At 70.9% G+C, this 229389-nt stretch carries 197 protein-coding genes and 12 pseudogenes (1 of these 209 only partly in view); 101 read left to right on the forward strand and 108 right to left on the reverse strand.

Annotated features, from left to right (window positions below; genetic code table 11):
* Window positions 1–124 precede the first annotated feature (124 nt).
* From IG99_RS50250 to IG99_RS12625, 4 genes are read left to right on the forward strand one after another with little or no spacing between them, the layout of a single operon-like run.
* On the forward strand, window positions 125–436 hold the full coding sequence (locus IG99_RS50250; protein ID WP_234311832.1) for a hypothetical protein: 312 nt from the start codon (window positions 125–127) through the stop codon (window positions 434–436).
* Between the two features lie 24 nt (window positions 437–460).
* The gene (locus IG99_RS50255; protein WP_234311833.1) at window positions 461–694 is read left to right on the forward strand and encodes a hypothetical protein; all 234 of its coding nucleotides are present in this window, start codon (window positions 461–463) and stop codon (window positions 692–694) included.
* 48 nt (window positions 695–742) lie between these two features.
* Complete coding sequence (locus tag IG99_RS12620) at window positions 743–1042, forward strand: RNase A-like domain-containing protein (RefSeq protein WP_037673074.1); 300 nt, start codon at window positions 743–745, stop codon at window positions 1040–1042.
* A 13-nt stretch (window positions 1043–1055) separates the two neighbouring features.
* On the forward strand, window positions 1056–1712 hold the full coding sequence (locus tag IG99_RS12625) for a contact-dependent growth inhibition system immunity protein (RefSeq protein WP_037673077.1): 657 nt from the start codon (window positions 1056–1058) through the stop codon (window positions 1710–1712).
* 3 nt (window positions 1713–1715) lie between these two features.
* On the opposite strand, the gene IG99_RS12630 is transcribed toward IG99_RS12625, so the two are convergent.
* From IG99_RS12630 to IG99_RS12655, 6 genes are all read right to left on the reverse strand, one after another.
* On the reverse strand, window positions 1716–2387 hold the full coding sequence (locus tag IG99_RS12630; protein ID WP_234311834.1) for a hypothetical protein: 672 nt from the start codon (window positions 2385–2387) through the stop codon (window positions 1716–1718).
* The gene (locus IG99_RS12635) at window positions 2384–3622 is read right to left on the reverse strand and encodes an AAA family ATPase (RefSeq protein ID WP_037673081.1); all 1239 of its coding nucleotides are present in this window, start codon (window positions 3620–3622) and stop codon (window positions 2384–2386) included. The genes IG99_RS12630 and IG99_RS12635 overlap by 4 nt, the downstream gene beginning before the upstream one ends.
* A 386-nt stretch (window positions 3623–4008) precedes the next feature.
* Window positions 4009–4464, reverse strand: a complete 456-nt coding sequence (locus IG99_RS12640; protein WP_037673084.1) for a hypothetical protein — start codon at window positions 4462–4464, stop codon at window positions 4009–4011.
* 14 nt (window positions 4465–4478) lie between these two features.
* The gene (locus tag IG99_RS45300) at window positions 4479–5510 is read right to left on the reverse strand and encodes a restriction endonuclease fold toxin-2 domain-containing protein (protein WP_234311835.1); all 1032 of its coding nucleotides are present in this window, start codon (window positions 5508–5510) and stop codon (window positions 4479–4481) included.
* A 269-nt stretch (window positions 5511–5779) separates the two neighbouring features.
* Window positions 5780–6172 (reverse strand): SCO5389 family protein, encoded by a 393-nt coding sequence (locus tag IG99_RS12650; protein WP_037673087.1) that lies wholly within the window; start codon window positions 6170–6172, stop codon window positions 5780–5782.
* 43 nt (window positions 6173–6215) lie between these two features.
* Window positions 6216–7196 (reverse strand): ATP-binding protein, encoded by a 981-nt coding sequence (locus tag IG99_RS12655; RefSeq protein ID WP_037673090.1) that lies wholly within the window; start codon window positions 7194–7196, stop codon window positions 6216–6218.
* 146 nt (window positions 7197–7342) lie between these two features.
* Between IG99_RS12655 and IG99_RS12660 the strand changes: the two genes are divergently transcribed.
* From IG99_RS12660 to IG99_RS12675, 4 genes are read left to right on the forward strand one after another with little or no spacing between them, the layout of a single operon-like run.
* Window positions 7343–7918 carry a GNAT family N-acetyltransferase gene (locus IG99_RS12660; RefSeq protein WP_051865286.1) on the forward strand — a complete coding sequence of 192 codons (576 nt, stop codon included), beginning with the start codon at window positions 7343–7345 and terminating at the stop codon, window positions 7916–7918.
* 3 nt (window positions 7919–7921) lie between these two features.
* Window positions 7922–9424, forward strand: coding sequence for an ABC transporter substrate-binding protein (locus IG99_RS12665; protein WP_037673092.1), 1503 nt, complete (start codon window positions 7922–7924; stop codon window positions 9422–9424).
* Between the two features lie 19 nt (window positions 9425–9443).
* Entirely contained in the window at window positions 9444–11216 is a 1773-nt protein-coding gene (locus IG99_RS12670) for an ABC transporter permease subunit (protein WP_037673094.1), read from the forward strand.
* On the forward strand, window positions 11213–12430 hold the full coding sequence (locus IG99_RS12675; protein ID WP_234311836.1) for an MDR family MFS transporter: 1218 nt from the start codon (window positions 11213–11215) through the stop codon (window positions 12428–12430). Before IG99_RS12670 ends, IG99_RS12675 begins: the two co-directional genes overlap by 4 nt.
* An 83-nt stretch (window positions 12431–12513) precedes the next feature.
* Here IG99_RS12675 and IG99_RS12680 read toward each other — a convergent pair whose 3' ends face one another.
* The gene (locus IG99_RS12680) at window positions 12514–13281 is read right to left on the reverse strand and encodes a CDP-alcohol phosphatidyltransferase family protein (protein WP_037673096.1); all 768 of its coding nucleotides are present in this window, start codon (window positions 13279–13281) and stop codon (window positions 12514–12516) included.
* 107 nt (window positions 13282–13388) lie between these two features.
* Between IG99_RS12680 and IG99_RS12685 the strand changes: the two genes are divergently transcribed.
* From IG99_RS12685 to IG99_RS52375, 5 genes and pseudogenes are all read left to right on the forward strand, one after another.
* Window positions 13389–14360: a zinc-dependent alcohol dehydrogenase gene (locus IG99_RS12685; protein WP_037673098.1), complete on the forward strand. Its 972-nt coding sequence runs from the start codon at window positions 13389–13391 to the stop codon at window positions 14358–14360.
* 185 nt (window positions 14361–14545) lie between these two features.
* Window positions 14546–14944: a 6-pyruvoyl trahydropterin synthase family protein gene (locus IG99_RS12690; RefSeq protein ID WP_037673100.1), complete on the forward strand. Its 399-nt coding sequence runs from the start codon at window positions 14546–14548 to the stop codon at window positions 14942–14944.
* The gene (locus IG99_RS12695; protein WP_037673102.1) at window positions 14941–16137 is read left to right on the forward strand and encodes a glycosyltransferase family 4 protein; all 1197 of its coding nucleotides are present in this window, start codon (window positions 14941–14943) and stop codon (window positions 16135–16137) included. The genes IG99_RS12690 and IG99_RS12695 overlap by 4 nt, the downstream gene beginning before the upstream one ends.
* Window positions 16134–17306, forward strand: coding sequence for a hypothetical protein (locus tag IG99_RS12700; protein WP_037673103.1), 1173 nt, complete (start codon window positions 16134–16136; stop codon window positions 17304–17306). Before IG99_RS12695 ends, IG99_RS12700 begins: the two co-directional genes overlap by 4 nt.
* Window positions 17303–18817, forward strand: a pseudogene (locus IG99_RS52375) (lysylphosphatidylglycerol synthase transmembrane domain-containing protein); the annotation flags it as partial. The gene IG99_RS12700 and the pseudogene IG99_RS52375, both read left to right, overlap by 4 nt.
* On the opposite strand, the gene IG99_RS45305 reads toward IG99_RS52375, so the two are convergent.
* Entirely contained in the window at window positions 18706–19494 is a 789-nt protein-coding gene (locus IG99_RS45305) for a creatininase family protein (protein ID WP_078947679.1), read from the reverse strand. The pseudogene IG99_RS52375 and the gene IG99_RS45305 sit on opposite strands and share 112 nt — an antisense overlap.
* 39 nt (window positions 19495–19533) lie before the next feature.
* Here IG99_RS45305 and ribA point away from each other — a divergent pair, with 39 nt between their 5' ends.
* The 4 genes from ribA to IG99_RS12725 are packed head-to-tail and all read left to right on the forward strand — an operon-like array spanning window position 19534 to window position 23627.
* Window positions 19534–20193, forward strand: a complete 660-nt coding sequence (gene ribA / locus IG99_RS12710; protein WP_037673105.1) for a GTP cyclohydrolase II — start codon at window positions 19534–19536, stop codon at window positions 20191–20193.
* A gap of 47 nt (window positions 20194–20240) precedes the next feature.
* Window positions 20241–21422 (forward strand): NAD(P)/FAD-dependent oxidoreductase, encoded by a 1182-nt coding sequence (locus IG99_RS12715; protein ID WP_199815505.1) that lies wholly within the window; start codon window positions 20241–20243, stop codon window positions 21420–21422.
* Window positions 21419–22480 carry a saccharopine dehydrogenase gene (locus IG99_RS12720; protein ID WP_037673107.1) on the forward strand — a complete coding sequence of 354 codons (1062 nt, stop codon included), beginning with the start codon at window positions 21419–21421 and terminating at the stop codon, window positions 22478–22480. Before IG99_RS12715 ends, IG99_RS12720 begins: the two co-directional genes overlap by 4 nt.
* Window positions 22473–23627 (forward strand): saccharopine dehydrogenase family protein, encoded by a 1155-nt coding sequence (locus IG99_RS12725; protein WP_037673110.1) that lies wholly within the window; start codon window positions 22473–22475, stop codon window positions 23625–23627. The genes IG99_RS12720 and IG99_RS12725 overlap by 8 nt, the downstream gene beginning before the upstream one ends.
* Window positions 23628–23641: 14 nt before the next feature.
* On the opposite strand, the gene IG99_RS12730 is transcribed toward IG99_RS12725, so the two are convergent.
* The 3 genes from IG99_RS12730 to IG99_RS12740 form a co-directional block, all read right to left on the reverse strand.
* Window positions 23642–24874, reverse strand: coding sequence for a serine hydrolase domain-containing protein (locus IG99_RS12730; protein ID WP_037673112.1), 1233 nt, complete (start codon window positions 24872–24874; stop codon window positions 23642–23644).
* Window positions 24875–24938: 64 nt separating this feature from the next.
* Window positions 24939–26312, reverse strand: a complete 1374-nt coding sequence (locus tag IG99_RS12735; RefSeq protein WP_037673115.1) for an MFS transporter — start codon at window positions 26310–26312, stop codon at window positions 24939–24941.
* Window positions 26309–26890 (reverse strand): TetR/AcrR family transcriptional regulator, encoded by a 582-nt coding sequence (locus IG99_RS12740; RefSeq protein WP_037673117.1) that lies wholly within the window; start codon window positions 26888–26890, stop codon window positions 26309–26311. The genes IG99_RS12735 and IG99_RS12740 overlap by 4 nt, the downstream gene beginning before the upstream one ends.
* An 84-nt stretch (window positions 26891–26974) precedes the next feature.
* On the opposite strand from IG99_RS12740, the gene IG99_RS12745 reads away from it, so the two are divergent.
* The 7 genes from IG99_RS12745 to IG99_RS12775 all read left to right on the forward strand — a co-directional run bounded on the left by IG99_RS12745 (window position 26975) and on the right by IG99_RS12775 (window position 35083).
* Window positions 26975–27421, forward strand: a complete 447-nt coding sequence (locus IG99_RS12745; protein WP_037673118.1) for a TIGR03618 family F420-dependent PPOX class oxidoreductase — start codon at window positions 26975–26977, stop codon at window positions 27419–27421.
* Window positions 27422–27579: 158 nt separating this feature from the next.
* Window positions 27580–28647 carry a peptidoglycan recognition protein family protein gene (locus IG99_RS12750; protein ID WP_037673120.1) on the forward strand — a complete coding sequence of 356 codons (1068 nt, stop codon included), beginning with the start codon at window positions 27580–27582 and terminating at the stop codon, window positions 28645–28647.
* A gap of 159 nt (window positions 28648–28806) precedes the next feature.
* Complete coding sequence (locus IG99_RS12755) at window positions 28807–29850, forward strand: LacI family DNA-binding transcriptional regulator (RefSeq protein WP_037673122.1); 1044 nt, start codon at window positions 28807–28809, stop codon at window positions 29848–29850.
* Between the two features lie 497 nt (window positions 29851–30347).
* Window positions 30348–31844 carry a glycoside hydrolase family 32 protein gene (locus IG99_RS12760; RefSeq protein ID WP_051865292.1) on the forward strand — a complete coding sequence of 499 codons (1497 nt, stop codon included), beginning with the start codon at window positions 30348–30350 and terminating at the stop codon, window positions 31842–31844.
* The gene (locus tag IG99_RS12765) at window positions 31841–33184 is read left to right on the forward strand and encodes an ABC transporter substrate-binding protein (protein WP_037673123.1); all 1344 of its coding nucleotides are present in this window, start codon (window positions 31841–31843) and stop codon (window positions 33182–33184) included. Before IG99_RS12760 ends, IG99_RS12765 begins: the two co-directional genes overlap by 4 nt.
* Window positions 33185–33254: 70 nt before the next feature.
* Window positions 33255–34250, forward strand: a complete 996-nt coding sequence (locus IG99_RS12770) for a carbohydrate ABC transporter permease (protein WP_037673125.1) — start codon at window positions 33255–33257, stop codon at window positions 34248–34250.
* Entirely contained in the window at window positions 34247–35083 is an 837-nt protein-coding gene (locus IG99_RS12775) for a carbohydrate ABC transporter permease (protein WP_037673126.1), read from the forward strand. Before IG99_RS12770 ends, IG99_RS12775 begins: the two co-directional genes overlap by 4 nt.
* A gap of 30 nt (window positions 35084–35113) precedes the next feature.
* Here IG99_RS12775 and IG99_RS12780 read toward each other — a convergent pair whose 3' ends face one another.
* Window positions 35114–36037, reverse strand: coding sequence for an aminoglycoside phosphotransferase family protein (locus IG99_RS12780; protein ID WP_037673129.1), 924 nt, complete (start codon window positions 36035–36037; stop codon window positions 35114–35116).
* A 184-nt stretch (window positions 36038–36221) separates the two neighbouring features.
* Between IG99_RS12780 and IG99_RS12785 the strand changes: the two genes are divergently transcribed.
* On the forward strand, window positions 36222–36632 hold the full coding sequence (locus IG99_RS12785) for a VOC family protein (protein WP_037673130.1): 411 nt from the start codon (window positions 36222–36224) through the stop codon (window positions 36630–36632).
* A gap of 46 nt (window positions 36633–36678) precedes the next feature.
* Here IG99_RS12785 and IG99_RS12790 read toward each other — a convergent pair whose 3' ends face one another.
* Both IG99_RS12790 and IG99_RS12795 read right to left on the reverse strand, forming a co-directional pair.
* Window positions 36679–38028 carry an MFS transporter gene (locus tag IG99_RS12790; RefSeq protein ID WP_037673133.1) on the reverse strand — a complete coding sequence of 450 codons (1350 nt, stop codon included), beginning with the start codon at window positions 38026–38028 and terminating at the stop codon, window positions 36679–36681.
* 142 nt (window positions 38029–38170) lie between these two features.
* A complete protein-coding gene (locus IG99_RS12795; RefSeq protein ID WP_037673135.1) occupies window positions 38171–38836 on the reverse strand; it encodes a TetR/AcrR family transcriptional regulator in 666 nt (221 codons plus the stop codon).
* A 129-nt stretch (window positions 38837–38965) separates the two neighbouring features.
* On the opposite strand from IG99_RS12795, the gene IG99_RS12800 reads away from it, so the two are divergent.
* Both IG99_RS12800 and IG99_RS12805 read left to right on the forward strand, forming a co-directional pair.
* A complete protein-coding gene (locus IG99_RS12800) occupies window positions 38966–39850 on the forward strand; it encodes a shikimate dehydrogenase (RefSeq protein WP_037673138.1) in 885 nt (294 codons plus the stop codon).
* A 29-nt stretch (window positions 39851–39879) separates the two neighbouring features.
* Entirely contained in the window at window positions 39880–41673 is a 1794-nt protein-coding gene (locus IG99_RS12805; protein ID WP_037673141.1) for a bifunctional sugar phosphate isomerase/epimerase/4-hydroxyphenylpyruvate dioxygenase family protein, read from the forward strand.
* An 8-nt stretch (window positions 41674–41681) separates the two neighbouring features.
* On the opposite strand, the gene IG99_RS12810 is transcribed toward IG99_RS12805, so the two are convergent.
* Window positions 41682–43145, reverse strand: a complete 1464-nt coding sequence (locus IG99_RS12810; RefSeq protein WP_037673143.1) for a hypothetical protein — start codon at window positions 43143–43145, stop codon at window positions 41682–41684.
* An 87-nt stretch (window positions 43146–43232) separates the two neighbouring features.
* Here IG99_RS12810 and IG99_RS12815 point away from each other — a divergent pair, with 87 nt between their 5' ends.
* Window positions 43233–43814 (forward strand): hypothetical protein, encoded by a 582-nt coding sequence (locus IG99_RS12815; RefSeq protein ID WP_037673145.1) that lies wholly within the window; start codon window positions 43233–43235, stop codon window positions 43812–43814.
* A 4-nt stretch (window positions 43815–43818) separates the two neighbouring features.
* Here IG99_RS12815 and IG99_RS12820 read toward each other — a convergent pair whose 3' ends face one another.
* The 8 genes and pseudogenes from IG99_RS12820 to tkt form a co-directional block, all read right to left on the reverse strand.
* Window positions 43819–44436 (reverse strand): GyrI-like domain-containing protein, encoded by a 618-nt coding sequence (locus IG99_RS12820; RefSeq protein ID WP_037673147.1) that lies wholly within the window; start codon window positions 44434–44436, stop codon window positions 43819–43821.
* Between the two features lie 40 nt (window positions 44437–44476).
* Window positions 44477–45064, reverse strand: a complete 588-nt coding sequence (locus IG99_RS12825) for a histidine phosphatase family protein (protein ID WP_037673150.1) — start codon at window positions 45062–45064, stop codon at window positions 44477–44479.
* A gap of 7 nt (window positions 45065–45071) precedes the next feature.
* Window positions 45072–45962, reverse strand: a complete 891-nt coding sequence (gene gnd / locus IG99_RS12830; RefSeq protein WP_037673152.1) for a phosphogluconate dehydrogenase (NAD(+)-dependent, decarboxylating) — start codon at window positions 45960–45962, stop codon at window positions 45072–45074.
* A gap of 2 nt (window positions 45963–45964) precedes the next feature.
* Window positions 45965–47626 carry a glucose-6-phosphate isomerase gene (pgi, locus tag IG99_RS12835; protein ID WP_037673153.1) on the reverse strand — a complete coding sequence of 554 codons (1662 nt, stop codon included), beginning with the start codon at window positions 47624–47626 and terminating at the stop codon, window positions 45965–45967.
* Window position 47627: 1 nt separating this feature from the next.
* Window positions 47628–48554, reverse strand: coding sequence for a glucose-6-phosphate dehydrogenase assembly protein OpcA (gene opcA / locus IG99_RS12840; protein ID WP_037673155.1), 927 nt, complete (start codon window positions 48552–48554; stop codon window positions 47628–47630).
* Window positions 48551–49911: pseudogene (gene zwf, locus IG99_RS12845) on the reverse strand (glucose-6-phosphate dehydrogenase). The gene opcA and the pseudogene zwf overlap by 4 nt, the downstream one beginning before the upstream one ends.
* Window positions 49908–51053 carry a transaldolase gene (gene tal, locus IG99_RS12850; protein WP_037673156.1) on the reverse strand — a complete coding sequence of 382 codons (1146 nt, stop codon included), beginning with the start codon at window positions 51051–51053 and terminating at the stop codon, window positions 49908–49910. The pseudogene zwf and the gene tal (IG99_RS12850) overlap by 4 nt, the downstream one beginning before the upstream one ends.
* 19 nt (window positions 51054–51072) lie before the next feature.
* The gene (gene tkt / locus IG99_RS12855) at window positions 51073–53148 is read right to left on the reverse strand and encodes a transketolase (RefSeq protein WP_037673159.1); all 2076 of its coding nucleotides are present in this window, start codon (window positions 53146–53148) and stop codon (window positions 51073–51075) included.
* A 146-nt stretch (window positions 53149–53294) separates the two neighbouring features.
* On the opposite strand from tkt, the gene IG99_RS12860 reads away from it, so the two are divergent.
* Complete coding sequence (locus IG99_RS12860; RefSeq protein ID WP_037673160.1) at window positions 53295–54200, forward strand: helix-turn-helix domain-containing protein; 906 nt, start codon at window positions 53295–53297, stop codon at window positions 54198–54200.
* 66 nt (window positions 54201–54266) lie between these two features.
* Here the strand turns inward: IG99_RS12860 and IG99_RS12865 are convergent, their stop codons facing one another.
* The 5 genes from IG99_RS12865 to IG99_RS12885 all read right to left on the reverse strand — a co-directional run bounded on the left by IG99_RS12865 (window position 54267) and on the right by IG99_RS12885 (window position 59265).
* Entirely contained in the window at window positions 54267–55664 is a 1398-nt protein-coding gene (locus tag IG99_RS12865) for a glycoside hydrolase family 16 protein (protein ID WP_037673162.1), read from the reverse strand.
* Between the two features lie 199 nt (window positions 55665–55863).
* Window positions 55864–56721: an MBL fold metallo-hydrolase gene (locus tag IG99_RS12870; RefSeq protein WP_037673164.1), complete on the reverse strand. Its 858-nt coding sequence runs from the start codon at window positions 56719–56721 to the stop codon at window positions 55864–55866.
* A 145-nt stretch (window positions 56722–56866) separates the two neighbouring features.
* On the reverse strand, window positions 56867–57961 hold the full coding sequence (locus IG99_RS12875; protein ID WP_037673167.1) for a carboxylate-amine ligase: 1095 nt from the start codon (window positions 57959–57961) through the stop codon (window positions 56867–56869).
* 135 nt (window positions 57962–58096) lie between these two features.
* A complete protein-coding gene (locus tag IG99_RS12880) occupies window positions 58097–58849 on the reverse strand; it encodes an IclR family transcriptional regulator (RefSeq protein WP_037673170.1) in 753 nt (250 codons plus the stop codon).
* On the reverse strand, window positions 58846–59265 hold the full coding sequence (locus IG99_RS12885) for a MarR family winged helix-turn-helix transcriptional regulator (protein WP_037673171.1): 420 nt from the start codon (window positions 59263–59265) through the stop codon (window positions 58846–58848). The genes IG99_RS12880 and IG99_RS12885 overlap by 4 nt, the downstream gene beginning before the upstream one ends.
* Window positions 59266–59463: 198 nt before the next feature.
* Here IG99_RS12885 and IG99_RS12890 point away from each other — a divergent pair, with 198 nt between their 5' ends.
* Genes IG99_RS12890 through IG99_RS12905 form a run of 4 tightly spaced genes read left to right on the forward strand, consistent with a single transcriptional unit; the run spans window position 59464 to window position 63245 of the window.
* The gene (locus IG99_RS12890; RefSeq protein WP_037673172.1) at window positions 59464–60381 is read left to right on the forward strand and encodes an SDR family NAD(P)-dependent oxidoreductase; all 918 of its coding nucleotides are present in this window, start codon (window positions 59464–59466) and stop codon (window positions 60379–60381) included.
* Entirely contained in the window at window positions 60381–61268 is an 888-nt protein-coding gene (locus tag IG99_RS12895) for an amidohydrolase family protein (protein ID WP_199815506.1), read from the forward strand. The genes IG99_RS12890 and IG99_RS12895 overlap by 1 nt, the downstream gene beginning before the upstream one ends.
* Window positions 61269–61278: 10 nt before the next feature.
* On the forward strand, window positions 61279–62781 hold the full coding sequence (menE, locus tag IG99_RS12900) for an o-succinylbenzoate--CoA ligase (protein WP_037673173.1): 1503 nt from the start codon (window positions 61279–61281) through the stop codon (window positions 62779–62781).
* A gap of 8 nt (window positions 62782–62789) precedes the next feature.
* Entirely contained in the window at window positions 62790–63245 is a 456-nt protein-coding gene (locus tag IG99_RS12905) for a MaoC family dehydratase (protein ID WP_037673175.1), read from the forward strand.
* Between the two features lie 93 nt (window positions 63246–63338).
* Here the strand turns inward: IG99_RS12905 and IG99_RS12910 are convergent, their stop codons facing one another.
* The 7 genes from IG99_RS12910 to IG99_RS12940 all read right to left on the reverse strand — a co-directional run bounded on the left by IG99_RS12910 (window position 63339) and on the right by IG99_RS12940 (window position 74106).
* The gene (locus IG99_RS12910) at window positions 63339–65003 is read right to left on the reverse strand and encodes a PHP domain-containing protein (protein ID WP_037673177.1); all 1665 of its coding nucleotides are present in this window, start codon (window positions 65001–65003) and stop codon (window positions 63339–63341) included.
* 26 nt (window positions 65004–65029) lie between these two features.
* Window positions 65030–66877: a LamG-like jellyroll fold domain-containing protein gene (locus IG99_RS12915; protein WP_037673179.1), complete on the reverse strand. Its 1848-nt coding sequence runs from the start codon at window positions 66875–66877 to the stop codon at window positions 65030–65032.
* 46 nt (window positions 66878–66923) lie between these two features.
* On the reverse strand, window positions 66924–69911 hold the full coding sequence (locus tag IG99_RS12920; RefSeq protein WP_051865295.1) for a glycoside hydrolase family 2 TIM barrel-domain containing protein: 2988 nt from the start codon (window positions 69909–69911) through the stop codon (window positions 66924–66926).
* Entirely contained in the window at window positions 69908–70747 is an 840-nt protein-coding gene (locus tag IG99_RS12925) for a carbohydrate ABC transporter permease (RefSeq protein ID WP_037673181.1), read from the reverse strand. The genes IG99_RS12920 and IG99_RS12925 overlap by 4 nt, the downstream gene beginning before the upstream one ends.
* Before the next feature lie 11 nt (window positions 70748–70758).
* Entirely contained in the window at window positions 70759–71730 is a 972-nt protein-coding gene (locus IG99_RS12930; protein ID WP_037673183.1) for a carbohydrate ABC transporter permease, read from the reverse strand.
* Complete coding sequence (locus IG99_RS12935) at window positions 71730–73016, reverse strand: ABC transporter substrate-binding protein (RefSeq protein ID WP_037673185.1); 1287 nt, start codon at window positions 73014–73016, stop codon at window positions 71730–71732. Before IG99_RS12935 ends, IG99_RS12930 begins: the two co-directional genes overlap by 1 nt.
* A 70-nt stretch (window positions 73017–73086) precedes the next feature.
* Window positions 73087–74106, reverse strand: coding sequence for a carbohydrate kinase family protein (locus IG99_RS12940; protein WP_037673188.1), 1020 nt, complete (start codon window positions 74104–74106; stop codon window positions 73087–73089).
* A 149-nt stretch (window positions 74107–74255) separates the two neighbouring features.
* On the opposite strand from IG99_RS12940, the gene IG99_RS12945 reads away from it, so the two are divergent.
* The 5 genes from IG99_RS12945 (at window position 74256) to IG99_RS12965 (ending at window position 81552) form a co-directional block, all read left to right on the forward strand.
* Window positions 74256–75020, forward strand: a complete 765-nt coding sequence (locus IG99_RS12945; protein ID WP_037673191.1) for a DeoR/GlpR family DNA-binding transcription regulator — start codon at window positions 74256–74258, stop codon at window positions 75018–75020.
* Window positions 75017–76354: a 6-phospho-beta-glucosidase gene (locus IG99_RS12950; RefSeq protein ID WP_037673193.1), complete on the forward strand. Its 1338-nt coding sequence runs from the start codon at window positions 75017–75019 to the stop codon at window positions 76352–76354. Before IG99_RS12945 ends, IG99_RS12950 begins: the two co-directional genes overlap by 4 nt.
* Before the next feature lie 73 nt (window positions 76355–76427).
* On the forward strand, window positions 76428–79481 hold the full coding sequence (locus IG99_RS12955; protein WP_037673197.1) for an alpha-mannosidase: 3054 nt from the start codon (window positions 76428–76430) through the stop codon (window positions 79479–79481).
* A gap of 2 nt (window positions 79482–79483) precedes the next feature.
* Window positions 79484–80734: an alpha-L-fucosidase gene (locus IG99_RS12960; RefSeq protein WP_037673198.1), complete on the forward strand. Its 1251-nt coding sequence runs from the start codon at window positions 79484–79486 to the stop codon at window positions 80732–80734.
* Window positions 80735–81030: 296 nt separating this feature from the next.
* A complete protein-coding gene (locus IG99_RS12965) occupies window positions 81031–81552 on the forward strand; it encodes a cupin domain-containing protein (protein ID WP_037673199.1) in 522 nt (173 codons plus the stop codon).
* Window positions 81553–81735: 183 nt separating this feature from the next.
* On the opposite strand, the pseudogene IG99_RS45310 reads toward IG99_RS12965, so the two are convergent.
* Window positions 81736–82818, reverse strand: a pseudogene (locus IG99_RS45310) (ATP-grasp domain-containing protein); the annotation flags it as partial.
* Between the two features lie 355 nt (window positions 82819–83173).
* Here IG99_RS45310 and IG99_RS12975 point away from each other — a divergent pair.
* Complete coding sequence (locus IG99_RS12975; RefSeq protein ID WP_037673202.1) at window positions 83174–84034, forward strand: metallophosphoesterase family protein; 861 nt, start codon at window positions 83174–83176, stop codon at window positions 84032–84034.
* Entirely contained in the window at window positions 84031–84723 is a 693-nt protein-coding gene (locus tag IG99_RS12980) for a 4'-phosphopantetheinyl transferase family protein (protein WP_037673203.1), read from the forward strand. The genes IG99_RS12975 and IG99_RS12980 overlap by 4 nt, the downstream gene beginning before the upstream one ends.
* Before the next feature lie 23 nt (window positions 84724–84746).
* Here IG99_RS12980 and IG99_RS12985 read toward each other — a convergent pair whose 3' ends face one another.
* The 3 genes from IG99_RS12985 to IG99_RS12995 all read right to left on the reverse strand — a co-directional run bounded on the left by IG99_RS12985 (window position 84747) and on the right by IG99_RS12995 (window position 86421).
* Window positions 84747–84980 carry a hypothetical protein gene (locus IG99_RS12985; protein WP_037673204.1) on the reverse strand — a complete coding sequence of 78 codons (234 nt, stop codon included), beginning with the start codon at window positions 84978–84980 and terminating at the stop codon, window positions 84747–84749.
* A 227-nt stretch (window positions 84981–85207) separates the two neighbouring features.
* Window positions 85208–85732, reverse strand: coding sequence for a hypothetical protein (locus tag IG99_RS12990; RefSeq protein ID WP_037673208.1), 525 nt, complete (start codon window positions 85730–85732; stop codon window positions 85208–85210).
* Window positions 85733–85764: 32 nt separating this feature from the next.
* Complete coding sequence (locus tag IG99_RS12995) at window positions 85765–86421, reverse strand: helix-turn-helix domain-containing protein (RefSeq protein ID WP_037673210.1); 657 nt, start codon at window positions 86419–86421, stop codon at window positions 85765–85767.
* A gap of 229 nt (window positions 86422–86650) precedes the next feature.
* Here IG99_RS12995 and IG99_RS13000 point away from each other — a divergent pair, with 229 nt between their 5' ends.
* A complete protein-coding gene (locus tag IG99_RS13000) occupies window positions 86651–87322 on the forward strand; it encodes an MmyB family transcriptional regulator (RefSeq protein ID WP_037673214.1) in 672 nt (223 codons plus the stop codon).
* Window positions 87323–87339: 17 nt separating this feature from the next.
* On the opposite strand, the gene IG99_RS13005 is transcribed toward IG99_RS13000, so the two are convergent.
* From IG99_RS13005 to IG99_RS13045, 9 genes and pseudogenes are all read right to left on the reverse strand, one after another.
* Window positions 87340–88179, reverse strand: coding sequence for an ABC transporter ATP-binding protein (locus IG99_RS13005; RefSeq protein WP_037673526.1), 840 nt, complete (start codon window positions 88177–88179; stop codon window positions 87340–87342).
* A gap of 11 nt (window positions 88180–88190) precedes the next feature.
* Entirely contained in the window at window positions 88191–88979 is a 789-nt protein-coding gene (locus IG99_RS13010) for an ABC transporter permease (RefSeq protein ID WP_037673217.1), read from the reverse strand.
* A complete protein-coding gene (locus IG99_RS13015) occupies window positions 88976–89749 on the reverse strand; it encodes an ABC transporter permease (RefSeq protein WP_037673219.1) in 774 nt (257 codons plus the stop codon). Before IG99_RS13015 ends, IG99_RS13010 begins: the two co-directional genes overlap by 4 nt.
* On the reverse strand, window positions 89746–90714 hold the full coding sequence (locus IG99_RS13020) for an ABC transporter substrate-binding protein (RefSeq protein ID WP_037673221.1): 969 nt from the start codon (window positions 90712–90714) through the stop codon (window positions 89746–89748). The genes IG99_RS13015 and IG99_RS13020 overlap by 4 nt, the downstream gene beginning before the upstream one ends.
* Window positions 90715–90818: 104 nt before the next feature.
* Window positions 90819–91757: a PDR/VanB family oxidoreductase gene (locus IG99_RS13025; RefSeq protein WP_037673223.1), complete on the reverse strand. Its 939-nt coding sequence runs from the start codon at window positions 91755–91757 to the stop codon at window positions 90819–90821.
* Window positions 91754–91939 carry a hypothetical protein gene (locus IG99_RS13030; protein WP_037673224.1) on the reverse strand — a complete coding sequence of 62 codons (186 nt, stop codon included), beginning with the start codon at window positions 91937–91939 and terminating at the stop codon, window positions 91754–91756. The genes IG99_RS13025 and IG99_RS13030 overlap by 4 nt, the downstream gene beginning before the upstream one ends.
* Window positions 91936–93009: an aromatic ring-hydroxylating dioxygenase subunit alpha gene (locus tag IG99_RS13035; RefSeq protein ID WP_199815507.1), complete on the reverse strand. Its 1074-nt coding sequence runs from the start codon at window positions 93007–93009 to the stop codon at window positions 91936–91938. The genes IG99_RS13030 and IG99_RS13035 overlap by 4 nt, the downstream gene beginning before the upstream one ends.
* A gap of 462 nt (window positions 93010–93471) precedes the next feature.
* Window positions 93472–93732, reverse strand: a pseudogene (locus tag IG99_RS45315) (DUF5996 family protein); the annotation flags it as partial.
* A 259-nt stretch (window positions 93733–93991) separates the two neighbouring features.
* Window positions 93992–94780 (reverse strand): uracil-DNA glycosylase, encoded by a 789-nt coding sequence (locus tag IG99_RS13045; RefSeq protein ID WP_037673231.1) that lies wholly within the window; start codon window positions 94778–94780, stop codon window positions 93992–93994.
* A gap of 172 nt (window positions 94781–94952) precedes the next feature.
* Between IG99_RS13045 and IG99_RS13050 the strand changes: the two genes are divergently transcribed.
* A complete protein-coding gene (locus tag IG99_RS13050; RefSeq protein WP_037673233.1) occupies window positions 94953–95312 on the forward strand; it encodes a DUF488 domain-containing protein in 360 nt (119 codons plus the stop codon).
* Window positions 95313–95837: 525 nt separating this feature from the next.
* Here IG99_RS13050 and IG99_RS13055 read toward each other — a convergent pair.
* Together IG99_RS13055 and IG99_RS13060 are read right to left on the reverse strand one after the other, a co-directional pair.
* Window positions 95838–96284, reverse strand: a complete 447-nt coding sequence (locus IG99_RS13055; RefSeq protein ID WP_234311837.1) for a hypothetical protein — start codon at window positions 96282–96284, stop codon at window positions 95838–95840.
* Window positions 96277–97008 (reverse strand): DUF2249 domain-containing protein, encoded by a 732-nt coding sequence (locus IG99_RS13060; RefSeq protein ID WP_037673235.1) that lies wholly within the window; start codon window positions 97006–97008, stop codon window positions 96277–96279. Before IG99_RS13060 ends, IG99_RS13055 begins: the two co-directional genes overlap by 8 nt.
* An 86-nt stretch (window positions 97009–97094) precedes the next feature.
* On the opposite strand from IG99_RS13060, the gene fdxA reads away from it, so the two are divergent.
* The 4 genes from fdxA to IG99_RS13080 all read left to right on the forward strand — a co-directional run bounded on the left by fdxA (window position 97095) and on the right by IG99_RS13080 (window position 99077).
* Complete coding sequence (gene fdxA / locus IG99_RS13065) at window positions 97095–97421, forward strand: ferredoxin (RefSeq protein ID WP_037673236.1); 327 nt, start codon at window positions 97095–97097, stop codon at window positions 97419–97421.
* A gap of 5 nt (window positions 97422–97426) precedes the next feature.
* Window positions 97427–98110, forward strand: a complete 684-nt coding sequence (locus tag IG99_RS13070; RefSeq protein WP_037673237.1) for a helix-turn-helix transcriptional regulator — start codon at window positions 97427–97429, stop codon at window positions 98108–98110.
* 61 nt (window positions 98111–98171) lie between these two features.
* On the forward strand, window positions 98172–98528 hold the full coding sequence (locus IG99_RS13075) for a cupin domain-containing protein (protein ID WP_037673238.1): 357 nt from the start codon (window positions 98172–98174) through the stop codon (window positions 98526–98528).
* Between the two features lie 114 nt (window positions 98529–98642).
* Window positions 98643–99077, forward strand: coding sequence for a hypothetical protein (locus IG99_RS13080; protein ID WP_037673239.1), 435 nt, complete (start codon window positions 98643–98645; stop codon window positions 99075–99077).
* Here IG99_RS13080 and IG99_RS45320 read toward each other — a convergent pair.
* The 9 genes from IG99_RS45320 to IG99_RS13125 form a co-directional block, all read right to left on the reverse strand.
* On the reverse strand, window positions 99008–99943 hold the full coding sequence (locus IG99_RS45320; protein ID WP_078947681.1) for a dihydrofolate reductase family protein: 936 nt from the start codon (window positions 99941–99943) through the stop codon (window positions 99008–99010). The genes IG99_RS13080 and IG99_RS45320 overlap by 70 nt on opposite strands.
* Complete coding sequence (gene folE, locus IG99_RS44150; RefSeq protein WP_063768311.1) at window positions 99936–100601, reverse strand: GTP cyclohydrolase I; 666 nt, start codon at window positions 100599–100601, stop codon at window positions 99936–99938. The genes IG99_RS45320 and folE overlap by 8 nt, the downstream gene beginning before the upstream one ends.
* A gap of 166 nt (window positions 100602–100767) precedes the next feature.
* Complete coding sequence (locus tag IG99_RS13095) at window positions 100768–101226, reverse strand: Crp/Fnr family transcriptional regulator (protein ID WP_037673242.1); 459 nt, start codon at window positions 101224–101226, stop codon at window positions 100768–100770.
* Window positions 101227–101454: 228 nt separating this feature from the next.
* Window positions 101455–101817: a DUF488 domain-containing protein gene (locus IG99_RS13100; protein WP_037673245.1), complete on the reverse strand. Its 363-nt coding sequence runs from the start codon at window positions 101815–101817 to the stop codon at window positions 101455–101457.
* A 35-nt stretch (window positions 101818–101852) separates the two neighbouring features.
* A complete protein-coding gene (locus IG99_RS13105) occupies window positions 101853–102350 on the reverse strand; it encodes a VOC family protein (RefSeq protein ID WP_234311838.1) in 498 nt (165 codons plus the stop codon).
* A 131-nt stretch (window positions 102351–102481) separates the two neighbouring features.
* The gene (locus IG99_RS13110; RefSeq protein WP_037673248.1) at window positions 102482–102964 is read right to left on the reverse strand and encodes a hypothetical protein; all 483 of its coding nucleotides are present in this window, start codon (window positions 102962–102964) and stop codon (window positions 102482–102484) included.
* Entirely contained in the window at window positions 102961–104745 is a 1785-nt protein-coding gene (locus tag IG99_RS13115) for a glycoside hydrolase family 15 protein (protein WP_078947683.1), read from the reverse strand. The genes IG99_RS13110 and IG99_RS13115 overlap by 4 nt, the downstream gene beginning before the upstream one ends.
* A 235-nt stretch (window positions 104746–104980) precedes the next feature.
* Window positions 104981–105496 carry a DUF2231 domain-containing protein gene (locus IG99_RS44155; RefSeq protein ID WP_051865299.1) on the reverse strand — a complete coding sequence of 172 codons (516 nt, stop codon included), beginning with the start codon at window positions 105494–105496 and terminating at the stop codon, window positions 104981–104983.
* Between the two features lie 341 nt (window positions 105497–105837).
* Window positions 105838–106878, reverse strand: coding sequence for a PP2C family protein-serine/threonine phosphatase (locus IG99_RS13125; RefSeq protein WP_037673250.1), 1041 nt, complete (start codon window positions 106876–106878; stop codon window positions 105838–105840).
* Between the two features lie 745 nt (window positions 106879–107623).
* Here IG99_RS13125 and IG99_RS13130 point away from each other — a divergent pair.
* Window positions 107624–108439 (forward strand): annotated as a pseudogene (locus tag IG99_RS13130) (IS256 family transposase); the annotation flags it as partial.
* A 57-nt stretch (window positions 108440–108496) separates the two neighbouring features.
* On the opposite strand, the gene IG99_RS13135 reads toward IG99_RS13130, so the two are convergent.
* From IG99_RS13135 to ctaD, 3 genes are all read right to left on the reverse strand, one after another.
* On the reverse strand, window positions 108497–109363 hold the full coding sequence (locus tag IG99_RS13135; protein WP_037673251.1) for a universal stress protein: 867 nt from the start codon (window positions 109361–109363) through the stop codon (window positions 108497–108499).
* Window positions 109364–109798: 435 nt separating this feature from the next.
* Entirely contained in the window at window positions 109799–110161 is a 363-nt protein-coding gene (locus IG99_RS13140) for a hypothetical protein (RefSeq protein WP_037673252.1), read from the reverse strand.
* Complete coding sequence (gene ctaD / locus IG99_RS13145; RefSeq protein WP_078947684.1) at window positions 110158–111819, reverse strand: aa3-type cytochrome oxidase subunit I; 1662 nt, start codon at window positions 111817–111819, stop codon at window positions 110158–110160. The genes IG99_RS13140 and ctaD overlap by 4 nt, the downstream gene beginning before the upstream one ends.
* A gap of 300 nt (window positions 111820–112119) precedes the next feature.
* Here ctaD and IG99_RS45325 point away from each other — a divergent pair.
* The 5 genes and pseudogenes from IG99_RS45325 to IG99_RS13165 all read left to right on the forward strand — a co-directional run.
* Window positions 112120–113040: pseudogene (locus IG99_RS45325) on the forward strand (PP2C family protein-serine/threonine phosphatase); the annotation flags it as partial.
* A 17-nt stretch (window positions 113041–113057) separates the two neighbouring features.
* Window positions 113058–113444 (forward strand): PP2C family protein-serine/threonine phosphatase, encoded by a 387-nt coding sequence (locus IG99_RS51985; RefSeq protein ID WP_078947686.1) that lies wholly within the window; start codon window positions 113058–113060, stop codon window positions 113442–113444.
* Window positions 113445–113902: 458 nt separating this feature from the next.
* On the forward strand, window positions 113903–115024 hold the full coding sequence (gene tal, locus IG99_RS13155) for a transaldolase (protein WP_037673257.1): 1122 nt from the start codon (window positions 113903–113905) through the stop codon (window positions 115022–115024).
* A gap of 2 nt (window positions 115025–115026) precedes the next feature.
* Window positions 115027–116277 carry an NAD(P)/FAD-dependent oxidoreductase gene (locus IG99_RS13160; RefSeq protein WP_037673259.1) on the forward strand — a complete coding sequence of 417 codons (1251 nt, stop codon included), beginning with the start codon at window positions 115027–115029 and terminating at the stop codon, window positions 116275–116277.
* Window positions 116278–116377: 100 nt separating this feature from the next.
* Window positions 116378–116872 carry a universal stress protein gene (locus IG99_RS13165; RefSeq protein ID WP_051865307.1) on the forward strand — a complete coding sequence of 165 codons (495 nt, stop codon included), beginning with the start codon at window positions 116378–116380 and terminating at the stop codon, window positions 116870–116872.
* Between the two features lie 82 nt (window positions 116873–116954).
* On the opposite strand, the gene IG99_RS13170 is transcribed toward IG99_RS13165, so the two are convergent.
* From IG99_RS13170 to gap, 6 genes are all read right to left on the reverse strand, one after another.
* A complete protein-coding gene (locus IG99_RS13170) occupies window positions 116955–119318 on the reverse strand; it encodes a glycoside hydrolase family 65 protein (RefSeq protein WP_037673262.1) in 2364 nt (787 codons plus the stop codon).
* 271 nt (window positions 119319–119589) lie between these two features.
* Window positions 119590–120888 carry a dihydrolipoamide acetyltransferase family protein gene (locus IG99_RS13175; protein ID WP_037673264.1) on the reverse strand — a complete coding sequence of 433 codons (1299 nt, stop codon included), beginning with the start codon at window positions 120886–120888 and terminating at the stop codon, window positions 119590–119592.
* A 10-nt stretch (window positions 120889–120898) separates the two neighbouring features.
* Window positions 120899–121915 (reverse strand): alpha-ketoacid dehydrogenase subunit beta, encoded by a 1017-nt coding sequence (locus IG99_RS13180; RefSeq protein WP_037673266.1) that lies wholly within the window; start codon window positions 121913–121915, stop codon window positions 120899–120901.
* Window positions 121830–123020 carry a thiamine pyrophosphate-dependent enzyme gene (locus IG99_RS13185; RefSeq protein WP_234311839.1) on the reverse strand — a complete coding sequence of 397 codons (1191 nt, stop codon included), beginning with the start codon at window positions 123018–123020 and terminating at the stop codon, window positions 121830–121832. The genes IG99_RS13180 and IG99_RS13185 overlap by 86 nt, the downstream gene beginning before the upstream one ends.
* A gap of 45 nt (window positions 123021–123065) precedes the next feature.
* Complete coding sequence (locus IG99_RS13190; RefSeq protein ID WP_037673269.1) at window positions 123066–123533, reverse strand: CBS domain-containing protein; 468 nt, start codon at window positions 123531–123533, stop codon at window positions 123066–123068.
* A 62-nt stretch (window positions 123534–123595) separates the two neighbouring features.
* Window positions 123596–124603 carry a type I glyceraldehyde-3-phosphate dehydrogenase gene (gene gap, locus IG99_RS13195; protein WP_037673271.1) on the reverse strand — a complete coding sequence of 336 codons (1008 nt, stop codon included), beginning with the start codon at window positions 124601–124603 and terminating at the stop codon, window positions 123596–123598.
* 416 nt (window positions 124604–125019) lie between these two features.
* Between gap and IG99_RS13200 the strand changes: the two genes are divergently transcribed.
* Window positions 125020–127791: an aconitate hydratase gene (locus tag IG99_RS13200; protein ID WP_107055901.1), complete on the forward strand. Its 2772-nt coding sequence runs from the start codon at window positions 125020–125022 to the stop codon at window positions 127789–127791.
* Between the two features lie 229 nt (window positions 127792–128020).
* On the opposite strand, the gene IG99_RS13205 is transcribed toward IG99_RS13200, so the two are convergent.
* Window positions 128021–128491 carry a universal stress protein gene (locus IG99_RS13205; protein ID WP_037673273.1) on the reverse strand — a complete coding sequence of 157 codons (471 nt, stop codon included), beginning with the start codon at window positions 128489–128491 and terminating at the stop codon, window positions 128021–128023.
* Window positions 128492–128694: 203 nt separating this feature from the next.
* Here IG99_RS13205 and IG99_RS13210 point away from each other — a divergent pair, with 203 nt between their 5' ends.
* Window positions 128695–129027 carry a cupin domain-containing protein gene (locus IG99_RS13210; RefSeq protein ID WP_037673275.1) on the forward strand — a complete coding sequence of 111 codons (333 nt, stop codon included), beginning with the start codon at window positions 128695–128697 and terminating at the stop codon, window positions 129025–129027.
* A gap of 72 nt (window positions 129028–129099) precedes the next feature.
* Window positions 129100–129576, forward strand: coding sequence for a DUF488 domain-containing protein (locus tag IG99_RS13215; RefSeq protein ID WP_078947693.1), 477 nt, complete (start codon window positions 129100–129102; stop codon window positions 129574–129576).
* A gap of 54 nt (window positions 129577–129630) precedes the next feature.
* On the opposite strand, the gene IG99_RS13220 is transcribed toward IG99_RS13215, so the two are convergent.
* Window positions 129631–132399 (reverse strand): cation-translocating P-type ATPase, encoded by a 2769-nt coding sequence (locus IG99_RS13220; RefSeq protein ID WP_037673278.1) that lies wholly within the window; start codon window positions 132397–132399, stop codon window positions 129631–129633.
* A 287-nt stretch (window positions 132400–132686) separates the two neighbouring features.
* Between IG99_RS13220 and IG99_RS13225 the strand changes: the two genes are divergently transcribed.
* The 3 genes and pseudogenes from IG99_RS13225 to IG99_RS13235 all read left to right on the forward strand — a co-directional run.
* On the forward strand, window positions 132687–133574 hold the full coding sequence (locus IG99_RS13225) for a universal stress protein (protein ID WP_037673280.1): 888 nt from the start codon (window positions 132687–132689) through the stop codon (window positions 133572–133574).
* Between the two features lie 171 nt (window positions 133575–133745).
* Window positions 133746–134279, forward strand: coding sequence for a nuclear transport factor 2 family protein (locus IG99_RS13230; RefSeq protein ID WP_234311840.1), 534 nt, complete (start codon window positions 133746–133748; stop codon window positions 134277–134279).
* Between the two features lie 121 nt (window positions 134280–134400).
* A pseudogene (locus IG99_RS13235) lies at window positions 134401–135438 on the forward strand (IS1380 family transposase); the annotation flags it as partial.
* A gap of 200 nt (window positions 135439–135638) precedes the next feature.
* Here IG99_RS13235 and IG99_RS13240 read toward each other — a convergent pair.
* Complete coding sequence (locus tag IG99_RS13240; protein ID WP_037673282.1) at window positions 135639–136388, reverse strand: IS5/IS1182 family transposase; 750 nt, start codon at window positions 136386–136388, stop codon at window positions 135639–135641.
* A gap of 515 nt (window positions 136389–136903) precedes the next feature.
* On the opposite strand from IG99_RS13240, the gene IG99_RS13245 reads away from it, so the two are divergent.
* On the forward strand, window positions 136904–137317 hold the full coding sequence (locus IG99_RS13245) for a lipocalin-like domain-containing protein (RefSeq protein WP_051865309.1): 414 nt from the start codon (window positions 136904–136906) through the stop codon (window positions 137315–137317).
* The gene (locus tag IG99_RS13250; protein WP_051865316.1) at window positions 137314–138273 is read left to right on the forward strand and encodes an ACP S-malonyltransferase; all 960 of its coding nucleotides are present in this window, start codon (window positions 137314–137316) and stop codon (window positions 138271–138273) included. Before IG99_RS13245 ends, IG99_RS13250 begins: the two co-directional genes overlap by 4 nt.
* A gap of 71 nt (window positions 138274–138344) precedes the next feature.
* Here the strand turns inward: IG99_RS13250 and IG99_RS51990 are convergent.
* The 3 genes and pseudogenes from IG99_RS51990 to IG99_RS13260 all read right to left on the reverse strand — a co-directional run.
* Window positions 138345–138875, reverse strand: a pseudogene (locus IG99_RS51990) (helix-turn-helix domain-containing protein); the annotation flags it as partial.
* A complete protein-coding gene (locus tag IG99_RS13255; protein WP_234311841.1) occupies window positions 138857–140362 on the reverse strand; it encodes a MarR family transcriptional regulator in 1506 nt (501 codons plus the stop codon). The pseudogene IG99_RS51990 and the gene IG99_RS13255, both read right to left, overlap by 19 nt.
* Before the next feature lie 884 nt (window positions 140363–141246).
* Window positions 141247–143445: an MMPL family transporter gene (locus IG99_RS13260; RefSeq protein WP_037673283.1), complete on the reverse strand. Its 2199-nt coding sequence runs from the start codon at window positions 143443–143445 to the stop codon at window positions 141247–141249.
* Between the two features lie 235 nt (window positions 143446–143680).
* Here IG99_RS13260 and IG99_RS13265 point away from each other — a divergent pair, with 235 nt between their 5' ends.
* Both IG99_RS13265 and IG99_RS13270 read left to right on the forward strand, forming a co-directional pair.
* Entirely contained in the window at window positions 143681–145195 is a 1515-nt protein-coding gene (locus IG99_RS13265; protein ID WP_107055913.1) for a flavin monoamine oxidase family protein, read from the forward strand.
* A gap of 35 nt (window positions 145196–145230) precedes the next feature.
* Window positions 145231–145716 carry an SRPBCC family protein gene (locus IG99_RS13270; protein WP_037673285.1) on the forward strand — a complete coding sequence of 162 codons (486 nt, stop codon included), beginning with the start codon at window positions 145231–145233 and terminating at the stop codon, window positions 145714–145716.
* Window positions 145717–145995: 279 nt separating this feature from the next.
* Here IG99_RS13270 and IG99_RS13275 read toward each other — a convergent pair whose 3' ends face one another.
* Window positions 145996–148101, reverse strand: a complete 2106-nt coding sequence (locus IG99_RS13275) for an RICIN domain-containing protein (RefSeq protein WP_394298006.1) — start codon at window positions 148099–148101, stop codon at window positions 145996–145998.
* A gap of 1344 nt (window positions 148102–149445) precedes the next feature.
* On the opposite strand from IG99_RS13275, the gene IG99_RS13280 reads away from it, so the two are divergent.
* Window positions 149446–150534, forward strand: coding sequence for an SGNH/GDSL hydrolase family protein (locus IG99_RS13280; protein WP_037673287.1), 1089 nt, complete (start codon window positions 149446–149448; stop codon window positions 150532–150534).
* A 374-nt stretch (window positions 150535–150908) separates the two neighbouring features.
* Here IG99_RS13280 and IG99_RS13285 read toward each other — a convergent pair whose 3' ends face one another.
* Complete coding sequence (locus tag IG99_RS13285; protein ID WP_037673556.1) at window positions 150909–151694, reverse strand: AraC family transcriptional regulator; 786 nt, start codon at window positions 151692–151694, stop codon at window positions 150909–150911.
* A gap of 82 nt (window positions 151695–151776) precedes the next feature.
* Here IG99_RS13285 and IG99_RS13290 point away from each other — a divergent pair, with 82 nt between their 5' ends.
* Both IG99_RS13290 and IG99_RS13295 read left to right on the forward strand, forming a co-directional pair.
* The gene (locus IG99_RS13290) at window positions 151777–152595 is read left to right on the forward strand and encodes a phytanoyl-CoA dioxygenase family protein (RefSeq protein WP_199815508.1); all 819 of its coding nucleotides are present in this window, start codon (window positions 151777–151779) and stop codon (window positions 152593–152595) included.
* Window positions 152592–152867: a hypothetical protein gene (locus IG99_RS13295; protein ID WP_037673289.1), complete on the forward strand. Its 276-nt coding sequence runs from the start codon at window positions 152592–152594 to the stop codon at window positions 152865–152867. Before IG99_RS13290 ends, IG99_RS13295 begins: the two co-directional genes overlap by 4 nt.
* Window positions 152868–152909: 42 nt before the next feature.
* Here the strand turns inward: IG99_RS13295 and IG99_RS13300 are convergent, their stop codons facing one another.
* On the reverse strand, window positions 152910–154169 hold the full coding sequence (locus IG99_RS13300) for an MFS transporter (RefSeq protein ID WP_199815509.1): 1260 nt from the start codon (window positions 154167–154169) through the stop codon (window positions 152910–152912).
* 329 nt (window positions 154170–154498) lie between these two features.
* Window positions 154499–155086 (reverse strand): TetR/AcrR family transcriptional regulator, encoded by a 588-nt coding sequence (locus IG99_RS13305; protein ID WP_037673291.1) that lies wholly within the window; start codon window positions 155084–155086, stop codon window positions 154499–154501.
* Window positions 155087–155769: 683 nt separating this feature from the next.
* Between IG99_RS13305 and IG99_RS13310 the strand changes: the two genes are divergently transcribed.
* The 5 genes from IG99_RS13310 to IG99_RS13330 all read left to right on the forward strand — a co-directional run bounded on the left by IG99_RS13310 (window position 155770) and on the right by IG99_RS13330 (window position 163682).
* A complete protein-coding gene (locus IG99_RS13310) occupies window positions 155770–157884 on the forward strand; it encodes a xanthine dehydrogenase family protein molybdopterin-binding subunit (RefSeq protein WP_037673565.1) in 2115 nt (704 codons plus the stop codon).
* A gap of 11 nt (window positions 157885–157895) precedes the next feature.
* A complete protein-coding gene (locus tag IG99_RS13315; RefSeq protein ID WP_037673293.1) occupies window positions 157896–158357 on the forward strand; it encodes a (2Fe-2S)-binding protein in 462 nt (153 codons plus the stop codon).
* A 130-nt stretch (window positions 158358–158487) separates the two neighbouring features.
* Entirely contained in the window at window positions 158488–159978 is a 1491-nt protein-coding gene (locus IG99_RS13320) for a hypothetical protein (RefSeq protein ID WP_037673296.1), read from the forward strand.
* Window positions 159971–161836, forward strand: a complete 1866-nt coding sequence (locus tag IG99_RS44170; protein ID WP_051865326.1) for a glycosyltransferase family 4 protein — start codon at window positions 159971–159973, stop codon at window positions 161834–161836. Before IG99_RS13320 ends, IG99_RS44170 begins: the two co-directional genes overlap by 8 nt.
* A 211-nt stretch (window positions 161837–162047) precedes the next feature.
* Complete coding sequence (locus IG99_RS13330) at window positions 162048–163682, forward strand: hypothetical protein (RefSeq protein WP_037673298.1); 1635 nt, start codon at window positions 162048–162050, stop codon at window positions 163680–163682.
* A 10-nt stretch (window positions 163683–163692) separates the two neighbouring features.
* On the opposite strand, the gene IG99_RS13335 is transcribed toward IG99_RS13330, so the two are convergent.
* Entirely contained in the window at window positions 163693–164478 is a 786-nt protein-coding gene (locus IG99_RS13335; protein WP_037673300.1) for an MBL fold metallo-hydrolase, read from the reverse strand.
* 82 nt (window positions 164479–164560) lie between these two features.
* On the opposite strand from IG99_RS13335, the gene IG99_RS13340 reads away from it, so the two are divergent.
* On the forward strand, window positions 164561–165181 hold the full coding sequence (locus IG99_RS13340; RefSeq protein WP_107055903.1) for a CGNR zinc finger domain-containing protein: 621 nt from the start codon (window positions 164561–164563) through the stop codon (window positions 165179–165181).
* Between the two features lie 139 nt (window positions 165182–165320).
* On the opposite strand, the gene IG99_RS13345 is transcribed toward IG99_RS13340, so the two are convergent.
* Both IG99_RS13345 and IG99_RS13350 read right to left on the reverse strand, forming a co-directional pair.
* A complete protein-coding gene (locus IG99_RS13345; RefSeq protein ID WP_107055904.1) occupies window positions 165321–166091 on the reverse strand; it encodes a DUF4142 domain-containing protein in 771 nt (256 codons plus the stop codon).
* 139 nt (window positions 166092–166230) lie between these two features.
* A complete protein-coding gene (locus IG99_RS13350; RefSeq protein WP_037673304.1) occupies window positions 166231–167514 on the reverse strand; it encodes an MFS transporter in 1284 nt (427 codons plus the stop codon).
* A gap of 171 nt (window positions 167515–167685) precedes the next feature.
* Here IG99_RS13350 and IG99_RS13355 point away from each other — a divergent pair, with 171 nt between their 5' ends.
* The gene (locus IG99_RS13355) at window positions 167686–169749 is read left to right on the forward strand and encodes a phosphocholine-specific phospholipase C (RefSeq protein ID WP_037673306.1); all 2064 of its coding nucleotides are present in this window, start codon (window positions 167686–167688) and stop codon (window positions 169747–169749) included.
* Between the two features lie 65 nt (window positions 169750–169814).
* Entirely contained in the window at window positions 169815–170639 is an 825-nt protein-coding gene (locus tag IG99_RS13360; protein WP_037673307.1) for a phospholipid scramblase-related protein, read from the forward strand.
* Between the two features lie 14 nt (window positions 170640–170653).
* Here IG99_RS13360 and IG99_RS13365 read toward each other — a convergent pair whose 3' ends face one another.
* Window positions 170654–171595, reverse strand: a complete 942-nt coding sequence (locus IG99_RS13365) for a DMT family protein (protein WP_037673309.1) — start codon at window positions 171593–171595, stop codon at window positions 170654–170656.
* A complete protein-coding gene (locus IG99_RS13370) occupies window positions 171592–172428 on the reverse strand; it encodes a phosphatase PAP2 family protein (protein WP_037673311.1) in 837 nt (278 codons plus the stop codon). Before IG99_RS13370 ends, IG99_RS13365 begins: the two co-directional genes overlap by 4 nt.
* Window positions 172429–172689: 261 nt before the next feature.
* Here IG99_RS13370 and IG99_RS13375 point away from each other — a divergent pair, with 261 nt between their 5' ends.
* Window positions 172690–173304: a TetR/AcrR family transcriptional regulator gene (locus IG99_RS13375; protein ID WP_037673313.1), complete on the forward strand. Its 615-nt coding sequence runs from the start codon at window positions 172690–172692 to the stop codon at window positions 173302–173304.
* Between the two features lie 155 nt (window positions 173305–173459).
* On the opposite strand, the gene IG99_RS13380 is transcribed toward IG99_RS13375, so the two are convergent.
* Complete coding sequence (locus IG99_RS13380; RefSeq protein ID WP_037673315.1) at window positions 173460–174479, reverse strand: DUF2510 domain-containing protein; 1020 nt, start codon at window positions 174477–174479, stop codon at window positions 173460–173462.
* A 333-nt stretch (window positions 174480–174812) separates the two neighbouring features.
* Between IG99_RS13380 and IG99_RS13385 the strand changes: the two genes are divergently transcribed.
* Window positions 174813–177497 (forward strand): ATP-binding protein, encoded by a 2685-nt coding sequence (locus IG99_RS13385; protein WP_037673318.1) that lies wholly within the window; start codon window positions 174813–174815, stop codon window positions 177495–177497.
* Window positions 177498–177510: 13 nt separating this feature from the next.
* Here the strand turns inward: IG99_RS13385 and IG99_RS13390 are convergent, their stop codons facing one another.
* The 5 genes from IG99_RS13390 to pcaH form a co-directional block, all read right to left on the reverse strand.
* Window positions 177511–178302, reverse strand: coding sequence for an SDR family NAD(P)-dependent oxidoreductase (locus tag IG99_RS13390; RefSeq protein ID WP_037673321.1), 792 nt, complete (start codon window positions 178300–178302; stop codon window positions 177511–177513).
* 80 nt (window positions 178303–178382) lie between these two features.
* Entirely contained in the window at window positions 178383–179504 is a 1122-nt protein-coding gene (gene pcaDC / locus IG99_RS13395) for a bifunctional 3-oxoadipate enol-lactonase/4-carboxymuconolactone decarboxylase PcaDC (protein ID WP_037673322.1), read from the reverse strand.
* Entirely contained in the window at window positions 179501–180865 is a 1365-nt protein-coding gene (gene pcaB / locus IG99_RS13400; protein WP_107055905.1) for a 3-carboxy-cis,cis-muconate cycloisomerase, read from the reverse strand. The genes pcaDC and pcaB overlap by 4 nt, the downstream gene beginning before the upstream one ends.
* On the reverse strand, window positions 180862–181467 hold the full coding sequence (gene pcaG, locus IG99_RS13405; RefSeq protein WP_037673324.1) for a protocatechuate 3,4-dioxygenase subunit alpha: 606 nt from the start codon (window positions 181465–181467) through the stop codon (window positions 180862–180864). The genes pcaB and pcaG overlap by 4 nt, the downstream gene beginning before the upstream one ends.
* 5 nt (window positions 181468–181472) lie before the next feature.
* Window positions 181473–182255, reverse strand: a complete 783-nt coding sequence (gene pcaH / locus IG99_RS13410) for a protocatechuate 3,4-dioxygenase subunit beta (protein WP_037673326.1) — start codon at window positions 182253–182255, stop codon at window positions 181473–181475.
* A 175-nt stretch (window positions 182256–182430) separates the two neighbouring features.
* On the opposite strand from pcaH, the gene IG99_RS13415 reads away from it, so the two are divergent.
* Complete coding sequence (locus IG99_RS13415) at window positions 182431–182895, forward strand: MarR family winged helix-turn-helix transcriptional regulator (protein WP_037673327.1); 465 nt, start codon at window positions 182431–182433, stop codon at window positions 182893–182895.
* Window positions 182896–182927: 32 nt separating this feature from the next.
* Here the strand turns inward: IG99_RS13415 and IG99_RS13420 are convergent, their stop codons facing one another.
* Window positions 182928–183920 carry a DUF3048 domain-containing protein gene (locus IG99_RS13420; protein WP_051865327.1) on the reverse strand — a complete coding sequence of 331 codons (993 nt, stop codon included), beginning with the start codon at window positions 183918–183920 and terminating at the stop codon, window positions 182928–182930.
* A 215-nt stretch (window positions 183921–184135) separates the two neighbouring features.
* Here IG99_RS13420 and IG99_RS13425 point away from each other — a divergent pair, with 215 nt between their 5' ends.
* Entirely contained in the window at window positions 184136–185326 is a 1191-nt protein-coding gene (locus IG99_RS13425) for a zinc-dependent alcohol dehydrogenase (protein WP_037673330.1), read from the forward strand.
* Window positions 185327–185356: 30 nt separating this feature from the next.
* Here the strand turns inward: IG99_RS13425 and IG99_RS13430 are convergent, their stop codons facing one another.
* The gene (locus tag IG99_RS13430; protein WP_037673333.1) at window positions 185357–186427 is read right to left on the reverse strand and encodes an ATP-dependent DNA ligase; all 1071 of its coding nucleotides are present in this window, start codon (window positions 186425–186427) and stop codon (window positions 185357–185359) included.
* 65 nt (window positions 186428–186492) lie between these two features.
* Here IG99_RS13430 and ligD point away from each other — a divergent pair, with 65 nt between their 5' ends.
* Window positions 186493–187542 carry a non-homologous end-joining DNA ligase gene (ligD, locus tag IG99_RS13435; RefSeq protein WP_037673337.1) on the forward strand — a complete coding sequence of 350 codons (1050 nt, stop codon included), beginning with the start codon at window positions 186493–186495 and terminating at the stop codon, window positions 187540–187542.
* Here the strand turns inward: ligD and IG99_RS13440 are convergent.
* Both IG99_RS13440 and IG99_RS13445 read right to left on the reverse strand, forming a co-directional pair.
* Window positions 187529–188203 (reverse strand): annotated as a pseudogene (locus IG99_RS13440) (3-keto-disaccharide hydrolase); the annotation flags it as partial. The gene ligD and the pseudogene IG99_RS13440 overlap by 14 nt on opposite strands.
* A pseudogene (locus tag IG99_RS13445) lies at window positions 188200–188601 on the reverse strand (ThuA domain-containing protein); the annotation flags it as partial. The pseudogenes IG99_RS13440 and IG99_RS13445, both read right to left, overlap by 4 nt.
* A 189-nt stretch (window positions 188602–188790) precedes the next feature.
* Between IG99_RS13445 and IG99_RS13450 the strand changes: the two are divergent.
* Window positions 188791–189780, forward strand: a complete 990-nt coding sequence (locus IG99_RS13450) for a multicopper oxidase domain-containing protein (protein ID WP_037673341.1) — start codon at window positions 188791–188793, stop codon at window positions 189778–189780.
* Between the two features lie 75 nt (window positions 189781–189855).
* A complete protein-coding gene (locus tag IG99_RS13455; protein ID WP_037673342.1) occupies window positions 189856–190890 on the forward strand; it encodes a LacI family DNA-binding transcriptional regulator in 1035 nt (344 codons plus the stop codon).
* 81 nt (window positions 190891–190971) lie between these two features.
* On the opposite strand, the gene IG99_RS13460 is transcribed toward IG99_RS13455, so the two are convergent.
* Window positions 190972–191769, reverse strand: a complete 798-nt coding sequence (locus IG99_RS13460; RefSeq protein ID WP_037673344.1) for a VOC family protein — start codon at window positions 191767–191769, stop codon at window positions 190972–190974.
* A gap of 210 nt (window positions 191770–191979) precedes the next feature.
* On the opposite strand from IG99_RS13460, the gene IG99_RS13465 reads away from it, so the two are divergent.
* The gene (locus IG99_RS13465; RefSeq protein ID WP_037673346.1) at window positions 191980–192225 is read left to right on the forward strand and encodes a WhiB family transcriptional regulator; all 246 of its coding nucleotides are present in this window, start codon (window positions 191980–191982) and stop codon (window positions 192223–192225) included.
* A gap of 70 nt (window positions 192226–192295) precedes the next feature.
* On the opposite strand, the gene IG99_RS13470 is transcribed toward IG99_RS13465, so the two are convergent.
* From IG99_RS13470 to IG99_RS13480, 3 genes are all read right to left on the reverse strand, one after another.
* A complete protein-coding gene (locus IG99_RS13470; protein WP_037673348.1) occupies window positions 192296–193270 on the reverse strand; it encodes an acyl-ACP desaturase in 975 nt (324 codons plus the stop codon).
* 226 nt (window positions 193271–193496) lie between these two features.
* Window positions 193497–194273 (reverse strand): dimethylargininase, encoded by a 777-nt coding sequence (ddaH, locus tag IG99_RS13475; protein WP_037673576.1) that lies wholly within the window; start codon window positions 194271–194273, stop codon window positions 193497–193499.
* Between the two features lie 113 nt (window positions 194274–194386).
* A complete protein-coding gene (locus IG99_RS13480) occupies window positions 194387–196021 on the reverse strand; it encodes an ABC-F family ATP-binding cassette domain-containing protein (protein WP_037673350.1) in 1635 nt (544 codons plus the stop codon).
* Window positions 196022–196385: 364 nt separating this feature from the next.
* Between IG99_RS13480 and IG99_RS13485 the strand changes: the two genes are divergently transcribed.
* Window positions 196386–197222 carry an isocitrate lyase/PEP mutase family protein gene (locus tag IG99_RS13485; RefSeq protein ID WP_037673352.1) on the forward strand — a complete coding sequence of 279 codons (837 nt, stop codon included), beginning with the start codon at window positions 196386–196388 and terminating at the stop codon, window positions 197220–197222.
* 40 nt (window positions 197223–197262) lie between these two features.
* On the opposite strand, the gene ssgD is transcribed toward IG99_RS13485, so the two are convergent.
* Entirely contained in the window at window positions 197263–197676 is a 414-nt protein-coding gene (gene ssgD / locus IG99_RS13490; RefSeq protein WP_037673354.1) for a spore wall synthesis regulator SsgD, read from the reverse strand.
* Between the two features lie 372 nt (window positions 197677–198048).
* Between ssgD and IG99_RS13495 the strand changes: the two genes are divergently transcribed.
* Window positions 198049–199089: a WD40/YVTN/BNR-like repeat-containing protein gene (locus IG99_RS13495; protein ID WP_078947695.1), complete on the forward strand. Its 1041-nt coding sequence runs from the start codon at window positions 198049–198051 to the stop codon at window positions 199087–199089.
* Between the two features lie 98 nt (window positions 199090–199187).
* The gene (locus IG99_RS13500) at window positions 199188–199517 is read left to right on the forward strand and encodes a hypothetical protein (RefSeq protein WP_037673357.1); all 330 of its coding nucleotides are present in this window, start codon (window positions 199188–199190) and stop codon (window positions 199515–199517) included.
* A 2-nt stretch (window positions 199518–199519) separates the two neighbouring features.
* On the opposite strand, the gene IG99_RS13505 is transcribed toward IG99_RS13500, so the two are convergent.
* Entirely contained in the window at window positions 199520–199813 is a 294-nt protein-coding gene (locus IG99_RS13505) for a YciI family protein (RefSeq protein ID WP_037673358.1), read from the reverse strand.
* A gap of 42 nt (window positions 199814–199855) precedes the next feature.
* Between IG99_RS13505 and IG99_RS13510 the strand changes: the two are divergent.
* Window positions 199856–200536, forward strand: a pseudogene (locus IG99_RS13510) (endonuclease V); the annotation flags it as partial.
* A 538-nt stretch (window positions 200537–201074) separates the two neighbouring features.
* Complete coding sequence (gene mmpA / locus IG99_RS49585) at window positions 201075–201221, forward strand: morphogenic membrane protein MmpA (RefSeq protein WP_199815516.1); 147 nt, start codon at window positions 201075–201077, stop codon at window positions 201219–201221.
* Window positions 201222–201228: 7 nt separating this feature from the next.
* Here mmpA and IG99_RS13515 read toward each other — a convergent pair whose 3' ends face one another.
* The gene (locus IG99_RS13515) at window positions 201229–202407 is read right to left on the reverse strand and encodes a saccharopine dehydrogenase family protein (protein ID WP_037673359.1); all 1179 of its coding nucleotides are present in this window, start codon (window positions 202405–202407) and stop codon (window positions 201229–201231) included.
* 214 nt (window positions 202408–202621) lie between these two features.
* Here IG99_RS13515 and IG99_RS13520 point away from each other — a divergent pair, with 214 nt between their 5' ends.
* The 5 genes from IG99_RS13520 to IG99_RS13540 all read left to right on the forward strand — a co-directional run bounded on the left by IG99_RS13520 (window position 202622) and on the right by IG99_RS13540 (window position 209539).
* Window positions 202622–203806, forward strand: a complete 1185-nt coding sequence (locus tag IG99_RS13520; RefSeq protein WP_051865329.1) for a CaiB/BaiF CoA transferase family protein — start codon at window positions 202622–202624, stop codon at window positions 203804–203806.
* 42 nt (window positions 203807–203848) lie between these two features.
* On the forward strand, window positions 203849–205063 hold the full coding sequence (locus IG99_RS13525; RefSeq protein WP_037673362.1) for an acetyl-CoA C-acetyltransferase: 1215 nt from the start codon (window positions 203849–203851) through the stop codon (window positions 205061–205063).
* Between the two features lie 47 nt (window positions 205064–205110).
* Window positions 205111–207288: a 3-hydroxyacyl-CoA dehydrogenase NAD-binding domain-containing protein gene (locus IG99_RS13530; RefSeq protein ID WP_037673364.1), complete on the forward strand. Its 2178-nt coding sequence runs from the start codon at window positions 205111–205113 to the stop codon at window positions 207286–207288.
* Window positions 207289–207502: 214 nt separating this feature from the next.
* The gene (locus tag IG99_RS13535) at window positions 207503–208972 is read left to right on the forward strand and encodes an amino acid permease (protein ID WP_037673582.1); all 1470 of its coding nucleotides are present in this window, start codon (window positions 207503–207505) and stop codon (window positions 208970–208972) included.
* A 78-nt stretch (window positions 208973–209050) separates the two neighbouring features.
* Complete coding sequence (locus tag IG99_RS13540; protein ID WP_037673365.1) at window positions 209051–209539, forward strand: macro domain-containing protein; 489 nt, start codon at window positions 209051–209053, stop codon at window positions 209537–209539.
* Window positions 209540–209616: 77 nt separating this feature from the next.
* Here IG99_RS13540 and IG99_RS13545 read toward each other — a convergent pair whose 3' ends face one another.
* Window positions 209617–211110: a M1 family metallopeptidase gene (locus IG99_RS13545; RefSeq protein ID WP_037673367.1), complete on the reverse strand. Its 1494-nt coding sequence runs from the start codon at window positions 211108–211110 to the stop codon at window positions 209617–209619.
* Window positions 211111–211282: 172 nt separating this feature from the next.
* On the opposite strand from IG99_RS13545, the gene IG99_RS13550 reads away from it, so the two are divergent.
* Window positions 211283–213232 carry a Xaa-Pro dipeptidyl-peptidase gene (locus IG99_RS13550; protein ID WP_037673584.1) on the forward strand — a complete coding sequence of 650 codons (1950 nt, stop codon included), beginning with the start codon at window positions 211283–211285 and terminating at the stop codon, window positions 213230–213232.
* Between the two features lie 17 nt (window positions 213233–213249).
* Here IG99_RS13550 and IG99_RS13555 read toward each other — a convergent pair whose 3' ends face one another.
* Complete coding sequence (locus IG99_RS13555; protein WP_037673370.1) at window positions 213250–214203, reverse strand: FAD-dependent oxidoreductase; 954 nt, start codon at window positions 214201–214203, stop codon at window positions 213250–213252.
* A gap of 66 nt (window positions 214204–214269) precedes the next feature.
* Here IG99_RS13555 and IG99_RS13560 point away from each other — a divergent pair, with 66 nt between their 5' ends.
* Together IG99_RS13560 and IG99_RS13565 are read left to right on the forward strand one after the other, a co-directional pair.
* Window positions 214270–215334, forward strand: a complete 1065-nt coding sequence (locus IG99_RS13560) for an oxidoreductase (protein ID WP_234311842.1) — start codon at window positions 214270–214272, stop codon at window positions 215332–215334.
* On the forward strand, window positions 215334–216974 hold the full coding sequence (locus IG99_RS13565) for an ABC-F family ATP-binding cassette domain-containing protein (protein ID WP_037673372.1): 1641 nt from the start codon (window positions 215334–215336) through the stop codon (window positions 216972–216974). Before IG99_RS13560 ends, IG99_RS13565 begins: the two co-directional genes overlap by 1 nt.
* Window positions 216975–217045: 71 nt before the next feature.
* Here IG99_RS13565 and IG99_RS13570 read toward each other — a convergent pair whose 3' ends face one another.
* Together IG99_RS13570 and IG99_RS51390 are read right to left on the reverse strand one after the other, a co-directional pair.
* Window positions 217046–219490, reverse strand: a complete 2445-nt coding sequence (locus tag IG99_RS13570) for a Tex family protein (RefSeq protein ID WP_037673375.1) — start codon at window positions 219488–219490, stop codon at window positions 217046–217048.
* Window positions 219491–219578: 88 nt separating this feature from the next.
* Complete coding sequence (locus IG99_RS51390; RefSeq protein WP_267882529.1) at window positions 219579–219710, reverse strand: LPFR motif small protein; 132 nt, start codon at window positions 219708–219710, stop codon at window positions 219579–219581.
* Window positions 219711–219952: 242 nt separating this feature from the next.
* Here IG99_RS51390 and IG99_RS13575 point away from each other — a divergent pair.
* A pseudogene (locus IG99_RS13575) lies at window positions 219953–220327 on the forward strand (DJ-1/PfpI family protein); the annotation flags it as partial.
* Here the strand turns inward: IG99_RS13575 and IG99_RS13580 are convergent.
* Window positions 220320–221069 (reverse strand): enoyl-CoA hydratase/isomerase family protein, encoded by a 750-nt coding sequence (locus IG99_RS13580; RefSeq protein WP_037673377.1) that lies wholly within the window; start codon window positions 221067–221069, stop codon window positions 220320–220322. The pseudogene IG99_RS13575 and the gene IG99_RS13580 sit on opposite strands and share 8 nt — an antisense overlap.
* Window positions 221070–221176: 107 nt before the next feature.
* On the opposite strand from IG99_RS13580, the gene IG99_RS13585 reads away from it, so the two are divergent.
* On the forward strand, window positions 221177–221758 hold the full coding sequence (locus IG99_RS13585) for an HdeD family acid-resistance protein (protein ID WP_037673378.1): 582 nt from the start codon (window positions 221177–221179) through the stop codon (window positions 221756–221758).
* 170 nt (window positions 221759–221928) lie between these two features.
* On the forward strand, window positions 221929–222420 hold the full coding sequence (locus IG99_RS13590) for an ATP-binding protein (RefSeq protein ID WP_037673381.1): 492 nt from the start codon (window positions 221929–221931) through the stop codon (window positions 222418–222420).
* 18 nt (window positions 222421–222438) lie between these two features.
* Here the strand turns inward: IG99_RS13590 and idi are convergent, their stop codons facing one another.
* From idi to galE, 3 genes are all read right to left on the reverse strand, one after another.
* Entirely contained in the window at window positions 222439–223032 is a 594-nt protein-coding gene (idi, locus tag IG99_RS13595; protein ID WP_037673384.1) for an isopentenyl-diphosphate Delta-isomerase, read from the reverse strand.
* 196 nt (window positions 223033–223228) lie between these two features.
* A complete protein-coding gene (locus IG99_RS13600; RefSeq protein WP_037673386.1) occupies window positions 223229–224164 on the reverse strand; it encodes a cation diffusion facilitator family transporter in 936 nt (311 codons plus the stop codon).
* Between the two features lie 155 nt (window positions 224165–224319).
* Window positions 224320–225285: a UDP-glucose 4-epimerase GalE gene (galE, locus tag IG99_RS13605; RefSeq protein WP_037673389.1), complete on the reverse strand. Its 966-nt coding sequence runs from the start codon at window positions 225283–225285 to the stop codon at window positions 224320–224322.
* A gap of 311 nt (window positions 225286–225596) precedes the next feature.
* Between galE and IG99_RS13610 the strand changes: the two genes are divergently transcribed.
* The 4 genes in view from IG99_RS13610 to IG99_RS13625 are tightly spaced (each overlapping or abutting the next) and all read left to right on the forward strand, a layout consistent with a single transcriptional unit that may run on beyond the window.
* On the forward strand, window positions 225597–227411 hold the full coding sequence (locus tag IG99_RS13610) for a DUF5941 domain-containing protein (protein ID WP_037673391.1): 1815 nt from the start codon (window positions 225597–225599) through the stop codon (window positions 227409–227411).
* Window positions 227408–228160, forward strand: a complete 753-nt coding sequence (locus IG99_RS13615) for a phosphocholine cytidylyltransferase family protein (protein ID WP_037673392.1) — start codon at window positions 227408–227410, stop codon at window positions 228158–228160. Before IG99_RS13610 ends, IG99_RS13615 begins: the two co-directional genes overlap by 4 nt.
* A complete protein-coding gene (locus IG99_RS13620; RefSeq protein WP_037673393.1) occupies window positions 228148–229209 on the forward strand; it encodes an iron-containing alcohol dehydrogenase family protein in 1062 nt (353 codons plus the stop codon). Before IG99_RS13615 ends, IG99_RS13620 begins: the two co-directional genes overlap by 13 nt.
* Window positions 229187–229389 carry the beginning of a CDP-alcohol phosphatidyltransferase family protein gene (locus IG99_RS13625; protein WP_199815510.1) on the forward strand. Its footprint extends 577 nt past the window's final position, so 203 of the gene's 780 nt are visible here — the first part of the coding sequence; it begins with the start codon at window positions 229187–229189; its stop codon lies beyond the right edge, outside the window. Before IG99_RS13620 ends, IG99_RS13625 begins: the two co-directional genes overlap by 23 nt.

A 229389-nucleotide genomic window follows, 5' to 3' on the forward strand; every position in this document is an offset into this window, starting at 1 on the left:
GCACCACAGCAATCTCGTCCGGAGTCACACACCCTCAACGCCGCACCCGTCCCGAAGGACACGCGCCACCACAACCGACCTGACCAAGCCCTACTAGCGCACCACCGAGAAAGGCGAGCACCACTTGTCCGTCGACCAGGTCTCTTGGGAAGCCGCGGTACGCCACCTGTTCGAGGACGCGTATCCGTACGACGCCACGGGTCCGCGCCGCCACGAGGACTGGGTCCTCGACGTCCTCGCGCTGATGGCCCGGGCCGTCCCGGATCCCCGGGGGTGGACCGGCCTCGACGACCCGGCGCACGTGCGGGAGCGCGAGGGGGCGGCTGCCACGTACCCGTTCGCCGTCCACCCCCCGGAATACATCGCCCAGCGCCTCCACGAGATCGACCGGGCCAGCGCCGAGAATCTGCTGCTGGCCCTCACGGACGACTGCTGAACCCTGTCCAACCTGAGACGCTTCATGGAGAGCGAGGAGGAGCTGCGGGCGATGGCACGCACGATCTTCGCGCGGTACGGGGACGCGGCCACCTGTCACACGAACGTCAGCAGGCCCGGCCCTGTGCCCGGCACACTCGACTTCACGACATCGCACTGGAGGTACAGCCCGCTGAGCGACGTCTACTCGGAGGACTGCGGCCTGATCGTCGTCTCCCACACTGAGGTGGGCATGTTCTGGAACTTCTCCGACTACTGATCCGTCGGAGCGCAGCCCCTCACCAGGTCATTTGAGTGGATGTCCCCCGTGCTGACCCGTTCTGCCTCCTACCCCGACAGGGAGACCGCCCACTGGGCAACCCAGCAAGTGGTGACCGCCAACGAACAGGTCATCCACCGCTGGCTCGCCCAGGGCACCCGGTCCCGCCTCACCATCGAGGCCGCCTGGCCCTCCCGCGAGGAGCCCGTGGGCCGGGTCCAACTGGAGGGCGACCTGCTGGCCGGGCGGGGGCCCGTCGACGTGCGCGCGGCGCGCGTGGTGCTGCGCCGCGAGCCGTCGAGTCCGCACGGCTTCGTCGTCCACACGACCGTCCCGTTCTACCTCTAGGGGCCGCACGCACATGTCCATGAAGCCCCTCGAACACGACCGCCGGTACGGTGAGCTGGACCAGGTGATGCGCGCGTACCTGGGGCAGCCGGCCGACGACACCCCGGAGAGGCGCAGCCGCGCGCTGGACGCGTACCTGCGTCACACCTGGCACACCTGCCCCTGGGCCATCGCCGAGGCGGAGCGCCAGCTGCGCGAGTACAGCAGCAACCCCCCGGGCCGCATCCGGCAGAGGCTGGGCGAGTTCTACGGCATCCCGGACACCGGGATCGTCGAGTCGGAGATCGGCGACTGGCTGATGATGCTGGCCGACCATCTGAAAAAGAGCATTGAGGAAGGCGACGTCCCGGAAACCTCGTCCCCGCAGACGCACTGGGAGTGGCACGCGCGCTTCCCGGAAACCGCACAACTGCTCGGCGGCTGGTTCTCGCAGGACATCGTCGACGAGTTCCCCGACCACGACGCCGCCGTCGCCGACTACGCAGCCACAACCGACCCCCACGTGGTCGCACGCCTCGTGGGCGAACTCCACGAGCTTCTTGCCCTCCCTCTGGACGAGGGGGACTACGCCCTGGCAGCCGCCGACTTCGGCATGGAGGTCGGCCCACCCCAGCCGTTCTCCTACGGCGCCTGGTTCCAGTCGGTGGCAGCGACGCTGGCCCGCGGCTGATCGTCAGGTCCAGCCCGTGAGGTCCCCGACGAAGTCCGCGTACGAGCGGTTGCTGCCGCGTGGGGAGGGGATCAGCCGGTGGTTCAGTGCCTCGCGGGCGACCGTGGGGCCGTCGCTCTCCCGGAAGACCGGCAGGCCGAGCCCCCGCCTGAGCTCCTCCTTGGCATCCTTGAGGCGGCCGGTGTCCTTGTCGAGCAGACGGTCGGGGACTTTCCAACGCGGGCGCACGTGAGGGAAGGCGTCCGGGAAGAGCAGCAGCCAGCCCTCGCTCTCCCAGGCGGCGAGCGCGAGCGCCGTCCGGAACTCCTGGCACTGGCGGGCGAACTCGTCGGTCAGCGTCTTGCGGATCCGGTCGTACTGGGCGTCGGTGTAGCCGTCCAGGTCCTCGTGGACGACGAACCCGAGTAACTCGGAGCGCTGCTGGCGGGCTTTGGCCCGCGCCTTGCCGGCCAGTGCCTTCACCGCGGCGGCGAGGTCCGGGCCGGACTTCCTGCGCAGCCGCACCGGGTCGTTGATACGGACCAGCTTGGCCGCCGCGCCCAGGTCGGGCCGGTGGGCGCGTATCAGCGCGGCGAGGATCTCGCAGTCGTTCTGGTCTTCGCCGGCCAGTACGATGACGCCCCGATCCTGTGCCCGGGACGCCCGCCCGCCGCCCTGCCGCCCCTTCGGCGTCACAGCTCACCGCCGGTGAGGTCGCCGCCCAGCACCCCGGAGAACCACAACTCCCCGAGCGGCTGTTCACCGGACTCCTCGACGATGTCCTTCACCTCGTCGACGGTGAGGGCTGGGATGATAGACGCCCCGTCCTCGTCGCGGTCGCACACGACGAACTCCTCCGGACGCAGCCGGTTGACGAGCGCGGGCGAATGGGTGGCGACGATGAACTGCGTCCGCTCGGCGGCCTCGCGCAGTCGCTGCACGACGAGCTCCAGGGCCTGCGGATGCAGCCCGTGGTCGATCTCCTCGATGCAGGTGAACGCCGGCGGGTTGGGGTCGTAAAGCAGGGCGAGCAGCCCCAGGAGGCGGACCGTCCCGTAGGAGGCGTCGGCGAGCGGGGTCAGTCGGCGCAGGCCGTACTCGCGCAGTACGACGGTCAGCTGGTCGGTGGACCCGCCGACTTCCTCGAACTCGATGTTCTCCAACTGCGGGAGGACCGTACGGGCGTCGGCGACGAGATCGTCCCAGATCTCCTCGCGGCCGCTGAGGTGGATCAGGAACCCGGCCAGGTTCTCGGCGTGCGGCGAGAGGGTGGCGAAATCCGAACCCCGCAGGCGTGTCGGCTGCCGGGCAGCCGCCACGTCGACGTCGAAGACCCGGAACGACGACAGTCGGTCGGCCACCCGCGTCACCTCGTCACCGCCGTCGGAGGGACCGAGCCGGGGCAGCGTGGACAGGCCGCTGCTCAGTCTCCGGATGCCGAAGCTGCCGCTGTCCTTGCTCTCACCCGCCCGCACATCGAGGATGCGCGCTTCCTCGCCCTTGATGGTGATACGTCGGCCGCGCCCCTGCCTGCGCTTGAACGCGAAGCTCTCCTCGCGGGAAAGGGCGTAGTAGGGCGACCGTTCGCCGGTTTGTTTCGACCGCAGGGAGCGGCGCCGGATGGTGAGGCCGTACTCATCCGGCGCGTTGAGGGTGGAATTGGTCGTCCAGGTCGCCTTGAGATGGATGCGCATGGAGGTCGGGGGTTTGGTCCCGCCCCAGAAGGCCACCTCGTCGAATCCGCCGCGCGTGTCGAGAGCCGGCTGGAGGTCGGTGCGGATGATGTCGGCGAGGAAGTCGAACACCTTCAGCACATTGGACTTGCCCGCCCCGTTCGGACCCACTAACACCGTGAGCGGACCGAGCGGCACGGTCACGTCGCGCAGACTGCGGAAGTTCTCGACGTGCAGTTCGAGGAGACGGCCAGGCATGGGACGAAACCTATCGGGTCGGTGATCGCGGTGCGGGTGAGTGGGCGGGATGCGTCGCTGGCGCTGCTGTGTTCTCCGTCCTGTCCGTCCGCGACCCGAAACGGTGGCGAGGGCACGGTCCGGGGCGAGCGACCCGGCATGAGGAGCAGATTAGGTCGGGCCACTGACATCGCGCCCGCGCTTCCCGGCCTCCGGTGCGTCGCCGGTTTCGTGAGCCGCTCTCGTCGGCGCGGGATCGACTGTCCGACGAGGAGACCGTGAACCAGCGCGAAGCCGCCCGGCTGACTGGCTGGAGGGCTGGGCCCGCACGAGGGGGGCAGACCCCCTACCCCGTGAGGGCCAAGACTCGGGGAAGACACCGCTCCGTGGCCGTGTCGGGTGTGGGGCTACTCGGCCCCGGATGCTGCGAGATGTTCCCGCATCACGGCCTCGATCGCGGCAGCGTCGCCGGTTGCGGGGAGAGGCCAGGGGATCTCGTCGCCGTTCTCCATGGCCGCGCTGGTGATGAATCTGACGCCGGTGGGGGAGGGGACGTAGGAGTCACGCAGCCACAGAGCGAACACGGCTGCCTCGTCGGCGGTCACGTTGCCGAGGGTGATGTACGCGTACTCGGGAGACGGGAGAGCTGTGGTGCCGGTGACCCAGATGCCGGGCTCCACCTCGATGTCGAAGTCCAATACCTCCACGCCACGCAGCGGGTCGACTCGCACTTCCAGATCAGCGTCGTGGAAGTCTCTCTCCACCGCGCTGGTGAACGTCTCCAGGCTGGCCTGCCATACGGCTTCGTCGCCCTCGGGCGGGTAGAACCCGAAGGTCGTCCTGATGTTGCGTGGGGCTGACACAGGTTTCCTCGTTCTCAGGGTACGTATCGAGAGGATCCGGTGACACCGTTCATGGCCATCATCGACTCCCAGTACGCCGCGTTGTCCTTGCCGTTGGTCACGATCTCAAGCCCGCGTATCTCCGAGTTCGCCGGGTTGGCCATGGCCTTCTTGTAACGGGTGAGCTCGCGGCTGTCGTCGCCGTACATCGAATCGACGACCGGGTCCCACTTCGGGTTGCCCTTGGCGTCGACCTTCACCGGCTTGGCGAGAGTCTCGTTGACCCTTTCGATGCTGCGGAAGCTGCGCTTCTTGCAGTCAGGGTCCCGTACGTGCTTCGCCTCGATCAGGTAGCCGTCGAGGGGGCGTATCCCGTCCACCATGAGTCCCCGTTTGCGGCCGTCGAGCGGTACCTCGCGCTCCGGGTAGCCGGCCACGCGCAGCTGATAGGCGTTGTCGGGATGGGCGGGGCCACCGCCTCCGGCGAAACCGCCCGTGTTCAGCGAGTTGAGCCAGGTCCGGAAGCGCTGCTGTTCGCCCGGGGTGAGCGTGCGCGTGGTGCCGGGCTCCGGGGGGATGGGGTCCTGAGCCGGTATGGACGGGTCGATTTTGTTGCCCGCCGGGAGGATCCCCGGTGCCTGCCCCCGGTACGAGGCGACGACGACCGGTACGGGCACGCCCCCGGGAACCGGGAGGAGAGTCGGGAACGGCAGCCCGGGCGGACCGTCCGAACCCGGGGGGAGCTTGACGCGCCTTTCGGACTCTTCGAGGGCGTGGGCGACGTTGCCGAGCCGGTGGATCCAGACGTCGTCGAGCACAGCGTCATGCAGTCCGTCGTCGCCGTTGCCGCCGAACATCGGCTGGTCCCAGGGCATGTCGTAACCGGCCGGGGGTGAAGTGGTGCCAGGGCTCTCCATGTGGGCGAGGAAATGGACGTGATCCTGCGTGGTCTGGCCGTAACCGTAGGTCTTGTGATTACCCACAATCCTGAGGCCGTTGGCATCGGAATAGGTAACGGCCTCGTAGTCGTACAGGACCGGGTAACGGGACTTGTAGACCGCAGCCAACTGGTCGGCGGTGATGCTGAGCCAGACGAAGACAAGCGCGTCGAGCTGGGCGGCGCGGCGTTCGTACGCGGTGCGGAAGGGGTGTTGTACGTCCAGGTGGGCGTGAGCCCTTCTGCGGGTGAGCGCAAACTCGGCCAGTCAAATGGGAGCAACTGCGACGTCTCCGCAGCGTTCAGAACAGCACCGGCTTGCGCTCCCGTCCGCCCGTGCCCCGGCCGCGGAGCGACTGAGCGCGGGGCCGTGCACCCGTGGGTGCACGGCCCCGTCGGTCAGCAGTCCCTGAACTCCGGCGACTGGTTCAGCACCTGCGCCCGCGTAGACGTGAAGCGGGCGTACGTCTCACCCTGCCGTGCCGCGGGTCGGAAGGCGGCGACCCGGTGGCAGTTCTGGAAGGCGAGGGTCACGTCGAAGTGGCGCTCCAGGCTGCCGCGGATCGCGTCGCTCGCGAGGGCGCGCAGGAGCTGGCCGCGCTCCTGCTCGGAGGGGGGAGGGGTCTGGTTGTCGGTGAAGTCGGCGGTGCCGGCGTGGAGGTCGGTGGCGAGGGAGGCGATGAGGTCGTAGGCGTAGGGGAGGGACGTGCGGACGGTGTCCACGAAGTCCTCCTCGCGAATGGTGCCCTGCTCGGCTTCGGCGAGGAGCTCGGGGGAGACGTCGAGAGACATGAAGGGTTCCTGTCGGGGAGGAGGGGAGTGCGGTGAAGGGGAGTCAGGTGAGCGACGGCGGGCCCGGTACGAAATCCGGGTCCACCTGGGCCGCGAGGTCGAGGCCGGTCGCGGCGTCCGCCCAGGCCCGTGCGTTGCGCAGGTGGAAGTCGACGGCGTGGCGGTGCAGGGTCGCCCAGTCCTTGGGGCGGGCGTCTACGGCCTCGCGCAGGACGTTCAGGGCATGGCGGTTGTCGGGCTCCAGGGAGTGCAGGGAGTCAAGGGAGTTCAGGGACGCGGTGGTGGCCGTGCGGCCCTGTTCCGCCGACCGTACCCAGGGGGACTGCACCAGGTGGGTGAGCAGGTCGTCGCCCACCTCCTCCTTGAGGAAGAGCAGGTCGTCCTCGCCGGTCACCTTGTTGCCGACGACGGCGAGGGGGATGCCGAACTCCCGGGCGTGGTGGCGGTACTGGCGGTGGACGGAGACACCTTTGCGGGTGGGCTCGGTCACCAGGACCGTGAGGTCGAAGCGGGTGAAGAGGCCTGACGCGAAGGCGTCCGCGCCCGCCGTCATGTCGACGACGACGTACTCGCCGGGGCCGTCGACCAGGTGGCTCAGGTAGAGCTCCACCGCGCCGAGCTTGGAGTGGTAGCAGGCCACCCCGAGGTCGCTCTCGTCGAACTCACCGGTCACCATCAGCGGTACGGCGCCCACGCGTTGCACGTGCCGCGCGTGCAGCTCGTCGTCGCCGAGTGGGCGCAGCAGCCGGGAACCCCGGCCGGGCGGGGTCGTCTTGATCATCGCCTCGCGGGAGGCGATGCGCGGGTTGGAGCCGCGCAGGAAGTCCTTGATGTCGCCCAGGTGCGCGGCCAGGGGCGGCGCGGTGAACGTGCCGTCCGTGGGGTCGAGCGCCTCGGCCAGGTGCTGGTTGATGTCGCCGTCGATGGCGAGCACGGGCGCACCGGAGTGGGCCAGCCACCGGGAGAAGAGCGCCGACAGGGTGGTCTTGCCGCTGCCACCCTTGCCGACGAACGCGACGCGCATTACCGCGCCACCTTGTTGAAAATGAATGTCATGTGGTTAGAGTTGGGCACCCCGTCGATCACTGTCAAATCGGCCGCGTGAAGGTGTTGTGATCGGGCGTCCGGGCGGGTGATCTTCCTTGGAGGCTTAATGCATATGATGCGCAAGTGCCTAGTTATCGCATCCGGCCCGCGGGCCCAGACGACCTGGACGGCGCCCGAGCCGTCATGCTCGACACCGTCTACCGCGACTTCGGCACTGGGTACGTGCCCCGCTGGCACGGTGACATCATCGACCCGGTCGCCGCGTACCTGCTCCCGGCCCGCCACACCCTGCTGGTCGCGCTCGACAGCGAGGGCGGCGAGGTGATCGCCACGGCCGCTCTCGACTCCCGTGGCCCCGCTCACCCGCCGAACCCGCGGCACGTGGCCGAACGGTATCCGTCCGGCGAGACCGCCCAACTGCGCCGCGTCTACGTCCGCCCCGAGCACCGCAGGCGTGGCCTCGCCCGGCGGCTGGTCGCCGAACTGCTCGCCTTCGCGGCGGCGGACGGCGGTTACAAGTCCGTCTATCTGCATACGGACCCGTCCGTGGAAGGGGCCGAGGGCTTCTGGCGGTCGCTCGGCACCGTCGTCCACGACGAGCGCGAGGACCCCGGTGGAGGCCAGGGCATCGTGCACTTCGACGTCCCCCTCGGCGCCCCCGCCTCCCCTCCTCTCTCATCCCACCTCATAGGCCGATAACCCATGCGCTTCCCCCGCCGCTCCCGCCTCCTCGCCGCCCTCCTGCTCACCCCGCTGGTCACCGCCTGCTTCGCCTCCAACGACGGTGACCCCTCCGCCGACTCCGACGGCAAGGACGGCTCCCGCCTCCGTGTCGCCCTCGCCTTCCCGCCCGCCGAGAACCTCTCCCCGTACGGCGCCGACGCCACGCTCCTCAGCCGGCTCGGCGTCACCGAGGGACTGACCGCGCTGGACGCCAACGGCGCCGCCGCCCCCGCCCTCGCCGCCTCCTGGCGCCGCGAGGACGACCGCAGCTGGTTGTTCGCGCTGCGCGAGGCCACCTTCCAGGACGGCACCGATGTCACCCCGTCCGCGGTGGCCGCCGCCCTCACCCACGCCACCGAGGCGAAGCCCGCCCCCGCCGCCCTCTCCGGCGTCACCCTCACGGCGAAGGCGGTGGGCCGTACGGGCGTGCGGGTCACCACCGCCGACCCCGACCCCGCCCTGCCGCTGCGGCTCGCCGGTCCCGGCCTGGCCGTCCTCTCCCCGAAGGCCTACGGCGGGAAGGGGCGCGTCGACCCGGTCGGCACCGCCACCGGACCCTTCGAGATCATTAAGGTCACCGGCAGCACCGCCGCCACGCTCGACCGCTACGACGACTACTGGGGCGGCCTGGCCCATGCCTCCGGCGTCGACGCCCGCTTCATCGCCGACGGCACCGCCCGCGCCAACGCCCTGCGCACCGGCCAGGTCGACATCGCCGAGGCGATCCCCGTCGCCCAGGCCGCCACCCTGGACGGGGGCATGCGCAGGGAGACCGCCACGACCCGCACCACGAGCCTCCTGCTCAACGCCGGGTCCGGCCCGTTCGAGGACCCCGCGCTGCGCGCCGCCGCCCGCGCGGCCGTCGACCCCTCCGCCCTCGCACGGGGTGTCTACGAGGGGCACGCCGACGCCGGTGCCGGTATCTACGGCCCCGCCGTCACCTGGGCCGAGGGCAAGCGGAAGCAGCCCACCGGACGTGCACGGGCGGCCGAGGCCGACGGCACGGCCCTCACCCTCGCCACCTATGACAACCGGCCCGAACTCCCCGAAGTGGCACAGGTGTTGAAGCAGCAGCTGGAGAAGGCCGGGTTCGCGGTCAAGCTCCAGGTGCGCGAGTACTCACGGCTGGAGAGCGACGTCCTGGCCGGGAAGTTCGACGCCTTCGTCGGTGCCCGCAACAGCCTGCTGGACACCGGCGACCCCGTCGCCCTCCTCGCCAGTGACTACACCTGCGACGGCGGCTACAACCTCGCCCTGCTGTGCGACAAGGACGTCGACCGGGCCGTGGCCGAGGCCCAGAAGGCGGTCGACCCCGGTGAGCGGCAGGACGGGACCATGGCCGCCGAGGCGGCGATCCTCGGCACCGACGCCGTCGTCCCGCTGGTCCACCAACGCGTCATCACCGGCGTCGGCGCCTCGGTGCGTGGGGTGCGGCTCGACCCGTACGAGCGCACCCTCGTCGGCACCGGCACACGGCGCTGAACACGAGGGGCGCCGAGTGATGAGGAGTACCGTCGGAACGCTGCTGTGGCGTGTCGCCCTCGGCGCGCTGCTGGTGTGCGGGATCGGGCTGCTGCCCTGGCTCTCGCACACCGACCCGGCGCGCACCGTGCTCAAGGCCCGCTCGGCGGACCGTGACCCCAGCCCGGAGGTGCTGGCCGACATCCGCGCCCAACTCGGGTTGGATGTCGGCCCGTTGCGGCTGCTCGGACAGTGGCTCGGCGGGCTGCCGCGCGGGGACGCGGGGCGGTCGTGGATCTCCGGGGCGGAGGTCATGCCCGGACTGCTCCAGGCGCTCGGCATCTCGCTGCTGCTCATGGCGGTGGCCCTGCTGGTCGCCGGCTGTACGGCCGCCCTGCTCTGTGCGCGCACCCTGCGCACCGGCGCCCCCCGCCGCACCGCCGGCTCGGTCTCCGCCGTGCTCGCCGCGCTGCCCGAGTTCCTCACCGCGTCCGTCCTCGCCACCGTCGTCGGCGTGCAGCTGGGCTGGCTGCCCGCCCTGGGCTGGTACGGCCCCCGGTGGACCGTACTGCCCGCCCTCGCCCTCGGCCTGCCCGCGGGCGCCGTCCTCGGGCGGCTGCTCGGCGATCTGCTGCCCGGCGCCTTCGCCGAGCCCTGGGCGCTGGCCGCCGCCGCGCGCGGACTGCCCCGAAGGAGCATCGCCCGCCAGGCGCTGCGCCGCTGCCTGCCCGGACTGCTGCCCAACCTCGGCCTGTTCGTCGTGGGGCTGACCGGAGGCTCCGTCGCGGTCGAGCAGATCTTCGACATCCCGGGCCTGGGCCGTACGACCCTGCAGGCGGCGCTCGCCCAGGACCTGCCCGTCCTCCAGGCCGGCACCCTCGCCCTCGTCCTGCTCGCGGCCGTCACGACCGGCGTCACCCGCCTCGCCGCCCGCCGACTCGTCGGACCGGCCCTACGTGACGGCGCCCTGTCGTCACTGCACCGTCCGCGGCCGCCGGTCCGCAGAAGGCCTCATCTGCTGTACGGCGTAACGCTGTTCGCCGTCGTCGCCCTGGGCCTGCCCCGCGACCCGCTCGCCCTCGACACCACCACACGTCTGCAACCCCCCTCCCTTTCCCACCCGTTCGGCACCGACGCCCTCGGCCGGGACATGCTCGCCCGGGTCGCCCACGGCGCCCTCGACACGCTCGCCCTCGCCCTCGGCATCAGCGCGGCCGCCCTCCTCGCCGGCGTCGTGCTCGGACTGCTGCCCCGGTTCTCCGGGCCGCTCGTCGACACCGTCAACGCCCTACCGCCCGTCCTCGCCGCGCTTCTGGTCACCGCGGTCTGGGGGAGCGGCCCCCTCACCCCCGCACTCGCGGTGACCGCCGTCGCCTGGGCACCGCTCGCGGCGCACACCTCCGCGCTGCTCCGGCAGGAACGCGCCACCCTGCACCTCACCGCCACCCGGGCCCTGGGCGCGGGGCCCTGGCACGTGCTGCGCCACGAGCTCCTGCCGGCCGTGCTCCCGCCCGTCGTCCACCACGCCCTGCTCCGGCTGCCCGGCGTCGCCCTGGCCCTCGCCTCCCTCGGCTTCCTCGGCCTCGGCGCCCAGCCGCCGTCCCCGGAGTGGGGTCTGCTGCTCGCCGAGAACCAGCCCTACGCCGAGCGCGCCCCCTGGGCGGTCCTGGCCCCCGCCGCCGTACTCGCCCTGCTCGGCGCGCTCGCGGTGACGGCGGCCGGCTGGGGGCGACGGCGACCACGGGACCGTAAAGCTGAAGAAAGCGTGTCCCAACGCTCCCCGCGCACATCCGAGTTGGTGGCATCCCGGTGACCTCGCTGTCGCTTCCGCTCCGGGGCGCCGCCCGTCTGTCGCCGCTGCTGCGGTTGCTGATCCTCACCCAACTCGCCTTCAACATAGGCTTCTTCGCCGTCCTGCCGTTTCTCGCCGAGCACCTTGGCGGTGCGATCGGCATGGCGGGCTGGCTGGTCGGGCTCGTGCTCGGGCTGCGGACCTTCAGCCAGCAGGGGTTGTTCGTGGTGGGCGGGGCGCTGGCCGACCGCTTCGGCATCCGGCCCGTGGTGCTCGCCGGGTGCGCCCTGCGGATCGTGGGGTTCGCCTGGCTCGGGTACGCCGAGCGGACGTGGGCGGTCGTCGGGGCGGTGCTGCTGATCGGGTTCGCGGCCGCGCTGTTCTCGCCCGCGGTCGAGTCCGAGGTGGCGCGGCAGGCCGTGGCCTGGGAAGAGGCGGGCGGCGGTACGCGCACCCGGGTGCTGGCGTTGTTCACCGTCGCCGGACAGGCCGGTGCGTTCGTCGGACCCCTGCTGGGCGCACTGCTGCTGTCGGTCGACTTCCGCGCGGTGTGCCTGGCCGGGGCCGGAATCTTCGTGCTCGTCCTCGCCGGGCACGCGTGGCTGCTGCCGCAGCACGTCCCGGGCCGGACGCGTGTCCGAGTCCGAGGTGGGGCGGGGCTCTTGCTGCGCAACCGGCGCTTCCTCGCCCTGTGCTGTGCCTATGGCGCCTACCTGCTCGCGTACAACCAGCTCTACCTCGCCCTGCCCGCCGAGGTGGAGCGGGCGGCCGGTTCGCAGGCGCCGCTGGCCTGGCTGTTCGCGCTGTCCTCGCTGCTGGTGGTGACCACGCAACTGCCGGTGACGCACTGGGTGGGGGAGCGCATCACCCTGCGCCGGTCCATGGCGGCCGGACTGCTGCTGATCGCCGCCGGGTTCGCGGTCGTGGCCGCCGCCCGGCCCGCCGGCCTGACCGGAACCCGGGGGCTGCTGCCCGCCGCCGCCTTCGTCGTGCTGCTCACCCTCGGCCAGATGCTCGTCGCGCCCGTCGCCCGCGCCTGGGTCCCCGACCTCGCCGAGGACGGCAGACTCGGCCTGTACACCGGTGCGCTCTCCTCGGTCTCCGGGCTGATCGTGCTGCTCGGCAGCGCGGCCACCGGCACCCTCCTCGACACGGACCTGCCGTCACCCGTGCCCTGGCTCGTCCTCGCCGCCGTACCGGCCGCCGCGATCGCCCTGCTGCCGCGCCGGTCGTAAGCACACAGACCGAAGCCGGCCATCGGTCCACACGCCGAGGGGCCCGGACCGCACGCGCGATCCGGGCCCCTCGGCTCGTCGGCTCACCCGGCGGCCAGCTCCAGCACCTTCTTCGTCTCCGGCCCCGGGACCTCCTGGACGACCCGTGAGCTCCGGTACAGCCACAGCACGTCCCGGCCGAAGGACCACACCAGCAGGCCCAGGGCCAGCAGCGCGACCCCGAAGTTCGCCACGTACGGCAGCAGCTGCGAGCCGGCCAGGAGCAGGCATATGCCCTGGAGCGCGGCGACCGTCTTGCGGGCGGTGCTCGGGGGCAGCGGGGCGTTGAGCCACGGCCAGACGCGGGCCGCGGCGACGAACGCGTAGCGCATGGCGCCCATCAGCAGGACCCAGGGGCCGAGCTGCGTCGAGACGTACACGCTCAACACCAGGATCAGGAAGGCGTCGACCTCCATGTCGAAGCGGGCGCCCAGCGCCGTCGAGGTGCCGGTGCGGCGGGCGACCTTGCCGTCGACTCCGTCGAGGATCAGGGCGACCGCCGTCAGGACCACCAGGAGCGTGACCGGCGGCGAGCTCTCGAAGGAGTCGGCGACCAGCGCGGTCACTCCGCCGACGAGGGTGGCCCGGCCGAGGGTGACCCGGTTCGCGGGGCCGAAGGAGCGCAGCGGCGAACGGTGCAGGGCCCGGGACAGCACCGCCCAGGAGGCGACGGCGAAGACGAGACCGGTCACCCAGCCCGCCGTGCCCATGCCTATCTGGGTGCCGAGCACGGCCAGCAGCAGGATCTGGACGCCCGCGCCCACCGCGGTCTCCTGCTGGAGCCTCGCCTCGTAAGTGTTGTTCAGGGCCACCGAACATCCTCCGGCCGTGTGACAGAGTCGATCAGTGCCGCGTACTGTGCGCGGCCTGTGCACACCTCGGTACGCACGCAAGTTCCCGATCGTTCAGGAGGACCTCGATGAAGCGCGCCGCACGGGCGTTTTGGCTCTGCTCCCCAGGTGCGGGCGAGATACGCGACATTGTCCTCCCCGAGCCCGCCGAGGACGAGGTCGGGGTCCGCGCGCTCTACTCCGGTGTGAGCCGCGGCACGGAGACCCTGGTTTTCCGCGGCGGGGTGCCCGAGAGCCAGCATGCCGCGATGCGGGCCCCGTTCCAGGAGGGCGACTTCCCGGCACCCGTGAAGTACGGCTACCTCAGCGTGGGGGAGGTGGAGGAGGGACCGCGGGACCTGGTCGGCCGTACCGTCTTCTCCCTGTACCCGCACCAGACGCGTTACGTCGTCCCAGTGAGCGCCGTCACACCGGTACCGGAGAACGTGCCCGCCGAACGGGCCGTCCTCGCCGGCACCGTGGAGACCGCCGTGAACGCGCTGTGGGACGCGGCACCGCTGGTCGGCGACCGGATCGCCGTGGTCGGCGGCGGCATGGTCGGCTGCTCGGTCGCCGCCCTCCTCGCCCGCTTCCCCGGCGTACGGGTGCAGTTGGTGGACGCCGACCCGGCGCGGGCCGAGGTCGCCAAGGCACTCGGCGTCGGCTTCGCCGCGCCCGGGGACGCCCTCGACGGCTGCGACCTGGTCGTCCACGCCAGCGCCACCGAGCAGGGCCTCGCCCGCTCCCTGGAACTGCTCAGGCCGGAGGGCACCGTCCTCGAACTCAGCTGGTACGGCGACCGGCAGGTCGGCCTCCCGCTCGGCGAGGCCTTCCACTCCCGCCGACTGGTCATCCGCAGCAGCCAGGTCGGTACCGTCTCCCCGGCCCGCCGCTCCAGCCGTACGTACGCCGACCGGCTCGCCCTCGCGCTGGAACTTCTGGCCGATCCGGCGCTGGACGCGCTCGTCACCGGGGAGTGCGACTTCGAGGAGCTGCCCGCGGTGATGCCGAAGCTCGCCTCCGGTGAGATCCCCGCGCTCTGCCACCGCGTCCGCTACTGAACCGCAGCCCCCGAACTACTGAACCGCAGCCCCCCGAACCGGCCACCGTGACCACGGTGGAGCGCCTGACCTCAGAAAAGAGTGAGAGACGGCTGAACGCGGGGAAGCGAAGAGCCGTACTACTCGGCATCCCCCGGCAGGACTTCGCCGGGGGACCAGACGCGCCGCACCTGGAGGGTCGTCCGTTGTTCAGTGTCACCGTCCGCGATCACATCATGATCGCCCACAGCTTCCGCGGCGAGGTCTTCGGACCCGCGCAGCGCCTGCACGGAGCGACGTTCCTCGTGGACGCCACTTTCCGCCGCGATCAGCTGGACGACGACAACATCGTCGTCGACATCGGTCTGGCCACCCAGGAGCTCGGTGCCGTCGTCAGCGAGCTGAACTATCGCAACCTCGACAACGAGCCCGACTTCGCCGGGATCAACACGTCGACCGAGTTCCTGGCCAAGGTGATCGCCGACCGGCTCGCCGAGCGAATCCACAAGGGCGCGCTGGGCGAGGGCGCCAAGGGCATCGCGGGTCTCTCCGTCACCCTGCACGAGTCGCACGTCGCCTGGGCGAGTTACGAGCGTGCGCTGTGACCGACGTGACCCTGGAGAAGCCGGCCACCGCGGCGACGCCGCTCACCTATGTGCCCGTGCAGCACTCCGCTCTCAAGAACGCCGACATCATCCCCATGTCCCTGCGCTCCGTGCACTTCGTGATGCCGGGCGGTGTCGACGACCCGGCCCAGCCGAGCGGCGGCAACGCCTACGACCGCCGTGTCTGTCTGGACCTTCCGGGCTTCGGCTGGCAGGTCCACAAGCACCTCGTCGACGGTGAGTGGCCCCGGCCGGGCGTGGCCGCCCGCGCGGAACTGGCGCGGACGCTGCGCGAGTTGCCGGACGGCACGGCCGTGCTCATCGACGGCCTCGTCGCCTGCGGTGTCCCGGAGATCATCGTCCCCGAGGCCGACCGCCTGGGCCTCGCCGTGCTGGTCCACCTTCCGCTCGGCGACGAGCGGGGGATCGCGCCCGAGGTGGCGGCGGAGCTCGACGCCAAGGAGCGCGCCGTGCTGCGGGCGGTCCCGGCGGTCATCGCCACCAGCGACTGGGCGGTCCGTCGGCTCGTCTCCCACCACGGCCTCGCCCCCGAACGCGTGCACGTGGCCGCGCCCGGCGCCGACATCGCGCCGCTGGCCTCCGGCACCGACGGTGTCTCGCGGCTGCTGTGCGTGGCCGCCGTGACACCGCGCAAGGGACAGCACCGGCTGATCGAGGCGCTCGCCACGGTGACCGAACTCCCGTGGAGCTGCGTCTGCGTGGGGAGCCTCACCCAAGACCCCGAGTACGTGGCCCATCTGCGCGGACTCATCAGCACGTACGGCCTTCAGGACCGGCTGGAACTCGCGGGCCCGCGGTCCGGCGCCGCGCTCGACGCCAGTTACGCCGCCGCCGACCTGATGGTTCTCACCTCGTACGCGGAAACGTACGGCATGGCCGTGACCGAGGCGCTCGCGCGGGGCATCCCCGTCCTCGCCACGGACGTCGGTGGACTGCCCGAGGCGGTCGGCCGCGCCCCCGACGGCGGTGTCCCGGGCATCCTCGTCCCGCCGGAGGACCCGGCCGCGCTCGCCGCCGAGCTGCGCGGCTGGTTCGGCGAGGCGGACGTCCGACGCCGCCTCAAGGCCGCCGCGCGCGGCCGACGCGCCGCCCTCGACGGGTGGGCGACGACCGCGAAGAGCCTCGCCGGCGTACTGGGCCGGCTCCCCAGCGAACCCCGGAGGGTGGCATGAGGAAGACGACGGTGACCCCCGCCGACATGGCGCGGCAGACGGGCCGCATACCGGCCCAGCCCGGCCCCAGGGACACGAATGGCACGGCCCGCTCCGGGGCATCCGTGGCCGAGGGGGCGACCGCCCCCGGCGGATCGGAGGTGCGGGGGATGGCGTCCGACGGGGCGACACCGGCAAGCGGGGCCGCGGCGGCGGTCGTACCCGTTGTGGCTCTGCCACCGGGCGACGCCGGCGCGTCGGGTGCGGACACGGACGGCGTCATCGCCGGCGCCGGGCCCGTCGCCCGCCCGGGGGAGCGGCCCACCGTACGGCTGCGGGACGGCGCGGAGGACGAAGCGCCCCGGTACGCGCCGGAATGGCTGCAGCTGCGGGAGCCGGCGGACGCCGCCGCGCGCTCACTGGACCTGCTGGACCCGCTGCGGATCCGGCTCGCCAACCTGCCCGGACGGGCCGCCGGTGGCCTCGCCATCCACGACCTGGGCTGCGGTACCGGCTCGATGGGGCGCTGGCTCGCCCCTCGTCTCGACGGCGCCCAGCACTGGATCCTCCACGACCGCGACCCCTACCTGCTGCACTTCGCCGCCGTGGCCTCGCCGCGCGCCGCCGCCGACGGCAGCCGGGTCACCGTCGAGACCCGGCGCGGCGACGTCGCCCGGCTCACCCCGGACGCCCTGGTCGGCGCCTCGCTGGTCACCGCCTCCGCGCTGCTCGACGTCCTCACCCGCGAGGAGATCGACACCCTCGCCGCCGCCTGCGTCGGCGCGGGCTGCCCGGCGCTGCTGACGCTCTCCGTGGCAGGCCGCGTCGAACTCAGCGCGGCGGACCCGATGGACGCGGAGATCGCCGCCGCCTTCAACGACCACCAGCGGCATGACGGCCTCCTCGGCCCGGACGCGGTCACCGCGGCCGCCGAGGCCTTCGCCGAGCGCGGCGCCACCGTACGGCTGAACCCGAGCCCCTGGCGGCTCGGCCCCGACCAGTCCGCGCTGACCGCCCAGTGGCTGCGCGGCTGGGTCGGCGCGGCGGTCGAGGAGCGGCCCGAACTCGCGCCCCGCGCCGAGAAGTACCTCGCCGCCCGGCTCGCGGCCTGCGCCGCCGGGGAGCTGCGCGTCACCGTCCACCACAGTGACCTGCTGGCGCTGCCCCGGCCGTCGGGCGGCGCGGCATGAGTGCGGAGGCGAGCGCACCCGTCGTCCGGTCCGACACCACGTCGACGCTCCGCGCGCGGGACGACGCGGCCGTGTCCGAGGAGCGCATCGGAGTGATCGTCTCCGCGCGCCCGCAGGACGAGGTCCCCGCGCAGGCGTCCGGATCCCGCGCCCGCCTCCGCACCCACCTCGGCACGGCCGCCGGTGTGGCCATCCTCGCCGTATTGCTGTGGCGGATGGGCACCGGTGTCTTCCTCGATGGACTGCGGCGGATCGACACGCCGACGCTGCTCGTGGCCCTCGGGATCGGCGCCGTCACCACCGTGCTCAGCGCGTGGCGATGGGCGCTCGTGGCCCGCGGCCTGCGCATCAAGCTGCCGTTCGGCGCGGCCGTCGCCGACTACTACCGCGCCCTGTTCCTGAACGCGGCCCTGCCCGGCGGTGTCCTCGGTGACGTGCACCGGGCGGTGCGCCACGGGCGGAGCGAGGGCGACCTCGCGCGGGGCGTCAAGGCCGTGGTCCTGGAGCGCACCGCCGGGCAGGTCGTGCTGGTCGTCATGGGAGTAACGGTCCTGCTCGTCGTGGACTCACCGGTACGGCAGGACGTCCGCGGCCTCGTCCCGGTGTTCGCGCTGGCCGCGGCGGGCGCGCTCGCCGCGGTCGTCGCGCTGCGGATGAACCGCACGCCGTCCGTCTCCCGCCGGGGCCGGGCCCTGCGCGGCATGCTCGCCGAGGCGCGCGAGGGGCTGTTGGCCCGGCGCAACGGCCCGGGCGTCCTGGTGTCGTCCGTCGCCGTCCTGGCCGGCCATGTCGCGATGTTCGTGCTCGCCGCCCGGGTCGCCGGCTCCGCCGCCTCCGTCCTGGCACTGCTGCCGCTGGCGGTTCTCGCCCTGCTCGCCATGGGCCTGCCGCTGAACGTCGGCGGCTGGGGCCCCCGCGAGGGCGTCACCGCCTGGGCGTTCGGCGCCGCCGGGCTCGGCGCGGAGACGGGACTGGCCGTGGCCGTCGTCTACGGCGTGCTCAGCTTCGTCGCCGCACTGCCGGGCGCCGTCGTCCTGGTCGCCCGCTGGTACACGGGCCTGCGCGCGGGTGCCGAGGCCGCGGGGCCCGGCGAGGCGGGGGAGACCGGGTCTGGCGGGGCCGCGGTCGCCGTTCCTGACGTGGCGTCCGCCGGGCGCGGGGCTGCCGTGCCGCGCGCCGGTTCCCAGACCGCCGTCGTATTGGCTCTTGCGTCGGCGGGTGCCGAGGCCGCGGGGCCCGGCGAGGCGGGGGAGACCGGGTCTGCCGGGGCCGAGGCGGCCGTACCGGCCGTGGGGGGAACCGCCGGGTACGTGCGGCCGATGGGCGGCTCGGCCGAGCCGGGCGCGGTGACTTCCGCCCGGTCCGGCGCATCGATCCCGGCGCCCCGCTCCGCGGTGGATCAGGACGCCTGCCCGCGCCCCGTGTCCGTCGCCCCGTCCGCCGAAGTCAACAGCGAGAAATACGACTTGAAGGAATCCGCGAAGCTCGCCAGCAGTTCCTTCCCCTTTTCCGCGGAACCGAGGGAGGGACGGCCGATGACGCCCGAATCGGTATAGGCGGACATTCCCACGGTGAGGAGATGACGCCGGTCGTCCGCGACGAAATCGGCGGACTCGTAGCCGGGCCGGATCAATTCGGGATGGGCGTGCAGAAGGATGGAGGTCTCGATTTCCCCGGCGTGCATGTCGGTGAGCAGCGAGGTCACCACCCCGGCCCGCTCCCGAGCCGCCTCCCAGTCCTCCGGGGCCGGGAAGAGCGCCATCCGCTCACCGCGCGAGGAGGCCTCCTGGACCACGTTGCCCAGGACGTAGTTGCCGCCGTGCCCGTTGACGACCACCAGGGACTCGACGCCCGAGCGACGCAACGACGCCGCTATGTCCCGTACCACCGCGTGAAGGGTCACCGAGGAGATGCTGACGGTTCCCGGCCAGTCCGCGTGCTCGTGCGAGCAGCCGATGGTCACCGGAGGAAGGAGGTGCACGGGGTACGTGGCGGCGATCTCCCGGGCGATGGCACAGGCCACGAGCGTGTCGGTGGCCAGCGGCAGATACGGGCCGTGCTGCTCGAAGCTTCCGACGGGAAGGATCGCGACTTGCGTTGAGACGACCGCGCCTCGCGTCCGTACGTCTTCGGTAGTGTCCGCCGGCACCAGACCGTACGCCTCCGACCCCATGCCCGAACCACTCATCTTTTCACGGCCTTTCGTCTCTGCTTAGGAACCCAGATCATGACAGAAAAAATTGGTGTACTCGGCACGAAGTCACCGCAGCGCACGGGTGTGGAACGCGTCGTGAATGCCCCACTGCCCACCGTGTACGGGCAATTCCAGGCGGTCGGTTACCTCGACCACGACCGCGGCGACGAACAGGTCGCCCTCGTCTACGGCGACATCGGCACGGACGGCGTCCTGACCCGGCTGCACTCGGAATGCCTGACCGGTGACGCGTTCGGCTCCCAGCACTGCGAGTGCGGCGACCAGTTGGCCTCGGCGCTGCGTGCCGTCGTCGCCGAGGGCAGCGGGATCGTCGTCTACCTCAGAGGGCATGAAGGCCGCGGCATCGGCCTGCTCGCCAAGCTGCGCGCGATGGCCCTGCAGGCGGAGGGTCTGGACACCGTCGAGGCCAACCTCGCCCTCGGCCTGCCGGTGGACGCCCGCGACTACGGCGTCGCCGCGGAGATGCTGAAGGACCTGGGTGTGCGGTCGGTGCGGCTGATGTCGAACAACCCGCGCAAGCGCGACGCGCTGACGGAGAACGGCATCCAGGTCGCCGAGCAGGTCCCGCTGCTCATCCCGCCGTGCGAGAGCAACATCACCTACCTCAGGACCAAGCGGGAGCGCCTCGACCACCACCTGCCCCACCTGGACGCGGTGGCGCACTGGTCCTGACCAGGGCGCGGGCGGTGTCCTAGGAGTACGTATCCGGCCCCGGCACCATGGCCGGGGCCGCTCGCAAGGAGGGAGCCGCCCGCGTGAACACGTATGCGTCCGTCGTCGTCATCGGTGGCGGAGTGATGGGCACCAGCATCGCCCACCATCTGGCCGCCGCCGGTGTCCGTGACGTCGTCCTCGTCGAGCGGGACGAGCTGGCCGCGGGGTCCACGTCGAAGGCCGCGGGCGGGGTGCGGGCCCAGTTCTCCGACGCGCTCAACGTCCGGCTCGGGGCGCGCAGCCTGGAGGCGTTCGGCCGGTTCGGCGAGGAGATCGGGTACGACATCGGGCTGCGCCGGGTCGGCTATCTCTTCCTGCTGTCGACGCCCGAGGAGGTGGCCTCCTTCGAGGCGGGCGTCGCCCTGCAGAACTCCCTCGGCGTGCCCAGCCGCATGATCACCCCCGACGAGGCCCGCCGCCTCTCCCCGCTGATCACCACCGACGGCCTGCTCGCGGCCGCCTTCTCGCCGGACGACGGCCACTGCACCCCCGAGGCCGTCGTCCACGGCTACGCGGCCGCCGCCCGCGCACGCGGCGTGCAGATCCTGCGCCACACCGCGGTCACCGGGATCGAACTGCGCGGCGAGAGGATCACCGCCGTCGTGACCACCCTCGGCCGCATCACCACCGACACGGTGATCTGCGCGGCCGGCGCCTGGTCCCGGGCGATCGGCGCCATGGTCGGCGTGGACCTGCCCGTGCAGCCGCTGCGCCGGCAGATCGCGGTCACCGAGGCGGTGCCCGGACTGCCGCCCGAGCTGCCCATGACCATCGACTTCACCAGCAGCCTCTATTTCCACTCGGAAGGGCCGGGCCTGCTGGTCGGCATGTCCGACCCCGACGAGCGCCCCGGCTTCGCCACCGACACCCACGACCGCTGGATCCCCCGCCTGGCCGCGGCCATGCAGCGCCGGGCCCCCGCCCTGCTCGAAACCCGCCGCACCGGCGGCTGGGCGGGCCTGTACGAGGTCACCCCGGACCACAACGCGCTGATCGGCGAGGCCACTTCGGTGTCCCGCTTCCTGTACGCGACCGGCTTCTCGGGTCACGGCTTCCTCCAGGGACCGGCCGTCGGCGAGGTGATCCGTGACCTGTACCTGGGCCGCGTACCCTTCGTGGACGTCAGCCCCCTGAGCGCCGGCCGGTTCGCGGCCGACGCCCCGCGTCCGGAGGTCAACTGCGTATGACAGAACTCCACCTGTGGCTGCGCCACGAGGCCCGCACCACCGAGCGGCGCACCCCGATCGTGCCCTCCGACGCCCGGCGCCTCGTCGAGGCCGGGGTGGCACTGACCGTCGAGGAGTCCCCGCAGCGGATCTTCCCCGTCGCGCAGTACGAGGCGGCCGGCTGCCGTATCGCCCCGGCGGGCTCCTGGGTGTCGGCGCCGCGTGAGGCCGTCGTGCTCGGCCTGAAGAAACTCCCCGACGAGCCGACCGAACTGACCCACCGGCACATCTTCTTCGGGCACGCCTACAAGCGGCAGCCGGGCGCCGCCGACCTGCTGCGCCGGTTCACCGCCGGGGGAGGGGCGCTGCTCGACCTGGAGTACCTGGTCGACGACGACGGCCGCCGGCTCGCCGCCTTCGGGTTCTGGGCCGGTTACCTGGGCGCCGCCCTGGCCGTGCTCCAGCACCGCGGCCGGCTCACGGCACCGCTGCGGCCCACCGACAAGGACGAGCTGGACGAGACGCTGCGCGCGGCCGCCGGTGACGAGGCCTTCACAGCGCTCGTGATCGGCGCCCTGGGCCGCAGCGGCCGCGGCGCGCGGGTCGCGTTCCACACGGCCGGGATCGAGCCCACCTGCTGGGACCTCGCCGAGACGCGTGACCTGGACCGCCGCGCCCTGCTCGGCCACGACGTCCTGGTCAACTGCGTCCTCGCCACCAGTCCGGTCCCGCCCTTCGTCCGCGAACAGGACCTCGACGATCCAGCCCGCCGGCTGCGCACCCTCTCCGACGTCACCTGCGACGTCGGCTCGCCCCTCAACGTCCTGCCGGTCTACGACCGCACCACCGAGTGGACCGACCCCGCACGGCGGCTGCGCAAGGAGCCCCCGCTCGACCTGATCGCCATCGACAACCTGCCCTCCCTCCTGCCACGCGAGTCCAGCACCGACTTCTCCGCCGCCCTGCTGCTCCAACTGCTCGACTTCACCACCGGCGGCCCGTGGGGACGCTGCCTGGAGCGGTTCCACCAGGCCTGCCGTGAACTCGGCTTCGACGAAGGGAAGTTCCGCGATGACTGACCCGGTTCCCGCGAGCGGCACCGTCCACTGGGTCGGCGCCGGACTCTCCACCGGCAGCGGGCTTGCCGCGCTGTGCGCCGACGCGGAGCGGGTACGGCTGTGGCACCGCACCGAGGAGCGCGCCGCCGAGGCCCTCGAACAGCGGGGCCTCACCGGCCGCGCCCAGCCCCGTGCCTACACGCTCGCCGCCCTCACCGCCGAGCTGGCGCCCGGGGACGTCGTGGTGTCGATGCTGCCCGCCCCCGAGCACGCCGGCCTGCTGGCCGCGTGCGTGGAGCGACGGGCCCACTTCGCCTGCTCCAGCTATGTGTCGGACGCCGTCCTGGAGCAGGTGCGGCAGGCCGAGGCGGCCGGGGTCGTGGTGCTGACCGAGGCCGGGCTCGACCCGGGCATCGACCACCTCTTCGCCCATGACCTCGTCGACCGCGCCCGGGAGGCCATCGGCGACGACACGGCGGCCTCCTACGAGCTGACCTCGTACTGCGGAGGCATCCCCGCCGTCCCCAACGACTTCCGCTACCGCTTCAGCTGGGCACCCCTGGGCGTCCTCAACGCCCTGCGCTCACCCGCCCGTTACATCGACGGCGGTGCCGAGACCGTCGCCGAGCGGCCCTGGGAGGCCACCCGCGCGCACGTCGTCGACGGCGAGACCTTCGAGGTCTACCCCAACCGCGACAGCGTGCCGTTCGTCGCCCAGTACGGACTGCCTTCCGCCTGGAAGCCGTCGCGCTTCGTCCGCGGCACCTTGCGTCTGGACGGCTGGCTGCGGGCCTGGGACGCGGTGTTCGAGGAGCTCAGGGCGGGCGACGACGCCCGGATCGCCGCCCTGGCCCGGGAGCTGGCGGACACCTACCCCACCACCGACGCCGACCGGGACCGGGTCGTCCTGGCCGTCTCGCTGGCGGTGCGGGGCGCGGGCGGCACGACGTGGTCCGGCCGCTGCCTCCTGGACCTCGAGGGCGACGCACAGGAGAGCGCCATGGCCCGCTGCGTCTCCCGCACCCTCGCCCTCGGCGTGCGCCACATCCTCGACGGCTCACTGCCGCCCGGCCTGAGCCGCGCGGCGGAGACGGCGGCCCGATCACGGGAGTGGCTGGACGAACTGGCGCGGGAGGGCGTGCGGTTCACCCGCACGGTCGACGGCTGACCCGGCCACTCAGGTCACGCGTCCCTGACCGCCTCGTGCACCAGCCGCTTCAGATCGGGGTAGAGCTTGAGCGACTTGCGCGGGCGCAGCTGGGTCAGGAACTGGACGGTCAGATCGCGGCCGGGGTCCACCCAGAACGTGGTCGTGGCCACCCCGCTCCAGCCATAGGTGCCGAGGCCCGACGGGGCCTGGGTGCGCTCCGGGTCGATCACCACGGAGACTCCGAGACCGAACCCGACCCCGTCGTTGCCCGGCTCGTCGTGGGCGGGTCGGCTGCCGACGGCGCGCAGGTCGGCACCGCCCGGCAGGTGGTTGCTCGTCATCAAGTCGACGCTGCCGGGCCGGAGCAGACGGGTGCCGTCGAGTTCGCCGCGCCGCCGCAGCAGCTCCATGAACCGGTGGTAGTCGTACGCGGTCGCCACCATGCCGCCGCTGCCCGACAGGAACCGGGGGCGGCCGAACAGGGGCAGACCGGCGATCGGCTCGATGCCGCCGCTGTCGGTGTCCCCGTACAGCTCCGCCAGTCGCCCGCGCTGTTCGTCGGTGACCTGGAATCCGGCGTCGGGCATGCCCAGCGGACGGAAGATCCGCTCGGCGAGGAACACGTCCAGCGGCTGCCCGGAGACGACCTCGATGACCCGGCCCAGGACGTTGGTGGCCACCGAGTAGTTCCACTGTGTCCCCGGCTCGAACTGCAACGGCAGTCGCGCGTACGCCTCGACGGTCCCGGCCAGGTCCGATCCCGGCAGCACCGCCGACTCCAGGCCGGCCTCGCGGTAGAGGGCGTCGACAGGATGACAGTGGTAGAAGGCGAAGGTCAGACCGGCGGTGTGGGTCATCAGATGCCGGACGAGTATGGGCTGTTCGACCGGACGGGTCTCCATCCCGGCGCCGGAGCCGCCGACGTGCACCCGCTGGTCGGCGAAGGCCGGGAGGTGCTCGGAGACCGGGTCGTCGAGCGACAGCGTGCCCTCCTCGACCAGCATCAGCGCGGCGACCGACGTGACCGGCTTGGTCATGGAGTAGACGCGGTACAGGGTGTCGGACGTGACCGGGAGGCCCGCCCCGACGTCGCGACGGCCGTACGTGGTGAGGTGGGCGACGCGGCCGCCGCGGGAGACCGCCACGAGGAAGCCGGGCAGGTGCCCCTCGTCGACGAGGCGGGCCACGTGCCGGTCGAGGCGGTCCAGCGCCTCCTCGTCCAGTCCGACCTCGCCCGGGGCGACCTCTTGTCGCAGCTGTGCCATCGCTCTGTTCCTCCGTCGCGTTCTCCGAGTGCGGTCCGGCATACCCGCCCGGACGGCCTCGGACTCATCGTCCCGCAGGAACACCTGAGCGGGCCCCCGCATCGCCGTGTTCTGTGATCGTCGCGACAGAACGCCCGGGCAGGGCGAGCGCCGCCACCGCCCCGGCCGCGGCCACGCCGGCCAGGACGACCAGCGGCGACCGGGCCGTGCCGAGCCCCATGAGCAGGGCCGCCACAGCCACACCCAGCACCGGCCCGACGTTCATCGCCGTCTGCTGCAGCCCGCCCGCGACCCCGGCCGACTCCACGGGCGCCTGCCGTACGACGACATGGGTGGCCGCCACCATCACCGTGCCGAACCCGGCGCCCAGCAGCGCGAAGCCGGCGCAGAGCGCGGGCGTGCCCACCGCCCGGGCGAGGACCAGGATGCCGAGCGCGAGGACCAGCGCCGCCGCGACTGTCGTCCGCCGGGCACCCGCCCGGCGCAGCAACACCGCTGCGCCCGCGGCCGCCCCGACCATGAGCACCGCGAGCGGCAGGCTGACCAGGGAACTGCGGAACGCGTCGAGACCCAGCTCGCCCTGAAGCACGTGGACGCACGCGAACAGCGCGCCGTTCAGGGCGGCCGACGCGGCGACCAGCACCCCGAGCGCCGCGCCCACGGCGGGCACGCCCACGACGTCCGACGGCACGAGCGGGCTCGCGGTACGGCGCTCGTGCCGGACCAGGGCGATACCGGCGACGACGGCCACGGCGAGGCCGAGCCCATAGGCCGGGGGCCGCCCCGACGCGGGGAGCGCGACGAGGGTGTGCACCAGACAGGCGAGACCGACCGCGAGGAGCAGGGCGCCCGGCAGGTCCAGGCCGGGTGTTCCCGCGTGGGTCGGCCCCGGCGCACTCCGGGCGGTGAGGGCGAGCGCGCCGAGCACCAGGGCCGGTACGACGTTGAGGAAGAACACCGCCCGCCAGCCGAAGCCCGTCACCAGGGCCCCGCCGACGACCGGCCCGGCGGCGGCCGCCACACCGATGCCGACGGTCCGCACCGCGAGGGGGCGCCGAAGCCGCTCCGGCGGGAACGCGGCCCGCAGCATCCCGAGCGTCGCCGGCTGCAGCAGGGCGCCGAACACGCCCTGCACGACCCGCAGTCCGATCACCCAGCCCACCCCCGGCGCGAGTCCGATCGCCGCCGAGGCGACCCCGAAGCCGATCATGCCGATCCCGAAGATCCGGTGGTGTCCGTACCGATCGCCGAGCCGGCCCGCGAACACCAACAGGCCCGCCACCGCGATGAGATACCCGGTGCTGGTCCACTGCACCTGCGTGAGGGAGGCGTCCAGGTCGCGGCGCAGCGTGGGCTGCGCGACGACGAGCACCGTTCCGTCCAGAGCGACGATCACCGCCCCCGCCACGCTGCTCGCCAGGGTCAGCGCGCGGTTCACCGGCCGTCCTCCGGCCCGAGGTGTGCGTCCAGGGCGGTCCGCAGCAGCGGTACGAAGTCCTCGGCACCGGTGGCCAGTTGGAGGCTGCCCCAGCCCCACAGCTGGGCGATGCCGTGCAGGTTGGCCCAGAGGGCGCCCGCGACGGCCCGGGCGTCCGCCTCGGGGCGGGTCCGTCCGACCAGCTCCGCCAGCACGCCGAAGAGCGGGAGACTGGTGTCCCGTAGACCCAAGTGACCACTTTCCAGCAGTTCATGACGGAACATCAGCTCATACATCCCACGGTTGTCCAGCGCGAACTCCAGGTAGGCCCGCCCCAGCGCCGCCACCTGCGCGCGCGGGCCCGCCGTGCCGTCACCGATCACCGCCGCGACCCGGCCGGCGAGGTCGGCGAAGCCGCGGCGCGCGATGGCCGACAGCAGCTCCAGGTGTGTGGGGAAGTACCGGCGGGGCGCCCCGTGCGAGACGCCGGCCCGCCGGGCGATCTCCCGCAGGGTCAGCGCCTGGGCGCCTTCACGCGCCACCAGGTCCACGCCGACGTCGACGAGCCGGGAGCGCAGGCCTGTCTCGGTTGAGGTCATGGACAGTGTCTACCAAGGTGGGGTAGACACTGTCTACCCCCTTCAAGGGGAATGCGTGTGCCGACGGTCCGGGTTGTTGCAGGCATGACTCAGGACGCGCACCAGAACGCACTGCTCGCGCTGCTCTCCGAGGGCCGCAGCGGGGTGCTGGTCACTCTCAAGCGCGACGGCCGTCCCCAGCTGTCGAACGTCAGCCACCACTACTACCCGGAGGAGGGGGTCGTCCGGATCTCCGTCACCGACGATCGCGCCAAGACCCGCAACCTGCGCCGGGACCCGCGGGCCTCGTACCACGTGACCACCTCCGGCCACCGCGCCTACACGGTCGCCGAGGGCACCGCCGACCTCGCGCCCGTCGCGCGGGACCCGTACGACGAGACCGTCGAGGAATTGATCCGCCTCTACCGCGACGTCGTGGGCGAGCACCCCGACTGGGACGACTACCGGGCCGCCATGGTCCGCGACCGCCGCCTGGTCGTGAGGCTGCGGGTGGAGCGCGCGTACGGCATCCCGAAGGGTGCCCAGGCCTGAGGCGGCCCGGGGCCATGAGACCGCGGTCTCGTGATGGCTGGGATTCCTCCAGCCGTCTCGGCCCCGCAGTCCTACTCTGCGTACACGGAACGATGTGTGACGGAGCGTCAGATGGATGAGGGGGACGACGGGGGACGACGAGAGGGAACGGAGGCTCGATGGCCACACCGCTCACCGCTGCCGGACTGCTCGCCGCACTGCTCGCCGAGGGCTGCACCGTGCGCGAGGTCCGCAGCTGGCGGACCCACAATCGCAACGGTGTGGGCGCCTGGGGCCCGGTGTACGGAGTGATCAACCATCACACCGCGACCGGATCCGGAGTCGACGTCGTGGACCTCGTCTACGACGGCCGCAGCGACCTGCCGGGCCCGCTCGCCACCGGCTGCATCACCAAGGACGGCGTCGTCCACCTGGTGGGCAACGGCCGCGCCAATCACGCGGGCGGCGGCGACCCGAACGTCCTCGCCGCCGTACGGGACGAGTCGTACGGCGACCGCCCGCCCGCCACGCATCAGCACGAGGGCTCCGCGGGCGCGGTCGACGGCAACCGCCACTTCTACGGCTTCGAGTGCGAGAACCTCGGCACCGGCGAGGACCCGTGGCCGCGTGCGCAGTACCTGGCGATGGTCAGGGCCAACGCGGGGATCTGCCGTGTCCACGGCTGGAGCCACAAGAGCGCGATCGGGCACCTGGAGTGGAGCGACTGGAAGCCCGACCCGCGCGGCTTCGACATGAAGGACTTCCGCCGTGATCTGGCCGACTGCCTGGCCCTGCCGGCGGGCCACTGGGAGAAGGAGGACCCCATGCCCCTCTACGTCAACCTGGGCATCGACACGCCCTTCGCGCTCAGGCCGGGCGGTGACTGGGACGCGGTCGAGTTCACCGCCGAGTGGGCAGACGAGCCCGGCGGGCACGCCACCGACGGCTCCGTCTTCGTCCGCGGCCCGGCCCGCTTCACCGGCGAACTCAACCTGCGGGTCTCCGGTCTCCCGGCCGGCCGCGTCCTCCAGATCCGCCAGTCGGAGGTGGACTCCACCGGCGCGTACGTCACCGACCACCCCATCGGCGAACTCGTCGGCACCTCCGGCACCACCTTCGGCAAGCTGCCCCTGACCGGCCGGATCGGCTCCCGGCGTCAGATGCGGATCCGGCTCAAGGCCTTCGAGACGGCACCGGTGCGGGTCACCAGCGCCGTGCTGAAGGCCTTGGTGTGGAAGGAGAGTTGACGCTCTGACACCGACGCACCTCACCGCGTCGGGGAGACATGACGGCAACAGTTCGTTTACGAGCCATTGACAGAAGCGGTGACCGTGGGCACTCTCATGTGCACACGGGTTGCCAAAACGATTGGCCAACCCGGAAACAACCAGTTTGGGTGGGGCTTGATGACGCGCCGGATCGGGATCAAGGACGTGGCCGCGGCCGCCGGCGTGTCCGCGACGACCGTGTCCCACATCCTCAACCGGGTCGAGGGCAAGCGGATCAACCCCGACACCCGCAAGCGCGTCCTGAAGGCCGCCGAGGAGCTCGGATACGCGCCGAACGGCCTCGCCCGGGGCCTGAGGCTGCGGCGCTCGCACACCATGGGCTTCGTCAGCGACGAGATCGCCACCACCCCGCACGCGGGCCGGATGATCCTCGGCGCCCAGGAGGCCGCCGCCGCCGAGGGCCTTGTGCTCCTGCTCGTCAACACCAGCGGGGATGCCGAACTGGAGCGCACCAGCATCGAGATGCTGCTCCAGCGGCAGGTGGACGGCGTGCTGTACGCGGCCATGTACCACCGGATCGTGCAACTTCCCGAAAGCCTGCACTCGACGCCCACCGTGCTGCTCGACGCGCGCTGCGACGACCCCGCGATCCCCTCCGTCGTACCCGACGAGGTCCAGGGCGGCCGCACCGCGGTGAAGGAGCTGACCGACCACGGGCACCGCAGGATCGGCATGACCGTGCCGACCGCCGACACCCCGGCTCTCCGGGGCCGCCTGGAGGGCTACCGCACTGCGCTGGCCGAGGTCGGCGTCCCCTACGACCCCTCCCTCGTCGTCGCCGAGCCGACCGTGCCCAACGACACGGCCGCCGGCCACCGGGCCGCGCTGCGCCTGCTGACGTCCGAGAACCGCCCCACGGCACTGTTCTGCTTCAACGACCGGATGGCCATGGGCGCCTACCGCGCGGCCGCCGAACTGGGACTGTCCGTCCCCGGGGACCTGTCGGTCATCGGGTTCGACAACCAGGAGCTGATCTGCGACGGCCTCCACCCGGGGCTCAGCACGGTCCAGCTCCCGCACTACGAGATGGGGGCACGGGCCGTGGCCCAGCTGCTCGCGCTCACCGCCACACCGGGCCGGCCACCGGGCCCGGACACCCAGGAGACACTGCTTTGCCCGCTGGTGGCGCGGGCATCGGTCGCTTCGCCGCCCCGACTCTGACCCCGGGACGGCGAAGCAATCCGCACCACGACAGGCGACCGTCGCAACCGGTCGTCGGTCCTGTCAGTACTGTGAACACAGCGAAGGGTACACGCATGTCCACCAGGACTTTCCGTGAGTCGTCGAGCCGTTTCCGCCTGCTGATGTCCGGCGCGGGCTCCGACTCCTCCGGCTCTCCCGGCACCCCCGCGCGCACCTGCTGAACCCCGTGCGGACCCGCTGAGCCCCGGCCCGTACCGGCCGGGCGCCGACGGACAGGACGTCCGAGGCGACCGGGCCGTTCACGGCGCCCCGAACCACCCGTCCGGGCGGCCCGGCGACGATCACAGCTACGCCCTCGTGCGCCCTCACGCCGGGCACCGGCCGACGTCGCCGTACCGCGCCGACGGCCCCCCGGCCGGTGAAGGCCGCCCCCGTCCCGTTTCCCGAAGAGGCCCGCGACCGTCCGGCCGCCGGCCCGCCCCCGCACGCCCTCCGGTCCATCGAAAGGCACGTGTGTGTCCACCGCGTCCCCTGATCCGTACCGGCCGATCGCGCATCTGCGACCGCCCCGGAACTGGATCAACGACCCCAACGGGCTCGTCTTCCACGACGGCCACTATCACGTCTGCTACCAGTACAACCCGCATGGCACCGACCACGCGAACATGCACTGGGGCCACTTCCGCAGCCCCGACCTGCTGAGCTGGGAGCCGCTGCCCATCGCCCTGTCCCCGACCCCGGGGGCGGTGGACGCTGACGGCTGCTTCTCCGGCAACGCCGTCTCCGACGGTGACCGGTTGGTCGCCTTCTACTCCGCGTACCGCCAGGACCGCTGGAGCCAGCCCGTCACCACGGCCGAGTCCCACGACGGCGGCCTCACCTTCCGCCCCTCCGGGGAGCTGATCGTCGCCGAGTCGCCCGAGGGCTGCACGATGTACCGCGACCCTTACATCTGGCGGGACGGCAACGGCTGGCGGATGCTGGTCGGCGCCGCCCTCGCGGACGGCCGGGGCGCGGCCCTGCTGTACGAGTCGCCCGATCTCGACACCTGGACCTACCGGGGGCCCCTCGACGCCCGCGAGCCGGAGTTCGTGGACGGTACGGACCTGCACACCGGCGAGGGCTGGGAGTGCCCCCAGTACCTGTCGTCGGACACCGGGCCCGACGCCCTGCTGTTCAGCGCCTGGAACGACGACGACAGCCCGAGGTGCGTCGCGGCCCTGATCGGCGAGGAACGGGACGGTGTCCTCGATGCGGGCGCCCCCGTCCTGGTGGACCACGGCCCCGACTGTTACGCGCCCGCGCTGCTGCGCGCACCGGACGGCAGATGGCTGTTGTGGGGCTGGTCCGCGGAAGCCCGGGACCAGGTTTGGGCCGCCGAAGACGGATGGGCCGGCGTTCTCACGCTGCCCCGCGAGACATCCGTGGAGGCAGACGGCGACGGTGGCGGCACACTGCGGCAACAGCCCGCCGCCGAACTGCTCTCCCTGCGCGGCGAACACAGCGTCCGCGCCACGGGCGAGACCCACGGCCCGGACCCGGTGGAACTCGGCTCCGTCGGCCACGCCTTTGACCTGACGGCCCGTCTGGAACCCACGGGCGGCGCGGTGCTGAGGCTGCTCACCACCTCCGACGGCACCGAGTACCTCGACATCCGCCTCGACCCCGACGCGGGCGAACTGGTCGTCGACCGTGACCACGCCTCACGGGACGACCGGGCGCACGGCGGCTCCTACCGGATGCCCTGCCCGGCCGACCGCCCGGTCGACCTGCGCGTCATCGTCGACCACTCCGTCTTCGAGGTCTTCCTGACCTCCACCGGGCAGGTGCTCACCCTGCGCTGCTACCCGACCGGGCAGGGCCCCTGGCGGCTCCAGGCCCACGGCACACCGGGCGCACGCCTCGGCTACGCCGTCGACGCGTGGGAGCTGCTGCCCCTCGTGATCAAGGAACCCGGCACCGACCGCACGATGCACCCTCACCCGCACCACACCTGGAGGCACCACCGATGAACGCCGGAAGCACAAGAGGGCGCCGCACCGCCCGCACGGCCCTGGCCCTCGCCCTCCCGCTGGCGGCACTGGCCGCCTGCGGCGGAGGCGGCCAGACCGGCACCTCCGCCGAGCAGGGCAGCGGCAAGGGCACCATCACGGTCTGGGCCCACCAGGGACAGGCGAGCGAGGCGGCCGCGCTCCAGAACGCGGTGAAGACGTTCAACTCCTCCCAGGACAAGATCAAGGTCAAGCTGACCCTGATCCCCGACACCGACTACACCAAGACCATCACCGCGACCGACGCCGCCAAGCTGCCGGACGTGATGGAGTTCGACGGCCCCACCATGGCGAGCTTCGTCTACAACAAGAAGCTCACCGCGATCGACGACTACGTCTCCACCCGGACCCTGGCCAACGCCACCGACGCCATCAAGGCCGAGGGCGAGATCGACGGCAAGCACTACGGCCTGGGCATGTACGACTCCGGGCTCGGCGTGTACGGCAACAAGAAGCTGCTGGACGCGGCCGGGGTGAAGTACCCCAAGGGTCTGTCCGACGCCTGGACCGCGGAGCAGTTCACCGAGGCGGTGCGGAAACTGGCCGCGAAGGACTCCGACGGCAAGAGCCTGGACCTCCAGGAGAACAGCGGCCTCGCCAACGAGTGGGGCACCTACGGCTTCGCCCCGATCGTCTGGTCGGCCGGCGGCTCGCTGCTGAAGGACGGCAAGGCCGAGGGCGCCCTGGACACACCGGCCGTGGCCGCCGCGCTCAAGACCTTCCAGTCCTGGAAGAAGTACACCGACCCCAACACCGACGGCAACGCCTTCGCCAAGGGCCGCGTCGCGCTCAGCTGGGTCGGCCACTGGATGTACCCGGCCTACAGCAAGGCACTCGGCAAGGACCTCGTCGTCCTTCCGCTGCCCGACTTCGGCGACGGCCCCAAGACCGGTCAGGGCTCCTGGGCCTGGGGCATCGGCGCGAACACCAAGAACGGCAAGGCCGCCGGCGCGTTCCTCGACTCCCTCCTCGACGACACCAACGTCGCCGCGATGACGACGGCCAACGGTGCCCCTCCCGGCACCGAGTCCGTGCTCGCCAAGAGCGCCCTCTACAAGCAGGGCGGTCCGCTCCAGCTCTACGCCGACCAGCTCGCCAAGCCCTGCGGTGACACCGGCATCGACAAGTCCTGCGTGGCGGTGACCCGTCCGGTCACCGCCGGATACCCCACCGTCACGGCCAAGTTCAGCGAGGCCCTCAGCGCCGTGTACGGCGGCGCCGACCCGAAGAGCGCCCTGGCGAAGGCCGCCCGCGCCATCGACCAGGACTTCTCCGACAACGCCGGCTACCGGATCCCGTAACCCCGTAGGACACAGCGGTCGGGGCGGGCGGCCCGCAAAGCCGTCCGCCCCGCCGGGAACAGGACCACTCGTGACAACCGTGGAACCCGCGGCCGCCGTGCCCTCCGGCCGACACCAGAGCCCGCCCGCGCCCAAGGACGGACCCGCGCGAACGGCACGCAAGAACCGCGACTGGGTGCACGGACTGCTCATGTCCGCACCCGCCCTCGGCGGCCTGATCGCCTTCGTCGGCGTCCCGTTCGGCTACGCGGTCGTACTCTCCTTCTACAACGTGCGCCTCGGCTCCCCCCTGGAGCCCACCTTCTTCGGCCTGGAGCAGTACCGTCGCCTGTTCACCGACCCCGACCTCTCGGGGCCGTTCCTGCGGGCGCTGCTGAACAACCTGACCTTCGCCGTGGTCGTCGTCCCCCTCCAGACCGGACTGGCGCTCGCCCTCGCGATCCTGCTCAACCGCAAGCTCAAGGCCATCGGCCTGTACCGGTCACTGTTCTTCCTGCCCGTCGTCTTCCCCATGGCCCTGGTCGCCGTCATCTGGCGGCTCATCCTCGCCCGCAGCGGTGACGGACTGCTCAACTCCGCGCTCCACGCGGTGAGTTTCGGCAACTGGGGCGCCTTCGACTGGCTGGGCGACGGGCTCACCGCCATGGCCTCGGTCATCGTGTTGTCCGTCTGGCAGGGCGTCGGCTTCCAGATGGTCATCCTGCTCGCCGGCCTCCAGCAAATCCCGGGCGAGCTCTACGAGGCGGCCCAGCTCGACCGGGCCTCCCGGTGGCAGCAGTTCCGCCACGTCACCCTGCCGGGCATCAGCGGCACGCTCGTCTTCGTCGCCCTGCTCACCTCGGTGCTGTCCTTCCGGGTCTTCGACCAGGTCTACGTCCTCGTGCACGGCGGCGGTCTGGACGAGGACGCCACCCGCACCGTGATGTACCAGGCCGTCACCACCGCCTTCGACCAGAACAACATCGGCCAGGCGTCCGCGATCACCGTCGTCTTCTTCCTGATCGTCGTCGTCCTGACCCTCATCCAGCGCCGCGTCGTCCGCCCCGGCACCGAGGACCGATCATGACCACGACCCCCCTGCGCCGCCTCCTGGACCACCTCGTCCTGGGCCTGCTGGCCTTCGTCTTCGTCCTACCCGTCCTGTACCTCCTCGTCGGCAGCTTCAAGCCGTCCGACGAGGTGCTGAACGGTCTCTCCGGCTTCCTGCCCACGCATCTGTCCCTGGACAACTACACGGCGGTCCTGAACAGTTTCGACTCCGACGCCACCGGATACTTCTGGCGCTTCATGGGTGTCTCAGTGCTGGTGGCCACGGTCGTGGTGTTCGGCGGACTGATCGTCAACTCCATGGCCGCGTATGGGCTCACACGGCTGCGCTGGCGGGGCCGGGGCGCCGTCTTCGCCGTCCTGCTGCTGCTGATGCTGGTCCCGTTCGAGGCGGTGGCCGTCCCGCTCTTCTACCTGTTCAACGAGCAGCGCAACACGCTCTACATCCAGGCCGTTCCGTTCATCGCCAACGCCTTCTCCGTCTACCAGTTCGCCACGTTCTTCCGCGCGATACCGCCCAGCATCGAGGAAGCCGCCCGCATCGACGGCGCCGGCCCCTGGCGCACCTTCTTCGCGATCATCGTCCCGATGTCGAAGCCGGTGTTCGCCTCGGTCGCCATCCTGACCTTCCTCACCCAGTGGGGTTCCTTCCTCTGGCCGGTCCTGATGGTGTCCGACCCCTCGGTGCGGCCGCTGCCCCTGGAGATGAGCGTCTTCCAGGGCCAACAGCCCGTGGACTGGGGGCAGGTGCTCGCCTTCGGTGTCCTGCTGGTCCTGCCCGTGCTGATCGTCTTCGCGTTCTTCCAGCGGTGGTTCGTACAGGGCGTGGCCGGCTCCGCGGTCAAGGGATGACGTATCTGGGCGCGTCGGTACCGGCGCCGCTCAGGCGGTGCCGAACCAACTCCGGGCCAGCGAGGGGAGTGTCCCCGCGGCCGGCGCGCCCAGTTCGCGCAGGTACCAGGGGAGGTCGCTGTACACGTGCAGCAGCGTGTACGCCATCAGCATGTCCGGCTCGAAGGTCTGGCCGTACGCCTTCGCGAGACGGCCCAGCAGCTTCGGGTCGCCGCAGGTGACGAACAGGCCGACCCCGACGAAGTCGTAGGCGCGGTCGCCGATCATGGCCGGTTCGAAGTCGAAGACCCCGGTCAGCCGCCATCCGTCGGGGTCGACGAGGAAGTGCTGCCGCATGACCTCGGTGTGCAGCAGGGACCGGCGCGGGGTGGAGGGGAGGCAGACCTCGGCGAGGTAACCGGGGATCTGCTCCAGCCAGTCGGCCGGCAGCCCGTGCCCGCGCTGCTGTTCCACGGTGTCTCGGCGCCGCCGGCCGGTGAAGGCGCTCCAGTCGCCCGGCCCCAGGACGTCCTCGAGAGGGGCCGGGTCCAACGAGTGCAGCACGGCGAGGAGTTCGCCGATCTCGCCGACGATCCGGTCACGGTCGCCCGGCGGGACGCGGTCCCAGGCGTGGGCGAGGTTCTCGCCGCGCAGCCGTGACATCAGCACGTACTGCCAGCCGTTCTCGTACGGCCCGAACTCCCGCACCCGTGGCGTCTCCACCGGCAGCAGCCCGTGGAGGTGGGAGAGCACGCGCCCTTCGGCGACGCCGTCCCCCGCGGCGGCTCCCGGGAACAGCTTGAGGACGAGGTCGTCGCCCACCGCGTAGACCGGCTGCGACCCCTCCGGGAAGCGAGTCAGCGGCGCGCCCGCCAGACCCAGACGTGCGCAGAGGTGCTCGGCACCGGCCCGCATCACGGTCTCGTCGGAGACGACCGCGTCCCACTCCTCGTCGTTTTCCACCGGAGGCAGCATGATCGCGACCGTAGGTCGCGTGTTCTGCGGGGTGCAAGACATTTTCCCCGCACGCCACGTGGCCACCGGGGGCGGGACAGCACCGGTCGTAGGCCGCCGGTCCCACGACCAACGGCCGATTCTCGTGATCCAGCCCGCTGCCTACGCTGGCCTGGCACGCCCTGAACGAAGAGGAGAAGCCCTCATGCCGGTCGACGGCCGCAGTCATGTCCGTATCGCCCGTCCCTCCCGTGACCTCGCCGCTGCCGAGCGGTTCTGGGTGGACGGACTGGGGCTCGGTGTCCTGTGGCGGGCGGAGGGCGGGGCCAAGCCGGGGGAGCACGATCTGCTGATGGTCGGGTGGACGGACGCCGACTGGCATCTGGAGCTGGTGCACGAGGCCGCCCACCCCGTCGAACCGCGGCCCACCGAGGAGGACCTCCTCGTCGTGTACGTCGACGGACCGGTACCGGGGGACCTGGTCGCCCGGCTGGAGGAGCACGGCGGCAGGCGGGTCCTCTCGCCCAACCCGTACTGGAACGAGTGGGGAGTGACGATCGAGGACCCGGACGGCTACCGGCTGGTGCTGTGCCGGCGTGCCTGGTCCAACCAGTAGACGAGGGCCGGGAGTCGGTGACCGGCCCCCGGCCGCCGATACGGTGTCAGGCCGTCACCGTCTCCGGCTGTGACGCCTCCCGCCGTGCCCGCTCACCGAGTTGCTCCGTCGGCACCTTCGCCGTCTCACGGGCCGACAGCGCGGCGACGAGCGGCGGGACGCACAGGGCCGCGGTGAAGAGGGCCACCGCCGACCAGTCGTCGCCGCCCGGCCCGGCGATCCGCGCGGCGAAGGTGACCGCGAACCCGGCGACGGCGAAGCCGATCTGGGTGCCGACGGCCATGCCGGACAGCCGGACGCGGGTCGGGAACATCTCGCCGTAGAAGGAGGGCCACACACCGTTCGCGGCGCTGTAGACGACACCGAAGGCGACGACGCCCAGCAGCAAGGTCAGGGGGTAGGAGCCCGTGGAGATCGCCCAGAGGTAGCCGAACATCGCCACCGCGCTGCCCGCGGCGCCGACCAGATACACCGGGCGGCGGCCGACCCGGTCCGACAGCGTGGCCCACAGGGGGATCGCGGCCAGCGCGACCAGGTTGGCCGACGCGCCCACCCACAGCATCGACGAGCGGCTCATCCCGACGGAGTCGCTCGTCGCGTAGGCCAGCGCCCACACCGTGAAGATCGTGCTGACCGAGGCGACGAGCGCGCCCGCCACCACCCGCAGCACGTCGGCCCAGTGCTCGCGCAGCAGCACCGCCAGCGGCAGCTTGGCGACGCCCTCGCCGGAGGCCTGCTGCTGGGCGAAGACCGGGGTCTCCGCCAGCTTGCGCCGGATCACGTAGCCCACGACGGCGACCCCGACGCTGAGCCAGAACGGGATCCGCCAGCCCCAGGAGAGCAGTTGGTCGTCGGGGAGCGCGGCGACCGGGATGAAGACCAGGGTGGCGAGGAGCTGGCCGCCCTGGGTGCCGCTGAGCGTGAAGCTGGTGAAGAACCCGCGCCGGTTGGCCGGCGCGTGTTCCAGGGTCATCGAGTTCGCGCTGGCCTGCTCACCCGCCGCCGAGATGCCCTGGAGCACCCGGCACAGCACCAGCAGGACGGGCGCGAGGGTGCCGACCTGCGCGCGGGTCGGGAGACACCCGATGAGGAACGTCGACAGGCCCATCAGGATCAGCGTGAAGACCATGATCTTCTTACGGCCGACCCGGTCGCCGAAATGCCCAAGGAACAGGGCCCCGACGGGGCGGGCGGCGTACGCCACGCCGAAGGTGGCCAGCGACAGCAGGGTGGCCGTCGCCGGATCGGACTCGTCGAAGAAGACCTCGGGGAAGATCAGCGCGGCGGCACTGCCGTAGATGAAGAAGTCGTAGTACTCCAGGGCACTGCCGATCCAGGCCGCGGTGGCGGCCTTCTTCGGCTGGCCCGTGGGCGGGGACGCGGCGGGGACGGACACGGCGTGCTCCTTGCGAGCGGAGGCATGAGCGGAGGGGAGGGGCCGGATCTCTCGGCTAATTAACCCACTGGATAGTTAGTCGTGGTGGGTGGGATGGTGCGCCGTTGTTTCCCCGGGTGTCAAGAGGTCGTGCGGCGGGTGCCTACTCCGCCGCGCGCTCCGCCGTCAGGTAGGCGATCACCATGTCGCCCAGCATGGTGCGGTAGTGCTCGTGCTGAGCCGGGTCCACCAGGTCGCGGTCGAAGAGCACCCGGAAGGTGTGCCGGTTGGAGACCCGGAAGAAGCAGAACGAGCTGATCATCGCGTGCAGGTCGACGGCGTCGACATCGGCCGTGAACAGGCCGGACTCCTGGCCCGCCGCCAGGATCCGGCGGATCACGTCGAGCGCGGGCGAGCCGATCCTGCCCAGCTTCTCGGAGGCCGCGATGTGCTCGGCGCCGTGGATGTTCTCGATGCTGACCAGACGGATGAAGTCGGGGTGCTGCTCGTGGTGGTCGAAGGTGAGCTCGGCGAGGCGCCGGATGGCCGCGACCGGGTCGAGGTGCTCCACGTCCAGCCGCCGCTCGGCCTCGCGGATCACGCCGTAGGCCCGCTCCAGGACGGCCGTGAACAGCTGCTCCTTGCCGCCGAAGTAGTAGTAGATCATCCGCTTGGTGGTGCGGGTGCGGGCGGCGATCTCGTCCACGCGGGCCCCGTCGTAGCCGGCCCGGGCGAACTCCCGCGTGGCCACGTCGAGGATCTCGGCCTGGGTGCGGGCGGCGTCACGCGTGCGCCCGTTCGGTGCTGCCGCTTCGTCGGCGCGGGTCATCGGGTTCCTTCGGGCGAGGTGTCAGTGCCGCGATTGTAGGAGCTCGCAGGGGAGATCTTCCCAAGGTTCGTCTTCGCCTGCTATCACTAACGTACTGGTTCGTACATTAGTCACCTCGGGAGGCCGACCGTGCCCAAGGACTCGTATCTCGTCGGGCTGATCGGCTCCGGGATCGGCCCCTCGCTCAGCCCGGCGCTGCATCAGCGGGAGGCGGACCGGCAGGGCCTGCGCTGCCTCTACCGGCTGATCGACATCGAGACCCTGGGCGTACCCCCCGAGGCGGTGGGAGACCTGCTGCGGGCCGCCCGGGACCTGGGCTTCGACGGGCTGAACATCACCCACCCCTGCAAGCAGCTGGTCGTCCCGCACCTCGACGCGCTCTCCCCGCAGGCCGAGGCGCTCGGGGCGGTCAACACCGTCGTCCTGGACGGCGGCCGCGCCGTGGGCCACAACACCGATGTCACCGGCTTCGCGGCCTCCTTCGCGCGCGGGCTGCCCGACGTACCGCTGGAGCGGGTCGTGCAGCTGGGCGCCGGCGGCGCGGGCGCGGCCGTCGCGCACGCCACGCTCACCCTCGGCGCCGAACGGGTCACCGTCGTCGACGCGCTGCCCGAGCGGGCCGCCGCCCTGGCCGCGTCCTTGAACCGCGGCTTCGGGGCGGGCCGGGCGGCCGCCGCCGGCCCCGACCGGCTGCCCGGTCTGCTCGCCGAGGCCCACGGCGTCGGCGGCCTCGTCAACGCCACCCCCGTCGGCATGGCCGCCCACCCCGGACCGCCCCTGCCCGTCGAGCTGCTGCACCCGCGACTCTGGGTCGCCGACGTGGTCTACCGGCCGCTGGAGACCGAGCTGCTGCGCACCGCCCGCGCACTGGGCTGTCTCACCCTCGACGGCGGTGGCATGGCCGTTTTCCAGGCCGCCGACGCGTTCCGTCTGTTCACCGGCCGGGAACCCGACAGCGCGCGGATGCTCGCCGTGTTCACCGAGCTGGCCGGGGCCGTGCGGGCCCCCAAATAGCAACCCGAGGAGAGAGAAGAGGTACCGAGGTGCGCACGTCCATCGCCACCGTCTCCCTGAGCGGATCCCTCACCGAGAAGCTCACCGCGGCCGCCCGGGCCGGCTTCGACGGCGTCGAGATCTTCGAGAACGACCTGCTCGCGAGCCCGCTCACCCCCGAGGAGATCCGTGTCCGCTGCGCCGACCTCGGCCTCGGCATCGACCTCTACCAGCCGATGCGGGACATCGAGGCCGTGCCCGCCGAGGAGTTCGCCCGCAACCTGCGCCGGGCCCGGCACAAGTTCGAGCTCATGCGCAGGCTCGGCGCGGACACCGTCCTCGTCTGCTCCAGCGTCCACCCGCTCGCCGTCGACGACGACGCGCTCGCCACCGAACAGCTGAACCGGCTCGCCGACCTGGCAGCGGAGTCCGGCATCCGCGTCGCCTACGAGGCGCTCGCCTGGGGGCGGCACGTCAGCACCTACGACCACGCCTGGCGCATCGTCGAGACCGCCGGCCACCCGGCACTGGGCACCTGCCTGGACAGCTTCCACATCCTCTCCCGGACCTCCGACCCCAGGGGCCTCAACGGGATCGCGGACATCCCCGGCGAGAAGATCTTCTTCCTCCAGCTCGCCGACGCCCCGCTGCTCGCCATGGACGTCCTGCAGTGGAGCCGCCACCACCGCTGCTTCCCCGGCCAGGGCGGCTTCGACGTCGCCGGGCTCGTTCGGCAGGTGCTGCGCACCGGCTACGACGGCCCGCTCTCCCTGGAGGTCTTCAACGACGTGCACAGGCAGGCCGAGGCGGGCCCAACCGCGGTCGACGCCCGCCGCTCGCTGCTCGTCCTCGGTGAGGAGGTCGGCCTCGCATCCCTGCCCGAGCCCACCGCCCCCACTGGCGTCGCCTTCGCCGAGCTGGTCACGCCGGACGCGGCCCCCGTCTCCGCCCTCCTCGCCGCTCTCGGCTTCGCCCGGACCGCCCGCCACCGCCGCAAGCCCGTCGAACTCTGGGAGCAGGGCGCGGCGAGGGTCCTGGTCAACACCGGCCCGGCCGCCGGCCGCGACGGCACCTGCCTCGCCGCGATCGGCCTGGAGTCACCGGACCCCTCCGCCGCCGCACGTCGCGCCGAAGCCCTGCTCGCACCCGTACTGCCCCGCCGCCGCGCCCCCGAGGACGCCACCCTCGACGCCGTCGCCGCCCCCGACGGCACGGAACTCTTCCTGTGCGCCACGGACCGGCCGGGGCTGCCCAACTGGCGCGCGGACTTCGAGGACGTCCCGCGCACCGGCGCGGCCGCCGCGCGCGCCGTGCGGATCGACCACCTCTCACTCACCCAGCCCTGGCACCACTACGACGAGGCCGTCCTCTTCCACCGCAGCGTCCTCGGGCTGGACGCGCAGGAGAGCGTCGACGTCGCCGACCCCTACGGCCTGCTGCGCAGCCGCGCGGTCGCCAACGCCGACGGCGCCGTCCGCATCCCGCTCACGGTCGGCGCGGCGCCCGGCGACGACACGGCGCACGCCCGGCACATCGCGCTGGCCACCGACGACGTGGTCGCGGCGGCCCGCCGCTTCGTCGGCGCCGGCGGCCGCCTGCTGCCGATCCCGGCCAACTACTACGACGACCTCGCGGCCCGTTTCGAGTTCGCCGAGGGAGAGCTGGAGACGTACCGCGACCTCGGCATCCTCTACGACCGGGACGCGCAGGGCGTCTTCCGGCACTGCTACACCCACACCGTGGGGCGCGTCTTCTTCGAACTCGTCCAGCGCGACGGCGGCTACCAGGGCTACGGCGCCGCGAACGCGCAGGTGCGGCTGACCGCCCAGCACGCGGCCCGCTGACGTCCGCCTCACTGACGGCTGACGGTCCTGGTCACGCCCGCGACGACGGTGGTCGCCAGGATCCAGCCGGTGACGATGAGGACGTACGACAGAGTTTGGTACCCGCCGGTCGGGGCGAACGCGCCCTCCTGCCCGAACGAGATCACCGGCAGCAGCAGGTCGAGGGTGTAGAAGACCGGGTCGAAGCGGGGTGCCTCGGACGCCTTCAGCGCGGGCGGGTGGTGTGTGGCGTACGCGACCGAGCCGACGGCGAGCAGCGACAGCAGCCAGACGGCGGCACGCAGGGGGCGGAAGCCGTAGCCGACGGCCCAGTCCTGGAGGTGCCCCCACACCCGGCCGTACCAGGGGAGCGTGGACCGGCGCCGGCGCTGCTTGGCGAGCTGGACGAGCCGGGCGGCCTGGTCGTCGCCGATGCGCCGGTACGCGGCCGTCAACTGCTCGTAGGCGTGCGGGTCGAAGCCGCCGTCGTCACGCTCCAGCATCGGCAGCCGGCGCTCGGCGGGCTCGTGCGGGGTGAGGAAGGTGTAGGTGAGGTCGAGCAGCCGCACCTGGTCGGGCAGCATCTCCGGCTCCACGTCGAGCTGGTTGATCTCGGCCCGGCGCAGGTTCAGCAACCCCTCGACGCGGGGGCCCCGGCGCAGCCAGAACTCGCCGATCACACAACTGCTGGCCCGCAGAGCGGTGCCGCCCGGGTTGGACAAGCGGGCGTCCAGGAGATCCACCCGGCCCGGTATCCGGGCGCCACGCATGTCGATCCGGCCCTGTGCGCGCAGTCGCCGGCCCAGCAGGTTGGCGCCGATGTCGAGGGCCTCCGCCTCGATCACCCGGGCGCCGGGGTTGGTCAGCTCGGCGTCCTCCAGATCGAGCGAGCCGGCCACGGTGGCGCCGTCGAGCCGGACGAGACCCTGTGCGCGCAGGGACCGGGCACAGAGGTCGTCGTCGACGGTGGTCTGGTTGAGCTGGAGCACAGGGCGCGCCAGGGTCCCGGCGGTCGTCCCGGCGGGCTCGGCGGCGATCTCCACCTCGTCGAGGAACAGTGCCCCCGCGATCTGCGCCCCGTCCAGCCGCACCGGCCCGCCGAACCGGCAGCGCGTCAGCCGCAGGCTGCCTTCGACCCGGGCCCGGGTCACCGACAGGCCGGGCATCTCGGAGTCACGCATGCTGAGATAGCGCAGATGGGCGCCGATGAAGTCGGGGGCGGCCTCGAAACGGCAGTGGGTCAGATGGATGACGCTGTCCACCGTCGCGTACCGCAGCTCCAGCGCGCCGGTGACGAGGGCGCCCCTGATCTTGAGGGCCGCTATCTCCCCCGGTTCGTGTGGCCCGTTGAGGAGCAGCGCCCGCAACACCGCCGCCCTGACGGTCCGTTCGGCGCCCCACTCGTCCCCGGCGTCACGGAAGTCCACCTCCGCACCGGTGGCGAAGGCCCGCCAGAGGCGCTGCTCGGCCGGCGTCAGCTCGTTGATCTCCATCAGCGGGGACTCTGACGTGATCGCCTATGACTGTCAATGCCACGATGTCCCACAAGTCACGGACTACAGCCGACAGGAGGAGAACCGATGGCCGAGGACACGCCGGGCGGCACCTGGTCGGGGTGGCGTGACCGGACCGTCGACCTTCCCGGAGCCGGAACCGGCACACCCGTCCCACTGGAGTTCCGTGGCGGCTTCACGTCCGGTTTCGAACTGGTCGCCATGCGGAAGGGGGCGTACCGACAGCGCGACAGGAAACCCCTCGCCAGGATCCACCGACGCGGCCCCTCCCACCTCGTGCTGCCCGCCGACTGCGACGCCGTCGAGGTCCGACGCGTCCGCCACCGCAACGGCTCCGGCGGCTTCAGCGGATGGCGGCTGCGGGTGGTGGAGGCCGACGCGCTGCCCCGACAGCCCGCCGGGGACACCGATGTGAAGGGCACTGAGACCTTCGGGTACTTCGCGCCCAAGCCCTACTACGAGTACGCCCCGGTCCTGCGCTACGACTTCGTGGACGTCCCCGGGACGCTCAGCTACACCCCGGCCGACGGCGGCGAACAGCTCGTCCGTCTCACCTCGGCCGTGGACCGGAGGGGCAGCCTGCGGCTCCCGCGGCACGGATACGTGACCCTGTCCTCGTCGGGGATGTGGCGCGTCCGGGCCACCTGACCTGTCACCGGACGGTGACCGGTTGCCGGATCACCGTTCTGAGCCGTTCGGGCGCGGTGCGCCGGGGGTCCTTGAGGTAGATCTCGTGGTGCTTGCCGGACAGTGCGTATCCCTGTTCGGCGATGAAGCCGTGCAGGGCGGCGACGGTCGGTGCCTCGTCCGCGTACGGGCCCACGTGCATGATCTGGGCCACGAGCCCTTCGGCGAACGGGGCGAACCGGAGCCGGGGGAGCGCCTCGGCCTTCTTGCGGAGCTTGGCGGTGCCGAGCGTCTCCGCCACCAACTCCGGTGTGACAGCCGCCGGCTGGGCGATCATCATCGTCCATTGCCAGTCCTGCTTGCGCTCCACGGAGAACTGCTCCATGTCCGGCACCCACCACAGGCCCTCCAGTGGCATGACCTTGTGGTCGAGCCCGGACGTGCCCCGCTTGATCGTGAACTTCAGGGCGTACGAGGCCGTGTACAGCGCCTCGACCGCCGCGCGGTAGCCGTCGGAGGTGTTGGGATCGCCCTTGCCGTCGATCATCAGGTAGCCGAGGTCAGGGATCCGTGCCAGGACCGCCCTGCCCACGGGCGGCCGGTAGGCGTCCTTGAGTTCCCTCACCAGATCAAGTGGCGGCATGGGAAATCCCTCCCGGGACCAACCTACCGGCGGCACCGCCTCAGGGGCGTGTGTTCCACTCGGCGATCACCGGTCTTCCGTGTTCCGTCGACAGGCGGCTGACCGTGGCGGTCGCCAGTTGGAACAACCGGCCCTCGGCGGGCGGGAGTCCGAGACGACGGGCCGTGAGGACGCGCAGGAAGTGGCCGTGGGCGATCAGGACGACGTCGCCTTCCTCGAGTGCCGCCTCGACGCGGGACAGCACGCGGTCGGCGCGCAGTCCGACGTCTTCCGGCGACTCGCCGGGGTGGCCGTCCGGGCCGGGCGGGGTGCCGTCGGTCCACAGGTCCCAGGCGGGGCGGGTGCGGTGTATCTCCGCGGTGGTGATGCCCTCGTAGCCGCCGTAGTCCCACTCGTGCAGGCCGGGTTCGGGTACGGCACCGGTGAGGCCCGCGAGTTCGGCGGTACGGGCCGCTCGGTGCAGTGGGCTGGTGAGTGTCAGGGCGAAGGCCCGGCCGGAGAGGAGTGGAGCGAGGGACTTGGCCTGTTCCTCGCCCCGCTGGGTGAGGGGCAGGTCGGTCCAGCTGGTGTGCTGTCCCGACGCGCTCCACTCCGTCTCTCCGTGGCGGACCAGAAGAAGATCCCCCACGGCCGGACTACTCCTTCGCGGACTTCGTCGACTCGACGGCGTGACCGCCGAACTGGTTGCGCAGCGCCGCGACCATCTTCATCTGCGGCGAGTCGTCCTGGCGGGAGGCGAACCGGGCGAAGAGGGAAGCGGTGATCGCCGGCAGCGGCACCGCGTTGTCGATGGCGGCCTCCACGGTCCAGCGGCCCTCACCGGAGTCCTGGGCGAACCCGCGCAGCTGCTCCAGGTGCTCGTCCTGGTCGAGGGCGTTGACGGCGAGGTCCAGCAGCCAGGACCGGATGACGGTGCCGTCCTGCCAGGAACGGAACACCTCGCGCACGTCGGTCACCGAGTCCACCGACTCAAGGAGCTCCCAGCCCTCGGCGTAGGCCTGCATCATGGCGTACTCGATGCCGTTGTGGACCATCTTCGAGAAGTGCCCGGCGCCGACCTTGCCGGCGTGGACATAGCCGTACGGGCCCTCCGGCTTGAGCGCCTCGAAGATGGGGTGGAGGCGCTCCACGTGCTCCTTGTCGCCGCCGACCATCAGGGCGTAGCCGTTCTTGAGGCCCCACACACCGCCGGAGACGCCCGCGTCGACGAAGCCGATGCCCTGGGCGCCGAGCTCCTCGGCGTGCTTCTCGTCGTCCGTCCAGCGGGAGTTGCCACCGTCGACGACGGTGTCGCCGGACTGGAGCAGCCCGCCGAGCTCGTCGACGACGGACTGGGTCGCGGCGCCGGCCGGGACCATCACCCAGACCACGCGCGGGGCTTCGAGCTTGTCGACCAGTTCGGCGAGGCTCGCCACGTCGGAGAGCTCGGGGTCGCGGTCGTAGCCGATGACGGTGTGGCCGGCGCGGCGGATGCGCTCGCGCATGTTGCCGCCCATCTTGCCGAGGCCGATGAGTCCGATCTGCACGGTCAGTTCACTTCCTTGAGTTCACGGTAGGCGGCCACCAGGGCGGCGGTGGAGGAGTCGAGGCCGGGGACGTCCGCGCCCTCGGTGAGGGCGGGCTCGACCCGCTTGGCGAGGACCTTGCCCAGCTCCACGCCCCACTGGTCGAAGGAGTCGATGTTCCAGATCGCGCCCTGGACGAACACCTTGTGCTCGTAGAGGGCGATGAGCTGGCCGAGGACCGAAGGGGTCAGCTCGCGCGCGAGGATCGTGGTCGTCGGGTGGTTGCCCTTGAAGGTGCGGTGGGCGATCTGCTCCTCGGCCACGCCCTCCGCGCGGACCTCCTCCGCGGTCTTGCCGAAGGCGAGTGCCTGGCCCTGGGCGAACAGGTTGGCCATCAACAGGTCGTGCTGCGCCTTGAGTTCGTCGCTCAGCTCATCGACGGGACGGGCGAAGCCGATCAGGTCGGCCGGGATGAGCTTCGTGCCCTGGTGGATCAACTGGTAATACGCGTGCTGCCCGTTGGTGCCGGGCGTGCCCCACACCACCGGACCGGTCTGCCAGTGCACGGGGTCGCCGTCGCGGTCCACCGACTTGCCGTTGGACTCCATGTCCAGCTGCTGGAGGTACGCGGTGAACTTCGACAGGTAGTGGCTGTACGGCAGCACGGCGTGCGTCTGCGCGTCGAAGAAGTTGCCGTACCAGACGCCCAACAGACCCAGCAGAAGAGGCGCGTTGGCCTCGGCGCGGGCGTTCACGAAGTGTTCGTCGACGATGCGGAAGCCGTCGAGCATCTCGCGGAAGCGGTCCGGGCCGATCGCGATCATCAGGGACAGGCCGATGGCGGAGTCGTAGGAGTAGCGGCCGCCGACCCAGTCCCAGAACTCGAACATGTTGTCCACGTCGATGCCGAAGGCGGCGACCTTCTCGGCGTTCGTCGACAGCGCCACGAAGTGCTTGGCGACCGCCTTCTCCTCGCCGAGTCCGCCGGGGCCGTTCAGCAGCCAGGAGCGGGCCGAGGTGGCGTTGGTGATCGTCTCGATCGTGGTGAAGGTCTTGGAGGCGACGATGAACAGCGTCTCCGCCGGGTCCAGGTCGTGCACCGCCTCGTGCAGGTCGGCGCCGTCGACGTTCGAGACGAACCGGAACGTCAGCGAGCGGTCGGTGTAAGCCCGCAGCGCCTCGTACGCCATCGCGGGGCCCAGGTCGGAGCCGCCGATGCCGATGTTGACGACGTTGCGGATCCGCCGGCCCGTGTGGCCGGTCCACTCGCCGGAGCGGACGCGCTCGGCGAAGCCGCCCATCTTGTCGAGCACCGCGTGGACCTTGGGGACCACGTTCTCGCCGTCGACCTCGATCACCGCGTCGCGCGGGGCGCGCAGCGCGGTGTGCAGCACGGCGCGGTTCTCGGTGATGTTGATCTTCTCGCCGCGGAACATGGCGTCGCGCAGTCCGAACACATCGGTGGCGGTGGCCAGTTCCTGCAGCAGCGCCAGCGTCTCGTCGGTGACGAGGTGCTTGGAGTAGTCGATGCGCAGGTCACCGACGCGCACCACGTACCGCTCGGCACGCGCCGGGTCCGCCTCGAACAGCTCCCGCAGATGCGCGTTCCACTCGGCGCGGTGGTCCTGCAGGGCGGTCCACTCGGGCCGCCGGGTGAGCAGGGGGTTCTCGTGCGTCTCGGACATCTCAGACGGTCTCCTTGGTGCCCTCGCCGCGCAGGGCGACGGCGTACATCTCGTCGGCGTCGAGGCGGCGAAGCTCCTCGGCGATGAGTTCGGAGGTGGTGCGGACCTTCAGCGCGAGCGTGCGCGGCGGCTGGCCCGGCAGGGACAGCGTGGCGAGCGGGCCCTCGGGGCGGTCGATGAGGATCTCGCCGTTGTCGGTGCCCAGGCGCACCGCCGTGACCACCGGGCCCGCGGTGACGATCCGGTCGACCGTGACGCCGAGGCGGGCCTCCAGCCAGCGCGCGAGCAGCTCGGCGGCCGGGTTGTCGGCCTCGGCCTCCACCGCCGCCGACGTCACCTCCACCCGGGCCTGATCCAGGGCCGCGGCCAGCATCGAACGCCACGGCGTCAGCCGGGTCCAGGCCAGGTCGGTGTCGCCGGGCGCGTACGAGCGCACGCGGGCCCGCAGCACGTCGAGCGGGTTCTCCACCGCGTACAGATCGGTGATCCTGCGCTGCGCGAGCGCGCCCAGCGGGTCCTTCGAGGGCACCTCCGGCGCGTCCACCGGCCACCACACGACGACCGGCGCGTCCGGCAGCAGCAGCGGCAGCACCACGGAGTCGGCGTGGTCGGACACCTCGCCGTAGGTCCGGAGGATCACCGTCTCGCCGGTGCCCGCGTCGGCGCCCACGCGCACCTCGGCGTCCAGGTGCGAGCGGGTCCGCTCGCGCGGGGTGCGGGCCTGCCGCTTGATGACGACCAGGGTGCGCGAGGGGTGCTCGTGCGAGGCCTCCTCGGCCGCCTTGATCGCGTCGTAGGCGTTCTCCTCGTCCGTGACGATGACCATCGTCAGGACCATGCCCACGGCGGGGGTCCCGATGGCGCGGCGCCCCTGCACCAGCGCTTTGTTGATCTTGCTTGCCGTGGTGTCGGTCAGGTCGATCTTCATGGCCTGCGCCAGCTCCGTCCGTCTCGTGCGAGCATCTCGTCGGCTTCCCCGGGTCCCCAGCTCCCCGCGGGATACTGCGCGGGCCTGCCGTGTGTCGCCCAGTACTCCTCGATCGGGTCGAGGATCTTCCAGGACTCTTCCACTTCCTGGTGCCGCGGGAACAGGTTCGCGTCGCCGAGCAGCACGTCCAGGATGAGGCGCTCGTACGCCTCCGGGCTGGACTCGGTGAAGGACTCGCCGTAGGCGAAGTCCATCGACACGTCCCGGATCTCCATCGAGGTGCCCGGCACCTTGGAGCCGCGCCCGCCCAGCGGCGGTTGTCGACCTCCAGCTTGATCGCCGCGTACGTGTCGGTCTTCGACTGGGGGTCGATGCCGTCTTCCTGGAGGTAGCCGGCCACCTTCTCGCCGCCCTGCCAGCCCTCCGCGTACTGCGCGAGGACGGTGTGCTCGCCCAGGTGCTCCGGGAGGCGCACCGACTTCAGCACCTTGAGCTTCTCGGTGAGCAGCGCCTCGGCGTCGAAGGCGATGGGTTCCTCCATGGCGGTGAGCGCCATCAGCTGCAGGAGGTGGTTCTGGATGACGTCACGGGCGGCGCCGATGCCGTCGTAGTAACCGGCCCGGCCGCCGATGCCGATGTCCTCGGCCATCGTGATCTGGATGTGGTCGACGTACGACCGGTTCCAGATCGGCTCGTACATCTCGTTGGCGAAGCGCAGCGCCAGTATGTTCTGGACGGTTTCCTTGCCCAGGTAGTGGTCGATGCGGAACACCTGGTCCGGCTCGAACACGTCGTGCACGAGCGCGTTCAGCTCACGCGCGCTCGCCAGGTCGCGCCCGAACGGCTTCTCGATGACCGCGCGCCGCCAGGACCCCTCGGGTGCCTTCGCCAGCCCGTGCTTCTTCAGCTGCTGGACGACCTTGGGGAAGAACTTCGGCGGCACGGAGAGGTAGAAGGCGTAGTTGCCGCTGGTGCCGCGGGCCGCGTCGAGGTCGTCCACCGTCTGGCGCAGTGCCTTGAACGCCGTGTCGTCGTCGAAGTCGCCGGGGATGAACCGCATCCCCTCGGCGAGCTGCTGCCAGACCTCTTCGCGGAAGTCGGTGCGGGCGTGCTCACGGACGGCGTCATGCACGACCTGCGCGAAGTCCTGGTCCTCCCAGTCGCGGCGGGCGAAACCCACCAGGGAGAAGCCCGGCGGCAGCAGACCGCGGTTGGCCAGGTCGTAGACGGCCGGCATCAGCTTCTTGCGGGACAGGTCTCCGGTGACGCCGAAGATGACGAGCCCGGACGGCCCGGCGATCCGCGGCAGCCGCCGGTCGCGCCCGTCGCGCAGCGGGTTGGTCCACTCGGAGGTCATTCCCCGTCAACTCCCTTGCTGTCCAGTGCCTTCGTCACGGCGGCCAGCAGGTCGTCCCAGGCCGCCTCGAACTTGGCGACGCCCTCGTCCTCCAGGCGCTGCACCACCTCGTCGTAGGAGATGCCGAGCCGCTCCACCGAGGCGAGGTCGGCGCGGGCCTGCGCGTAGCCGCCGCTGACCGTGTTCCCCGCGATCCGGCCGTGATCCGCGGTGGCGTTCAGCGTGGCCTCCGGCATGGTGTTGACCGTGCCGGGCGCGACCAGTTCGTCGACGTACAGGGTGTCCTTGTACGCCGGGTCCTTGACCCCGGTCGACGCCCACAGCGGACGCTGCTTGTTGGCCTTCGCCCCGGCGAGGGCGGTCCAGCGGGCGCCGCTGAAGACGGCCTCGTACGCCTCGTAGGCGAGCCGGGCGTTGGCAAGCGCGGCCCTGCCCTTCAGCGCCAGCGCCTCGTCCGTGCCGAGGACGGTGAGCCGCTTGTCGATCTCGGAGTCGACCCGGGAGACGAAGAAGGAGGCCACGGAGTGGATGCGGGACAGGTCGAGCCCGGCCGCCCGCGCCTTCTCAAGGCCGGCGAGGTAGGCGTCCATGACCTCGCGGTAACGCTCCAGCGAGAAGATCAGCGTGACGTTGACGCTGATGCCGAGGCCGACGACCTCGGTGATGGCGGGCAGGCCCGCCTTCGTCGCCGGGATCTTGATCATCACGTTGGGGCGGTCGACCAGCCAGGCGAGCTGCTTGGCCTCGGCGATCGTGGCCGCCGTGCGGTGGGCGAGGCGGGGGTCGACCTCGATGGAGACGCGGCCGTCGCGGCCCTCCGAGGCGTTGTACACGGGACGCAGCACATCGGCGGCGGCGCGCACATCGGCGGTCGTCATCATCCGGACGGCCTCCTCGACCGTCACGCCCCGCGCGGCCAGCTCGGCGAGCTGCTCCTCATAGCCCTCGCCGGAGCCGATGGCGGCCTGGAAGATGGACGGGTTGGTGGTGACGCCCACCACGTTGCGGGTCCCGACGAGTTCGGCGAGGTTGCCGGACTCGATGCGCCGGCGTGACAGGTCGTCCAGCCAGACGGAGACGCCCTCGTCGGACAGGCGCTGCAGTGCTCCCGCGGGCGCGGTTGTTTCGGTCACAGTGATCATCTTCTTTCGGGCGGTCGTATCAACCACGCGCGGCGGCCAGCGATGCCCTGGCTGCGGCGACGACGTTCTCGGGTGTGAAGCCGTACTCGGTGAACAGGGTCTTCGCGTCGGCGGAGGCGCCGAAGTGTTCGAGGGAGACGATGCGTCCTGCGTCACCTACGAAGCGGTACCACGTCAGACCGATCCCGGACTCGATCGCGACGCGGGCCCGCACGGACGGCGGAAGGACCCGCTCGCGGTACTCGCGCGGCTGCTGCTCGAACCACTCCACGGACGGCATCGACACCACCCGGGTGCCGATGCCCTCGGCCTGAAGCGTCTCGCGGGCCGCGACGGCGAGCTGGACCTCGGAACCGGTCGCGACGAGGACGACCTCCGGGACCTCGGTGGAGGACTCCGCCAGCACATAACCGCCCTTCGCCGCGTCCGGGTTCGGCGCGTAGGTCGGTACACCCTGACGGGTGAGGGCGAGGCCGTGCGGGGCCGGGTCGGTGGCGTGCCGCCTGAGGATCTCCGCCCAGGCGATCGCGGTCTCGTTGGCATCGGCCGGACGGACCACGTTCAGCCCGGGAATGGCCCGGAGTGCGGCCAGGTGTTCGACCGGCTGGTGGGTGGGGCCGTCCTCGCCGAGGCCGATGGAGTCGTGCGTCCACACGTACGTCACCGGCAGCTGCATCAGGGCCGACATCCGCACGGCGTTGCGCATGTAGTCGGAGAACACCAGGAACGTGCCGCCGTAAATACGGGTGTTGCCGTGCAGGGCGATGCCGTTCATCTCCGCGGCCATGGAGAACTCGCGGATGCCGAAGTGGATGGTACGGCCGTACGGGTCGGCCTCGGGAAGCGGGTTGCCCCGCGGCAGGAACGACGACGTCTTGTCGATGGTGGTGTTGTTCGAACCGGCGAGGTCGGCGGAGCCGCCCCACAGTTCGGGGATGACGGCGCCGAGCGCCTGGAGCACCTTGCCGGAGGCGGCGCGGGTGGCGAGGGACTGGCCCTCCTCGAAGACCGGCAGGGTGTCCTCCCAGCCCTCGGGCAGCTGACCGGCGACGACCCGGTCGAACAGCTCGCCCAGCTCGGGCCGCGCGGCGCGCCATTCGGCGATCCGCTTGTCCCAGGCGTTGTGCGCCTCCGCGCCCCGGTCCAGGGCCGCCCGGGTGTGGGCGAGGATGTCGTCGGCGACCTGGAAGGAGCGCTCGGGGTCGAAGCCGAGGACGCGCTTGGTGGCCGCGACCTCGTCCTCGCCGAGCGCGGAACCGTGCGAGGCCTCGGTGTTACGGGCGTTGGGCGCGGGCCAGGCGATGATCGTCCGCATCGCGATGATCGACGGACGCCCGGTCTCGTCCTGTGCCGCCCTCAGGGCCGCGTACAGCGCGTGCACGTCGACGTCGCCGTTCTCCTCCGGCTCGATGCGCTGCACGTGCCAGCCGTACGCCTCGTACCGCTTCAGCACGTCCTCGGAGAAGGCGGTCGCGGTGTCGCCCTCGATGGAGATGTGGTTGTCGTCGTAGAGGAAGACCAGGTTGCCGAGCTTCTGGTGGCCGGCCAGGGACGAGGCCTCGGCGGAGACGCCCTCCTGGAGGTCGCCGTCGGAGACGATCGCCCAGATGGTGTGGTCGAACGGCGAGGTGCCCTCGGGGGCGTCCGGGTCGAACAGGCCGCGTTCGTAGCGGGCGGCCATGGCCATGCCCACCGCGTTCGCCACGCCCTGGCCGAGAGGGCCGGTCGTCGTCTCGACCCCCGCCGTGTGCCCGTACTCGGGGTGGCCCGGGGTCTTCGAGCCGTGCGTCCGGAACGACTTCAGGTCGTCCAGCTCCAGCTCGTACCCGGCGAGGAAGAGCTGCGTGTAGAGAGTCAGCGAGGTGTGGCCGGGGGAGAGCACGAACCGGTCGCGGCCCGTCCACTCCGGGTCGGCCGGGTCGTGGCGCATCACCTTCTGAAAGATGGTGTACGCCGCCGGTGCCAGGGCCATCGCGGTGCCGGGGTGGCCGTTGCCGACCTGCTGTACGGCATCCGCCGCCAGAAGGCGCGCGGTGTCGACGGCACGCCGGTCGAGCTCGGTCCACTCGAAGCTGTCGGGCGTTCGCGTGCTCATCTTCAAGAAATCCTCGATAGGAGCGGGATAGCTGCTCTGACGTGTTCGAACTTAAAAGTCTGACTTTTACGGCGGTAGGTCTCCGTGTGCCAGCCTTTGGTGAAAGTGGGACACCAACATCAGGGTTGAGGCGGTACGAGAAGGACATGGCGGACAGAACCATCCAAGCCGCGGACGGTGACGGCGACACCAACGCGATCAGAACGTTCCCCTTCCCGGTCGGCCTCAGCGTCGGCGGCGTCGGCATGCAGATCGGTCCGATGGGCACCGACCGCACCTGGCACGCCGACGCCCCCCTGGAGCGTGTCCACCGAATCGACTTCCATGTCGTCATGTTCTTCGGCGACGGCCCGGCGCGGCACATGGTCGACTTCGCCGAGTACGAGGCGACGGCCGGCGATGTGCTGTGGATCCGCCCCGGCCAGGTCCACCGCTTCTCGCGCACCAGCGAGTACCGCGGAACCGTCCTCACCATGCAGCCCGGCTTCCTGCCGCCCGCCACCGTCGAGGCCACCGGCCTGTACCGCTACGACCTGCCGCCCCTGCTCCGCCCCGACGAGCCCCGCCGCACCGCCCTGCACGCGGCCCTCGCCCAGCTGCGACGGGAGTACGAGGACACCGCGACCCTGCCGCCGGGCTTGCACGCCGCGGTGCTGCGCCACTCGCTGACGGCGGTCCTGCTGCGGCTGTCGCATCTCGCGACGAGTTCCGCCGAGGCGGAACGCCGCCAGGCCGACACGACGTTCACCCTCTTCCGGGACGCCGTCGAGAAGGGCTTCGCCACCAACCACAGCGTCAGCGCCTACGCCGACGCGCTCGGTTACTCCCGCCGGACCCTCGTCCGCGCGGTGCGTGCCGCGACCGGCGAGACGCCCAAGGGCTTCATCGACAAGCGGGTCGTCCTGGAGGCCAAGCGCCTCCTGGCCCACTCGGACCTGCCCATCGGCCGCGTCGGCGCGGCGGTCGGCTTCCCCGACGCGGCCAACTTCTCCAAGTTCTTTCACCAGCACACCGACATGACACCGGCGGCGTTCCGGGCGGAGCTGCGGTAGCCCGAACGCGGGTGCGCCCCGCGATTCTCCGCGGGGCGCACATGAGCGGCCGGATCAACGGCCCCGTCAGTGACCGAAGTCGAACCAGTTCACGTTCACGAAGTCCGACGGCTGGCCGCTGGTGAAGGTCAGATAGACGTCGTGCGTACCGGTCACGGAGCTGATGTTCGCCGGGACCGTCCGCCACGACTGCCAGCCACCGGTGTTGGCCAGTGCGAAGCTGCCGATCGGCGCATTGTTACGGCTGTCCAGGCGGACCTCGACCAGACCGCTGACGCCGCCCGCCGCTCCGCTCGCCACCCGGGCGTAGAACTGCCTGGCCGCCGTGGAGCCGAAGTTGACGCCCTTGAACAGGGCCCAGTCGCCGTTGGCGAGGGAGCCGATGTTCTGGCCGCCTCCGGTGTCGGACGTGGACTCGGTGCTCACGCCGGACTGGCCGTCGTAGGACTCGGCCTGGATGGCGCTGTAGGCGTCGCGGTTGCCGGTCGGCGGGGGAGTGGTGCCGCCACCGCCGCCGCTGCCGGCCGCCTGGAGCACCTGGACGTAGTCCACGACCATCGGGACGCCGGAGCGGGTGTCGCCGTCGAGGCCGCCGCCGAACGCGTCGGGGAAGGCGCCGCCCATCGCCACGTTCAGGATGATGAAGAAGCCGTGGTTGGTGGCGTTGGACCAGGTGGTCGCGTCGACCTGGTTGGCCGTGACCGTGTGGTAATTGACGCCGTCGACGAGGAAGCGGATCGCCTCCGGACTGACCGAGCGGTCCCACTCCATGGCGTAGGTGTGGAACCCGGACTGGCACGTGGTGTTGGGGCACGCGGTGCTGTTGCCGATGCCGGTCGTCTCGTTGCAGGGCCCGCCGGGGTTGGTGCCGCAGTGCATCGTGGCCCACACGGTGTTGCGGCCCTGGACGTTCTCCATGATGTCCAACTCGCCGACACCCGGCCAGTTCTGGTAGTTGCCGCGGTAGGGCGCGCCCAGCATCCAGAACGCCGGCCAGTAGCCCTCGGCGGCGGTGCCGGTGACGTTGGGCATCTGCAGGCGGGCCTCGACGCGCAACTTGCCGCCCGACGGGGGCTGGAAGTCGGTGCGGTTGGTCTCGATGCGGCCCGAGGTCCATCTGCCGGACGAGTCGCGCAGCGGGGTGATGCGCAGGTTGCCGTTGCCGTCGAGTGAGACGTTGCTGGTGCTGTTGGTCATCGTCTCGACCTCGCCGGTGCCCCAGTTGGCGGGGCCTCCCGGGTATGAAGTACCGGTCGAGTACTGCCAGTTGGAGGTGCTGACGCCGGCGCCGGCGGCGCCGTTGAAGTCGTCCAGGAAGACCTGCGTCCAGCCGGACGGGGGCGTTGGCGCGGAGGCGTTCGCGGGGAGGGTGGCGGCCGTCGCCGCGGCGGCAGCCAGACCGAGGGTGCCGAGTACGGCGACGAGGGCGCGTCGCCGTCTGGACATGCCGGAGGTTGCACTCATGGGGGAGCCTCTCGGGTACGGAGTGGTGGAGTGCGGGGTGCCTTTGAGAGCGCTCTCAAGGTGCGCCCAATGTGCTCTCCGTCCCGAGAGCCGTCAAGACTTAAAGCGAGGAAAGTCCTTTCACGGCCCGGAAGTTCACGACGTGAACCGCGTAAACCGGCTAAACCGCGCCGCCCGCCCTCCCCGAAGCCGCCGCCACTCACATGACCGTGGGCGCCACCCCCGCCTCCGCCGTGATCCGCGCGTGTTGGCCGCGACGGCAGGGCACCACGCGGTCTGCGAGCCCGACGGCGTCGGCCTCCGCGAGGAACGCGGAGAGGGGGGAGCAGAACACGGTGTAGTCGTCGTAGTGGACCGGCAGGATCAGCCGGGGGTCCAGGCGGCGCGCCAGCTCCGCCCCCTGCGCGCCGTCCATGGTCACGACGAAGCCGCCCGGTAGGCGGGTGCCGCCGAGGTGGAGCACCGCCAGGTCGGCGGTGGGGAAACGCCGGGCGATCTCGTCGAGGCCGTCGTACACCAGCGTGTCGCCGGAGACGTACAGCCGCAGTCGCGTCGGGCCCCGCACGGGGCCGAACTCCAGCATGCTGCCCATCACCGGCGGCAGCAGTCCGCGCAGCAGGGGACGGCCGGCGTGCCGGCCCGGCAGCGCCGTGACCTGGACCCGCACCGCGTCCCGGCGCAGGGTGAAGCCCCGCCAGGTGCGCAGTCCCGCGGTGTGCGCAAAGCGGTGCACCACCCGGAGACGGCGCGCGGCATGCGGGGTGGTCAGCACGGGCACGGTGTGGTCGAGGTGCCGCCGGGCCCGGCGGTCCCAGTGGTCGCCGTGCAGATGCGACAGCACGATCCCGTCGAGGCGGGGCAGGTCGCCGACGTCGAGGGCCGGTTCGGTCAGACGGCGGCTGAGCAGCCCGTGTCCGAGGTAGGCGTGCTGTCCCCGGTGCAGGAAGTTGGGATCGGTGAGCAGGGTGAGCGGGCCGTAGCGCAACAGGACGGTCGCGTTGCCGATGAAGTGCAGGTCGAGCGCGTCCTCGGTGGCCTCGTCGGTGAAGTGCCTCATGACCGTCCCGTCCGACGGGGCCCGGAGGACACCCCGTCCTGCCACTGACTGTCCCGATGCCGCCTCCGGATCCCCGCAGTACCCCCCGCAGGGCCTGATCATCACGTCTGGCGGCTGAGCACATGGAGCCGTTCGGTGTGCCCGGTCAGGGTGTGGTGCTCTCGCTGCTGACCAGGTCGGTCACCGCCCTGAGGCCGCCGTCGGCGAGTGCGGCGCGCTGGCGGTCCGCGCCGGTGCCGTCGCGCAGCAGCCGGTGGACCAGGGAGGCGACCTGCCGGGTGTCGCCGGTCGCGTCGAGTGCGGGAGCGGTGTACCGCTGGAGTTCGTAGAGCACGTCGCCGGCCCGCCTCCGGCTGCCCCGGGGATCGATCAGGGCGTCGCTCAGCCCGTGCCGGGCCGCGTGCCACATGGCGGCCTGGAGCAGTTCCGGGGCGCAGTCCGGGACGTGGGTCCCGGCCGCCGCGTCCGCGAGGGTGATCTCCACCAGGGCCCGGATGATCCCGGCGAACATGACGGCGTCGTCCGCGCGCAGCTGGACGTCCAGGCAGCGCACCTCGATCGTGGGGTAGCGGTCCGAGAGGCGGGCCTGCCAGTACAGCTGACCGGTGTCCGTGATCAGACCGCTGTCCAGGAGCTGCTGCACACGTCGGTCGTGGTCCGCGATGTCGAGGAAGGCGGGCGGCATGCCGCTCACCGGCCAGCGCCCGAAGATCACCGTGCGCCAGCTGGCGAACCCGGTGTCGTGGCCGTCCCACAGCGGGGAGTTCGCGGACATCGCGGTCAGGGTCGGCAGCCAGGGCCGGAGCCGGTTGAGGACCTGTACCCCGGCCTCACGGCTGGGCACGCCCACGTGCACGTGCATGCCGTTGACCATCTGTTCCGCCACGAGCTGCGGTGCCTGCATGGCCATGGCCCGGTAACGTGCCCGGTGGGTGACGGCCACGGGACGGCCGTGGCGCAGCGGTGGTGTCGCGCAGGTCGCGATCCGGCAGCCGTGCGCCTCGGCTGCGGCTCCGACGGCGTGCCGCAGGCGCAGCAGATGGCCTCCGACCTCCTCGAGGGTGCTGCACACCGGCGTGGCCACCTCGACCTGTGCCTGGAGCAGCTCGTACTGCACCTCCTGGTCGGCCGTGAGCGACGCCAGGCCCGCCGCGACGCGCACCTTGTCGGCCTGTGGCACCGGCAGGCCGGTGACCGCGTCGAGCAGGAGGTACTCCTCTTCCACACCGATCGTCGTCATCGGGCGCCCCTTTGTCCCGCACCCCGGAGGATGCACATCCACGGGTGACCCGAGTGTCGCACTTGATTCATGACAAAAGCGACCAAATGGGCGCGGATGTGAAAGGAGGGGAGGTCCGGATCCGTTTTCAGCGGGTCACGGCGTGTCCGGCTGCCACCCCAGCGCCCGCGAGATCCCGCGCGCCGCCATCCGCACCGCCGGGATCAGCACCGGTACCTGGGCGTCGGCCTGGGGGACGACCACCGACAGGGCGGCGACCACCGCGCCGCCCGGCCCACGGACCGGGGCGGCGACCGAGAGGGCGTCCTCGGTGACCTGGCGGCTGCTCACGGCCACGTCGGTGCGCCGCACCTCCGCGAGCACCCGGCGCAACCGGTCGCCGTCGGTGATGGTGTACGGGGTGAAGGAGGCGAGCGGGCCGGCGCAGTACCGGTCCTGGAGGTCCGGCGCGCAGTGCGCCAGCAGGGCCAGTCCGACGCCCGTGGCGTGCAGCGGCCAGCGCGCCCCGACCCGGATGTGCACGCCGACCGCGGAACGCCCCGACAGCCACTCGGTGTAGACCACCTCCGACCCGTCCCGCACCGCCAGCTGCACGTTCTCGTGCGTGGCCTCGTACAGATCCTCCAGGTACGGCAGCGCGACCTGCCGCAGCGCCAGACCGCGCGGTGCGAGCGCCGCGATCTCCCACAGGCGCAGCCCGACGTGGTAGACGCCGGCGCCGTCCCGCTCCAGGGCGCCCCATGAGGTCAGCGCGCCCACGAGGCGGTGCGTGGTGGTCAGTGTCAGACCGGCCCGGCGGCTGATGTCGCTCAGGCACAGCGCCGTGTGCTCGTGGTCGAACGCGGCCAGCACGGCCAGCAGCCGGTCGGGCGCGGAGCGGGCGGTCATGGCTGGTCGGCGACTCTCAGCAGGAGGGTCTGGAGCGTCTCGCGTTCGGCCGGGTCGAGCGGGGCGAGGAGTTCGTTGGTGACCTTTCTGCCCGCCTCGTCGGTGTCGCGCAGAAAGGCGCGGCCGTCCTCGGTGAGGACGACGATCCGGCTGCGGCGGTCGTCGGGGGAGGGGCGGCGCTCCGCGAAGCCCAGCTTCTCCAGATCGTCGACGAGGCCGACGATCGCGCTCGGGTCGTAGCCGAGCCGGGTGCTCAGCTCGCGTTGGAGGGCTCCCTCGGAGCCGACGAGATAACGCAGCACCGCGTAGTGCCGCAGTCGCAGCCCCGACTCCTGGAGGAACGTGTTGAACAACTGACCCGAGCGCAGGCCGAGGCGGTACAGCAGGTAACCGGCGTCCGCGTGCAGCCCGCGCATCCATGGCTCGTCCGAGTCGATCGTGTTCGGGTTCGTGACGTGCTGACGTGTGATGGCGGACTCCCTGGGTCGGTGCGACAGGCGAATTCCAGCATGACGCACCCCAAGGTCGCCAACAACTATTGACGTCAACAATTATTGCTCTTAGCTTCGATCTCGAAGCCGCACCCCAGCATCCGTTCGTGAAGGGACCCACTCGTGCCCAGCATCGATCTCACCGGCAAGGCCGCCGTCGTCACCGGCAGCGGCCGGGGCCTCGGCCTCGCCTACGCCCACGCCCTGGCCGCCCACGGTGCGTCCGTGGTCGTCAACGACATCGACGAGGCGGTGGCCGAGGCGGCCGTGAAGTCCATCACCGAGGCCGGCGGCAAGGCCGTCGCCGAGGTGGTCCCGGTCGGTACCTCCGAGGCCGCCGACCGGCTCGTGAACCGGGCGGTCGAGGAGTTCGGGCGGCTCGACGTCCTGGTCACCAACGCGGGCATCCTGCGCGACAAGGTCCTGTGGAAGATGACCGACGACGACTTCGACGCGGTGATCGCCACCCACCTCAAGGGCACCTTCACCTGCGCCCGCGCCGCCGCCGTACGGATGCGCGAGCAGGGCGAGGGCGGCACCCTGGTCCTGGTCGGCTCCCCGGCCGGCCAGCGCGGCAACTTCGGTCAGACGAACTACGCCGCCGCCAAGGCCGGGATCGCCGCGTTCGCCCGCACCTGGGCCATGGAGCTGGGCCGCGCGAACATCACGGTCAACGCGATCGTGCCGGTCGCCGCGACCGCGATGACGGAGACCATCCCGGCCTTCGCTCCGTACGTCGAGGCCATGAAGAACGGAGAGCCACTGCCGGACTTCCTGCGCAAGGGTGAGGGCTTCGGCACCCCCGAGGACTGCGCGGCCCTGGTTCCGTTCCTCGCCTCCGAGGCCGCCCGCGGCATCACCGGCCAGGCCATCGGCATCGGCGGCGACAAGGTGGCACTCTGGTCGCATCCGCAGGAGATCAGGGCGGCCTACGCCGACGGCGGCTGGACCCCCGACACCCTGGCCGCCGCGTGGCCGACCTCGGTCGGCGCGGAACTCCAGACGGTCGGCATTCCGGCGCCGAAGCTCCCGGAGGCGTGATGGCCCCCTCACTGAACCTCGACGACCTCGTCGCGATCGACGTCCACACCCACGCGGAGGTGTCCTCCAAGGGCCACTCCTCCCTGGACGACGACCTGCACGACGCGTCCTCCGCCTATTTCAAGGTCGAGGGCAAGCGCAAGCCCACCCTGGAGGAGACGGCCGCCTACTACCGCGAGCGGAGGATGGCCGCCGTGATCTTCACGGTGGACGCCGAGTCCGCGACCGGGACGGCCCCCGTTCCCAACGAGGAGGTCGCCGAGGCGGCCGCCGCCAACGCGGACGTCCTCATCCCCTTCGCCTCCATCGACCCCTTCCGCGGGAAGGCGGGCGTGAAGCAGGCCCGTCGTCTGGTCGAGGAGTACGGCGTGCGGGGCTTCAAGTTCCACCCCAGCATCCAGGGCTTCTTCCCCAACGACCGCTCGGTGGCCTACGACCTCTACGAGGTGATCGAGGAGACCGGCACGATCGCCCTGTTCCACACGGGTCAGACCGGCATCGGCGCCGGGGTGCCCGGTGGCGGCGGCATCCGCCTCAAGTACTCCAATCCGCTGCACGTCGACGACGTGGCCGCCGACTTCCCGCATCTGAAGATCATCCTGGCGCACCCGTCCTTCCCCTGGCAGGACGAGGCCCTCGCCGTCGCCACGCACAAGCCGGGCGTGCACATCGACCTGTCCGGCTGGTCGCCGAAGTACTTCCCGCCGCAGCTCGTGCAGTACGCGAACACGCTGCTGAAGGACAAGGTCCTCTTCGGCTCCGACTTCCCCGTCCTCACCCCCGACCGCTGGCTCGCCGACTTCGAGAAGCTGTCGATCAAGGACGAGGTGAAGCCGAAGATCCTCAAGGAGAACGCCGCCCGCCTGCTCGGGCTGACGAAGCCATAAGGGGCAGTAGATGCGCAACGAGGGACTGGGGTCGTGGCCCGCACGACGGGCCCGCAAGACTCCGCACCGCACGGCCCTGATCCACGGCCGCACCTCGCTCACGTACGCGCAGTTGTACGAGCGCACGACCCGCCTCGCGCACGCCCTGCGCGCCCGGGGCGTGCGCCGCGGCGACCGGATCGCCTACCTCGGCCCGAACCACCCCTCCTACCTGGAGACGCTGTTCGCGGTCGGCACCCTCGGCGCGGTCTTCGTCCCGCTCAACACCCGCCTCGCCGGACCCGAGATCGCCTATCAGCTCGCCGACTCCGGAGCCAAGGCCCTCGTCTACGCCCCCTTGCACGCGGGACTCGTGGCGGGCCTGCCGGCCGACACCGACGTACGGACGTACGTCGAGGTGGGCGCCGAATACGAGGAGGCGGTGGCCCGCGCCGGCGCGGACGCCATCGACGAGCCGGTCGCTCCCGACGACACCTGCATCATCATGTACACCTCGGGGACGACAGGCCGCCCCAAGGGTGCCATGCTCACCCACGGCAACCTCACCTGGAACGCGATCAACGTCCTCGTCGACACCGACCTGATCGCCGACGAACGCGCCCTGGTCTCCGCCCCGTTGTTCCACACGGCGGGGCTGAACATGCTGACCCTGCCGGTGCTGCTCAAGGGCGGCACCTGCGTCCTGGTCGAGGCCTTCGACCCGGACGCCACCTTCGAGCTGATCGAACGGCACCGGATCACCTTCATGTTCGGGGTGCCGACCATGTTCGAGCAGGTGGCCCGGCATCCGCGCTGGCCGGAGGCGGATCTGTCCTCCCTGCGCATCCTCACCTGCGGCGGCTCCCCGGTCTCGACCCCGCTGATCGCCGCCTACCAGGAGCGCGGACTCACCTTCCTCCAGGGTTACGGCATGACGGAGGCGTCCCCCGGCACGCTGTTCCTGGACGCCGAACACGCGGTCAGCAAGGCGGGTTCGGCGGGCGTGCCGCACTTCTTCAGCGACGTACGCGTCGTAGGCCCGGACCTCGCACCCGTCGACGTCGGCGAGACCGGCGAGGTCATGGTGCGCGGACCGCACGTCATGCCCGGCTACTGGGGGCTGCCGGAGGAGACGGCCGCCTCCTTCGCCGACGGCTGGTTCCGCAGCGGCGACGCGGCACGGATCGACGAGGACGGCTACGTCCACATCGTCGACCGCATCAAGGACATGATCATCTCAGGTGGGGAGAACGTGTACCCCGCCGAGATCGAGGACCAGCTCCTCGCCCACCCGGACATCGTCGAGTGCGCGGTCATCGGCGTACCGGACGAGAAGTGGGGCGAGGTGCCGCGCGCGGTCGTCGTCCCCCGCGAGGGCGCTTCGCTGGATCCCGACGAGGTGCTGGCCTCCCTGTCCGGCCGGCTCGCCAAGTACAAGATCCCCAAGTCGGTCGTGGTCGCGGACGAACTTCCGCGCACGGCCTCCGGAAAGCTCCTCAAGTCCCGTGTCCGTTCCCGGTACGGCAACAGTTAAGGAACCCCATGAGCATCACCGTCAACGGCCTCGACGAACTGAAGAAGCTCGCGGGCAGCGACCTCGGCACGAGCGAGTGGATCGAGGTCACCCAGGAGCGCATCGACACGTTCGCCGACGCTACCGGTGACCACCAGTGGATCCATGTGGACCCCGAGAAGGCCGCGCAGGGCCCGTTCGGGGCCCCCATCGCCCACGGTTACCTGACCCTCTCCCTCTTCATCCCCCTGTTCACCGAGCTGCTGGACGTCCAGGGCGTCACCACGAAGGTCAATTACGGGCTGAACAAGGTCCGTTTCCCCTCGCCGGTGAAGGTCGGCTCCCGTATCCGCCTGATCGGGAAGCTGAGCGAGGTCGAGGACGTGCCGGGCGGGGTGCAGATCACCGTCGACGGGGCGATTGAGATCGAGGGTGGGGCCAAGCCGGCGGCGGTGTTGCAGAGTCTGTCCCGGTTCTACGCGTAGGGCCCGCCGGGGGCGCGGGGTTGTTCGTCGCTGGTCGCGCCCACGCGGCGGAGCCGCACATCGACACAGCCCCGCGCCCCTGCGGGGCGCTTTTCAGCCCACGACGTCCACGAAGACCGGGTTGGAGTAGAACCAGGTGTCCTCCCACGGGTCGCCGTTGCCCGGCTCGTGCGGGATCGGGCCGTGCGGGTCGATCGACGCGCCGAGGTAGCCGGCTCCGTTGCGCTTGCCGTCGCTGCCGCGCAGGCGGACGTAGAAGGACTCGTCCCCGGCGGTGACGGGGATGCGCAGGGTGTACGTGCCCGTGCGGCCGGACACGTCGACCGTGCGCGCGACCTTGGTGTCGGGCGCGCGCCAGGTGTCCCGGTCGGACACGGGGCCGCGCACGGCACCGCGGATGACGTCCACGTGGGCCAACTCGGGCAGGATTCCCTGCGTGTTGGGGCGGGACGCGGTCGTCACGGTCACGTTCAGCGTCAGCTTCTCGCCCCTGCGCGCCCGCAGCCGCCCGCCCAGCGTGACACCGCGGCCCGCGTCGCAGTTCCGCTTCAGCCGTACGTCGAGCCCGTCCAGCAGATGCCCGTGGTCGAGCCAGACCCGGCCCGCGCGCAGCCCCGCCATCACCGCGCGGTAGCCGTAGCGGGTCACGCCCACGTGGGTGCGGCTGAACTGGCCGGGCCAGAAGTCGCCACCGGGCTGCGGGGAGTCCGTGTTCACGGGGTCGGGGATCTTGCCGGTGTTGTCGAAGTTCTGCCCCGGCAGCCAGTCGCCGTTCTTCCACGTGTCGAAGACGACCCGGTGGACGTCGGAGTTCGTGGTGATCGTGAACAGCTTGCCCTCGGCGAGCATCGCGTCCCACATGCCGCCGACCGTCGCCGTCATCCAGTCGAAACCGCCGTACAGCACGTACGTGTCCTCCGGATACCCGGCCCAGGAGTTCACGGACGGCTTGTTGGTGTACTCGCCGCGCTGTGAGGTGGGGCCCTCCCAGCCGGGGATGCCGCCGCCCTGCGCGCCGGGCGCGCCCTCCATGCCGATCACGATCTCGGGAGCCGCGTCCCGCCAGTTGCGCATCTCGTGCGGGGAGTCGATGCCCAGCCGCATCGGATGGTTGGCGAAGACGAGCACGTCGTCGACGTATCCGGTATGGCGCTGTTCGGCGAGCCACTGGATCGCCTTGACCGCGTGCGCCTCGTTGCGTGCCGTGTTCGGGTTGTCCGGGGCGCCGTCCGTGTAGTTGAGCAGCTTGCCGTCGTAGGCCAGCTCGAACTGGGTGAGGACGTCGACCTCGTGGGGACCGGGCGCGGCGAAGACCGTGCAGTGCTCGGCGGCCGGGATGTACCACTCCAGGCCCTGGAAGATCAGCTGGCGGGGGTTCTCGGCGCGGGCCTTGAGGATCTCCTTGTGCTCCATGGCGGCGCCGTACCAGGCGTGCCCGAAGTTGGAGTGCTCGTTGAACACCATCCAGTCCAGGCCGTACTTGGCGGCCGCGGTCGCCAGCTGGGAGAAGGTGTACTTCGCGTCGTGGCTGTAGACGCTGTGGACGTGGTGGTCGCCGACGAGGTAGGCGAGCCCCGGATCGTTGCCGCCGTAGCCCTCGGCGGCGGCCGCCTCCGGCATCGCCAGCGAGCCGAGGGTGAACGCGGCGCCGAACAGGCCCGCGCGGCACAGGAGTTGACGGCGGGAGACGCCCTGGGCGTCGAGGTCGGCGGGTGGGACGGTCGGGTCGGCCCAGCTGGGCAGCTGCTGCTCGGTCATGACGTTCCTCCGGGGTGGCACATGCGTCAGTGGTTCATGAAGCTGGTGACGGGCAGCGCCCGTGCGACGATCCGGACGTCACCGAGCCGGCCGTGCAGGATCTGGTCGATCTTGCCGGCGTACTCGTAGCCGCCCAGCAGCCAGGGCAGCCCCACCGAGGTCAGGCCGACGGCGGCCGCCTTGGGGTTGCGGACCACCGGGCAGCCCTCGACGTACAGCGTGGTGTGCGTGCCGTCGTTCACGACCGCGAGGTGCCACCAGGTCTCCAACGGGGTCTCCTGACCCCAGTTGGTGGCGATGCCCTCCTGGTTGAGCGGGCGCACGGCCCACTGCGGCTCGCGGTCGTTGGACAGCGACAGCGTGGCCAGCGGCTCATCGGGGTCGTCGGCGGTCTTGCCGGCGGCCCCGCCCGTGCCCGTACGGCTGACGATGCCGGACCAGGCGTGGTGGTCCGGGTCCCAGTCGGCGGGGAGGCGGTAGAACGCCTCTAGGGTGTAACCGTCCTTGAACGCCGTCGAGTTGAGCGGCGCCGCGTCGACCGTGCGCAGATACGCGCCCTTGAGCGGCGACTTGAAACCCTGGAACTCCAGGCTGCCGTGGCCCGGCTGGTCGGGGTGGTGGTCGGCCGAGAAGCTCAGCGCCCCGCCGCCCACCGTGACGAGCGTGAGGTCGTTGCCGCGCCCGGACAGGTCACGGACGGTGCCGGTCACCGGCGTACCGTCCTGGTGCCCGTCGAAGCGCCAGTAGGCGACCGTGCCGGGGACGACCACCTTGGACACGGGCCGCGCCGCACGGGCGGGCACCGGAGCGAAGCCGGCGAAGCGTTCCGGGAAGTCGATGTCGACGGAGAACCGGTCGGCGTCCCCGCTCAGTTCGATCTCCTGCCGTTCCAGCTCGTTGAGCCCCTTCGCGGCCCGGCCCAGGATCCACGGGGAGACGGTCTCCACGTCGATGACGTTCCGGTCGAGGTCGAAGCGGTAGAGACGGATCATCGCCGCGCCGCCGAAGTACCGGTTCTGGTAGTTCGTCAGATGCAGGTGGACGTCATGTCCGGCCGCGTTCTTCCGGGTCGCCCGGGCCGCCGGCCAGTAGTGGCCGTTGAGGGTGAGGAAGATCTGGTCGTGATTCTCGACCAGCCGGTCCCACAGCTGCTGCCCGTACTCGGAGAGCGAGTCGTCCTCGACGACCAGCTCGTGCGTGGTGAGGATGACCGGCGTCCTCGGGTGCCGTGCGATGACCTCCTCGGCCCAGGCGTACCCCTTGTCCGACAGCCGCCAGTCCAGGGCCAGCACCATCCACTCCCGTCCGGCGGCCCGGAACAGGTGGTAGGTGTTGTAGCCGTCCGGCGAGGCACCCCCGAACGTCGGCTTCCCCTGGAACCGCTGCGCTCCGAAGGCCCCGAGGTAGGGGGTCGCGCCGCGCTGGTCGTCCGTGGACGACTTCACGTCGTGGTTCCCCGCCAGGACGCTGTAGCCCACGCCCCGGCGGTCGAGCAGTCCGAACGCCGCGCTGATCGCGTCGACCTCGGCCTGGGCGCCGTTCTGGGTGAGGTCGCCGAGGTGCGACAGGAAGACGAGGTTCTCGTCCTCGCCGTGTTCCAGCAGATACCGCAGGGACGCCTCGACCGGTGCCCGGTCGATGCTCGGCCCGTCGAAGAGGTACTGGGTGTCGGGCATGACGGCGAGCGTGAAGCGGCGGCTTTCCGGGTCGGGCCGCCACCTGTCCGGCGACGCGGCCTCAGCGGTGGCCGGGAGGGCGACCCCGGCCGTGGCGAGGGCTCCCAGCAGCGCGGTCGCCCGCAGGAAACCGCGTCTTCCGGCACCGGCCTGCCCGGCCTCGCCCTGGTCGTGCTCATGGGCATGGGAATTGCACACGTGTTGCTCCGTGGGAAGGGAAGTGACAACGAAGCGTGGGGGGTTCTCAGAGCACGCGCAGCGTCCAGCTCCAGCGATGGACACCCGGTGCGACCAGATACGAAGGGAAGGTGTCGGGGCCGCACGAGGCCGTGCCGAGGCCCCGGTGCGCCGCGTCGATGTGCACCACGCAGCCGGGCCGCGGTACCAGCTCGTCGTGGTGCGTGGCCGCCGTCAGGTCCGCGGCGCGGTAGCGGGTGACGCAGACCTGGCGGGGCTCGTCGAGTGCGACCGTGAGACCGGTGGCGTCCGGCGCGGACAGCGTGAAGCGCCGTACGCCGTGCCGGCCGCCGCTCTCCTGCGGGCGCAGATAGGGAGTGAACAACGCGTCCACGGGGACGGAGTGGTGGCCCACGGGCGCACCCGCGCCGCGGTCGGGGTACGACTCCCAGGGACCCTGACCGAACCACTCCAGCAGGTCGAGGCCCGGCACCGTCTCGAACACGGAGCCGACCCGCGCCACGTCATGCAGATCGTCCGGCAGCTCCGCCCACTCCTCGACGCGGACCCCGCCCTCGACCGGCGTGAACACCTGTCGGTGACGTACGGCCGCGATCGCCCCGGCGTACTCGGCGAGCACCGTCACGCCCGGCCCGTCCCGGTGCACGGAGACGACCTTGCGCACCATCGAGTCGAGCCCCCAGGCCCGCCAGCGCAGCGCGGCCCCACCCAGCTCGTCGTTGTCGGTGGGCGCCCGCCACAGTGACAGCGTGGGCGCGACCGTCAACAGCGGATGCGACAGCAGCCCGTCGTCATCGACCTCGACGGAGCCCGCATCAAAGGATTCGGCCTCCGCACCGTCCGTCGCCGTCGCCATCGCCGTCGCCAGCGGCCGCTCCGCCGCGCGCAGCCGTACCTGAGGTGCGCACACCTCCGTGCCGCGCGGTGCCCACGGCAGGTCTTCCGCCGTCGTCACACGCAGCGTCAGCCAGGCCTCGCCCCCGCTCTCCGGCAGCTCGAACGGCATCGGCACCGCCGCCGTCCCGCCCGGCCGCAGGTCGGGCAGCTCGGCTCGCGCGGTCAGGGTGCGGCCGTCCGCCGACGACAGCTCCCACTCGGCGGACAGCCAGTCCAGGCCCCGGAAGTGCTGGTGGTTGGAGAGGACGACCCCCTCGTGCCGGAAGCAGTCGATGCGCACCGGCGCGGCGATCTCCCGGTGCTCGTACATCACCGGCTTGGGCGTGCGGTCCGGGAACACGATCCCGTCGGCGATGAATGCCCCGTCGTGGATCGTCTCGCCGAAGTCGCCGCCGTAGGCCCAGCGATGGCCGGGTGCGGTGACACCGTTGTCATACAGTCCGGCGCCCCCACGCCCGACCGGTCTGCCGTCGTTCACACGCTGGAGGATGCCGTGGTCCCAGAACTCCCAGATGAAGCCGCCCTGAAGACCCGGGGTTGCCTCGATGGCCGCCCAGTGGTCGGCGAGCGTGCCGTTGCTGTTGCCCAGGGCGTGCGAGTACTCGCACTGGATGAGCGGCTTGGTCTGCTCCCCGGACAGCGCGTGCGCCACGCAGTCCTCCAGCGGCGCGTACATGGGGCAGGCGATGTCGGAGGCGAGGTCCGGGTCGGCCCAGCCGCGTTTGGCGGCCCCCTCGTACTGCACGGGCCGGGTCGGATCGTGCCGGCGCACCCAGCCCGCCGCCGCGTCGTGGTTGGCGCCGTAGTCGGACTCGTTGCCCAGCGACCAGATGATCACCGACGGGTGGTTCTTGTCCCGCAGGACCATCCGTGAGACCCGGTCCACGAACGCGCCGAGATACCTCGGGTCGTCGGCGATCTCATGGGCGTGGTCGTGGGACTCGATGTCCGCCTCGTCCACGACGTAGAACCCGAGCTCGTCGGCGAGCTCGTACAGCGCCGGGTCGTTCGGGTAGTGCGCGGTGCGGATCGCGTTGAAGCCGAAACGCTTCAGCAGGACGAGGTCGGCGCGCATGTCGTCCTGCGACACCGTCCGGCCGGTCAGCGGATGGAAGTCGTGCCGGTTGACGCCCCGGATGAACACCCGCTCGCCGTTGACCAGCAGGTCCCGGCCGACGATCTCGACGTCGCGGAATCCGACGCGGTGGCGGGAGGTGTCGGCGACCGTGCCGTCGGCGCGGTGCAGCCGCACCGTCAGGTCGTACAGCTCGGGCGTCTCGGCGGTCCAGGTCCGCACCTCGGGCACGGTGGCGCGCAGCCGCGCCTCGCCGAGGAAGTCGGAGACCCGCTCCTCCTCGGCGTTGACGCGGTCGAACTCCCGGTCCCGCGTGAGCGGGTGACCGTCGAGGTCCCCGCTGACACTCCAGCCCTCGGGCAGCGCGCCCCGAGCGTCCCGCACCTGGCAGTCGACCCGGAGCTGTCCGTCCCGCCGCGCCCGCACGGTCACGTCGGCGAGCCGCAGCGGGTCGGTCGCGTACAGCAGCACGGACCGGGTGATCCCGCCGTGCCACCACTGGTCCTGGTCCTCGATGTGCGAGGCGTCCGACCACTTCACCACGGTGAGCCGTACGAGCGTGCGCCCGCCCGGCCGCACCAGATCCGTCAGCTCGAACTCGGCGGCCAGATGGGAGTCCTTGGAGATGCCGACGGGCCGCCCGTCCACGTGCACGAGCAGCACGCTCTCGGCGGCCCCCACCTGGAGCACGATCCGCCTGCCCGCCCACTCGGCGGGCACGTCGACCGACCTCTCGTAGACGCCCGTCGGGTTGGTGGCGGGCGATCCGGGCGGGAACTCGGCGAACGGCATCCGGATGTTCGTGTACTGGGGCAGGTCGTCGGTGCCCTGGAGAGTCCAGGCCCCGGGTACGTGAGCCGACGACCACTCACCGCCGACCGGCGCGTCCGGAGCGGGCAGCAGCTGGAAGCGCCAGTCGCCGTCCAGGGAGAGGCATCCGGAGCGCCGGTCGACGGCGTTCATGGGGAGCCGTCCCCAGGAGGTGACCTCGGGGGCCTCCCAGGGGCGCAGGGCGAGCAGGGGATCGACGGCCCCCGGCCCATTGGTCGTGTGAGCGTTCATCCCCGCACCGCCCCCTTGCCGAGGTCGCCGATGATCTGCCGGGCACCGATCGCGAACACGATCAGCAGCGGGACGAGGGCCAGCAGCGCGCCGGTCATCACCATGCCGTAGTCCGTCGTGCCGTGGACGCCGTTGAGCTGGGACAGCGCGACCTGGAGGGTGACGTTGTCGGGGTTGGTGAGGGCGATCAGGGGCCAGGCGTAGTCGTTCCACTGGCCCATGAAGGTGAAGATGCCGAGGAAGGCCAGGCCCGGTCGGACCACGGGGAGCGCCACGTGCCAGTACTGACGCAGGAAGCCCGCCCCGTCCAGCTTGGAGGCGTCGAGCAGTTCGTCGTGGATGGCGCTCCGCATGTACTGGCGCATCCAGAAGATGCCGAACGCGTTGGCCGCCGCCGGCACGATCAGCGCCGACATCGAGCCGATCCAGCCGATCTTCGACATGATCACGAACTGCGGGATCACCTGGAGCTGGGTCGGCACCATGAAGATCACCATCAGCAGCGCGAACAGCACCTTGCGGCCGGGGAAGTCGAACTTGGCGAAGACGAACGCGGCGAGCGAGTCGAAGAACAGCACGAGGAACGTCACCGAGCACGCGACCAGCAGCGAGTTGAACATCGAGCCGAAGAAGTCGATGTTGTCGAAGAGGCTGCGGACGTTCTGCAGGAAGTGCGTGCCCGGCAGCAGCTTCGGCGGGTAGGAGAAGATCTCGGTCGTCGTGTGCGTCGACATGATGACGGCCCAGTAGAACGGGAAGGCCGACAGCACCACACCGACGATCAGCGACAGATGCAGTCCGATGCCCCGGCGCCCGGAGCCCTTGAGGGATGCCATGGTGTGCGGCCTCACTGTTCTTCGCCCCGGCGCTGCACCAGGCGCCAGTTGATGATCGAGAAGAGGACGACGACGAGGAAGATGCCCCAGGCCACGGCCGCGCCGTAGCCGAAGTCGTTGTTGTCGAAGGTCTGCTGGAAGAAGTAGAGGACCATCGTCCGGCCCGCGTGGTCGGGACCGCCCGAGAACGTCGAGTCGTTGGAGGTGTTCTGCAGCAGCACCTGCGGCTCGGAGAAGCTCTGCAGACCCGTGACGGTGGAGACGACGAGCACGAACAGCAGCGTCGGCCGCAGCAGCGGCAGCGTCACCCGGAAGAACGTCTGCACGGGACCGGCGCCGTCGATGCGCGCCGCCTCGTACAGATCGCTCGGGATGGTCTGCAGGCCCGCGAGGAAGATGATCGCGTTGTAGCCGGTCCACTGCCACGTCATCAGCGTCGCGACGGCGACCTTGATGCCCCAGGGTGTGTTCAGCCACGCCACCTGGTCCAGCCCGACCGCCTGCAACAGGGCGTTGATCAGGCCGAAGTTGGTGGAGAACACCGAGCCGAAGATGATCGCGACGGCCACCACCGAGGTGACGTTCGGCAGGAAGTAGGCGAAGCGGTAGACGTTCTTGAACCGGACCGCCGAGTTGAGCATCACGGCCGTGACCATCGCCAGGAAGATCATGGGGAAGGTGGCCAGCGCCCAGATGACGATCGTGTTCCCGATGGAGCTCCAGAAGTCGCTGTCGCTCAGCAGGTACCGGTACTGCGACAGGCCCGCCGACTCCATCGCGCCGAGACCGTCCCAGCGGTGGAACGACAAGTAGAGGGAGAAGCCGACCGGGATCAGGCCGAAGCAGAGGAAGAGCAGGTAGAAGGGGGAGATCGCGGCGTAGAGGTGCCAGTACTTGCGCAGGCCCGTGCGGGGCCTGGCCGCGGGCGTCTCCACGACGGTCTTGGGGGACTGGGGCGTCCGCACTGCGGGGGCGGTGGCCATCAGTAGCTCACCCCCAGGTGCGCCGCGATCCGCCTGCACTTGCTCATGGCGTCCTTCCAGGCCTTCTCGGGGTTCTTGCCGAGGACGCCGACGTTCTTGATCTCGTCCTTGATCGGCTGCCCGAGCGCGACGTCGAACGGGCTGTTGTAGGCGACAGCGATCTTCTGCGCGGCGGGCCCGAAGACGTCCATCGTGACCTGACCGCCGAAGAAGGCGTCGGGCTCGCGCAGCTGCTTCAGGCCGTACGAGGCGGGGGTGGAGGGGAAGAGACCCGCGTCGACGTAGCCCTGCGCCTGGTTGCCCGCGTCGAGCATCCAGCTGATGATCTCGAAGGCCCGCTCGGGCTCCCGGCACTCCCGGGTGATCGACAGGAACGATCCGCCGTTGTTGGCGGGCCGCACCGGCATGTCGGCGACCCGCCACTTGCCCTTGGTCTTCGGCACGCCGTTCTTGATGTCGTTGCCGGCCCAGGAGGCGCCCAGCTGGCTCGGCAGCTTGCCCTCCTCGATCGCCGACAGCTGGTCCGGGGTGCCGTTGACGAGGTTCGAGACGATCCCGCGCCGCTTGGCCTGCACGGCGAGCGCCCAGGCGTCCCGCACATGCTGCTGGTCACCGATGAAGTGACGGTCCTTGTCGACGTACCGCTTGCTGCCCTGCTGCACCGCGTTCTCGAAGACGCTGTTGACGTCGGTGAGCAAGTACGTTCCCGGGATCCGCCGCTTGAGCCGCTCACCGGCCGTGAAGAACTTCTCCCAGGTGTTCAGCTCCTGGGACACGTCGGCCGGTTCGTACGGCAGCCCCGCCTTGCGGAACACCTCGTACTGGTAGAAGTGCGCGACCGGGCCGCAGTCGATCGGGAAGCCGATCATCGAGCCGTCGTCGGCGATGCCCTGGTCCCACTTCCACGGCAGGTACTGGGCTCTGTATGCGTCCGCGCCGAGTGTGCGCAGGTCCACGAACTGGTCGGCGTTGGGCAGGTAGGACGCCATGTCCTCGCCCTTGAGCCCCGCGATGTCGGGGACGTGGGCGCGGCCCGCCATCGTGGTGATCAGCTTGGAGCGGTAGTAGCCGCCGATCTTGACGGCCTTGAGGTCGACCGAGCTGTTGTAGCGGGCCCTCGCCTTCTTGATCACCGTGTCGCCCAGGCCGCCGTCCCAATACCACAGGACCATGTTCCGGCCGGTGGAACCGGTCGGGACGGCACAGCCGGACGCCAGGCCGCCGAGCGCGGTCGCGGCCGAACCGGCCACTCCCGCGCGCAGCAGGCCTCTTCGTGAGAGCCGCACAGCTCCCACCGCCTTTCGGATCTTCTCGGTTCTTGCATGGGGGGTGAGTGGTGCCGAGTAGTGCAGGGGGTCAGTGATGCCGTGCCGGTGGGGTGACGGGCGCGTACCGGACGGGAGCGCCGGCGTCCTTCGGCAGCCGGTCCGCGAGGAAGCCGTAGGCGGCCTTGAGTCCGGGGTCGGTCAGCGACCGCCACCAGCGGTCGACGCCGTACCAGCCGGGGGCGGCCAGCGCCCCGCTGTGGTGCCGGACCGACAGGCTCGCGGCGAGCACCGCGAACCGCAGCCGCTCCGCCAGCGGCCAGCCGCCGAGCGAGGCGGCGACGAAGCTCGCGCCGAAGACGTCCCCCGCACCTGTGGCGTCCAGGACGTCCACGGCGAGGGCGGGGACCTCGGCGTACTCGCCGGTCGTCTGGTCGACGGCGACCGCGCCGTCGCCGCCGCGCGTGACCACGGCCACCGGCACCAGCTCGGCGAGCGTCCCGAGGGCCGCGACCGCGCTGTCCGTCCGGGTGTACGCCATCGCCTCCGTCTCGTTCGGGAGGAAGGCGTGGCACAGCGCCAGCTGTGCGAGGAGGTCCCGGGACCACTCCTGGGTGGGGTCCCAGCCGACGTCGGCGTAGATGTGGGTGCCGTTCGCGGCGGCCTTGGCGAGCCATGCGCGCGGCTCGGCCTCCAGGTGCACCAGGGCCGTGCGCGCCTCGGGCGGGTCGCCCACCAGCTCGTCCTGCGAGTACGGCGGTTCCTGTCCGTGGGTGACGAGCGCCCGGTCGTGGGCGTAGGCGAGGGAGACCGTGACCGGGGTGGGCCAGTCGTCGGCGACCCGCGAGAGCGAGAGGTCGACGCCCTCCTGACCGGCAAGGACCTCCTGGCAGTGGGCGCCGTAGAAGTCGTCGCCGAAGACCGTCGCGAGCGAGGTGCGCAGGCCGAACCGGGACGCGGCCACCGCCAGGTTGGCGATACCGCCGGGACCGGAACCCATCCCCGAGGTCCAGATCTCCTCGCCCGGTGTGGGCGGCTTGCCGAGACCGGTGAGGACGAGGTCGTAGAAGAGCAGCCCGGTCAGCAGCACATCGGGCCGGTCGTCGTCCACGCGCAGGCGTCCTTTCGGTCGGGGTGGGGAGAGATCGTCAAAACTCTTCAACTTGGTGACCGGAATCGTTGCGCCGCCTCGGAGATTGGTCAATACCCGAGCAGAAGCGAGCATGGAAATGATTGAAGATGACGAGTAGTGTTCACGCCGTGCTGGCAGAACGACGACACCAACTCATCCTGCGCGCCCTGCGCTCCGGGGGCCCCGCGGCAGTGACCGATCTCTCCGTACAGCTGGGTGTGAGCCCCGCCACCGTTCGGCGTGACCTCCTCAAACTGGAGGAAGAGGGCCTCCTCACCCGGGTCCACGGCGGCGCCGTGATGGAGGAGGGCGACCAGCCCTTCGCCGAGGTCGCCGAGGTGCGCGTGCCCGAGAAGGACGCCATAGCCGCTCACGCGGCGGCGATGGTCGAGGACGGTCAGTCGGTTCTGCTCGACATCGGCACCACCGCCTACCGGCTGGCCCGACAGCTCCACGGCCGCCGGCTCACCGTGATCACCAGCAACCTCGTGGTCTACGAGGAACTCGCCGACGACGAGGGCATCGAACTGGTGCTGCTCGGCGGCATGGTCCGCCGCGAGTACCGCTCCCTGGTCGGCTTCCTCACCGAGGACAACCTGCGCCAGCTGCACGCCGACTGGCTCTTCCTCGGCACCAGTGGAGTGCGCCCGGGTGGGCAGGTGATGGACACGACGGTCGTCGAGGTCCCGGTGAAACGGGCCATGATCAAGGCCGGTGACCAGGTCGTCCTGCTCGCCGACGCGGCGAAGTTCCCGGGTACGGGCATGGCGCGGGTCTGCGGTCCCGAGGAGCTGGACGTGGTGGTGACGAACGCGCCGGTGAACCCGGCGACGCGGTCCTCCCTGGAGGAGGCGGGCGTCGAGGTGGTCGTGGCAGGAAAGGTGCAAGGGTGAAACTGACGATTCTGGGTGGCGGCGGGTTCCGGGTGCCGCTCGTGTACGGGGCGCTCCTGACGGACCGCGCCGAGGGACGGGTCACGGAGGTCGTCCTGCACGACCTGGACGACGGCCGGCTGCAGGCGGTCGCCCGCGTCCTGTCCGAACAGGCGGCGGCCGTCCCCGACGCCCCCACCGTGACCGCCACCACCGACCTCGACGAGGCCCTTCGCGGCGCCGACTTCGTCTTCTCGGCGATCCGGGTCGGCGGCCTGGAGGGCCGGGCGAACGACGAGCGGGTCGCGCTGGCGGAGGGGGTCCTCGGGCAGGAGACGGTCGGCGCGGGCGGCATCGCCTACGGCCTGCGCACCGTCCCCGTCGCCGAGGACATCGCCCGGCGGGTGGCCCGCCTCGCCCCCGACGCCTGGGTCATCAACTTCACCAACCCGGCCGGACTGGTCACCGAGGCCATGTCCCGCCACCTCGGCGACCGCGTCATCGGCATCTGCGACTCGCCGGTCGGCCTCGGCCGCCGTATCGCCCGCGTCCTCGGCGCCAACCCGCGGGACGCCTGGATCGACTACGTCGGTCTCAACCACCTCGGCTGGGTACGCGGTCTGCGGGTCGACGGCCGGGACGAGCTGCCCCGGCTGCTCGCCGACCCCGACCTGCTCGGCTCCTTCGAGGAGGGCAAGCTCTTCGGCGTCGACTGGCTGCGCTCCCTGGGCGCGATCCCCAACGAATACCTGCACTACTACTACTTCAACCGCGAGGCCGTCCGCGCCTACCAGCAGGCCGACAAGACCCGCGGCGCTTTCCTCGCCGATCAGCAGGCCCGCTTCTACGAGGAGATGCGCGACCCCGGCGCGGCCGCCCTCACGACCTGGGACCGCACCCGCGCCGAGCGCGAGGCCACCTACATGGCCGAGAACCGGGAGAGCGCGGGCGCGGGCGAACGCGACGCCGACGACCTCTCCGGCGGCTACGAGAAGGTGGCCCTCGCCCTGATGCGGGCCATCGCCCGCGACGAACGCACCACCCTGATCCTCAACGTGCGCAACCAGAACACCCTCTCGGTGCTCGACGGGGACGCCGTCATCGAGGTCCCCTGCCTGGTCGACGCCAACGGCGCCCACCCGGTCGCGGTGGCCCCGCTGCCCGACCACGCCACCGGCCTGGTCTGCGCGGTCAAGGCGGTCGAGCGCGAGGTGCTCGCCGCCGCCGCGTCCGGCTCGCGTACGACGGCCGTCAAGGCGTTCGCGCTGCACCCGCTCGTCGACTCCGTCAACGTGGCCCGGCGCCTGGTCGAGGGGTACACGTCCGTCCACCCGGGCCTCGCGTACCTCAAGTAGGCTCCCGGCGGTAAGCGCTTTCCCCGAGCACTCGCCCCGCCCTCCTCTCCACACCCTTCTCCCGGAGACCTTCATGCACGACGAACGCCGCCGCATCGAGGAGCGCGTCGAGCGCGTCCACAACCAGCGCATCAAGCCCGCGATCTACGCGGCCACCGTCCCCTTCGAGGTGGAGGCCTGGCAGGCTCCGGGGGAGCCGGTCCCCTTCGAGGAGGCCGCGGCCGCCCGCTACCAGCCCTTCGCCATGGAAACCCCCTGGGGCCCGCCCTGGGGCACCACCTGGTTCCGCATGCGCGGCCAGGTGCCCGCCGAGTGGGCCGGTCGGCGCGTCGAGGCGGTCATCGACCTCGGCTTCGTCGGCGACTGGCCCGGCAACCAGGCCGAGGCCCTGGTGCACCTGCCCGACGGCCGTCCCCTGAAGGCGGTCAACCCGCTCAACCAGTACGTGCCGATCGCCAACCCCGCCACCGGCGGCGAGCAGATCGACTACCTCGTCGAGGCGGCCTCCAACCCCGACATCCTCGCGAACGACTTCGCCGGGCCGACCCCGCTCGGCGACGTCCTGACCGCCGGCGACAAGCCGCTCTACGTCTTCAAGCGCGCCGACATCGCCGTCCTCGACGAGCAGGTCTGGCACCTCGACCTCGACCTGCAGGTGCTGCGCGGGCTGATGGTCCACCTCGGCGAGCACGAGCCCCGCCGCCACGAGATCGCGCACGCCCTGGACCGGGCCATGGACGCCCTCGACCTGGACGACATCTCCGGCAGCGCCGCGGCCGTCCGCGAGGTGCTCGCCCCCGTCCTGGCCAAGCCCGCCCACGCCAGCGCCCACACCATCTCCGGCGTCGGCCACGCCCACATCGACTCCGCCTGGCTGTGGCCCATCCGCGAGACCAAGCGCAAGACGTCCCGCACCTTCTCCAACGTCACCTCGCTCGCCGACGAGTACGACGACTTCATCTTCGCCTGCTCCCAGGCCCAGCAGTACGAGTGGGTGCGCGACCACTACCCGCACGTGTGGGCCCGCATCCAGGAGTCCGTGAAGAAGGGCCAGTGGGCGCCCGTCGGCGGCATGTGGGTGGAGGCCGACGGCAACCTGCCCGGCGGCGAGGCGATCGCCCGCCAGCTGGTCCACGGCAAGCGGTTCTTCATCGAGCACTTCGGCATCGAGACCAAGGGCGTCTGGCTGCCGGACTCCTTCGGCTACACCGCCGCCTACCCGCAGCTCGCCAAGCTCGCCGGCAACGACTGGTTCCTCACCCAGAAGATCTCCTGGAACCAGACCAACAAGTTCCCCCACCACACCTTCTGGTGGGAGGGCATCGACGGCACCCGCATCTTCACCCACTTCCCGCCGGTCGACACCTACAACGCCCGCTTCAGCGGCGAGGAGATGGACCGCGCCGTACGCAACTACTCCGAGAAGGGCGGCGGCACCCGCTCCCTCGCCCCGTTCGGCTGGGGCGACGGCGGTGGCGGTCCCACCCGCGAGATCATGGAACGCGCCCGCCGGCTCGCCGACCTGGAGGGCTCGCCCAAGGTCGTCATCGAGCACCCCGACGACTTCTTCGCCCAGGCCCGCGAGGAGTACCCGGACGCCCCGGTCTGGAACGGCGAGCTCTACCTCGAGCTGCACCGCGCCACCTACACCTCCCAGGCCCGCACCAAGCAGGGCAACCGGCGCAGCGAACACAAGCTGCGGGAGGCCGAGCTGTGGGCGACCACCGCGGCCCTGCACGCGCCGGGCTACACCTACCCCTACGAGAAGCTGGACCGGCTGTGGAAGACGGTGCTGCTGCACCAGTTCCACGACATCCTGCCCGGCTCGTCGATCGCCTGGGTGCACCGCGAGGCGGAGGCCGAGTACGCCCGCGTGGCACAGGAGCTGGAGGCCCTGACGGCCGAGGCGATCACGGCGCTGGGCTCCGGAGGCACCCGGGTGTTCAACACGAGCCCCTACGACCGCGCCGAGGTCGTGCGCACCTCCGCGGGCGCCCCCGCGTACGTCGAGGTGCCCGCGAACGGCAGCGCACCCCTCGCCGCCGCCGAGGCGCCGCGGCCGGTGACGGTCTCCGGCGGTGTCCTCGACAACGGACTGGTGCGGATCCGGGTCGCCGACGACGGCACACTGTCCTCCGTGTACGACCTGCGGGCGGAGCGTGAGGTCCTCGCCGGCCCGGGCAACCTGCTGCGCCTGCACACCGACCTCCCCAACTACTGGGACGCCTGGGACATCGACAAGCACTACAAGAACCGCTACACCGACCTGCTGGAGCCAGACTCGGTGACCGTCGTCGAGGAGGACCCGCTGCTCGGCGCGATCCGTGTCACGCGCTCCTTCGGCAAGGGCTCCACGATCACCCAGACCATCACCCTGCGCGCCGGAAGCCCCCGCGTCGACTTCGAGACCGACATCGACTGGCACGAGGCCGAGAAGATCCTCAAGGCCGGCTTCCCGGTGGACGTCCGCGCCGCGCACTCCTCCGCGGAGATCCAGTTCGGCCACGTCCAGCGCCCCACCCACACCAACACCAGCTGGGAGGCGGCCCGCTTCGAGGTCTCGGGCCACCGCTGGGTGCACGTCGGCGAGCCCGGCTACGGCGTCGCCGTCATCAACGACTCGACGTACGGCCACGATGTCTCCCGCACGGTCCGCGAGGACGGCGGTACGACGACGAAGGTCAGCCTCAGCCTGGTGCGCGCTCCGCGCGTCCCCGACCCCGAGGCCGACCAGGGCAGGCACCGCTTCACCTACTCCCTGCTGCCCGGCGCGACCATCGAGGACGCCGTCGCCGAGGGCTACTCGCTCAACCTGCCGCTCAGGGTCGCGGAGTCGGCGGGCGCCCCGGAGCCGGTCGTCTCCGTCACCGGCGAGGGTGTGACCGTCGAGGCGGTCAAGCTCGCCGACGACGCGTCCGGCGATGTCGTGGTCCGCCTGTACGAGTGCCGCGGCGGACGCGCCCAGGGCGTGCTGCGCACCGGCTTCCCGCTGGCCGGCGGCCAGGTCACCGACCTGCTCGAACGCCCGCTGGAGAACGCGGACATCGCGGACGACGGAGGAGTCGCGGTCTCGCTGCGCCCCTTCCAGGTCCTCACGCTCCGTCTGAAGCGCGCCGGAGAGAACTGACCATGCCGATGCAACCGTGGTTCGACGACGCCAAGTTGGGGATCTTCATCCACTGGGGCATCTACGCCGTCGACGGCGTCCAGGAGTCCTGGTCGTTCTACGACGACATCGTGCCGCACGACCGGTACATGTCCCAGCTCGACCGCTTCACCGGCGCCCACTACGACCCGCGGGCCTGGGCGAAGCTCTTCGCGCGGGCCGGCGCCAGGTACGCCGTCCTGACCAGCCGCCACCACGACGGCGTCGCCCTGTGGGACACCGCGTACGGCGACCTCAACCTGGGCCGCGACTACCTCTCCGGCTACGCCGAGGCATTGCGGGAGGAGGGGCTGAAGGTCGGCCTCTACTACTCGCACTCGGACTGGAACCACCCGGACTACGCCACCACGCGCAAGCCGGGCCGCCCGCCGGAGATGGAGGACAACCGCTACTCCGAATGCGCGGCCGAGGACGAGGACCTGGACGCCTGGGAGCGGTTCATCGCCTACCGCGACGGCCAGATCCGCGAACTGGCCTCCCGCTACCGCCCGGACCTGATGTGGTTCGACGGTGAGTGGGACCGCAGCGAGGAGCAGTGGCGCATCCCCGAACTCGCCGCGCTCATCCGCTCCTACACGCCCGACGTCGTCTTCAACGCCCGCATGCTGAGCGAGGGTGACTACGCCACGCCCGAACTGGGCGCTCCGATCGTCCCGCCCGAGGGGCCGTGGGAGCTGTGCCTGACGATCAACGACTCCTGGGGCTTCCAGCACCACGACCGCAACCACAAGTCGGTCGACCAGCTGATCCGCTACTTCGCCGAGACGATCGGCGGCGGTGGCAACCTGCTGCTCAGTGTGGGACCGCGGGAGGACGGCACGATCCCCGAGGAGCAGGCCGAGCGGCTGGAGGGGCTGGGCGACTGGATCGCAAAGCACGCCGAAGCCGTTTACGGCACCGTGCGGGGGCTGCCCGCGGGCCATCATTACGGACCGAGCACCCTCTCCAAGGACCGCCGCACGCTGTATCTGGTCCTCTTCGACGCCCCGCGCGCCGAGATCAACGTGCGCGGGCTGCTCAGCAAGGCCCGCCGGATCACGGTGCTCGGCAGCGGCACGGAACTCTCCCACCGGATCACCGGCGGCCTGCACGAGACACCGGGAATGCTGTGGATCGAGCCGCCCACCGGGGCCGACCTCGACCCGCACGCCACGGTGCTCAAGGTCGAACTCGACGGAGAACTGGAGATCTACCGCGGCTCGGGTCGCTTCTGATCCCGCAGTCGGCATCGTCACCGCGTCGGACACCAAGTCGGGTCGGCCGGTCGCTCCCCCGTTCCAGCGACCGACCGACCCGCCCCCCCCGATTCCCCCGTGTCCCCCGATTCCCCCGTGCCCCCCGTGTCCCCCCCCGAGGCCCCCGTGCTCCCCCTGCCCTCACTCTTAGGAGCGCGCTGCCCGCGTCCTGATACACCCGGGGAGCAGAAGTCGTCCAAGTCGCGGATTGACCCAGGTTTCCAAGAGCCAATTGGCCCCTGAGGCAGGTCACTTGGCGGCCTAGAGCCGTATGCGTGACGACGACGAAGAAGACCCCCACCACGCAGACCAGGCCCTTCGAGCCGGTCCTCACCCGCGCCGCGGACGCCGAGACGACGAGCGACCCCAGCAGCGTGATGACCCTTTTCGCGGACTCGGGCAACACCGGCGGCCGCCTGACCAGTTACCGGTCGACGTTCGCCGAGGGAGCGGTCGGCGCGCCCGCCCATCTGCACACCAAGGCGTCCGAGCTGTTCTTCGTGATCGACGGACGGCTTCAGGTCCTGGTGGGCGAGGAGGTCACCGTCCTGGAGGCAGGCGACTTCCTCCTGGTGCCGCCGTACACCCCGCACGCCTTCGCCGCCGCGCCCGGCGCGACGGCCGACGCGCTGTTCGTCTTCACGCCGGGCGCCGACCGCTTCGACTATCTGCGGCTCCTCGGCCGGGTGATGCGCGGCGAGGCCGACCCGCAGGAGATCAAGGACTCCTCCGAGCGCTTCGACAACCACTACGTCGACAGCCCCGCCTGGCGCGAGGTGCTCGCGGCGCGGGGCTGACGGGGTGAGGTGACCGACGTGAGGGCGCGGGGAACTGTGCGACCAGCCACGCGCAACCGGCACCTGGCCGGTTGGCCAGTGCCGGCAGTGCCTTCGCGGCGCTCTCGACGGACTCCGCCGGCGCCGCCTCGGCGTGGCTTCGCGGCGCTCTCGACGGACTCCGCCGGCGCCGCCTCGGCGTGGCTGCGCCGGCAGCGCCTGCAGCAACGGCCCCGCCTCGATGTCCCGCTGCTGCGGAATCGACACCGGCCGCAGCGGCCGCGCCCCCGACACCACCGTGTAGTCCTGCCCCAGGAACGGCGGCACGACCTCCCCGGGGTCCTCACCCAGCGCCAACTGCACGGCCGCCCAGGGCGCGTTGATCCCACACAGGGACAGCTGGTGCAGCCCGCCCGCCGGGCGGGTGTTGACGTCCATCAGCACAGGCTCGTCGCCGAACATCCGGAACTGGATGTTGGACAGGTAGTGCAGCCCGAACCCCTCGGCGATCCGCCGCGCCGGCTCCAGCCACCGCTCGTGCAGCGTGAAGCCACGACGACGGCCGTTCTTGGTGCGGCCGACGGCGAGACGGACGCGGTTGTCCGGCCCGGTGAGACAGTCGACGGACACCTCGGGCTGCTCGAGACGCGGCATCACCAGCCAGTCCACCGGTTCCTCGGCCTGCCGCAGCGCCTCGACGACCGTGTCCAGCTGCACGTACGGGGTCGGGAACCCGTTGAGATGGGCGAGTGAGAAGGGGGCACGCGTGATGACACGGAAACCCACCCCGCCGGCCCCGGACGCCGGCTTGAAGCACGCCTTGTAGCCGCCCTCCTCCAACTCCTCGACAGCGCTGAGGAGTTCGTCGGGGGTCCGCACCCGGTGCCAGGGCGGCACGGGCACGCCGATCGCCTGAACCGCCTCGTAGGCGATCACCTTGTCGTGGAAGACGGCCACGGCCTCCGGCGGCGGCGCCAGCAGCGCCGTGCCGACCGCCGCGAAGTCGGCGCGGTGCGCCACGATCGCCGCCTGGTGCAGCCGGGGCACGAACACGTCGATGCCGCGGCGCTGGCACTGGTCGAGGGCGAACTCGACGTACGCGGCCGGGGACAGGCCCTCCGGCTCCAGCTCGGCGGTGTCGGCGGCGGCCAGGACGGGGGAGTCGGCGTCGCCGTGCGTGGCATGGATCTCGACGGCCCGATCGCTGGGATTTCGCCGCAGCTGATCCATGAAGAACACGTTCTCCGCGTACGTGCGGTTGAGCCAGACGCGTACGCGAGAGACCATGCAGGCCGCCTTTCGGGGGTGTGCGGGCACGGCGAAGCGGGGCCGTGCCCGGCCAGGGTGTATGGAGGGACACCAAACCGCCCCTGTTGAAGGGGAGTGAACTCGGTGGTGTTGGGGGCGATCATACGGCTTCCCGGGGCCCCAGCGTGCAACGTGCGTGTTACGGATTTTCCGATCATGACCACATTGGCCTGGTCGCAGGGGGGACGAGCCGATCAGAGCCGTGCGGATCCGAACCGATCCGGCACCGGTCCGGCACCGAAACGGCACCGGTCCCTGCCCGCGGGGCGCCCTTGCCCGGCGACCTCGAATGTGTTCTCGTGGACCCGATCGGGTGCGTGTGAGGGGGCGAGAGGTGACATCGACGGCCGGTGGTGCCGGACAGCTGCTGGCCATCAGCGATCTGCACATCGGGTATCCCGAGAACCGCGCCCTGGTCGAGGCGATGCGCCCGGAGACGGACGACGACTGGCTCCTCGTGGCCGGCGACGTCTCGGAGAACGTGGCCGACATCTGCTGGGCGCTGAAGACGCTGGCGAGCCGCTTCCGTCAGGTCGTGTGGGCGCCGGGCAACCACGAACTGTGGACGCACCCCTCGGATCCGGTCGCGCTGCGCGGCGTCGCCCGCTACGAGCACCTGGTCTCCCGCTGCCGCGACCTTGGCGTGCTGACACCGGAGGACCCGTACGCCGTCTGGGAGGGCCCCGGCGGCCCGGTGGCCGTCGCCCCGCTGTTCCTGCTCTACGACTACTCGTTCCTGCCGCCCGGCTGCACGACCAAGGAGGAGGGGCTGGCGTACGCGCACGAGACCGGGATCGTCTGCAACGACGAGTACCTGCTCCACCCCGACCCCTACCCGACGCGCGAGGAATGGTGCCGGGCGCGGGTCGCCGAGACCGAACGCCGGCTCGCCGCGCTGCCGGACGGCCTGCCCGTCGTCCCGGTCAACCACTACCCCCTGGACCGCCACCCCACCGACGTCCTGTGGCATCCCGAGTTCGCCATGTGGTGCGGCACCCGCCTGACCGCCGACTGGCACCGCCGCTTCCGCGTCGCCACCATGGTCTACGGCCATCTGCACATCCCGCGGACCACCTGGCACGAGGGTGTCCGCTTCGAGGAGGTGTCGGTGGGCTACCCGCGCGAGTGGCGGGGGCGCTCACAGCCCCCGGGGCGACTGCGCCGCATCCTGCCGAGCGAGGACGTGGAGCGATGATCGAGGAACTGCTGCCGCCGTCGGTGGTCGCCGTGGAGGCGTATGGCGACGAGGGGGCCGAGGACGCCGAGGGCGGCCTGTATCCGCAGGAGGCGGCGTTGGTGGCGCGGGCCGTCGCCAAGCGGCGCCGGGAGTTCGCCGTCGTCCGCTCCTGCGCCCGTCGCGCCATGGAGAAGCTCGGGGTGCCGCAGCAGCCCGTCCTGCCGGGGGAGCGGGGCGCCCCGCGCTGGCCGGACGGACTGGTCGGCAGCATGACCCACTGCGACGGCTACGGCGCCGCCACTCTGGCCCGCGCCACCGACCTCGCCTCCCTCGGCATCGACGCGGAACCCCACCAGGCGCTGCCCGAGGGCGTCCTGGCAGCCGTCTCCCTGCCGACGGAGGCGGAGCGGCTGGGACGCCTGTCCGCGGACCGGCCGGAGATCCACTGGGACCGGCTCCTGTTCAGCGCCAAGGAGGCCGTCTACAAGGCGTGGTTCCCCCTCACCGGCCTGTGGCTGGAGTTCACCGAGGCCGAACTCGATTTCCGCGCCGAGCCCGTCGACCGCCTCCGCGGAACCTTCCGGGCCCGGCTCCTCGTCCCCGGCCCCGTGGTCGACGGCCACCGCCTCGACCACTTCGAGGGCCGGTGGACGGTCCAACGGGGCCTGATGGCCACGGCGGTGGCGGTTCCCCCCGCCCGCCGCTAGCCACCGGCCCCGCAAAGTCGCCGTCAGCCCTCCGGGCACCACCCCTGCAGCAGCCGGAAGAACGCCTCCTCGTTGCCCGCGAGCCCCGCCTCGGCCAGTGCCCGCTCCGCCTCGGCGAGCACTGTGGGCGGAACGACGGGTGGTCGCGGGCAGTCCGGCGGGCCGGACGCGTCGAAAGCGGCCCGCACCGTGTGCAGCAGCCTCAGATAGGCCTGTACGGCGGTGCGCTCACGGTCGGTCAGTACGGCAGTGCGCATCGGTCGCCTCTCCCCGTGTCGTCTCCCACGCGCCCACGGGCGCGTACGCCCCCGTACGGTGGCGCACCCCCAGCTTGCCGCCCACCACTGACAATCGGGTCCCGCACCGCCTCCGTTCGCCCGCTCAGCGGACGGGAGACTTCCTCGCGCCACGCGGCGGACCAGGGGTTACGCGCCGAAGCGCGGGGTTCTCGCGCGCGGGACCGGAGCCGACCGGGCAGGCGCGGCTACGCCCCCAGATACCCGAGGGACGCCTCGATCCGCCCCGCCAGGCCGTCCCGCTGCAGCGGCCCCCGCACCGACGACCCCGCCAGCCATCCCCGGCACTTGCTGGCGAGCAACAGGCCGAAGTTCTCCGCCTCCCGCTCCTCCGTGAGGTCGAAGTGGGTGCGGGCGGCGACCTTGAGGACGGTGGGACCGAGGTCGGCGCCTTCCTGGAGGAGGCGGGCCGCGACCCTGGCGCCCTCGACGTGGTGGCCCCGGTGGCCGGCCTGCATGTGCCACAGCTCGTGGCCGAGGATCACCAACTGGTGGTCGGGCGCGGTGCGCTCCTCAACGACGACCAGGTCCTGCTCGGCCATGTCGACCCACAGCCCGCTGGCGGTGCCGGGCGGGAAGGCGGCCGTACGGAAGTGGACGGGGCGGCCGCGGCGCCGGCTCATCGCGCCGCACAGCGCCCCGTACAGGTCGGCGGGCGGAGCCGGGGCCGGGACGGTCAGCTCCGACACCAACTCGCCGCACAGACGACGCATTTCCCTACCGATGGCCACAGTTCCCCCCCGGCTCACGACTCGGGCCGCTTGACGCTCTCCAGGAGCATGTCCAGCCACTCGGCGACCTTGTCGCGGTGCTGGTCGGTGGGCAGTTGCGCGGCCCGCCAGGCGATTCCGCGCACCCCGTGGTCCTGCAGCAGCCGCTCCAGGGGGTCCGCGGCGGCCGCGGCCGCCTCCCGTTCACGGTCGGCGAGTTTCTGCAGCAGTTCCTGCTCGGTGCGCTGAAGGGCACCCGCGAGCGCCTCGGGGTCCTCGGCGGTGAGGAATCCGGCGTGCACGCGGAAGAAGCGCTGGAGCGCGTCACAGTGCTCCATGGTGGGCCGTCGGTCGCCGTTGAGGAGGGCGCCGGCCTGCTGCCGGGACATGCCCGCGCCGTCGGCGATCTCCTGCTGGGTGTACTTGCGCCCGTTGGGCTTGAGCCGGGTCCGGCGCAGCAGGTCGAGGCGTTGCAGGAAGCGGGCCTGCACATCGGGCTCGCCCTCGGGCCGTCCGCTCAGCAGCGCCCTGACGACGGGCTCGGGCACGCCGCAGGCCACCGAGAGGCGGCCGGTGTCGAAGACCTCCGCGTGCGTGACGCCGAGCCGGTCGGCCAGTGCCGTGACACGGGCGACGACGGCGGACAGCGACACCGTCGCCGTGGCGCCCGGGACCTCGTAGCCATCCGTCACCGACAGGTCTCCTACGTCTCTCCCAGCCCCCTCACGGGCAGGGGCGTGCGCCGTGAACTGACCGGAGAGTAGCGGGTGGTTCGAACTCACATCCAGGTCTCGCCACAACTGTGGCCAATTTCAGCCGTCAACCGGCATGGAATGCCACGATAGTTGACACGGCTTGTCTCGGGGCCGCAGGATCGGGGCGCCGCGTAAGGCCGCATCAGGCAAGAGGGGTGACCTCCCGATGGCGTATCAGGCAGGAGGGCAGCGGCCGGCACCGCGGCCCGTCCCCGAGAATCCCGAGGCCCAGGCCTACCTCCAGGACTACGCAACGCTTCTGGAAGCCGTCCCCTTCCCTTCCGTCGTGCTCGACCACCGCTGGGACGTCGTCGTGGCCAACACCGCTTTCGCGTCACTCTTCCGCGGGGTGAGCTCGCATCCGACGGCCATGCCGGGCGACAACTTCCTCCGGTTCGTGCTGTTCCACCCGGACGCGGCCACCGTCCTCGGGGAGCACGAGTCGAGCTGGTGCCTGCCGATGCTGGCGCACTTCGCGGACGCGGTGGAGCGGCACGGCCACGACCATGGGCTCCAGTCCATCCGCCGGGAGATCGCCCAGGATCCGATCATGGAGGCCGCCTACCGGCAGGGCCTGCCGCACTGGATCCGCGCGGTCGGCGAGGGAGCCGTCGAACCGGACGGCGCGGTCCGTCCCGTACTGCACCCGGATCCGCGCTGGGGCGCCACCGACTGCCGCATCGTCGACGAGACACCCAGGACCCTGCGGGAGATGGACTACACCCGGCTCACCATGGTCCTGCGCGAGCCCCGCAGGCCCCCACCCGCACCGCGCGGACCCCGACGGGCCCGCCGGGCCGCGGGGCACCTCTGCGTGGTCCCCGAACCCCAGGCCTGACCGGGCACCGTCGGCGTTCAGGTCGCCGACGGCGCCTGGTCGGCGGGAGCATCCGTGTCCTTCTCGACGGCGCCCCGGGGGCCCGGCTCCGCGCTCCGCTTCGCCGCCTGGATCTGCCGGTACACCCGGGTCCGCAGCTCGGCGAAGCGCGGCTCCACCCGGGTGGTCAACTGGTCGCGAGGGTCCGGGAGATCGACCTTCAGCTCCTCCCGGACCACCGTCGGGGACGCGGACAGGACGACCACCCGCTCACCGAGGTAGACGGCCTCGTCGATGTCGTGGGTGACGAACAGGATCGTGATCCCGCGCTGCCGCCACAGCCCCCGGACCAGGTCCTCCAGGTCCGCGCGGGTCTGCGCGTCCACCGCCGCGAACGGCTCGTCCATCAGCAGCACGTCCGGTTCGTACGCCAACGCCCGTGCGATGGCGACGCGTTGCTGCATGCCGCCGGAGAGCTGCCACGGGTAGGCCCCGGAGGCGTCCGAGAGGCCGACCGAGCGCAGCGCGCCGGCGACCAGCTCCCGTCGCCGGGACCGGGGCAACCCCTTCTGCCGAAGCGGGAGTTCCACGTTCTCGCCCACCCGCATCCACGGGAACAGGCTGCGCCCGTACTCCTGGAACACGAACGCCAGGCCCGGCGGCGGCCCCGTCACCCGTCGCCCCCGCAACAGCACCTCGCCCGCGGTCGGTGCCAGCAGACCGCCGACGCACTTCAGCAGGGTCGTCTTGCCGCACCCCGACGGGCCGACGAGACAGACCAGTTCACCGGCCCCGACCGTGAAGGTCAGGTCGCGCACCGCCTCCACGTGCCGCCCGGAGGCCTCGTACACCTTCCGCAGACCGCGTACATCGAGCATCTCCCGCCCCTTCACGAGCGTCCCCCGGGCCGCCGGCCGACGGCGCGCCGGCCGTGGTACCAGCCGAGCGCCCGCCGCTCGACCACCTGGAACAGGACCGAAAGGAGGAAACCCAGCAGTCCGAGCACCAGGATCCCGGTCCACATCTCGGGGAGGGCGAAGCCCCGCTGGAACTGCACGACGGTGAAGCCGAGACCGTCACTGGCGGCGAACATCTCGCTGATGACCATCAGGATGATCCCGACGGACAGCGCCTGCCGCAGCCCCGCGAAGATCTGCGGGCTCGCCGAGGGCAGCACCAGGTCCTTCAGCCGCGCGACACCCCGCACCCCGTACGAGCGGGCCGTCTCCGCGAGCACCGGGTCCACCGCCCGCACGCCCTCGACCGTGTTGAGCAGGACCGGCCACACACACCCGCTCGCGATCACCAGGACCTTCATGGTGTCGCCGATGCCCGCGAAGAGCATGATGACCGGCACCAGGACGGGCGGCGGCACCGCACGCAGGAACTCCATGACCGGTTCGCACACCGAGCGCACCCGCCGGTAGGAGCCGATGACCGTGCCCAGCGCGACTCCGACGACGGCCGCCGTGAGGTAGCCGCCCGCCAGCCGCAGCAGGCTCGGCACCACGTCGGCGCGCAGCCGGCCGGGTGTCCAGACGTCGGGGAAGGTCTTCAGGACGGTCCGCAGGGGCGGCCAGTACACGTTCGTGCTGTCGGCGGACGCCAGCCACCACACCGCCATGAGCACGGCCGGCAGCGCGAGGGCGTACGACAGCCGCAGGAGGGCACGGCTCACACCGTCACCTCCCCACGCACCGACTGGTGCCAGGCCAGCGCCCGCCGTTCCACCGTCCGGGCACCGACGTTGACCAGCAGCCCGAGCAGTCCCGTCACCACGATGAGCGCGTACATCTCGGGCACCGCCTGCGAGGTCTGCGCCACCGCGATACGGGCGCCCAACCCCGGAGCTCCGATGACGAGTTCGGCCGTGACGGCGAGGATCAGCGCGACGGACGCGGCGAGCCGGACGCCGGTCATGACGTACGGCAGCGCGGTCGGCCACAGCACGTACCGGCCCCTCGCCCAGGTGCCGAGACCGTACGACCGTGCCGTCTCCTCCGCGACCGGGTCGACGTCCCGGACGCCGTACAGGACCTGGACGAGCACCTGCCAGAAGGCGGCGTAGACGACCAGCAGGAGCACCGAGCGCAGTGCGGTGCCGTACAGCAGCACCGCGAGCGGGATCAGGGCGACCGAGGGGATCGGGCGGAGGAACTCGACGGTGGACGCGGTCAGTTCGCGCAGGTGCGGTACGACCGCGATGACGACTCCGGCGAGGACGCCGGCCGTCACCGCGATCGACAGCCCCAGCGCCCAGCCGGTGAGGGTGTCCCCGAGCGCGGTCCAGAACGAGCGGTCACCGAGCTCGGTGAGGAGCGCGTCGCCGACCCGGGCGGCCGGCGGGAAGTAGTCCGCGTCGACGACGCCGAGACGCGGCACGGCCTCGCAGAGCGCGAGGAAGCCCGCCAGCCCGGCCGCTCCCAGCAGTGCGCCGGAGCCCCTCACGGCAGCAGCTCGTCCAGGTCCGGGCTCTGCTTGAACAGGCCGTCCTGCTGGGCCAGTTGCGCGAGCCGCTCGATGGATGCGCGGTCCGGTTCGGCGGGCCAGCGGGGCAGGGTGAGCTTGGCCAGGAGGGTGTCGGGGATCTTCGTGTACGTGGTGAGGATCCGGCGGACCTCTTCCGGGTGGCTGTCGGCGTACTTCAGGGACTCGGCGGTCGCCTCCCGGAACCTCTTCACCAACTCGGGGTTCTTCTGGGCGTACTGCCGCGACGTGAAGTACATCGCGACGGTCAGGTCCGGTGAGACGTCGTAGAAGTTGGACGCTATGGACTTACCGCCCGCGGCCTTGACGGTGGCGAGGGCGGGCTCGGGGGTGCAGGCCGCGTCGACCCGTCCGCCGTCCAGCGCGGCCGGCATCTGGTCGAAGGGCATCTCGACGAACTCGACCTTCGACGGGTCGCCGCCGTCCTTGCGTACCGACTCCCTGATCGAGGTGTCGCAGATGTTGTTGAGCGTGTTGACCGCGACCTTCCTGCCCCCGAGCTGCCTGGGTGAGGTGAGGGGGCTGCCCTTCTTCACGGTGATACCGGCGAAGTCGGCGCCGTCCTCGGCCGTGGACGCGACGCCGTTCGCCACGGCCTTGACGGGCAGGTTCTTGGACTGGGCGACCAGCAGGGACGTCGTGTTGCTGAAGCCGAACTGGAACTGGCCCGAGACGACACCGGGCACGATCGCCGCCCCGCCCTGGGCGGGGACCAACTCCAGCTCCAGGCCGCGCTCGGCGTAGAAACCCTGTTTCTGGCCCAGGTATACGGGTGCGACGTCCAGGATGGGGATGACGCCGACCTTGACCTTGGTGGTGCCGTCCGACGCGCCCGCGTCCGACGTGCCGGAGCCGTCGGACGAGCCGCAGGCGGCCGTACTCAGTAATAAGAATCCGGCCGCGAGACCGGCGAACAGACGACGCATGGCTCCCCCTGTGCAGACGACGACGTTCCGACAGGCTGTGCGCATCTCGCACAGTAGTGGGGTCGGTACTCGGCGGGAAGCCGTGCGCGGCCCGTTCCGACGGCTCACAGGTCCAGCACGAGCCTCTTTCCCCGGCAGCGGGACACACAGATGAGCATGGTCTCGCCGGCCTCGCGTTCCTCGTCGGTCAGTACCGAGTCCCGGTGGTCCGGGGTGCCTTCGAGGACGTCCGTCTCGCAGGTACCGCAGGTGCCCTCGGTGCAGGAGAACAGCACCTCGACACCGGCGGCGCGCACGGTCTCCAGGACGGAGACCCCGGGCGTGACCGTGAGCGTGCGCCCGCTCTGCGCGAGCTCGACCTCGAACTCGGTGTCCTCACCGCCCTGTTGCTCCTTGGGCTGGAACCGCTCGATGTGCAGGACCCCGGCCGGGCACTGCTCCTCCACCGCGTCGAGCAGCGCCCCGGGCCCACAGCAGTACACGAGAGCGCCCTCGGGCAGCCCGTCGAGCACGGCGGGCAGGTCCAGCAGACCGGTCTCGTCCTGCGGCGCGATGGTGACCCGGTCGCCGTAGCGGCTCAACTCATCGGTGAACGCCATGGATCGTCGCGTCCGCCCGCCGTACAGCAGGGTCCACTCCGCGCCCTGGGCCTCCGCCACGGCGAGCATCGGCAGGATCGGAGTGATGCCGATGCCGCCGGCGATGAAGCGGTAGCGGGGCGCCGGCCGCAGGGCGAAGTGGTTGCGCGGGCCGCGCACACGGACCTTGTCGCCCTGTCCCAACTGCTCGTGCACATGGGCGGATCCACCGCGTCCCGCGGGCTCGCGCAGCACCGCGACCCGCCAGGCGTCCCGGTCGTCCGGGTCGCCGCACAGGGAGTACTGCCGCTCCAGGCCCGGGCCGAGCACCACGTCGATGTGGGCGCCGGGCTCCCATGCCGGGAGCTGTTCGCCCAGCGGGTGGCGCAGGGTGAGGGCGAGCACGCCGTCGGCCGCGGACTCCTTGCGGTCGACGACGAGTTCGGCTTCGTACGCGTCACTCATGAACTGTTCCCTTGCGGCTCGTGTGGGGGCTCGTGTCCTTGCGGATGGGCGAGCATCCACTCCCACATCTCGATCGGGTCCTGCGAGGTGTGCTCGCGGCCGCAGTGACAGGTGCCGTGAAGGGTGTCGGTGCCCGGCAGCCAGTCGATGCGGTAGATCTCCCCGGTGGGCGCGGCACTCACAGGACCTTCTCCACGGGCTTGTCGCCCTCCTCGACCAGCCGGGCCAGGATGCGGCGGGCGGCGAGGCCGCCGGTGTCGATGTTGATGCTCAACTCCTGGTAGCCGGTGCGCTCGGTGCCGAGCGTCCTCTGCAGCAGGTTGAGCGCGTCGACGTCCTGCATGACGACGGTGTGGTTGTTGCCCCGCAGGAACTCCGTGACCTCGTCGTCGTCCGTCGCCCAGTCCCGGGAGACCATCCAGAAGTCGTACACCTTGCCGTCGGCGGACGGCGTGATCGCGTAGGTGATCTCGGTGTGGAAACCGTTGGGGTCGCTGCCGTCCGCCTCGGGCAGCACACCGACCGACGCGATGCGGCTGTGCAGCAGGTACAGGCAGGGCGCGTGGTACTCGATGTCCTGCCAGCGGGTGATGCGGCCCTCGATGCCGGTAGAACGGGAGTAGAAGGGCGGGCACTCGGCGTCGTCCATGTGCCGGCTCACCCGCACGATCCCCGCGCCCTCGTCCACCTCGGTGGTGATCGGCGTCTCGGCGACCTCGGGAGTGCCGATGTAGCCGCCGTGCAGGTACGTCTCGTGGGACAGGTCGAGGAGGTTGTCCACGAGGAGCCCGTAGTCGGCGTCGATCGGCTCCATGCCCCGCACGGTGGTCCAGCCCGGGGCGTCGAGGTGGCGGGCGCGCGGGATGGTCTGCGGGTCGGCGAGCGCCGGGTCGCCGATCCACACCCACACCAGCGAGTCCTGCTCGACGAGCGGGTAGGAGGTGACCCGGGCGGTGCGCGGGACGCGTTTCTGCCCCGGCACGTACACGCACGTCCCGGTCGTGTCGTAGGTGAAGCCGTGGTAGCCGCACACGATCCGGTCACCGTCCAGCCGGCTGGGCTTCTCGTGCAGCGGGAACCGGCGGTGCACACAGCGGTCGTGCAGGGCGACGGGCGTCCCGTCCTCCTCGGTTCGGTAGAAGACGAGCGGCTCACCGAGGATGGTCCGTCCGAGCAGTTCCTCGCGCCCGACCTCATGGCTGTAGGCGGCGACGTACCACTGGTTCCTGGCGAAGGCGGTCATGTGAGGCATGGGGGTCCCGTCCCTGTCGGCGGGGCGGCTTCGCCCCGCGTGCCGTGGTTGGAATCAGGGTCGTGACGGCTGTGGTTGCCACGCAAGGCGGCTTCTGTCAGGCGGAAGCGTCTCTGAGAAAGGGCTGGTCAGGGCGTTGTCATGCGTCTTGCCCATCACTGGCAGCGGCTGCGGGGTGTCGCCGCTGGGTGGATCACTCCTGAGGTGGCCGGTGACGCGTCTGGCGAGCATGTCCGACCGCGGTGCTTCCGTGGTTGTCCGGAAGTTGAACTCTTGTCCGTGAACGCGCCAATTTCTTGCCGGTTCTTAGGCGGTACACCGGCAGAACTTGCATTCTTGCAGTTCAAGACTGGTCAGCGCTGTCGCAAGGGCGTGCTGGGTCGAATCCGGGTCGAATTGGCCCGTCTTGGCGTATCTGGCCGGGTTGTCGCAAGTCAGGGAGGTGGTGGGCAGGAGTAATCCGAGCGGAAAGGACACCTCTGTGCCGTCCAGTGAAGCGGCCACCAGCTGATGGCGGACGAAGTCGATGATGAACGGATTACCTTCGGCCGGCATCGGACGCGTGGTGATGCCATGTCCGGTGAGGTAGAAGGGCACATTCCACCAGTGGTTGCGTCGAACGCTGGCGGTGAGCCGGATCTTGCCGACGACCTGCGCGAACCGGTGCAGCGTCTCCTTACAGCCCCGCCATTCGGCGAGCGGAATCGGCGGGAAGAACTCCATGAGCCTCCCTTCCTGCACGGAGCATCCGGGAGAGCGGCGACGATACCGGCGGCCCCTACCCCTCAATGATGGCCGACCCCGCCGCGAACGGCACGCCGCCGGCACGGACCAACGCTTACGGCGGCGCGGCCTGCACAATGATCATTGTGGGCTGACGCCCGCGCATGGGGTCGAAGGCAGTAGCGGAGGAACAGGGACGGATCCCGCTTTCGGCGCGCGTCGCCGGAGACCCGTCGTAGGCGAGTTGGTCAACGGCAGGTCACCCAGGAGGCTGGCGGACCGGCAGGTCGGCGATGTTGGCACCGCGGTGCAGGACGTCGCGGAGCATGGCGGGGGTCAGGGTGCGGGTGGACATGTTGCGCTGGCTTGGGTGGTAGCCGCCGATCAGGTGCAGCGCCCGTCCACTTCGGGCGTCGGTTAGCTGCGTGTGTGCGCCGTGCCCGAAGGCTGGGCGCGGACGGGGCACCTGCCAGTCGGTGGCGGTGAGTACCGGGAGCAGTGCCTGCCAGGCGAATCCGCCGAGTACCACGATTGTGCGCAGGGTCGGGCGCAGGAGTTCCAGCTCCTGGGCGAGCCATGGCCGGCAGGTGTCGCGCTCTGTGGTGGTGGGGCGGTTGTCGGGCGGTGCGCAGTGCACCGGCACCGTGATCCGCACGCCGTACAGCCTCATCCCGTCGTCGCGGTGTGAGGCCTGTGGCTGGGAGGCGAGACCGAGGTCGAACAAGGCTGCGTAGAGGGCATCGCCCGACGGGTCGCCGGTGAAGATGCGTCCGGTGCGGTTGCCGCCGTGCGCGGCTGGAGCCAGTCCAATGATCGCCAGTGGTGCGTCCGGAGGACCGAAGCCTGGCACGGGCCTGGCCCAGTACTCCCAGTTCCGGAAGGACCTGCGCTTGACGCGGGCGGCCTCCTCCCTCCAGGCCACCAACCGCGGGCAGGCCCGACAGGTGCTCACCGTCTCGTCCAGTTCGCGCACGGAATCCAGTCGGGGAGCTGTCGCCAAGGGGAAGTAGCGGGCCTGCGGCGTCGGGCGGCTGCTGTGCGTGCTCATGCTCCTCCTCACACCGTCTGCCGAACGGTCGCGGAACGGCCCGGCCCGCTCGCCCCTCGGCAAACGGCGACCCCCGATAAAATGGGTGAGTCAGAAACACCCCTGGGTGGGGCAAGCACCGGCCGCTCACAGTTGCGGTCCGGACTGACCGATTGATCTGGAAGGTGCCGTCATGGCCGAGCAGATCACCTACCGCCGAGTTTACGAAGAGACCTCGCCCAAGGAGGGCAAGCGGGTCCTTGTCGACCGTGTCTGGCCACGGGGTATGCGCAAGGACGAGGCGAACCTGGACGAGTGGCTGCGCGATGTCGCCCCCTCGACCGACCTGCGCCGCTGGTACGGCCACGAGCCGAGCCGCTTCGCCGAGTTCCGCCGCCGCTACCTGTCCGAGCTGGAGGACACCGGACACCGGCAGGCCGCCGAGCATCTGCGTGACCTGGCCGCCCACGACAACCTCACGCTCCTCACCGCCACCAAGGACGTGGATCACAGCCAGGCCGCCGTACTCGCCGAATGGCTTGCCGAAATCTGACCGGTACAGCAAGCTCTGAACAACGCCGGAACCCTGCAAGGCCGGCTCGCTTGCGCCCCGACTGGTCGCAGAGGTAGCGCCCTCCACTGGTGTCAGCGGGACTCTCCGGCGCTCGAGCCGCATCGGCCACGGACCCTAGCGGGCGGGGGGTGCCGCCAACTGCCTGCTGGTTCGGACGCTGCGGGCCGTCTCGGACAACCTCGACGACAAGATCGACGCTTGGGTCCCGCGCCGCTGAGGCAGGTGCCGTGGCCATCTTGCTCAGCACATTGAGGCGGCCCTCGCGGCTCTTCTGATCGTGGAACAAGCCGTGCAGCTACCTGCCATCGGGGCCGGGCCTGGCACCGAGCTCCCACCCTCGCCTCGTGCTGGCGGCCCGGCTCGACCGCGACCGCCTCGAACCCGCTGCCATCGACACCACCGGGACTGCTGAGCCGAGGCCGGCGAGCAGGTGCGCCGCTCCCACGGCGGCGGGCTGCGCAGCTCGCGTTGCGAGGACGGGCACTGGGGGAGATGCGCCGGCGATCAGTTGTCCGTTGCTGGGCGGGGGCGGATCTGCATGCCGGGTCGTCGGCGGTGAACGGTGAGGTAGGACAGGCCGTCGGCACTTGCGGTGATGCGGCGGGTCGAGCCGTGGGGAAGCCAGAACAGCGCACCACCTGTGAGGGGTTCCGTCCGGTCGCTGGTGCCGAGGATGCCGTGCCCGGCGACGACGAGCAGGAGCACGTCGAGGTCGGGCTCGGCGTGGGTCTCGACGCACTGGTGAGCCGGCAGGTGGACGAGGTTGGCGTCGAGTTGACGGCCGGACTCGGTGAGTTTCCACACGGCACCCGCCGTCGCCGGAACGGTCCCGGCGAGGGCATGGACGTCACACAGCAGGCGCGGTGTCGGCGCGGGAGCGGACGGGGGCGAGGGCTCGGCAACGTCCTCGTCGATCGCCGCGGGGGTACCGGGAGGTGGGGTGTCAGGCATCGACGGCTGCCTTTCCGATCCGTACCCGCCAGATCTCCGGGCCGGATTCGAGGTAGTCCCAGGTGTGGGTGCCCGGGTGGGTGGCCTCGAACTCGCGGCGCAGGGAGTTGGGGTCGTGGTTGTTGATCAGGACGAAGCCCTCGCCGGGGCTCAGGCGGGCGTAGCGCGCGAAGATCCGCAGGTGCCGTCGGCCGTGCGGGATCTCACGGACGTCGAGGACCGGCGGATGGTCGAGTTCTTCGCCCGCGAGCAGGGTCAGCATGTCCGTGACGAGGGCGGGCAGATCGGCGCCGGGCAGGGCGGCGAGCGCGGGCAGCAGGACGGTCTCCTCGGCCGCCAGATGGACGGCCAGGACCGCCTCGATCAGCTGGGCGATCGCCATCGCGGAGGTGGTGTCGGTGGTGGCGGCGAGTGCGTCGATGTGCGCGTCGAGGGCTGCGGTTGTGGTGCGCAGGGCGCGGACCAGCAGGCGTGTCTCGGCCGCGCCGGAGGCGGCCGCGAAGAGTGCCTGGTCGGTGGCGGCCAGATGACGGCGCAGCTCACCGGAGCAGAAGTCCACCAGGGCCGCGTGCACGACGTTGTGGGAGCCGGCGACCGGTTCGGATTCGCCGAAGGCGGCGAGGCCGATCCGCAGCCGTTGGTGCAGGGCACGGATCGCTATCTGGGCCCGGACGGCCGGGTCGGTCTCTGTCGCCTCGATATAGATCTCGGATGACGATGCCACCGCGTGATGCTCCTCTCAGCCCCCGCGCCCACAATTATTACATGTATTATTTGGAGAAACCTCTCGGGTGGCGTGAGGAGCGCATTGTGACCTACGTGATCGCCGAGCCTTGCGCCGACGTGAAAGACAAGGCGTGCGTCGAAGAGTGCCCCGTCGACTGCATCTACGAGGGGCAGCGTTCTCTGTACATTCACCCGGACGAATGCGTGGACTGTGGGGCCTGTGAGCCGGTCTGCCCGGTCGAGGCGATCTTCTACGAGGAGGACGTCCCGCCGGAGTGGCAGGAGTACATCCGGGCGAATGTCGAGTTCTTCGACGTCCTCGGCTCACCCGGCGGCGCCGCCAAGCTCGGGCTCGTCGAGCGTGACCACCCGATCATCGCGGCACTGCCGCCGCAAGTCCGGGAAGGCTGATCAACATGGCCACCAGCAAGGAACGGCAGGATCGGGAACAGCTTTCCGAACGCCGCCGCGCCGTACTCGACGCGGTGCAGGCCGCCGGTGCCCCGCTGGGCGTCACCGAGGTCGCCGACCGGCTCGACGTGCACCCCAACACGGTGCGCTTCCATCTCGACGCGCTCGTGGCACAGGGCCGCGTCGAGCGGACGCTGGAGCAACCGTCGGGTCCTGGACGCCCGCGCACGGTTTACGCGCTGCAACCGGGAATGGACCGGGGAGGAACGCGTCGATACCGGCTGCTGGCCCGGATGCTGCTCAGTCAACTGGCTTCGACCGGGTCCGGCGCCGGGGCGGCGGCCACCGACGTGGGGCGCGCGTGGGGACGGTATCTGGTCGAGCAGGTGCCCCCCTCCCGCCGGCTGACCGCTGACGAAGCCGTCGGCCGGCTTGCCGCCATGCTCGACGATCTGGGCTTCGACCCACAGCTCGGCCATGACGGTGAGGTGCCTGGCCCCGTCCGGCTGCGGCACTGCCCCTTCCTCGAACTCGCCGAGGAGTACAGCACGATCGTCTGCCCGCTCCACCTGGGCCTGATACAGGGCGCCCTGGCCGAACTGCGCGCCCCCGTGGAAGCCACCCGGCTCGAACCCTTCGCCGAACCCGACGCCTGTCTGGCACATCTCGCCCCCTCCACGGCCTCATAGTCCCCTCCTGTATGGATAAACGCCGACGCGGGCCCACCCGCGCCGGAAACGAGGAATCCCCATGCACATCGTCGACACCGAAACCGCGACCCCCTGTGGCCGACGGCCCGACCGCCGCACCGCTCACGACCGCCACCACCTCCGACCAAGTCGCCGTCATCCATGTGGAGATCCCCCCGGCGGTGGCCTGCCCGAGCACGACCTCGGCGCCTCACAGATCGTCCTGATCCCGGTCGCCGGGTCGGTTCAGGTGCGCCACGGCCAGGACGTACACACCCTGGTGCCCGGCTCGGCGGCGCACGTCGACACCGCTGAGCGGGTAAGCCTCGCGAACCTGAGCACCGAGCCCGCCTCGCTGATGGTCGTGGCCTCGCCCCCAGAGTTCGCGTACCCGCTGGCAGCGTGGCCGATCGTTTGAAGCACCGGGCCACCGGACCCGCCGCCTGACGCCCGGCATTCCCACTGGGTGCTGACCTCCCGTAGCTGCTCCTGACGAATGCCGCCGCCCCGGACACGAGAGAGACCACTATCAATGAATACGACGTTGGCGGCCGTGGCAGGCGCCGTCACCTTTCTCTGGCTCGGGATGGTGCTGGCGATCTCCTTCCTGGAGGCGCCGTTGAAGTTCCGGGCCCCAGGCGTGACGATCCCGATCGGACTCGGCATCGGCCGGATGGTCTTCCGCGCGCTCAACCTCGTCGAGACCGTCCTCGCCGTCATCGTTGTCGCCGCGGTCGCCACCGCCACACCGTCTACGGCCGTCGTCACATTCACCGCGATCACGCTGGCCGTCCTGGCTGGACAGCTCACCGTCGTCCGCCCGCGCCTGAACAGGCGTTCCGACGCCGTACTCGCGGGCGAGGACCCCGCGCGGCACCGCTCCCGCGCCCACCTGTACTACGTGGCGCTCGAGCTTTTGAAGGTGCTGTCCCTGCTCGCGCTGGGCTGTGCGGTTCTGGCCCGGTGACCGAGGACACGGGAGCGAAGTCGGTAGCGAAGGAACAGGTATGAATCCCGTCGCCGGGCGCTGATCAGATCGGCCCATGCCGGTTGCTTCGGCAGCAGTTCGAGTCCCGTGATCAGTGCCGGGCGCGAGGTGTCGGCACGGCCAGCGAGTACCGGGGATGTCGTGAGGAACAGTTCATCCAGCAAGCCCTCACCGAGCAGGTTGCCGATGAGGTGCGGTCCGCCCTCGGTGAGCACCGCGGTGTGTCCGCGAGCGTGGAGAACCGCGAGTACGTCGGCCATACGAAGGGCGGTCCCTTCGCCTGCGGTGAGTGTCGTACACGCTGGCGGCAGGCGTCCCTCCAGTTGACGGGCGCCTTCCACGGTGGTCGCCACAAGCGCGCCCGATTCCAGGGCTGGGTGCTCGGTGGGGAGGTCACCGCTCGCGGTGACCACAACCAGTTTTGGTTGGGCGAGGCGTCGCAGACTCTGCCGCAGCTCGGCGAAGGCCGGGGCGGCCTGCGGGCAGACGTGATCGGGTGTCCATTGGTGGCCCGGCGTGGCTCGGAGAGTGCCGGCCCCGATGAGTACGGCGTCAGCGCATGCACGCAGTAGTCCCATGACGAACCGGTCCGTGGGTTCGCGTCCGCTGATCGCCGAGCCGGAGGAGGGGTATTCGGGCCCAAGAGCGACCACTCCGTCGATGGAGGTGACGAAGTTCGCGTACACACACGGCAGGGCGAAGCCCAGATCGCCGCCGTAGGCAGTGGCGAGCGCCGGGGGCAGCCCGAACCGGGGCTGCCCGGCTTCCTCGTACAGCAACTCCAGCGACTCCAGCGAAGCTGTCCGTGTCCGTGCTACGGGGTGCCCGGCGCTGTCCTCAGCCATGGCCGGCCAGGCCCCGCTGGCCGCACAGCGTGAAGAACTCGCCTCGCAGTTGCGGATCCTCCTCGTAGGTGCCCCGCCAGTGGGTGGTGCGGGTGCTGGACTCGATCTCCCGAACGCCGCGCATCTGCGTGCACAGATGCACCGCTTCCAAGTGAACCGCGACGCCGTGGGGCAGCAGGATCTGCTGCAACGACTCGGCGAGCTGGCGGCCGATGCGTTCCTGTACCGAGAAGCGGCGGGCGAACAGTCGCACCAACCTGGTCAGCTTGGACAGGCCGAGGATGTGCTCGTGGGCGATGTAGCCGATGTACGCCTTGCCGAAGAACGGCAGAGCGTGGTGCTCACAGAGAGCGAAGAACGGGATCGGCCCTTCGACGATCTGGCTGATCCGGCAGTCCGACCCTCCGTGGCATTCGGTTTCGAAGGCGGTGACCAGCTTCTCGTCGCCCTCGTACCCGCTGGTGGCGTCGAACAGGGCACGCAGGAAGCGGCGGGGGGTGTCCACGGTGGCCTCCGACCCGACGGCCAGGCCCAGCGCCCCGAAGATCTCACTCATGTATCCCTCGAACCGCTGCCACTCCGCGGGAGCGATCTGCCGCGGAGACACAGCCGCCCACTCCGCCTCGTCGGTGAGGGGCACGAGCCGCTCGCCCACCATCCCTACGACGGGCGGGGGCCCATGCATCTGCGTGAATCGCCCGTTCATATGCGGCCTCAAGACGCGACAAACATCCCGTGCAGTCGGCTCATTCCATTATCGCGCTACCTGTGCCGGAGTGCTGAGCGAGCTCACGCAGGCGTCCGCGGCAACGCACGGTTGCCGGTCAGGACCTCGGGCCGCTGCCAGCCGGCCCGTACAGATCCAGTAGGCGGGTCCGGGTGGATTGAAGTCGGTTGCCGACCACGGTAGCTACACAGCGTGTGATCGACAGCCCCGGCACGGGATCCTCCTCGATCAGTGTGCGCACCGCCGTCGCGTCGAATTCCAGTGCATGTACCGGGCCATGTGCCTCTGCGCCCAGTTGCCAGGTGTGCGGTGGGACCAGCCACGACCAGCCGAGCAGTTCACCCTGGCCGATGGCGTCGACGGTGGCCGCCCGCCGGCCGGGGACGTGGACGTCGAGAGCAACCAATCCGGTGATGACGGTCCAGAACCGGTCGGCCTTGCTGCCCTCCTCGAAGATGCGGGCGTCTGCGGGGAAAGACACGTCGGTCGCGAACTGCAGCAAGCGGTCGCGGTCTTCGGGTGAGAGCAGGCTCAGCAAATTCGTCGTGGTTGCCATCCGGGCCCTCCTGTCTCAGATTGACTGTCTACGCCGAATTGCTTCCTGAGGAGCGGCTACCGGACTCGCTGGGAATTGCTGCCCGATGGGGTCCCACCTCTCCAGGGAATCTGGGGTCTCGGGCGCCGTCGCGCTACCCGGTGGAGATACAGGTGGGCGGTGCGGCGGTTTGGTTTCGCAGAGCCCCCTGGGGCCTGCAGGGAGAGTGGAGCTCGCTGCCCTGTGCTGTCAGCTCCGGAGCAGCTCGGCAAGCACCTCGGCTTTGCTGGTCTCGGGATGTTTGGTTGCGGTGAGTAGTGTCACGGTTCGGTCTTCGACGAGGTCTCGCAGGTGGGCCAGGGCGTCTGCGCGTTCGGGGTCTTGGAGCTCGGTTTGGTAGAGGTGCCTGAACTCCGCGAAACGATCGGGGTTGCGGATGTACCACTTGCGCAGCTCTGTGGAGGGTGCGACCTGTTTGCACCACTCGTCGAGGTGGGCCTTCTCCTTGGTCATGCCCCGGGGCCAGAGGCGGTCGACCAGCACTCTGGTGCCGTCGGTCTGCGCCGGTGCGTCGTAGACGCGGCGGACCTGCACCGTTCGCTTGTGTGCCATGGAGGACCTCCTGCCGAGCTCCGCTTCTTCCGGCATCACGCGTAGTAGCGAGAGATGATCTCGAGCCGTGCCACTTCGTCCGGTCCCGGATACGCCACCAGGACCGGCAGGCCGCTGGGATCCCGGCCCTCGATGAGGGTGAAGCCCTCAGCTTCTCTGGTGTCGACACGGTCGGAGCGGGCTCTGAGTACGCGCTCGCACCGCTGGAAGTCGTCGGGGCCGTCCGCCGTCCAGATCACGTAGTGCGCGCCGACGTGACCTGTCGGGTGGATGGCGTGCGAGCCCACGGCCCGTAGGTACACCTGGAAGCCGCTGCGGCTCACGAGCAGCGCGGCAGTGGCGGTGCGTACGGTGACCTCCATGTTCAGCAGCTCCCCGTAGAAATCCGCCGATGCGTCGTGGTCGTGGACGAACACCACGACCGACGCCAGCCGGGGGCCGCGCGCCTCCGCTCCGCTACCGGTCGGCTCCGCATCCGGTGGAAGCTGCGCAGGGTCCTGGCCGGAGGACGCCGCTTCATGTGGAGTGGTCATGAGGACCCTTCCGCCTTCGACCGCGATACGAGGGCTTCTTTGTGCGGATTCCTGGTCCGTTTTCCACGCTACCCGGACGGTGTCCTGCCCGCTGACGTGCGGCAAACCCTGAGGGGTGCGGCCGCGGTTTCTCAGCCTGGCCATGCAAGGAACCCGCCGACGATGGTGCCGTAGGCGAGATGTGCGGTGAGCGTGACGGCGGGTGTGCCGGGCCCGTAGTTGAGCATGAGGAAGCCGGGTGGTTCGAGCAGCGCGACATCGGGGGCGCTGGTTTCGGGTTGGCCCATGCGCGGGTGGACGAGCGGCAGCAGGATGTTGACGAGCGCGGTGGTGGCGAACAGTCCGTGGACGAGGCCGAAGACGCATCCCAGCCACCAGCTGCTGTAGCCGATGGCGACGAAGACCGCGTAGTAGAGCAGGGCGAAGATCAGGCCGTTGATGAAGTGTGCGCCGTAGCCGAGGGCTTTGGCGCGGGTCCGGTCGCTGGTGAAGGCGGTCCCGAGCAGGAACGGCAGATCGATGCGGGTGAGGCTGAGGGCATTGGCCGCGCGCAGGCCGGTGGTCAGGACCAGGGTGCCGACGAGCCCGCCCGCCAGTGCGGCCCAGATGCTCATCGTGTGGCCTGCCCGATCGCGCAGGCGGCGCTGATCAGGGCCAGGTGGGACAGGCCCTGGGGCAGGTTGCCGAGGAAGTCGCCGGTGGCGGGGTTGATCTCCTCGCTGTAGAGGCCGACGTCGTTCGCGAGAGGCACGAGCTGGTCCATGAGGTGGGCCGCTTCGTCGGCGCGGCCGGTCCGGGCGAGTGCTTCGGCGAGCCAGAAGGAGCAGGCGAGGAAGGCACCCTCACTGCCGTGGACTCCGTCGGCGCCGAGGTAGCGGCTGACGTAGGGGCCGTCCTGCAATGCCTGTTGCATGGCGGCGACGGTACCGCGCATGCGCGGGTCGTCGGGCGACCGATAGCCGTGGAGCAGCCCGAGCAGGAGGCCGGCGTCCAGCTCGTCGCTGTCGGCGGAGCGCACGTAGGTGTTCAGCCGCAGGCTGAAGCAGCGGTCGTCCACGAACTCGGCGATGGCCTGCCGTTCACGCCTCCAGCGAGGTGCGTGCCGGTCGGGGATAAGCCCCCGCTGGGCGAGGTCGAGAGCGCGATCGAGGGCGACCCAGCACATCATTTTGGACTGGGTGAAGTGCTCGGGAGCGCTGCGGACCTCCCAGATGCCCATGTCGGGCTGCTGCCAGACGGTGCAGACGAAGTCGGCGGTCTGGGCCAGGCGGCGGGCGATGTCGGCGTCGAGCCGATGGCCCGCTGCGGTGTACAGCCACGCCGTCTGCACCAGCTCTCCGTAGGTGTCCAGCTGGAGCTGGCCGGCGGCGGCGTTGCCGATGCGTACGGGAGTCGAACCGCGGTAGCCCGACAGGGGAAGGTTCTTCTCGGGTGCGCGGGCGCCCCCGTCGAGGCGGTACAGGACGTGCAGGCGGGGGTGGGTGAGCTGCGAGGCGTGCATCAGCCACCAGAAGTAGCCGGTCGCTTCCGGCGCGCAGCCCAGCTTGAGGAAGGCGTTCAGGGTGAAGGCGGAGTCGCGGATCCAACTGAAGCGGTAGTCCCAGTTGCGTTCCCCACCGAGCTCCTCGGGCAAGGAACAGGTCGCAGCGGCGGCGACCGCGCCGGAGGGAGCGAAGACCAGCAGCTTGAGGGCGAGGCCACTGCGCAGCACCGCCTCCCGCCAGGGGCCCGCGTAGGTGCGGCCGTCGGTCCACGCTCTCCAGGTGGCGGCCGTGTGGTCGAGCCGGGCCTCGCACTCGGTGCGCGTGGGGAGCACCAGCGGTTCCCGGTGTGCGTACGGCAGCGCGATCACGGCCCGGGTGCCCGCGTCCGCGCGGAAGCGGGATGCGACGGCATCAGAAGTGGGCTGCGGCTCTCCCGCGTTCCAGGCGCAGATCCCGACCCCCTCAGGACCTGAAGTGACGACCGGGACGCCCGCACGACGTGTCAGGTGAGGTGCGCGGGCGCCGTAGCCGAAGCGCGGCTGGACGCTCCAGCGCATGGGGACGCTGCCCGCCCGGCCCTCGATCCGCCGGACCAGCTCCCGGGCAGGCGCCAGGGAGCGGCTGTCGGGAATGGTCAGTGCGTCGGTCACCCGAACCGTGCCGCCTGCTGTGGTGAACGTCGTCTCCAGCACGTTGGTGCCAGGCAGGTAGCGGCGGGAGGTTGTGTAGGGCGCCTCTGGCCGGAGGAGGAACCGTCCTCCCTTGAGGTGGTCGAGCACGGCGGCGAACACGGTCGGCGAGTCAAGGTCCGGCCAGGCCATCCAGTCCACCGAGCCGTCCCGGGCGATGAGCGCGCAGCAGCGGCCGTCCCCGATAACCGCGTAGTTCCGGAGTCCCGTGTACCCGTCCAAGCGTGCCGGTGGGTCGGCCGGGACGTCTGGCAGATCAGGCAGGTCTGTCTGCCGGCTCCAGGGCACGTCCGGTGCCGGCGATGCAGAACCCGAACTGGACGGTGTGGGTGTCACCCGAAGGCACCCTTTTCGGAAATTGGCGGCCTGCTGGCCAAAGAGACGGCCAGAGGTTCTTCAGTGTCGGTGACACGGCCGGTCGGCAGCTCCGGCCGGGAAGCGATCCCTCTACGCCTCTTCAAGAGACGCGGTTCAGATGGAGCCGTCGAGCCTCCTGCACCGCCCCTTCATCGCTTTCCTGGAGGGGCGTGAGCCGGATGCCGACGTGGTAGTCCTGGACCAGCATCCAGCCCAGGAAGCCAGCCCCGAGCGTGCAGGCGAGTCCAGCCGCGGACAGTGCCAGTCCGGGTGTGACGCCAGTCGCGGGGCCATCCCAATGGGTGGCGTAGATGGCAAGGCTCGCTCCGAAGAGGCCCAGCGCCGCTACGTTGAGACTGCCGTGGGCAATGCCGACGGTCTTGGCCGCCGACCGGCGGGGAATGCCGAACGCCAGATCGGCGATGCCGGGCAGGGCTGCCAGCAGTGCTGTGCCGACCCCAGCGATGTTGAGAGCGATGGCCAGGTTCAGCCAGAACTGCTGCCCATTGGCCGCGTAGACGGCGAAACCCACCAGCGTGCCGGTGTAGCAGGCGATGGGGAAACCGACCAGCATCGGGTGAATGGGATGGCCAGCGATGGTGATCTTGCTGTACATGGCACCTCCAGGCCGGTTGGCCGTGCTGAGCCTTTCCAGGTTCTCCCTCGATGTACAGGAGCGCCAACGGGGCCGGACCAGCGGTTTCGGATCCTGGGCCTGACGAGGAGAGCCTTGGCCCCTCACTTCGGCTGATTCGAAGATCTCCAGGTCCGCGGTCCTCGCGGTCGACGGCCGAACCTCTCGCAGTCCTCTGTCACACGGCTCCTTCGGCTCACATACCAGCTGAAAGTGAGGCGCAGGAGGCACACGACCATTGTCGTTGCCTGTTCGAGAGGGGCGGTTCGCCACTGAGGTCGCCTACAGGCCGTGGCAGTGGTCCCTCTACTGGAAGCGCCTGTTCAGGAGGCTCGGCGAACTACGAGAGCCGTGATGTCGTCCCGCTGTTCACCTGCGGTGTGTTGACTCAAGTCCTTGACCAGATTGTCGGCGACTTCCCAGGGGGAAACGTCCGCCCAGACTCGCAGGCGCTCTTCGAGGGGATAGAAGGCGCCGGTGATGCTGCGTGCCTCGGTGACGCCGTCGCTGCAGGCAAGAAGAGTGGCCCCGGGAAGAAACGGGAACCACGCGACGGCCCGGGGTTTCGGAGCGAGATCCGCAAGACCGAGAGGCACGCCAGGGTCGCCCAGCTGTACCGGTGTGACCGCTCCGGTATTCAGCAGATAGGGCGGAGGGTGGCCGCAGTTGACCGCCTGCGTGTCCGCCGAGGCGTCGATGCCCAGGATGAGAGCGGTGACGAACCGTTCAGGCTCGCCGGTCTGCTGGGCGAAGACGTTGTGGCGGACGACGGCCCTTTCCAGGTCATCCACGAGCGCGGTGAGCGTCGGCTCGCGCAAGGCGGCCTCGCGGAACGCTCCGAGCGCGGCGAAGGCGGCCCCGATCGCAGGCAGGCCCTTGCCCTGGACATCGCCGAACAGCAGCCGCGTCCCGTACGGCGAGGCCACCGCCTCGTAGATGTCTCCTCCCACCAGACGGTCCTCCTCCACCGGCAAGTACACGCCGTCGACGATCACCCGGTCGGTCAGGACGGGCAGCGGGCGCAGCACCTGCCGTTGCAGGGCGACAGCTGTGGACCGGACCCGGCGGAGATCTCGCTCGCGCCGTATACGCAAGTGGCAGGTCAGGACGCACAGCACGCCAAGCGTTGCGGCCAGCACCATGACGATCACGTAGTCGTACCACGAAGGGAGCGGCCGGTAGATCAGTACTCCGGTGATGACGATCAACACCCAGCCGACCGCGTAGATGGTCTGCCGCACCGTGCCGATCGCCGCCGGGAAGGCCGGCAGCAGGATCAACAGGGGGGCGAGCCGCACTGTACGGTCATCAATGACCAGCTCCAGTGCCACGATCGGGATCGTCAGCGCGACCACATAGACCATCGGAGCCCTGACCGCGCTTCTGGGAAGTGACTCACCCGCGCTCTCGGCGCGTGGAAGTGGCGCGTCGGCTGCGCGAGATGGCAAACGCCTGCGGAACACACCACCAGCCTCCTTCAGCTCTTTCGACCCCGCAACGGCGGACGCCGCAGCCTGTTGACGTGATCACTCACCTGCGTTCGTGAGCCGTTCCTGCCTGCACCCGCGGGGGCATGGGTGCAGAGGTGGGAGGGCTTGCTCGGTCCAGACGGTCTTGCGGTTGGTGTAAAGGCGGGTGCCCCAGGAAAGTCGGGCGGTGATGACGAGGCATGTTCGGCGCTATCACGTCAGCCCGCGCAGCATCTCCACGCGCCGTCGCAGCACGGATGCTGGTGTGCACGGTGCTCAGCGCGGCAGCCGTGCCCGCCGGACTGCAGTCCGCACGTTCGATACCTGCCCACTGCGATGAGCGCCCCGCCGGGGGCCACTCCCACCTATGCGCAACGTTCGGTGGCGGCCGCCTCACGGAAAGTGCCTCCCGCGCAGGCGGCGCTCAGTGCAACCTCCAGGTGAACTTCCCGCCGCCCATCCACCGAATCACGCCCGGGTCATCGAGGTCGTGACATGAGGTGGCGGCCCGGAACCTGCCCGGCATCCGGGCCGCCACCCCGGTTGCGTCCCGGGAAGTGGTGTACGGGTTCCCACCTGATCCGGGTGTTTGGCCTGGCGTCGGAGTGAGGGCCCGGATATGAGAACGGCCACCGGCTGAAAGCACCTGGACGAGCAGGTCACCGCCTTCCGTAACCGTCCCCTGGACGCCGGCCCGTACTCGTTCGTCTGGGTCGACGCGCTCACGCAGAAGGTCCGCGAGGGCGGGCGCATCGTCAACGTGCATGCGCTGATCGCGGTCGGTGTCAACGCTGACGGCCACCGCGAGATCCTCGGCCTGGACGTCGCCACCGCCGAGGACGGCGCCGGCTGGCTCGCCTTCCCGCGTTCCCTGATCGCCCGCGGCCTGTCCGGCGTTCAGCTCGTCATCTCCGACGCCCACGCCGGCCTGGTGGACGCGATCGGCGCAGTGCTGCCCGGCGCCTCGTGGCAGCGCTGCCGCACCCACTACACGAGGAACCTGCTGAGCCAGGTCCCGAAGTCAGCCCAGCCCTGGGTGGCAACGCTGCTGCGGACGGTCTTCGAACAGCCCGACACCGACGCGGTCCAAGCACAGATGCGGCACGTCCTGGACGCGCTGGAGGCCAAGTTCCCGAAGGCAGCAGCCCACTTGGACGCCGCCCAGCACGACCTGCTCGCCTTCACCGCCTTCCCGCGGGAGATCTGGCGGCAGATCTGGTCGAACAACCCGCAGGAGCGGCTGAACAAGGAGATCCGCCGCCGCACCGACGTGGTCGGCATCTTCCCCGACCGCACCGCCGTCATCCGGCTCGTCGGGGCGGTCCTGGCCGAACAGAACGACGAGTGGACCGAAGCCCGCCGCTACATGGGCCGCGAACTCCTCGCCAAGGCCCGGCTCCACCCGATCGAGTCAGAAACCGACGACACCGTCCTGCCCACCGAACTCACCGCATAGCCTCAAAGACGAGATCACCGAGTGGCCGTCGATACACCACTCCAGCGGACGTGACCCTCAGCCATGGGGGACAACGGCGATGGGACAGGCCGCATGGTGCACGGCCGCATGAGCCACCGGCCCGAGGCGCGGCGCCAGTGCGCCCCGGTGCCTGCGTCTGCCTACGACCAGCAGTCCCGCCGTCTCCGTGTCGTGGACGACTGCTCTGGCCGGGCTGTCGAGGGTAAGGACTTTGATCACCCGCATACCGCGGAACTTCTTGCGCCATGGACGGAGTTGCTTGCGGAGCTTCTTCTGCGCCTTGTCCGTGATCTCTGCGGCAACTTCAGGGTCCACGCCCCAGGGCATATGCGCCTGCACCGGTACCTCGTGGCCGTGGACAGCGCGTAGGGGCACTCCGCGTGCGTGGGCGGCAGAGAAGGCGAACTCGAACAGTTCATCGCATGGGTCCCGCAGGCTCAGGCCGACCACCACGCAGTTGGCGACGGGAGAAGGCGCTGTCTCCTCCAGGCTTGCACGTACGAGGACCACCGGCCGCTCGGCCCGTGCCACGACGTCCATGCTGGTGCTGCCAAGGAAGTAACTGCCAGCCGCCGCCAGTCCACGCGAGCCCAGCACGATCATCCGGGATTTCGCTGCCGCTGTCAGCAGTGCGGACCTGGCGTCGTCGGCTACAAGATCCTCAACGATGGACAGCACGGGGTAACGCTTGTGGAGCTCGACATGCGCGTCGTGAAGAATGCGCTGTGCCCAATGGTGCTGGTCACTCTCCGCAGAGACACCGCGAGGCCCCGGCGCCAGCGGGACCCACGCGTGCAACAGCCTCAAGGTAAGCCCTTGCCGGTCGGCTGCCGCCGCGCCCCAGCGTGCAGCGGCCAGGCTCTCGGGGGAGCCGTCCAGACCCACAGTGAGCACTGGCTTCATAACGACTGCCTTCGTCTCGATAGAAGCTGGGTGCCGAGAAGCGGGAAGCGTGCGTCCCTGCCCGTGGCCTTGCGGCCCTAGTACCGCCCGGTCAACGGGCTCCTGTACCAATACACCCCAAAAGAACTCCTACCGCACTGCGAGCGCCGCAGAGCGTCTTCTGCGATCACATTCGCCCCATTCCTCGGTCGCGGGAGCCTGGCAGAGCTCGCCGGGCTGCTCCCAGCCCTGCGCAGTCCGGCCATAACCGTTGCTCGGGCCGGGTGGCCCCAGACGGACGGCACCCTACGAGCAGACAGCACGGCTCAGGGATCAACAGCAGCCCAGCGACGGACCGACAGCCGGGGGAGCCCACGCGACGACGGCCTCCTCGTCGCTGACCAGCCTCCGACGGGCCCCTGGTGGCTAACGGCCAGTGGGACTGGGGGCGGCTGATCAGTACACAAGGATCATCAGCACAACGACGAACACGGCGAGGGCTGAGACAAAGAGACCCAGCAGCCGGACCTGCAGCGCGCGGTAGCGGCTGGAGTACTGGCACTGCAGCTCCAGTACCCGGTCGGTGACGCGCTGGAGGGCGGCGCGTGAGATCTGAAGCCGGTCGGTGGCATAGAGGCGGACGACCTCCTCCCGTTGAGCGGTCGTCAGCCAGGGCATCTGCGCGGCGAACGCCTCGCCGCAACTGAGGGTGTCAGTCGCCTCGGCCTGATCCAGTAGATAGCTCTCCAACTCGTTCAGGCCGCGCGCGTACACCTGGCTGTGCCGCTCAGCACGAACGCCGAGGCCGGAACGCTTCACCGTTCATCACCCCCACCCTGCCCCAGGGACGCTCGTTCCGACGAGCGGTCCCGCAGTTCTTCTCTCGCGGCGAGGTCGGGATGGTGCAGGTCGAACGCCGGTGACTCACTGCGGATGCGGGGAAGGGCGACGAAGTTGTGCCGCGGGGGCGGGCACGACGTCGCCCATTCAAGAGAACGGCCGTATCCCCACGGATCGTCGACCTCAACCTTCTTGCCGTATTTGGCTGTCTTCCACACGTTGTAGAAGAACGGCAGCATCGACATGCCGAGGAGGAATGAGCTGATGGTGGAGATGGTGTTCAGCGCGGTGAACCCGTCCGTCGCCAGGTAGTCCGCATACCGGCGCGGCATGCCTTCCGCGCCCAGCCAGTGCTGGATGAGGAAGGTGCCGTGAAATCCGGTGAACAGCGTCCAGAAAGTGATCTTGCCTAGGCGTTCGTCGAGCATCTTGCCCGTCATCTTCGGCCACCAGAAATGGAAGCCGGAGAACATGGCGAAGACGACCGTACCGAAGACGACGTAGTGGAAGTGAGCCACGACGAAGTACGAGTCCGTGACGTGGAAATCCATCGGCGGCGAGGCCAGCAAGACACCCGTCAGACCACCGAACAGAAAGGTGATCATGAAGCCCGTCGCCCACAGCATCGGGGTCTCGAAACTCAACGACCCCTTCCACATGGTGCCGATCCAGTTGAAGAACTTCACGCCGGTCGGGACCGCGATGAGGTAGGACATGAAGGAGAAGAACGGCAGCAGGACAGCGCCGGTGGCGAACATGTGGTGCGCCCACACCGTCGCCGAAAGGCCGGCGATCGCGATGGTGGCGCCGATCAGGCCCATGTAACCGAAGATCGGTTTGCGGCTGAAGACCGGGATGACCTCGCTCACGATGCCGAAGAACGGCAGCGCGATGATGTACACCTCCGGGTGCCCGAAGAACCAGAACAAGTGCTGCCACAACAACGGTCCGCCGTTGGCGGCGTCGAAGACATGGGCACCGAATTTCCGGTCTGCCTCCAGACACAGCAGAGCGGCGGCCAGCACGGGGAACGCCAGGAGCACCAACACCGCGGTGAGCAGGACGTTCCATGTGAAGATCGGCACGCGGAACATCGTCATGCCCGGTGCGCGCATGCAGATGATCGTGGTGATGAAATTGACCGAGCCGAGGATCGTACCGAAGCCGGAGAAGCCCAGCCCTATGATCCACATGTCGCCGCCGATGCCGGGTGAGTGGACTACGTCGTTGAGCGGGGCGTAGGCGAACCAGCCGAAGTCGGCCGCACCCTGCGGGGTGAGGAAGCCGCCGACCGCGATGAGCGATCCGAACAGGTACAGCCAGTAGGCGAACATGTTCAGCCGGGGGAACGCCACGTCGGGGGCGCCGATCTGCAGCGGCATGATCCAGTTGGTGAAGCCGGCGAACAGGGGTGTCGCGAACATCAGCAGCATGATCGTGCCGTGCATCGTGAACGCCTGGTTGAACTGCTCGTTCGACAAGAGTTGCATGCCGGGGCGGGCCAGTTCGGCACGCATGAGCAGCGCCATGACGCCGCCGATGATGAAGAATGCGAACGACGTGATCAGGTACAGCGAGCCGATCGTCTTGTGGTCGGTGGTGGTCAGCCACGCCACCACCATCTTGCCGCCCCGCATCCGCCGCGGATGGGCCTGGACGCTGGGTACGGCTGCTCCCGCATTGTCCGTCGTGGTCACTGCGGCACACTACGGTCGACGCTCACACGTATGCCTGATAGCCACCGCGGCGTTGCTCCATCGAGGCTGAGGGATTCCTCCATTCAGGCGTGTCGTGCGTCGTGTCCCGAGGACGAGGTCGGAGCGCCGATTCAGGCGGTCAAACGGCGCTGGTCAACCTGGGAGAACGCCGACACGCCGTTTGCAATCGCTGCGGGCACACTGGCGGGAGAGGGGGTGGTCTCCGATCGCGCGAGAGGCATGACGCGTTGGCGAAACGGTAGTGGGGGAATCAGGAGGCGGCGCGTGGAGGAGGCCATTCCCCTCAGGCTGCTGGCGGATGTCACGAACGCGCTCAAAGCGGGTCGAGGCTGGGAGGGAAGCCTGCAGAGGCTTGCGGAACTCCTGGTCGAACGACTGGCTGACTGGTGTGTGATCGACCTGCTGGACGAAAGGGGCCGGGCTCGCCGGGCTGTGGTGACGGGGCGCGGGACAAGCCGACCGAACAGCCCCCGTCCGGGAGAATCGTCCCAACTGCTCCCGTCATGGCCGCAGGGCTCTGCCGCACCGCTGGCCCAAGCCCTGCGCCGAGGCACCGCCGTACTGATCCCCGACGTGCCGACGCCTGACCAAGCAGCGGATCCTTTGGAACGTGCACAACTGGAGTTGTTGACCCGGTTGGGCGCGACCACCGCGATCGCGTGTCCCCTGGAAGCCGGTGGGCGCCCCTTCGGGGTGATCATCGTCGCCCGCACCGAAGCGCGTCGTCCCTTCACCGAAGCTCAGGTCCCGCTGATCGACAGCCTCGCGCATCAAGGCGCACTCGTGGTGGACAACGCGCGTCTGTACGGTCAGCAACGCGACATCGCAACGCACCTGCAGCGCTCTCTGCTGCCGAGCAGCCTGCCTGACGTCCACCCGTTTCGTCTTGTCGCCCGATACTCCCCGGCGCGCACGTACGCAGAGGTGGGAGGCGACTGGTACGACGCCATTGCACTTCAGGACGGGACCTTGGCATTCACCGTTGGTGACGTGGCCGGCCATGACGTGCGGGCCACTGCCCGGATGAGCCAGTTGCGCCACATGCTCCGCGCCCTCGTCCTCGACCGTCCCGGCCCGCCGGACGAGGTGGTGCGCCGCCTGGACCAGGCGTTGGAGAAGCTGAACGAGCCCGACGTCACGGCCACGCTCATCTCGGTGTGGCGCGTCCGTCGGCTGTCTGCCCCTCGCTTGCCTGGGCCAACGCCGGGCATCCGCCTCCGCTACTCGTCCGCCCCCACGGCCGGGCACGGTTCCTGGCCGGTGGTGAGGGCCTTCCACTCGGAGTGGACACCGACGTGCCGCGGGAAGCGGCGGCCACGGCGCCACTAACCGAAGGCAGCCTCTTCCTGCTTTATACCGACGGCCTTATAGAGCGGCGCGGTGAGGATCTGTCCGTTGGTCTCGAGCGGCTCCGCGGCGAAGCTGGAAACTTGCGCGGCCTTTCGCCGGACCACTTCCTGGACGAGTTGGTGGAGCGGGTCGCCCCCGCACGTGGCGATGACACCGCGCTGTTGGCGTTGTGGAATGAGTCCGCGTCCCGATGACCGCACCGTCCCGGGCAGCGGTGCACTGCCCTCGACCACCGCGCGCTCAGACCAGAGGTGACCACAGTCGGCTCGGGCACCGTCGTCGTCACCGTCCCAGCGGGACGCCAGGTGAGCGGCCGCCGATGGAATGCGATGGTTTCGCGCCCGCATTTCGTTAGCCCCATCGTTCGTGCCAAATGCCTCCATGTTTCCGGGCCGTCCCGCAACCATGGTGGTAGCCCAGCGGCTGAACCTGGAACTTCACTGAAGATCAGGAATACCGGCCCCTCTTCGGCGGTCGGCGAGCCGTCCAGGCCGGCCAGCACGCCGTCGGCCTGAGCCGGTGTGCGGATTGCGGGCCACTGGCCTTCCAGAGACGATGGAGCGACAGGCAAGCTCTGGTGCGGGCCCCGGACGAGCAGCAAGAAACCTTGAGCTGCTCACTCCGCCTGGTGCGCGGGAAGAGTGGCAACGTCATGAATCCCTTGAAGACACTGAGCGATGCCGGAGTGTCGATCTGGCTGGACGATCTCAGCCGGGAACGGCTGGTGTCCGGCAGTCTGGCGGACCTGGTCGCGCGGGACCGGGTGGTGGGGGTGACCACCAATCCGACGATCTTCGCCAAGGCCATCACGAGCGGCGACGCCTACGACGCACAGATTCGTGATCTTGCGGCCCGCGGAGTCGGCGTCGGTGAGGCACTGCGGGCGCTGACCACAACCGACGTCCGGTGGGCGTGTGACGTGCTGCGCCCGGTCTACGACGCGACGGGCGGCGTCGACGGGCGGGTCTCCATCGAGGTCGATCCCCGGCTCGCGCACGACACCGCGGCGACGATCGCGGAGGCGCGGGCGCTGTGGTGGCTGGTCGACCGGCCCAACCTGTTCGTGAAGATCCCGGCCGCCCGGCAGGGCCTGCCGGCGATCGCCGCGTGCCTGGCGGAGGGAATCAGCATCAATGTCACGTTGATCTTCTCCCTCGCCCGCTATGACGAGGTCATGGCCGCCTTCCTCGACGGGATGGAACGCGCCCGCGATGCGGGCCGTGAGTTGTCCGGGATCGGCTCAGTGGCTTCGTTCTTCGTCTCCAGGGTCGATGCCGAGGCAGACGCACGCCTGGACAAGACCGGCACCGCACAGGGGGCCGGGTTGCGTGGCCGGGTGGCGATCGCCAACGCGCGACTGGCCTACCAGCACTACGAGCGCGTGATCTCCTCACACCGCTGGCAGGCTTTGGAGCAGGCGGGGGCTCACCCACAACGTCCGCTCTGGGCTTCGACCTCCGTCAAGGATCCCGCCTACCCCGACACCCGGTACGTGACCGAGCTTGTCGCGCCAGGCGTGGTCAACACGATGCCCGAGGCCACCTTGCGCGCGGTTGCCGACCACGGCCAGGTGCCGGCCGACTCGGTCCGCACCCACTACGACGACGCTCAGCAGGTTCTCGAGGGGTTGCGGGCAGTGGGCGTGGATTACATCGACCTCGTGCAGACCCTCGAGGACGAAGGGGTGTCGAAGTTCGACGCCAGCTGGGAGCAGCTTTCCGAGCAGCTCGCCGAAACCTTGCGGAGCCGGCCCGCAGCCCAGGAAGGGAACTGACGATGTCCGCGAACGACGCGTGTGTGATCGTCGGGGCCAGCCTGGCCGGTGCCAAGGCCGCGCAGGCCCTGCGCGAGGAGGGCTTCGACGGCCCGCTGGTCCTTATCGGGGACGAGAGCGAACGGCCCTATGAGCGGCCACCGCTGTCCAAGGGCTACCTGATGGGCAAAGACGCGCGCGAGCAGATCTACGTCCACCCGCCGCAGTGGTACGCGGAACACAACGTGGACCTGCGGCTCGGCATGGCGGTCACCGCCGTCGACCCGGCCGCCCGCGAGGTGACACTCGCCGACGGCAAGCGGGTCGGCTACGGCAAGCTGCTGCTGGCCACCGGATCCTCGCCGCGCCGTCTGCCGGTCCCCGGCGCGGACCTTAAGCGGGTGCTCTACCTGCGGCGGGTCGAGGACAGCGACCAGATCAAGGAAGCGTTCCAGTTCGCCTCACGGGCCGTGGTCATCGGCGCGGGGTGGATCGGTCTGGAGACCACTGCTGCCGCCCGCGCGGCCGGTGTGGAGGTCACCGTGCTGGAGATGGCCGAGCTGCCCCTGCTGCGGGTCCTCGGTCGCGAGGTCGCTCAGGTTTTCGCGGACCTGCACCGCGACCACGGCGTGGATCTGCGGTTCGGCGCACAGCTCGCCGAGATCACCGGCAGCGCCGGCGCGGCGGACGGGGTACGGCTGTCCGACGGCACCCGCATCGACGCCGACGTGGTCATCGTCGGGGTCGGCATCACGCCGAACATTGGGCTCGCGCAGGAGGCGGGCCTGGAGGTCGACAACGGCATCCGCGTCGACGAACGGCTCAGCACCTCATACCCGGACATCTACGCCGCCGGTGACGTCGCCAACGCCTTCCACCCCCTGCTGGGCAAGCACATCCGCGTCGAGCACTGGGCCAACGCACTGCACCAGCCGCAGACCGCGGCCCAGGCGATGCTCGGCCAGCAAGACGCGGTGTATGACCGAGTGCCGTACTTCTTCACCGACCAGTACGACCTGGGCATGGAGTACGCCGGGTACGTCGAGCCTGGCGGCTACGACCAGGTCGTCTTCCGCGGTGACGTGGCCGGACGCGAGTTCATCGCCTTCTGGCTCGCCGACAACCGAGTGCTCGCAGGCATGAACGTCAACACCTGGGACGTCAACGACGAGCTGCAGGCCCTCGTCCGCACCGCCCATCCAGTCGACGCTCACATGCTCACCGACCCACAGGTGCCCCTCGAGTCTCTCCTCGCCAGCGCCCAGCACCGGTGAGCGGTCCGGCGACCGGCCATACGACGACCGCTTCCTGACGTTGATCAGAATGCTGCCCACCCGGCCCTCCCGGACCGCCTCACATTCTTAGGGATTCCCGATGACCGACACTCCCGCGCACGTCCCGGCTGGTCCGATCGTGGTCGGCACGGACGGCTCCCCGCACGCTCGGCACGCCGTGCTCTTCGCTCTGCGCGAGGCACAGCTGCGCGGCACCGGTCTACGGGCGGTCTGTGCCTACGACTACACCCCTGCTCGTTTCACGGGCTACGGATGGATGGCCGATCCTGAAGGTGCCACCACCCTTCATGAACAGCTCCACGACGTCGCCCGACAGGCGGTGACCGAGACGGTCCACGAACTACGGAAGCAGCTCGGCGGACCCCACGTGGAGGTGGAGATCATCGCTGAGGCGGGCCGACCGGCGCAGGTTCTGCTGGACGCGAGCAAGGACGCCTCTTTGCTGGTGGTCGGCACCCGCGGTTCGGGCGCCTGGGGCCGCCTCACGCTCGGATCGACCAGCACCGAGGTCGTACACCACGCTCACCTGCCCGTCGTCGTCGTGCCGGCCGACAACCGCAGCACCCCCTCCTGAACGCCATCCAAGGAACGACTGCGGCATGTCGCCGAACTGCGGCGGCTGCGGAGGGGGCGACACATGTCGTTTGGGTGTGGACTCACTCGTTGTGCCCCGCCCATCTGCGGCGGGCCGGCCCACGACTGGGAGGCTGCTGCGGTTCCGGCAGATCAGGGACAGCGGGTATCGGCCCGCTACGAGAGACGTCCCTGGTCACCGTCAACGGGCTGCCATGGTGGTGGATCTCGAGGTCCGCCCCTGCCAACAAGGTGTACGTGGCCTGTTGGTGCGAGATGTCCACACGCACGCAGCACTGCCGGAACTGCACGGCGAAAGCCAGCCGACTGATCTGCTCGGGCAGCCGCGGGGCGAAAAACAGGGTGTCCCCGTGGTGTCTCATCCCGCCGAAGCCCGCTATGAGCGCGGTCCAGGTCCCGGCCAGCGAGGCGATATGGAGGCCGTCGCGAGTGTTGCGCTCCAGGTTGGCCAGGTCCATCATCGCGGCTTCGCCGAGGTAGTCGTATGCCAGGCGCAGATGGCCGACCTCGGCGGCCATCACGGCCTGACTGCCGGCGGACAGTGAGGAGTCTCGGACAGTGAGCGGTTCGTAGTAGGCGAAGTTGCGGGCCTTCTCCTCCTTGGTGAACGCGTCGCCGCGCAGGTGCATGGCCAGGACCAGGTCGGCCTGCTTGATCACCTGTTTGCGGTACAGGTCGAAATACGGGAAGTGCAGCAGCAGCGGGTAGCGGTTCGCCGGGGTGCCGGCGAAGTCCCACACCTGGTGGGAGGTGAAGCCGGCGGACTGCTCGTGCACGCCGAGTTCCTTGTTGAACGGCAGTACGATGCGCCGGGCGGCATCGCGCCAGGCCGCGGTCTCCTCGTCGTCCACGCCGAGCGAGGCGGCCAGGTCGGGGTGGCGTTCGGCCATGTCGGCGGCGGCCCGCAGATTCTGCTGGGCCATCACATTGGTGTAGGCGTTGTCGTCGGCGATCGCGCTGTACTCGTCCGGCCCGGTGACGCCGTCCAGGTGGAACACTCCGTGCGGGTCGTGGTGGCCGAGCGAGAACCACAGCCGGGCGGTGTGCACCAGCAGTTCCAGCCCCGCCTCCCGCTCGAAGACGAGGTCGTCACTGGCAGCGGTGTAGCGCACCACCGCATCGGCGATGTCGGCGTTGATGTGGAACGCGGCGGTGCCGGCCGGCCAGTAGGCGGAGCATTCGTCGCCGTCGATGGTCCGCCAGGGAAACGCGGCCCCCGCCAGGCCGAGTTGGCGGGCCCGTCTCCGCGCGGCGGGCAGCGTGGTGTGCCGCCAGCGCAGCGCTGGCCCCACCGCGTGGGGCGCGGTGTAGGTGAGCATCGGCAGCACATACGTCTCTGCGTCCCAGAAGCAGTGGCCGTTGTAGCCGGGGCCGGTCAGGCCCTTGGCGGGGATGGCTCGCTCCTCGGCGCGAGCCGCTGCCTGAAGTACGTGGAACAGGGCGAACCGGACGGCTTGCTGTATCTCGGTATCGCCCTCCAGTTCGATATCCGCCCGTGCCCAGAATGCGTCCAGGTATTCGCGCTGTTCGGCGAGCAGGCCCTCCCAGCCGGTGTTGGCCGCCCCGGCCAGCGCCGCGTCGACCTGGTCGCGGACGGCGGGCAGCGACCTGGCGCCCGACCAGCCGTAGGCGACCGTCTTCTCAATCCGCAGTCGCTGGCCCGGCCGCAACAGTGAGGTCACCGTCAGCCGGCTGAGATCCTGGCCGCTCTCCGCGGAGGCGGAGGTGCCTGGCGGGCCTTCGATCAGATGGTCGGCCGCCGTCGCCACGCGCAGCCTGCTGCGGGCCGTGCGGTGCATCAGCCGCAGCCTGCTGTCCTGCGCAAAGTCCTCCTCAGGCTGCAGGACCGCCCCCAAGGAGGCCGAAACCCGAGGATCGCCCTCCCGCTTCGGAAGCTGTTCATTGGCGACCAGTTCAGACTGGAGCACGATCCGCACCTCCTCGTCCACCGCCTCGACCTCGTAGGCGATCGCGGCGGTCGCCCGCTGAGTGAGCGAGACCAGCCGGGTCGAGCGGATGCGCACCGTGCGCCCCGACGGAGTCGTCCACTCGACCCTGCGGTGCAGTACCCCAGCGCGGAAGTCCAGCAGCCGCTCGTGGCGGTGCAGCCGGCCGTAACGCAGGTCGAACGGCTCGTCGTCGACCAACAGCCGGATCACCTTGCCGTTGGTCACGTTGATGATCGTCTGCCCGGACTCCGGGTATCCGTAGCCGGCCTCCGCATACGGCAGTGGACGGAACTCGAACACGCCGTTGAGGTAGGTCCCCGGCAGCCCGTGCGGCTCGCCCTCGTCCAGGTTGCCGCGCCAGCCGATGTGGCCGTTGGCCAGTGCGAACACCGACTCGCTCTGCTCCAGCACGTCCAGGTCGAGCTCGCTCTCGCGCAGGCACCACGGTTCGACGGTGTACGCAGGATGGGTGATCATGGCGGGCCTCCGGCACTCGGTGACGGTCGCGGACGATCGGGCCGTGGCCCTGACTGCGGTTGGACTGTTGCGGCGCGACTGGGAGAGGCTGGCTGGTCAGGGCGGGCGGTGCAGCGGTCTGAGGGCCGTGGTGGTCCGGCCCGGCGTGCTCTCGCTGTACTGGCGGTACTTGAACCCGTGGTGCGGCGATGCCGCAGACGCGGTTGGCGGGCGGCGAAGACCAGCGGCACAGGCGACGTCCGGGTGTGTGAGCGGGCAGCGTCTCCATCGGCTACAGCACGATGCCCAGGGGGTGTTCGAGGAGTGTTTTGAGGTCGGCGAGGAAAGCGGCGGCGGTGGCGCCGTCCAGGACGCGGTGGTCGATGGACAAGGTCAGCGCCATGGTCGTGCCGACGGCGAGTTCGCCGTCGCGGATGACGGGCTGGGTTTGCGCGGCGCCAACGGCGAGGATCGCGGCCTGGGGCGGGTTGATGAGGGCGGTGAAGTGGTCGACGCCGTAGGTGCCCAGGTTGCTGATGGTGAAGGTGCCGCCGCTGAGGTCCTCCAATGCGAGGCGGCCGGCGCGGGCGTTGTCGGCCAGGGCGTGGGCCTCGCGGGCAATCTGGGTCAGGGTCTTGCGGTCGGCGTCGTGTACCACGGGGACGGTCAGTCCGTCCTCGAGGGCGACGGCGATGCCGATGTGGCTGCGGCGGTGGCGCAGGATGCGAGTGCTGTCCCAGGAGGAGTTGGCCTGCGGGTGAGTGCGCAAGGCTGTCGCGCACGCTTTGACGAGCAGGTCGGTGACGCTGATGCGGGGGCCGGGTTCGCCGAGTTGCGCGTTGATGTCGGCTCGGAAGGTGAGCAGCGGTTCGGCGTCGATGACGGTGGTCAGGTAGAAGTGCGGGGCCTGCTGCGTGCTCTGGGTCAGGCGCTGTGCGGTGAGGCGGCGGATGGTGCTCAGTGGCACTTCCTCGTCGTCTTCGGCCTCCTCGGCGGGTGTCTGGTGCGCCGCTGCGGGTCCGGCGGGCTGTGCGGGCTCGGGTGCGGTGGGGGGCCGGATGGCGCCTGGTTGTCCGCCGTGCCGGGAGATGGCGTCGTCCACGTCCGCGCGGACGATGCGCCCTCCGGGGCCGCTGCCGGTGAGCGTGGTGATGTCGATGCCGTGCCGGCGGGCCAATGCCCGGGCCAGCGGGGAGGTGCGCACCTCCTGCTCGTCCCTCCGGGCGGGCGCGGGGGGCTCGGCGGTGGCGGGGATGGTCTGCGCGGGGCCTTCGGTCGGCCTTGCGGGCGGTGCCGGGGCGGGTGCGGCCGTCTGACGGGCTTGCTCAGGTGCAGGCTGGTCCGGCGCGGCCTGGGGTTCGGTTCCGATGACGGCGAGAGGGGTTCCGATGGGCACGGTGGTGCCTTCGGCGACGAGGATGCGGGTGAGGGGCCCCTCGTCGTATGCCTCCAGTTCCATCACGGCCTTGTCGGTTTCGATCTCGGCGATGGCATCGCCCTTGCGGACCGGGGCGCCCTCGTGGGTGAGCCATCGGCTCAGGGTGCCCTCCTCCATGGTGTCGGACAGGCGGGGCATGAGGACTTCGGGCATCACGGGCCTCCTAACCGCCTGCGGGTGTGGTCGGGTGGGCGGTGAAACCGGTGGCGTCGAGGGTTTCGTGGATCACCCGGGTCAGTGCTGCCGCGTCGGGCAGGGCGGCGGTCTCCAGCTGTTTGGCGTACGGAAGGGGGACCTCGGCGGCGGCGACGCGGCGGACGGGCGCGTCGAGGCGGTCGAAGGCCCCCTCGGCGATGGTCGCCGCGATCTCGGCGCCGATGCCGTAGCTGAGCCAGTCGTCTTCGAGGATGACGGCGCGGGTGGTCTTGCGTACCGAAATGCACACGGTCTGCCGGTCCAGCGGTCGCAGGCTGCGCAGGTCGACGACCTCGACCGAAATGCCCTCCGTCTCTAGGCGGTGGGCTACGTCCAGGGCGATCGCTGCGGCGCGCGAGTAGGCGACGACGGTGAGGTCCCGGCCGGGTTTGGTGATCTGCGCGGTGCCGATGGGCACGGTGTGCTCGCCGTCGGGGACCTCACCCTTGGTGTTGTACAGCGCGAGGTTCTCCAGCACGAGCACCGGGTCGTCGTCGCGGATGGCGGCGGTCAGCAGCCCTTTGGCGTCCGCCGGGCTGGCGGGGGCGACGACCTTGAGCCCGGGCACGTGGGCGTAGAAGACCTCCAGGTTCTGCGAGTGGGTGGCGGCCAGTTGTTGCCCGCCGCCTCCGGGGGTGCGGATCACCATCGGCACCGAGACCTGGCCGCCGAACATGGCGTGCATCTTGGCGGCGTGGTTCACGATCTGGTCGATGGCCAGCAGGCTGAAGTTGATGGTCATGATCTCCACGACCGGCCGCAGACCGAGCATGGCCGCGCCGACCGCTGCGCCGACGAAGCCCTCCTCGCAGATCGGCGTGTCGCGCACCCGACGGGGGCCGAACTCGTCCAGCAGCCCGGTGGTGATCTTGTAGGAGCCTTCGAAGACGCCGATCTCCTCACCGATCAGCAGGATGTTCTCGTCCCGCAGCATCTCCGCCCGGAGTGTGTCGTGCAGCGCCTGGCGGTAGGTGACAGCGGCCACGGCTACTCCTTCCCGGGGCGGTCGGCGAAGAGCCCGGGACCGGTCGGGCTGTCTCCGGGCAGGCCGAAGTGGGTGTTGGCGACCTCGGTGGCGTAGACGTGGTCGAACAGGGTGGCGACGTCCGGGGGCGGGCTGGCGTCGGCGAAGTCGACGGCGGCGGTGACCGCCTGCTCGCATTCCTCGTCGATGCGGTCCGCCGCCTCTTGACGAGGATGCGGTCCTCGATCAGGCGGGCCCGGAAGGCGGGCAGCGGGTCCTGCTCACGCAGCCGCTCGGCCTCCTGCGCCGAGCGGTAGCGGGCCGAGTCGACCACGGAGTGGCCGCGCAGCCGGTGACTGACGGCCTCCAGAAGCCGGGGCCGGTGCTCGGTGCGCGCCTGCTCCAGAGCGGTCTGTGCTGCGTCGCGGACGGCGATCACGTCGTTGCCGTCCACCCGAGCGCCTGGGATCCGGTAGGCGCAGCCGCGCCGGTACAGCGCGGGTTCTCCTGAGGCGGCCTCGACCGGGGTTCCCATGCCGAGGTGGTTGTTGACGATGACGTAGACGATGGGCAGGTGCCATACGGCGGCGAGGTTGAGAGATTCGTGGAAGGCGCCGATGTTGGTGGTGCCGTCGCCCAGCAGGCACATCACGGCCTCGCTGTTCGGTCCGGGCTCGCCGCGGTGGGCGATCGCGAGGGCCGCCCCGGTCGCCGGGGGCATCTGGCCGCCGACGATCCCGTAGCCGCCGAGCAGTCGCAGCCCGGCGTCGAACAGGTGCATGGAGCCGCCTCGCCCGCCGGACAGGCCCGTGGAGCGGCCGAACAGTTCGGCCATCACCCTGCCGGGGTCGGCGCCGCGGGCGAGCGCATAGCCGTGGTCGCGGTAGGTGGTGAACAGGTAGTCGGTCGGCCGCAGTGCGGCCATCAGGCCGACGACGGTGGCTTCCTCGCCCAGGTTGAGGTGGCAGTAGCCGCCGATCTTCGCCCGGGTGTACATCTCCGCGGCCCGCAGTTCGAAGCGCCGGATCAGGGCCATCTGCCGGTAGTAGCCGCGCAGCGCCGCCGGGTCCTCACTCGCCGGCGGTGCCTGTGGGTGCGGGTCGGTACGGTCCTGCGTCGGGTCCATGGCCGGTGTCTCCTGCTGTCGGGGCCTGCTGTCTGCCGCGGCGCGTCAACTGCCGGGGGGCGGTGCCTGCTGAGTGAACCGGTTCTTGTCGGCGTCGCAGGTGGGACAACGCGGTGGCGGCTGAGGGCCGCGCTCGGTCTGTCCGCAGACCTGGCAGGCCCATTCGGTGGTGAGCAGCGCAATCACATCGGACCGGCTGACGATGCCGGCCAGGCGCTGTCCGGCCAGGACCGGGACGCGTCGGATACGGCGTTCGACCAGCAGGTGGCGTACCTGTTCGACGTCGGTGTCCTCGGTGGCGGTGATGACCTCGCGGGTCATCACCTCGCGGGCGGTGGCTCCCTCGCGGGCGAGCAGGTCGTACTCGCTGACCAGGCCGACCACCGCGCCGGCGGTGTCCAGGACCGGCACGGCGCTGATCCGGTGCCCGCGTAGCGCCGCGGCGATGTCGGCCACCAGGGTGTCCTCTGCCACGGTGACCACCCGGGTGGTCATGATCTCTTTGACCTTCACCGTGTTCCTTCCCGGTGGGTGCAACGGCCGGTCCGCTCGACTGCGGTGGGGCGCTTCGCTTCTCACCGCGGTTGGGTGACGCCGAGCACGGAGAGCGCCTCGCGGACCATCTGGTGCGTGAAGCCCCACTCGTTGTCGTACCAGCTCATGATTTTGACCAGGGTGCCGTCCACGACCCGGGTCATCGCCGCGTCGACGATCGAGGCGCGGGAGTCGCCGATGATGTCGCTGGAGACGATCGGCTCGTCCGAGACGCCGAGGATGCCGCTGTAGCGGTCGGTGGTGGCCTCCGCACGGAAGTGCTCGTTCACTTCCTCGATCGTTGTCGGGCGGGAGGTGACGAGCACGATGTCGGCGATCGATCCGACCGCGATCGGGATCCGGACGGCCACGCCGTCGAAGCGGCCGACCAGCTCCGGGAGCGCCTTGGTGGTCGCGAGCGCGGCGCCGGTTGAGGCGGGAAGCATGTTGGCCGCTCCGGCCCGGCCTCGCCGGAAGTCCTTGCTGGGCCCGTCGATGAGCTGCTGGGTGGAGGTGTAGGCATGGATGGTGGTCATCACGGCCCGCTCCACGCCGATTCTGCGGTTCATCACTTCCACCACCGGGGTGATGCAGTTGGTCGTGCAGCTCGCGCAGGAGATGACCTGCTGCCCAGCCGGGGCGATATTCGCGCCGTGGACGACGGTGGCCATCGTCTCGGTGCGGGCGGGCGCCGAGAGGATCACGAATCGTGCGCCCGCGGACAGGTGCCGGGTCAGTTCCTCCTCGCGCCGGAAGGCACCCGTGCACTCCAGGACCAGGTCGATGCCCAGTTCGTGCCACGGCAGCTCGGCCGGGTCGCGGCGGCTGTACAGCGGGACGGTGTGTCCGTCGACGACCAGCGCGTCACCGGCAGCGGTGACGGACTTCCCATAGCGTCCGTAGACAGTGTCGTGGGTGAGCAAGTAAGCCAGATTCTCGGCGGGGACCAGGTCGTTGACCGCAGCCACCTCAACCCCGTCGAGGTCGTGGAGAATCTTGAACGCGGCCCGCCCGATGCGTCCGAGACCGTTGATCGCGATCTTCGCCATCCGGAGTCCCCTTCCCATCGATTCCGGGCAAATGCGGACGAGACCCTCGATCCGTCCTATCACCCCTCCGCTCGGCACGCAGGCTGGATGCGCCAAGCCCGGAGCCCCGCATCCCCTCCCACTGGGTTGCCGGATTCGCCCCATTTGCGGGCCGAATATGCGTGGTCGAGACTGACTCTGATTGGTTCCGCCCGTCTAGGCGGTACTGCCCGGGCAGCGCCGGACCTGTCACACGGCGGACCGGGGCCCGGTGCAGGGTGGTGACCTGAGGCGACGGCGGGAGAGGTCGGCGAGCCGACCGGCATGCGAGTCCCAGGGCGGACGGCCGATCCGGGCGCGGGACCCTCGCCGGGACGCGTTGGTGGGGCCCCGGCCCGTGCCGATCTCCGCCCGATCCGTACTGGGGAGGCACGCCCATGTCCTTGGACAGCTTCGCCGCCCGCGGCACGCTCGACGCCGATGGCACCTCCTACTCGCTCCACCGGCTCGACGCCCTGCCCGACTCACCACGGCTGCCGTACAGCCTCAAGGTGCTGCTGGAGAACCTGCTGCGCCATGAGGACGGCCGCACCTTCACCGCCGACCAGATCGAGGCGCTGGCCGGCTGGGACCCGGCGGCGGAGCCGGCGACCGAGGTGCAGTTCACGCCTGCGCGGGTGCTGATGCAGGACTTCACGGGGGTGCCGTGCATCGTGGACCTGGTGGCGATGCGCGAGGCCATGGCTGCGCTCGGCGGCGATCCGGCGCTGATCGAGGCGCGGCGGCCCGTGGAGCTGGTGATCGACCACTCGGTGATCGCCGACTACTTCGGCGTTCCCGAGGCGTTCGGCCGCAACGTGGAGTTGGAGTACCGGCGCAATCGGGAGCGGTATCAATTCCTGCGCTGGGGGCAGACCGCGCTGCGGAATCTGCGCGTCGTGCCCCCGGGCACCGGCATCTGCCACCAGGTCAACCTGGAACACCTGGCCCGGGTGGTGTTCGCCGAGGACGGCACGGCCTTCCCGGACACCCTGGTCGGGACCGATTCCCACACCCCCATGGTCAACGGGCTCGGCGTGCTCGGCTGGGGGGTGGGAGGCATCGAGGCGGAGGCAGCGATGCTCGGCCGGCCGGTGAGCATGCTCATCCCCAAGGTCATCGGCGTGCGGCTCACCGGCGGGCTGCCAGAAGGGAGCACCGCCACCGACCTGGTGCTGACCATCGCCGAGCGGCTGCGCCAGCACGGCGTCGTGGGCTCCTTCGTGGAGTTCTACGGACCCGGCGTGGCCGAGGTGCCGCTGGCCAACCGGGCCACCATCGGCAACATGAGCCCGGAGTACGGCGCCACCTGCGCGATCTTCCCCATCGACGCAGAGACCCTCTCCTACCTGCGGCTCACCGGCCGGCCCCCCGGGCATGTGGCGCTGGTGGAGGCGTACGCCAAAGAGCAGGGACTGTGGCACGACCCCGGCCACACCCCCGACTACTCGCAGACCCTCGAAGTGGACCTGTCAGCCGTCGTCCCCTCGATCGCGGGACCGAAACGGCCGCAGGACCGCATCGCCCTGGCTGACGCCTCGAGGGTCCTGCGCGCTGTCCTGGACGGCGACGTGACCTGCGACGCGGCCCCGGTCGGCCTGGACCAGAGCGGCGTGGAGTCCTTCCCGGCGTCCGATCCGGTGGCCGTCACCGGCAGCCACCCCGGCGACCAGCCGGGGTGCCTGGAGGCGACCGGAACGGGCAAGGCACGGCCGCCTGAGCACGTCCCGGTGACGCTGGAAGACGGCAGCAGCTTCGAGATCGGACACGGCGCCGTCGTGATCGCCGCAATCACCTCCTGCACCAACACATCCAACCCCCAGGTGATGGTCGCCGCCGCGCTGCTGGCCAAGAACGCCGTCGAGCGCGGCCTGCGGTCCAAGCCCTGGGTGAAGACCAGCCTCGCGCCGGGGTCGAGGATCGTCATGGACTACTTCCAACGCGCGGGACTGACACCGTACTTGGACACACTCGGCTTCGACCTGGTCGGCTACGGCTGCACCACTTGCATCGGCAACTCCGGCCCCCTGATCCCCGCAGTCTCGCAAGGAGTCGCCAAGGCAGACCTCACCGTGGCCTCGGTGCTCTCCGGCAACCGCAACTTCGAAGGCCGCATCCACCCCGAGACGCAACTGAACTATCTGGCCTCACCGCCGCTGGTCGTCGCCTACGCGCTGGCCGGCTCCATGGCCGTCGACCTCACCCGCGACCCGCTGGGCACCGGCAAAGACGGCCGGCCCGTCCACCTGCGCGACATCTGGCCCACCCAGGACGACATCCAGCAGGTGATCTCCGCCAGTCTGCGGCCGGGCATGTTCACCGACGGCTACGCGGACCTGTTCACCGGCGACGAGAGGTGGCGGGCCCTGCCCACTCCCGAGGGTGACCTGTTCACCTGGGATCCCGCCTCGACATACGTGCGCAAGCCGCCCTACTTCGAGAACATGCCCAGCAGGCCGCAGCCGCAGGAGGACATCATCGGCGCCCGGGTGCTGGCCCTGCTCGGCGACTCGGTCACCACCGACCACATCTCCCCGGCCGGCGCCATCAAACGGGACTCACCCGCGGGCGAGTACCTGCAGGCCCACGGCATCGCGCCCGGGGACTTCAACTCCTACGGCTCCCGGCGCGGCAACCACGAGGTGATGATCCGCGGCACCTTCGCCAACATCCGGCTGCGCAACCTGCTGGCGCCCGGAACCGAGGGCGGCTACACCCGGCACCTGCCCGACGGCGAGCAGACCACGATCTACCAGGCGGCGAGGCGGTACGCCGCCGAGGACGTCCCCCTACTCGTCATCGCCGGCAAGGAGTACGGCTCCGGATCGTCGCGGGACTGGGCCGCCAAGGGAACCGCGCTGCTGGGCGTCAGGGCCGTCCTGGCCGAGTCCTTCGAGCGGATACACCGCTCCAACCTGATCGGGATGGGCGTCCTGCCGCTGCAGTTCGCCCCCGGCGACAGCGTCCGCTCTCTGGGCCTGACCGGTGAGGAGCAGTACACCATCCACGGCCTGGCCGAGCTGCACGACGAGGTCACCGTCGAGGCGGAAGGGGCCGGCGGCACCACACGGTTCACCGCACGCGTGCGCCTGGACACCCCCACGGAAGCCGACTACTACCGGCACGGCGGCATCCTGCCCTACGCCCTGCGCGCCCTGCTCCCCCAATGACACCGTGCCGAGAACCGCACCGCCGGCTTCCCGAAGCATCAACGACACACCGACGCCCATGAACGGCACCCCCCGGCCGAATCCGCAGTCTCCGGTGGCGCAGGCTCGGTCCGCCTCCCCGATTCTCCCGGCCGACCCGGGGTGGGTCGCCAAGGATGTCGTCGCATGCCGCCCGTCTGTGCACCAGAGACGGGGCCGCCAAGGGGGGTCACCCGCAGCGGACCCCGCCTCACTCGGCCTGTGTACCGGCGTCTGTCACCTCGACGGTCCCACGAACGATGACGACCGGACACGTGGCGTGCATCGCGCACTGCTGACTCACGGAGCCCAGCGGCGTTCGACGGAATCCGCCCATGCCCCGGCTGCCCACCACGAGGGCCTTGGCCCCTTCCGCCTCACTGAGCAGCACCTCGACGGGATTGCCCTTGACCAGACGCTTTCGCACCTGGGCGGCGCCCGACTCGCCGAGAACCTGGTGCACCTGGTTGACGAGGCCCTGCTCCGCGATCGTACGGTCGAACGTGGGATCCACCGCAGGCGCGGACCACCCGTACGCCCAGGGCAGCTCCCAGGCAGCCACTGCCACCACGTCACCGCCGATCAGCTCGGCATACTGGACCGCCCACCGCAGCGCGGCATGCGACGAAGGCGAGCCGTCGACACCCACCACGACGTTCAAGGCCGAGTCCCGTCCACCCATGAAATTCACACCTTCTACTCCTATACACCTCCACGCTGTGTGAAATACGGGTAATACGCCATACGATCGCGGCCGACAGGGACACCCCACCGATCCGTCGAGTGGGTAGGAGTCGGTGCCGGTCGGCGCGTCCAGCCATGCGGGACTGTTCGAACGGCGCACCAGCGGATGGATGCCGCCCCACATACCTGGAGACCGCACACATGCAGAAGATCTCCCTGGACGCACAAGCTCGCGAGCAACTGGAACGGGCCGCCTCCACCTCCAGCGGACGCAGCGCCACCACCGTCTACGGCGGCCATGAGCACACACTGCGCCACAGCGTCCTCGCCCTGACCGCCGGAACGTCGCTGGCCGAGCACGAGAACCCCGGGGAGGCGACCCTGCTCGTGCTGCGCGGACGCGTGCGGCTCACCAGCGGCGAGACCACCTGGGAGGGGCGCAGCGGCGACCTGATCGTCATCCCGCCGGCACGCCACGCCCTCCAGGCGATCGACGATGCGGCGGTGCTCCTCACCGTCGCCAAACCGGGCTGACGTGTGAACCGCGCGGACCAGAGCCGCGGACAGCTGCTCACCTTCGGGCACAGCACCGCCAGCAGAGAAGAGATGGCCGCCCTCCTCGCCGGCGCCGACGTGCTGGCTGTGGTCGACGTCCGCACCGCTCCGGGAAGCCGTCACAACCCGGACACGAACCGAGGCGCCTTGGAGCAGTGGATGCCGCGTCAGGGGATCGCCTACCGGTGGGAACCCCGACTCGGGGGCTTCCGCAGGACCGCGCCGGACTCACCCGACACGTTCTGGCAGAACGCCTCCTTCCGCGGATACGCCGGGTACACGCGGGACCCGCAGTTCGTGGCGGCAATGGACGAGCTGCTCATGCAGGCCGCGGCCGTGCGCACCACGGTCATGTGCGCGGAGGCGGTGTGGTGGCGCTGCCACCGGCGGATCATCGCCGATTTCGCGGTACTCGCGCGCGGGGCCCCGGTGCTGCACCTGTCCCATGACGAGCGACTGACCGAACACCGGCCGACAGTCGGTGCCCGGCTGCGTGAGGACGGCCTCCTGGTGTATGACCAGCACTGAAGGGTGATACGTGGCGCCGCATCCGGTGCCCGCCGTTGGCCGATGGACCCGAACTCACTGTGTTCTGCTGGGCTGCGGCTGCATGGTCCGTGCGCGCGTGCGGCGGCGGGTACGAGACCGCAGCACCGTCTTGACCAGCTCGCCGACCCACAGGATGGTCGAGCCGACGGCTGCGCACACGAGCCACTGGCTGGAGGTCAGGTTGGTCGTGGTGAAGAAGCCGTGCAGGGCGTCCATCTCGACGATGAGAACCAGCAGCACGATCACGGCGGCACCGGCGACGAACATCGAGGGGTTCTCCAGCGTCCGCCTGCTGAACACGCTGTGTGTGTCGTGCCGGACGTTGAGCAGGTTGTAGACCTGGAAGAAGACGAAGGTGACGAAGGCCATGGTGCCCGCGACGGTGGCCTGCCCCGCTTCCGCTTCCGGCCCTGGTCCCCAGGTCAGCACCGCGAGGGTGCCTGCCGCCATCACTGCGCTGGTCAGCAGGATCCGGGCAAGCCGCTTTCTGCTGAGGATGGGTTCGCCGGTCGGGCGTGGGGGTTTGCTCATCGCGTCCGGGCTGACGGGGTCGACTCCGAGGGACATCGCCGGCGGGCCGTCCATCACCAGGTTGACGAACAGGATCTGCAGTGCCGTGAACGGTGCGCCCCCTGCCAGGCCGGTCAGTGAGCTGACCAGGAACGTGGTCACGAAGCCCAGTGCCGTCGAGACCTGGAAGCGGACGAACTTCACGATGTTGTCGTAGATGCCCCGTCCCTCGCGGACGGCGGCCACGATGGTCGCGAAGTTGTCGTCGGTCAGGACCATCGTCGAGGCTTCCTTGGTCACCTCCGTCCCGGTGACGCCCATTGCCACTCCGATGTCGGCCCGGCGCAGCGCGGGTGCGTCGTTGACTCCGTCGCCGGTCATGGCGACCACGTCCCCGCGGGCCTGCAGCGCCCGCACGATCCGGATCTTGTGCTCCGGCGACACCCGGGCGACCACCCCCACCTCGTCAAACCGGCCGGGCAGGGCGTCGTCGTCGATCTGGTCCAGTTCGGCGCCGGTGATGGCCCGCCCCGGGATGCCGAGTTCACCGGCGATGGCCCCGGCGGTCCTCGCATGGTCACCGGTGATCATCCGGACCCGGATCCCGGCGTTGCGGCACTCGCCGATCGCCGCGCGCGCCTCCGTCCGCGGCGGGTCGACGATGCCGACCAGGGCCAGCAGCACCACCCGGTCAAGCAACTCCTTCGGGTCCTGTGGAGCCTGGAAGCCCTCGGCTGGGAAGTCCTCGGCCCCCAGGGCCAGTACCCGCATGCCCTGTCCGGCCAGGGCGCTGTTGGCCTGGCCGTAGCGCTGCCGGGCTTCCTCGTCGAACGGCAGGATCGTCTCGCCGCCGAGGTAGCGGTCCGCACGGTCGGCCAGCACATCAGGGGCACCCTTGACGAAGCACCGGATCACCTCGCGGCCGGTGTCATCGGTCCAGTCGTGGAAGGTCGCCATGAACTTGTAAGCGGAGTCAAAAGGGATCTCCAGTCGCCGGGGCCGCTCCTGGCGCAGCCGCGCCACGTCGATGCCGGCCTTCTCGGCCAGCACCACCAGCGCGCCCTCCGTTGGGTCCCCCACCACCTGCCCGTCCCGGAGCACGGCATCGGAGCACAGGGCCATCGCGGTCACCGCATCGTCCATGGTGGCCGGCACCGGCGAGCCGTCGGTGGTGCGGATGCGGCCGTCGAAGGAGTAGCCCTGGCCCGAGACCGTGAACCGGCGGCCGGCCAGCAGCAGCTCCCGCGCCGTCATCTGATTCAAGGTCAGTGTGCCGGTCTTGTCGGTGCAGATCTGCGAGGTACTGCCCAGGGTCTCCACCGATGCCAGCCGTTTGACGATCGCGCCTCGTTTGGCCATCCGTCCGGTCCCCATGGCCAGCGTGAAGGCCACGACGGCCGGCAGCCCTTCAGGGATGGCCGCGACCGCCAAGGACACGGCACTGACGAACAGGTCACCGAAATCCTGCCCGCGCACCAGCCCCAGGATGAAGACAGTGACGATGACCACCCCGGAGACCCAGGCCAGGGTGCGGCTGAGGGCGTCGATCTGCCGCTGCAGCGGTGTCGGCCCCGGCTGGGCCTTGTGGAGCATGTCGGCGATGCGGCCGGTCTCGCCGGCCATGCCGGTGTCGGTGACCAGAACCTCCCCGCGACCGCGGGTGACCGCCGTGTTCATGTACACCGCGGTCACCCGGTCTGCCAGCGGCACCTCGGCTCCGACGGTGGCATCCGCCGACTTCGCCGCCGCCATGGCCTCACCCGTCAGGACGGATTCCTGCACCTCCAGCGAGCTCGACGAGAACAGCCGGCCGTCGGCGGGCACCCGGTCACCGGGCGCCAGGACCACCACGTCCCCGGGCACGAGTTCCTCGGCGTCCAGCCGTGCCACTCGTCCGTCACGACGGACGGTGGCGGTCGTCACGGTCATCTGGCGCAGGGCATCCAGCGCCGCCTCGGCGCGAGACTCCTGAACAAACCCGATCGTCGCGTTGAGCAACACCACGACGACGATCGCCACCGGCGTCTCCCACTCCCGGGACACCACCAGGCTGACCGCCGCTGCAACCAGCAGGATGACGATCAGCAAGTCCTGAAACTGCCGTAGGAACGCCCGCCATCCGGGCTCTGCCGGAGCCTCCGCGAGCCGGTTCGGCCCATACTCCGCAAGCCGCCGCGCAGCCTCATCCGACGACAGCCCCGAGGAAAGATCCACATCGAGCCCGGCGGCCACTTCACCGGCAGACAGAGCGTGCCAGGAGGGCGGCAGTCCCGCGCTCGTCGAAGGAGCCATGCCCTCATTGTTTCCGCCACCGAGCGCTGACGCAGTACGGGCACAGCGTGGCGGGGACCAAGCCCCTGCGCCGAGCCGCCGACCGTCGAAACCCGACGACTCGACTTGTCTGAAGCCGGCCATCCCCGATCGCAACGTGCTGTCCGAACTGTTCGACAGCCCCGTGCTGAGCCCTGCTACCAGTGATTGACGGGCAGCCGCCGGACCAGCCCATGCGATGACTTCTTGATCCTTTGGCAGCAGGAAGTCGTCGGGGTGAACCTGGAAGGTACGGACAGGGAGGTGTGATGAGCGGTCTGGTTGTCGTGGGCGTCGACGGTTCAGCCTCGAGCCTGGCCGCAGTGGCGGCGGCGGCCCAGGAGGCGCGGTGGCGCGGCGCAGGGTTGCGGCTTGTGCATGCGTTCATCTGGCCCGCCATGCACGTGCAACTCGGCCCGTCGCCGCTGGGCCCTCCTGAGGGCGGCTTGCGCAACATGGTGGAACGCGTGCTGACCGAGGCGGAGGAGCGCGCCAGGACGGTGGCACCGGAAGTCGATGTCTTCCGCGCTGTGGTGACGGGTGAACCGCTGACGGTCCTGGAGGCGCAATCGCGTGCCGCGGACCTCGTGGTGGTCGGGTCGCGGGGTATGGGGAGCTTCATCGGGCTGATGGTGGGGTCGACGGCGGTGCATCTCGCAGCCCATGGCCGGTGCCCGGTTCTGGTCGTCCGCGAACAAGGCGAGGACACAGGGCCGATCATGGTGGGGGTCGACGAATCCTCGGCCGGTGCCGGAGCAGTGGATTTCGCCTTCGCCGAGGCGGCACTACGCGGGGTCGACCTCGTTGCCTTGCACGCCTGGACCACCTGGAACGCGCCGATGCCGACGCCGCAGGACGAGGCGGCGCCGTACGCGAACGCCCCGGAAGCGCTGGCCGCGCGGAAGGAACGTCTCCTGTCCGAGGCGCTCGCCGGCCACCAGGTGACGTACCCAGGCGTGAGCGTGAAGAGGGAGGTTGTCCACGGTGGGACGCGTGAGGCGCTGATCGAGGCGAGCCGCACGGCCCAGCTGCTGGTGGTCGGTGCACGCGGACGCGGCGGCTTTGCCGGACTTCTGCTCGGATCGGTGAGCCAGGCCATGCTGCATCATGCACAGTGCCCAGTGGCGGTGGTCCGCAGCCCCGACAACAGCCGCTGACCGGCGCCAAGACCTCTCGGACGCGGGCGGAAATACGGCGCGTCGCTGAGCGTCGGACAGGCGGTGAGTGCGGTCAGCATCCGGCGAGGGCCTGGCCCGGTCACATGATCGGCATCGCCCGTTACCACGACACCGCGCTCGGCGTGCTGAGCCTGGGATCAGACGGGTGAGGTGCTGCTGGTCGAGACAGTCCGCAACACCGGCTCGCATCAGGCGATAATGATCGTTAGCTGCCTGTGCGTATATCACTTGGGGGGTCTTGTGAGTCTGAGTCCGCGTGAGGTGTTTCTCCGCCTTGTTCATGGGGTCGCCGACGGGAACTCAAGCGAGTTGCCTGACCTGTACGGCGAGGTTACCGATGTCCGGCATCCGATGGCGACGCCGGAGTCCGAGCCGTTGACGAGTCGGCGTGCGCTCCGGGAGCACTTCACGGTGCCGCCGGAAATTCGGGAGTCCTTGCCGAAGAGGAGTGTCGTCGATGTCGTTGTCCACGAGACCGCCGATCCTGAAGTGATCGTCGCCGAGTTCGCCTACGAGTTCACGTTGCCGGACGACTCCAGGTCCAAGGTGCCCTGCGTCTTCGTCATGCGTGTGCGGGACGGTCAGATCATCGAGTCTCGCGACTACATCGACCCGATCCGTACGTACACGGCCCGCGGGGACCTCGACCGCCTCCTCGCGTCGTTGCGCAAGGGCGTTTCCTAACCTCGGGCTTTCCGAGGTGGGCTGTCCATCTGTTGATGATGAACGTAGAAAGTGCCTCTGACCAGCGAAAATGAGGATTGCTGAGGTCGTTGTTCCCGCCACCGCCGGAGGCACTTTCCAGGTGAAGAAGCGTATCGGGTTCTATCCGCGTGTCCGCGCCGAGGGCGGTGGTCGCGGCGTGGTTTCGCAGGCCGGTGCGGTGCTGCTGGTCGAGACGGCCCGCAAGACCGGTCTGGATGCGGCGATGTCGGCGGCGCTTGAGCCGTGGCGCAAGCCGCGGGCGGTGCACGATCCGGGAAAGATCCTGCTCGTTGTGGCGCTTGCCCTCGCGCTGGGCGGGGACTGCCTAGCCGACGTGGCCCTGTTGCGGGCTGAGCCGACCGTATTCGGGCCGGTGACCTCCGACCCGACGGTCTCTCGCCTGGTCGGACAGCTGGCCTCGGGCGGCAAGCGGGTCCTCGCCGCGCTGCGCACCGCCCGTGCCGAAGTGCGTGAACACGTCTGGCGGTTGGCCGGTGACGCGGCGCCGGATGCGGGCGGGCAGGTGATCGTGGACATCGACGGGGTCCTCGTCCTGGCGCACTCCGAGCAGCAGGACGCCGCCGCGACCTGGAAGAAGACGTTCGGGCACCACCCGCTGATGGGGTTCGTCGACCACGGCCGCGGCGGGTCTGGCGAGCCGGTCGTGGGCCTGCTGCGGCCCGGCAACGCTGGCTCCAACACCGCCGCCGACCACATCGAAGCCACGAAACTGGCCCTGGCCCAGCTGCCGAAACGGCTCCGGCGCGGGCGTCAGACGCTGATCCGTACCGACTCCGGCGGCGGCACCCACGAGTTCGTCGCCTGGCTCGCCCGGCGCGGGCTGTCGTACTCGGTCGGGATGACCATCACCGACGCCGTCCACCAGGCCGTCCTGAAGGTCCCGGCCTCGGCCTGGACGCCGGCCGTGGAACCCGACGGCGACATCCGCGACGGCGCCTGGGTGGCCGAACTCGCCGGCGACTGCCTGACGGGCTGTCCGAAGGGCCTGCGGCTGATCGTGCGCAAGGAGCGGCCGCACCCCGGTGCCCAGTTGCGTTTCACCGACGCCGACGGCATGCGGTTGACCTGCTTCGCCACCAACACGGCCAGCGAGGCGATCGCCGCCCTCGAACTGCGCAGGTCTGAGCAGGTCGCTTGGGCGGCGTAGCGGGTTGCGCCGCCAACGCCACCAGCGCATGGTGCGTATGGGCGGTGGCTGGGCTAGGATCGGTTACTACGACTTCCTCTCCGCCAACCCCTTCCTGGTTGTTGACGCGGACAGCCGGGAGGCGTCGCTGCTCAGACTCGCTGGCTTCGACCCCCGCACACTGAGCTTCTTCAGCGTTGCCGCTCCAGGGTGAGGATGGCCTGGGCGATTGACGTCATGCGGTTTGGACTGCACCGGGATCTGCGGAAGATCTGCCAGGACTTCAGGCGGGCGACGCCGCGTTCGACGGGTGCCCGTGCCGCAGACAGGGCCCGGTTGACGGTCTTCTCGGTGAGGGTGAGTTCCCGCAGGGGCCTACGTTTGATCCCCGTGGTCACGCAGGGGCCTGCGCCTTGGTAGGCGAGGTCGGCGAGGATGGGGACGCCCTGGCGCTCGCAGATGCGGATGATCCGGTGGGTGCGGGCCGCGGTCAGGTCGTGGGCCCGGCCCGGCATGGCCGGTGAGAGCCACAGCAGTCGGCCGCCCGGATCGGTGACCACCTGCACGTTCACCCTGTGGCGGCGGTGCTTGTGGGAATAGTCCGCGCGTCCGTCACCGACTCGGTCGCACTCGGCAAGAGTGCCGTCCAACAGGACGAAGTCCGCCTCGGCCTCGCGCAGGACCTTCAGCAGACCCGGCACGCGCTCGGCGAGCAGGTCGACGACCGCACTGGTGTAGGCGTGAGCGGTGGACTCGCTGATCCCGAACCCGGCAGCAATCTTCGCCAGGGTGATGTGTTCGCGCAGGTACACCAGCGCCACCATCGCACGCTGCGACGGGCGAAGCTTGCAGCGCCGGTCACCCTCACGGGTGACGACCAGCATCGTCACCCACTCCACCAGCGCATGCGGCAGGTCGAGTGCGGCAGGATAGATGACCAACGAGGCCCCCGAGCAACGTGATTGAGACGTCAGACATCTCGATCAACGTTCGGGGGCCTCGCTCGTTGCGCGTCATGAACGTCACCTCCTCGGCGGCCAGCTCGAAGAAACTCACCGACCGCCGAGATCTGGCACAACGACTACACGCGACCACCCGTCCTACGCTCAGTGATCGCCTTCGATCACTGCCCCCTTGGAATCGTTCATCTAGTAGCGGATCCCTGCTACGATTGCGCCCGCCGCTGAGTGCTTCTGTTGCTTTCTGGGGGGATTCGTTCAACAGTTCGGCCCGGTGGACCGCAGTACCGCACGCAGCGGAGATCTTCTCGTTTCTGCAGCCTTCTGCAGCGCCAGTGCCTGCACAGACGCCAGGCAGGCGGACGACTGACCCCACTTGAGACCCGGCAAAGGCGTCGGCGACCACACCTTCGGGGTGTAGACGGGCAGTGTCCGTTCGCGAGGGTGGAACTCCCATGCCGACATGTCGGACTTGTAGCGAAGAAAGGGAAGCAGCCATGGATACGCTGACCAGGATTGAGGTCGGTAGCGTCATCGGTGCGTGGCAACTGGAGTCGTTCACGTCGACCGATGTCCACGGGGCCATTGCTCATCCGTTGGGGACCGATGTCCAGGGCATGCTCATCTACACGTCGGATGGTCACGTCTCGGCCCAACTCGCCGGCCAGGACGGCTACATCGGCTATGCCGGTACCTACCAGTGGCTCGGTGACAGCGTGATTCACCGTTCGATGGTCGGCAGCCCCGCTGAGTTCAGCGGCGCTGAACTGCCCCGCACGGCTCGCCTGGAGTTAGGCCGTCTCAGCCTCGCCACGCTCCCCGCCGACGGCTACCCGGTCCTTACCGCGACCTGGCAGCGCGCCACCCCGGCGCCCGTCCTTCCGGGTGCGGGAAACGGTGACAGACGATGATGCCGCACCCGTCCGATATGCCGCGCGGTGGCGTGGTCTTCCTGTTTCCGGGACAGGGCATCTCCCCTTGCGGCGCCCTGGCAAGCCTGTACGACGACCTCGGAGTGCCTCCCGCGGCCCGGAAGGAGACCGACCGGATCCTTGATGAGGTCGACGAGGTGGCATCGACGCACGGATACGGACCGGTTCGTGACGTGCTGCTGGCCGACCGTTGCCCCCAGGATGCGCCGCCGCTTCCCTACGGCACCTCGCAGTTGGCCCATTTCGCGGCCTCCGTCGCCACGGCCCATGCCCTCGCCGCCATGGGAATTACCCCAGACCTGATCGTGGGCCACAGCCTCGGCGAATTCTCGGCCTTCGTGACCGCCGGAGCGTTCACTGTCGCAGAAGGAGCTCACCTCGTATGCGCATTGAATGACGCCTACCGACCCGTCATCGGCGAGGGCGCCATGGTCCTGATCCTGGGCGAGGCGGGGGGCACCCAGGCCATGCTCGCCGACCTCGGCCGCGAAGACCTGGCGATAGCCTGTGTCAACTCTCCGAAGGAGACGATCGTCAGCGGCCCCCGAGCCGCTATAGCCGCCCTTCGCACCCTGGGTGACACTCGTCGGCTGTTCGAACTTGACGTCCCCTACGCGGCCCACCACCCCAGCCTCCAGGACATCCACGGCCGCTTCCTCGACAACGCCAAGGGTCTATGCCAGCGACCGCTGAGCGTCGCGGTGCACTCTCCCGTCCAGCGCCGCCCCTGCAGCGACGCTGACGACTTCCTCCTGGCCCTCGCCGATCTCATCTCCAAACCCGTGTACTTCGCCGAGACCGTGAGCCGCTTGGCGCCGGTTGACCAACGGCTGTTCATCGAGCTCGGAGCAGGTGACACCCTCAGCCGCTGCGTGCGCGCAACTCTGCGGGGCGCCCGCACCGTCGTCCCCCTTGCGCCTCCGAAGAAGAGGTAGACCGAGGCCGGGAGAGGCTCCGATGGCCCCTCGCCGGGAGTGGGGCCATGTCGGTGCTGGGGCCGCATGCGCGTGTTGGCCGCGTGCAGGAGCCGGTAGACCGTGGCCACCGAGTAGTTGCAGTCCTCAGCAAGCTCCGGCACGGTGGCGCCAGCCTCGTACCGTGCCCGCAGGGACAGCGCGAGCTTCTGCCGCTCAGCGGCCCGCGCTGCGGCGCGCATCCGCAGCGTCTGCTGCGGGGTGCGCACGGTGCCGCCGGCCTCGATCAGCAGGCGCCGGGCAGCAGGCCTCGTCCCAGCCCCCGCCGCGGCGAGCTCGGTGAGGGTCGCGCCGTGCTGCTCGTACAGGGCGCGGAGATGCGCTGCGAGACGCTGGCGCGCCTGTGGATCCTGGCGCATCCGGCGGGTCTGCCACGACGTGCGCATCTCGGTCCCGGCCTCGTGCAGCCGGTTGAGGACCGTGCCGTACGACAGCCCACTCGCGGCGACCAGTTCGTCGACCGTGGCACCGGACTCATACTGCTCGCGCAAGGCCGCAGGGGTCACCGGCTGGTTCGCGGCAGGTGTGGTTGAGGGTTGTTGGTTCATGCGGCGGAGTTCCATTCGCTGAGGGCTTCGGCGTGGGCGACGGCCAGCTCGTCGTAACTGCGCTGGTCGGCAGGGGTGATGAGGATCAGGCGGCCGTCAGTGGCGACCCGCCAGCCGGCAGCGGTACGGCCGGTAGCCGGGTCGAGGACCCGCCTGTCGGGGGCATGCCACGCGGGCGGGATCTCGTCAGGACGCGGCGCTGGGACCACGACCTGGTGACCGTCGCGGACGATCACCACGGCCTTGCTGCGGTGCTCCGCAAGCCGCTCCAGCGCTTCCCGGTAGGTGGCGCGTTGGGCCGCGTGCACGGCCTTGCGCCGCGCAGCAAGACCCGTAGTGCCGTATTGCTCTGCCACCGTGTCCCAGCCCAGTGCTGGCACGGCGTCGTGCCCGGTAGCAGGGGCAGGGAGGCCGCTACCGAAGCCCTCCAGAGCACGCGGTGCCAGGGCCCATGTCTCCCCGGTGCGGTGGACGAGGCCGTGGTCGGCGAGGCGGCGCAGAGTCCGATAGGTGGTCGCGCGGGAGACCGAGGAGGTACCGACGAGCTCGGCGACCGTCTGGTGGGGGCGTTGGTGCAGAGCGCTGATGAGCATGAGGGCGGCGCTGCCGAGGCCGTGGTAGGCGAAAGCGTCGTGGCCCATCAGACGGCCGAGGACGGTGGAGTCGATGTCGGCCGTCGTGGCCGTCTCAGGGGTGGTCCACTCCTCAAGTGCCGGTTCGGGGGGGAACTGAGTGGTCCGGAAACGAGACGGCAGAACCGGGGCACCGTGGCTGGGGGCGCTGCCGTCGCCGAGGTACCAGGTCGAGCCCTCCCGGCCGTGGCCCACCCGCAGCCGACGCAGCCAGCCCTGCGGCTTGAGGACCGTCTCATAGACGGCCCGCAAGGTGGTGCGGGAGATGCCCGCTTCCTCCGCGGTCTGCCGTTCACTGGCGTGGTGCAGGGGGCCGCCCGCGATCTCGGCGAAGGTCAGATGCGCCCGCAGCACCCGCAGCGCGGTCCGTCCCCGCTCCCCGCGCCAGGGCGTCGTCTCGATCCGGTCCCGCAGCGCGGCGAGAACCTCGTACGCGTCGTGCCGGGAGCCCAGCGCCATGGTGGCGCTGACCGCTTCCGTTGCGCTGGCCCACACCCGGCGGATGTAGTCCAGAGCCCGGGACCGCCCAGAGCGCAGCGCGATGTTGCGGGCGTGCCGACCGCCTTCGTGCTCGGGGTACAGCAGGAGCTGCGTCAGATGGCCGAGGGTTCCGCCGGCACGGGCCACGTGGCAGGCGATGGCCGCGGTGATCCGGTGCCCGTGTTCGGCCGCGCCCTGATGGTCGGCGCGCAGGGCAACGGTCCGGCGGTCGGAGGCGAGCCTGCTGTAACTGCCGGTCGCGTAGCGGCCGGTGAGGTCGCCGAGCAGGATCAGGTCCGTTGCGGCCGACGGCAGGTGGGAGAGGCCCAGTGGGCCGTGAAGGTGGGGGAGGTGTCGTTGGGGGAGTGGCTTGTGGGTGCTGTCTGGCACGGTGGGGTCGTCTCGCAAAGACGTGGACGCCACCCAGGCCCGCTAAAACCACGGGTGGTGTCCGGAACCAACCTCCATCGGTGCCGGCAAGGTCTTCAGGACGGCCATCCTGAAGGCCCTTTTTTCTGCCCGGCCCCGAGTGGAGGCAGGCGTCCCCATCGCAGCTCGACCGAGGTCGAACCAGAGCCCCGCCAGAGTGGTCCACTCGTGATCCACACCGGTCAACTCAGGTCCCTCAGAGTCCAGTTGCAGAGGTCGCTGCCTCTGACTGCCTCTGAGCGGCCGGGTCGAACCGGGGTCGAATCAGAGTGTTTTCCTCTGACTGCCTCCGCTCGCCTCTGCAACCCGTCCTAGCAGGTCACGGCCTCATCGCCCCCACACAAGTGCAGGTCAGAAAGGTGCGCTAGCTGTACCACTGGTTCCTGGCGAAGGCGGTCATGTGGGGCATGGCTGCGGCTCCCGTCGTTGGGCGATGGCGACATCGTCCGGAAGGGCGTCGCGGGGAAGCAATACCTCTTCGGCCTCACGGAAGGAGCAGGGGAAAGTGCCAGCTCATGGCGGGTTCTCGTCCGTGGCAGCCGAAAACGTGCCGGGCGGGCCGGGGCGCCTGCCACAGGCGACCCGGGTTGACGCCTGACCCGGGCGGACCCGGCCTTCCGCCGAGCCCGCCACGCGGGCTCCCTACCGGAGCCGGAGCCGGTAACCGTCGCCGAAGCAGTCGCCGAGCGGGGCGACGACGGCGGGATGCTGCCGGTCGTGCGGCAGGCCGAGCCGGACCAGCATGTCGCGTGGTGCCGGGGCGGGCGAAGCCCTGGCCCGGAGGTGGCGCCCCCTCCGGGCCAGGGCCCCTGCGTGCACCCCTGCGGATCCGCTGAGCAGTCGGTTCAGGGGACTCGCGCGGGCTCCTTGTGCTCCGCCTCCGAGGCTTTCTGGAGGCGTGTGCCCTCGACGTCGAGGTCGGGCAGGACGCGGTCGAGCCAGGCCGGGAGCCACCAGGCGTGTCGTCCGGCGAGGGCGAGGACCGCCGGGACGAGGGTCAGGCGGACTGCGAAGGCGTCGATGGCAACGCCGACGGCGAGCGCGAAGGCGATGGGCTTGATCAGGGCGTCGTCGAGCGGGAAGAACCCGGTGAAGACGGTGAACATGATCAGGGCGGCCGCGGTGACGACTCGTACGCTGTGCCGTGCGCCGTCGATCACGGATCGGTGGGCCACGCCGGTGTGGACCCATTCCTCCCGCATTCCGGAGACCAGGAAGACCTCGTAGTCCATGGCGAGTCCGAAGAGCACACCGATCAGGATGATCGGCAGGAAGCTGACGACGGGACCGGTGTGGGCGAGGCCGAGGGTGTCCGCCAGCCAGCCCCACTGGAACAGGGCGACGACCATGCCGAGCGAGGCCGCCACCGACAGCAGGAATCCGACGGCGGCCTTGAACGGGATGATCAGGGAGCGGAACACCATGGTGAGCAGGATGAGGCTCAGGCCGACGACGATCGCCATGAACGGCAGGAGGGAGTCGCTGAGGCGGTTGGAGACGTCGATGTTGACGGCGGTGGTGCCGGTGACCGCGACGGTTGCTCCGGTGGTTTGGCGGATGTCGGGGGCGGCGGCACGGATGTCGCGGACGAGTCGGGCGGTGCGAGCGCTGTCGGGACCGGTCTCGGGTATGACCTGGATGACGGTCTGCGCGGGGTCGCGCGTGGGCACGGGGGGCAGTACCGCCTTGACCCCCTTGAGGTCCCGCAGCTCGCGCGCGGCCTGAGCACCCGCCCGCGCCCCGGTCCGGTCCTCGGTCTCGGTCAGCACCAGGAGCGGGCCGTTGAAGCCGGGGCCGAACTTGTCGTCGACCGCGTCGTACGCCTTGCGTTCGGTGGAGGCGACCGGGGCCGAGCCGTTGTCCGGCAGGGCCAGGCGCAGGTCCGCCACGGGGAGCGCGAGTGCGACGAGGATGCCGACGACGGCCAGGACGGTGAGCAGGGGCTTGGCGACGACGCTCCGCACCCAGCGGGCGCCCAGGGTCGCCCTACCGGCGGATCCGTCGGGATCGGTGGCCCGCTGGGCCTCCTTGCTGCCGGGCTTCGGGGCCAACCGGGTGCCGGCGAATCCGGCGAGAGCCGGGAGCAGGGTGATCGCGGCCAGAACCGCGACGAGGACGGCTCCGGCGGCACCGAGACCCATCACGGTCAGGAACGGGATGCCGATGACGCTCAGTGCGGCCAGAGCGATGATCACGGTGCTGCCGGCGAAGACGACCGCACTGCCGGCCGTGCCGTTGGCCAGCGCGATGGACTCCTGCGGATCGGTACCGCGGGCGAGCTGCTGGCGGTGGCGGGACAGGATGAACAGGACGTAGTCGATCCCCACGGCCAGCCCCAGCATCAGCGCGAGCGTGACGGCGGTGGAGGAGATGCTGACCGCCGGAGTGAGGGCGAGCAGTCCGGCGAGTCCCACGGCCACACCGAGCAGGGCCGGCAGCAGTGACATGCCCGCGGCGAGCAGGGAGCCGAAGGTGACGACGAGGACGAGCAGGGCGACGGCGACACCGATGATCTCGGACGGGCCGATGTGCACGCCGTTGCTGCCGTAGACACTGCCGCCGACCGAGGTCCTGAGCCCGTCCTTCTCGGCCGCCTCGGCCGCCCGTTCGATCACGTCCAGGGACGAAGGGCGCACCTCGGCCCGCTGCACCGAGTACTGCACCTGCACGACCGCCGTGCTCCGGTCGGCCGACACGGCCCCGGAGAGGCCGGGGCCCACGACGGCTTTCACCTGGGGCGCCTTCGTGACCGCCGCCTCGGCTCCGGCGATGGTCGCGGTGTACCGGGCCTCGGTGATGCGGTGGCCCTCGGGTGCGGTGAAGACGATCTGGGCGCCCGCTCCGGAGGCTTCGGGCAGCGTCTTGCCGAGCGTGTCCAGCGCCCGCTGCGACTCGGTCCCCGGCACGGTGAAGCGGTCGTCGAGCTTGCCGCCGAAGACGCCGACGCACGTGATGAGCGCGGCAAGGACCACGAGCCAGACGCCGAGCACCAGCTTGCGATGACGGAAGGCACTGCGGCCCAGTCGATGGAGCAGGACAGCCATGACGAACTCCCAAGGTCGGTAAGGGATTTCCCGGACGTCTCGTCGCGGACGCGGGTCGAACGACGGAGCCGGTCGGCCCGCGCCGTCGAGCGGCTACGGGCATGAGGCATTCCGGTGCCGTGGACGGCCCCCGGGCCGCTTCGAGCACCGACTTTATCACTTGCTCAAGTCGTACGATCAAATCGCTTAACTTGAACCGCCGACATTGTCACTCGACCATGTCGTCTGTATGGTGATGGCCACCGGAGCACACCGTCCCCGGGAGAGCCAGGTCATGGGCCTGTGCCGCTTTCCCCGCGGAGCACTTCGCAGCGCCGGGACCACCCCACGACAAGGAGTGATCATGAGCAGCACGCAGAGCAGGGACATCGCGACGTCACGCCAGGTCCGCAGGGCGGATGTGGTGGTGATCGGTGCGGGGCTGGCGGGTCTGACCGCGGCGCGGGAACTCGGCGCTGCGGGCAAGTCGGTGGCCGTACTGGAGGCCCGTGACCGGGTCGGCGGCCGGCTGCTCAACCACGACCTCGGCGACGGTCAAGTGACCGAGATCGGTGGGCAGTTCGTGGGCCCCACCCAGGACCACATCCTGGCGCTGGCCAAGGAGGTCGGCGTGGACACCTACCGGGCCGCCGTCCCCGGCGAGGCCGTCTACGTCCACGACGGCAGGGCCAAGCGGTTCACCGGGCATACCCCGCCGGACCTGTTCGCGCTGCCTGACATGGGCATCGCCCTGGCCCGCATCGGCCAGGCCGCGGCCAAGGTGGACCCGGCCGCCCCATGGCAGGCCCCGAACGCCCGCGAACTGGACGGCATGACCTACGAGACCTGGCTGCGCAAGGCCGAGATCACCGGCGACGCCGTCGACATGATCAACCTGTTCCTGAACTCCGCCTACGGCGGCGAGGCACGCGACGCGTCCGCGCTGTTCAGCCTCTGGTACGTCTCGACGTTCGGCAACGAGACGCACCCCGGCACCATGGAACGCGGCACCGGCACCACCGGCGGCGCCCAGGACAGCCGGTTCGTCGGCGGCTCGCAGCTGGTCGCGCAGCGGCTGGCCGAGGAGCTCGACGGCCGCGTCCATCTGTCGGCGCCAGTGCGGCGCGTCAGCCAGGACTCCACCGGTGTCACCGTGATCTCAGACGCCGGTGACTGGCGGGCCGACCGGGTGATCGTCGCCGTCCCGCCGCTGGTGGCGTCGCGGATCCTGTGGGATCCGCTGCTTCCGGCCCAGCAGGACCAGCTCTTCCAGCGGCTGCCGTTCGGCACGCTCATGAAGTGCGTGGCTGTCTACGACAAGCCGTTCTGGCGGGCGGAGGGCCTGTCCGGCATGGGGCTGCTGCGCGACGGCTCCCCCATCCGCGAGATGTTCGACAACACCCCGCCCGACGGCGGGCCGGGCGTGCTCATGGGCTTCCTCGGCGGCAAGGAATGGCGCAAGTGGGCCCACCGTCCGGCCGCCGAGCGCCGCGGCGCCGTCCTGCGCTGCTTCGCCCAGGTCGTCGGGGACCGCGCCTTCGACACCGTCGACTACGTCGAGCAGGACTGGACCGCCGAGCAGTGGACCCAGGGCGGCCCCACCTCCGTCGCCGCCCCCGGCGTGCTCAGCGACTTCGGGCAGTGGATGGGCCGCCCCCACGGCCGCGTGCACTGGGCGGGCGCCGAGTTCTCCCCCTACTGGAACGGCTACATGGACGGCGCCGTCCGCTCCGGCAAGCACACCGCCACCGAACTCCTGCACCAGATCTGAGTGCAAGAAGCACCGACAAGCAAGGGAACCCTGCCATGAACCGTTTCGTCGTCGCCGAGACCGCCGTCATCGACGCCCCCATCGGGCGGGTGTGGGACGTCGTCTCCCGCACCGACCGGTACGCCGAGTGGGTCGCCGGCGCCATCGAGGTCACCGACCACCACGGCGTCGCCACCGTCGGCAAGACCTACGCCGAACGCAACCGCACCCTCGGCCCGTTGAAGACCGACTCGGTCTGGACCGTCAGGGAGATCGAGCTCCGCAAGCGCCGCGTCGACACCGGCACCGGCTTCACCCCGCTCCGGGACGTCACCAACACCTTCGAGTTCCGCCCGGTCCAGAGCGCCGACGGCCGGGAGGTGACGGAGATGCTCTACCAGGTCGAGTACGCCATCGGCCTCGGTCCACTGGGACTGCTCCTCGACTCCATACAGCAGCCCGCGATGCGTGCCGGCATGCGCACTTCCATGGCCAACCTCAACACCCTGCTCCGTTCCGAGGCATCGAGGACCGCCCTCTGACCGGCGGCGCAGGCTCCTGGGCCCGTGGGCCGGTCGCCCGTCCGACCGGCCGCAGGCCCAGGGAGGGCGTCGCCGTCGGCAGCACCCGCGCCATCGCCGCCGAACTCGGCGTGCACAGGCGTCCCGGCCGGAGGAGAGCCGCCAGTTCCTGGAGAGTGCTCGTAGTCCTGCAGGCCACGTCCGCTGGGCACAGTCGCCACCCCTGAACCGGGGGGTGGCGACGGCCGTCAGAACACAGGATTCGGAGCAGGCCCCTTGGGCCTCACCCTGTCGTGCGCACTACGACAGGGTCCACTTCTGGTTGTTGGTGCCGTTGCAGGTCCACAGGACCAGTTTGGTGCCGTTGGCGGTCGCCCCGCCGGTGGCGTCCAGGCAGAGGTTGGCCTTCACGTTGGTGAGAGTGCCGTTCGCGTTGACGTTCCACTGCTGGTTCGTGCCGCCGTTGCAGTCCCAGATGATCACCCGGGTTCCGTTGGTCGTGCCGCCGTTGTAGGCGTCCAGGCACTTGTTGCCGTAGACCACGAACTGCTTGCGGGACGTGACGTTGATCCACGACTGGTTCTCACCGCCGTTGCAGTCCCACAACTGGGCGTCGGTGTTGTTGGTGATCGTGTTGTCGTTGATGTCGAGGCAACGGTTCGACTGGCTTCCGACCACCTGGGTGCCGTTCGTGCCGGGCAGCGGACGGACCTCGATGGCGTCGAAGTCCGGGGTCCAGGCGGTGGAGTTGGACAATGTCAGCGTGTTCGACGAGCCCTTGGCCAGGGACACCTCGACCGAGACGGTGCCGGGCGTGGTCCACGAGCCGGTGGGCGGGAAGGACACCGTGGTGGGCTGCTGGCCGTTGACCTGGAGACGGGCGGTACGGGCCGTGCTGCCGCCGTTGGTGTAGGCGATGTCGACGACCTTGGTGCCCGTGGCGCCGGCCGCGACGTTGTTGAAGCGCAGGGTGTTGGCGGCGCCGTTGCCGACGTTGCCGACCTTGGTGCCGCCGGAGCAGTTCGCGCAGGTGGCGTTGGCCGCGGAGCCGGTCTTGGTGTTGGCGGTGGCCTCGGCCTCGTACGTGGAGCTCGCCGCCTCGGTGCCGCCGGTGACGGTGAGCAGGACCGTGTCCTTGGCGGGCACGGAGACGGTGTAGCCGGTGCCGAAGCTGCCCACGTCGGAGCGCGTCCAGAGGTTACGGACCGTGGCCGAGGTGTCGGTCAGACCCAGGTCGGACCAGCGCACGGTCATGTTCGCGGCGGCGGAGGTCCGGTTGAGCAGGAGGACGGCACGCTTGCCGGTGCCGGACAGGACCTTGCTGTAGACCTGGAGGCCGGTGGTGTCCTCGGCGACCTTGACGCCCTGCAGTCCGCGCGCGTCCTGGTCGACGGCGACGACCTCGGGGTTGGCGAGGATGTCGCGGGTCTCGGTGGTCATCGTGGCCAGGTTGTTGCCGGCGAGCAGCGGGGCGCCCGAGATCGCCCACAGGTTCATGTGGCTGCGGTTCTGGGCGGCGGTGAAGCCGGTCATGCCGACCATCAGCATGTCCGGGTCGTTGTAGTAGCCGGTGTGCTGCCCCGAGGGGTGGACGTTCCTGTCGAAGTTGGTGAGCAGGTTGGTCCACGAGGGCTGGTTGCCGAAGAGGATGATGTCGTCGTTGGTGCGCCACAGGGAGGACATGCCGGCGCCCCAGTTCCACGGGTTCTGCCTGCCCCAGTTGCATACGGACAGTTTCAGCTCGCGGCCGGTGGCGGCGGTCGCCCTGGCGATCGAGTCGCTGATGGCCTGGAACGTCGTCTTCGCGTCGAGGCCCTCCTTGTCACCGCCGCACCAGTCGACCTTGACGTAGTCGAAGCCCCACTTGGCGAACTGCAGGAAGTCCTGGTCGTAGTGGCCCTCGCTGCCGCTGCCGGGCGCGGCCGGGCGGCCGGTCGGGAAGTAGTAGCCGCAGCCGTCCTTGCCGGCGTCGGTGTAGATACCGGCCTTGAGGCCCTTGCTGTGGATGTAGTCGGCGATGGCCTTCATGCCGCCCGGCCACTCCGTCTCGTCGACGGTGATGTTGCCGGCGCTGTCGCGGGTGCCCTGCCACCAGCCCTCGTCGATGTTGACGTACTGGTACCCGGCCGCGGGCAGGCCGGCCGCGACGAGTGCGTCGGTCTGCGACTTGATCACGCCGGCGTCGATCTTCGCGGCGAAGCTGTTCCAGGAGGCCCAGCCCATCGGCGCGCGGTCCACCGCGACCTGGTTGGACGTCACCGCGACCGGTTCCGCCCGGTCGAGCTCGTTGCTCTGCTGGTGCTGGAGACCGACCAGCGCACCGGCGGCCATCGCGAACAGCGCGGTACGGGTGAGAACGGCTCTGGCCAGGCGTCTTGCACGCGGGACGCGCTGCTGAAGGAGCATGAAGGTTCCTTTCGGAGGCACAACAACAAGCACACGAAGGCTGGTCGATATGTCGAACGGTGCACGATTTGCCGAACGGGCCGGCGCTGAAGCTATGGTTCGGGTCGTGCGGAAGTCAACGGGTCGCCCTTGATTTCCCAGGGCGTCGTGGCTGACGGCCGCTACCGGTCCGCCATCTGGCCGTGGTTCACAGGAGCGGTGGCGCGTCCCCAGGTCGGCTGGACTGTACGGCGCCCGGACAGCCATGACGGAGGCGGGAGGGGCGTGGGCGCGGGCACCCGCGCGGAACCCGACCGCTACGGCAAGGTTTTCGATGACCATGCCGCGCACACACTCGCTCCAGCACTTCGACGTGTCTTCCACGTGCTCCCGCTCCGGCAATCCGGTCGCGGTCTGATCGGTATGCTCCCTGCGCCTGGTGGGCAACGCGCGCCGTTCTCGCTGGTGGGGGCGGTGGGGGCGCGGAGGGTGGACGCTGGTCGCGGGTTCGAGCGGACGGCTTTTGCGATGTGCCTCACGTGCGGGCAGCGGCAGCCGGTGGCCTGGGAGAGACGCCGGCGTCACGGGGCCGCAGCGGCCTGGATCGGCACGTTGCCAGGGTGTTCGTCTCCTCGGAGGTCGGCCACGCCAAGCCGCATCCGAGGTGTTTCAAAGGCCGTGAGCGACGCACTGCTGGGCAGTCAGGTCGTGTGCGTGGTTGTGGGCGACAGCCTGGACGGGGGCGCACGCCCGGCAGCGCCCCGGGATGGCCAGCGGTCCACTTGTGCGGTGACCTCGGCAACGGTGATGGGCCCTGGACACGCGTCAGTGCGATCGACGACGTAGTCCCCAGGTGCTCTCACGGCACGGACGCCTCCTGACGGACCGTCCCATGTGAACCATCGACCGGCAACGAAGCGGCAACGAAGCGGCAACGAAGTCCTCATGCCCAACGGAATCCGGAAGTGATCACCGCTGAGAAAACCTCACTCAACGAATGGCTACCGGTGAGTCCGGTGACTAATTACCCAGTCCGCTCGAGCCTTTCTGATGATTACACGTGTCGTCGTGACGATCACGTTGGCGGCCTCCCATGTTCAAGTCCGCGTCGGTTTTGCTAGATTGACGCCCAAGTCTCCGAGGTGAATTCGGGCAGGTCCCGCAGTTCACGGAGACGGAATTCCCCCCCCATGCCTTCATCAAGGCTTTCTTTGGATGCCCGAAAACCGTTGCGGCTGAGATTGGCTGCCTCCAGTCACGCTTCACGCCAATCCGTTTCGGAATCCAAACCCCCAACACACTGGAAAGTGCACGCAAGTGATGAGATCCCTTCAGCGATTCGGCCCACGGCTGGCCGTTTCCGCCGTGACGGTCGTGCTGAGCACGCCCGGGCTGGCCGCCGCCGACGAGACGGCCGGCGGCAAGGACACCACGTACTACATCTCGCTCGGTGACTCCCTGGCCTCCGGCTACCAGCCGGACGTCGACAAGGACACCGACGTCGCCTACACCGACCAGCTCTACGCGCAGCTCAAGCAGCGCACTCCCGGACTGAAGCACATACGCCTCGGCTGCACCGCTGAGACCACGGAGTCTCTGATCAGCGGCGGAAAGTGCGACTACCCGAACGCCAAGTCCCAACTGGACGCCGCCCTGCAGGCCATGGCCCAGCACCAGGGCAAGGTCGCGTACGTGACCCTCAGCGTGGGCGCGAACGACATCCTCCTCAATTGCGTCAGCCCGGCCGGCACCCTCGACGGGGCGTGCCTGAACAGCCAGAGCCAGACCATGGCGAAAAACCTCGCCCAGATCACGGGCGCGCTGCGCAAGGCGGGCGCGAACAACACCCAGTTCGTGGGCTCGACGTACCACAACCCGTTCCTGGCGGCCTGGTTGCAGGGCGCCGCGGGGCAGCAGGCCGCCAAGGAGTCGGCACCCCTGATCAAGGCCGCCAACACGGGGATCACCCAGGTGTACAAGTCCACCGGCTTCAAGGTGGCGGACGTGGCCGGAGCCTTCTCCTCGGACGACTTCACCACCCAGGTGAACGTGCCCGGCGCGGGCGAGGTGCCGGCGAACGTGGCCAAGATCTGCCAGCTGACCTGGGCGTGCACGAAGAAGGACCCGCACCCCAACGCCGAAGGCCACAAGGTGATCGCAGGCGCCTTCGCGGCGGTGCTCGCCGAGAACGACGCGCCCGGTACGGGGGAGTCCCCGGCTCCCAGCGAGTCGCCCAGGCCCGGTGCGGGTGAGCCCCCGAGCCCCAGCGCGTCGGCCACGCCCGGGTCCGGCGCGGACGCGGGGGGGAACGACCCGACCACGAACGGAGATCTCGCCGCGACCGGCGCGTCGAGCAGCGCTCCCGTCCTCGCGGGTGCCGGTCTCACGGTCGTGGCGGTCGGTACCGCCGCGGTCTACTTCGCGCGCAGGCGCCGTACGGGCGAGCAGAGCTGACGGTCAGTCAGTAGATCGAATCTGAGCAGCAGGCCGCTCGCGGTGTCGCGGGCGGCCTGTTCGGCTCGGCCAGGGCATGTTTCGAGAGTGGCGTCGTCCGCCCGGAGGGCGGGGCCTGCGGCGTCTGGTGCGGTGCATCGCAAGGCGGCTTGCCGCGCTCGATCCTGGTGGGGCGACCGGCACGATCAGCCCCGATCGCGCCGGACTCGGCGCGCCTGGCGCGGACGTACTCGGCGACGCAAGACGCTGATCCGCAGCGTGGGCGTACAGGCAGGCCACGGTGATCGGGGGTAGCCACCGCCCCGTATCGGAGGTCGACGCTCACCCCCGTTTCGGACCGGCGGCGGGCGTGGATCAGCGCCATGTCGCGGAACTTACGGTCCTGGGCGGTCCAGCCCCGCAAGGGCGTCCGCGCGTACGTCACGTGGGCTCGCGCCGAGTTCGCGGCGGCAGGCCTTGTTGAAGGCCTGGAGGTCGGCGATGCCCACGGCCGCGGCGATGGCGGTGATGGACAGGGTGGAGGACAGCAGGAGGTGGCGGGCGCGTTGGAGGCGTCGATGCCGGATGTACGACACGACCGTGAGGCCGGTTTCGGCACGGAACACGCGTGTCAGGTGTGTGTGGGAGATTCCGACGGCGTGAGCGACGTCCGGTACGGACAGTGGTCCGGCCAGGTGCTCCTCGACGTAGGCCTGTGCGGTGGCCACGAAGGGGTGGCGGCGCCCGGCTCCATCGCCCCTCGGCAGCTCGGCGATGCGCCACAGAGCGGTCCAGACCTCGGCCGTGGCTCGTCGGGGAGAAGTCGGCATGGCCGTGACGGCGTGTCGGAGGAGATCGGCCAGACGTGTGCTCTCGGCCGCGGCGTCCTGCATCACCGGCACCACGCGCGCGGTTCCGCCGTCGTGCAGTCGCAGATGGACGTAGAAGTGCTCCGATCTGCCCCGGTAGTGAAAGTGCACCTCCGTGTTCGGCGGCACCAGGCTGACGTGGCCGGGGCGTATGGGATGGACCGACTGCCCGAGGGACAGAGCACCCTCGTAGTTGTAGAGGTGCAGCTGCCACAGGTCGGGCAGCCGGAAGACGTCGTGGGCGGTGGAGACGCCGTGTACCCCGATGCCGGCATCGACCACGGTGGGCGCCTCGCCCAGCCCTAGTGTCACGTGTTTCACGATGATGGAAAACTACCAGCACTGGACGATTTCAGCCCATGACCGATCCGGACTGGGTGCGTACGTTCGTCGTATGTCAACCAGCAAGCAACTCCTGACATCGGTTCAGGTGGCGCGCTTCGTCGCGCAGGGATTCCTGCGTCTGGACGGGGTGGTGCCGCAGGAGATCAACGAACGGGCCATAGCGGCCTTGACCGAGGGCCTGCCGGACGTGGCCTACGGCACTCCGCTGGGCGGGGCGTTCGCGCGGGACACCTTCGTCCACGAGCTGCTCGCCCTGCCGGTCGTCGCAGGCGCCGTCGAGAGCCTGGTCGGCCCCGAGCCGACCGTCGACCACCATGCGGTTCATGTGCGCGAGCCGCACGAGGGACAGGCGCAGCCGCTCCACGGAGACGCGATCATCGACGTGCGGCCGGACGCGTTCGACATCCAGCTCATGTACTACCCGCACGAGGTGACCACCGAGATGGGCGGCACTCTCAGCGTGCCCGGGAGCCATCTGCGCAGGATCAACGAGACGGACGTCGGCCGCGTCCAGAACCTCAGGGGGCAGACCCGCCTGACCTGTCCGGCAGGCACGGTCGTGCTCGTGCACCACGGCATCTGGCACAGTGGCCGCCGCAACGACACCGCAGGCCGCCGCTACATGTACAAACTCCGCCTCAACCCGACCGTGCCGCAGGTGCGTCTGTGGGACCTCTCCGACCTGCACGACCCTGCGGTGACCGCCGAACTCAACACGTACTTCCCCTGGTACGAGCAGGCCACGGCCCGACTGGAGATCTACAACCGGGTCCTGCTGTGGCGGGCCCTGACCGGTGACGACTCGTTCGACGTCGAGTACTGGGTCACGCGCGTCAGCAACCGGCCGGCCCTGAGGAGTCACGCATGAGGCAGCAGGTTCTGGTCCTCTATCTCGCGACATCGGCGCTGGACTCCGACGTCGTGGGCTGGTCCCGGTACGACGGGACCGGCCGTACCCGTCCGACGACCGGCGACAGCGACGAGCCGCCCTATCCCACAGGGCTTGCCGCGCTGCACGACGGATGGCGCCTGTTTCAGGCATCCCAACTGCTGCCACCGCAGCCCCGTCACGAGTACGACGTCTCCTTCCTCAAACACGAGTTCTTCTTCGAGAAGGTGGAGGACGGCTCCGGCCCTTGACCCGGTGCGGGAGGAGAACCCCACCGTGTTTCAGGATGTCTTTTAATCGGCGGGCTTCTCGATCTCGGTGGTCGCCCGTGCCCCTCGGAAGAGCACCGGAAGCCACAGGAGACATGCCAGCAGGGGGACCGCGGCGTAGGTGGCCATGCCCACACTGGAGCCCAGCCCGCCCATGAGCGCGCCGAGGACGAGATAGCCGATGCCAATGAGTGCCGACTCCACGAATGCGATCATCGACAGCAGGCTCGCCCGGTGGCGCGACGGCACGGCCTCGTTGAACACGTTGTCCACGATCACGGCAGTGATCTCGGGAATCCCGACCAGGGCCAGGAACGCGGCGATCGTGACCCAGACAAGGCCGAGGCCGCTCAGGCCGAGTGCCGCGGCGAGCGTCAGGAGAGACACCGGGACTATGACCCGATACCCGATGCGCCGGTCCGCGCGGTCCGACAGCAGCGGAGTGAGCCCGCCGGCGAAGAATCCCGCCGATATGACCACGCTGACCAACGCGGTGCCCGCTCCCTGATCGGAGAGGGTCTTCTGCGTGAAAATGATGTACGGCGTCAAAGTCGCATGCATCAATCCGGACACCACGACAAGCGTCACGAGCGCCGGCGTGGCGACCCGAAGCATCGCCCGCCATGCTGTGGCGTCGCCGTGCTCCTCCTCGGCTCCGTCCTGCTCGTCCACCGCGTCCGCGCCGCGGATCTCGGGCACTCGTGACATCAGCACCACCACGGCCAGGGCGAGGCATGCCGCCGAGCCGACGTAGACGACTCCCCAGGAAATCTGCTGCAGTTGGCCGCCGAGGACGATGGCGGCTCCCGAGGTGACCGTCCCGAGCATGGTGAACCGAGACTTGATCTTGACGTAGCCGGCCGTTGCACCACGACGCACGAGCAGGTCGTACAGCAGGGCGGTGTCCGAACCGGACACGCATGCCATGCCCACGCCCTGCCCGATGAACAGCGCCAGGAACACCCAGTAGTTGGAGAACGCCACCTGACCGAGCAGACAGCCGGCTATCAGTATCTGGCCGATCGCGATGCCGGCACGCCTGCCGATTCGGTCGGCGATGACTCCCGTCGGCAACTCCGCAAGTCCGCTGACCAGGTAGAGCAGTGTCTGCAGTAGGGCCACTTGCTCGGCGGAGAAGCCTCGCTGCTGAAGGAAGAGGACGAATACGCCGCGCTGGAACAGCGTGTTGGTGAGCACGGCGTATACGTAGAACGGGCGCGTGACACTTCGTGCTGCATGGTCGACCGCAGCCGACCCGCCAAGGGCCTCCGTGGTGCCGGTCATGCCGCGGGCTCCCTGATGACTCCGGTGATCATTAGTGTTGGGCCTCCGCCGCCGACCGGAACCTCCAGCCTCGGTGTTTCACCGCGAGTTCCAGGGCTGGTGGCTGTCCGTCACCAGCTGGAAAGGGTGCCCCCGCGACCTGCAATGATCCGGCTTGTCGAAGGCTGGGACCGGATGCGGGTGAGGGCACCTTACACGCGCCGGCCGCAGCCGTCGGCCTACTCGTCGTCGTCGGCGTCCTTGTCGCGCAGCGGCCGCAGCCCGCCGGGCAGCTCAGGCAGTACTCGCGACAGTTGAACAGGCGAGTCCACCAGTATCGCGCCTCGAGCTCAGGCCATGGCCAGGACAGCGGAGATCAGGGCCCGCAGGCAGACCCTTTCGGCCTCCTCGTCCGGCAGTGAGAGGTGCTGCATCGTCAGCCCGTCGAAGCCCGCGAGGAAGAACCTCGCGATCGTCTCGGCGGGCTGGGCGAGCTGGTGCCCGGCGCGTTCGGCAGCCTCGCTGATCAGTTTCGTCGTCACGGCGGAGATGCCGCGGTAGTGGCCTTGCAGAGCCTCCTGGAGACGGGGTGTGCGCAGGGCGAACATGGACAGCTCGGTGAGGAGCTGGTACGAGGCGGGCTGTTCGAGCACGGTGTGCCACAGCGCCTCGGCGAGCGTGACGAGTGTGTCCTCGAAGCCCGCGTCCGTGGGCGCCGCCTGCTCCACCTGGGCGACCAGGTCCTGGGTGAGCTGCTCCATGACGGCCCGGTACAGATCTTCCTTCGTGCCGAAGGTGTAGTGCACGGTCGCCTGGGCCACCCCCAGCTCGGCGGCGATGGCGCGGGTGCTTCCGGCGGCCACGCCCTCCCTGGCCATGAGGGCGATGGCCGCCTTGATGAGCTGTGGGCGGCGCTCCGCCGCGGATACATGAGCCATGACGGCATCCTATGCGACTCAGTCTGTTGAACAGGTCGCTCGACAAGTCGCTCGACAGCACTCGACAAGTCGCTCGACAGCACTCGACAAGTCACTCGACAAGCTGCGGCATCGGTGAGTTCCCGCGCACGCCGGATGGGAGCAGGCGGCATGGCGGGGCACACGGAAGCGGACGGAAGGCCACGGACGCGAGTCGACGCGCTTCGAATGTCCGTCTTCGGAGCGTTGAGGCGGGCCGAGAGGCGGCGAAGTGAGCCGGCCCCGGCGACTACGAGATCCTGCTCGCGCGCTCCGCCGAGAACATCGTCCGCGCCGTGCAGCTCACGGTCACCGGAGCCGCCCCACAGCCCCGCGTCGTCGTCGGCCGGCGCACCCTCACCGTCGACTTCGACGACCACGCGGCCATCACCCTCACCGACGCCACCCGCACCACCGGCAGCGCCGTCACCCCCCCCCGCCGACCCGGCGCACCCGGCGGCCCTGCTCTTCCGCTCCGTCGATCCGACGGTGCTCCGCCGAAAGCCGTTGGTCCGGAAGGAGGGGGTGGTGCGGTGCGGAGGCGACGTCGCCGGCCACGTACAGGCAACCCCCGGCCCCGCCCGCCCCTCATAGGAGTCGAACCGAACGTCCGGGAACTCGGAGAGGAGCGTCCGTTGGCCGGCCAGTTGTCACGCCGCAGGTTCATGGTCTACTCGCTCGCGGCATCCACGTTGACCGTCGCCGCGCCCCTCGGCTGTGACGCGGAACCCGCGGAGGGCGTCGAACGGGCCCGCAAGGCCTCTGACGTCCTGGTGACCGGGGCGGACGAGGAGATGCTGGTCCTCGAGGTCACCGAGGCCAACAAGGTCGTCGTACGGCTGCCGCGTGTCGAGGTCGGGCAGGGGGTCACCACCGCGGTCGCGATGATGATCGCCGAGGAGCTGGACGCGCGGCTCGTCGACGTGGAGATCCCGCTCGCCGAGGCCCGGACCAAGGGCAACCAGTACACCGGCGGTTCGAGTTCGGTCAGTTCGCTGTACGGCCCGGCCCGGCAGCTCGCCGCCACCGCGCGTGCCAAGCTGGTGACCGCGGCGGCCCGGCGCTGGAATCTTCCCGCGCGGTCCCTGCGCACCTGGAACACGAGGGTGATCGCGCCGGACGGGCGTTCCGCCACGTTCGGCTCGCTGACGGCGAGCGCCGCCGGGATCCAGCGGCCCGCCGTGTCGAGCAACCCGAAGCCGGCGTCCCGGCACCGTGTGATCGGGAAGCCGACGACCAGGATCGACGCCCGGGACATCGTCACCGGCAAGGCCGAGTACGCCGGGGACCTGACGGTGCCGGGGGCTAAGCCGACGGTGGTGGCGCGGCCGCCGACGCTCGGCGGGAAGATCGTCTCCGTCGACGACCGCGCGGCCCGCGCGATGCCCGGCGTGCACGCCGTCGTCAAGGTCGCCGGCGGGGTCGCCGTCGTCGCGGACTCCTTCCACCACGCCTTCAAGGCCAGGGACGCCCTGCGGATCACCTGGGCCCCGGGCCCCCTGGCGTCGCTGTCCGACGCCGCGATCCGCTCCCGGCTGCGGGCCGCCGTCCCCCGGCTCCCCGCGCCGCCACGCGGATCGACGCAGGTGGAGCGCGAGTTCGAGTTCGCCTTCGTCAGCCACGCCCCGATGGAGGTGCTGACCGCGGTGGCGGACGTGCGGGCCGCTCGGGCCGAGATCTGGTTCGCCTCCCAGACACCGATGGACGCGCGCGAGGCCATCGCCTCGGCGGTCGGACTGCCCGCGTCGAAGGTACGGGTCCATGTCGTGCGGGGCGGTGGCTCCTTCGGCCGTCGGCTCAACCACGACGCCGCCATCGAGGCGGCCCTCATCTCGAAGGCGGCACGTCGGCCGGTCAAGCTGATGTGGAGCCGCGCCGACGACATCCGGCACGGCAGGATGCGCCCCGCCAGCCATCACCGGATCCGGGCCAGCCACGCCGGGGGCAGGGTGGTGGCGTTCACCCACTCGACGGCCTCGGTGAGCGAGTCGTACGACGGGCAAGGGCTGTCCGCCCAGGGCGGGCCGGCCCCCGTCCTCGCGCCGCAGGGCGGGGCGACCTCCGCCCTCGCGCGTGCCGGCGGGCCGCTGCCCAGCGACAGCGGCCTGTACAACTTCGGCCGCGTCGGCGGGGACGGCGGCTCCGTCGACCTGGCGATCCCGCTCGGGGCCTGGCGGTCGGTGGACTCCGGCACGTCGCGGACCGCGGAGGAGATCGTCGTGGACGAGGTGTCCAGGAGCCTGGGCAAGGACCCGGTCGCCTTCCGGCGTACGACACTGCGGAGCAAGGCCGTCAAAGCGGTGCTCGACAAGGTCGCGGCCGCCGGGCACTGGGGCCGCGCCCTGCCCGCGGGCCGGGCGCAGGGCGTGGCCGTCCACGAGGAGTACGGCTCCTGCGTGGCCTGCCTGGTCGAGATCGACGCCAGGGACCCCAAGAAGCCCCGGGTGACCAAGGTGGTGATGGCGGCGGACGTCGGAACGGCCGTCAACCCGCGCGGCCTCGAGGCCCAGCTCATGGGCACCGCCATCGACGGGATCTCCACCATCCTCACGGCCGGCCTGCACATCGACCGCGGCGCCGTCCGCGAGAGCAGCTACGCCGACTTCCACTACGCCCGCCAGCGCAACGCCCCGCTGCGGTTCGAGGCGCACATCATGCCCTCGCGACGGGAACCGGGCGGCGCGGGCGAACTCGGGGTGCCGGCCGCCGCCGGTGCCGTCGCCAACGCCTACGCCCGGGCCACCGGAACCAAGCCCCGACGCTTCCCGATCAACTTCTAGAGAAGGTCCCGATGCCGTCCTACTCCTTCGTGCTCAACGGGAAGCCCGTCACCGTCGAGGCACCGGCCGACATGCCCCTGCTGTGGGTGCTGCGGGACCTGCTGAACGTCACCGGACCCAAGTACGGCTGCGGGGTCGGCGTCTGCCGGGCCTGTACCAGCCACCTGGACGGCGTGGAGATCCAGCCGTGCGTCGTCCCCGTCGCCGACTGCGTGGACCGCGAGGTCACCACGATCGAGGGCCTGGCCGACGGTGAGAAGCTGCACCCCGTCCAACAGGCCTGGCTGGCCCGCGACGTGGCGCAGTGCGGCTTCTGCCAGCCGGGCCAGATCATGGCCGCGGCGGCCCTGCTGAAGCGGACGGCCCGCCCGACCGACGCCGACATCGACCGCATCGAGAACGTCTGCCGCTGCGGTACGTACTCCAGGATCCGTGAAGCGATCAAGCAGGCGGCGGCGCACGAGCACGAGTGACGACGACGCCGTAGGGCGTCGGGGGGCGGACAGTATCTCCTCTTCGCCGGGCCGTAGTTGGGGCGGCGCCGTCGGTTACGCTGCCTCTGTGTCCACTGATGAATCGTCCTATTGGTGTGCTCGTGGTGATGTGTCCGACGTGCTCGGTGCCTACGACGGCATCGAGTCCTGGACACTGCACGCGACCGCGCTCACCGACCGCGACGAACAGGTCGTCGTCTCGCTCCACGAGCGACTGCACCACGAACTCCAGCACACCACGCCCTGGGGCCTGGTGGCCCGCTTCTCGGCGGACCTCTCCCGGCTCGGTGTCCTGGCCGAGCGGCTGAGGCTGCTGTTCCGCTTCTGCCGGGAGTCGTCCCGGCTCGTGCACGAGACCTACGCCACGACCCTGTCCATCGGGGACGACACCGCCGCCCTGCGCTTCCTCGACGAAGGCTCCGCCTACCGGCGGCACTTCGACCGGGGCCGGCGGCTGCTCGGCGGACTGGACTGGGGGACCGGCCGGTTCCGCATCGACGCCCTGCTGCGGGCGGCGATGGCACCGGCCGCCCTCGAAGTGGCGTACACCGGGGGATTCGAGGCCGTCCGGACGCGTGACCTCAACGCCCCGGACGCCCGGCCCGACGCCCGGCTGGAGACGATCCTCGCCCTCGACCTGCCACAGTTCGGGGCCCAGGGCCTCGGCCCGCACTCCGGCCCGGACGAACTCGGCGTCTTCTTCGACGAGGTGGCCGACTGCCTGACCCGCCAGGGCCTGCCCACCTTGCGAACGGCTCCCGTACGGGCCCTGATCGACGACCTGTTCGAGGATGTCGGGCGGCTCAGTCCCGAGCTGCGTGCCCGTATGGAGCTGGACACCGTCCGCGATCCGGTTCCCGACGACATCGAGGAACACCAGCGGGAGCGCATTCGCCTCCACGACACCGGGCCCCTGCCGCTGGAGATCGTCCCCCAGTCGGAGATCGCCGCCCGCGCGGCGGACTTCGCGCGCCACCACGACCGGTTGGGCAAGCACGTCCTGCTCGTCTGGGCGCGGGCGGACCTGCTGGCCCGCCAGTTCGCGCGCCCCAACGCCCTGGAACAACGCGAGGGATTCGTCGTCGCTCTCCAGGCGGCCGGCCACGACTCCGACGGACGGGCCGTGGCCCGGCTGGGGCTGCTGGAGACCGACAACCCCGCGGAGGCCGTGAAGGCCTTCACCTTGCCGGTGGTCTGCCTCAGCACCGCCGCCAGCCTCACGGACGCGCCGGGAACCGCCCGCTCCGACGGCATCGACACGATCCACGCGCTGGCGGACCTGCCGATCGTGTCCCAACTCGTGCACACCTTCCAGCAGCAGGCGCAGGTGACCTGGATGCGCTCCGAGGTCGACGGGGACCGGAAACTGCACCTGTTCTCGTACACCGTCAGCGTGCTGCCGGGCATCGTCTGGTTCCAGCTGACCGGCGAGGCCGGACGCCAGTACACGCAGCGCTGGCTGACCTCGCTCGGACCGGAACAGGCCGAGCACCGGCCGGAGGCGTTCACCGAGCTGCTGCCGGGCATCGACGCGGCCGTCCAGCACGTCGTGAGTGCCTGGTGGATCATCGACCAACAGGGCGGACGTACCCATGCCTGACACCATCGACCTGCTGTCCCTCACCGCGCCCCTGACCGGTGCCGACGGAGAGGTGACCGTCGACGACGAACACATCGACCGTCTCCTCACAGAGCTCGGCCTGACCGAGGGCGCCGGCCGGGACGGCGTGGACGGGATGCTCCGGCTCGGCCTCGACGACGAGCTCGACGAACCCCTGACCATGCGGGGCGGCGGTCGGTGGATCCGCATCCCCGCCCCGCGGTTCAGGACCGTGCTCGCCTCCGCGCTGCTGGTGACCGCTCTGAAGCGGGCCGGCGTGCACGGCACGGCGGACCTGGTCCTGGTGGCGCTGACACCGTTCCTCTTCGACGTCGACCGGGTGCGGGTGGACACCAGGGAGCAACTGGTGCTCGCCGTGCTGCGGGCCCGGCTCGACTCCCGGGAGCAGGTCCGGGAGCTGTGGGAGGGCCTGCCCGGGCATCTGCGGCACGAGGTGGATCTGGACGAACTCATCGAGCTGGTCACGGCGATGGAGAAGGCCAGTGCCGGGGGCCCGCGCCCGAGCGAGGGCCCCGGTGCGACCGGTGAGCTCGGCACGGCGGCCGCGCCCCGCGTGTTCCGGGGTTCCTTGCGAGAGGCGAGCGTCGTGCCCGCCGCACCGCGTCGGCGACGGCTGCGGATCCTGGCGGTCGCCGACGAGTGGTTTCCCGCCAAGGGCGGGATCAGCGCCCTCAACCGGTCACTGTGCCGGGCGCTGGCCGAGGCGGGCCACGAGGTGTTCTGCCTGCTTCCGTCGACCTCCAGGAAGGAGATCGACGACGCCGGCCAGGTACGGCTTGTCCCCGCACCTCCGCTCCCCGGTGCCTCGGGGCGTGACCTGCTGATGCGCAAGCCGGTCCTCCCGGGCGGTCTGCCCCCGGACGTGGTCATCGGCCACGGCCGTGTGTCCGGACCGGCCGCCTTCGTCCAGGCGGAGCAGAACTTCGCGGGCGCGGCCCGGCTCCACCTCGTCCACGACTGGCCCGAGGAGTCGGACCGGTACAAGAAGGCGATGCGCGGCGTCGACCTCCACGCCCGGGCCGAGGACCGCAAGTGGACGGACCTGGAGCTGGGGCGCGGCGCGACGCGGGTGGTGGCTGTCGGCCCCCGGCTGCACGGCCTGTGCGTCCAGGAGTTCTCGGCGTGGCCGGAGGTGCCCCGGCCGCTGCGGCTCGATCCGGGCTTCGACAGTCCGTTGGTCCGGCCGCGCGAGCCGGTCCCGGGGCCGCCGCGGATCCTCCTCACGGGACGCATGGAGGACGACGCGGTCAAAGGGCTCGATCTCGCGGCCCGGGCGGTCGGTCATGCCCTCGCACTGCGCGACCCGGACGAGCCCGAGGTACGGCTCATGGTCCGGGGGGTCACCCAGGGTCAGGCCGACGAGCTGTACCGGAAAATCCTGGAGTGGGCCGGTCGGCCCTCGCTCAATCTCGTGCTCCGGCCGTTCACGACCGACAGGGAGCGCCTCGACCACGAACTGCGCCTCGCGACCCTGGTGCTCATGCCGTCGCGGGCGGAGGGGTTCGGCCTCGTCGGCCTGGAGGCCATCGTCCACGGTGTGCCCGTACTGATCAGCCGCCGGAGCGGGCTCGGTGAGCTGCTCAAGGAGTGCCTGCCGGAGGAGCTCCTCCCGCGCACCGTCCTGCCGGTGACGGACGAACCGGAACGCGACACCGTGCGCTGGGGCTCCGCCGTGGCGGCCGTCCTCCAGCGCCCCGGGGCCGCCTTCACCGACGCCGACACCGTACGCGTCGTCATGGCGCGGGAGCGCACCTGGGCCAGGGCCGCGGCCGAACTCCTCGACGGCCTGGTGCCGGACGGCGACGAGCCGTCGGAGGGGTGGCGGCTCACGGTGTGAGGACGCGGTGCGGGCACCATGGCCCGCTCCCTCGGTCATGAGGACGGCACGCACGCGATCTCCGCCGGTTCCTTCAGCCGAACGGCCGATGTCCGCCACGGCGGCCGCGATCAAGAATCGGCAGGGAACGCTTCTCGGCGCCTGTCCCTTCGCCCCGTGTCCAGCGCGAACCGGGCCGCCGACCCCTCTGAAAGACGGAGAGGCCGCCCCTATGACAGGCGCTGTCGAGTCGGCAGGAGCCCCGGCACGCGACGCTGCCCCGCCCGGTGGCGAGGCGCCCCGCCGCCGACTCCGGGCGGTGGTCCGCCGATGGTGTGTCCCGCTGTGGGCCACGGCGGCGATGCTTCCGCTGTACCTCGCCTGGGCGTTCTTCCGCGCCACCGGCGGCGGTGATCTCGCGGCCCAGGAGACCTGGGCGCGCTTCGCGGCGGAGCACGGCGGTTCGGCGTACGGCCTGTTCTGGTTCGGCGGGCTGCACATGGCCAACTACAGCGTGATCTCGCCGTATCTGATGGGCGCCTTCGGCGTGCGGACCGTCGCCGTCGCGTCCGGCCTGGTGGGCGGCTGGCTGGCCGCCGTCCTGCTGGTGCGGTGCGGGGTCCGGCGTCCGCTCGGGCCCGCGCTGCTCGGGGCGTTCGGGCTGTGGTGCAACGTCGCGGCGGGACGGGAGACGTTCGCGCTCGGGGTCGCCCTCGCTCTCGCGGCCTGTCTGGTGCTCGTGGGGGAGCGGCGGGTGGGGATCGCGACGGGGTACGCGGTGCTCGCGACGGCGGCCAGTCCGGTGGCCGGGCTCTTCCTGACGGTGGCGGGCGCGGCCCACGGTCTCGTCCGGGACCGGGCGCGGGCCACCGCGCTCCTGGTGCCGCCGTTCCTGGTGGTGGCCGCGACCACGCTGCTCTTCCCGTACTCCGGGGAGCAACCGATGCCGGCGGCGCGGATGCTCTGGCCCGGACTGCTCGGCCTGGCGGTCGCCGTACTGGCACCGCGGGAGTGGCGGGTGGTGCGGTGGGGCGGCGCCGTGTACGCGGCGGGTGTCGGACTGACGTACCTGATCGCCTCGCCGATAGGGACCAACGTGGAACGGTTCGCGCTGCTGTTCGCGCCCGCCGTGCTGCTCGCCGCCCTGCTCACCGTGGAGCGGAGCCGGCGGTACCGTCGCGCCGCGATCGCCGTGGCGCTCGTGGCGTCCCTGGCGTGGCTCGGATCCGGGACGCCGCTCACGTTCCTGCGCGGCTCGGCCGAGGTCCCCGCGTGGGCTGCCGACTCGCCCGCTGTCGTACGGGCGTTGCAGCGGATGGGCGCCGACCGCGCCCGCGTGGAGGCCGTCCCGGCCGCCGACCACCGCGAGGCCGCCCTGCTCTCCCCGTACGTCAACCTGGCGCGCGGCTGGAACACCCAGCTGGACGTGGAGCGCGGCCGCCTCTTCTACGACGGGACGCTCACCGAGTCCAACTACCGGGCGTGGATCGACCGTTGGGCCGTCGGCTTCGTGGTGCTGCCGTCGGCCGAGCCCGACCGGTACGGGGCCGCCGAGGCCCGTCTGGTGCGCGGCCGGCCCGGGTGGCTGGAGCCGGTGTGGAGCGACCCGCACTGGCGGGTGTACCGGGTGCGGGACGCCGTACCCCTGGTCTCGGCGCCCGCGACCGTGCTGCGCACCTCGAGCGCCGACCTGTCCGTGCGGATGCCGCGCGCCGGCTCGGTGACCGTGCGGATCGCCTACTCGCCGTGGTTGCGAACGGTGGGCGGCTGCCTGCGCGAGCTGGGTGGGTTCACGCGTCTGACGGTGCGGGGTCCGGGCGTGTACCGGATCGCGGCCGCCTACGTTCCCATCGCGTCCGGCTGTTGAGCGGGTGCGCTCAGCCCAGCTGCAGCCGGTCGGCCAGCCCCGCCGCGGTGAAGGCGGCCACCACGTCCTCGCGGCTCTCCGTGAAGTGCGCCCAGCTGTCGCAGTGGACGGGGACCACTCGGCGGGCGCCGAGGAGCTCGGCGGCCTCGGCGGCCTGGGCGCTGTCGATGACGACCAGTCCGTCGTCGAAGAGGGGCAGGCGTGGCGCCCCGGCGAAGAGGACGACGGTGTCGACCGGTCCGAACCGCGCGGCGATCTCCTTGACCAGGCCGAGGGAGGCGTTGTCACCGCTGACGTACACGGTGGGCAGGTCGGCGGAGGTGAGGACGAATCCGACGACCTTGCCGGAGACCGCCTCGACGCGTTCGGTGCCGAGGGCCTCGGGGCCGTGCAGCGCGGGCACGGCCGTCACGGTCACGGCGCCTCCGTCGGGGCGCCGCAGGTCGGTCGACTCCCAGGGCGCGAGACCGCGCGCGGTGCCGCCCAGACGCGCCGCTCCGCCGGTCGTCGTGAGGGTGAGGGGTACGTGGGCGAGGAACGCCCGGCCGGAGTGGTCGAGGTTGTCGGGGTGTTCGTCGTGGGAGAGCAGCACGGCGTCGACGGCGCCGAGGTCGCCGGGAGCCACGGGGGACGGCGCGGTCTTGGTCAGGACCAGGTCGCCGGGCAAGGGGTAGTCGCCCGGTTCGTCGAAGGTGGGGTCGGTGAGGAACCTCAGCCCGCCGTAGGTGATGAGGGCGGTGGGGCCGCCGAGGACCTGGACCGGGACGTGCTCTTCGGGCGTGCCGACAGCAGACATCACAGAAACACCTCACGGTTGAAGGGTGGGCCATCCGTGAGATGAAGGTAGTCGTTTCTCACGGATGACGGCAAGCCATATCATGAGAACCGTGAAGGAAACCGTGCGAGAAGCCGTGCCGGAAGCTGCGCGGCCCGAGCCCGCTCCAGGGGCCGAGCGGTACCCCGCTCTCGACTTCGCCAACAGCAGCCTCGCCCTGCCCGGCGGTCACTTCGTCGATCTCCTCGGCACCCCGGACGCCGCGAGTCGCTGGCTCGTCGAACGCGGACTCGCTCCGGCGGACGCCGGGCTGCGGGAGGTGTGCGCGGCGCAACTGCGGTCGCTGCGCGAACAGATCCGGGCGCTGATCGCCTCCCGGGTCGAGGGCCGGCCCGCTCCGCCGAGCGCCCTCGCCGCCGTCAACGAGGCGCTGACCCGTGCGCCCGCGGCCTCGCTGCTGCACTGGGATCCGGCCCGCGGTCTGTACCGCGCGGCCTCCCACCCCACCACGCAGGTCGTCGACCACGCCCTCGCGGTCCTCGCCGCCGACGCCGCCGACCTGCTCACCGGGCCCGACGCCGAACGGCTCACGGCCTGCGGCTCCACGCCCTGCACTCGCTTCCTGCTGCGGCACGGTCGCCGCCACTGGTGCTCCACCCGCTGCGGCGACCGCGCCCGCGCGGCCCGCGCCTATGCCCGCCGCTCCCGGACGGAGGCGGACTGAGGAAGGCCGGATGCGGGCGGGCGCAGGCCCTCGGGCCCTGTGAGAGTCGGCTGACGGAGGCAGGCGGGGCCTCGGACGTCAGCCCTTGTGCGACGCGGCCCGGTAAGGGCCGCGTCGGACACTCGGGCGCGGCCCCGCGTCAGCCCCCGGTCGGGGTCGCGGCCGGGGCGGGGGCCGCCGAGCCCGTCGGCTTCGGGGTGCTGGTCTGGATGTTCAGGTCCGGACGCGGGGTCAGGACGACCATCGGCGCGCCGGGCTGCGGCGGCGGGGGGGTCATCTGGTCCGCGGGCAGCTTCGGCGGGGTGGTCTGCTGGAAGACCGTCTGCTCGAAGTTGACCGACCCGGTCTTCTCCAGCACGGTCATGTGGTCCAGCACGGTGTCGTTGGCGAGGTCGGCGAGCTCGCGGACGAGCGTGTTCTTGGTGTTGGCGCGGATCTTCGCGATCGTCGGGAAGATCTGGCCGTGCGTCACCCGCATGATGTTCGACGCGACCTGGTCGAACTCCCTGCCGTTGGCGGCCTGCGAGGTCTGCACGAACTGCTGCTGCTGCGGGCTCGCCTGGTTGGGCAGGGTGATGCCCAGCTCGGGGGCGACCTTGCGGCACAGCTCGTCGAGGCCCGCGTGTCCCACGATCAGGTGCGCACCGGCCTCCTTCATCTCCGGCGTGCTGCCCTTCTGCATGGCGATCTCACCGAGCGGGTACTCCCACAGCCCCGCCGCGCGCACCTTGACCACGAAGTCGCGGTCCTGCTCGGTGAGTGGCCCGTACCGCGTGTTGGCGATGACACGGTCCTGGGCGGAGCTGGTGTTCTGCAGGCCGAGCATGGCGGGATAGGCGAGAGCGGTGATGGTCAGTGTCAGGCTGCCGATCACGAAGACGGTTCCCGCCTTGGTCCGTGAAATGCGCATGACTGCTCCCTGGCGTGAAGTGACGACGGACGCAGAGAAATACGGATCGGTTGCGCCGACTGATCACAGGAAGCGGGAAAATTTGCTCACGGCCCTATGAGGTGCGTCACTCCGCCGTCTCGCACCGCAGGTCAGGGCTTCATCGCGCCAGTTCGGCGCGGGCGGTCTCCGGCAGCCGCAGGTACACCAGCGTCGACACCAGGCACAGCGCGGCCACGTACCAGGGGAACAGCCCGGAGTGCCCCCACTCCTTGAACAGCGTGCCCACGTACGGGGCCGTCCCGCCGAACAGTGCCACGGTCAGCGAGTAGGGGAAGCCGATGCCCGCCGCCCGCACCCGGGGCGGGAAGATCTCCGCGTTCACCGCCGCGCTGATCGAGGTGAACCCGGTCAGCAGGACCATGCCCGCGCACTGCACCAGCAGCAGGACGGCGAAGGAGTCGGTCAGGGCGTGCAGCAGCGGCACGCTCAACAGGGCGAAGCCCAGCCCGAAGAACAGCAGCAGCGGACGACGGCCGAAGCGGTCGGAGAGCAGGCCGCCGAGCGGCTGGAGCAGACCGAAGAAGGCCAGCGAGATCGTGCCGGCGAGCAGCGCGTCCGACTTGGCCATGCCCACGTTGAGTTCGGCGTACGTCGGCAGGTACGACGTCCAGGTGTAGTACGCGATGGTGCCGCCCGCGGTGATCCCGCAGATCAGCAGGGACTCGCGGGGATGCCGGCGCAGCGCCTCCAGCAGGGCCGGACGCGGCGCCTCCGTCTGCTCCTCGCTGCGGGTCTCCTGCGCGCCCTGCCGGATCCAGAAGCCGACCAGACTGAGGACGGCACCGAGCACGAAGGGGACGCGCCAGCCCCAGCCGTTCATCTGCCCCTCGGCGAGCGTGTCCACGAGCAGGGTCGCGATGCCGGAGGCGACGAGCTGCCCGACGGTCGTCGACACGTACTGGAAGCTGGAGAACAGCCCGCGCCGGCCCGGTCCCGCCGACTCCACGAGGAAGGTCGTCGAGGCCGCGAACTCGCCGCCCACCGACAGACCCTGGAGCAGCCGGGCCAGTACCAGCACCACCGGCGCGGCGACGCCGACCGCGGCGTACGTCGGGGTCAGCCCGACCAGCAGACTGCTGCCGCCCATCAGCAGGATGGTCACCGTGAGCGCGGCGCGCCGTCCGTGCCGGTCGGCGATCGCGCCCATGAGGAGTCCGCCGACCGGCCGCATGAAGAAGCCGACCGCGAAGACGGCGAACGTCGAGAGCAGCGGCACCAGCGAGTTGTCCGCGCCCTCGGGGAAGACCGCGGAAGCTATGTAGGTGGCGAGGAACGTGTAGGCGTACCAGTCGTACCACTCCACGGCGTTGCCCACGGAGGCGGCGAGGAGCTGTCGTACGGGCCGTTTCGTCGGCGTGGGGGCGGGCTGCGTCTCCGTCATGAGCGCACCCTCCCCCGACGCCGGTCCGGCACACCTGCCGTACCCATGACTTTCACACCGGCGCCATCAGACCCTTCCCTGACGTTTGGTGCTCCTGGAACACTCCTTCCGCGCGCATTCCGTAACGATCCGGCCGGTCGCACATCCTCCAGGCGAGAGGTCACCCCAGCCATGTCCGAAGCCAGCCCCGACGTCAACCGGCGCCGATTCCTCCAACTCGCGGGCGCCACCACGGCGTTCACGGCGCTGTCGAACAGCATCGAGCGCGCGGCCGCGCTGCCCGCGAACCACCGCACGGGGTCGATCGAGGATGTCGAGCACATCGTCGTCCTGATGCAGGAGAACCGTTCCTTCGACCACTACTTCGGCAAGCTGAGAGGCGTCCGCGGCTTCGGCGACCCGCGCCCGGTGACCCTGGCGAACGGCAAGACGGTCTGGCACCAGCCCGACGGCACCAAGGACGTACTGCCCTTCCACCCCGACGCCGACGACCTGGGGATGGCGTTCCTCCAGGACCTCCCGCACGGCTGGAACGACGGACACGCGGCCTTCAACGGGGGCCAGTACGACAAGTGGGTCCCCTCGAAGGGCTCCACGACGATGGCGTACCTGACCCGCCAGGACATCCCGTTCCACTACGCCCTCGCCGACTCCTTCACGGTCTGCGACGCCTACCACTGCTCGTTCATCGGCTCGACCGACCCCAACCGCTACTACATGTGGACGGGGTACACCGGCAACGACGGCACCGGCGGCGGCCCGGTCCTCGGCAACGACGAGGTGGGCTACGGCTGGACGACGTACCCCGAGCGCCTGGAGAAGGCCGGGATCTCCTGGAAGATCTACCAGGACGTCGGTGACGGCCTGGACGCCAAAGGCGGCTGGGGCTGGATCGAGGACGCCTACCGCGGCAACTACGGGGACAACTCGCTCCTCTACTTCAACCAGTACCGGGGCGCCCAGCCCGGCGACCCCCTCTACGACAAGGCCCGCACCGGCACCGACTACCGCAAGGGCGAGGGCTACTTCGACCAGCTGAAGGCCGATGTGAAGGGCGGCAGGCTGCCGCAGATTTCCTGGATCGTCGCCCCCGAGGCCTTCACCGAGCACCCCAACTGGCCCGCCAACTACGGCGCCTGGTACGTCGCCCAGGTCCTGGACGCGCTCACCTCCGACCCGGCGGTGTGGGCGAAGACGGCCCTGTTCCTCACGTACGACGAGAACGACGGCTTCTTCGACCACCTGATCCCGCCCTTCCCACCGGCCTCCGGGGCGCAGGGCAAGTCGACGGTCGACGTCGGCCCCGACCTGTTCAAGGGGGACTCCGGTCACGTCGCAGGCCCCTACGGGCTCGGCCAGCGGGTGCCGATGCTGGTCCTCTCGCCCTGGAGCAAGGGCGGGTACGTCTGCTCCGAGACCCTGGACCACACCTCGATCATCCGGTTCATGGAGCGCCGCTTCGGCGTCCACGAGCCCAACATCTCGCCATGGCGGCGGACCGTGTGCGGCGACCTGACCACCGCCTTCGACTTCTCCCGCAAGGACACCCGGCCGGCCGCCCTGCCCGCCACCGACGGCTACCGGCCGCCGGACCGCGACCGCCATCCCGACTACGTGCCGACCCCGCCCGCCAACCCCGTCCTGCCCAAGCAGGAACGGGGAGTGCGCCCCTCCCGTCCCCTCAGGTACGCCCCCTACGTGGACGCCTCGGCGGACCCGGCGGCCGGGAGGCTCACCCTGACCTTTGCCTCGGGCCCCAAGGCGGGCGCCGCCTTCCTCGTCACCTCCGGCAACCGCACCGACGGCCCCTGGACCTACACCACCGAAGCCGGCAAGACCGTCGCCGACACCTGGAACTCCTCGTACTCCAAGGGCTGGTACGACCTGACCGTGCACGGCCCCAACGGCTTCCTGCGCGTCTTCGAGGGCCCGGGCAAGGCCGCCGGACCCGAGGTCACCGCGCGGCACACCGGCGACGACATCCAACTGACCCTCACCAACCGGGGCTCGGGCCCGGTGCGGCTGAAGGTCGCCTGCGGCTACGGCGGCGCGACCAGGACCTTCACGGTCCGGCCCGGCGCCACCGTCCGGCACACCGTCGACCTCGCCGCGAGCGCGCGCTGGTACGACCTGACGGTCACCGCCGACGCCCAACCGGGCTTCCTGCGGCGCTTCGCCGGGCACGTCGAGAACGGGAAGCCAGGGGTGAGTGACCCGGCGATCGCCGCCGGGTAAAGGCTGAACCATGCCGGATCGCCGGGGCTGGTCAGGTCCAGGTGGGGTCGGGATAGTGTGCCCCGGTGACGACGCAATCGAACACTCCTGCTGGCTGGTATCCCGACCCGCACGGAGCGCCCCGGACACTCCGTTACTGGGACGGAGCGCAGTGGACCCTGCACACCGACGCGAACCAGCAGCAGGGCGCGGCGGCTCAGCACGTGCCCCAGCAGCCCGCCGGCCCCGACCCGCGCGTGCAGCGTCAGGTGCAGCAGCAGGCCGGGGTCGCCGCGGGCGGCTCCGGCGGCGGCACCCTCTTCAGTGAGCCGGTGCTGGTCGTCAACCAGAAGGCCAAGCTGATCGAGGTGACCAACGAGTACAAGGTCATGGATCAGCACGGCCGTGAGATCGGCGCGGTCGTCCAGGTCGGGCAGAGCGCCCTGAAGAAGATCATGCGTGTCCTCTTCAGCCTCGACCAGTACATGACGCACAAGCTGGAGATCCGCGACGCCTACGGTCAGCCGGTGCTGAAGCTGACGCGGCCGCGGAAGATATTCAAGTCCCGGGTGGTCGTGGAGCGTCCGGACGGTCAGCCGGTCGGCGAGATCGTCCAGCAGAACGTCTTCGGGAAGATCAACTTCGCGATGCACGCGGGCGGTCACCAGGTCGGCGCCATCAAGGCGGAGAACTGGCGGGCGTGGAACTTCGCGATCGTCGACCACGCTGACAACGAGGTCGCCCGGATCACCAAGACCTGGGAAGGCCTGGCCAAGACGCTGTTCACCACGGCCGACAACTACGTCCTGCAGATCCACTACCAGCTGCCCGAGCCGCTGCTGAGCCTGGTCGTCGCCACGGCGCTCACCGTCGACACCGCGCTGAAGCAGGACGCGCGTGGTCTCGGCTGACCGCTCTGCACCTTCTACAGCGGTGTGAGATGCCCCGGTTCCGACGCCGGCCGGGGCAGCAGCGCCGGTTCCGGCGAGGCCGACTCGGGCCTCAGTGCCAGCACCGCGGCCACCGGGTGCTCCTCCTCGTACGCGGGCTCGGGCGTCGCCCGCGACAGCAGCACCACGCCCCAGGAGGCCAGGCCCGCTCCCGCCAGCGCCAGGAGCACGCCCGCCGCGCCGCCCTGGAGCCGCTCGCCCAGCAGCGTGAGGCCGATCACCGCGGCGGCCACCGGGTTCGCCAGCGTCACCACCGCGAGCGGCGCGCCCAGACCACCCCGGTAGGCGGTCTGCGACAGCAGCAGCCCGCCGGTGGCGAAGGCCGCGACGAGCAGCGCCACCCCGACCACCTGCACGCTCAGCAGCGGGCCCGAGCGGTCCGTCGCCGCCACCGTCACCGTCTGTGTGAGCGCCGAGGCGACACCGGAGGCGAAGCCGGACGCGGTCGCGTGCCGCAGGCCCGGCCGGGCCCCGGGCCGCCCCAGCAGCCCGATCAGCCCCGCCGTCACCGCGGCCACGGTCAGCGACTCCGGCACGCTCAGCACCTCGTCGGGCGCCGATCCGGACGCCGTGACCAGGATCGCGGCCAGGCCGGCCAGCGTGTACGCGGTGCCCCGCCACTCGGCCCCGGTCACCCGCCGCCCCGCGACGCGCGCGCCCAGCGGCACCGCCGCGACGAGGGTGAGCGCGCCGAGCGGCTGGACCACGGTGAGCGGACCGTACCTGAGGGCCACGACGTGCAGCAGCGCGGCGCCGGCGTTGAGACCGACGGACCACCACCAGGCGCCGGACGCCAGCAGCCGCAGTGTCCCCCGGCCCGGGTCGCGGGAGGCCAGCCGCTCCTGGGCGACGGCCGCGGCGGCGTAGGCGACGGCGGAGAACAGGGACAGCACCACGGCGACGAGGGTGGCGTTCATCGGCCCGCTCCGACCAGGGCGTTCTCCTCGGCCGGCGCCAGCCGGCGCGGCACGCGTCCGGCCGTCGTGGCCGTGCGGTGCGGCGAGCGAAGCGAGATGGGGGTCCCCCCGGACGAAGTCTGGGGGAGGATCACCGCGAGGGCGAGTCCGAGGACGGCCCCCGCGACGATCGCGTCCAGCCAGTAGTGATTCGCGGTCCCGACGATCACCAGCAGCGTCACCAGCGGGTGCAGCAGCCACAGCCACCGCCACCGCGACCGGGTGGCGACGATCAGGCCGATCGCCACCATCAGGGCCCAGCCGAAGTGCAGCGAGGGCATCGCGGCGAACTGGTTGGAGAGGTGGTCGGTCTGCGGCGGCCCGTACACCGAGGGGCCGTACACCCGCGCGGTGTCGATCAGTCCGGTCGCGGCGAGCATGCGCGGCGGGGCCAGCGGGAACGCGAGATGCACCAGGAGCGCGGCGGCGGTCACGGCCGCGAGCACGCGGCGGGCCCAGACGTAGTGGAGGGGGCGGCGCAGGTAGAGCCAGATGAGGAAGGCCGCGGTGGCCGGGAAGTGGACGGTCGCGTAGTAGGTGTTCGCCAGGTGCGCCAGGGTGTCGCCGTGCAGCAGCCAGGACTGCACCGCGCCCTCGCCGGGCAGGTGGACGGCCCGTTCCAGGTCCCACACGCGGTGGGCGTTGTGGAAGGCCTCGGCGGTGTGGCCCGTCGCCAGCTGCCGGCCGAGCTTGTAGACGAGGAAGAGTCCTGCGACGAGCAGGAGCTCACGGACGAGCGGCGGCCGCGCTGTCGCGTCGGCCTCCGCCGCCACAGGCTCGGTGCGGGCGTTCATCCCCAGGCCCCCTTGCTGACGGTGGTGCGTTCTGTGGCGCCTGACGGGCTTGTGACCCGTGCGGTCGTCATCGATACGGTTGCGTACCGATACGTTAGTGTACCGATACGATGAAGTACCGATACGGTGGGGTACCGAAACGATATAGTACCGAAACGTAAGTGTACCGATACGGATCTGTACCGGTACACTGGCGTATCGATTGACGTAGGACACGCTGGGTGGGAAGCCTCGAGCCCCACTCGACCGAGGAGACAGCTGATGACGTCGCAGGCCGCGGACGACCGGGGGACGGTCGCCGCCTCGCGCCGCTCCAAAATCACGCCTGAACGCGAACAGGAGTTCTTCGACGCCCTCATCGAACAACTCCGGGAGTGCGGCTACGACGCCGTCACCATGGAGGGCGTCGCCGCCACCACGAAGTGCAGCAAGTCCACGCTGTACCGGCAGTGGAAGACGAAGCCGCAGTTCGTGGTGGCCGCACTGCGCTCCCGTCGCCGCTCCCGTCTTGTCGGCATCGACACAGGATCACTCGCGGAGGATCTGCGGGAGGCCGCGCGGGCCGCGGGCCGCTGGTCGGACAGCGACACCAAGCTGCTCCAGGCGCTCGGCCACGCCGTCACCCAGGACGAGGAGCTCGCACGGGCGCTGCGCGAGGCGCTCGTCGATCCGGAGATCGCCGCGCTGCGGGACATGCTGCGGCGGGGTGTCGAGCGCGGCGAGGTCCCCGCGGACCATCCGGCGCTGGAGTACATTCCGACCCAACTGCTGGGTCTGGTGCGGGCCCGGCCGATTCTCGACGGCGAGTACGCCGACCCGGACTACCTCGTCCGATTCGTGGAAGTCGTGGTGCTCCCGGCGCTCGGACTCCGATAGACCCAGGCCACCGTCCGTGGGATGACCGGACGGCGGCCTGTTCGCGCCGCACCGTGGGGACGGGGGCGGCGCGCACCCCCCGGCCGGGTGGGGCTCCTCTTGAGCGGAGGGGCGCCCCACCCGGCCGGCTCATGTGCGTCCCGGCCGGGGGCGGCTCAGACGTTCTGGCCGCTGCCGCCGCCCTTCGACACCTCGATGCCCTTCGTGATCGTGTCGATCACGGTCTCCTTCGTGTCCGCGTCCACGCCGAAGCGGACCACCACCAGCAGCTTGGAGTTGGCGGGTGAGGGGAAGGCGAGCGACTCGACGATGCCGTCCGCGCCCTTGCTCGTGACCGCCTTCCAGCGGACCAGGTAGCCCTTCTGGCCGGCCACCGTCACCGCCTTGGAGTCGAGCACCTCGTGCGAGGTGATCTTCCCGTAGGTGGTGCCGCCGTACGACTCCTCGGCGTTGGCCGAGATGTCCGCCTTGGCGACCTCCTCGGGCGTGCTGCCGCGGGTGCCCAGTGCCTCGGCGGGCGCGGAGTACGCGCCGCCCTTCGTGCAGGACTTGGAGGTGTCGCCCGGGCAGTCGTAGGAGTCCTTCGACGTGACCTGCGCGCCCACGCCGGCCTGCTGGCCGTACCAGCCGTCCGGGATGGGGATGCTGATCCCGCTGATCGGGTCGCTGACCGAACCGCTCTCGATCTTCGGAGCCTCGGACCGGCCCGGCGAGGGGGTCCCACCGTCCTGGCCGCCCCCTCCCGAGCCACCGCCGGGGCCGCCCTGTCCGCCGTCGGAACCGCCGCCGCCCTGGCCGCCGCCGGGCCCGCCAGGGCCGCCCGGGGCCCGCTGGGAGTTGGCCGTGCCGCCGCCCGAGTCGCCGTTGCCGGACAGGGCGTACACCCCCACGCCGATGCACGCGAGGACGACGGCGGCCGCGGCCACGGCAATGCCGTTGCGCACGGCGCGGCGCGGCCCGGGGGCCGGAGGCGCGCCGGGGTAGGGGGGATAGGCCTGGTATGCCGGATGAGCCCCGGTGGCCGGCGGCTGCACCGGGGGACCCCATGAGGCGGGCGAGCCCGCGATACGGGTCTGGTCCGTCCATGCCCTGCCGTCCCACCACCGCTCGGTGGCGGGGGCGTCATTCGTCTGTCCGGGATCGGGGTACCACCCGGGAGGAGTCACCTGCGTCATACCTTTACGGTATGAGGCGTGCGTGAAAGCGGGATGAGAGGGCCCGGCGATGAGCCAGTGGGGGTGCTCGCACCCAGGCGGCGGAGCCGCGCTTCGCCGCGGTCCCGTGCCCCGGAGTCGATCACCTCGGGCTCCGGAAAGGGGTTCACGTCAATTCGGTGAAGCCTTCCCCAAGTTGACGCTCCCCGCGCCCGCGCAGGCCCGTCCCCCTTCTCTGTTCCCCGCCCGCTTCACCCCTCGCGGCAACAGGTGGTCCCAGCGGCCTCCGCTTGCGTCTTCAGAGGGCTACGCTCAAGGTCGTACGTCGTTCGGGCGACTTGGGGAGGTAACGGGATGACGGAGGTACGGCCCGGCGCGGCCGCCTCGGCCTCCCTGTGGGAGCGCGACGAGGAAGTGTCGGCCGTCGAGCGGGCGGTCGAGGCACTCTGCGCCGACCGGTCGTCTTCGGGCAGCCTGCTGGTGTTCCGCGGCGAGTCGGGACTCGGCAAGACCGCGCTGCTGACCGAGACCCGCCGGATCGCCGAGGCACGCGGCTGCACGGTGTGGTCCGCCCGCGGCGGCGAGACGCTCAGGTCAGTCCCCTTCAACGTCGTACGGCAGTTACTGCAACCCGCTCTCGTCTCGCTGATGCCGGAGGAGGCCCGCGAGTACCTCGGGGACTGGTTCGACATCGCCGGACCCGCCCTCGGCATCACCGAACCCGGCGAGCGCCGGGCCGACCCGCAGGGCGTGTGCGACGGCCTGGTCGCCGCGGTCCGCCGACTGGCCAAGCGCTACTTCCCACTCGTCCTGCTGATCGACGACGCGCACTGGGCCGACCAGGAGACCCTGAGCTGGCTCGCCGCCTTCGCCGAACGCCTCGACGACCTGTCCGTCCTCGTCGTCGTCGCCCGCAGACCCGGCGAGGTCAGCGGCGAGAGTGCCCGCCACCTGGACGCGGTCGCCGCCGCCGCGGGCGGCCCCGTGGCCACTCTCAGCGCCCTCACCCCGGACGCCGTCGCCGGACTCACCCGCAGCACCCTGGGCGAGCACGCCGACGCCCCGTTCTGCCGCGAGGTCTGGGCCGTCACCGGCGGCAACCCCTACGAGACCGTCGAACTCCTCGCCAAGGTGCGGGACAGCGAGCTGGAACCGGCCGAGTCCTCCGCCGCCGAACTGCGTCCCCTGAACAAGTCGGCCCGCGGCGGCGGACTCGTCGCCCGCCTGGAAGAACTCGGCATCGACGCCACCCGGTTCGCCTGGGCGGCCGCCATCCTCGGCGCCGACATCTCCGTCGACCTCGTCGCCCAGCTCGCCGGGATGAGCGCCGACGACGCCGACCGCTGCGCCGAACTCCTGTGCCAGGCCCGCATCCTCACCGGGCCGGACCTGGCGGCCGGCCGCTCCGACGACGGCGCCCTGGAGTTCGTCCACCCACTGATCGCGACCGCCGTCTACAACTCCATCCCGGACGCCCTGCGCACCGCCATGCACGGCATAGCCGCCCAGGTCGTCACCGACTCCGGACGCGGGGCCGCGGCCGCTTCCCGCCACCTCCTCCAGGTCCACCCGGACGACGACGACGAACTCGTCGAGCAGCTGCGCGAGGCCGCCCGCGAGCACCTCGCCGTCGGCGCCCCCGACGCGGCCCGCCGCTGCCTGGAACGCGCCCTGCTGGAACCGCCCCTGCCCGACGCCCACGCCCAGGTGCTCTACGAACTGGGCTGCGCCACCCTGCTCACCGCGCCCTCCAGGACGATCGGGCACCTCCAGACCGCGCTCGCCATGCCGGGCCTCGACGGCCCCCAACGCGTCGACGCGGTCTTCCGCCTGTCCCAGGCGCTCCTGCACAACGACCAGATAGAGGAGGCCGTCCGCACCGTGGAGTCGGAGGCCGCCCGGCACACCGAGGGCCCCGCCCGGCTGCGGCTCCAGGCCGTGCAGTACATGTGGGAGGGCATCCACGCTGGCGAGGCCACCTCGCCCGGCCGCTCCGCACGCCTCGCCGAACTCGCCGGCGGCTGCACCGGCCGCGACAACTCCGAGCGCGCCCTGCTCATCCTGCGCGCCTTCGACGCCATGACCCACGGCGAGAACGCCGAGGAGGTCGTCGAACTCTGCGACCGCGCCCTCGTCAACGGCCGACTCGCGCCCGGCCTCGGCTGGACCGACATGGAGTGGGGCATCGAGCTGCTGCTGATGCTCGCCAACTCCTACGCCTACACCGACCGGCTCGACCGCGCCGAGGCCCTCTACACGGAGGCCCTGCGCAGCTACGAGTCGGCCGGCTGGAGCGGCGGCCACATCGCGCTCGCCCACGCCTACGTCGGCCTCGGGCACCGCAGACGGGGCCGCCTGAGGGAGGCCGAGACCTCCCTGCGCGAGTCGCTGCGCCTCGCCGAACGCATCGGCCGCGGCCTGCCCCTGTACTGGACCGCTACCTGCAACCTGGTCGACACGCTGCTCGCCCGCGGTCATGTCGACGAGGCGTGGCGGGTCGCCGAGCAGTACGGCTTCGCACCCCCGTACCCGTCGACCATCGTGCTGCCCGACCCCCGCTCGGTGCGCGGCCGCCTGCTGCTCGCCGTCGGCCGGACGCAGGACGGCATCAACGAACTGGAGGCCGCCGAGAAGGCGGCCGCCGCCCGGGGCCACCACAACACGGTCCTCGTCCCCTGCGCCGTCGACCTCGCCCGCGCCCTGGCCGTCGAGGACCCGGAGCGGGCCGCCCGCCTCGCCGCCGACGTCCGGCGGCAGGCCGAGCGCTTCGGCACCGACACCGCCATAGGCGAGGCCCTGCGCTGCGCCGCCGCCCTGGAGACCGGCCAGCGCGCCGTCCGTCTCGCCGCCCAGGCCGTCGCCTACCTGGAGGCCTCCCCCTGCCAGTACGAACACGCCGCCGCCCGCGTCGAGTACGGCATCGTCTCCCGCTCGGTCCCCGAGATCCAGCGAGGCCTGACCCTGGCCCGCTCCTGCGGCGCGGACGGCCTGGTGGCCCACGCCCGCGAGGTACTGGAGACGGGACGGGGGCTGCGCTAGGTGTACTCGGCCGTCACATGGCGAGCAGCTGGTTCGTCACCGCCGCCAGCCGCTTGCGGACCGCGGGGTCGTACGTCGCCCCGTGCGCCCGGGCCGGACGCGTGCCGTCGAAGAAGCGGCCCGTGCCCGACTCCCGCGTCGCGAGCGCCAGGACCCCCGGCGCACCGTCGGCGACCGAGTTCCACGGCGTGACACCGCCCTCGCGGACCATCGCCGTGTCCATGAAGGTCGCCGGATGCAACACGTTCACCGAGACACCGGTGCCCGCGGACTCCTCCGCGAGGTCGAAGGTGTGGGCGGCCAGCGCGAACTTGCTGCGGCAGTACGCCGAGAAACCGTCGTAGCCCCGGGTGTACTCGGGATCGTCGAAGGCGAGGGGCTCCTGCCCGACCGAGCCCACGTTGACGATCCGCGCCGGCGGATTCGCGCGGAGCACCGGCAGCAGGGCACGGGTGAGCACGACCGGCGCCAGGTAATTGACCGCCAGCCGCAGCTCGTGCCCGTCGGCGCTCACCTCGCGGCCCGAGCCCGGCGCCCCGGCCCCCACGCCCGCGTTGTTGACCAGCACATCGAGCTCCGGGTGCGCCGCGCCGACCCGGGCGCCCAGCTCCCGCACCTGCGCGAGCGAGGCCAGGTCGGCGACGAACCCCTCGGCCGTGCCCTCGGCCCGCAGCTCCTCGACCAGCCGCTCCGTGCGGTCCGGGTCGCGGCCGTGGGCGAGAACGACGTGACCGGCGCGGACCAGTTCGAATGCGACGTACCGGCCGAGCCCGGAGGTGGCGCCGGTGAGCAGGATGGTGGACATACCCCCACCGTAGGTGCGTCACGCCGCCCTGAGCGAGCTGCTGCCGAGCCTACGACCAGCAGGGGCACCCGAACCGGAGGTCAGGAACCGTCCTCCTCCGCCAGCACCCGCTGCGCCGTCGCGAACGCCGAGTTCGCCGCCGGGACCCCGCAGTACACGGCCGTCTGCAGCAGCACCGCACCGATCTCCTCGGGCGTGAGCCCGTTGCGCCGGGCCGCCCGCACGTGCATGGCCAGCTCCTCGTAGTGGCCGTGCGCGACCAGCGCCGTCAGGGTGATCATGCTGCGCTCGCGGCGGCTGAGCGTCGGATCGGTCCAGATCTCGCCCCAGGCGTAGCGCGAGATGAAGTCCTGGAAGCGGGCCGTGAACGGCGTCTGCCGGGCCTGTGCCCGGTCCACGTGGGCGTCGCCCAGCACCTGCCGGCGTACCTCCATGCCACGCCCCGCGCCCCCGCCGAAGTGGGCGCGCAGGGCGGTGAGGACGGCCTCGGGACACTGCGCGGGCGCCAGGTGCGAGGCACCCGGCAGCTCCACGAGCGCCGCGCCGGGCACCGCGTCCGCGATCTCCCGCAGATGGGCGGGGGGTGTCGCCGGGTCCTGCCGTCCCGCGATCAGCAGGGTGGGGGCGGAGATCTCCGTGAGCCGGTCCCGCAAATCGAACGCGGCCAACGCGTCACAGCAGGCGGCGTACGCCTCCGGGTCGGCGCGCCGGTGGTCCTCCACCAGCTCCGGCACGGTGAACCCGGGCGTGAACCAGCGGGCGTCCGCGTTCTCGGCGAGCGAGGCGAGCCCCTCGCGCCGCACCAGCGCGGCCCGCTCCTGCCACGGCTGCGCGCCGTTGAAGTGGGCCGAGGAGCAGATCACGGCGAGGGACGACACCCGCTCGGGGTGGTGCACCGCGAGATGCAGACCGACCGCGCCGCCCAGCGACACGCCGGCGTAGGCGAACCTTTCCAGTCCGAGCGCGTCGGCCAGTGCGAGCACCCGGTCGGCGAGGTCACCGACCGTGGCGCCGGGGCCGATCAGGGCAGCCGCCGAACCGCCGTGCCCCGGCAGGTCCCAGCGCACCACGTGGTGGGTGGCCGACAGCTCGGGCGCGACCCCGTCCCACAGGGCGTACGAGGTGCCCAGCGAGGGCCCGAGCAGCAGCGGGGGAGCGGAAGCGGGCCCCTCCGCATGGTGGTTGAGGAGTTTCTCGGTCAAGGTCGCTCCAGCGCACGGTCGGTGAGGGCTCCGGCGGAGCCGGTGTAGCGGGCAGGGTCGGCGATCTCGTCGAGGTCGAGGTCGATGTCCTTCAACTCGGTTTCCTCGGCGAGGAGTTCCCAGAGCGGTCTGCCCTCGGCCCAGGTGCGCCGGGCGAGGTCGGTGAGCAGCTCCTTGGCCCGGGCGCGGCCGAGGACACCCGCCAGCTCGGCGGAGAGCCGCTCGGAGACGATCAACCCATGGGTGAGGCCGAGGTGTTCGCGCATGGTGTCCGCGTTCACCCGCAGCCCCCCGGTGAGTTCGGCGGCGTCGCGGGCGGCACCGCCGACCAGCCGCAGCAGGTCCCGCAGTGGCTCCCACTCGGAGTGCCAGGCCCCGGCCGGCCGCTCGTCCTCCGCCGCCAGCGCCGCGTGGAGCGTGGCCGCGAGCTGCGGTGCCCGCCGGGCGGCGGCCGCGATCAGGGTGGACCGTACGGGGTTCGCCTTGTGCGGCATGGCCGACGAGCCGCCGCCGCTGCCCTCCGCGACCTCGGCGATCTCGGTGCGGGCCAGAACGAGCACATCCGCGGCGATCTTGCCCAGTGCCCCGGCCGTGAAGGCCAGACAGCCGGCGAGGTCGGCGATCGGGGTGCGCAGGGTGTGCCAGGGCAACAGCGGTTCAGCGAGCCCTAGTTCACGGGCGTAGGCGGCGGGCAGGGCGAGGGGGGCGTCGGCGCCGTACGCCGTGAACGCGGCCAACGTACCGGCCGCCCCTCCCAGTTGGGCGGGGAGCCGGTCTCGTACCACCGTCAGGCGGTCCCGCGCGTCCAGCACCAGTTGCCGCCATCCGGCCGCCTTCAGGCCGAACGTCGTCGGTACGGCGTGCTGAGTGAGCGTCCGTCCCGGCATCGCGGTGTCGCGGTGCGCGGCGGCCAGCCGGGCCAGCGCGCGCTCGGTGCGGGCGAGGTCGGCGAGGACCAGGTCCAGGGTGCGTGCCGCGACCAGCATCGTCGCCGTGTCCACGATGTCCTGGCTGGTGGCGCCCCGGTGCACGTACGGGCCGTACTCCTCGCCGACCGCCCGGGTCAGGTCGCCGACCAGCGGGATGACCGGGTTGCCGCCGGCCCGGGCGCGCCCGGCGAGGGACCGTACGTCGAAGCCGTCGGAGCCGGCCGCCTCCGTCACCGCGGTCGCCGCGGCGGCCGGGGCGAGTCCCAGCGCGGCCTGTGCCCGGGTCAGTGCGGCCTCCGCGTCGAGCAGCGCCCTGAGAAAGGCGCCGTCGCTCGTCGCGGAAGCGGCGGGGGAGCCGGTCCAGCCGGGGGCGAGCAGACCGGCGCCGGACTCGTCCGGGGGCACCTCCCGCCCGAAGGGCGGGGGAGTCACTGGAACTCCAGGAAGACCGTCTCGCCTTCGCCCTGAAGGCGGATGTCGAAACGGTACGTGCCGTCGCCTCCCTCGGCGGCGATCAGCGTGTCGCGGCGGCTCGGCTCCAGACGGGCCAGCAGCGGGTCGGTGGCGAGTGCCGACTCGTCGCCCGGCAGGTAGACCCGGGTGAACAGGTGCACCAGCAGGCCGCGCGCGAACACGCACACGCTGAGGTGGGGCGCGCTGCGTCCCCGTGCCCCGGGCCGCAGCGTGCGTGCGTACCAGTGGCCGTTGACGTCCGTCTGGATGCGGCCCCAGCCGGTGAATTCCACGCCGTTGCGGCCCAGGTAGCCGCCGGTCGAGGGGTCGCGCCGGATCGAGCCGTCCACCTGCGGCAGGTTGCCGTCGGGGTCGGGCCCCCACAGCTCGACGAAGGCGTCCGGCAGCGGCCTGCCCTCGCCGTCGTACACGTATCCCTGGACGGTGATCGTCTCCGGGTGGCCGACGGGCGCGATGTCTCCGCCGCCGGGGAACGGCAGCGCGTACCCGTAGAAGGGGCCCACGGTGTGCGACGGGGTGGGCAGCACGGACTCCGGGCTGCTTGTGTCGATCTTGGTCATGGGGGTCAGCGTCCTTCCTCGATCCAGGTGGCGTTCGGGCCGTCCAGCACGATGTCCCAGTGGTAGCCGAGGGAGAACTCGGGCACGGAGAGGCTGTGGTCGTAGGTGGCGACCAGGCGCTGCCGGGCGGCGTCGTCCGTCACGGACTGCAGGATCGGGTCGTACTCGAAGAGCGGGTCGTTGGGGAAGTACATCTGCGTCACGAGCCGCTGCGTGAACGCCGTGCCGAAGAGCGAGAAGTGGATGTGGGCCGGGCGCCAGGCGTTGACGTGATTGCGCCACGGGTAGGGGCCCGGCTGGATCGTGGTGAAGCGGTAGAAGCCGTCGTCGTCGGTGAGGGTACGGCCCACGCCCGTGAAGTTGGGGTCCAGGGGGGCGTCGTGCTGCTCGCGCTGGTGGGCGTAGCGGCCGGCCGAGTTGGCCTGCCAGACTTCGACGAGCTGACCGCGGATCGGGCGCCCCGACCGGTCCAGGAGCCGTCCGGAGACGGTGATGCGCTCACCGATCGGCTCGCCCCGGTGGTGCCTGGTCAGGTCGTTGTCGATCTCGGTGATGTCCCGCTCGCCGAAGGCCGGGGAGACCAGCTCCACCAGCTCCGGGTCCTGGGTCACGTCGATGGTGACCGGCGGCTGCCGGGGGTGGCGCAGCTGGGACGAGCGGTAGGGCGCGTAGTCGCGGCGCGGGTGGTGCTCGACGGGACCACCCTCGGCGACCCGCTTCTCGTACGCGGCGTGCTCGGCCGCGATCTCCTGGTCGATGTCGTGCTGGGTGAGAACTACTTCGTCCATCCGTGCAGCCCCGTCTCTTCCGGGCGCCCCGACCCGTGATTAATCAGGGCACTGAGTATTTCAGTGAGGTTGTCTTCACGCTGCCAGCAAGTCAAGAGGGCAGTCAAGAGCTTCATCCGTGGGTATTGTTCAGTGCACCAACTAATATGAACCGATGCGAACCAGGGGAGTGCACATGGCCGCGGTGGACCTGACCGCCCACCCCGGGCACCTGGCCCGGCGACTGCAGCAGGCGCACTACCTGCTGTGGAACACGATGGTCTCGGAGGAGATCACCTCCCCGCAGTTCGCGGTCCTGAACGCGCTGGTGGCGGAGCCGGGCCTGGACCAGCGCACGGTGGGGGAGCGGGTGGGGCTCGACCGGTCCACGATCGCCGAGGTGATCAGCCGGCTCGGCCGGCGCGGGCTGCTCGACAAGGTCCGCGACCCGCAGGACGGCCGCCGTTCCCTGCTGCGCCTCACGGACGACGGCGTACGCACCCACCGCAAGCTGACGGTACGCACGGCCCGGATGAACCAGGTCTTCCTGGCCCCGCTCTCCGTCGACGAGCAGACCGTGTTCTTCGACCTGATCCGACGGGTCTCGGACGCGGCGGAGGAACTGCGCAACCCGGCGGATCCGCTCGCGACCCCGAGCTGACCCCGGGGTCCGCCGGGCGCCTCGGCCTGCCGTCACTTCTTCGCGAAGACCACCCATACCTGGCCCTCGGCGAAGTTCACCGGCCGGCCGCTCTTCGTCGTGAACTGTGTGCCGTCCTCGGCCTTCGGGCGCTTCCAGTCGACGTCGTACACCCGCCCGTCGCGCAGCACCTTCGCCGTCCCCGAGCCCACGGTCTCGGTGTACGGCGTGTTGTTGCCCAGGAAGTCGTGGAAGGCGGACGCGCGGACCTTCACGTACTGCACGACGACCGTCGGCGGAGCGGGCGGCCCGCCGTCGGTCGTCCGGGCGGCGGCCCCGTCCATCGCGACCCGCCAGCCCTTGTCGGTCCCGGACCAGGTGAAGGTGAAACGGGCCGCCGGGTAGCGCACGGTGAACGAGGTCTGCGCCCTGCCGCCCGCGGGTGCGGGTCCCACCTGGAAGCCCGTGGTCAGCGCGGCCGCGCCCGGCGCGGTGGGCAGCAGCCCCTCGGGGCGCAGGTACAGGTTGTGCGGGGCCGGCCTGGCGGAGTCGCGGAAGTAGGCTCCGGACGCCCGGCCCGGCGGCTCGGGGACCAGCGGCGCCCGGTCGATCAGCGGCAGCAGCTTGCTCTGCGCGCCGGAGAACGCCAGCCTGGGCCGGTCGAACTGGCGCAGCAGCTCGAGGTCGGACTCGCGGGCGCTGCGCACCGGGCCGACCGCCTTCGGCAGCCGGGTGGCGTACACCGCCATCAGCCGGCTCAGCCCGCCCTCCACCTGCTCGGCGTAGACGACGTCCGCGGAGTCCAGGCCGGTGTGCGGGCGGGCCGCGCTCGCGTTGTCGATCTTCACGGCGAGTACCGAGCCCTCGGCGGTGGGGGTGGGGGCGGCGGTCCGGCCGCGCGTCGGCGCCCGGGTCGTGCCACGACCGTCGTCGGGCGGGGCGGAGCTCCCCGTGCAGCCCGCCACCAGCGAGAGTGACACGACGGCGGTCAGCAGCCCCGCCGTCGTCGCGGTGTGTCGCGCGCGTGCCCTGAGTCTCTTGCCCACCGTTACCGCCCATCGCGTGTGTCACTCATTGTGCGCTTATCTGGTCATCGCTGCACATACCCGATCGATTCCGGTCGCGCGCGCGGACAGGGCCGTTCAGCGCACAGGGCGTTCGCCGTACGCGGTGGTTCGGTGTGGGGCGTTCGGGTACCCGGGCGGAACGCAGAACCGGACAGCACCGGACGTACCGGACCCGACGGAGGGAGCGCGGCGCGATGAGGGCAGTGACGTGGCAGGGCAAGCGGGACGTGCGGGTGGAGACGGTGCCGGATCCACGGATCGAGGAGCCGACGGACGCCGTCATCCGCGTCACCTCCACCGGCCTGTGCGGCTCCGACCTGCACCTGTACGAGGTGCTCACCCCGTTCATGACGCCGGGCGACATCCTCGGCCACGAACCCATCGGCATCGTGGAGGAGGTCGGCGCCGCGGTGCCGGACCTCCAGGCCGGCGACCGGGTCGTCGTCCCGTTCCAGATCGCCTGCGGCAACTGCTGGATGTGTCTCACGGGACTTCCCACGCAGTGCGAGACCACCCAGGTGACCAGCGAACACATGGGCGCCGCCCTGTTCGGCTACACGCGTCTGTACGGCGCGGTGCCGGGCGCGCAGGCCGAGTACCTGCGGGTCCCGCAGGCGCAGTACGGGCCGATCAAGGTCCCCGAGGGGCCGGCGGACGACCGGTTCCTCTACCTCTCCGACGTCCTGCCCACCGCCTGGCAGGCGGTCAAGTACGCCGACGTCCCCCAGGGCGGCAGCATCGCCGTCCTCGGCCTCGGCCCCATCGGCGACATGGCCTGCCGCGTCGCCCAGGCCCTCGGTGCCGGACGGGTGTTCGGCGTCGACCTGGTGACGGAGCGGCTGCGCCGGGCCCGCGACCGGGGCGTGGAGACCTACGACATCCGGAGCTTCGACCACGAGAAGGAGCTGGTCGAGGCGATCCGCGACCAGACGGACGGGCGCGGCCCCGACGCCGTCATCGACGCGGTGGGTACGGAGGCGCACGGCAGCGCCGCCGCCAAGCTGGCCCAGCAGGCCTCCGCGATGCTGCCCCGGAAGCTGGGCGCTCCGCTCGCGGAACGCTTCAGCGTCGACCGGCTCGCCGCCCTGTACACCGCCATCGACCTGGTGCGGCGCGGCGGCACGATCTCGCTGTCCGGCGTGTACGGCGGCATGGCGGACCCACTGCCGCTGCTCACCCTCTTCGACAAGCAGATCCAGCTGCGCATGGGCCAGGCCAACGTACGCCGCTGGAGCGATGAGATCATCCCGTACCTCACCGACGAGGACCCGCTCGGCGTCGACGACTTCGCGACGCACCGGATCTCACTGTCCGAGGCGCCGGACGCGTACCGGATGTTCCAGCAGAAGAAGGACGGCGCGGTCAAGGTCCTGATGCAGCCGTGAGGCAACCCCTGTGGCGCCGGTCCCCGTAGTTCAGCCCTTGTCGCCGAAGATCTCCGCGAGGTCGTAGCGGACCGGCTCCTCCAACTGTGCGTACGTGCAGCTCTCGGGGGTCCGGTCCGGGCGCCAGCGGCGGAAGCGGGCCGTGTGCCGGAAGCGCGCGCCGTTCTCCATGTGGTCGTAGGCCACTTCGGCGACCCGCTCGGGCCGCAGCGGCACCCAGGACAGGTCCTTCCGGCCCGACCAGCGGCTCGGCGCGCCGGGCAGCCGGGCCGTCTCGTGGGCGGCCTCGTCCGACCAGGCCGCCCAGGGGTGCCCGGTCACGTCGTCCATCCGCAGCGGCTCCAACTCCTCGATGAGCTCGGCGCGCCGCTTCATGGGGAAGGCGGCCGACACACCGACGTGCTGCAACGCGCCCCGCTCGTCGTACAGGCCGAGCAGCAGCGAGCCCACCACCGGTCCGCTCTTGTGGAGGCGGTAGCCCGCCACGACGACGTCCGCCGTGCGCTCGTGCTTCACCTTGAACATGGCCCGCTCGTCCTGGAGGTAGCGCACCCCGAGCGGCTTGGCGATCACCCCGTCCAGCCCGGCCCCCTCGTACCGCTCGAACCACCCCTGCGCCACCTCGACGTCGGTCGTCGCCGGCGCGAGATGCACGGGAGGCGTCACCTTTGCCAGCGCGCGGGTGAGCAGCGCCCTGCGGTCGCTCAGCGGCACCCCCAGCAGCGACTCGTCCCCCAGCGCCAGCAGGTCGAACGCCACGAACGACGACGGCGTCCGCTCCGCCAGCATCCGCACCCGTGAGTCGGCGGGATGGATCCGCTCGGTCAGCGCGTCGAAGTCGAGGTGCCCCTCCCGTGCGATCACGATCTCCCCGTCCACCACACACCGCTGCGGCAACCGCTCCCGCAACGCCACCACCAGCTCCGGAAAATACCTGGTCAGCGGCTTCCCCGTACGACTCCCGAGCTCCACCTCGTCCCCGTCCCGGAACACGATCGCCCGGAACCCGTCCCACTTCGCCTCGTACTGCATGCCCGGCGGAATCCTCGCCACCGACTTGGCGAGCATCGGCTTCACGGGCGGCATGACCGGCAGATCCATGGTCCGATTCTGCGCGCCATCGGTCCGGTGTGCGAGGTTTGTGCCGTGGGCCTACCGTGGCTCGCATGGGTGATGCGGTGGAGTTGGAGGTGGGCGGGCGGAGTGTGCGGCTGTCCAGTCCGGACAAGGTGTTCTTTCCGGAGCGGGGCTTCACCAAGCTGGATCTCGCCCGGTACTACCAGGCCGTCGCGCCCGGCATCCTGCGTGCGCTGCGCAACCGGCCCACCACCCTGGAGCGCTACCCCGAGGGGGTGACGGGGGAGTCGTTCTTCCAGAAGCGGGCGCCGAAGAACATGCCCGACTGGATCCCGACCGCCCACATCACCTTCCCCAGCGGCCGCAGCGCCGACGAGATGTGCCCCACGGAGGAGGCCGCCGTGGTGTGGGCCGCCCAGTACGGCACCCTCACCTTCCACCCCTGGCCGGTGCGCCGCGACGACGTCGACCGCCCCGACGAACTCCGCATCGACCTCGACCCGCAGCCCGGCACCGACTACGACGACGCCGTCCGCGCCGCCCACGAACTGCGCGCCGTCCTCGACGAGTTCGGCGGACTGCGCGGCTGGCCCAAGACCTCCGGCGGCCGGGGCATCCACGTCTTCGTGCCGGTCGAACCCCGCTGGACCTTCACCCAGGTCCGGCGCGCGGCCATCGCCGTGGGGCGCGAGATGGAGCGGCGCATGCCGGAGCACGTGACCATCAAGTGGTGGAAGGAGGAGCGCGGCGCGCGCATCTTCATCGACTACAACCAGACCGCCCGCGACCGCACCATCGCCTCCGCCTACTCCGTACGGCCCCGCCCGCACGCCCCCGTCTCCGCGCCCCTGCGCTGGGACGAGGTCGGTCAGGCGCGCCCCCAGGACTTCGACCTCGCGACCATGCCCGCGCGCTTCGCCGAACTCGGCGACGTGCACGCGGACATGGACGATCACGCGTACTCCCTCGACGCGCTGCTGGAGCTGGCGACGAAGGACGAACACGACCACGGCCTCGGCGATCTGCCGTACCCGCCCGAGTATCCGAAGATGCCGGGCGAACCCAGACGGGTACAGCCGAGCCGCGCGAAGAAGGCGCCGAAGAAGGAGCCGAAGGAGGGGCCCCCTACAGCTCCTTGATCCGGATGTCCCGGTACGAGACCACGTCCGTCGTGCCGTGCACCTGGAGTCCGATGTAGCCGGAGGCGAACCGCCGCCCGTCCGTGCCGGGATCATCCGCCCTGGGCGGGGAGAAGTCCTGGCCGCCGGCGTTGTCGAACTCGTTGATCAGCGCACCGTTGCGGTACACCGAGTAGTGCTGGTCGACCACGCGGATCTCGTAGTCGTTCCAGGTGCCCTTCTGGGTGACCCCGGCGCCGGCGAGCCCGACCCGGTCGAAGCCGTAGACGGAGCCGGTCTTGTACATGTCGCCGTCGGGCCGGTCCAGCACCTGCACCTCGTGCCCGTACTCGATGGCGACCCACTCCGGCCGTGACTCCTCCGGGTGGTCGAGAACCCACGGGAAGCGCACGAACACACCGGAGTTGGCGTTGCCGGTGCCCGGGGCGTCGTCACGCCACTGGAGCTTCAGCGAGAAGTCGCCGTACTTGCGCTGCGGGAACCACAGCATGCCCATGCCGGCCCTGGTGGTGCCGCTGGTCATCGAGCCGTCGGCGTTGAGCGCGAACGAACCGCCGCCCACCTGCTGCCACTTGGCGAAGGAGGACGCGCTGCCGTCGAAGAGCGGGCGGTAGCCCTCCGTGTGACCGGGCCTGCCGACGCCCGAGGTGCGGGCGGCCTCTCCGGGTCGAGGACGTCGCCACCCCCGGTGAGGAAGACGACGGCGTTGTAGCGGCCCAGCTCCGTGGCATCGGTGAAGACCGAGGCGTCGTCGGTGGCCTCCACCTGGAAGCGCTGGTTCTGCGGGCCGGACAGACCGATCCGCTCGATCGCCTCGATACCGGCGTTCACGACGGGCGACTCGTCGCCGGCCGCGGCGGAGCCGTGGAAGACCAGCACCCGTACGTCCGCCCCGCCCGGCGGTGACTTGACGGCCAACTTCGTCGTGGGCGGATCCGGCGCCGGGAGGGCCCCGGCGGGCGGGCCCGAGACCAGTCCGGCGGTGAGGACACCGGCGGTCAGGGCCGTCACCCAGGCCCGTCTTCTCGCGCTTGTTGTGCTCAACCCTCGTAAGTGCATGGGCACCTCCCTGGTCACAGCGACAGCGCCAAGGAAGCTAGACCCCATTGCACGGCACGCCAATACCTATGACCGCAATGACGCGAACTTTGTCCTGGCTGTGGATAAACTCGGGCGGGGCCGGTACGGTCTCACCGGTTCATCACAGGTCCGTCTCCGTGAAATCCGCACCAGGATGGGGAGTTCCGCATGGACAGACGCGGGTTCAACCGGCGAGTGCTGCTCGGCGGCGCCGCCGCCGCGACATCGTTCTCCCTGGCCCCGGAGGCCGTGGCCGCCGCCGCGCCGGCGCCGACCGCCCCGGCCGGGGGCGAGGTGCGGCACCTCAAGCTGTACGCCGAGAAGCTGCGCGACGGGCAGATGGGGTACGGCTTCGAGAAGGGCGCGGCGACGATTCCCGGCCCCCTGATCGAGTGCAACGAGGGCGACACCCTGCACATCGAGTTCGAGAACACGATGGACGTGGCGGTGAGCCTGCACGTCCACGGCCTCGACTACGAGATCACCAGCGACGGCACCAGACTGAACAACAGTCAGGTCGCTCCCGGCGCCACCCGTACCTACACCTGGCGCACTCACGCACCCGGCCGGCGCGAGGACGGCACCTGGCGGGCGGGCAGCGCGGGCTACTGGCACTACCACGACCACGTCCTGGGGACAGAGCACGGCACCGGCGGCATCCGCAAGGGCCTCTACGGCCCTGTCGTCGTGCGCCGCAAGGGTGATGTGCTGCCGGACCGGACGTTCACCGTCGTCTTCAACGACATGAGCATCAACAACAAGCTCGCGCACGCGGGGCCGAACTTCGAGGCCACCGTCGGTGAGCGCGTCGAGTTCGTGATGATCACGCACGGCGAGTACTACCACACCTTCCACCTGCACGGTCACCGCTGGGCCGACAACCGCACGGGCACGCTCACCGGCCCCGACGACCCCAGCCAGGTCATCGACAACAAGATCGTCGGCCCGGCGAACTCCTTCGGCTTCCAGGTGATCGCGGGCGAGGGGGTCGGCGCCGGCGCGTGGATGTACCACTGCCATGTACAGAGCCACGCGGACATGGGGATGGTCGGCCTGTTCCTCGTGAAGAAACCGGACGGCACGATCCCGGGGCACGAGCCGCACGGACCCCACGAACCGCACAACCCGCACAAGCCGCACGCCCCGGACGAGCACTGAGATCGGAGAGCGCTCTCACGCCACTCTCCGTGCCAGAGTTATCCTGATCCGCACCCACGGATGAGGAGCCCCGACGTGACCGACACCGCGCCGCGACCGACCTTGGAGGCCGTGGCCGCGCTGGCGGGGGTGTCGCGAGCGACCGTGTCCCGGGTGGTCAACGGCGGGGACGGGGTCAGGGAGCCGCTCGTCCAGCGGGTCCGGCGGGCCGTGGACGAACTCGGCTACGTCCCGAACCAGGCAGCCCGCAGTCTGGTGACGAAGCGGCACGACGCCGTCGCCGTCGTCATCGCCGAACCGGAGACCCGCGTCTTCGCCGACCCGTTCTTCGCACTGCAACTGCGGGGCATCAGCAAGGAGCTGACAGCCCAGGACAGCCAGCTCGTCCTGCTGCTGACGGAGGGGCGTGACGACCACGCCCGTGTCGGTCGCTACCTCGCCGGCGGGCATGTCGACGGGGCCCTGGTCTTCTCCCTCCACCTCGACGACCCGCTGCCCGGCCTGATCCAGGGCGCGGGCGTCCCGACCGTGTTCGGCGGCCGGCCCGGCTGGAGCGACGGCCGCGGTGGGGTGACGTACGTCGACAGCGACAACCGCGGCGGCGCCCGCGAGGCCGTACGCCACCTCATCGGCCTCGGCCGTGAGCGCGTCGCGCACATCACCGGGGCGCTCGACCAGACCTCCGCGGTGGACCGGCTCGACGGCTTCCGGGACGTCCTGCCCGACGCCGACCCGCGACGCGTCGCCGAGGGCGACTTCACGCCGGCCGGGGGAGAGCGCGCGATGCGTGAACTCCTCGCCCGCTGCCCCGACCTCGATGCCGTGTTCGCCGCGAACGACCTCACCGCCGCCGGCGCCCTGCGCGTCCTGCGCGAGCAGGGGCGCCGCGTGCCCGACGACGTCGCCGTCATCGGCTTCGACGACATGCTCGCGGTGGCCGAACAGACCGACCCGCCCCTGACGACCATCCGTCAGGACATAGAGGAGGCGGGCCGCCTGATGGCCCGCCTGCTGCTGCGCCGGCTCAACGGATGCGGCGGAGGTGGCGGCGAGGGCATGCCGACGGGCGTCGTACTGCCGACGACGCTGGTGCGCCGCAGCTCGGCGTAGCTGCTCCGAAGAGCGTGCGGCCCGCGTGCGGCCGTTGCCGTCACCCGGGGCGGTGCGCTCCCGGTGCCGCCCGCGACCCGCTCACCCTCCGCCCTGCTGCGGCGCGCTCTTGATCACTGCGAAACGGGCGCCGTACGGGTCGGCGAGCCGGGTGATGGTGCCGACGCCCTCCACGTCCGTCGGGGGCATGCGGACCGTGCCGTCCAGCGCCCGGGTCTTGTCGGTGATCACCTCCGGGGCGGTGACCTCGAAGTACGGCAGCCAGTACGGCCCCGAGGCCGCCTCCGTCGGGTCGTCGGCCAGCGGGACGACGCCGCCGAACATGGCGTCCTCCCCGGTGCCGGCGGGGTTGAGGCAGGTGTAGGTGCCGCCGGGGAAGGGCACGGCGGAGGTCTCCAGGCCGAGGACCGTGTTGTAGAAGGCGGCCGCGGCCGCGATGTCCGGCGTGTACAGCTCCACCCAGCACAGCGAGCCGGGGTCGCCGGCCAGGTCCAAACCCTTGGTCTGTCCCGGCTGCCAGATGCCGAAGGGCACACCCGCCTGGTCCGCGAGGATCGCCATCGTGCCCTGGCCCATCACGTCCATCGGAGGCAGCAGCACCCTCCCGTGGGCCTGCTCGGCCGCCTTGGCCGTCGCCTGCGCGTCCGCCGTCTGGAAGTACACCGTCCAGGACGGCGGACCCTGCTCGGACGTTGTCTGCATGCCGCCCGCCACGGTCTTGCCGTGCAGCTGGAAGAAGCCGTAGCCGCCGGCCTCGGGCCCGGCCGACTGGAACTGCCAGCCGAAGAGGGCGTTGTAGAAGGCGGTCGCGCCCTCGATGTCGGAGGTGCCGACGTCGGTCCAGTTGGGGGCGCCGTTGACGAAACGGGTGGTGAGCATGTTGGCCCTCCTCGGAAGGGTCCCGTTCTCCGCACTGCCGAATCCCGCAGCACTGCCGAGTCTCGCACCGCCCACTGACCTTCGCCGCCGGAGCGCGGCACCGGGCCCGGCCGTCATCGAGCGGTCGCGGGACCGGGACCGGGACCGCCTTGCCGGCACGTTGATCCCGCGTTGATCTAACGTTTTTCGCCGCCCGGCACGATTTCGCCCATGCACATCGACACGATCACCCCGACCGCCCCCGCCTGGCAGGCCGAGGCGCTGTGCGCGCAGACCGGAGCGGACTTCTTCTTTCCTGAGCCGGGCAGCTCGGTACGCGAGGCGAAGCGGATCTGCGGCATGTGCGAGATCCGCTCCGCCTGCCTCGAGTACGCCCTGGCCAACGACGAGCGCTTCGGCGTCTGGGGCGGCCTCTCCGAGAAGGAACGCCTGCACCTCCGGCGCGCCTCGCACTGAGCCACAACCACGCCTGCGCCCGATCCGGGTCTCCGCCACGCCTGCGCCCGCTCCGAGGCGAGCGGAGCGGTCACGCGTTCGCGCGTGCCGCCATCCGGGCCTTGCGCGCGGCGAGCTTCTCGTCGAACTTCAGAGCCTCCGCGTCCAGGCCCCCCATGAACAGGCCGAGCTCCTCCTGCGCCTGCCGCCCCTCGGGGCCGAGGCCGTCGATCTCCATGACCTTCAGGAAGCGCAGGACGGGCTGGAGCACGTCGTCGTGGTGGATGCGCATGTTGTAGACCTCGCCGATGGCCATCTGCGCGGCGGCGCGCTCGAAGCCGGGGATGCCGTGGCCGGGCATGCGGAAGTTCACGACGACGTCCCGCACCGCCTGCATGGTGAGGTCGGGGGCGAGCTCGAAGGCGGACTTCAGCAGGTTCCGGTAGAAGACCATGTGCAGGTTCTCGTCGGTCGCGATGCGCGCCAGCATGCGGTCGCAGACCGGGTCGCCCGACTGGTGGCCGGTGTTGCGGTGGGAGATGCGGGTCGCCAGCTCCTGGAAGGAGACGTAGGCGATCGAGTGCAGCATGGAGTGCCCGTTGTCGGACTCGAAGCCCTCGCTCATGTGGGCCATGCGGAACTGCTCCAGCTTGTCCGGGTCCACCGCGCGCGAGGCGAGCAGGTAGTCGCGCATCACGATGCCGTGCCGGCCCTCCTCCGCGGTCCAGCGGTGCACCCAGGTGCCCCAGGCGCCGTCACGGCCGAAGAGGGACGCGATCTCGTGGTGGTAGCTGGGGAGGTTGTCCTCGGTGAGCAGGTTCACCACGAGGGCGATCCGGCCGATCTCGGTGACCTTGGACTGCTCCTTGTCCCAGGCCTCACCGTCCTCGAAGAAGCCGGGGAAGTTGCGGGCGTCGCTCCACGGCACGTACTCGTGCGGCATCCAGTCCTTGGTGACCTGCAGATGCCGGTTGAGTTCCTTCTCGACCACTTCCTCCAGCGCGTACAGCAGTTTGGCGTCGGTCCAGACGGCGGGGCTGCCGAGGTGCGGGGTGGCGATCGTCACGTGGTACTCCAGGGGGACGTCTTGCAAGGCGGAACACCGGCCGGGGGCGCGGGAACTTACGGGATCGTAGGCTACGAACCCGTAGGTTACGAAGACGTAGGTTAAGTTCGTTGTAAAGAGCGCTGATCAGCAGGTGTGCCACAGGCCACCCGAGAGGTGACGCGAGCACGAATTCAGCCCCGGGAGCCGCAGGTCCCGGGGCTGGAGGAGTGGGGCGTTCACCCGGTCAGGCGTACAGCTCCCGCAATCGTACCGAGAGGCATGTCACACAGCCCTCGAGCTTCTCGAACTCGCTGATGTCGACCACGACCGGTTCGAAGCCGAGGTCCGTGAGCAGTTCCGCCGTCCTGGGCGCGCTCGCCGCGATGAGCAGCTTGTCACCGCCGAGCAGCACGACATGGCCGCCGGCCTCCTCCGGCACCGACAGGAACCGCGGGAACAGCGCGGGCCGGTCCACCTTCGGGATGTGCCCGATCACCGTACCGTCGGGGAGCGCGGTGACCGCCGACTTCAGGTGCAGCACCTTGCTCACGGGTACGGCGACGACCCGCGCGCCCAGCGGTTCGAAGGCGGCGCGCAGCTGCTGGACGCCGGCTGCGTTGGTACGGCCGCCCCGGCCGACGTAGATCGTGTCGCCGACCTTCAGCACGTCGCCGCCGTCCAGCGTGCCCGGCTCCCAGATCCAGTTCACCGAGCAGCCCAGCCGGGCCACGGCCTCCTCGACGCCGGCGGTCTCCTCGCGCCGGGACTCGGCGCCGGGCCGCGCTATCAGGGCCACGTTCTTGTACATGACCACCGTGTCCTCCACGAACACGGAGTCGGGGCAGTCGTCGGCCGGGTCCACCTCGATCGTCTCCCAGCCGTGGGTGCGCAGCGCCTCCGCGTAGGCCTCCCACTGCTCCAGGGCGAGCCCGGCGTCGACCTTCTCCCGCGCGATGTGCGTCACCAGGCCTTCGGCGAGGCGCGGGCTGGGGCGGCGGATGAGAGCCTTCTTGCTGGGCACGTCCAGGTCTCCGAATCGGCTGGGGGAGTCGGTGCCCGTGATGCGGCACCGACAGGCCATCATGCAGCGCCGGTCCGCCCGCACAAAACCCTCAACACGTGCGGGCGCCCCCGTCAGGACGTCGAAGGCCCCGTCCGGCTCACCGCCTCCGGAGTGGTGTGGGTGAGTTCGCCGTCCAGCAGGAGCCAGCGGGTGATGCCGATCGACTCAAGGAACGGCAGGTCGTGGCTGGCCACGATCAGTGCTCCCTCGTAGGACTCCAGGGCCGAGGTGAGCTGCCGCACGCTCGCCATGTCCAGGTTGTTCGTCGGCTCGTCCAGCATCAGCAACTGCGGCGCGGGCTCCGCCAGCATCAGCGCGGCCAGGGCCGCCCGGAAGCGCTCGCCGCCGGACAGCGTGGCCGCCCGCTGGTCGGCCCGGGCGCCTCGGAACAGGAAGCGGGCCAGCCGCGCCCGGACCCGGTTGTTGGTGGCGCCCGGCGCGAACCGGGCCACGTTCTCCGCGACGGTCAGTTCGTCGTCCAGGACGTCGAGCCGCTGCGGCAGGAACCGCATCGGAACGTGCGCCCGCGCCTCGCCCGACACCGGCGGCAGTTCCCCGGCGATCGTGCGCAGCAGCGTCGTCTTGCCCGCGCCGTTGCGGCCGATCAGCGCGACCCGCTCCGGCCCCCGCAGGTCGAGCCCTCCGGCCACCCGGGCGCCGTACGCCAACTCCAGGTCCAGCAGGGTGAGGACGTCACGGCCCGGCGGTACGGCCGTGTACGGCAGGTCGACGCGGATCTCGTCGTCGTCCCGTACGGCTTCCACGGCCTCGTCGAGCCGTTCCCGGGCCTCCGCGAGCCTCTCCTCGTGCATGATGCGGTGCTTGCCCGCCGACTCCTGGGCCGCCCGCTTGCGCGCCCCCATGACGATCTTCGGCTCGCGCTTGCTGTCCGCCATCTTCTGCCCGTACCGCTTGCGACGGGCCAACTTGACCTGTGCGTCGGCCAGTTCGCGCTTCTGCTTGCGGAAGTCGGCCTCGGCGACGCGCACCATGCGCTCGGCCGCCTCCTGCTCGGTGGCGAGCGCCTCCTCGTAGGCGGAGAAGTTGCCGCCGTACCAGGTGATCTCCCCCGCGTGCAGGTCGGCGATCTGGTCGACCAGATCCAGGAGTTCGCGATCGTGGCTGACCACGACCATCACGCCGGGCCAGGACTCCACGGCCGCGTACAGCCGCCTGCGCGCGTACAGGTCGAGGTTGTTGGTGGGCTCGTCCAGCAGCAGGACGTCCGGCCGGCGCAGCAGCAGCGCGGCCAGCCTGAGCAGGACGGACTCGCCGCCCGACACCTCGCCGATCGTCCGGTCCAACCCGACATGTCCGAGACCGAGTTCGCCCAGTGTGGCCAGGGCGCGCTCCTCGACGTCCCAGTCGTCGCCGACGGTCTCGAAGTGGGCTTCGGTCACGTCACCCGCCTCGATGGCGTGCAACGCGGCCCGCTGCGCGGCGATGCCGAGCACCTCGTCGACACGCAGCGTGGTGTCGAGCGTGATGTTCTGCGGGAGGTAACCCACCTCGCCCGCGACACGGACGGTGCCGTCGGCCGGGGTGAGTTTCCCGGCGATCAGCTGCAACAGGGTGGATTTGCCTGAGCCGTTGACGCCGACGAGACCGGTCCTGCCGGGGGCGAAGGCGACGTCGAGGCCGTCGAAGACGGTGGTGCCGTCGGGCCAGGCGAAGGAGAGGGAGGTACAGGCGATGGAAGTATGCATGGGGCCTCGCGGTTGCTGGATGCGGTCGGTGAGCAACGCGTGTCGAGACACCGGGGGCGGGCGACCGGGAGCACCTGTACGAAGGCCGAGAGGCCGGAGGGCGTGAGAAGAGCCCTGCTTCGTCGAGGACGGCTCGAATGCCGAGGTCGCACGCGGCAGCCACACCTCATGGGGTGTGGCGCGGTGTCTCAGGACCTCAGACGAGCAACGTCCTTCTCCAATCGGCGGCAACAGAAGCGTTCTACACCGTAGGAGAGGCCTGAAGGACTGTCAACGGAATTGACCCGGACCGGTCGGCGGGCCCCTACGCTGATGTCGGATTCCTGCCAGCTCCTGCCCCCGGCCTGGTGCTTGAGTGATCCCCATGACCCATGAGAACTCCCTCAGTGACCGTGCCCTCGCCTTTCGTGCCCTGCACGTCCCGGGGCGGCCGCTGGTGCTGCCGAACGCCTGGGACATCGCGAGTGCCCGACTCGTCGAGGAGGCGGGGGCGGCCGCCGTGGCCACCACGAGCGCCGGGGTCGCCTGGGCCCTGGGGGCGGCGGACGGCGACCGGCTGGAAGGCCACCGGGCCGTGGCGGCGGTCGGCGCCATCGCGGCGGAGGTGCGTGTGCCGGTCACCGCCGACATCGAGAGCGGCTACGCGGCCGATCCGGCCGGCGTCGCCGACACCGTCCGCGCGGTGGTCGCCGCGGGCGTCGTCGGAATCAACATCGAGGACGCCGTGCGCGACAGCGGGCCGGGGCCGCTGCGCGCGGTCGCCGAACAGGCCGAGAGGATCGCCGCCGCCCGCGAGGCCGCCGACGCCGCGGGCGTGCCGCTGTTCGTCAATGCCCGCATCGACACGCTACTGGCGGGCGTCGGGGGAGTGGATCTCACCCTGGAGCGCGCCGCCGCCTTCCGGGCTGCGGGCGCCGACGGGATCTTCGTCCCCGGAGCCGTCGACCGGGAGACCGTCAAGCTCCTCGTGGACGGCGTCGACGGACCGTTGAACGTCCTGGTCGGCCCCGGCGCGCTCCCCGTCGCCGAACTCGCCGGACTCGGTGTCGCCCGCGTGAGTGCCGGATCGGACATCGCCCAGGCGGCCCACGCACTCGTCCGCCGCGCCGCCCGGGAGCTGTTGGGGGCGGGGACGTACGAGACGATGGCGGGCGGACTCGACTACGGCGAGCTCAACGCGCTCTTCGGTGAGCGGCGTTGACCGTCCCCACGGCCCGCGGGACGTCGCGCCGCGAGCCCGTTCAGGCGTCCCGCATCAGTTCCGCGAGGTCGTGGTCGAGGTCGAGCTGGAGGTGTTCCAAGCCGGCCGGCACCAGCTCGCCCGTGGCCTCCAGGAACCGGCGGATCTCACCCGAGCGGACGTGGACGATGGCCGTGCCCTCGGGGGCGTGGAACTCCAGGACCGTCCGGTCGTACCCGTACGGTCGTACGCGGACGTCGCCGTGCCCCTCGGCGTCGTGCAGACCGGCGGCGAGCAGCTCGCGGGCGAACGTCCAGCAGACCTCCACGCCCTCGAGGGTGGCGGGGGCGGGGAACGTCATGCGGACGGCGAACGGGTCGCGGCGGTCGTAGTGCAAGGTGGCGGGAATGCTCGGCATCCGCGGCGCGGCGGCGACGAGGCGGGCCTCCACGGGCTGCTCGATGACGGTGGACAACGCCTTGCTCCCTTGGGTGCGGGCTGGACAAGCCTTCCGGGCGGATGAGGCCGGGCAATGGAAGAGACGACGGAATCGGCCAATCCGTGTACAGAACTTCGAGTGACCTCGGTCACCGCGTTCATGCCCCCGAGTGGTGCAGCTCTCTTCCCTTTCAGGGAAGCGCACTTGGGGCGATCGGGACACCTCGGGACGGCCCGGGCGAGGGCGTCTGGACGGCGTCGGGGGCGTGGGCTAGCTTCGCCCGCCATGAGGCGCTTGGGGAACACGCGACGCACGGGACCGATGGCACGGGCAGGACGAGGCACGCGAGAGGCACGCGGAACACAGGGAGTGGCGGGGCGTGCCGGCCGGGCGGCGGCAGTGGCGACGGTGTGCGCCGCGGTGCTGGCCGCGCTGACCGCCGTGCCCGCGCAGGCGCAGTCACCCGAGCGGCGCACCCCGCACTGGGAGCTCAAGGACACCGGCACCCCCGACGTCCGGTTCCGCGGTCTTGCGGCCGTCGGCCGGGACACCGCCTGGGTGGCCGGGACGCAGGGCACCGTGCTGCGAACCTCGGACGGCGGGCGGAGCTGGCGGAACGTCTCCCCGCCGGGCGCCGCCGAACTGCAGTTCCGGGACATCGAGGCGTTCGACGCGCGGCGCGCCGTGGTGCTGGCCATCGGCGAGGGCGAGGCCTCCCGCGTCTACCGGACCGACGACGGCGGGGCCACCTGGACGGAGTCCTTCCGCAACACCGACGCGCGGGCCTTCTACGACTGCCTCACCTTCTTCGACCGCCGGCACGGCCTGGCGATGAGCGACCCGGTCGACGGGAAGTTCCGCATCCTGTCGACGAGCGACGGCGGCCGTTCCTGGAAGGTACTGCCCAGCGACGGGATGCCGGCCGCGCTGGACGGCGAGGCCGGGTTCGCCGCCAGTGGCCAGTGCCTGGCCGCCTCCGGTCCCCGGGACGTCTGGCTGGCCACCGGCGGCGGTGCCCACGCGCGCGTGCTGCACTCGGCCGACCGCGGCCTGACCTGGACGGCCACCGACGCCCCGGTCCCGGCGGGCGATCCGGCCCGCGGTGTGTTCGCGCTCGCGTTCCGCGACCGCACCCACGGTCTCGCCGTCGGCGGCGACTACCGCGCCGAAGAGCCCTCCCCGCAGGCCGCTGCCACGACCCGGGACGGCGGCCGCACCTGGCGGCCCGCCGCCACATCGCCACCCGCGTACCGCTCCGGTGCCGCCTGGCTCCCGCACGGCCGCGCCGCCGCCCTCGCGGTCGGCCCCACCGGAACCGACCTGACGACGGACGCCGGCCGCACCTGGCGGACGGTCGACACGGGGTCGTACGACACGGTCGACTGCGCGGCGGACCTGGGGTGCTGGGCGGCCGGGGAGAAGGGCCGGGTGGCGCGGCTGGAGCGCTGACGCCGGCCGCTCCGCCCGGACGGGTGAACCGGAATGCCACATTCGCCCACAACGGGGTACCCGTGTCCAGCAGACAGGGACGAGAGGAGTGAACGGGTATGCCAGCCGGTTCGAGCTCGAAGCGGGAGCGTCAGTACGAGCACATCAAGGAGAGCGCGCAGGACCGGGGCGAGAGCGCCGGGCGCGCCAAGGAGATCGCCGCGCGGACGGTGAACAAGGAACGCGCCCGCTCCGGCGAGTCGAAGACCGCCAGCCGCACCTCCACCCAGGACATGTCGTCCGGCAAGCGGGGCGGCCAGCGGTCCGGCAAGGGCTCCCAGGGGCCCACCTACGACCAGCTGTACGAGGAGGCCAAGCGGCGCAACGTCCAGGGCCGTTCGGACATGAACAAGCAGCAGCTGCAGCGCGCCCTGGGCAAGAAGGGCTGACCTCAGCGCGACTCGCGGTAGGCCTCCAACGCCGGTGCCGTCTTCGTCGCGACGAACTCCGTGACGCGGTACGCGCAGACTCCGGCGGTGACGAACGGGTCGCCCGCGGTGATCTCCTCGATCCGGGCGCGGTCCCGCGCGACGGCGATGATCACTCCGCCGTCGCGCGGGTCCTTGCGCCCGGAAGCGAGGAAGTGACCCGTCTCGTACTGCTCCGCGAGCCACGCCACATGCGCCTCCAGCACGGCGTCGACGGCATCGAGCGGGGCGGTGTAGGTCAGCTCCAGTACGAACATGATCGCGAGCCTACCCGCGGAGACCGTAGGCTCGGCACCACGATGAAGACCGTAGGTGTGCCCGCGGGCTGGCCCGCGACCGAGCAGGCGGCCCGAGCCGTCCAGGACGAGCTGAGGGCGAGGGTGGTGCTCGACGAAGCGGGACCGCCGCCGGGCACGGGCCACGTGACCGGGGTCGACGTGGCCTACCACGACGAGTGGGACGTCGTGGTGGCCGCGGCCGTCGTTCTGGACGCGGCGACCCTCGACGTCGTCGCCGAGACCACGGCGGCGGGCCGGATCTCCTTCCCCTATGTCCCCGGCCTGCTCGCCTTCCGTGAACTCCCCACGGTGCTGGCCGCACTCGACGCCCTGCCCTGTCCCCCCGGCCTGGTCGTCTGCGACGGCTACGGCCTCGCGCACCCCCGCCGCTTCGGCCTGGCCACCCATCTCGGCGTCCTCACCGGTCTCCCGACGATCGGCGTCGCCAAGAACCCCTTCACCTTCATGTACGACGAGCCCGGCACCCCACGCGGATCCTCCGCCCCCCTGACGGCGGCCGACGAGGAGGTCGGCCGCGCCCTGCGCACCCAGGCGGGCACCAAGCCGGTCTTCGTGTCGGTCGGCCACCGCACGAACCTCGACAACGCCTGTGCCCACACGCTCGCCCTCGCTCCGAAGTACCGCCTGCCGGAGACGACCCGAAGGGCGGACGCCCTGTGCCGCCGGGCGCTGCGGGAGGCGGTACGTGGCAGAGATCATCTGGCCGGACAGGCGGCCGGGGACCGCACCCGGAGCTGGGGACGCTCCCTGTTCGAAGGTCAGGCCGCTCCCGTGCTCTGGGCGGCCCGCGTGCTCGAAGCGGCCGCGGGGGGCCGGGGCCGGACCCCCGAGATCGACGCGGCGCTGCGACTCGCGGGCGAACGCGACGCCTGGAGCCGGGCGCGTGAGGTGTTCGACCTGGTCCGCGCGCACAGGATCGCGGCGGAGGACCGGCTCACGGACGAGGACCGGCTGCGGCTGCGGCTCGCCGAACTGGTCGCCAAGATCGCCCACAACGCGGCCGGTCCGCCGCCGTTCTTCGACTACCACGCGGGGTGGCAGATCGGCCCGCTGGCCGTCCGGCTCGCCATGACCGCGCGCGACGCCTCACTGCGCGACCGAGTCGAGACCGCGCTGGGGGACTGGCCGCCGACCGACGCTCCGGAGTACCTGGCTGAGTACGTCATCTGAGTATCCGTACGGATGTGCCCTCGCACGCATGATCGGCAAGCTGGGGCGCATGACGACGCATCGTGCTCCCAAGCCCCTGGCCGATCCTGAGCGGCCCGTCGAGCGGGCCGTGACCGCCGCGCTGGTCATCGCCGGGCTCGCCGGGCTCGGCTGGATCGTGGGGATGATCTACACGCTCGCGGCCTGGCCGATGTAGGGGCCGGTCAGTGGGCCGCGGCGACGCGGAAGCGGATCCCGGACGCGCGCAGCCGTTCGATGAGGGCGTCGCCCATCGCCACCGCCGTGGTGACCTGGCCGGACGTCGGCGGGAGGTCGTCGAGGGCCAGGGCGAGCGCCGCCTCGGCGAACATCTTCGCCGTCTCGTCGTAGCCGGGATCGCCGCCCGAGACCTCGGTGAACACCCGGCGGCCACCGCCCTCGCCCACGAACCGCACGGAGAACCAGCTCCTCGCCCGCTTCTCGGCGCTCGGTCCCTCACCGGGCTTGAGCCGCCCGGACAACCAGCGCCGGGCGGGTGGCACCTGGGCGGCCGCGAGGAGCGCCCCGACGGCCGCGACACCGCCCACCGCCACGGGCAGGCTCCGTACGGCCGCGTAGTGGCGGTAGCGGAAGTCGGGCCCGTAGCGTTCGAGCGCCCGCGCCGAGCGGCACACGATCTGCGGATCGATCGTCGGCAGCGGCAGCGCCCACGCGCCGACCTCCGGGGCGAACCGGGGCGCGCTCGCCGGCGCCTTCGCCCGCCGCCCGACCAGACGCGGCTCGTGCCGCCCGCGTTCCCGTGCGGCGGCCGCCATCTGCCGCCCGCGCGCGAACTGGCCCAGCGCGGAGGCGAACGTACCGCCGGAGAAGGTCGCGTCGGCGGTCACGTAACCGTCCACGGTCAGCGGCACCCCCTCCGGCAGTTGCTGGACCGTGAAGTACGCGCCCAGATCGTGCGGGACGGAGTCGAACCCGCACGCGTGCACCAGTCGTGCGCCGGTCTCCCGCGCGCGTGCGTCGTGACGCACGTACATCAGGTCCACGAACTCCGGCTCACCACTGATGTCGAGGTAGTCGGCGCCGGTGTCCGCGCAGCCGGCGACGAGGGCCTCGCCGTGGCGGACGTACGGTCCCACGGTCGTGGCGACCACGCGCGCGTGCTCGGCGAGCGCGCGCAGCGACGCCGGGTCCGACACGTCCGCCCGCAGGATCCCGATCTCCGCGCGGCCGGGCAGCCGCTCGCGCAGCCGCTGGAGCTTGTCCTCGTTGCGGCCCGCGATCGCCCACCGCAGTCCCTCGGGCGCGTGCGCCGCGAGGTACTCCGCGGTCAGCTCCCCGGCGAAGCCGGTCGCCCCGAAGAGCACGATGTCGTACGGACGATCCGCCCTCTTCAGCCTGCTCATGACACCCCTCGGGTCGTGCGCTCCGCGCCGTTTTCGGTGGCTGAGGTTAGCGTGAGGAGCGCGAGGCCCGTCGGTTGGGCCTGCCGATCCGCTCGGTGCGAGATACCGTGCGAGGTACGGTGTCTAAGCGCTTGCTCGCCCAGCTCTTGTGCCGGGTGGAACACGTTCTTAGCATCGCTGGTGATTACATCCCTCCGTCTCAGCAGGGGGCTGGATGACGACGGCAAGGACGCCGGGGCACGGCCCGCTCGCCGGTGTGCGCGTGGTCGAGCTGGCCGGCATCGGGCCCGCTCCGTTCGCCGCCATGCTCCTGGCCGACCTCGGCGCCGACGTCGTCCGCGTGGACCGTCCGGGCGGCGCCGTCCTCGCGATCGACCCCGAGCACGACGTCACCAACCGCAACAAGCGCTCCGTGATCGTCGACCTGAAATCCCCGGACGGCCCCGCCCGCGTCCTCGACCTCGCCGCCCGCGCCGACGTGCTCCTGGAGGGCTACCGCCCCGGAGTCGCCGAACGCCTCGGCGTCGGCCCCGAGGACTGCCACGCCCGCAACCCCCGGCTGGTCTACGCCCGGATGACCGGCTGGGGCCAGGAGGGCCCCCTCGCCCACCGCGCGGGGCACGACATCGCCTACCTCGCCGTCACCGGCACCCTCGGCATGATCGGCGCCCCCGACGGGCCCCCGGCCGTACCCGCCAACCTGCTCGGCGACTACGCGGGCGGCTCCCTGTACCTCGTCGTCGGCGTCCTCGCCGCCCTGCACCACTCCCGCGCCACCGGCACCGGCCAGGTCGTCGACGCCGCCATCGTCGACGGCGCCTCCCACCTCGCCGCGATGATCCACGGCATGCTCGCCGCCGGCGGCTGGCAGGACCGCCGGGGCGCCAACCTCCTCGACGGCGGCTGCCCGTACTACGGCACCTACGAGACCGCCGACGGCCGGTACATGGCGGTCGGCGCCCTCGAACCGCAGTTCTACGCCCAGTTCCTGGACCTCCTCGGCCTCCCCGAGCACGCGGGAGCACGCAAGGACATCACCCGTTGGGGCGAACTGCGCGAGGCGGTCTCCGCCCGCTTCCGGACCCGTACGCGCGCGGAGTGGACGGCCGTCTTCGAGGGCTCCGACGCGTGCGTGGCGCCGGTGCTGACCCTGCGCGAGGCCCCGCACCACCCGCACCTCGCCGCCCGCGGCACCTTCACCGACCACGGCGGCATCACCCAGCCGGCCCCCGCCCCCCGCTTCTCCGCCACCCCGGTCACCGTCCGCACCGGCCCCGCCCGGCCCGGTGCCGACACGGAGGCGGTGGCCCGCGACTGGGGGATACCCGGTCTCGCCGAGCCGCGCGAAGGCGGCACCCCGACGGCCGACGGCGCCCGACTGACGGCCGGCGGCGACTGACCCGGCCGACCGCTCGACCCACCCTCCTCGAAAGGCTTACCAGTGAGCACCGAAGCGTACGTGTACGACGCGATCCGCACCCCGCGCGGGCGCGGCAAGGCCAATGGCGCCCTGCACGGCACGAAGCCCATCGACCTGGTCGTCGGCCTCATCCACGAGCTGCGCGACCGCTTCCCGGACCTTGACCCGGCCGCCGTCGACGACATCGTGCTCGGCGTGGTCGGCCCCGTCGGTGACCAGGGCTCCGACATCGCGCGCATCGCCGCCGTCGCCGCCGGACTGCCGGACACGGTGGCCGGCGTGCAGGAGAACCGCTTCTGTGCCTCAGGTCTGGAGGCCGTCAACATGGCGGCCGCCAAGGTCCGTTCCGGCTGGGAGGACCTCGTCCTCGCGGGCGGCGTCGAGTCGATGTCCCGGGTGCCGATGGCCTCCGACGGCGGCGCCTGGTTCAACGACCCCATGACCAACCTGGCCGTCAACTTCGTCCCGCAGGGCATCGGCGCCGACCTGATCGCCACCATCGAGGGCTTCTCCCGCCGGGACGTCGACGAGTACGCGGCCCTCTCGCAGGAGCGGGCGGCCGCGGCCTGGAAGGAGGGCCGCTTCGACCGGTCCGTCGTCCCGGTCAGGGACCGCAACGGCCTCGTCGTCCTCGACCACGACGAGCACGTGCGCCCCGGCACCACCGCCGACTCCCTCGCCAAGCTGAAGCCGTCGTTCGCCGACATCGGCGACCTCGGCGGCTTCGACGCCGTAGCCCTGCAGAAGTACCACTGGGTGGAGAAGATCGACCACGTCCACCACGCGGGCAACTCCTCCGGCATCGTCGACGGCGCCTCCCTGGTCGCGATCGGTTCCAAGGAGACCGGCGAACGCAACGGCCTGCGCCCGCGCGCGCGGATCGTCTCGGCGGCGGTCTCCGGCTCGGAGCCGACCATCATGCTCACCGGCCCCGCCCCCGCGACCCGCAAGGCGCTCGCCAAGGCCGGGCTGACCATCGACGACATCGACCTCGTCGAGATCAACGAGGCGTTCGCGGCGGTCGTGCTGCGCTTCGTGAAGGACATGGGCCTGTCCCTGGACAAGGTCAACGTCAACGGCGGCGCCATCGCCCTCGGCCACCCGCTCGGCGCGACCGGCGCGATGATCCTCGGCACGCTCGTCGACGAACTGGAGCGCCAGGACAAGCGGTACGGCCTCGCCACGCTGTGCGTGGGCGGCGGCATGGGCATCGCGACCATCGTCGAGCGCATCTGAATCCCCGGCGGATTCCGGACCCGAGAGACTTCTACGGAGACCCTGTCATGACTCAGAGCACCACCATCCGCTGGGAACAGGACCGCACCGGCCTCGTCACCCTCCTCATCGACGACCCCGACCAGTCCGCGAACACGATGAACCAGGCGTTCCGCGAGTCGCTCGCGGTGATCACCGACCGCCTGGAGGCCGAGAAGGACACCATCCGGGGTGTCATCATCACCTCCGCCAAGAAGACCTTCTTCGCCGGCGGCGACCTGCGCGACCTGATCCGCGTCACACCCGAGACCGCCCAGGAACTGTTCGACGGCGGCATGGAGATCAAGCGCAACCTGCGCCGCATCGAGACCCTCGGCAAGCCGGTCGTCGCCGCGATCAACGGCGCCGCCCTGGGTGGCGGCTACGAACTCGCCCTCGCCTGCCACCACCGGGTCGCCCTCGACGCACCCGGCTCGAAGATCGGCTGCCCCGAGGTCACCCTCGGCCTGCTCCCCGGCGGCGGCGGTGTCGTGCGCACCGTACGGCTGCTGGGCATCGCCGACGCCCTCCTCAAGGTCCTCCTCCAGGGCACCCAGTACAGCCCCCGGCGCGCCCTGGACAACGGCCTGGTCCACGAGGTGGCCGACACGCCCGAGGACATGCTCGCCAAGGCCCGCGCCTTCATCGACGCCAACCCCGAGTCACAACAGCCCTGGGACAAGCCGGGCTACCGCATCCCCGGCGGCACCCCGGCGAACCCCAAGTTCGCGGCGAACCTGCCCGCCTTCCCGGCCACCCTGCGCAAGCAGACCAACGGCGCGCCCTACCCGGCCCCGCGCAACATCCTCGCGGCCGCTGTGGAGGGCTCCCAGGTCGACTTCGACACCGCGCAGGTCATCGAGGCCCGCTACTTCGTGGAGCTGGCCGCCGGCCAGACCTCGAAGAACATGATCCAGGCCTTCTTCTTCGACCTCCAGGCTGTCAACTCCGGCGCCAACCGCCCGAAGAACGTCGAGCCGCGCCAAGTCCGCAAGGCCGCGGTCCTGGGTGCGGGCATGATGGGCGCCGGCATCGCCTACGCGTGCGCCCGCGCGGGCATCGAGGTGGTCCTCAAGGACGTCTCCCTGGAAGCGGCCCTCAAGGGCAAGGGGTACTCCGAGACGCTCTGCGCCAAGGCCGTCTCCCGGGGCCGTACCAGCCAGGAGAAGGCCGACGCGCTGCTCGCCCGCATCACACCCACCGCCGACCCGCAGGACCTGGCCGGCTGTGACGCCGTCATCGAGGCGGTGTTCGAGGACACCTCCCTGAAGCACAAGGTCTTCCAGGAGATCCAGCACATCGTCGCGCCGGACGCGCTGCTGTGCTCCAACACCTCCACGCTCCCCATCACCGCCCTCGCCGAAGGCGTGGACCGCCAGGGCGACTTCATCGGGCTGCACTTCTTCTCGCCCGTCGACAAGATGCCGCTCGTCGAGATCATCAAGGGCGAGCGCACCGGCGAGGAGGCGCTCGCGCGCGCCTTCGACCTGGTCCGGCAGATCAAGAAGACGCCGATCGTCGTCAACGACTCGCGCGGCTTCTTCACCTCACGGGTCATCGGGCACTTCATCAACGAGGGCGTGGCCATGGTCGGCGAGGGCATCGAGCCCGCCTCCGTGGAACAGGCGGCGGCGCAGGCGGGCTACCCGGCCAAGGTGCTCTCCCTGATGGACGAACTGACGCTCACCCTCCCGCGCAAGATCCGCGGCGAGTCCAAGCGCGCCGTCGAGGAGGCGGGCGGCACCTGGCAGACGCACCCCGCCGAGGCCGTCATCGACCGCATGGTCGACGAGTTCGGCCGCACCGGCCGCAGCGGCGGCGCCGGCTTCTACGAGTACGGCGAGGACGGGAAGCGGGCCGGACTCTGGCCGGGGCTGCGCGAGCACTTCACCCGTGAGGGCGCCGAGATCCCCTTCGAGGACATGCGGGAACGCATGCTCTTCTCCGAGGCCCTCGACACCGTCAGGCTCCTCGAAGAGGGTGTCCTGACGTCCGTGGCCGACGCCAACATCGGCTCGATCTTCGGCATCGGCTTCCCCGGCTGGACCGGCGGCGTCCTGCAGTACATCAATGGCTACGACGGTGGCCTGCCCGGTTTCGTGGCCCGCGCGCGTGAGCTCGCCGCACGCTACGGCGACCGCTTCACCCCGCCCGCCCTGCTGGTGGACAAGGCGGAGAAGGGCGAGACCTTCACGGACGCGCGCTGAGTGAGGACCGCTGAGTGAGGACCCGCTGAGCGCGGACCGCCGAGTGAGGACCGTGTGAGAAGGAACGCCACGTGACGTGAATTACCGCATGTGACTGGTGCCGCAGGGAAGGTGCGCAATCGGTCCGTACCGCCGACACGGTGGTACGGGCCGAGTCACGTCAGGACACCCGAGGGAAACCCCGCTCGGGGCGCACCAGAGAGTGGTACCCACCGTGAGCAGCAAGGACACCGCGCATTCGGCACAGGTAGCCGCCCCTCCGCAGGCGCCCGCGACGCCCGCCGACGCGGGCGACGCCGGTTACAGCAAGGCCCTCAAGCACCGCCACGTCAACATGATCGCCATCGGCGGCGCGATCGGCACCGGGCTGTTCCTCGGCGCGGGCGGCCGTCTGCACAGCGCGGGCCCCGCGCTCGCGCTGGCCTACCTCGTCTGCGGGGTCTTCGCCTTCTTCGTCGTGCGGGCCCTGGGCGAGCTGGTTCTGTACCGCCCGTCGTCCGGCTCCTTCGTGTCGTACGCGCGCGAGTTCCTCGGTGAGAAGGGCGCCTATGTCGCCGGCTGGATGTACTTCCTGAACTGGTCGACGACCGGCATCGCCGACATCACCGCGATCGCGCTCTACACGCACTACTGGAGCTTGTTCACGAGCGTCCCCCAGTGGCTGCTCGCCCTGATCGCGCTCGCCGTCGTCCTCGCGGTCAACCTGATCTCGGTGAAGTACTTCGGCGAGATGGAGTTCTGGTTCGCGATCATCAAGGTCGCCACACTCGTCGGCTTCATGCTGATCGGCATCTTCCTGCTCGCCACCCAGCACGACGTGGACGGCTCCACGCCCGGCCTGCACGTGATCACCGGAAACGGCGGGGTCTTCCCGCACGGCGTGATGCCCGTCGTCCTCGTCATGCAGGGCGTGATCTTCGCGTACGCCGCCCTGGAGCTGGTCGGCGTCGCCGCGGGCGAGACCGCGGAGCCGGAGAAGGTCGTCCCGCGCGCGGTGAACTCGATCATGTGGCGGGTCGGCCTGTTCTACGTCGGCTCGGTCGTCCTGCTCGCCCTGCTGCTGCCTGGCTCGGTCTACTCGGGCGACCAGAGCCCCTTCGTCACGGTCCTGTCGAAGATCGGCATCCCGGCCGCCGGCGACGTGATGAACCTGGTCGTCCTGACGGCCGCGATGTCGTCCCTGAACTCGGGCCTGTACTCCACCGGCCGTATCCTGCGCTCCATGGCGATGGCGGGCTCCGCCCCCAAGTTCACCGCCCGCATGAACCGCAGCCAGGTCCCCTACGGCGGCATCCTGCTCACCTGCGCGGTGTGCGTGCTGGGTGTCGGCCTGAACTACCTGGTGCCGAGCCAGGCCTTCGAGATCGTGCTGAACATCGCCTCGCTCGGCGTCGTCAGCACCTGGGTGATCATCATGATCTGTCACCTGGTCTTCGTGCGCCGTGCCAACTCCGGGCTGGTCGCCCGGCCCTCCTTCCGGCTGCCGGGCAGCCCGGTCACGGAGATCACGACGATCACCTTCCTGCTGGCCGTGCTGGGTCTGATGTGGAACGACCCCGAGGTCGGCCGCAGGACCCTCCTGCTCGTCCCCGTCATCGCCGTCGCCCTCGTCGCCGGCTGGTTCGGGATCCGCCGCAGGGTCACCGAGACCGCCGACCAGGAACTCTCCGACCTCACGAAGTAGCGGGCCACGGCCACTGGCCACGACCACCGGAACCTGAGGATCAGCATCGATGTCAGTGGCACCGCCTACGGTGGCGCCATGTCGGAGATCACGTACGTCAAGGGTGACGCCGGCGCGCCGTCGGTCAAGGGCGTCAAGGTGATCGCCCATGTCTGCAACGACATCGGGGGATGGGGCAAGGGTTTCGTCGTGGCGCTGTCGCGCCGCTGGCCGCAGTCCGAGGAGGCGTACCGCGCCTGGCACCGCGCCCGCGCCTCCAACGACTTCGGGCTCGGCGCGCTCCAGATGATCCAGGTCGAGCGGGACGTGTGGGTGGCCAACATGATCGGCCAGCGGGGCATCCGGACGGGCAGCAAGGGCGTCCCCGTCCGCTACGAGGCCATCGACACCGCGCTGACCCGCCTGGCCGACGAGGCCCTCGCCCTCGACGCCTCCGTGCACATGCCCCGGATAGGCTGCGGCCTCGCCGGCGGGAAGTGGTCCCACGTCGAGCCGCTGATCACCGAGCGTCTGGTGCGGCGGGGCGTCGCCGTGACGGTGTACGACCACGGGGAGGGCGCCGGGTGAGCCGCGGCCGAGCAGGCCCAGCGGGCCCGGTGCGGCCCGGAGCCCGCGCCCCGGGCCGCACACAGGTGGACCGGATCTCAGTGCCCGTGCACCGAGTTCGTCGCCGCGATCTTCTGCCATGACTTCGGCTGCCGCGGCTCGGCCGACGTCTTGGCGATGGACGCCCCGGCCGCCGCGGGAGCCGCCGGCTTCGACGGCTGGAACAGCCAGGTGTCGAACAGCCCGCCCAACTGCTGCCCGGAGACCGCCTCGGCGTACGCCCGGAAGTCGGCGACCGTCGCGTTGCCGTACGCGTACTTCTTCGGCCAGCCCTTCAGCACGGCGAAGAACGCCTCGTCGCCGATCTCGTTGCGCAGCGCCTGCAGGGCCAGCGCTCCCCGGTCGTAGACCGCGCTGTCGAACTGGTGCTCAGGGCCCGGGTCACCCGGCTCGACCGTCCAGAACGGGTCGTCGGCCGGGTGCGAGGCGTAGACGTAGTCCGCGAGCTCCTGGGCCGTGCCCTCGTCCTCGTGCTCGGACCACAGCCACTGCGCGTACCGCGCGAAGCCCTCGTTGATCCAGATGTCCTTCCAGCCGGCGACGGACACCAGGTCGCCGTACCACTGGTGGGCCAGCTCGTGCACGACCACGGAGGTGTTGGTCCCGTTCGCGAACTGCCGCGGGCTGTAGTACGGCCGGGTCTGCGTCTCCAGCGCGTACCCGGTGGTCGTGTTCGGCACGTACCCGCCGAGCGCGTTGAAGGGGTACGGCCCGTAGTACCCGGCCAGCCAGTCGGCGATCTCCCCGGTCCGCTCGACGCTCGCCCGCGCCGCGCCGTAGTTGTCGCCCAGGTCCTTGCTGTAGGCGTTGACGACCGGGATGCCGCTCTCCGTCGTCCCGGTGGTGACGTCGAACTTCCCCACCGCGAGCGTGGCCAGATACGTGGCCTGCGGCTTGTTGGAGCGCCAGTTGTAGCGGGTCCACCCGGCACGGGAACTCGACGACTGAAGGGTGCCGTTGGAGATGGCCTGCGAGCCGTCGGGGACCAGCACGGACACGTCGTAGGTGGCCTTGTCGAGCGGGTGGTCGTTGCTCGGGAACCACCACCAGGCCGCCTCGGGCTCGTTCGCGGCAACCCCGCCGTCCGGTGTGCGGTGCCAGCTCGTGAAGCCGTACGCCTGCTTCGACGACGGCACCCCGCGGTAGCGCACCACGACGGTGATGGCCGTGCCCTTGTCCAGCGGGGTCTTCGGCGTGATCTCCAGCTCGTGCTCACCCGACGTCGAGAACGACGCCTTCGCGCCGTTGACCCGGACCTCCTCGACGTCCAGCAGGAAGTCCAGATCGAACCGGGACAGATCCTGTGTCGTGCGGGCCAGCAGCGTCGCGGTGCCCTCCAGTTCGTCCGTGGCGGGCTGGTACTTCAGCCGCAGGTCGTAGTGGGAGACGTCGTAGCCGCCGTTGCCGTAGTCCGGGTAGTAGGGGTCGCCGATGCCCGGCGCGCCAGGAGTGTGACTCGCGGCCGATGCCGGGATCGCCAGCAACAGGGAAGCGGCAGCGAGTGCGCCCGGCGCGATGATTCTGCGGTGCACGAAAGCTCCAAGTCGTAGGGGCGACAAGTCTGTGTGAAGCCTATTCAGACCCTGTGGCTCCTGGCGTGTCCACAACGCCCCCTGTCACACGATCGCCATTCGGCCGTCACGAACCCGACGCCCCCTCAGATGCCTCCTTTTGCAGGGGAGTTGACCGATGTACCGTCCGCGCATGCCGAAACGCACGCGATTGACGACCTCGAGAACGCTCGCGACCACGGTCATCACCCTGCTCGTGGCCGCGTTCCTCACCCCCGCCGCGGCCCAGGCCGGCCCCCGCGAGAGCAGGCCGGTCTACTCCTACGACAACGCCGTCCGCGAGGCCGTCTGGGTGGACACCGGCCTCGACACCGACGGCGACGGCAGCACCGACCGGGTCGCCGCCGACATCGTCCGCCCCCGCGAACCCGCCCAGCGGGGCCGGAAGATCCCGGTCATCATGGACGCCAGCCCTTACTACTCCTGCTGCGGCCGCGGGAACGAGAGCCAGAAGAAGACGTACGACGCGGCCGGCAACGTCGTCCAGGCGCCGCTCTTCTACGACAACTACTTCGTGCCGCGCGGCTACGCGTTCGTCGCCGTGGACCTGTCCGGAACCAATCGCTCCGACGGCTGCGTCGACGTCGGCGGCCGCTCCGACATCCAGTCCGCCAAGGCCGTCGTCGACTGGCTGAACGGCCGCGCCAAGGCGTACACCACCCGCACCGGCGGCACCCGCGTCAAGGCCGGCTGGACCAACGGCCGCACCGGAATGATCGGCAAGAGCTGGGACGGCACCATCGCCAACGGTGTCGCCGCCACCGGGGTCGAGGGACTGAGGACCATCGTCCCGATCAGCGCCATCTCCTCCTGGTACGACTACTACTTCCAGCAGGGCGCCCCGCTGTACGACTCCGGCCCCGACTGGCTGTCGAACTACGTCGACAGTCCCGACGCCCGCGCCAAGTGCGCCGCCGTCCAGCACAAGCTCGTCGACGGTGCCCCGCGCACCGGTGACTGGACGCCGCTGTGGACCGAGCGGAACTACGTGAAGGCCGCGAACAAGGTCAGGGCGAGTGTCTTCCTGATCCACGGCATGCAGGACCTCAACGTGCGGATGAAGCACGTCGGCCAATGGTGGGACGCCCTCGGCAGGAGCGGTGTGGAGCGCAAGATCTGGCTCTCCCAGACCGGCCACGTCGACCCGTTCGACTTCCGCCGCGCCACCTGGGTCGACACCCTGCACCGCTGGTTCGACCACGAACTGCTGGGATACGACAACGGCATCGACCGGGAACCCGTGGCCGACATCGAGCGCCACCCCGATCAGTGGGTCACCTCGAAGTCCTGGCCGCCGCGCGGCACGGACACCACCACCCTGCGCCCGGCCCCGGGCACCCAGCCGGGCGTCGGCACGCTGGGCCTGCGCAAGGCCACTGGCAGCGAGACCTTCACCGACGACCCCAGGCTCGGCGAGACCGACTGGGCCGCGCGGATCGACACCCCGACCTCCGACAAGGCCGGCTTCACCACCGGGCCCCTCACCCGGGACCTGCGTCTGTCCGGCTCCTCCAAGGTCACCGTCACCGCGACCCCCAGCACCACGACGGCCCACCTGAGCGCCGTCCTCGTCGACCTCGGCCCGGACACCATCCGCGACTACGCCGACGCCGCCGAGGGCATCACCACCCTCACCGACCGCACCTGCTGGGGCGCGAGCACGCCCGGCGACAGCGCCTGCTTCAAGAAGACCGCGGCGAAGACAGCCGCCGTCGACCACACGATCGTCAGCCGTGGCTGGGCCGACCTCGGCAACCACGCCTCCGACCTCCGCGGGGAGCCGCTCACCCCGGGCAGGGCCTACACCATCACCCTCGACCTGGCCGCCACCGACCATGTCGTCCCCCGGGGCCACCGCCTCGCACTGATCGTCGCGGGCACGGACAAGGACCTCATCGACCCCCCGTCCACCACCCCCGCCCTCACCCTCGACCTGTCCCGCACCTTAGCCAAGGTCCCCCTGGTCGGCGGCGCGAAGGCCTTCGCCGACGCCACGGCCGGATCACGAACGGCACCTGACGAGGCAACGGTCCTGGACGGCGTACGGGCTCCGTCGCGCGCTGACCGCGTTCCGGGCCGGTAGGAATCGGGATCCAGCAGTCAGGAGGAGGCGGCCAGTGCGGCCGCCTCCTCCGCGCAGCCCCAGGCGACCGTCACCCCGGCACCGCCGTGTCCGTAGTTGTGCACGCACACCCGCCCGTCCGGCAGCACCTCGCGCTCCAGACGGACCGTCGGCCGGGCGGGCCGCAGCCCCACCCGGTGTTCGAGGACCCGTGCCCCGGCGATCTCCGGCCGCAGCGCGGCGCACCGCCGGACGATCGCCTCGGCCACCTCGGGGTCCGGCTCCAGCGACCAGGCGTTGTCGTCCGCCGTCCCGCCGAGAACCAGCCGTCCGGGCTGCGGGAACAGGTACGCGGTCGTGCCGTCCGGCGCGCTGGAGACGACCCAGGTGTCGATCCCGGGGTTCTCCACGACGACCAACTGCCCCCGCACCGGCCACACGGACGGGTCAGGCACCAGGTCCCGGGCGCCCAGCCCGGTGCAGTTGACCACCACCGGCGCCGCGACCTCCGGGAGAGCGGCGACCGGACGCTCCTCCACCGTGCCGCCCGCCCTCAGCAACCGCTCCCGCAGCCACGGCAGATGGACCGGCATGTCGATCAGCGGCAACCGCGCCCACACGCCCGACCCCGCGTACTCGTCCGCCGACGACGCCCGCACCCCGGGCAGCCTGCCCGCCGCCCACTCACCGACCTCGTCCGGCTCCGTCTCGCCCTGTACCCCTTCGACCATGCGTACCCCGGTCTCGTCCGGGCGCAGCGCCAGCTCCTCGTACACGTCGAGGGACCGCAGCGCCCACTGCCGCGCCGAGGCCACCGGAGCGATGCGGTAGGGCCACCACAGCGCACCCGCGACCACCGAGGTGGTCCGCTCCACCGGATCCCGCGTCCACACCCGCACCCGCCGGCCGCGCTCCGCCAGGACGACGGCCGTCGTCAGGCCGATGACACCGCCACCGACGACCACCACGTCGCCACTCTGTTCGCTCGTCACGCGGGGACGTTAGCCGAACATGTCACGCCGTGCTCACCTCGCCCCCTTCCTGGGGATACTCACAGCATGTCTGCCGAGTACGCGACCTTCGGCCTGGCACCGGCGATGCGCGCCGGTGGGGTTCTCGCGGACGGTGGCGTCCAGGTCCACCGGGACTTCCTGGACTTCATCGTCGACGGGCGCCCACTGCTGTTCCGGCTCTCCGACCTCGACGCCGTCTCCCCACTGGCCTCCGACGTACCGCCGGCCATCTTCACCGCACAGGTTCGCGCCCTCCTCCTGGAGGCCGACCCGCCGCTGCCCGGCGGACGCTACGTCGTCTACGGCTGCCCCGAGTGCGAGGACCTCGGCTGCGGTGCCGTCACCGCGCTCATCGAACGGCACGACGACGACTACGTCTGGCGGGACTTCGCCTGGCAGACCGACGACCACGCCGACCTGGAGCTCAACGGCTACCACGGCCTCGGCCCCTTCCGCTTCCACGGCGAGGAGTACCGCGCTGCGCTCGGCGCCCTGCTGGACGACACGGCCCGCACCACCGACCGCCGCCGCGTGCTGCTGATCGGCGCCCGGGTCGCCCTCCTCGCCAAACTCGCGGCGGCGCTGCGCACCATCGGCATCGGCGCGGACATCGCCCACGACGCGAACGGTGTCACCGCCGACGAACTGCGCGCCTACGGCGCGGTCGTCCTCGGCAGCGCCGTCGGCGAGGAGGAACGGGCCGCCGTACGCGACTCCTTCGCCCGCGCCGGAGTCGACGTGGCCCACGTGGACGGACTCGCCCCCATCGTCCCGCTCCTGGTCGCCCAGATCGAGGGCGCGCTCGACCGCCGGCCGCCCGAACAGCGTCGCCTCGTCGGTCTGGTCGCCGCCGAGGGCGCCGCCGAAATCGAGGTGACCTCCTCCTGCCGCGTCCGCGTCACCGCCTACCGCCTCGACCGCCTCTCCCGCCCCCATACCCACGACCTCCACGACGCCGTCCTCGACCCGGGCCGCCACCACATACCCCTGGACCCCAAGGCCGTGAAGGGCGAGTCCTACGTCGTGGTCCGGACCACGGGGACGGTACGTGGAGGCGATGACCCGCTGAGCACCGGAGCGGCAGTGGCGGCCATTAGGATCGCCCCCTGATGACTGCCACCCTCGTCGCCAAGAATCTCGCCGCCGGGCACGGCGACCGCTCCCTGTTCTCCGGGCTCGACCTCGTCGTCGCACCCGGAGACGTGATCGGGCTGGTCGGTGCCAACGGGGCGGGCAAGTCCACCCTGCTGAAGCTGCTCGCCGGGCTCACCGCGCCGGAGGAGGGGGAGCTCAGGCTCTCCCCGCCGACGGCGAGCGTGGGGCATCTGCCGCAGGAGCCGGAGCGGCGGCCGGGGGAGACCGTGCGGGAGTTCCTCGCGCGCCGTACCGGTGTCGACGAGGCACAGCGGGTGATGGACGAGGCGACGCAGGCCCTCGTCGACGGGGCGCCGGGCGCCGACGACGCGTACGCGACGAGCCTGGAGCGCTGGCTCGACCTCGGCGGCGCCGACCTCGACGAGCGGGCGGAGGAGGTCGCCGACTCGCTGGGCCTGGGCGTGGACCTCGACCAGCCGATGACCTCCCTGTCCGGCGGTCAGGCGGCCCGCGCGGGACTCGCCTCCCTGCTGCTCTCCCGCTACGACGTCTTCCTGCTCGACGAACCCACCAACGACCTCGACCTGGACGGCCTGGAGCGCCTCGAACGTTTCGTGAGCGGCCTGCGCGCCGGCACCGTCGTCGTCAGCCACGACCGCGAGTTCCTCACCCGCACCGTCACCAAGATCCTCGAACTCGACCCCGCCCAGCGGCGGGTCACCCTCTACGGCGGCGGCTACGAGGCCTACCTGGAGGAGCGCGCCACCGCCCGCCGGCACGCCCGCGACGACTACGAGGAGTACGCCGACAAGAAGGCCGCCCTGCAGGAACGAGCCCAGACGCAACGCTCCTGGATGGACAAGGGCGTGAAGAACGCGCGGCGCAAGGCGGGCAACGACAACGACAAGATCGGCCGCAAGTTCCGCAGCGAGGCGAGCGAGAAGCAGGCGGCGAAGGCCCGGCAGACGCAGCGCATGATCGAACGCCTGGAGGTGGTCGAGGAGCCGCGCAAGGAGTGGGAGCTGCGCATGGAGATCGCGTCGGCGCCCCGCTCCGGCGCGGTCGTGGCGACGCTGCGGGACGCCGAGGTACGGCGCGGTGACTTCACCTTCGGGCCGGTCTCGCTCCAGATCGACTGGGCGGACCGCGTCGCGGTGACCGGGGCCAACGGCGCCGGCAAGTCGACCCTCCTCGGCGCGCTCCTCGGCCGTGTCCCCGTGGACGCCGGGCACGCGGCCCTGGGCTCCGGTGTGCTGGTCGGCGAGGTCGACCAGGCACGCGGGCTCTTCCACGGCCCCGAGACCCTGCTCGACGCCTTCTGCGCCGCCGTCCCCGACACGGAACCCGTCGAGGTGCGCACGCTGCTGGCGAAGTTCGGCCTCAAGTCGGACCATGTGGTGCGCCCGGCCGCCACCCTCTCCCCGGGTGAGCGCACCCGCGCGGCGCTGGCACTGCTCCAGGGCCGGGGTGTCAACCTCCTCGTCCTCGACGAGCCGACCAACCACCTCGACCTGCCGGCCATCGAGCAGCTGGAGTCGGCCCTCGATGCCTACGAGGGCACGCTCCTGCTGGTCACCCACGACCGCCGGATGCTGGACGCGGTCCAGGTCACGCGCCGCCTGGAGGTGGCGGACGGCAAGGTGACCGAGCGCTAGGGGAAGTGCCCCGAAAGGGGCGCGGGGAACTGCGCGACCAGCCACAACCGGCCCGCAGTTCCCCGCAACGCTCAGCGCTTCCCGGGATCGAGCAGCCCGGCCTTGCGCAACGCGTCGGCCATCGCGCTGTTGGCCGGCGCAGGCGCCTGCCGCGCACCGCCGCCCTGCCGCGCACCGCCGCCCTGCCGCGCACCGCCGCCCTGCCGCGCACCGCCGCCCTGGCGCTGCTGCTGCTGCCGCTGCTGAGGCGGACGCCCGCCCCGCTGCTGTCGACGCTCACCGCCGGAGTCCTGCGCCTCGTCGTCCAGCCGCAACGTCAGCGAGATCCGCTTGCGCGGGATGTCGACGTCGAGGACCTTCACCTTGACGATGTCACCGGGCTTCACCACGTCCCGCGGGTCCTTCACGAACGTCTTCGACATCGCGGAGACGTGCACCAGCCCGTCCTGGTGGACACCGACGTCGACGAACGCGCCGAAGGCCGCCACGTTCGTCACCACCCCCTCCAGGACCATCCCGGACGACAGGTCGGAGATCTTTTCCACGCCCTCCTTGAAGGTGGCCGTCTTGAAGGCGGGCCGCGGGTCGCGTCCGGGCTTCTCCAGCTCCTTGAGGATGTCGGTCACGGTCGGCAGACCGAACGTCTCGTCGACGAATTCGGTCGGCTTCAGCGAGCGCAGCACCGAGGTGTTCCCGATGAGCGAGGCCACCTCCTGACCCGTGGTCTTCACCATCCGGCGCACCACCGGGTACGCCTCCGGGTGCACGCTGGAGGAGTCCAGCGGGTCGTCCCCGCCCCGGATGCGGAGGAAGCCCGCGCACTGCTCGTACGCCTTCGGGCCGAGCCGCGCCACCTTCTTCAGCTGGGAGCGCGAGGTGAACGGGCCGTTCGCGTCGCGGTGCGCCACGATGTTCTCGGCGAGTCCGGAGGTGACCCCGGAGACCCGGGCGAGCAGCGGCGCCGACGCGGTGTTCACGTCGACACCCACGCCGTTCACACAGTCCTCCACCACCGCGTCCAGCGAGCGCGACAGCTTCACCTCGGACAGGTCGTGCTGGTACTGGCCGACGCCGATCGACTTCGGGTCGATCTTCACCAGCTCGGCCAGCGGGTCCTGCAGCCGGCGCGCGATCGACACCGCGCCGCGCAGCGACACGTCCATGTCGGGCAGCTCCTGCGAGGCGAAGGCGGAGGCCGAGTACACGGACGCGCCCGCCTCGGACACCATCACCTTGGTGAGCTGCAACTCCGGGTGCTTGGTGATGAGTTCACCGGCCAGTTTGTCGGTCTCGCGGGACGCCGTGCCGTTGCCGATGGCGACCAGCTCGACCGCGTGCTCCTTGGCGAGCCGCGCCAGCTTGGCGATCGCCTCGTCCCACTTGTTGGCCGGGACGTGCGGGTAGATCACGTCCGTGGCGACGACCTTGCCGGTCGCGTCGACCACGGCGACCTTCACGCCCGTACGGAAACCGGGGTCGAGGCCCAGCGTCGCGCGGGTGCCGGCCGGGGCGGCGAGCAGCAGGTCGCGGAGGTTCGCGGCGAAGACGTTGACCGCCTCGTCCTCGGCGGCCGTACGCAGCCGCAGCCGCAGGTCGATGCCGAGGTGGACGAGGATCCGGGTGCGCCAGGCCCAGCGGACCGTGTCCGTGAGCCACTTGTCGCCGGGGCGCCCGCGGTCGGCGATCCCGAACCTGGACGCGACGATCGCCTCGTACGACGAGGGCCCGGGCTGCTCGGAGGGCTCCTCCGGCTCCAGGACGAGGTCGAGGACCTCCTCCTTCTCGCCCCGCAGCATCGCCAGGATGCGATGTGAGGGCAGCTCGGTGAACGGCTCGGCGAAGTCGAAGTAGTCGGCGAACTTGGCGCCCGCCTCCTCCTTGCCGTCCCGCACCTTGGCCGCCAGCCGCCCGCGCGCCCACATGCGCTCGCGCACCTCACCGATCAGGTCGGCGTCCTCCGAGAACCGCTCGGTGAGGATCGCCCGCGCCCCGTCCAGGGCGGCCTGCGGATCGGCCACGCCCTTGTCCGCGTCGACGAACGCGGCGGCCGCGGCGAGGGGATCGACGCTCGGATCACCGAGCAGCCCCTCCGCCAGCGGCTCCAGCCCCGCCTCCCGCGCGATCTGCGCCTTGGTGCGCCGCTTGGGCTTGTACGGCAGGTAGATGTCCTCCAGGCGCGCCTTGGTCTCGGCACCCCGGATCTGCGCCTCCAGCTCCTCGGTGAGCTTGCCCTGCTCGCGCACCGACTCCAGGATCGCCGCGCGCCGCTCCTCCAGCTCCCGCAGATAGCGCAGCCGCTCCTCGATCGTGCGCAGCTGCGCGTCGTCGAGCATCTCGGTCGCTTCCTTGCGGTAGCGGGCGATGAAGGGCACCGTCGAACCGCCGTCGAGCAGTTCGACGGCGGCCTTCACCTGCCGCTCCCGTACGCCGAGCTCCTCGGCGATCCTGCCTTCGATGGACCCTGCCTTGATGGGCCCGCTGGGCCCGTTGGACCCATTGGATCCGGGTGTCGTCACGATCCCGTACCGCCTTCTCCACTGAGGTTGCGCGGCAATTGTGGCAGGCCGGACCGACACTCGGGGATCAGGGCGGGGACACGGCGGGTCAGGCCCTGCCGCGGTGGGCGGAGGACGAGGCGCCGCCGAACAGCCTGGCCAGGGCGCGGAACGGGAGCGTCACCACCGTGGCTATCGCTCCACCGATCTGGCGCAGCACGTCTGCGATCGCACGGAACACGAAATTCACCTTTCCTCGCTGGTCTTCGCTTCCTCGTCCCGCCGTGGCGGCGGGACAAGATCCGAGTACCTCGGCCGCGTCCGATCATGCGCGCGCCGCCCCTTCCCATGGCAGGAACAGCGGGAAAGCCGTCATTGCGGCCATGCGGTCACCCGTCAGGAATCGTCCGCATGGCGCAGCGCACCGTTCTCGTCGTCCTCTTCGACGGCGTCCAGACCGTGGAGACGCTCGCCGCCCGCGCCCGCGCCGCCGACGCCACCAGCACCTGGACGACCTCCGTGTGCACCGGCTCGCTACTGCTGGCCGCCGCGGGTCTCCGCGACGGCCGCCGCGCCACCAGCCCCTGGCCGGCACTCGACCAGCTGAAGCCCTTCGGCGCCGAGCCGACGGGGGAGCGGGTCGTCACCGGCGGCAAGTACGTCACCGCGGCCGGCGTCTCCGCGGGCATCGACATGGCCCTCACCCTGCTCGGCCGGATCGCGGGCGACGTCCGCGCCCAGACCGTCCAGCTCGCCGCCGAGTATGACCCGCAGCCGCCCTACGACGCCGGATCCCCCGTGAAGGCGTCCGCCGCCGTCGACGCGCCCCGGGCGCGCAGCCGCTTCATCCTCACGTAGGCACACTCCACGTGAAGCGCGGCTGCCTGCGCTGAAGGAACGCGGCGACACCCTCCGCGGTGTCGCCGCTGCCGCGTGCCTGCGCGGCCCAGTGGGCGTCCCGGTCGGTGCGTCCGTCGGCGAACTCCTTCGCCGCCGCCTGCGTCAGCTGCGAGCGGCTCACCAGGACCCGCGTGAACTCCGCGACGCGCTCGGCGAGCCCGCCGGCGGGCAGCACCTCGTCTACCAGGCCGGTCCGCAGCGCCCGCCCCGAGTCGATCAACTCACCGGAGAACAATAGGTACTTGGTGGTGGCGGGCCCCACCAGCGAGGCGAGTCGCCGCGTGGAGGACGCCGGATACACGATGCCGAGCTTCGCCGGTGTCACCCCGAACAGGGCCCCCTCCTCCGCGAACCGCAGGTCGCAGGCCGCGGCGAGCTGCGAGCCGCCGCCCACGCAGTGCCCCCGTATCGCCGCCAGCGTGGGCTTGGGGAAGGCGGCGAGGGCCTCCTCGGCCTCCACGGCCAACCGCTGCGCCTCGTCGGGTGACCCCTGGAGCGTGGAGATGTCGGCCCCCGCGCAGAAGGTGTCGCCCGCACCGGTCAGCACCATCGCCCGTACGCCGGGGTCGGCGGCCAGGGTCCGCAGGAGCGGCGGCAGCGCCCGCCACATGGCGGCCGTCATGGCGTTGCGCTTGGCCGGATGGTGGACGACGACGGTGGCGACCGAGTCGGCGACGCTGTGCAGCAGCTGCGGCTCCATGCGCCGGATGCTATCCGGCGGACCGCGCCCGTGATCACGACGTCCGAGGTGAGTTACGGCACGAGGACAAGGGGCACCCGAAGGAAAAGACACCCGAGGAGGCGGCCATGGTCACGTCCATCCGCCGCAAGGGCGAGGCGGAGAAGCTCCGGCGCGACTTCAGCTGGATCGGCGCGCTCGGCGTGCTGCTGGTGATCGCGGGACTCGTCGGGCTGATCTACACCGGCGTCGCCACCCTCACCTCGATGATCCTGTTCGGCTGGCTGCTGCTGATCGGTGGCTTCGTCGGCCTGCTGCACGCGGTGCAGGCGCGCGGGAGCAACTTCTTCTGGCTCGGAGCCGCCGTCGCCGCCCTGAACATCGCCGCGGGTGTGGTGATCATCCGCTCGCCCGACGAGGCCGCCGATGCCCTCACCATGTTCGCCGCGCTGCTGTTCCTGACCGCCGGCCTCTTCAGGGTGGTCGGCAGCCTCGTGGTGCGCGGGCCCCAGTTCGGCTGGACCCTCGTGCTGGGCGCCTTCGACCTGCTGCTGGGCGTGCTGGTGCTCGCGAACTGGCCGAGCAGCAGCCAGTACGTCATCGGCTGCTTCTTCTCCCTCGCGCTGCTCTTCGACGGGCTCGGCCTGATGGCCACCGGATTCGGAGGCCGCCGCATCGTCGGCATGGTCACCGACCGCCTCCACACCTAGACGACAGCCCCTAACCCGTACAAGCGGAAGAGTTCGCAACCTCGGCGTGGCCAGGACAGGAGCGGTCCCACAACTGACCGTGTCATACGCCAGTGGTCAGAAACGTTCGATATGCGCTGACTTCTGTTCAGTTCTCGGGTGTGCGGGCGCGCGGTACCAACACTCGTCTCGTGGTGACAATCGAGCGCAAGGGTGGCGACCGGACGATGGAGAACCACGGGCCGCCGCAGCCGCTGCCGTACGAGGGGGTCTGGCGGTTCACCGCCCCCGCCGTGGACGCCTCGGTCCCGCAGGCGCGGCACGCCGTGCGGGACCTGCTGCACCGCCAGGGCGTGCCGCTCGCGGACGACCTGGCCCAAGGGCTCCTGCTGATCGTCTCGGAGCTGGTGACCAACGCCGTCCGGCACGCGGCACTGCTCTCCCCGATGCTCGCCGTGGAGGTCGCCGTCGGCGCCGAGTGGGTGCGGGTGTCCGTGGAGGACAACCACCCCTACCGGCCGACGGCCCTCGAGACCGACCACGGCCGCACCGGTGGCCGCGGCCTGCTCCTGGTGCGCGAGATCACCCACGAGGCGGGCGGGGTGTGCGACGTCGAGCACACGTCGAGCGGCGGCAAGGTGATCTGGGCCGCCATGCCGCTCAAACCCGCCCTGCCCTCCTGAGCGGTCCAGCCGGACAGGTCACCAACCCGCCGAGGGACCGGTCAGCTCCCGGACCGCCGGGCGCGCCGCGTCCAGGACGGTCGTGAACCACGCCGAGAACGTGTCCTTGGCGTGGCGCTCGGCCAGCTCGGCCGGCGTCACGAAGGCCGTCGCGCCGACCTCCTCCTCGTCCGGCCGCAGCGGGGACTGCACCAGGCCCACGAACAGGTGGTTGTACTCCTGCTCCACCAGGCCGGATTCCGGGTCCGGGTGGTTGTAGCGGACCGTGCCCGCCTCGGCGAGCAGCGAAGGGGAGACCCCGAGTTCCTCGTGCGTCCGGCGGGCCGCCGCCGCGAAGGGTGCCTCGCCGGGGTAGGGGTGTCCGCAGCAGGTGTTCGACCACACGCCGGGGGAGTGGTACTTGCCGAGCGCGCGCTGCTGGAGCAGCAGCCGGCCCCGCTCGTCGAAGAGGAACACCGAGAAGGCGCGGTGCAGTTGCCCGGGTGGCTGATGCGCGGCGAGCTTCTCCGCGGTGCCGATCGTCACACCGTTCTCATCGACGAGCTCCAGCAAAATCGCGTCCTCGGTGCCGCTCGACGAGCTGTGCGTCGCGGTGGCAGGTGTGATCGGCATACCCATCCTTCGCATCGGTCTTCGCGCCCCAAGTCTGCCGTACCAAACCGGCACTCCCGGCACTTCGCGGTACGCGTCACCGGGCCGGCGCCGGAAGAGGGGCCCGGTAGAAGATCGTGCCCTGCGTGACGGAGCGGGAACCGTCGGTGGCGTGCCGGTCGGCGGCAGGTGCCGTCCTCGCCCCGCCGGTGCCGGTTCAGTGGCAGAGTCGCGCCTCGTGCTCCGCGTGCCCGCGCGGCTCCAGCTGGAACGTGCAGTGCTCGACGTCGAAGTGGTCGCCGAGGCAGCCCTGAAGCTCGTGCAGCATCTTCTCGTGGCCGATGGCGTTCAGCGCGTCGGAGGACACCACGACGTGCGCCGAGAGCACCGGCATGCCGGAGGTGATCGTCCAGGCGTGCAGGTCGTGGACGTCCTCGACGCCCTCCAGGGCGAGGATGTGGGCCCGCACCTCCGCCATGTCGACGTCCTTCGGAGCCGCCTCCAGCAGCACGTCGAGGGTCTCGCGCAGCAGCTTCCAAGTGCGCGGCACGATCATCAGGCCGATCACCAGCGAGGCGATCGGGTCGGCGGCCTCCCAGCCGGTGGTGAGGACGACGACGGCGGAGATGATCACTGCGAGCGAGCCCAGCGCGTCCGCGGCCACCTCCAGGAAGGCGCCCCGCACGTTCAGGCTGTCCTTCTGGCCGCGCATCAGCAGCGTCAGCGAGATCATGTTGGCGACCAGGCCGATCACACCGAAGACCACGGTCAGGCCGCCCGCGGTGCCCGCGGGGGTGATGAACCGCTGGATCGCCTCGTACAGGACGTAGCCGCCCACGCCGAGCAGCAGCACACAGTTGGCGAGCGCGGCGAGGATCTCGGCCCGGGCGTACCCGAAGGTGCGGTTCCCGGTCGGCGGGCGGCTCGCGACATGGATGGCGAGCAGGGCCATGCCCAGGCCCAGCGCGTCCGTCGCCATGTGCGCCGCGTCAGCGACCAGGGCGAGCGAGTCGGCGAGGACGCCGCCGACGATCTCGACCACCATGACGGTGAGCGTGATCGACAGCGCGACACGGAGCCGACCGCGGTAGGCCGCCGTCGCCGTACCGCCCGTCGGCACGTGCGCGTGCCCGTGATCGTGCCCAGCCCCCATGGGAAGCGTCCTCCTGTGTGTCGACCCGGTCCCGACGTGGTTCGCCGGGATCACAGTCAACTACGGGTGGGGGGTATCCGGCAACGCGGCACTGAACACCGTTGTCATGTGCCCTGACCTGCGCAAACGAACCGCAGGTCAGGCGGGGTGGGTGTTCAGCCGCCGCGGTGCAGCAGCCACCCCCGCCAGGCCGACTCCACCATCTCGCGCACCCCGCGCCGGGCCGACCAGCCGAGCTCCCGTGCGGCCAGCACGGCGGAGGCGACCGCGCGCGGGGCGTCGCCCGGGCGGCGCGCCTCGACCAGGGCGGGCCGGGTGTCGCCGGTGATCTCGCCGATCAGCGTGACCAGTTCCCGTACCGAGACGCCCTCGCCCCGGCCGATGTTCACCGTCAGATCCCCCGTGCGCCCGCCGAGCCGCCGGGCCGCCGCGAGGTGCGCCTCGGCGAGGTCGGCGACGTGGATGTAGTCGCGCACGCAGGTGCCGTCCGGCGTCGGATAGTCGTCGCCGAAGATCCGCGGGGCCTCGTCGCGGGTGAGCCGGTCGAAGACCATCGGCACGATGTTGAAGACACCGGTGTCGGCCAGCTCGGGCGCGGCCGCGCCCGCCACGTTGAAGTAGCGCAGGCACACCGTCGCGATGCCGTGCGCCCGGCCCGCCGCCCGCACCAGCCACTCCCCGGTGAGCTTGGTCTCGCCGTACGGGTTCACCGGGGCGCAGGGGGTGTCCTCGGTGATGAGGTCCACATCGGGGTTGCCGTACACGGCCGCCGACGAGGAGAACACGAACCGTTGCACCCCCGCCTCGGCGACCGCCTCCAGCAGGGTGGCGAGACCGCCCACGTTCTCCTGGTAGTAGCGCGTCGGCTGCGCCACCGACTCCGCGACCTGCTTACGCGCGGCGAGATGCACCACACCCGTGACGGCGTGCTCGGTGAGGACCCGCTTCAGCAGGTCGCCGTCCCGCGACGAGCCCCGCACCAGCGGCACGTCCGCCGGCAGCCGTGAGGCGATCCCGGCCGACAGGTCGTCCAGTGCGACGACCCGCTCCCCGGCCCCGGCCATGGCTCGTGCCACATGCGCCCCGATGTATCCGGCTCCGCCGGTGATCAGCCACGTCATGGTCGCCCACCCTATGCCGACCCGGCGCGTGCCGGGCGCAATGTCCCTGATGCCGGGGATGGGGGGCGCGGTTTGTGGCTCGGGTCGCGCATCGCCCATGATGATCTCGGCAAAGGCCGGTGCGGACCCCGTCGACGGTGCCATGAACAGGCGGTGAACGCCCGCTTCCCGGCATCCGATAGCCTCTGCCGACAGCCGCCCGCTGGTGCGGCCAGGCCCAATGCGGAAACGGGCCCGGCGCCGCCAAGGGGCGCCCCCCATCGTGCACACGACCGGCGCGGACGCGTCGGGGACCCAGGGAGTGAGTTCGGTTGTCGACCGCCATCCTCACCGGTCAGCCGGTCCCCGGATCGTCGATCGAGGGGGACCTGCGCTCCCTCGGTTTCGACGTCCGGGTGGCCGCCGACCCCGCGGACGCGGAGACGCTGCTCGCCCAGGTGCCGATCGAACAGCGGGTCGCCGTGGTCGACGCCCGCTTCGTCGGCCATCTTCACGCGCTGCGCCTCGCCCTCACCGACCCCCGTTTCCCGCTCGCCGCGATCCCGGGCGCCGTGACCGCCCAGGCGGCGGGCCGACAGGCGCTGACCAGAGCGGTGGCGAGAGAGAACTCCGCGAGCGGCGGAACGGCCTTGGCTGTTGACAGCCTCGCCGACCGCATCGTCACCGCCCTCGGCGCCGACGACGCCCCGGTGCACCGCCCCACGCTCGGCAGACTCGTCGCCGCCGTCCCCGCCGACCCTCAGGCCCGCAACGAGGCCCGGCAGTCGGTCGCCTCCGTCGACGACGAGGCCGTACGCCTGAAGTCGGCCGTGAAGGCCCACGACGGCTTCTTCACCACCTTCTTCATCAGCCCCTACTCGCGCTACGTCGCCCGCTGGTGCGCCCGCCGCGGCCTGACCCCCAACCAGGTCACCACCGCCTCCCTGCTCACCGCGCTGATCGCGGCCGGCTGCGCGGCCACCGGCACCCGCGGCGGGTTCGTCGCCGCCGGCGTCCTGCTGATCGCCTCGTTCGTCCTGGACTGCACCGACGGCCAGCTCGCCCGCTACTCCCTGCAGTACTCCACGCTCGGAGCCTGGCTCGACGCCACCTTCGACCGGGCCAAGGAGTACGCCTACTACGCGGGCCTCGCCCTCGGTGCCGCCCGCAGCGGCGACGACGTGTGGGCCCTCGCCCTCGGCGCGATGGTCCTGCAGAGCTGCCGGCATGTCGTGGACTTCTCCTTCACCGAGGCCAACCACGACGCCACCGCCAACACCAGCCCCACCGCCGCCCTCTCCGACAAGCTCGACAGCGTCGGCTGGACCGTCTGGCTGCGCCGGATGATAGTGCTGCCCATCGGCGAGCGCTGGGCCATGATCGCCGTCCTCACGGCGGTCACCACACCGCGGATCACCTTCTACGCGCTGATCGCCGGCTGCGCCTTCGCGGCGACGTACACGACGGCGGGCCGGGTGCTGCGGTCGCTGACGCGGAGGGCGCAGCGCACCGACCGGGCGGCGAAGGCGCTGGCGGACCTCGCCGACAGCGGGCCGCTGGCCGAGGGAGTCGTCCGGGTGCTGAAGCGGCTGCGCGCGCACACGCCGTACGGCTCACGCGTCTTCCTGGCACTCGGCGGTGCGGCGTTGCTCGTCGCCGCGGCCTTCGAGCCGTACGGCAGCGCGCTGCCCGTCGTGGCGGCGGCGGTGTACGTCCTGACCTCCGGCGCCGCCGTCGCCCTGCCCCTCAAGGGCACCCTCGACTGGCTGGTCCCGCCCCTCTTCCGCGCCGCCGAGTACGGCACCGTCCTGATCCTGGCCGCCAAGGCGGGGGTGCACGGGGCCCTTCCTGCGGCTTTCGGGCTGGTGGCGGCCGTCGCCTACCATCACTACGACACGGTGTACCGCATCCGCGGCGACGCCGGAGCGCCCCCGGCCTGGCTGGTGCGCGCCATCTGGGGGCACGAGGGACGGACGCTGCTCGTCACCGTCCTCGCCGCGCTCCTCACCGCCTCGCAGTTCACGGCGGCGCTCACGGCCCTCGCCGTGGCCGTCGCCCTGGTGGTGCTCGTCGAGAGCATCCGCTACTGGGTGGCCGCCCACAAGGGCGGCGCGCCCGCCGTACACGATGAAGGAGAACCCGCATGATCGGCCTCGTGCTGGCGGCCGGCGCCGGACGGCGTCTGCGCCCCTACACCGACAGCCTGCCCAAGGCGCTGGTGCCGGTGGGGCCCGCGGGCATAGAGGGCGAACCGACGGTCCTGGACCTCACCCTCGGCAACTTCGCCGAGATCGGCCTGACCGAGGTCGCGGTCATCGTCGGCTACCGCAAGGAGGCCGTCTACGCGCGCAAGGCCGCGCTGGAGGAGAAGTACGGGATCGAGCTCACCCTCATCGACAACGACAAGGCCGAGGAGTGGAACAACGCCTACTCCCTGTGGTGCGGCCGTGACGCCCTCAAGGACGGCGTGATCCTCGCCAACGGGGACACCGTCCACCCGGTCTCCGTCGAGAAGACGCTGCTCGCCGCCCGCGGCGACGGCAAGAAGATCATCCTCGCCCTCGACACGGTGAAGCAGCTCGCCGACGAGGAGATGAAGGTCGTCGTCGACCCCGACCAGGGCGTCCGGAAGATCACCAAGCTGATGGACCCGGCCGAGGCCACCGGCGAGTACATCGGCGTCACCCTCATCGAGGGCGACGCGGCCGCCGAACTCGGCGACGCGCTGAAGACCGTGTGGGAGACCGACCCGCAGCAGTTCTACGAGCACGGCTACCAGGAGCTCGTCAACCGCGGCTTCCGCATCGACGTCGCACCGATCGGTGACGTCCCGTGGGTCGAGATCGACAATCACGACGACCTCGCGCGCGGACGGGAGATCGCGTGCCGCTACTGACCAGGCTCATCCCCTCGCCGGTCGTCGTGGACATCCGCCCGGGTGCCCTCGACGACCTGGGCTACGTCCTCGCCGACGAGCGCATCTCGCACTCCGGCAAGCTCGCCGTCGCCGTCAGCGGCGGTTCCGGCGCCAAGCTCCGCGAGCGGATCGCCCCCAGCCTGCCCGGCGCCACCTGGTACGAGGTCGGCGGCGGCACCCTCGACGACGCGATCCGGCTGGCCGGCGAGATAAAGGCCGGCCACTACGACGCGGTCGTCGGCCTGGGTGGCGGCAAGATCATCGACTGCGCCAAGTTCGCCGCGGCGCGCATCGGCCTGCCGCTGGTCGCCGTACCGACGAACCTCGCCCACGACGGCCTGTGCTCGCCGGTCGCCACCCTCGACAACGACGCCGGCCGCGGCTCCTACGGCGTGCCGAACCCGATCGCGGTCGTCATCGACCTGGACGTCATCCGCGAGGCCCCGGTCCGCTACGTACGGGCCGGCATCGGCGACGCCGTCTCCAACATCTCCGCGATCGCGGACTGGGAGCTCGCCAACCGCGTCAACGGGGAGAAGATCGACGGTCTCGCCGCCGCGATGGCCCGCCAGGCCGGCGAGGCGGTGCTCAGGCACCCGGGCGGCATCGGGGACAACGACTTCCTCCAGGTGCTCGCCGAGGCGCTGGTCCTCAGCGGCATCGCCATGTCGGTGTCGGGCGACTCCCGCCCGTCCTCCGGCGCGTGCCACGAGATCAACCACGCCTTCGACCTGCTCTTCCCCAAGCGCGCCGCCGCCCACGGCGAGCAGTGCGGCCTGGGCGCGGCCTTCGCGATGTACCTGCGCGGGGCCCACGAGGAGTCGGTGTACATGGCCGAGGTGCTGCGCCGGCACGGGCTGCCGGTGACGCCGGACGAGATCGGCTTCACGGTGGACGAGTTCGTCCGCGCCGTGGAGTTCGCCCCGCAGACCAGGCCCGGCCGCTACACGATCCTCGAACACCTCGACCTGACCACCCCACAGATCAAGGACACATACGCCGACTATGTCAAGGCCATCGGTAGCTGAACTCCGTCCGGTCGTGCACCCCGCAGGGGTGAAGGACCGGCGCAGCGGTGAGCACTGGATGGGACGCCTCTACATGCGTGAGGTGTCCCTGCGGATCGACCGCTACCTGGTGAACACCAGGGTCACGCCCAACCAGCTCACGTACCTGATGACCGTCTTCGGCGTCCTCGCGGCCCCGGC

This window comes from Streptomyces griseus subsp. griseus (assembly GCF_000720255.1).
Taxonomy (GTDB): domain Bacteria; phylum Actinomycetota; class Actinomycetes; order Streptomycetales; family Streptomycetaceae; genus Streptomyces; species Streptomyces griseus_I.

What these genes read in the sequence shown, in the direction of transcription:
- IG99_RS50255 (WP_234311833.1), top strand. Translation starts at nt 461, where the DNA reads ATGGAGAGCGAGGAGGAGCTGCGGGCGATGGCACGCACGATCTTCGCG.
- IG99_RS12625 (WP_037673077.1), top strand. Translation starts at nt 1,056, where the DNA reads ATGTCCATGAAGCCCCTCGAACACGACCGCCGGTACGGTGAGCTGGAC.
- IG99_RS12635 (WP_037673081.1), bottom strand. Translation starts at nt 3,622, where the DNA reads ATGCCTGGCCGTCTCCTCGAACTGCACGTCGAGAACTTCCGCAGTCTG.
- IG99_RS12650 (WP_037673087.1), bottom strand. Translation starts at nt 6,172, where the DNA reads ATGTCTCTCGACGTCTCCCCCGAGCTCCTCGCCGAAGCCGAGCAGGGC.
- IG99_RS12655 (WP_037673090.1), bottom strand. Translation starts at nt 7,196, where the DNA reads ATGCGCGTCGCGTTCGTCGGCAAGGGTGGCAGCGGCAAGACCACCCTG.
- IG99_RS12665 (WP_037673092.1), top strand. Translation starts at nt 7,922, where the DNA reads ATGCGCTTCCCCCGCCGCTCCCGCCTCCTCGCCGCCCTCCTGCTCACC.
- IG99_RS12670 (WP_037673094.1), top strand. Translation starts at nt 9,444, where the DNA reads ATGAGGAGTACCGTCGGAACGCTGCTGTGGCGTGTCGCCCTCGGCGCG.
- IG99_RS12685 (WP_037673098.1), top strand. Translation starts at nt 13,389, where the DNA reads ATGAAGCGCGCCGCACGGGCGTTTTGGCTCTGCTCCCCAGGTGCGGGC.
- IG99_RS12700 (WP_037673103.1), top strand. Translation starts at nt 16,134, where the DNA reads ATGAGGAAGACGACGGTGACCCCCGCCGACATGGCGCGGCAGACGGGC.
- IG99_RS45305 (WP_078947679.1), bottom strand. Translation starts at nt 19,494, where the DNA reads ATGAGTGGTTCGGGCATGGGGTCGGAGGCGTACGGTCTGGTGCCGGCG.
- ribA (WP_037673105.1), top strand. Translation starts at nt 19,534, where the DNA reads ATGACAGAAAAAATTGGTGTACTCGGCACGAAGTCACCGCAGCGCACG.
- IG99_RS12715 (WP_199815505.1), top strand. Translation starts at nt 20,241, where the DNA reads ATGGCCGGGGCCGCTCGCAAGGAGGGAGCCGCCCGCGTGAACACGTAT.
- IG99_RS12720 (WP_037673107.1), top strand. Translation starts at nt 21,419, where the DNA reads ATGACAGAACTCCACCTGTGGCTGCGCCACGAGGCCCGCACCACCGAG.
- IG99_RS12725 (WP_037673110.1), top strand. Translation starts at nt 22,473, where the DNA reads ATGACTGACCCGGTTCCCGCGAGCGGCACCGTCCACTGGGTCGGCGCC.
- IG99_RS12730 (WP_037673112.1), bottom strand. Translation starts at nt 24,874, where the DNA reads ATGGCACAGCTGCGACAAGAGGTCGCCCCGGGCGAGGTCGGACTGGAC.
- IG99_RS12740 (WP_037673117.1), bottom strand. Translation starts at nt 26,890, where the DNA reads ATGACCTCAACCGAGACAGGCCTGCGCTCCCGGCTCGTCGACGTCGGC.
- IG99_RS12745 (WP_037673118.1), top strand. Translation starts at nt 26,975, where the DNA reads ATGACTCAGGACGCGCACCAGAACGCACTGCTCGCGCTGCTCTCCGAG.
- IG99_RS12750 (WP_037673120.1), top strand. Translation starts at nt 27,580, where the DNA reads ATGGCCACACCGCTCACCGCTGCCGGACTGCTCGCCGCACTGCTCGCC.
- IG99_RS12755 (WP_037673122.1), top strand. Translation starts at nt 28,807, where the DNA reads ATGACGCGCCGGATCGGGATCAAGGACGTGGCCGCGGCCGCCGGCGTG.
- IG99_RS12765 (WP_037673123.1), top strand. Translation starts at nt 31,841, where the DNA reads ATGAACGCCGGAAGCACAAGAGGGCGCCGCACCGCCCGCACGGCCCTG.
- IG99_RS12775 (WP_037673126.1), top strand. Translation starts at nt 34,247, where the DNA reads ATGACCACGACCCCCCTGCGCCGCCTCCTGGACCACCTCGTCCTGGGC.
- IG99_RS12780 (WP_037673129.1), bottom strand. Translation starts at nt 36,037, where the DNA reads ATGCTGCCTCCGGTGGAAAACGACGAGGAGTGGGACGCGGTCGTCTCC.
- IG99_RS12785 (WP_037673130.1), top strand. Translation starts at nt 36,222, where the DNA reads ATGCCGGTCGACGGCCGCAGTCATGTCCGTATCGCCCGTCCCTCCCGT.
- IG99_RS12795 (WP_037673135.1), bottom strand. Translation starts at nt 38,836, where the DNA reads ATGACCCGCGCCGACGAAGCGGCAGCACCGAACGGGCGCACGCGTGAC.
- IG99_RS12810 (WP_037673143.1), bottom strand. Translation starts at nt 43,145, where the DNA reads ATGGAGATCAACGAGCTGACGCCGGCCGAGCAGCGCCTCTGGCGGGCC.
- IG99_RS12815 (WP_037673145.1), top strand. Translation starts at nt 43,233, where the DNA reads ATGGCCGAGGACACGCCGGGCGGCACCTGGTCGGGGTGGCGTGACCGG.
- IG99_RS12820 (WP_037673147.1), bottom strand. Translation starts at nt 44,436, where the DNA reads ATGCCGCCACTTGATCTGGTGAGGGAACTCAAGGACGCCTACCGGCCG.
- pgi (WP_037673153.1), bottom strand. Translation starts at nt 47,626, where the DNA reads ATGTCCGAGACGCACGAGAACCCCCTGCTCACCCGGCGGCCCGAGTGG.
- opcA (WP_037673155.1), bottom strand. Translation starts at nt 48,554, where the DNA reads ATGAAGATCGACCTGACCGACACCACGGCAAGCAAGATCAACAAAGCG.
- tal (WP_037673156.1), bottom strand. Translation starts at nt 51,053, where the DNA reads ATGATCACTGTGACCGAAACAACCGCGCCCGCGGGAGCACTGCAGCGC.
- tkt (WP_037673159.1), bottom strand. Translation starts at nt 53,148, where the DNA reads ATGAGCACGCGAACGCCCGACAGCTTCGAGTGGACCGAGCTCGACCGG.
- IG99_RS12860 (WP_037673160.1), top strand. Translation starts at nt 53,295, where the DNA reads ATGGCGGACAGAACCATCCAAGCCGCGGACGGTGACGGCGACACCAAC.
- IG99_RS12865 (WP_037673162.1), bottom strand. Translation starts at nt 55,664, where the DNA reads ATGAGTGCAACCTCCGGCATGTCCAGACGGCGACGCGCCCTCGTCGCC.
- IG99_RS12870 (WP_037673164.1), bottom strand. Translation starts at nt 56,721, where the DNA reads ATGAGGCACTTCACCGACGAGGCCACCGAGGACGCGCTCGACCTGCAC.
- IG99_RS12875 (WP_037673167.1), bottom strand. Translation starts at nt 57,961, where the DNA reads ATGACGACGATCGGTGTGGAAGAGGAGTACCTCCTGCTCGACGCGGTC.
- IG99_RS12880 (WP_037673170.1), bottom strand. Translation starts at nt 58,849, where the DNA reads ATGACCGCCCGCTCCGCGCCCGACCGGCTGCTGGCCGTGCTGGCCGCG.
- IG99_RS12885 (WP_037673171.1), bottom strand. Translation starts at nt 59,265, where the DNA reads ATGCGCGGGCTGCACGCGGACGCCGGTTACCTGCTGTACCGCCTCGGC.
- IG99_RS12895 (WP_199815506.1), top strand. Translation starts at nt 60,381, where the DNA reads ATGGCCCCCTCACTGAACCTCGACGACCTCGTCGCGATCGACGTCCAC.
- menE (WP_037673173.1), top strand. Translation starts at nt 61,279, where the DNA reads ATGCGCAACGAGGGACTGGGGTCGTGGCCCGCACGACGGGCCCGCAAG.
- IG99_RS12905 (WP_037673175.1), top strand. Translation starts at nt 62,790, where the DNA reads ATGAGCATCACCGTCAACGGCCTCGACGAACTGAAGAAGCTCGCGGGC.
- IG99_RS12910 (WP_037673177.1), bottom strand. Translation starts at nt 65,003, where the DNA reads ATGACCGAGCAGCAGCTGCCCAGCTGGGCCGACCCGACCGTCCCACCC.
- IG99_RS12920 (WP_051865295.1), bottom strand. Translation starts at nt 69,911, where the DNA reads ATGAACGCTCACACGACCAATGGGCCGGGGGCCGTCGATCCCCTGCTC.
- IG99_RS12925 (WP_037673181.1), bottom strand. Translation starts at nt 70,747, where the DNA reads ATGGCATCCCTCAAGGGCTCCGGGCGCCGGGGCATCGGACTGCATCTG.
- IG99_RS12930 (WP_037673183.1), bottom strand. Translation starts at nt 71,730, where the DNA reads ATGGCCACCGCCCCCGCAGTGCGGACGCCCCAGTCCCCCAAGACCGTC.
- IG99_RS12955 (WP_037673197.1), top strand. Translation starts at nt 76,428, where the DNA reads ATGCACGACGAACGCCGCCGCATCGAGGAGCGCGTCGAGCGCGTCCAC.
- IG99_RS12960 (WP_037673198.1), top strand. Translation starts at nt 79,484, where the DNA reads ATGCCGATGCAACCGTGGTTCGACGACGCCAAGTTGGGGATCTTCATC.
- IG99_RS12980 (WP_037673203.1), top strand. Translation starts at nt 84,031, where the DNA reads ATGATCGAGGAACTGCTGCCGCCGTCGGTGGTCGCCGTGGAGGCGTAT.
- IG99_RS12985 (WP_037673204.1), bottom strand. Translation starts at nt 84,980, where the DNA reads ATGCGCACTGCCGTACTGACCGACCGTGAGCGCACCGCCGTACAGGCC.
- IG99_RS12990 (WP_037673208.1), bottom strand. Translation starts at nt 85,732, where the DNA reads ATGCGTCGTCTGTGCGGCGAGTTGGTGTCGGAGCTGACCGTCCCGGCC.
- IG99_RS13000 (WP_037673214.1), top strand. Translation starts at nt 86,651, where the DNA reads ATGGCGTATCAGGCAGGAGGGCAGCGGCCGGCACCGCGGCCCGTCCCC.
- IG99_RS13005 (WP_037673526.1), bottom strand. Translation starts at nt 88,179, where the DNA reads ATGCTCGATGTACGCGGTCTGCGGAAGGTGTACGAGGCCTCCGGGCGG.
- IG99_RS13020 (WP_037673221.1), bottom strand. Translation starts at nt 90,714, where the DNA reads ATGCGTCGTCTGTTCGCCGGTCTCGCGGCCGGATTCTTATTACTGAGT.
- IG99_RS13025 (WP_037673223.1), bottom strand. Translation starts at nt 91,757, where the DNA reads ATGAGTGACGCGTACGAAGCCGAACTCGTCGTCGACCGCAAGGAGTCC.
- IG99_RS13035 (WP_199815507.1), bottom strand. Translation starts at nt 93,009, where the DNA reads ATGCCTCACATGACCGCCTTCGCCAGGAACCAGTGGTACGTCGCCGCC.
- IG99_RS13045 (WP_037673231.1), bottom strand. Translation starts at nt 94,780, where the DNA reads ATGAGCACGCACAGCAGCCGCCCGACGCCGCAGGCCCGCTACTTCCCC.
- IG99_RS13050 (WP_037673233.1), top strand. Translation starts at nt 94,953, where the DNA reads ATGGCCGAGCAGATCACCTACCGCCGAGTTTACGAAGAGACCTCGCCC.
- IG99_RS13055 (WP_234311837.1), bottom strand. Translation starts at nt 96,284, where the DNA reads ATGCCTGACACCCCACCTCCCGGTACCCCCGCGGCGATCGACGAGGAC.
- IG99_RS13070 (WP_037673237.1), top strand. Translation starts at nt 97,427, where the DNA reads ATGGCCACCAGCAAGGAACGGCAGGATCGGGAACAGCTTTCCGAACGC.
- IG99_RS13075 (WP_037673238.1), top strand. Translation starts at nt 98,172, where the DNA reads ATGCACATCGTCGACACCGAAACCGCGACCCCCTGTGGCCGACGGCCC.
- IG99_RS13080 (WP_037673239.1), top strand. Translation starts at nt 98,643, where the DNA reads ATGAATACGACGTTGGCGGCCGTGGCAGGCGCCGTCACCTTTCTCTGG.
- IG99_RS45320 (WP_078947681.1), bottom strand. Translation starts at nt 99,943, where the DNA reads ATGGCTGAGGACAGCGCCGGGCACCCCGTAGCACGGACACGGACAGCT.
- folE (WP_063768311.1), bottom strand. Translation starts at nt 100,601, where the DNA reads ATGGTGGGCGAGCGGCTCGTGCCCCTCACCGACGAGGCGGAGTGGGCG.
- IG99_RS13095 (WP_037673242.1), bottom strand. Translation starts at nt 101,226, where the DNA reads ATGGCAACCACGACGAATTTGCTGAGCCTGCTCTCACCCGAAGACCGC.
- IG99_RS13100 (WP_037673245.1), bottom strand. Translation starts at nt 101,817, where the DNA reads ATGGCACACAAGCGAACGGTGCAGGTCCGCCGCGTCTACGACGCACCG.
- IG99_RS13105 (WP_234311838.1), bottom strand. Translation starts at nt 102,350, where the DNA reads ATGACCACTCCACATGAAGCGGCGTCCTCCGGCCAGGACCCTGCGCAG.
- IG99_RS13110 (WP_037673248.1), bottom strand. Translation starts at nt 102,964, where the DNA reads ATGAGCATCTGGGCCGCACTGGCGGGCGGGCTCGTCGGCACCCTGGTC.
- IG99_RS44155 (WP_051865299.1), bottom strand. Translation starts at nt 105,496, where the DNA reads ATGTACAGCAAGATCACCATCGCTGGCCATCCCATTCACCCGATGCTG.
- IG99_RS13125 (WP_037673250.1), bottom strand. Translation starts at nt 106,878, where the DNA reads ATGGTCTATGTGGTCGCGCTGACGATCCCGATCGTGGCACTGGAGCTG.
- IG99_RS13135 (WP_037673251.1), bottom strand. Translation starts at nt 109,363, where the DNA reads ATGAAGCCAGTGCTCACTGTGGGTCTGGACGGCTCCCCCGAGAGCCTG.
- ctaD (WP_078947684.1), bottom strand. Translation starts at nt 111,819, where the DNA reads ATGCGGGGCGGCAAGATGGTGGTGGCGTGGCTGACCACCACCGACCAC.
- tal (WP_037673257.1), top strand. Translation starts at nt 113,903, where the DNA reads ATGAATCCCTTGAAGACACTGAGCGATGCCGGAGTGTCGATCTGGCTG.
- IG99_RS13160 (WP_037673259.1), top strand. Translation starts at nt 115,027, where the DNA reads ATGTCCGCGAACGACGCGTGTGTGATCGTCGGGGCCAGCCTGGCCGGT.
- IG99_RS13165 (WP_051865307.1), top strand. Translation starts at nt 116,378, where the DNA reads ATGACCGACACTCCCGCGCACGTCCCGGCTGGTCCGATCGTGGTCGGC.
- IG99_RS13170 (WP_037673262.1), bottom strand. Translation starts at nt 119,318, where the DNA reads ATGATCACCCATCCTGCGTACACCGTCGAACCGTGGTGCCTGCGCGAG.
- IG99_RS13175 (WP_037673264.1), bottom strand. Translation starts at nt 120,888, where the DNA reads ATGCCCGAAGTCCTCATGCCCCGCCTGTCCGACACCATGGAGGAGGGC.
- IG99_RS13185 (WP_234311839.1), bottom strand. Translation starts at nt 123,020, where the DNA reads ATGGACCCGACGCAGGACCGTACCGACCCGCACCCACAGGCACCGCCG.
- gap (WP_037673271.1), bottom strand. Translation starts at nt 124,603, where the DNA reads ATGGCGAAGATCGCGATCAACGGTCTCGGACGCATCGGGCGGGCCGCG.
- IG99_RS13200 (WP_107055901.1), top strand. Translation starts at nt 125,020, where the DNA reads ATGTCCTTGGACAGCTTCGCCGCCCGCGGCACGCTCGACGCCGATGGC.
- IG99_RS13205 (WP_037673273.1), bottom strand. Translation starts at nt 128,491, where the DNA reads ATGGGTGGACGGGACTCGGCCTTGAACGTCGTGGTGGGTGTCGACGGC.
- IG99_RS13210 (WP_037673275.1), top strand. Translation starts at nt 128,695, where the DNA reads ATGCAGAAGATCTCCCTGGACGCACAAGCTCGCGAGCAACTGGAACGG.
- IG99_RS13215 (WP_078947693.1), top strand. Translation starts at nt 129,100, where the DNA reads ATGGCCGCCCTCCTCGCCGGCGCCGACGTGCTGGCTGTGGTCGACGTC.
- IG99_RS13220 (WP_037673278.1), bottom strand. Translation starts at nt 132,399, where the DNA reads ATGGCTCCTTCGACGAGCGCGGGACTGCCGCCCTCCTGGCACGCTCTG.
- IG99_RS13225 (WP_037673280.1), top strand. Translation starts at nt 132,687, where the DNA reads ATGAGCGGTCTGGTTGTCGTGGGCGTCGACGGTTCAGCCTCGAGCCTG.
- IG99_RS13245 (WP_051865309.1), top strand. Translation starts at nt 136,904, where the DNA reads ATGGATACGCTGACCAGGATTGAGGTCGGTAGCGTCATCGGTGCGTGG.
- IG99_RS13250 (WP_051865316.1), top strand. Translation starts at nt 137,314, where the DNA reads ATGATGCCGCACCCGTCCGATATGCCGCGCGGTGGCGTGGTCTTCCTG.
- IG99_RS13260 (WP_037673283.1), bottom strand. Translation starts at nt 143,445, where the DNA reads ATGGCTGTCCTGCTCCATCGACTGGGCCGCAGTGCCTTCCGTCATCGC.
- IG99_RS13265 (WP_107055913.1), top strand. Translation starts at nt 143,681, where the DNA reads ATGGCCACCGGAGCACACCGTCCCCGGGAGAGCCAGGTCATGGGCCTG.
- IG99_RS13270 (WP_037673285.1), top strand. Translation starts at nt 145,231, where the DNA reads ATGAACCGTTTCGTCGTCGCCGAGACCGCCGTCATCGACGCCCCCATC.
- IG99_RS13275 (WP_394298006.1), bottom strand. Translation starts at nt 148,101, where the DNA reads ATGCTCCTTCAGCAGCGCGTCCCGCGTGCAAGACGCCTGGCCAGAGCC.
- IG99_RS13290 (WP_199815508.1), top strand. Translation starts at nt 151,777, where the DNA reads ATGTCAACCAGCAAGCAACTCCTGACATCGGTTCAGGTGGCGCGCTTC.
- IG99_RS13295 (WP_037673289.1), top strand. Translation starts at nt 152,592, where the DNA reads ATGAGGCAGCAGGTTCTGGTCCTCTATCTCGCGACATCGGCGCTGGAC.
- IG99_RS13300 (WP_199815509.1), bottom strand. Translation starts at nt 154,169, where the DNA reads ATGACCGGCACCACGGAGGCCCTTGGCGGGTCGGCTGCGGTCGACCAT.
- IG99_RS13305 (WP_037673291.1), bottom strand. Translation starts at nt 155,086, where the DNA reads ATGGCTCATGTATCCGCGGCGGAGCGCCGCCCACAGCTCATCAAGGCG.
- IG99_RS13310 (WP_037673565.1), top strand. Translation starts at nt 155,770, where the DNA reads ATGGTCTACTCGCTCGCGGCATCCACGTTGACCGTCGCCGCGCCCCTC.
- IG99_RS13315 (WP_037673293.1), top strand. Translation starts at nt 157,896, where the DNA reads ATGCCGTCCTACTCCTTCGTGCTCAACGGGAAGCCCGTCACCGTCGAG.
- IG99_RS44170 (WP_051865326.1), top strand. Translation starts at nt 159,971, where the DNA reads ATGCCTGACACCATCGACCTGCTGTCCCTCACCGCGCCCCTGACCGGT.
- IG99_RS13330 (WP_037673298.1), top strand. Translation starts at nt 162,048, where the DNA reads ATGACAGGCGCTGTCGAGTCGGCAGGAGCCCCGGCACGCGACGCTGCC.
- IG99_RS13335 (WP_037673300.1), bottom strand. Translation starts at nt 164,478, where the DNA reads ATGTCTGCTGTCGGCACGCCCGAAGAGCACGTCCCGGTCCAGGTCCTC.
- IG99_RS13340 (WP_107055903.1), top strand. Translation starts at nt 164,561, where the DNA reads ATGAGAACCGTGAAGGAAACCGTGCGAGAAGCCGTGCCGGAAGCTGCG.
- IG99_RS13345 (WP_107055904.1), bottom strand. Translation starts at nt 166,091, where the DNA reads ATGCGCATTTCACGGACCAAGGCGGGAACCGTCTTCGTGATCGGCAGC.
- IG99_RS13350 (WP_037673304.1), bottom strand. Translation starts at nt 167,514, where the DNA reads ATGACGGAGACGCAGCCCGCCCCCACGCCGACGAAACGGCCCGTACGA.
- IG99_RS13355 (WP_037673306.1), top strand. Translation starts at nt 167,686, where the DNA reads ATGTCCGAAGCCAGCCCCGACGTCAACCGGCGCCGATTCCTCCAACTC.
- IG99_RS13365 (WP_037673309.1), bottom strand. Translation starts at nt 171,595, where the DNA reads ATGAACGCCACCCTCGTCGCCGTGGTGCTGTCCCTGTTCTCCGCCGTC.
- IG99_RS13370 (WP_037673311.1), bottom strand. Translation starts at nt 172,428, where the DNA reads ATGAACGCCCGCACCGAGCCTGTGGCGGCGGAGGCCGACGCGACAGCG.
- IG99_RS13375 (WP_037673313.1), top strand. Translation starts at nt 172,690, where the DNA reads ATGACGTCGCAGGCCGCGGACGACCGGGGGACGGTCGCCGCCTCGCGC.
- IG99_RS13380 (WP_037673315.1), bottom strand. Translation starts at nt 174,479, where the DNA reads ATGACGCAGGTGACTCCTCCCGGGTGGTACCCCGATCCCGGACAGACG.
- IG99_RS13385 (WP_037673318.1), top strand. Translation starts at nt 174,813, where the DNA reads ATGACGGAGGTACGGCCCGGCGCGGCCGCCTCGGCCTCCCTGTGGGAG.
- IG99_RS13390 (WP_037673321.1), bottom strand. Translation starts at nt 178,302, where the DNA reads ATGTCCACCATCCTGCTCACCGGCGCCACCTCCGGGCTCGGCCGGTAC.
- pcaG (WP_037673324.1), bottom strand. Translation starts at nt 181,467, where the DNA reads ATGACCAAGATCGACACAAGCAGCCCGGAGTCCGTGCTGCCCACCCCG.
- pcaH (WP_037673326.1), bottom strand. Translation starts at nt 182,255, where the DNA reads ATGGACGAAGTAGTTCTCACCCAGCACGACATCGACCAGGAGATCGCG.
- IG99_RS13415 (WP_037673327.1), top strand. Translation starts at nt 182,431, where the DNA reads ATGGCCGCGGTGGACCTGACCGCCCACCCCGGGCACCTGGCCCGGCGA.
- IG99_RS13425 (WP_037673330.1), top strand. Translation starts at nt 184,136, where the DNA reads ATGAGGGCAGTGACGTGGCAGGGCAAGCGGGACGTGCGGGTGGAGACG.
- IG99_RS13430 (WP_037673333.1), bottom strand. Translation starts at nt 186,427, where the DNA reads ATGGATCTGCCGGTCATGCCGCCCGTGAAGCCGATGCTCGCCAAGTCG.
- ligD (WP_037673337.1), top strand. Translation starts at nt 186,493, where the DNA reads ATGGGTGATGCGGTGGAGTTGGAGGTGGGCGGGCGGAGTGTGCGGCTG.
- IG99_RS13450 (WP_037673341.1), top strand. Translation starts at nt 188,791, where the DNA reads ATGGACAGACGCGGGTTCAACCGGCGAGTGCTGCTCGGCGGCGCCGCC.
- IG99_RS13460 (WP_037673344.1), bottom strand. Translation starts at nt 191,769, where the DNA reads ATGCTCACCACCCGTTTCGTCAACGGCGCCCCCAACTGGACCGACGTC.
- IG99_RS13465 (WP_037673346.1), top strand. Translation starts at nt 191,980, where the DNA reads ATGCACATCGACACGATCACCCCGACCGCCCCCGCCTGGCAGGCCGAG.
- IG99_RS13480 (WP_037673350.1), bottom strand. Translation starts at nt 196,021, where the DNA reads ATGCATACTTCCATCGCCTGTACCTCCCTCTCCTTCGCCTGGCCCGAC.
- IG99_RS13485 (WP_037673352.1), top strand. Translation starts at nt 196,386, where the DNA reads ATGACCCATGAGAACTCCCTCAGTGACCGTGCCCTCGCCTTTCGTGCC.
- IG99_RS13500 (WP_037673357.1), top strand. Translation starts at nt 199,188, where the DNA reads ATGCCAGCCGGTTCGAGCTCGAAGCGGGAGCGTCAGTACGAGCACATC.
- IG99_RS13505 (WP_037673358.1), bottom strand. Translation starts at nt 199,813, where the DNA reads ATGTTCGTACTGGAGCTGACCTACACCGCCCCGCTCGATGCCGTCGAC.
- mmpA (WP_199815516.1), top strand. Translation starts at nt 201,075, where the DNA reads ATGACGACGCATCGTGCTCCCAAGCCCCTGGCCGATCCTGAGCGGCCC.
- IG99_RS13515 (WP_037673359.1), bottom strand. Translation starts at nt 202,407, where the DNA reads ATGAGCAGGCTGAAGAGGGCGGATCGTCCGTACGACATCGTGCTCTTC.
- IG99_RS13520 (WP_051865329.1), top strand. Translation starts at nt 202,622, where the DNA reads ATGACGACGGCAAGGACGCCGGGGCACGGCCCGCTCGCCGGTGTGCGC.
- IG99_RS13530 (WP_037673364.1), top strand. Translation starts at nt 205,111, where the DNA reads ATGACTCAGAGCACCACCATCCGCTGGGAACAGGACCGCACCGGCCTC.
- IG99_RS13540 (WP_037673365.1), top strand. Translation starts at nt 209,051, where the DNA reads ATGTCGGAGATCACGTACGTCAAGGGTGACGCCGGCGCGCCGTCGGTC.
- IG99_RS13550 (WP_037673584.1), top strand. Translation starts at nt 211,283, where the DNA reads ATGCCGAAACGCACGCGATTGACGACCTCGAGAACGCTCGCGACCACG.
- IG99_RS13560 (WP_234311842.1), top strand. Translation starts at nt 214,270, where the DNA reads ATGTCTGCCGAGTACGCGACCTTCGGCCTGGCACCGGCGATGCGCGCC.
- IG99_RS13565 (WP_037673372.1), top strand. Translation starts at nt 215,334, where the DNA reads ATGACTGCCACCCTCGTCGCCAAGAATCTCGCCGCCGGGCACGGCGAC.
- IG99_RS13580 (WP_037673377.1), bottom strand. Translation starts at nt 221,069, where the DNA reads ATGGAGCCGCAGCTGCTGCACAGCGTCGCCGACTCGGTCGCCACCGTC.
- IG99_RS13585 (WP_037673378.1), top strand. Translation starts at nt 221,177, where the DNA reads ATGGTCACGTCCATCCGCCGCAAGGGCGAGGCGGAGAAGCTCCGGCGC.
- idi (WP_037673384.1), bottom strand. Translation starts at nt 223,032, where the DNA reads ATGCCGATCACACCTGCCACCGCGACGCACAGCTCGTCGAGCGGCACC.
- IG99_RS13600 (WP_037673386.1), bottom strand. Translation starts at nt 224,164, where the DNA reads ATGGGGGCTGGGCACGATCACGGGCACGCGCACGTGCCGACGGGCGGT.
- galE (WP_037673389.1), bottom strand. Translation starts at nt 225,285, where the DNA reads ATGACGTGGCTGATCACCGGCGGAGCCGGATACATCGGGGCGCATGTG.
- IG99_RS13615 (WP_037673392.1), top strand. Translation starts at nt 227,408, where the DNA reads ATGATCGGCCTCGTGCTGGCGGCCGGCGCCGGACGGCGTCTGCGCCCC.